Annotated in this window: 205 protein-coding genes, 9 tRNA genes and 2 riboswitches (1 of these 216 cut by a window edge); of the genes, 118 read left to right on the forward strand and 96 right to left on the reverse strand. The window is 34.9% G+C overall.

Annotated features, from left to right (window positions below):
* The first annotated feature begins 177 nt into the window (after nt 1-177).
* The gene (locus tag HNP25_RS01430; RefSeq protein ID WP_184129144.1) at nt 178-471 is read left to right on the forward strand and encodes a hypothetical protein; all 294 of its coding nucleotides are present in this window, start codon (nt 178-180) and stop codon (nt 469-471) included.
* Between the two features lie 197 nt (nt 472-668).
* On the opposite strand, the gene HNP25_RS01435 is transcribed toward HNP25_RS01430, so the two are convergent.
* Nucleotides 669-1,637 (reverse strand): hypothetical protein, encoded by a 969-nt coding sequence (locus tag HNP25_RS01435; protein ID WP_184129147.1) that lies wholly within the window; start codon nt 1,635-1,637, stop codon nt 669-671.
* A gap of 133 nt (nt 1,638-1,770) precedes the next feature.
* Here HNP25_RS01435 and HNP25_RS01440 point away from each other — a divergent pair, with 133 nt between their 5' ends.
* Nucleotides 1,771-2,439, forward strand: coding sequence for a YggS family pyridoxal phosphate-dependent enzyme (locus tag HNP25_RS01440; protein ID WP_184129150.1), 669 nt, complete (start codon nt 1,771-1,773; stop codon nt 2,437-2,439).
* A gap of 89 nt (nt 2,440-2,528) precedes the next feature.
* On the opposite strand, the gene HNP25_RS01445 is transcribed toward HNP25_RS01440, so the two are convergent.
* The 11 genes from HNP25_RS01445 to guaB all read right to left on the reverse strand — a co-directional run bounded on the left by HNP25_RS01445 (nt 2,529) and on the right by guaB (nt 14,104).
* The gene (locus HNP25_RS01445) at nt 2,529-3,140 is read right to left on the reverse strand and encodes a DUF4230 domain-containing protein (RefSeq protein ID WP_184129153.1); all 612 of its coding nucleotides are present in this window, start codon (nt 3,138-3,140) and stop codon (nt 2,529-2,531) included.
* Between the two features lie 79 nt (nt 3,141-3,219).
* On the reverse strand, nt 3,220-4,500 hold the full coding sequence (hemA, locus tag HNP25_RS01450) for a glutamyl-tRNA reductase (RefSeq protein WP_184129156.1): 1,281 nt from the start codon (nt 4,498-4,500) through the stop codon (nt 3,220-3,222).
* A gap of 533 nt (nt 4,501-5,033) precedes the next feature.
* Nucleotides 5,034-5,864, reverse strand: coding sequence for a group I truncated hemoglobin (locus HNP25_RS21650; RefSeq protein WP_221432363.1), 831 nt, complete (start codon nt 5,862-5,864; stop codon nt 5,034-5,036).
* A gap of 165 nt (nt 5,865-6,029) precedes the next feature.
* Nucleotides 6,030-6,455 (reverse strand): hypothetical protein, encoded by a 426-nt coding sequence (locus HNP25_RS01465; protein ID WP_184129159.1) that lies wholly within the window; start codon nt 6,453-6,455, stop codon nt 6,030-6,032.
* 167 nt (nt 6,456-6,622) lie between these two features.
* Nucleotides 6,623-7,354, reverse strand: a complete 732-nt coding sequence (locus tag HNP25_RS01470) for a hypothetical protein (protein WP_184129162.1) — start codon at nt 7,352-7,354, stop codon at nt 6,623-6,625.
* Between the two features lie 72 nt (nt 7,355-7,426).
* A complete protein-coding gene (murG, locus tag HNP25_RS01475; protein WP_184129165.1) occupies nt 7,427-8,524 on the reverse strand; it encodes an undecaprenyldiphospho-muramoylpentapeptide beta-N-acetylglucosaminyltransferase in 1,098 nt (365 codons plus the stop codon).
* A 93-nt stretch (nt 8,525-8,617) separates the two neighbouring features.
* The gene (locus HNP25_RS01480) at nt 8,618-9,760 is read right to left on the reverse strand and encodes an FtsW/RodA/SpoVE family cell cycle protein (protein WP_184129168.1); all 1,143 of its coding nucleotides are present in this window, start codon (nt 9,758-9,760) and stop codon (nt 8,618-8,620) included.
* A gap of 30 nt (nt 9,761-9,790) precedes the next feature.
* Nucleotides 9,791-11,134: a UDP-N-acetylmuramoyl-L-alanine--D-glutamate ligase gene (gene murD, locus HNP25_RS01485; RefSeq protein WP_184129171.1), complete on the reverse strand. Its 1,344-nt coding sequence runs from the start codon at nt 11,132-11,134 to the stop codon at nt 9,791-9,793.
* Between the two features lie 144 nt (nt 11,135-11,278).
* Complete coding sequence (gene mscL, locus HNP25_RS01490; protein WP_184129174.1) at nt 11,279-11,584, reverse strand: large conductance mechanosensitive channel protein MscL; 306 nt, start codon at nt 11,582-11,584, stop codon at nt 11,279-11,281.
* Nucleotides 11,585-11,632: 48 nt separating this feature from the next.
* Nucleotides 11,633-12,574, reverse strand: a complete 942-nt coding sequence (locus tag HNP25_RS01495) for a DUF3078 domain-containing protein (protein WP_184129177.1) — start codon at nt 12,572-12,574, stop codon at nt 11,633-11,635.
* 60 nt (nt 12,575-12,634) lie between these two features.
* Nucleotides 12,635-14,104: an IMP dehydrogenase gene (guaB, locus tag HNP25_RS01500; protein WP_184129180.1), complete on the reverse strand. Its 1,470-nt coding sequence runs from the start codon at nt 14,102-14,104 to the stop codon at nt 12,635-12,637.
* Between the two features lie 270 nt (nt 14,105-14,374).
* Between guaB and HNP25_RS01505 the strand changes: the two genes are divergently transcribed.
* The gene (locus HNP25_RS01505; RefSeq protein ID WP_184129198.1) at nt 14,375-15,313 is read left to right on the forward strand and encodes a formylglycine-generating enzyme family protein; all 939 of its coding nucleotides are present in this window, start codon (nt 14,375-14,377) and stop codon (nt 15,311-15,313) included.
* 157 nt (nt 15,314-15,470) lie between these two features.
* Complete coding sequence (locus tag HNP25_RS01510) at nt 15,471-16,790, forward strand: Gfo/Idh/MocA family protein (protein ID WP_184129201.1); 1,320 nt, start codon at nt 15,471-15,473, stop codon at nt 16,788-16,790.
* Between the two features lie 332 nt (nt 16,791-17,122).
* Here HNP25_RS01510 and HNP25_RS01515 read toward each other — a convergent pair whose 3' ends face one another.
* Both HNP25_RS01515 and HNP25_RS01520 read right to left on the reverse strand, forming a co-directional pair.
* Nucleotides 17,123-17,956 (reverse strand): dienelactone hydrolase family protein, encoded by an 834-nt coding sequence (locus HNP25_RS01515; RefSeq protein WP_184129881.1) that lies wholly within the window; start codon nt 17,954-17,956, stop codon nt 17,123-17,125.
* Between the two features lie 530 nt (nt 17,957-18,486).
* Nucleotides 18,487-18,846 (reverse strand): DUF6984 family protein, encoded by a 360-nt coding sequence (locus tag HNP25_RS01520; RefSeq protein ID WP_184129204.1) that lies wholly within the window; start codon nt 18,844-18,846, stop codon nt 18,487-18,489.
* A gap of 389 nt (nt 18,847-19,235) precedes the next feature.
* Here HNP25_RS01520 and HNP25_RS01525 point away from each other — a divergent pair, with 389 nt between their 5' ends.
* Nucleotides 19,236-21,548, forward strand: a complete 2,313-nt coding sequence (locus HNP25_RS01525; RefSeq protein ID WP_184129207.1) for an ATP-dependent helicase — start codon at nt 19,236-19,238, stop codon at nt 21,546-21,548.
* Nucleotides 21,549-21,653: 105 nt separating this feature from the next.
* Here HNP25_RS01525 and HNP25_RS01530 read toward each other — a convergent pair whose 3' ends face one another.
* Nucleotides 21,654-22,652, reverse strand: a complete 999-nt coding sequence (locus tag HNP25_RS01530) for a sulfite exporter TauE/SafE family protein (protein WP_184129210.1) — start codon at nt 22,650-22,652, stop codon at nt 21,654-21,656.
* Nucleotides 22,653-22,732: 80 nt separating this feature from the next.
* Between HNP25_RS01530 and HNP25_RS01535 the strand changes: the two genes are divergently transcribed.
* The 8 genes from HNP25_RS01535 (at nt 22,733) to HNP25_RS01570 (ending at nt 37,567) form a co-directional block, all read left to right on the forward strand.
* Nucleotides 22,733-23,137, forward strand: a complete 405-nt coding sequence (locus tag HNP25_RS01535) for a hypothetical protein (protein WP_184129213.1) — start codon at nt 22,733-22,735, stop codon at nt 23,135-23,137.
* A gap of 812 nt (nt 23,138-23,949) precedes the next feature.
* Entirely contained in the window at nt 23,950-25,101 is a 1,152-nt protein-coding gene (locus HNP25_RS01540) for a DUF3179 domain-containing (seleno)protein (RefSeq protein WP_184129216.1), read from the forward strand.
* 392 nt (nt 25,102-25,493) lie between these two features.
* Nucleotides 25,494-26,345, forward strand: coding sequence for a transporter (locus tag HNP25_RS01545; RefSeq protein ID WP_221432364.1), 852 nt, complete (start codon nt 25,494-25,496; stop codon nt 26,343-26,345).
* Between the two features lie 44 nt (nt 26,346-26,389).
* Nucleotides 26,390-27,892, forward strand: coding sequence for a vanadium-dependent haloperoxidase (locus tag HNP25_RS01550; RefSeq protein WP_184129222.1), 1,503 nt, complete (start codon nt 26,390-26,392; stop codon nt 27,890-27,892).
* A gap of 107 nt (nt 27,893-27,999) precedes the next feature.
* A complete protein-coding gene (locus tag HNP25_RS01555) occupies nt 28,000-29,166 on the forward strand; it encodes a hypothetical protein (protein WP_184129225.1) in 1,167 nt (388 codons plus the stop codon).
* A gap of 672 nt (nt 29,167-29,838) precedes the next feature.
* Nucleotides 29,839-35,376: an alpha-2-macroglobulin family protein gene (locus tag HNP25_RS01560; RefSeq protein WP_229202756.1), complete on the forward strand. Its 5,538-nt coding sequence runs from the start codon at nt 29,839-29,841 to the stop codon at nt 35,374-35,376.
* Nucleotides 35,377-35,598: 222 nt separating this feature from the next.
* Complete coding sequence (locus HNP25_RS01565; RefSeq protein ID WP_184129228.1) at nt 35,599-36,036, forward strand: FKBP-type peptidyl-prolyl cis-trans isomerase; 438 nt, start codon at nt 35,599-35,601, stop codon at nt 36,034-36,036.
* Between the two features lie 196 nt (nt 36,037-36,232).
* On the forward strand, nt 36,233-37,567 hold the full coding sequence (locus tag HNP25_RS01570) for a DUF4419 domain-containing protein (protein WP_184129231.1): 1,335 nt from the start codon (nt 36,233-36,235) through the stop codon (nt 37,565-37,567).
* A 69-nt stretch (nt 37,568-37,636) separates the two neighbouring features.
* On the opposite strand, the gene HNP25_RS01575 is transcribed toward HNP25_RS01570, so the two are convergent.
* The 7 genes from HNP25_RS01575 to HNP25_RS01605 form a co-directional block, all read right to left on the reverse strand.
* Entirely contained in the window at nt 37,637-40,042 is a 2,406-nt protein-coding gene (locus HNP25_RS01575) for a TonB-dependent receptor (protein WP_184129887.1), read from the reverse strand.
* A gap of 177 nt (nt 40,043-40,219) precedes the next feature.
* A riboswitch (TPP riboswitch) is annotated at nt 40,220-40,316 on the reverse strand.
* Nucleotides 40,317-40,746: 430 nt separating this feature from the next.
* The gene (locus tag HNP25_RS01580) at nt 40,747-41,724 is read right to left on the reverse strand and encodes an AAA family ATPase (RefSeq protein WP_184129234.1); all 978 of its coding nucleotides are present in this window, start codon (nt 41,722-41,724) and stop codon (nt 40,747-40,749) included.
* A 200-nt stretch (nt 41,725-41,924) separates the two neighbouring features.
* The gene (locus tag HNP25_RS01585; protein WP_184129237.1) at nt 41,925-43,181 is read right to left on the reverse strand and encodes a DUF4350 domain-containing protein; all 1,257 of its coding nucleotides are present in this window, start codon (nt 43,179-43,181) and stop codon (nt 41,925-41,927) included.
* Nucleotides 43,182-43,183: 2 nt separating this feature from the next.
* Nucleotides 43,184-43,741: a hypothetical protein gene (locus HNP25_RS01590; protein WP_184129240.1), complete on the reverse strand. Its 558-nt coding sequence runs from the start codon at nt 43,739-43,741 to the stop codon at nt 43,184-43,186.
* Between the two features lie 32 nt (nt 43,742-43,773).
* Nucleotides 43,774-44,478: a DUF4129 domain-containing protein gene (locus HNP25_RS01595; RefSeq protein WP_184129242.1), complete on the reverse strand. Its 705-nt coding sequence runs from the start codon at nt 44,476-44,478 to the stop codon at nt 43,774-43,776.
* Nucleotides 44,465-45,475 carry a hypothetical protein gene (locus HNP25_RS01600; protein WP_184129244.1) on the reverse strand — a complete coding sequence of 337 codons (1,011 nt, stop codon included), beginning with the start codon at nt 45,473-45,475 and terminating at the stop codon, nt 44,465-44,467. Before HNP25_RS01600 ends, HNP25_RS01595 begins: the two co-directional genes overlap by 14 nt.
* Nucleotides 45,447-46,415, reverse strand: coding sequence for a stage II sporulation protein M (locus HNP25_RS01605; RefSeq protein WP_184129246.1), 969 nt, complete (start codon nt 46,413-46,415; stop codon nt 45,447-45,449). Before HNP25_RS01605 ends, HNP25_RS01600 begins: the two co-directional genes overlap by 29 nt.
* A gap of 171 nt (nt 46,416-46,586) precedes the next feature.
* Here HNP25_RS01605 and HNP25_RS01610 point away from each other — a divergent pair, with 171 nt between their 5' ends.
* Nucleotides 46,587-47,312: an RDD family protein gene (locus HNP25_RS01610; protein ID WP_184129249.1), complete on the forward strand. Its 726-nt coding sequence runs from the start codon at nt 46,587-46,589 to the stop codon at nt 47,310-47,312.
* Here HNP25_RS01610 and HNP25_RS01615 read toward each other — a convergent pair.
* The 3 genes from HNP25_RS01615 to HNP25_RS01625 all read right to left on the reverse strand — a co-directional run bounded on the left by HNP25_RS01615 (nt 47,299) and on the right by HNP25_RS01625 (nt 49,019).
* On the reverse strand, nt 47,299-48,201 hold the full coding sequence (locus HNP25_RS01615; protein WP_184129252.1) for an AraC family transcriptional regulator: 903 nt from the start codon (nt 48,199-48,201) through the stop codon (nt 47,299-47,301). The two genes, HNP25_RS01610 and HNP25_RS01615, sit on opposite strands and share 14 nt — an antisense overlap.
* Before the next feature lie 101 nt (nt 48,202-48,302).
* Complete coding sequence (locus HNP25_RS01620) at nt 48,303-48,500, reverse strand: hypothetical protein (protein WP_184129255.1); 198 nt, start codon at nt 48,498-48,500, stop codon at nt 48,303-48,305.
* A 72-nt stretch (nt 48,501-48,572) separates the two neighbouring features.
* Nucleotides 48,573-49,019 (reverse strand): DMT family transporter, encoded by a 447-nt coding sequence (locus HNP25_RS01625; protein WP_184129259.1) that lies wholly within the window; start codon nt 49,017-49,019, stop codon nt 48,573-48,575.
* 120 nt (nt 49,020-49,139) lie between these two features.
* Between HNP25_RS01625 and HNP25_RS01630 the strand changes: the two genes are divergently transcribed.
* From HNP25_RS01630 to HNP25_RS01640, 3 genes are all read left to right on the forward strand, one after another.
* Entirely contained in the window at nt 49,140-50,441 is a 1,302-nt protein-coding gene (locus HNP25_RS01630; RefSeq protein ID WP_184129262.1) for an NCS2 family permease, read from the forward strand.
* A 111-nt stretch (nt 50,442-50,552) separates the two neighbouring features.
* A complete protein-coding gene (locus tag HNP25_RS01635) occupies nt 50,553-51,338 on the forward strand; it encodes a 5'-methylthioadenosine/adenosylhomocysteine nucleosidase (protein WP_184129265.1) in 786 nt (261 codons plus the stop codon).
* A gap of 240 nt (nt 51,339-51,578) precedes the next feature.
* Entirely contained in the window at nt 51,579-52,859 is a 1,281-nt protein-coding gene (locus HNP25_RS01640; protein ID WP_184129268.1) for a sensor histidine kinase, read from the forward strand.
* A gap of 50 nt (nt 52,860-52,909) precedes the next feature.
* Here HNP25_RS01640 and HNP25_RS01645 read toward each other — a convergent pair whose 3' ends face one another.
* Entirely contained in the window at nt 52,910-53,644 is a 735-nt protein-coding gene (locus HNP25_RS01645; protein WP_184129271.1) for a DUF6515 family protein, read from the reverse strand.
* A gap of 154 nt (nt 53,645-53,798) precedes the next feature.
* On the opposite strand from HNP25_RS01645, the gene HNP25_RS01650 reads away from it, so the two are divergent.
* Entirely contained in the window at nt 53,799-54,695 is an 897-nt protein-coding gene (locus tag HNP25_RS01650; RefSeq protein ID WP_184129274.1) for a 3-keto-disaccharide hydrolase, read from the forward strand.
* A gap of 7 nt (nt 54,696-54,702) precedes the next feature.
* Here HNP25_RS01650 and HNP25_RS01655 read toward each other — a convergent pair whose 3' ends face one another.
* Complete coding sequence (locus tag HNP25_RS01655) at nt 54,703-54,984, reverse strand: DUF2934 domain-containing protein (protein ID WP_184129277.1); 282 nt, start codon at nt 54,982-54,984, stop codon at nt 54,703-54,705.
* Nucleotides 54,985-55,375: 391 nt separating this feature from the next.
* Between HNP25_RS01655 and rplK the strand changes: the two genes are divergently transcribed.
* The 4 genes from rplK to rplL all read left to right on the forward strand — a co-directional run bounded on the left by rplK (nt 55,376) and on the right by rplL (nt 57,683).
* Nucleotides 55,376-55,813 (forward strand): 50S ribosomal protein L11, encoded by a 438-nt coding sequence (gene rplK / locus HNP25_RS01660; protein WP_184129280.1) that lies wholly within the window; start codon nt 55,376-55,378, stop codon nt 55,811-55,813.
* Nucleotides 55,814-55,928: 115 nt separating this feature from the next.
* On the forward strand, nt 55,929-56,627 hold the full coding sequence (gene rplA, locus HNP25_RS01665) for a 50S ribosomal protein L1 (RefSeq protein WP_184129283.1): 699 nt from the start codon (nt 55,929-55,931) through the stop codon (nt 56,625-56,627).
* Between the two features lie 2 nt (nt 56,628-56,629).
* Entirely contained in the window at nt 56,630-57,163 is a 534-nt protein-coding gene (rplJ, locus tag HNP25_RS01670) for a 50S ribosomal protein L10 (RefSeq protein ID WP_184129286.1), read from the forward strand.
* Between the two features lie 136 nt (nt 57,164-57,299).
* Entirely contained in the window at nt 57,300-57,683 is a 384-nt protein-coding gene (rplL, locus tag HNP25_RS01675) for a 50S ribosomal protein L7/L12 (RefSeq protein WP_184129288.1), read from the forward strand.
* A gap of 196 nt (nt 57,684-57,879) precedes the next feature.
* Here rplL and HNP25_RS01680 read toward each other — a convergent pair whose 3' ends face one another.
* Entirely contained in the window at nt 57,880-59,043 is a 1,164-nt protein-coding gene (locus tag HNP25_RS01680) for an AIR synthase related protein (protein WP_184129291.1), read from the reverse strand.
* Nucleotides 59,044-59,385: 342 nt separating this feature from the next.
* On the opposite strand from HNP25_RS01680, the gene HNP25_RS01685 reads away from it, so the two are divergent.
* Complete coding sequence (locus tag HNP25_RS01685; RefSeq protein ID WP_184129294.1) at nt 59,386-59,904, forward strand: HNH endonuclease; 519 nt, start codon at nt 59,386-59,388, stop codon at nt 59,902-59,904.
* 73 nt (nt 59,905-59,977) lie between these two features.
* Here the strand turns inward: HNP25_RS01685 and HNP25_RS01690 are convergent, their stop codons facing one another.
* The 5 genes from HNP25_RS01690 to rpmH form a co-directional block, all read right to left on the reverse strand.
* A complete protein-coding gene (locus HNP25_RS01690; protein ID WP_184129296.1) occupies nt 59,978-60,496 on the reverse strand; it encodes a DUF2480 family protein in 519 nt (172 codons plus the stop codon).
* Nucleotides 60,497-60,502: 6 nt separating this feature from the next.
* Nucleotides 60,503-61,186, reverse strand: a complete 684-nt coding sequence (gene tsaB, locus HNP25_RS01695; protein WP_184129298.1) for a tRNA (adenosine(37)-N6)-threonylcarbamoyltransferase complex dimerization subunit type 1 TsaB — start codon at nt 61,184-61,186, stop codon at nt 60,503-60,505.
* A 107-nt stretch (nt 61,187-61,293) separates the two neighbouring features.
* Nucleotides 61,294-62,946 carry a S41 family peptidase gene (locus HNP25_RS01700; RefSeq protein WP_229202758.1) on the reverse strand — a complete coding sequence of 551 codons (1,653 nt, stop codon included), beginning with the start codon at nt 62,944-62,946 and terminating at the stop codon, nt 61,294-61,296.
* Between the two features lie 146 nt (nt 62,947-63,092).
* On the reverse strand, nt 63,093-63,551 hold the full coding sequence (gene rnpA, locus HNP25_RS01705; protein ID WP_184129304.1) for a ribonuclease P protein component: 459 nt from the start codon (nt 63,549-63,551) through the stop codon (nt 63,093-63,095).
* 103 nt (nt 63,552-63,654) lie between these two features.
* Entirely contained in the window at nt 63,655-63,810 is a 156-nt protein-coding gene (gene rpmH / locus HNP25_RS01710; RefSeq protein WP_184129307.1) for a 50S ribosomal protein L34, read from the reverse strand.
* 204 nt (nt 63,811-64,014) lie between these two features.
* On the opposite strand from rpmH, the gene HNP25_RS01715 reads away from it, so the two are divergent.
* The 5 genes from HNP25_RS01715 to HNP25_RS01735 all read left to right on the forward strand — a co-directional run bounded on the left by HNP25_RS01715 (nt 64,015) and on the right by HNP25_RS01735 (nt 69,295).
* Nucleotides 64,015-65,457, forward strand: coding sequence for a M61 family metallopeptidase (locus tag HNP25_RS01715; RefSeq protein WP_184129310.1), 1,443 nt, complete (start codon nt 64,015-64,017; stop codon nt 65,455-65,457).
* 62 nt (nt 65,458-65,519) lie between these two features.
* Nucleotides 65,520-65,852, forward strand: a complete 333-nt coding sequence (locus tag HNP25_RS01720) for a HigA family addiction module antitoxin (RefSeq protein WP_184129313.1) — start codon at nt 65,520-65,522, stop codon at nt 65,850-65,852.
* A 193-nt stretch (nt 65,853-66,045) separates the two neighbouring features.
* Entirely contained in the window at nt 66,046-66,567 is a 522-nt protein-coding gene (locus HNP25_RS01725; RefSeq protein ID WP_184129316.1) for a tetratricopeptide repeat protein, read from the forward strand.
* 616 nt (nt 66,568-67,183) lie between these two features.
* Complete coding sequence (locus HNP25_RS01730; RefSeq protein ID WP_184129319.1) at nt 67,184-68,365, forward strand: M20 metallopeptidase family protein; 1,182 nt, start codon at nt 67,184-67,186, stop codon at nt 68,363-68,365.
* A 411-nt stretch (nt 68,366-68,776) separates the two neighbouring features.
* A complete protein-coding gene (locus tag HNP25_RS01735) occupies nt 68,777-69,295 on the forward strand; it encodes an NUDIX hydrolase (protein WP_184129322.1) in 519 nt (172 codons plus the stop codon).
* Here HNP25_RS01735 and pnuC read toward each other — a convergent pair.
* The 6 genes from pnuC to HNP25_RS01765 all read right to left on the reverse strand — a co-directional run bounded on the left by pnuC (nt 69,285) and on the right by HNP25_RS01765 (nt 73,536).
* Nucleotides 69,285-69,863 carry a nicotinamide riboside transporter PnuC gene (gene pnuC / locus HNP25_RS01740; protein ID WP_184129325.1) on the reverse strand — a complete coding sequence of 193 codons (579 nt, stop codon included), beginning with the start codon at nt 69,861-69,863 and terminating at the stop codon, nt 69,285-69,287. The two genes, HNP25_RS01735 and pnuC, sit on opposite strands and share 11 nt — an antisense overlap.
* Before the next feature lie 82 nt (nt 69,864-69,945).
* On the reverse strand, nt 69,946-70,623 hold the full coding sequence (gene nth / locus HNP25_RS01745; protein WP_184129328.1) for an endonuclease III: 678 nt from the start codon (nt 70,621-70,623) through the stop codon (nt 69,946-69,948).
* Nucleotides 70,624-70,764: 141 nt separating this feature from the next.
* A complete protein-coding gene (gene tatC, locus HNP25_RS01750) occupies nt 70,765-71,610 on the reverse strand; it encodes a twin-arginine translocase subunit TatC (protein WP_184129331.1) in 846 nt (281 codons plus the stop codon).
* A 275-nt stretch (nt 71,611-71,885) separates the two neighbouring features.
* Nucleotides 71,886-72,713 (reverse strand): mechanosensitive ion channel family protein, encoded by an 828-nt coding sequence (locus HNP25_RS01755; protein WP_221432365.1) that lies wholly within the window; start codon nt 72,711-72,713, stop codon nt 71,886-71,888.
* Nucleotides 72,714-72,749: 36 nt separating this feature from the next.
* On the reverse strand, nt 72,750-72,944 hold the full coding sequence (locus HNP25_RS01760; RefSeq protein ID WP_184129334.1) for a hypothetical protein: 195 nt from the start codon (nt 72,942-72,944) through the stop codon (nt 72,750-72,752).
* Nucleotides 72,934-73,536 (reverse strand): RNA polymerase sigma factor, encoded by a 603-nt coding sequence (locus tag HNP25_RS01765; protein WP_184129337.1) that lies wholly within the window; start codon nt 73,534-73,536, stop codon nt 72,934-72,936. Before HNP25_RS01765 ends, HNP25_RS01760 begins: the two co-directional genes overlap by 11 nt.
* A 262-nt stretch (nt 73,537-73,798) precedes the next feature.
* Here HNP25_RS01765 and HNP25_RS01770 point away from each other — a divergent pair, with 262 nt between their 5' ends.
* Nucleotides 73,799-74,287 (forward strand): DUF6438 domain-containing protein, encoded by a 489-nt coding sequence (locus HNP25_RS01770; protein WP_184129340.1) that lies wholly within the window; start codon nt 73,799-73,801, stop codon nt 74,285-74,287.
* 150 nt (nt 74,288-74,437) lie between these two features.
* Nucleotides 74,438-76,648 carry a polyphosphate kinase 1 gene (ppk1, locus tag HNP25_RS01775; RefSeq protein WP_184129354.1) on the forward strand — a complete coding sequence of 737 codons (2,211 nt, stop codon included), beginning with the start codon at nt 74,438-74,440 and terminating at the stop codon, nt 76,646-76,648.
* 92 nt (nt 76,649-76,740) lie between these two features.
* Here ppk1 and HNP25_RS01780 read toward each other — a convergent pair whose 3' ends face one another.
* Entirely contained in the window at nt 76,741-77,610 is an 870-nt protein-coding gene (locus HNP25_RS01780) for a helix-turn-helix transcriptional regulator (RefSeq protein WP_184129357.1), read from the reverse strand.
* 187 nt (nt 77,611-77,797) lie between these two features.
* Between HNP25_RS01780 and HNP25_RS01785 the strand changes: the two genes are divergently transcribed.
* The 6 genes from HNP25_RS01785 (at nt 77,798) to HNP25_RS01810 (ending at nt 84,502) form a co-directional block, all read left to right on the forward strand.
* Nucleotides 77,798-80,221 carry a TonB-dependent receptor gene (locus HNP25_RS01785; protein WP_184129360.1) on the forward strand — a complete coding sequence of 808 codons (2,424 nt, stop codon included), beginning with the start codon at nt 77,798-77,800 and terminating at the stop codon, nt 80,219-80,221.
* A gap of 115 nt (nt 80,222-80,336) precedes the next feature.
* Nucleotides 80,337-81,143, forward strand: coding sequence for a crotonase/enoyl-CoA hydratase family protein (locus HNP25_RS01790; protein ID WP_184129363.1), 807 nt, complete (start codon nt 80,337-80,339; stop codon nt 81,141-81,143).
* A 70-nt stretch (nt 81,144-81,213) separates the two neighbouring features.
* Nucleotides 81,214-82,881, forward strand: coding sequence for a DNA repair protein RecN (gene recN, locus HNP25_RS01795; RefSeq protein ID WP_184129366.1), 1,668 nt, complete (start codon nt 81,214-81,216; stop codon nt 82,879-82,881).
* 85 nt (nt 82,882-82,966) lie between these two features.
* Entirely contained in the window at nt 82,967-83,359 is a 393-nt protein-coding gene (locus tag HNP25_RS01800) for a hypothetical protein (RefSeq protein ID WP_184129369.1), read from the forward strand.
* A gap of 23 nt (nt 83,360-83,382) precedes the next feature.
* Complete coding sequence (locus HNP25_RS01805) at nt 83,383-84,042, forward strand: SCO family protein (RefSeq protein WP_184129372.1); 660 nt, start codon at nt 83,383-83,385, stop codon at nt 84,040-84,042.
* A 7-nt stretch (nt 84,043-84,049) separates the two neighbouring features.
* Nucleotides 84,050-84,502: a c-type cytochrome gene (locus HNP25_RS01810; protein WP_229202759.1), complete on the forward strand. Its 453-nt coding sequence runs from the start codon at nt 84,050-84,052 to the stop codon at nt 84,500-84,502.
* 39 nt (nt 84,503-84,541) lie between these two features.
* Here the strand turns inward: HNP25_RS01810 and lptC are convergent, their stop codons facing one another.
* The 3 genes from lptC to HNP25_RS01825 are packed head-to-tail and all read right to left on the reverse strand — an operon-like array spanning nt 84,542 to nt 87,240.
* Nucleotides 84,542-85,144 carry an LPS export ABC transporter periplasmic protein LptC gene (gene lptC, locus HNP25_RS01815; protein ID WP_184129375.1) on the reverse strand — a complete coding sequence of 201 codons (603 nt, stop codon included), beginning with the start codon at nt 85,142-85,144 and terminating at the stop codon, nt 84,542-84,544.
* 13 nt (nt 85,145-85,157) lie between these two features.
* Entirely contained in the window at nt 85,158-86,498 is a 1,341-nt protein-coding gene (gene bamG, locus HNP25_RS01820; protein ID WP_184129378.1) for a BamG family beta-barrel-assembly machinery protein, read from the reverse strand.
* A 13-nt stretch (nt 86,499-86,511) separates the two neighbouring features.
* Nucleotides 86,512-87,240, reverse strand: a complete 729-nt coding sequence (locus tag HNP25_RS01825) for a type III pantothenate kinase (protein ID WP_184129381.1) — start codon at nt 87,238-87,240, stop codon at nt 86,512-86,514.
* A gap of 166 nt (nt 87,241-87,406) precedes the next feature.
* Between HNP25_RS01825 and HNP25_RS01830 the strand changes: the two genes are divergently transcribed.
* On the forward strand, nt 87,407-88,477 hold the full coding sequence (locus tag HNP25_RS01830; RefSeq protein WP_184129385.1) for a mechanosensitive ion channel family protein: 1,071 nt from the start codon (nt 87,407-87,409) through the stop codon (nt 88,475-88,477).
* A 125-nt stretch (nt 88,478-88,602) separates the two neighbouring features.
* The gene (locus tag HNP25_RS01835) at nt 88,603-89,571 is read left to right on the forward strand and encodes an SMP-30/gluconolactonase/LRE family protein (RefSeq protein ID WP_229202760.1); all 969 of its coding nucleotides are present in this window, start codon (nt 88,603-88,605) and stop codon (nt 89,569-89,571) included.
* Between the two features lie 379 nt (nt 89,572-89,950).
* On the opposite strand, the gene HNP25_RS01840 is transcribed toward HNP25_RS01835, so the two are convergent.
* The 5 genes from HNP25_RS01840 to HNP25_RS01860 all read right to left on the reverse strand — a co-directional run bounded on the left by HNP25_RS01840 (nt 89,951) and on the right by HNP25_RS01860 (nt 98,159).
* The gene (locus HNP25_RS01840) at nt 89,951-92,578 is read right to left on the reverse strand and encodes a valine--tRNA ligase (protein ID WP_184129403.1); all 2,628 of its coding nucleotides are present in this window, start codon (nt 92,576-92,578) and stop codon (nt 89,951-89,953) included.
* Between the two features lie 122 nt (nt 92,579-92,700).
* Complete coding sequence (locus tag HNP25_RS01845) at nt 92,701-94,239, reverse strand: tetratricopeptide repeat protein (protein WP_184129406.1); 1,539 nt, start codon at nt 94,237-94,239, stop codon at nt 92,701-92,703.
* A complete protein-coding gene (locus HNP25_RS01850; protein WP_184129409.1) occupies nt 94,226-95,575 on the reverse strand; it encodes a hypothetical protein in 1,350 nt (449 codons plus the stop codon). The genes HNP25_RS01845 and HNP25_RS01850 overlap by 14 nt, the downstream gene beginning before the upstream one ends.
* 132 nt (nt 95,576-95,707) lie before the next feature.
* Nucleotides 95,708-96,691 (reverse strand): ribonucleoside-diphosphate reductase small subunit, encoded by a 984-nt coding sequence (locus HNP25_RS01855; RefSeq protein ID WP_184129412.1) that lies wholly within the window; start codon nt 96,689-96,691, stop codon nt 95,708-95,710.
* 496 nt (nt 96,692-97,187) lie between these two features.
* Nucleotides 97,188-98,159: a hypothetical protein gene (locus HNP25_RS01860; protein WP_229202761.1), complete on the reverse strand. Its 972-nt coding sequence runs from the start codon at nt 98,157-98,159 to the stop codon at nt 97,188-97,190.
* 173 nt (nt 98,160-98,332) lie between these two features.
* Here HNP25_RS01860 and HNP25_RS01865 point away from each other — a divergent pair, with 173 nt between their 5' ends.
* The 20 genes from HNP25_RS01865 (at nt 98,333) to HNP25_RS01960 (ending at nt 121,008) form a co-directional block, all read left to right on the forward strand.
* Nucleotides 98,333-99,955 (forward strand): sodium/sugar symporter, encoded by a 1,623-nt coding sequence (locus HNP25_RS01865; RefSeq protein WP_184129414.1) that lies wholly within the window; start codon nt 98,333-98,335, stop codon nt 99,953-99,955.
* A gap of 131 nt (nt 99,956-100,086) precedes the next feature.
* Nucleotides 100,087-100,959: an inositol oxygenase family protein gene (locus HNP25_RS01870; protein WP_184129417.1), complete on the forward strand. Its 873-nt coding sequence runs from the start codon at nt 100,087-100,089 to the stop codon at nt 100,957-100,959.
* Nucleotides 100,960-101,231: 272 nt separating this feature from the next.
* Nucleotides 101,232-103,049, forward strand: a complete 1,818-nt coding sequence (rpsA, locus tag HNP25_RS01875; RefSeq protein ID WP_184129420.1) for a 30S ribosomal protein S1 — start codon at nt 101,232-101,234, stop codon at nt 103,047-103,049.
* 220 nt (nt 103,050-103,269) lie between these two features.
* Nucleotides 103,270-103,340: transfer RNA gene (locus HNP25_RS01880), tRNA-Cys, on the forward strand.
* A 512-nt stretch (nt 103,341-103,852) separates the two neighbouring features.
* Nucleotides 103,853-105,058 carry a c-type cytochrome gene (locus HNP25_RS01885; protein WP_229202762.1) on the forward strand — a complete coding sequence of 402 codons (1,206 nt, stop codon included), beginning with the start codon at nt 103,853-103,855 and terminating at the stop codon, nt 105,056-105,058.
* Nucleotides 105,059-105,126: 68 nt separating this feature from the next.
* A complete protein-coding gene (locus HNP25_RS01890) occupies nt 105,127-108,207 on the forward strand; it encodes a TAT-variant-translocated molybdopterin oxidoreductase (RefSeq protein ID WP_184129426.1) in 3,081 nt (1,026 codons plus the stop codon).
* A gap of 103 nt (nt 108,208-108,310) precedes the next feature.
* Nucleotides 108,311-109,720 (forward strand): NrfD/PsrC family molybdoenzyme membrane anchor subunit, encoded by a 1,410-nt coding sequence (gene nrfD / locus HNP25_RS01895; protein WP_184129429.1) that lies wholly within the window; start codon nt 108,311-108,313, stop codon nt 109,718-109,720.
* A 58-nt stretch (nt 109,721-109,778) separates the two neighbouring features.
* Complete coding sequence (locus tag HNP25_RS01900) at nt 109,779-110,303, forward strand: DUF3341 domain-containing protein (protein WP_184129433.1); 525 nt, start codon at nt 109,779-109,781, stop codon at nt 110,301-110,303.
* A 56-nt stretch (nt 110,304-110,359) separates the two neighbouring features.
* Nucleotides 110,360-110,977: a c-type cytochrome gene (locus HNP25_RS01905; RefSeq protein ID WP_184129436.1), complete on the forward strand. Its 618-nt coding sequence runs from the start codon at nt 110,360-110,362 to the stop codon at nt 110,975-110,977.
* Between the two features lie 82 nt (nt 110,978-111,059).
* Nucleotides 111,060-112,391, forward strand: a complete 1,332-nt coding sequence (locus HNP25_RS01910; RefSeq protein WP_184129439.1) for a quinol:cytochrome C oxidoreductase — start codon at nt 111,060-111,062, stop codon at nt 112,389-112,391.
* 91 nt (nt 112,392-112,482) lie between these two features.
* Complete coding sequence (locus tag HNP25_RS01915) at nt 112,483-113,589, forward strand: cytochrome c oxidase subunit II (RefSeq protein WP_184129442.1); 1,107 nt, start codon at nt 112,483-112,485, stop codon at nt 113,587-113,589.
* A gap of 34 nt (nt 113,590-113,623) precedes the next feature.
* On the forward strand, nt 113,624-115,507 hold the full coding sequence (locus HNP25_RS01920) for a cytochrome c oxidase subunit I (RefSeq protein ID WP_184129445.1): 1,884 nt from the start codon (nt 113,624-113,626) through the stop codon (nt 115,505-115,507).
* A gap of 107 nt (nt 115,508-115,614) precedes the next feature.
* Entirely contained in the window at nt 115,615-116,616 is a 1,002-nt protein-coding gene (locus HNP25_RS01925) for a COX15/CtaA family protein (RefSeq protein WP_184129448.1), read from the forward strand.
* 51 nt (nt 116,617-116,667) lie between these two features.
* Complete coding sequence (gene cyoE / locus HNP25_RS01930; RefSeq protein ID WP_184129451.1) at nt 116,668-117,555, forward strand: heme o synthase; 888 nt, start codon at nt 116,668-116,670, stop codon at nt 117,553-117,555.
* A 30-nt stretch (nt 117,556-117,585) separates the two neighbouring features.
* Complete coding sequence (locus HNP25_RS01935) at nt 117,586-118,179, forward strand: cytochrome c oxidase subunit 3 (protein WP_229202763.1); 594 nt, start codon at nt 117,586-117,588, stop codon at nt 118,177-118,179.
* A 53-nt stretch (nt 118,180-118,232) separates the two neighbouring features.
* Entirely contained in the window at nt 118,233-118,991 is a 759-nt protein-coding gene (locus tag HNP25_RS01940) for a cytochrome c oxidase subunit 3 (protein WP_184129454.1), read from the forward strand.
* 27 nt (nt 118,992-119,018) lie between these two features.
* The gene (locus HNP25_RS01945) at nt 119,019-119,336 is read left to right on the forward strand and encodes a cytochrome C oxidase subunit IV family protein (protein WP_184129456.1); all 318 of its coding nucleotides are present in this window, start codon (nt 119,019-119,021) and stop codon (nt 119,334-119,336) included.
* A gap of 90 nt (nt 119,337-119,426) precedes the next feature.
* Nucleotides 119,427-120,152, forward strand: a complete 726-nt coding sequence (locus tag HNP25_RS01950) for an SCO family protein (RefSeq protein ID WP_184129459.1) — start codon at nt 119,427-119,429, stop codon at nt 120,150-120,152.
* Nucleotides 120,153-120,176: 24 nt separating this feature from the next.
* Nucleotides 120,177-120,716, forward strand: a complete 540-nt coding sequence (locus HNP25_RS01955; RefSeq protein WP_184129462.1) for a DUF420 domain-containing protein — start codon at nt 120,177-120,179, stop codon at nt 120,714-120,716.
* A gap of 22 nt (nt 120,717-120,738) precedes the next feature.
* Nucleotides 120,739-121,008, forward strand: a complete 270-nt coding sequence (locus tag HNP25_RS01960) for a hypothetical protein (RefSeq protein WP_184129465.1) — start codon at nt 120,739-120,741, stop codon at nt 121,006-121,008.
* A 40-nt stretch (nt 121,009-121,048) separates the two neighbouring features.
* Here the strand turns inward: HNP25_RS01960 and murI are convergent, their stop codons facing one another.
* Nucleotides 121,049-121,855 carry a glutamate racemase gene (gene murI, locus HNP25_RS01965; protein ID WP_184129468.1) on the reverse strand — a complete coding sequence of 269 codons (807 nt, stop codon included), beginning with the start codon at nt 121,853-121,855 and terminating at the stop codon, nt 121,049-121,051.
* A gap of 210 nt (nt 121,856-122,065) precedes the next feature.
* Between murI and HNP25_RS01970 the strand changes: the two genes are divergently transcribed.
* The 10 genes from HNP25_RS01970 to nusG all read left to right on the forward strand — a co-directional run bounded on the left by HNP25_RS01970 (nt 122,066) and on the right by nusG (nt 127,972).
* Nucleotides 122,066-122,611, forward strand: coding sequence for an RNA polymerase sigma factor (locus HNP25_RS01970; protein ID WP_310587149.1), 546 nt, complete (start codon nt 122,066-122,068; stop codon nt 122,609-122,611).
* Between the two features lie 26 nt (nt 122,612-122,637).
* Nucleotides 122,638-123,429, forward strand: coding sequence for a hypothetical protein (locus HNP25_RS01975; protein WP_184129471.1), 792 nt, complete (start codon nt 122,638-122,640; stop codon nt 123,427-123,429).
* 159 nt (nt 123,430-123,588) lie between these two features.
* Nucleotides 123,589-124,800 (forward strand): outer membrane beta-barrel protein, encoded by a 1,212-nt coding sequence (locus HNP25_RS01980; protein WP_184129474.1) that lies wholly within the window; start codon nt 123,589-123,591, stop codon nt 124,798-124,800.
* A gap of 229 nt (nt 124,801-125,029) precedes the next feature.
* A tRNA-Tyr gene (locus HNP25_RS01985) sits at nt 125,030-125,112 on the forward strand.
* A 68-nt stretch (nt 125,113-125,180) separates the two neighbouring features.
* Nucleotides 125,181-125,256, forward strand: a tRNA-Gly gene (locus tag HNP25_RS01990).
* 111 nt (nt 125,257-125,367) lie between these two features.
* Nucleotides 125,368-125,439: transfer RNA gene (locus tag HNP25_RS01995), tRNA-Thr, on the forward strand.
* Between the two features lie 159 nt (nt 125,440-125,598).
* Entirely contained in the window at nt 125,599-126,786 is a 1,188-nt protein-coding gene (tuf, locus tag HNP25_RS02000) for an elongation factor Tu (RefSeq protein ID WP_184129478.1), read from the forward strand.
* Between the two features lie 119 nt (nt 126,787-126,905).
* Nucleotides 126,906-126,976: transfer RNA gene (locus HNP25_RS02005), tRNA-Trp, on the forward strand.
* A gap of 157 nt (nt 126,977-127,133) precedes the next feature.
* Nucleotides 127,134-127,319: a preprotein translocase subunit SecE gene (gene secE / locus HNP25_RS02010; protein ID WP_184129481.1), complete on the forward strand. Its 186-nt coding sequence runs from the start codon at nt 127,134-127,136 to the stop codon at nt 127,317-127,319.
* A gap of 101 nt (nt 127,320-127,420) precedes the next feature.
* On the forward strand, nt 127,421-127,972 hold the full coding sequence (gene nusG / locus HNP25_RS02015; RefSeq protein WP_184129484.1) for a transcription termination/antitermination protein NusG: 552 nt from the start codon (nt 127,421-127,423) through the stop codon (nt 127,970-127,972).
* 74 nt (nt 127,973-128,046) lie between these two features.
* Here nusG and HNP25_RS02020 read toward each other — a convergent pair whose 3' ends face one another.
* Nucleotides 128,047-131,019 carry a TonB-dependent receptor domain-containing protein gene (locus HNP25_RS02020; RefSeq protein ID WP_184129487.1) on the reverse strand — a complete coding sequence of 991 codons (2,973 nt, stop codon included), beginning with the start codon at nt 131,017-131,019 and terminating at the stop codon, nt 128,047-128,049.
* A gap of 142 nt (nt 131,020-131,161) precedes the next feature.
* Between HNP25_RS02020 and HNP25_RS02025 the strand changes: the two genes are divergently transcribed.
* Nucleotides 131,162-131,335, forward strand: a complete 174-nt coding sequence (locus tag HNP25_RS02025) for a hypothetical protein (RefSeq protein ID WP_184129490.1) — start codon at nt 131,162-131,164, stop codon at nt 131,333-131,335.
* Between the two features lie 102 nt (nt 131,336-131,437).
* Nucleotides 131,438-132,508, forward strand: coding sequence for a mannose-1-phosphate guanylyltransferase (locus HNP25_RS02030; protein WP_184129493.1), 1,071 nt, complete (start codon nt 131,438-131,440; stop codon nt 132,506-132,508).
* 40 nt (nt 132,509-132,548) lie between these two features.
* Here the strand turns inward: HNP25_RS02030 and HNP25_RS02035 are convergent, their stop codons facing one another.
* The 7 genes from HNP25_RS02035 to HNP25_RS21950 all read right to left on the reverse strand — a co-directional run bounded on the left by HNP25_RS02035 (nt 132,549) and on the right by HNP25_RS21950 (nt 138,228).
* On the reverse strand, nt 132,549-133,427 hold the full coding sequence (locus HNP25_RS02035) for a MerR family transcriptional regulator (protein WP_184129495.1): 879 nt from the start codon (nt 133,425-133,427) through the stop codon (nt 132,549-132,551).
* A gap of 240 nt (nt 133,428-133,667) precedes the next feature.
* Nucleotides 133,668-134,351, reverse strand: coding sequence for a carotenoid biosynthesis protein (locus HNP25_RS02040; RefSeq protein ID WP_184129498.1), 684 nt, complete (start codon nt 134,349-134,351; stop codon nt 133,668-133,670).
* Nucleotides 134,352-134,405: 54 nt separating this feature from the next.
* Nucleotides 134,406-134,481 (reverse strand) — tRNA-His (locus tag HNP25_RS02045).
* Between the two features lie 97 nt (nt 134,482-134,578).
* Nucleotides 134,579-135,190 (reverse strand): superoxide dismutase, encoded by a 612-nt coding sequence (locus HNP25_RS02050; protein WP_184129501.1) that lies wholly within the window; start codon nt 135,188-135,190, stop codon nt 134,579-134,581.
* Nucleotides 135,191-135,279: 89 nt separating this feature from the next.
* On the reverse strand, nt 135,280-135,720 hold the full coding sequence (locus HNP25_RS02055; protein ID WP_184129504.1) for a nucleoside deaminase: 441 nt from the start codon (nt 135,718-135,720) through the stop codon (nt 135,280-135,282).
* 3 nt (nt 135,721-135,723) lie between these two features.
* A complete protein-coding gene (gene aroC, locus HNP25_RS02060) occupies nt 135,724-136,836 on the reverse strand; it encodes a chorismate synthase (protein ID WP_184129507.1) in 1,113 nt (370 codons plus the stop codon).
* A gap of 54 nt (nt 136,837-136,890) precedes the next feature.
* Entirely contained in the window at nt 136,891-138,228 is a 1,338-nt protein-coding gene (locus tag HNP25_RS21950) for a BatD family protein (protein ID WP_221432366.1), read from the reverse strand.
* Nucleotides 138,229-138,492: 264 nt separating this feature from the next.
* Between HNP25_RS21950 and HNP25_RS02070 the strand changes: the two genes are divergently transcribed.
* Nucleotides 138,493-138,711 (forward strand): hypothetical protein, encoded by a 219-nt coding sequence (locus HNP25_RS02070; RefSeq protein ID WP_184129514.1) that lies wholly within the window; start codon nt 138,493-138,495, stop codon nt 138,709-138,711.
* Between the two features lie 65 nt (nt 138,712-138,776).
* On the opposite strand, the gene HNP25_RS02075 is transcribed toward HNP25_RS02070, so the two are convergent.
* Entirely contained in the window at nt 138,777-143,486 is a 4,710-nt protein-coding gene (locus HNP25_RS02075; RefSeq protein ID WP_184129517.1) for a hypothetical protein, read from the reverse strand.
* Between the two features lie 552 nt (nt 143,487-144,038).
* Here HNP25_RS02075 and HNP25_RS02080 point away from each other — a divergent pair.
* The 3 genes from HNP25_RS02080 to HNP25_RS02090 are packed head-to-tail and all read left to right on the forward strand — an operon-like array spanning nt 144,039 to nt 145,898.
* A complete protein-coding gene (locus tag HNP25_RS02080) occupies nt 144,039-144,347 on the forward strand; it encodes a helix-turn-helix domain-containing protein (protein WP_184129520.1) in 309 nt (102 codons plus the stop codon).
* Entirely contained in the window at nt 144,335-145,576 is a 1,242-nt protein-coding gene (locus HNP25_RS02085) for a type II toxin-antitoxin system HipA family toxin (RefSeq protein ID WP_229202764.1), read from the forward strand. Before HNP25_RS02080 ends, HNP25_RS02085 begins: the two co-directional genes overlap by 13 nt.
* A gap of 55 nt (nt 145,577-145,631) precedes the next feature.
* Nucleotides 145,632-145,898: a zincin-like metallopeptidase domain-containing protein gene (locus HNP25_RS02090; protein ID WP_310587151.1), complete on the forward strand. Its 267-nt coding sequence runs from the start codon at nt 145,632-145,634 to the stop codon at nt 145,896-145,898.
* Here the strand turns inward: HNP25_RS02090 and HNP25_RS02095 are convergent.
* From HNP25_RS02095 to HNP25_RS02105, 3 genes are all read right to left on the reverse strand, one after another.
* Nucleotides 145,864-146,055, reverse strand: coding sequence for a hypothetical protein (locus HNP25_RS02095; protein ID WP_184129523.1), 192 nt, complete (start codon nt 146,053-146,055; stop codon nt 145,864-145,866). The two genes, HNP25_RS02090 and HNP25_RS02095, sit on opposite strands and share 35 nt — an antisense overlap.
* Nucleotides 146,056-146,426: 371 nt before the next feature.
* A tRNA-Leu gene (locus tag HNP25_RS02100) sits at nt 146,427-146,510 on the reverse strand.
* Nucleotides 146,511-146,577: 67 nt separating this feature from the next.
* Nucleotides 146,578-146,650, reverse strand: a tRNA-Gly gene (locus HNP25_RS02105).
* Between the two features lie 254 nt (nt 146,651-146,904).
* On the opposite strand from HNP25_RS02105, the gene HNP25_RS02110 reads away from it, so the two are divergent.
* Nucleotides 146,905-147,627, forward strand: a complete 723-nt coding sequence (locus HNP25_RS02110) for a DUF2490 domain-containing protein (protein WP_184129526.1) — start codon at nt 146,905-146,907, stop codon at nt 147,625-147,627.
* Nucleotides 147,628-147,694: 67 nt separating this feature from the next.
* Here the strand turns inward: HNP25_RS02110 and HNP25_RS02115 are convergent, their stop codons facing one another.
* The gene (locus HNP25_RS02115) at nt 147,695-148,471 is read right to left on the reverse strand and encodes a T9SS type A sorting domain-containing protein (protein ID WP_184129529.1); all 777 of its coding nucleotides are present in this window, start codon (nt 148,469-148,471) and stop codon (nt 147,695-147,697) included.
* A gap of 325 nt (nt 148,472-148,796) precedes the next feature.
* On the opposite strand from HNP25_RS02115, the gene HNP25_RS02120 reads away from it, so the two are divergent.
* The 3 genes from HNP25_RS02120 to HNP25_RS02130 are packed head-to-tail and all read left to right on the forward strand — an operon-like array spanning nt 148,797 to nt 151,785.
* Entirely contained in the window at nt 148,797-150,560 is a 1,764-nt protein-coding gene (locus tag HNP25_RS02120; protein ID WP_184129532.1) for a sensor histidine kinase, read from the forward strand.
* A gap of 33 nt (nt 150,561-150,593) precedes the next feature.
* Nucleotides 150,594-151,277 carry a response regulator transcription factor gene (locus HNP25_RS02125; protein WP_184129535.1) on the forward strand — a complete coding sequence of 228 codons (684 nt, stop codon included), beginning with the start codon at nt 150,594-150,596 and terminating at the stop codon, nt 151,275-151,277.
* A gap of 13 nt (nt 151,278-151,290) precedes the next feature.
* Nucleotides 151,291-151,785: a DUF456 domain-containing protein gene (locus HNP25_RS02130; protein ID WP_184129538.1), complete on the forward strand. Its 495-nt coding sequence runs from the start codon at nt 151,291-151,293 to the stop codon at nt 151,783-151,785.
* Here the strand turns inward: HNP25_RS02130 and rlmN are convergent.
* The 5 genes from rlmN to HNP25_RS02155 all read right to left on the reverse strand — a co-directional run bounded on the left by rlmN (nt 151,775) and on the right by HNP25_RS02155 (nt 157,767).
* Nucleotides 151,775-152,854 carry a dual-specificity RNA methyltransferase RlmN gene (gene rlmN / locus HNP25_RS02135; RefSeq protein ID WP_184129541.1) on the reverse strand — a complete coding sequence of 360 codons (1,080 nt, stop codon included), beginning with the start codon at nt 152,852-152,854 and terminating at the stop codon, nt 151,775-151,777. The genes HNP25_RS02130 and rlmN overlap by 11 nt on opposite strands.
* Nucleotides 152,855-153,605: 751 nt before the next feature.
* Complete coding sequence (locus HNP25_RS02140; RefSeq protein ID WP_184129543.1) at nt 153,606-154,400, reverse strand: (Fe-S)-binding protein; 795 nt, start codon at nt 154,398-154,400, stop codon at nt 153,606-153,608.
* Between the two features lie 12 nt (nt 154,401-154,412).
* Nucleotides 154,413-155,294 (reverse strand): sterol desaturase family protein, encoded by an 882-nt coding sequence (locus HNP25_RS02145; protein WP_184129546.1) that lies wholly within the window; start codon nt 155,292-155,294, stop codon nt 154,413-154,415.
* A 76-nt stretch (nt 155,295-155,370) separates the two neighbouring features.
* The gene (locus HNP25_RS02150; protein ID WP_184129549.1) at nt 155,371-156,363 is read right to left on the reverse strand and encodes an alpha/beta hydrolase; all 993 of its coding nucleotides are present in this window, start codon (nt 156,361-156,363) and stop codon (nt 155,371-155,373) included.
* A 75-nt stretch (nt 156,364-156,438) separates the two neighbouring features.
* Nucleotides 156,439-157,767 carry a 4Fe-4S dicluster domain-containing protein gene (locus tag HNP25_RS02155; protein WP_184129552.1) on the reverse strand — a complete coding sequence of 443 codons (1,329 nt, stop codon included), beginning with the start codon at nt 157,765-157,767 and terminating at the stop codon, nt 156,439-156,441.
* 262 nt (nt 157,768-158,029) lie between these two features.
* Here HNP25_RS02155 and HNP25_RS02160 point away from each other — a divergent pair.
* Together HNP25_RS02160 and prmA are read left to right on the forward strand one after the other, a co-directional pair.
* Nucleotides 158,030-158,102 (forward strand) — tRNA-Phe (locus tag HNP25_RS02160).
* A 103-nt stretch (nt 158,103-158,205) separates the two neighbouring features.
* The gene (prmA, locus tag HNP25_RS02165; protein ID WP_184129555.1) at nt 158,206-159,039 is read left to right on the forward strand and encodes a 50S ribosomal protein L11 methyltransferase; all 834 of its coding nucleotides are present in this window, start codon (nt 158,206-158,208) and stop codon (nt 159,037-159,039) included.
* A gap of 131 nt (nt 159,040-159,170) precedes the next feature.
* Here the strand turns inward: prmA and HNP25_RS02170 are convergent, their stop codons facing one another.
* Nucleotides 159,171-159,650, reverse strand: a complete 480-nt coding sequence (locus HNP25_RS02170; RefSeq protein ID WP_184129558.1) for a flavin reductase family protein — start codon at nt 159,648-159,650, stop codon at nt 159,171-159,173.
* A 253-nt stretch (nt 159,651-159,903) separates the two neighbouring features.
* Between HNP25_RS02170 and HNP25_RS02175 the strand changes: the two genes are divergently transcribed.
* The 3 genes from HNP25_RS02175 (at nt 159,904) to HNP25_RS02185 (ending at nt 163,912) form a co-directional block, all read left to right on the forward strand.
* Nucleotides 159,904-161,112, forward strand: a complete 1,209-nt coding sequence (locus HNP25_RS02175) for a 4-hydroxy-3-methylbut-2-enyl diphosphate reductase (RefSeq protein WP_184129911.1) — start codon at nt 159,904-159,906, stop codon at nt 161,110-161,112.
* A 493-nt stretch (nt 161,113-161,605) separates the two neighbouring features.
* Nucleotides 161,606-162,127: a gluconate 2-dehydrogenase subunit 3 family protein gene (locus HNP25_RS02180; RefSeq protein ID WP_184129561.1), complete on the forward strand. Its 522-nt coding sequence runs from the start codon at nt 161,606-161,608 to the stop codon at nt 162,125-162,127.
* Between the two features lie 69 nt (nt 162,128-162,196).
* Nucleotides 162,197-163,912 (forward strand): GMC oxidoreductase, encoded by a 1,716-nt coding sequence (locus HNP25_RS02185; RefSeq protein ID WP_184129564.1) that lies wholly within the window; start codon nt 162,197-162,199, stop codon nt 163,910-163,912.
* Nucleotides 163,913-164,267: 355 nt separating this feature from the next.
* On the opposite strand, the gene HNP25_RS02190 is transcribed toward HNP25_RS02185, so the two are convergent.
* Nucleotides 164,268-164,633, reverse strand: coding sequence for a winged helix-turn-helix transcriptional regulator (locus HNP25_RS02190; protein ID WP_184129567.1), 366 nt, complete (start codon nt 164,631-164,633; stop codon nt 164,268-164,270).
* Between the two features lie 161 nt (nt 164,634-164,794).
* Here HNP25_RS02190 and HNP25_RS02195 point away from each other — a divergent pair, with 161 nt between their 5' ends.
* Entirely contained in the window at nt 164,795-165,670 is an 876-nt protein-coding gene (locus tag HNP25_RS02195) for an SDR family oxidoreductase (protein WP_184129569.1), read from the forward strand.
* 149 nt (nt 165,671-165,819) lie between these two features.
* Here the strand turns inward: HNP25_RS02195 and HNP25_RS02200 are convergent, their stop codons facing one another.
* From HNP25_RS02200 to HNP25_RS02215, 4 genes are all read right to left on the reverse strand, one after another.
* Complete coding sequence (locus tag HNP25_RS02200; RefSeq protein ID WP_184129571.1) at nt 165,820-167,106, reverse strand: O-acetylhomoserine aminocarboxypropyltransferase/cysteine synthase family protein; 1,287 nt, start codon at nt 167,104-167,106, stop codon at nt 165,820-165,822.
* 112 nt (nt 167,107-167,218) lie between these two features.
* Nucleotides 167,219-167,734 carry a hypothetical protein gene (locus HNP25_RS02205; protein ID WP_184129573.1) on the reverse strand — a complete coding sequence of 172 codons (516 nt, stop codon included), beginning with the start codon at nt 167,732-167,734 and terminating at the stop codon, nt 167,219-167,221.
* A gap of 6 nt (nt 167,735-167,740) precedes the next feature.
* The gene (locus HNP25_RS02210) at nt 167,741-168,787 is read right to left on the reverse strand and encodes an AAA family ATPase (RefSeq protein WP_184129575.1); all 1,047 of its coding nucleotides are present in this window, start codon (nt 168,785-168,787) and stop codon (nt 167,741-167,743) included.
* A 49-nt stretch (nt 168,788-168,836) separates the two neighbouring features.
* Nucleotides 168,837-169,718, reverse strand: a complete 882-nt coding sequence (locus HNP25_RS02215) for a fructosamine kinase family protein (RefSeq protein WP_184129577.1) — start codon at nt 169,716-169,718, stop codon at nt 168,837-168,839.
* Between the two features lie 169 nt (nt 169,719-169,887).
* Between HNP25_RS02215 and HNP25_RS02220 the strand changes: the two genes are divergently transcribed.
* A complete protein-coding gene (locus tag HNP25_RS02220) occupies nt 169,888-170,190 on the forward strand; it encodes a (2Fe-2S) ferredoxin domain-containing protein (protein ID WP_184129580.1) in 303 nt (100 codons plus the stop codon).
* Between the two features lie 58 nt (nt 170,191-170,248).
* On the forward strand, nt 170,249-170,866 hold the full coding sequence (locus HNP25_RS02225) for an adenine nucleotide alpha hydrolase family protein (protein ID WP_184129582.1): 618 nt from the start codon (nt 170,249-170,251) through the stop codon (nt 170,864-170,866).
* Nucleotides 170,867-171,095: 229 nt separating this feature from the next.
* Here HNP25_RS02225 and HNP25_RS02230 read toward each other — a convergent pair whose 3' ends face one another.
* A complete protein-coding gene (locus tag HNP25_RS02230; RefSeq protein WP_184129584.1) occupies nt 171,096-171,791 on the reverse strand; it encodes a YjjG family noncanonical pyrimidine nucleotidase in 696 nt (231 codons plus the stop codon).
* Nucleotides 171,792-171,952: 161 nt separating this feature from the next.
* Here HNP25_RS02230 and HNP25_RS02235 point away from each other — a divergent pair, with 161 nt between their 5' ends.
* The 12 genes from HNP25_RS02235 (at nt 171,953) to HNP25_RS02290 (ending at nt 181,785) form a co-directional block, all read left to right on the forward strand.
* The gene (locus HNP25_RS02235) at nt 171,953-172,276 is read left to right on the forward strand and encodes a DUF3467 domain-containing protein (RefSeq protein ID WP_184129586.1); all 324 of its coding nucleotides are present in this window, start codon (nt 171,953-171,955) and stop codon (nt 172,274-172,276) included.
* Between the two features lie 169 nt (nt 172,277-172,445).
* Nucleotides 172,446-173,903, forward strand: a complete 1,458-nt coding sequence (locus tag HNP25_RS02240) for a tagaturonate reductase (protein ID WP_184129588.1) — start codon at nt 172,446-172,448, stop codon at nt 173,901-173,903.
* Nucleotides 173,900-174,907 carry a sugar kinase gene (locus HNP25_RS02245; RefSeq protein ID WP_184129590.1) on the forward strand — a complete coding sequence of 336 codons (1,008 nt, stop codon included), beginning with the start codon at nt 173,900-173,902 and terminating at the stop codon, nt 174,905-174,907. The genes HNP25_RS02240 and HNP25_RS02245 overlap by 4 nt, the downstream gene beginning before the upstream one ends.
* A gap of 7 nt (nt 174,908-174,914) precedes the next feature.
* The gene (locus tag HNP25_RS02250; protein WP_184129592.1) at nt 174,915-175,574 is read left to right on the forward strand and encodes a beta/alpha barrel domain-containing protein; all 660 of its coding nucleotides are present in this window, start codon (nt 174,915-174,917) and stop codon (nt 175,572-175,574) included.
* Between the two features lie 189 nt (nt 175,575-175,763).
* Complete coding sequence (locus tag HNP25_RS02255) at nt 175,764-176,789, forward strand: rod shape-determining protein (RefSeq protein WP_184129593.1); 1,026 nt, start codon at nt 175,764-175,766, stop codon at nt 176,787-176,789.
* Between the two features lie 118 nt (nt 176,790-176,907).
* Entirely contained in the window at nt 176,908-177,756 is an 849-nt protein-coding gene (gene mreC / locus HNP25_RS02260; RefSeq protein WP_184129595.1) for a rod shape-determining protein MreC, read from the forward strand.
* A gap of 213 nt (nt 177,757-177,969) precedes the next feature.
* Nucleotides 177,970-178,314: a Rod shape-determining protein MreD gene (locus HNP25_RS02265; RefSeq protein ID WP_221432367.1), complete on the forward strand. Its 345-nt coding sequence runs from the start codon at nt 177,970-177,972 to the stop codon at nt 178,312-178,314.
* A 166-nt stretch (nt 178,315-178,480) separates the two neighbouring features.
* Nucleotides 178,481-179,098 carry a sigma-70 family RNA polymerase sigma factor gene (locus tag HNP25_RS02270; protein WP_184129601.1) on the forward strand — a complete coding sequence of 206 codons (618 nt, stop codon included), beginning with the start codon at nt 178,481-178,483 and terminating at the stop codon, nt 179,096-179,098.
* A gap of 222 nt (nt 179,099-179,320) precedes the next feature.
* The gene (locus tag HNP25_RS02275; protein WP_229202765.1) at nt 179,321-179,527 is read left to right on the forward strand and encodes a phosphohydrolase; all 207 of its coding nucleotides are present in this window, start codon (nt 179,321-179,323) and stop codon (nt 179,525-179,527) included.
* 119 nt (nt 179,528-179,646) lie between these two features.
* Nucleotides 179,647-180,222 (forward strand): guanylate kinase, encoded by a 576-nt coding sequence (gmk, locus tag HNP25_RS02280; RefSeq protein WP_184129606.1) that lies wholly within the window; start codon nt 179,647-179,649, stop codon nt 180,220-180,222.
* A gap of 187 nt (nt 180,223-180,409) precedes the next feature.
* Nucleotides 180,410-180,982: a nicotinate (nicotinamide) nucleotide adenylyltransferase gene (gene nadD / locus HNP25_RS02285; protein WP_184129609.1), complete on the forward strand. Its 573-nt coding sequence runs from the start codon at nt 180,410-180,412 to the stop codon at nt 180,980-180,982.
* Nucleotides 180,979-181,785 carry a Rossmann-fold NAD(P)-binding domain-containing protein gene (locus HNP25_RS02290; RefSeq protein ID WP_184129612.1) on the forward strand — a complete coding sequence of 269 codons (807 nt, stop codon included), beginning with the start codon at nt 180,979-180,981 and terminating at the stop codon, nt 181,783-181,785. Before nadD ends, HNP25_RS02290 begins: the two co-directional genes overlap by 4 nt.
* A gap of 146 nt (nt 181,786-181,931) precedes the next feature.
* On the opposite strand, the gene HNP25_RS02295 is transcribed toward HNP25_RS02290, so the two are convergent.
* Both HNP25_RS02295 and murC read right to left on the reverse strand, forming a co-directional pair.
* On the reverse strand, nt 181,932-184,298 hold the full coding sequence (locus HNP25_RS02295) for a S9 family peptidase (RefSeq protein WP_184129615.1): 2,367 nt from the start codon (nt 184,296-184,298) through the stop codon (nt 181,932-181,934).
* Between the two features lie 270 nt (nt 184,299-184,568).
* Entirely contained in the window at nt 184,569-185,945 is a 1,377-nt protein-coding gene (gene murC / locus HNP25_RS02300; RefSeq protein ID WP_184129618.1) for a UDP-N-acetylmuramate--L-alanine ligase, read from the reverse strand.
* 179 nt (nt 185,946-186,124) lie between these two features.
* Between murC and HNP25_RS02305 the strand changes: the two genes are divergently transcribed.
* Nucleotides 186,125-186,631 (forward strand): PAS domain-containing protein, encoded by a 507-nt coding sequence (locus tag HNP25_RS02305; RefSeq protein ID WP_184129621.1) that lies wholly within the window; start codon nt 186,125-186,127, stop codon nt 186,629-186,631.
* 292 nt (nt 186,632-186,923) lie between these two features.
* A complete protein-coding gene (pyk, locus tag HNP25_RS02310; protein WP_184129624.1) occupies nt 186,924-188,396 on the forward strand; it encodes a pyruvate kinase in 1,473 nt (490 codons plus the stop codon).
* Between the two features lie 337 nt (nt 188,397-188,733).
* Here the strand turns inward: pyk and HNP25_RS02315 are convergent, their stop codons facing one another.
* The 11 genes from HNP25_RS02315 to HNP25_RS02365 form a co-directional block, all read right to left on the reverse strand.
* Nucleotides 188,734-189,234 (reverse strand): NADH-quinone oxidoreductase subunit J family protein, encoded by a 501-nt coding sequence (locus HNP25_RS02315; protein ID WP_184129627.1) that lies wholly within the window; start codon nt 189,232-189,234, stop codon nt 188,734-188,736.
* 51 nt (nt 189,235-189,285) lie between these two features.
* Nucleotides 189,286-189,804 (reverse strand): NuoI/complex I 23 kDa subunit family protein, encoded by a 519-nt coding sequence (locus tag HNP25_RS02320; RefSeq protein ID WP_184129630.1) that lies wholly within the window; start codon nt 189,802-189,804, stop codon nt 189,286-189,288.
* Nucleotides 189,805-189,865: 61 nt separating this feature from the next.
* On the reverse strand, nt 189,866-191,041 hold the full coding sequence (gene nuoH, locus HNP25_RS02325) for an NADH-quinone oxidoreductase subunit NuoH (RefSeq protein WP_184129633.1): 1,176 nt from the start codon (nt 191,039-191,041) through the stop codon (nt 189,866-189,868).
* Between the two features lie 38 nt (nt 191,042-191,079).
* Nucleotides 191,080-192,096, reverse strand: a complete 1,017-nt coding sequence (locus tag HNP25_RS02330) for an NADH-quinone oxidoreductase subunit G (protein ID WP_184129636.1) — start codon at nt 192,094-192,096, stop codon at nt 191,080-191,082.
* Between the two features lie 93 nt (nt 192,097-192,189).
* Nucleotides 192,190-193,380 (reverse strand): glycosyltransferase family 4 protein, encoded by a 1,191-nt coding sequence (locus HNP25_RS02335; RefSeq protein ID WP_184129638.1) that lies wholly within the window; start codon nt 193,378-193,380, stop codon nt 192,190-192,192.
* A 9-nt stretch (nt 193,381-193,389) separates the two neighbouring features.
* Nucleotides 193,390-194,730 (reverse strand): NADH-quinone oxidoreductase subunit NuoF, encoded by a 1,341-nt coding sequence (gene nuoF, locus HNP25_RS02340; RefSeq protein WP_184129641.1) that lies wholly within the window; start codon nt 194,728-194,730, stop codon nt 193,390-193,392.
* Nucleotides 194,731-194,806: 76 nt separating this feature from the next.
* Nucleotides 194,807-195,301, reverse strand: coding sequence for an NADH-quinone oxidoreductase subunit NuoE family protein (locus HNP25_RS02345; protein WP_184129643.1), 495 nt, complete (start codon nt 195,299-195,301; stop codon nt 194,807-194,809).
* A 24-nt stretch (nt 195,302-195,325) separates the two neighbouring features.
* On the reverse strand, nt 195,326-196,561 hold the full coding sequence (gene nuoD, locus HNP25_RS02350; protein WP_184129646.1) for an NADH dehydrogenase (quinone) subunit D: 1,236 nt from the start codon (nt 196,559-196,561) through the stop codon (nt 195,326-195,328).
* A gap of 12 nt (nt 196,562-196,573) precedes the next feature.
* The gene (locus tag HNP25_RS02355; RefSeq protein ID WP_184129649.1) at nt 196,574-197,074 is read right to left on the reverse strand and encodes an NADH-quinone oxidoreductase subunit C; all 501 of its coding nucleotides are present in this window, start codon (nt 197,072-197,074) and stop codon (nt 196,574-196,576) included.
* Nucleotides 197,075-197,142: 68 nt separating this feature from the next.
* Nucleotides 197,143-197,691, reverse strand: a complete 549-nt coding sequence (locus HNP25_RS02360) for an NADH-quinone oxidoreductase subunit B (RefSeq protein ID WP_184129652.1) — start codon at nt 197,689-197,691, stop codon at nt 197,143-197,145.
* A gap of 156 nt (nt 197,692-197,847) precedes the next feature.
* Nucleotides 197,848-198,237 (reverse strand): NADH-quinone oxidoreductase subunit A, encoded by a 390-nt coding sequence (locus tag HNP25_RS02365; RefSeq protein ID WP_184129654.1) that lies wholly within the window; start codon nt 198,235-198,237, stop codon nt 197,848-197,850.
* 390 nt (nt 198,238-198,627) lie between these two features.
* Here HNP25_RS02365 and HNP25_RS02370 point away from each other — a divergent pair, with 390 nt between their 5' ends.
* The 3 genes from HNP25_RS02370 to HNP25_RS02380 are packed head-to-tail and all read left to right on the forward strand — an operon-like array spanning nt 198,628 to nt 200,360.
* Complete coding sequence (locus tag HNP25_RS02370) at nt 198,628-199,104, forward strand: nucleoside deaminase (RefSeq protein WP_184129657.1); 477 nt, start codon at nt 198,628-198,630, stop codon at nt 199,102-199,104.
* Between the two features lie 44 nt (nt 199,105-199,148).
* Nucleotides 199,149-200,018 carry an SMP-30/gluconolactonase/LRE family protein gene (locus tag HNP25_RS02375; protein WP_184129660.1) on the forward strand — a complete coding sequence of 290 codons (870 nt, stop codon included), beginning with the start codon at nt 199,149-199,151 and terminating at the stop codon, nt 200,016-200,018.
* 45 nt (nt 200,019-200,063) lie between these two features.
* Nucleotides 200,064-200,360, forward strand: coding sequence for a putative quinol monooxygenase (locus HNP25_RS02380; RefSeq protein WP_184129663.1), 297 nt, complete (start codon nt 200,064-200,066; stop codon nt 200,358-200,360).
* Between the two features lie 96 nt (nt 200,361-200,456).
* On the opposite strand, the gene HNP25_RS02385 is transcribed toward HNP25_RS02380, so the two are convergent.
* The 4 genes from HNP25_RS02385 to HNP25_RS02400 form a co-directional block, all read right to left on the reverse strand.
* A complete protein-coding gene (locus HNP25_RS02385) occupies nt 200,457-200,978 on the reverse strand; it encodes an acyl-CoA thioesterase (RefSeq protein ID WP_184129666.1) in 522 nt (173 codons plus the stop codon).
* A gap of 233 nt (nt 200,979-201,211) precedes the next feature.
* Nucleotides 201,212-201,523 (reverse strand): NADH-quinone oxidoreductase subunit NuoK, encoded by a 312-nt coding sequence (gene nuoK / locus HNP25_RS02390; protein WP_184129668.1) that lies wholly within the window; start codon nt 201,521-201,523, stop codon nt 201,212-201,214.
* Between the two features lie 9 nt (nt 201,524-201,532).
* Entirely contained in the window at nt 201,533-202,054 is a 522-nt protein-coding gene (locus HNP25_RS02395) for an NADH-quinone oxidoreductase subunit J family protein (protein WP_184129671.1), read from the reverse strand.
* Complete coding sequence (locus HNP25_RS02400) at nt 202,051-203,499, reverse strand: 4Fe-4S binding protein (RefSeq protein WP_310587150.1); 1,449 nt, start codon at nt 203,497-203,499, stop codon at nt 202,051-202,053. Before HNP25_RS02400 ends, HNP25_RS02395 begins: the two co-directional genes overlap by 4 nt.
* 472 nt (nt 203,500-203,971) lie before the next feature.
* Here HNP25_RS02400 and rplM point away from each other — a divergent pair, with 472 nt between their 5' ends.
* The 11 genes from rplM (at nt 203,972) to HNP25_RS02455 (ending at nt 216,033) form a co-directional block, all read left to right on the forward strand.
* Complete coding sequence (gene rplM / locus HNP25_RS02405; protein ID WP_184129674.1) at nt 203,972-204,415, forward strand: 50S ribosomal protein L13; 444 nt, start codon at nt 203,972-203,974, stop codon at nt 204,413-204,415.
* Nucleotides 204,416-204,498: 83 nt separating this feature from the next.
* Entirely contained in the window at nt 204,499-204,888 is a 390-nt protein-coding gene (gene rpsI, locus HNP25_RS02410; RefSeq protein ID WP_184129677.1) for a 30S ribosomal protein S9, read from the forward strand.
* A 274-nt stretch (nt 204,889-205,162) separates the two neighbouring features.
* Nucleotides 205,163-205,966 carry a 30S ribosomal protein S2 gene (gene rpsB, locus HNP25_RS02415; protein WP_184129680.1) on the forward strand — a complete coding sequence of 268 codons (804 nt, stop codon included), beginning with the start codon at nt 205,163-205,165 and terminating at the stop codon, nt 205,964-205,966.
* 191 nt (nt 205,967-206,157) lie between these two features.
* Nucleotides 206,158-206,991 carry a translation elongation factor Ts gene (gene tsf / locus HNP25_RS02420; protein ID WP_184129683.1) on the forward strand — a complete coding sequence of 278 codons (834 nt, stop codon included), beginning with the start codon at nt 206,158-206,160 and terminating at the stop codon, nt 206,989-206,991.
* Between the two features lie 236 nt (nt 206,992-207,227).
* On the forward strand, nt 207,228-207,836 hold the full coding sequence (locus HNP25_RS02425) for a PepSY-like domain-containing protein (RefSeq protein WP_184129686.1): 609 nt from the start codon (nt 207,228-207,230) through the stop codon (nt 207,834-207,836).
* A gap of 148 nt (nt 207,837-207,984) precedes the next feature.
* Complete coding sequence (locus HNP25_RS02430) at nt 207,985-209,187, forward strand: exonuclease SbcCD subunit D C-terminal domain-containing protein (protein ID WP_184129690.1); 1,203 nt, start codon at nt 207,985-207,987, stop codon at nt 209,185-209,187.
* 3 nt (nt 209,188-209,190) lie between these two features.
* The gene (locus HNP25_RS02435) at nt 209,191-212,250 is read left to right on the forward strand and encodes an AAA family ATPase (protein WP_184129693.1); all 3,060 of its coding nucleotides are present in this window, start codon (nt 209,191-209,193) and stop codon (nt 212,248-212,250) included.
* Between the two features lie 85 nt (nt 212,251-212,335).
* Nucleotides 212,336-213,298 (forward strand): WaaS/CpsH family glycosyltransferase, encoded by a 963-nt coding sequence (locus tag HNP25_RS02440; RefSeq protein ID WP_184129696.1) that lies wholly within the window; start codon nt 212,336-212,338, stop codon nt 213,296-213,298.
* A gap of 2 nt (nt 213,299-213,300) precedes the next feature.
* Complete coding sequence (locus tag HNP25_RS02445) at nt 213,301-214,170, forward strand: hypothetical protein (RefSeq protein WP_184129698.1); 870 nt, start codon at nt 213,301-213,303, stop codon at nt 214,168-214,170.
* Nucleotides 214,171-214,179: 9 nt separating this feature from the next.
* The gene (locus tag HNP25_RS02450; protein ID WP_184129701.1) at nt 214,180-215,157 is read left to right on the forward strand and encodes a glycosyltransferase; all 978 of its coding nucleotides are present in this window, start codon (nt 214,180-214,182) and stop codon (nt 215,155-215,157) included.
* Nucleotides 215,158-215,160: 3 nt separating this feature from the next.
* Entirely contained in the window at nt 215,161-216,033 is an 873-nt protein-coding gene (locus HNP25_RS02455) for a glycosyltransferase family protein (RefSeq protein ID WP_184129705.1), read from the forward strand.
* A 93-nt stretch (nt 216,034-216,126) separates the two neighbouring features.
* Here HNP25_RS02455 and HNP25_RS02460 read toward each other — a convergent pair whose 3' ends face one another.
* From HNP25_RS02460 to HNP25_RS02480, 5 genes are all read right to left on the reverse strand, one after another.
* A complete protein-coding gene (locus HNP25_RS02460) occupies nt 216,127-217,062 on the reverse strand; it encodes an ABC transporter substrate-binding protein (RefSeq protein ID WP_184129708.1) in 936 nt (311 codons plus the stop codon).
* An 84-nt stretch (nt 217,063-217,146) separates the two neighbouring features.
* On the reverse strand, nt 217,147-217,734 hold the full coding sequence (locus tag HNP25_RS02465; RefSeq protein ID WP_184129710.1) for a DUF6580 family putative transport protein: 588 nt from the start codon (nt 217,732-217,734) through the stop codon (nt 217,147-217,149).
* Nucleotides 217,735-217,793: 59 nt separating this feature from the next.
* Nucleotides 217,794-219,761, reverse strand: coding sequence for a TonB-dependent receptor plug domain-containing protein (locus HNP25_RS02470; protein WP_184129713.1), 1,968 nt, complete (start codon nt 219,759-219,761; stop codon nt 217,794-217,796).
* 164 nt (nt 219,762-219,925) lie between these two features.
* A riboswitch (cobalamin riboswitch) is annotated at nt 219,926-220,224 on the reverse strand.
* Nucleotides 220,225-220,324: 100 nt separating this feature from the next.
* Nucleotides 220,325-220,714, reverse strand: a complete 390-nt coding sequence (locus tag HNP25_RS02475) for a response regulator (RefSeq protein WP_184129716.1) — start codon at nt 220,712-220,714, stop codon at nt 220,325-220,327.
* On the reverse strand, nt 220,701-224,129 hold the full coding sequence (locus tag HNP25_RS02480; protein WP_184129719.1) for a PAS domain S-box protein: 3,429 nt from the start codon (nt 224,127-224,129) through the stop codon (nt 220,701-220,703). Before HNP25_RS02480 ends, HNP25_RS02475 begins: the two co-directional genes overlap by 14 nt.
* A 439-nt stretch (nt 224,130-224,568) precedes the next feature.
* On the opposite strand from HNP25_RS02480, the gene HNP25_RS02485 reads away from it, so the two are divergent.
* The 4 genes from HNP25_RS02485 to HNP25_RS02500 form a co-directional block, all read left to right on the forward strand.
* Nucleotides 224,569-227,415 carry a TonB-dependent receptor gene (locus tag HNP25_RS02485; protein ID WP_229202767.1) on the forward strand — a complete coding sequence of 949 codons (2,847 nt, stop codon included), beginning with the start codon at nt 224,569-224,571 and terminating at the stop codon, nt 227,413-227,415.
* A gap of 83 nt (nt 227,416-227,498) precedes the next feature.
* On the forward strand, nt 227,499-229,217 hold the full coding sequence (locus HNP25_RS02490; RefSeq protein WP_229202768.1) for an Ig-like domain repeat protein: 1,719 nt from the start codon (nt 227,499-227,501) through the stop codon (nt 229,215-229,217).
* An 81-nt stretch (nt 229,218-229,298) separates the two neighbouring features.
* Nucleotides 229,299-229,847 carry a hypothetical protein gene (locus tag HNP25_RS02495; protein WP_184129725.1) on the forward strand — a complete coding sequence of 183 codons (549 nt, stop codon included), beginning with the start codon at nt 229,299-229,301 and terminating at the stop codon, nt 229,845-229,847.
* 206 nt (nt 229,848-230,053) lie between these two features.
* Nucleotides 230,054-230,686: the 5' portion of a DUF3050 domain-containing protein gene (locus HNP25_RS02500; RefSeq protein ID WP_184129728.1), read on the forward strand. 153 nt of this gene lie beyond the right edge of the window; only the first 633 of its 786 coding nucleotides appear in the window; its start codon is at nt 230,054-230,056; the stop codon falls past the right edge of the window.

A 230,686-nucleotide genomic window follows, 5' to 3' on the forward strand; every position in this document is an offset into this window, starting at 1 on the left:
AAAGGCTTTACAAGAAACTTTTCAACTACTTTTAACGCCAGATTTGAGAAATTATCAACAATGTTTAATCATCAGCCCAGTTTAAGGGTTGAGCCAATTTTTTTTATTGAAAAATAACAAAAATTCTATAATATAGTTATATTTATAAAAATTCTTGAAATAATAAAATATAATATTATGGATATTTTTCATTTCGATTACGACTTTCAGGAAAACTCGCAAGGAGCTGGCAACGATTTACAACTGCTAGAAGAAAAATGGCTTGGCGATTCTTTAGTAGGCTATTGGGTAGAATCACAAACCCAAGACTGGCTTATTTCTCTGGTTTTTGTTTCAAGAGAAACGCCATTAAAATTCCTGATTAGAAGATTGGAGAAGACGCCTTCACATGTAAAAATGGAACAATATCTTGTACTTTCTAGTAAAACTTCTAGGCTTTTGAAACCATTTTATCAAGCCTCTTTGAATTAATTTTCGTCGAAAGTTAAGTAAAAGGATAGACGTTACTGAAAAGTATTAATTAGTTAAAAGCGTTTATATAAAATCGAATTTTATATAAACGCTTTTTTTGATGTGTAATATTGGGTTTTCAGTTTATTATAGCTCGTTTTTTCTGCTAGTAAAGAAATAGATTTTTCAGTGACTTCGGATACCAAACACCTTTTTTTTTATTTCACTTCAAAAAAGCCTTCGCCAATTTTGTAGCCTTCGGCATATAATTCTATGATATGTTTGCCATCTTTATAAGCTTGTCCACGGCTATAAACGAATTCAACAGATTGATGACTGTTATCATAAACAATCCTTTGTTTGGCAGTATAAGTAACATCTCTATTTTTATACGTAAAACTGCCAGAACCAGTACTCATATCAGCAACAGACTGACCAGATGGATCTATAATTCTTAAAAAAATCACTTTCGCTTCTCGTGTCGTCAATGGATTTTCTTGCAAATAGAAGGTGATTCTTACTTTATCTACTTTTTTTGATTTATAGACACCACCATCACTTTCTTTTCCTTTTACAGAAATCGCATAAACATTAATACTTTCAGCATGAAGAGCCGCCGCCTGAGAAACCTTTTCAGATAATTCTCGATTACGTTCGGATAATTCTTTTTGGCGAAGAGTATAATTAATGGCAGAATCGTTCAAGGCTTTCTGAGCAAAAGTAATGTCTTCTAAAAGTGCTTGGGCTTCTTTACTCAGCGAATCGTTCATCGCAGCCAGAATGCCATTTTCTTTTCTAAGTTTCAGCAATTCATTATCTTTCTCTCCTAATAAAGTAAGGTATTTCTTGAATTTCAACTCATACTTTTTCATCGAAAAACCCACTGATTTCTGTAAAGCTATTTTATCTTTTTGTAACTGTTGCTTTGCACGAATCAACTCACTTACATCTCCACCCAAACGTTTAATTTCAATAATTTTTGTATTTAACTGGTTTTCTATCGAATCTAATTTGGTACTTGCTACTAACAAATCCTTCGCTCTTAAATCGCTTAAGTCTTCGTTTCTTTTATTAAACTGGCGTTCTCTGAAATATAAAAAACCCAATGCTGTAACTAAAATAATCAATACAGCAACGGCGATTTTAAGTTTCTGTTCACTTTGTCTATTTGGATTGTACTCCTCCATTGGCTAGTAATTGATAATTTATGTTTGTATTAACTTTAAACGTTATAAGTTTGGTTTAATTTTGCAAAACTAAGTGTTTGCCCCTGATTACACAAAAATACAAATATTTACCAATCATTCTTGAGCCAAAACCATGAGCATCGCAAAAAATTTAGATAAAATCAATATTCAATTACAAGGCACAACAGCACGATTAATTGCTGTAACTAAAACTAAACCCATTGCTGATTTGGAAGAAGCCTATCAAGCAAACTGTAAAACCTTTGGCGAAAATAAGGTTCAGGAAATGGTTGAAAAATGGGAAATCTTGCCTAAAGATATTGAATGGCATTTGATTGGTCATCTACAAAGTAATAAAGTAAAGTACATGGCTTCTTTTGTAGCAATGATTCATTCTGTTGATTCTTTGAAACTACTTCAGGAAATTAATAAACAAGCTACTAAAAATAATAGAATTATTGACTGTTTATTACAAATTTATATTGCCCAAGAAGAAACTAAATTTGGATTATCGCAAGATGAAGCCAAAGAACTCTTACAATCTGATGAGTTTAAGAGCATGAAAAACATCAAAATTGTGGGTTTGATGGGTATGGCAACTAATACCGACGACCAAACTCAAATCAGATTAGAATTCAGAAGTTTAAAAACGTTTTTTGATGAATTAAAAGTTTCAATTCCTGAAAGTGATAACCTACAATTAAAAGAAATTTCAATGGGAATGTCGGGCGATTTTCTGATTGCTGCCGAAGAAGGTTCAACTCTGGTAAGGGTTGGTTCTGCGATTTTTGGGCATCGTTAATTTTGAGTGATGAGTTTTTAATGCGGAGTTATTTTTTTGTAAAAGCTCAAAATACTTTGCAGGGCAATTAAACTAGCCTTGCAAAGTACTTATTTTAACTCTCTCTTTTTATCTTTCATCGCATATTTTAATACTACTTTTTTCCTAGAAACAGTTTCCAGAAAAGGCTTTAAAATTTGCTCTGCTGATTTTTTAGTTTGCTCCAGAATACCCATTTCCCTCGCCGATTGTGCTACTTGTACTTCAGCCTTTTTGAAAGCTTCATCAACCAATTTGGCTTCATCCATAAAAGCGTATTCTGTATTATAAACCTTTGATTTTGAATGATCTATTTTAAAATTACAGATTTCAGGTTCTGGTAAATGAACGACTAAAATACTGTCTTGTTCGGTAATGTCGGCTACTCTAATCTTGGTTAAATCCAAACAACCTGTGGCTTCTCCCGTGACGATTAACAATACTTTTGCATCTGGCAAAAAGTCTTTTTTAATACGACTTTCTACCACATCTCTGAAATTATACTTTACCAACTCCAATTTTCCCATTGAAGTAATCTTTTGTAAAAGTACGCTGTGCGATACTTCTGGTTCGGCATCTCCAAATGGATTTTTGAAACTTTTAAATTTTTCCCATGCCCAAACAGCCAAAAGAATCAATAGAATCAAAGGGATTAAACGAAGTAATCTACGATATATAAGCATAGTATTGAGATGATATTTATCTAAAAACAAAAAACCCACGAAATAATTCGCAGGTTTTGAAAGTATTATTTATCGAAGATTAGTGACTGTAAGCAGAATTATCTGGTTGTTTTTCTAAATCAAATAATTCGTTCAATACATCTACTAATTGATCTGCATCTCCACGTTTACAAGCTGCTTTCAACTGAATTACTGGCAACTTCATGATTTTTTGCACAATGCCCATCGTAATTTTCTCGATTTTCTCAGATTCTTCAGGTGAAAGATTCTTCAAATGACGAGCCATCTCTTCTTTACGAATTTGCTCAAGTGCATTTTTCAATTTGTTGATTGTTGGTGAAACAACCATTTCTTTCGACCAATCATCAAAACCTACAATAGCTTCTGCAATGATTCTTTCTACATGAGGAATCGACGCTAAACGACTTTTCAAAGCTTCATCAGCACGTTCACGAAGACTATCAATGTTATATACTAAAGCTCCTGGAATTTCCTCTACATTATCTTCTACACTTCTAGGAACTGATAAATCAATAAAATATTTGAAAGTAAGAATTCCGATTCTTTCAATTAATTCTTTGGTAACAATTGGTTTATCAATCATCACTGAAGAAATAATTACGTCGGCTCTTTTCACTTCTCTTTCTAAAGTAGAAAAATCAGCGATTCTGAAATTACGTCCCGTAGCGATTTTCTCCGCTTTTGCACGAGTACGATTCATCACTGTGATTTCAGCAAATTCTTGGTCTGCCATGTTTTTGCAAACATCAATACCAATTTCGCCTAAACCTAAAATCAATACTTTCGGGTTGTTGATATTTCTAGTTACTTCTTCTGTCAAAGCTACTGCGGCATACGACGTAGAAGCGGCACCATCACGGAAAGAAGTTTCTTGAGCAACACGTTTGTTTGCAAAGAAAATCGTGTGCATCAAACGGTGAAGGAATGGCCCAGCCATGTTCAAATCAGCAGCGATTTGGTATGATTGTTTTACTTGGTTAGGAATTTGCAAATCGCCAACAACTTTTGAATGCAAACCTGTTGCTACTTCAAAAAGATGCTGAACCGCTTCTGCTTGTGTATTAAGTTGTTGAAAATAATCAAAATATAATTCAGTATTAATAATTCCTTTTTCGATTAATAATACTTTGATTAATTCAGCCGTGATATTTTGTTCGGCTACATAATATACTTCAGTTCGGTTGCAAGTAGAAACAACAAGGCTTTCTTGAATGCCAAACAAATCTCTAATTTTAAGTGAGAAATTTTTGATTTCTTCCTCCGTTAGAGCTACTTGTTCTCGCACCGCCAAGGGAGCAGATTTATATGATAAACTTAATGCTTTGAAAATATTTTTCATGACTCCTTACAATTCCGATTCGCTTCAACAAGGAAAAATCCTTATTTTCAAGCTATACAATTAAACAATTTGTAACGCTGTGTGCCATATTTTCACAAATTGAATAATTGTGTAAAATTACAACACGAATGATTATGATTGGTCTTAATAAAGGCTAATTATTTATACTTATCTATAATTTAGAATACATATAAATAAGGCACTTGTTCTTTGACCAGTATTCTATAAATAATACAATTTTACTGTTTTTAAATTTTGTCGAAAGGTAGTAGAGTTTTTACGCATCAAAACTGACTTTAATCAATTTTATTGTTAATATTGATTAGCTTGATTAGCGATGAGTATTGATTTTATTAAATACAAAATCTCTATTTCACAAAAGTAAACAAAGATTGTTGATAGTAAAAATTGATATTTTGTATATTGAAATAGTTTTTGACTATAAATATGCTGAATAAAAAAGGCAAAAGGTATTCTTGAAATGGAACATAAAATTCTTTTCTGAAAAACCTTTTACCTTTTTCTTTGTAAAACTATTGTCCTACAATATCTCCTTTAAGACTTGCTAGCACTGTCAATAATTGAATTTTAGTTCTTGATTCTACTTTGAATTTTATCAAAGATGCGTTCAAGTCTTCAACTAAAGCATTGAAATGAGCGTCTGTAATATTCATTCCTTTGTGAGCCGTTTTCATATCCAAACCTGAATACTTTTCTGGGCCACCAGAAGCCTGTCCAACTTGATTCACTAGGTTTAATTTCAAGCGATTCAAACGAGCTGGGTCAGCAGCGGCAGCAGCAAAAAAAGCATTGATACGAGTATCAGCAGCTACTTTTCCAATAAAATCATCAATCACGGCAGTAATCGCAGGATTGCCTCCCAAACGTACATATACTGAAGTAGGCCCTTCAACAATATCACCTTTCATAGTAGCCAAAGCTGTTAATAATTCTGTTTTTTCAGTAGCTGGTACTTTGAATTTATCAAGTGATAATGATAAATCTTCTACTAAAGCATTAAAATGAGATTCTTCGATACCCATTCCTTTGTGAGCCGTTTTCATGTCAAGTCCCGAATACTTTTCCATTCCACCCGTTGCCATTCCAACTTGGTTAATCAAATTGTTGCGTAATCTTGTAAGACGTGCAGGATCTCCAGCAGCATCAGCAAAGAAAGCGTTGATTCTAGCATCACCAGCAACATTCGTAATAAATTGGTCAATTACTGCTGAAATAGCCGCATTACCACCCAGACGGTCGTAAAGAGATTTTACAGGAACTACTTCATCATCTTTACTGCAAGATGTAAACACAAGCATTCCTGCCATGAGGAATGCACCCCATAGTTGCATTGTTTTTTTCATGTTTTAAAAATTTTACCGATGACTGTAAAAGTATTGCACGCTCGCTATGCGCTACTTTCACGATTAATTTTAAGGATATTCGAGCAAAGAAGATTAAATTTTAATAGTCAAGAAGTAATAAAAACTTTATAGGCTTATTGATTAAAAATGCACTATTGATAATACTTATCGAAAACATAATGCCTTTTTTGCTCCTAATATAAAATCAATGTATTCTGAAGGAACTGGACACTGTGGACCTTTAAAAGCAGTAAAATCTAATTTTGAAGGATTGAAATCCTCGGAAGTTAATACTTGGTTCAATACTTCTTCTGAGGTCTCGTCTTCATGGAAAGTAACACTTACTGTCTTTCCTATGCGGTTTACTGTGGCAGCAGTAATTCCTTTATTAGCTGATAATTTGTTGGCGATGTTGATACTATCTTGAACCGATAAATCACGGTCGAGATTAAAGACAGCTAGGGAAATTGGTTTTAAATTCATGCGATCAGAAAGTGGCGGTTCTTCCCAGTTGGCATAAATAACAAAGGCAACGAAAAAACTTAAAATGACAATGCTTGTTACTTTGAATATTTTGCTTAGCGTTTGCATGACTGAAAATATTTTATTTGGAAGTTCTTAGATACGTTTTTACATTCAACTGACATATCTACGCAAGACTTTTCATCTTGGATTGCTGGATTCAAAAAAAAATAAAAAATAAAAAAAGGGAATCTCTTCTCAGAAATTCCCTTTTCAGTTAATATTTAATCGTTGTCTTAATATCCTTTTTCCCAGATTTCGTGTACTCTTTCGCCTGTAACACTTTGTCCAGCATGAATCCAATCTTTGCCATTGATTACACAATCGTATTCAAATGAAGTATTTGCTTTTTTGTTTCTTTTTGAAGAAAAAGTAAGTTTTTCGAGATACTTCTCCTTTTTCTTGTTAAAAGTACCGCCAAAAGTTCCAAAAAACTGATGCGTATCAATATTGAAACTTGCCGACTGAAAATGCTCTCCAGAGAATATTTTTATTGTTTTGAAAGGGCCTCTAAAAACCGTTTGCATTTTAAATGCTGTGTCTTCTTTGGCTCGTAAACGCCAAAGTGAATTTGAAAAAGGTTCTGTACTTAATTTTTCAGTGATTCGTAACCAAGTACCAGCCAAAGGACCTTGGGTAACGGTTAAAGTATTTTTATCTAAAGAAAAAACATTTGCGACCGTTAATCCTACCAAAGTAGAATCTTCAGTATTAAAATCTCTTTTGAACGATAAAATCGTTTTTGAATCAGCTTTTAATATTTCAAAAGCACCGCCACCAGCACTGACAAAGTGCTTATCAGTAGTTTGATAAGTAGCAAACATCAAATAGTTTTCAGTGAAAATTAGCCTTGAAGTATTGCCCTTAGGATTTACTTGTTGCCATATTCCAGCGATAGTCTGAGCAACCAAAAAATTGCTAAGTGTTAGACAAAAACAAAAAATGAGTACTAATATTTTCTTAGTCATTGAAATGATTAAAGTATTGATAATGATTGAGTAATCAACGAAACATTCATCGCCTTTAGCATAAATATTTTATTAGTTTTTCCCAATGAGTTTTAATACTTCATTAGCGATTTCTTTTGCTGCCTCTGGTTTGGCTAATTGATGGATATTCTTGCTGAGTACTTCTTGCTTAGAAGCATCTTGTAATAAATCAATCGTTGCTTTTACTAAGCTTTCTCTGGCAGCAATATCTTTAACCAAAATAGCAGCATCATTATTGACCAAACTCATGGCATTCATGGTTTGGTGGTCTTCGGCAGCGGTAGGCAAAGGCACTAATATAGAAGGTTTTGCCGCCAAACATAATTCAGAAACCGATAATGCTCCCGCTCTTGAAACTACGACATCCGCCACGGCATAAGCTAAATCCATTTCATAAATAAAATCTGAAACATAAACCTGACCTTTGAAAACGTTCGCAGTCGTTTTGGCTCTTTCGATATACAATTTACCTGTTTGCCAAACGACTTGATAACCCGCACCAACCAAATTGGTTAATCCAGCATCAATAGATTCATTGATTGTCCTAGCTCCTTGACTTCCACCAATTACTAAAACTGTCTTTTTAGTAGCTTCTAGTCCGAAGTGTTTTAAGGCTTCGTCTCGTTTTGATTTTACTTCTAAAATATCTTTTCTGACAGGATTACCCGTCATTTTTATTTTTTCAGCATCAAAAAAAGTATCCATTTTTGGATAAGCCACACAGATTTTTTGTGCTTTTCTTGCTAATAATTTATTAGTAATCCCTGCATAAGAATTCTGTTCTTGAATTAAGTAAGGAACACCCATCATGGACGCTGCCAAAAGCAATGGACCTGAAGCGTAACCTCCAACACCCACGGCAACATCAGGTTTAAAATCTTTAATAATACTTCTGGCTTCGCTCAAGCTTGCGATTAATTTTCTTGGAAAGCTAAGATTCGCTAATAAATTAGAACGATTAATTCCCGCAATGGGTAAACCAATAATTTGATAACCCGCTTTGGGTACTTTTTCCATTTCCATTTTCCCTTCTGCTCCTACGAACAAAATTTCTATGGATGGATTTATTTCCTTTAAAGCATTAGCAATAGCAATGGCAGGATAAATGTGTCCGCCTGTTCCTCCACCTGAGATGATGACTTTGGTCATTTGAATGATAATTAAGCAATAAGTTTTGAGCCTAAAACAAAAAACTTAATTGTACTGTTAAAAACAAATAGCTGACAGCTGAGGGCTGAAAACTTATAAAATTGGATTGTTTACTTTGTCTCTACTCACTGCAATGATAATTCCGACCATTGCACCTGTAAACAAAAGGGAGCTTCCCCCCATACTTAGTAATGGTAAGTTTTGCCCAGTAACAGGGCCTAAGCCAGTAGCAACACCCATGTGGACCATTGCTTGAATTACCAAACTAAAGGTTAGCCCAGCCGAAAGTAATCCCCCGAAGGCTCGCCCAGAACTATCGACGGCTTTCATCCCTCGATACAAAAACCAGAGATAAAGCCCCAAAACAAATACTCCGCCAATCATTCCCCATTCTTCGATAATGATGGCGTAAATAAAGTCAGATTCAGATTCTGTCAAGAAGTATCGTTGTTGACTTTTACCTGGCCCTTTTCCTAAAACTCCACCGTTGGCGATGGCGTAAAAACTCCGTTCAATTTGATAATCAGAAGTTTGTGAAGCGTCTTTTTTCTTTGTTCCTTTTAATCCACTGGCAAAGTTGATAACACGGTTTCTGGCTGTTTCGATACGGCTACCTGTACCTGTCATAACCAATAAAGTTGCCGTAATGAAAATACCCGCTAATGCCAATAGTAAATATTGGCTTGGTACTCTTCCGAAAAACATCAACAAAAAACAAGTGGTAAATAAAAGCAAAGAAGTAGAAACGTTGGTGAGTGCAATTGCCGAACAGACCAAAATGATTTTTACAATCATCGGTAAAATTTCATTAAAAGTATAACTCACGTGTTGTCGCTTGGCTAACATTGCCGCCAAATTGGTAATTAATGATAATTTGGCTAAATCGGAAGGCATAAATGTTAAACCACCAACGTGAATCCAACGATTGGCATGGTTAATTCCTTGTTCAAATTTATAGGCATAAATCAAGAGAGCAAAAGATAGAATTACACCCGCATTAGAATACATGGCAAAACGATGATAGTCTAGTCGGTGAAAAAACCACATCGAACCAAGCCCCAGCGAAACCAAAATAATGTGTTTAAAGATATGATAAAAAATACCTCCACTAGCCATTACCGCTAATTTCCCAGATGCACTCGATACGACGATAATACTTATCATCGACAAAGCTGCAACGATAGTCCATATTTGATGATCGCCTTTAAGATTACTTTTTAACCAATTTGTCACCATTTTTCAATGAATTTTGAAATAATATTTTGTTTAAGCGATTGTCAATGCAGATACAGCCGCTTTAAATTGTCGTCCTCTATCTTCGTAATTTTTGAATAAATCAAAGCTTGCACAAGCGGGCGAAAGTAAAACTACATCGCCTTCTGTGGCTATTTCTTGCCCAAGCGCAACTGCTTTTTGCATACTATCTACCGAGAAAATCAAGGGTACTTTTTTACCAAAGTAATCTAATAATTTTTGATTATCCGTTCCCATGCAAATCAAGGCTTTTACTTTTTGTTCAATCAAAGCTTCAATTTGGCTGTAATCATTACCTTTATCAACACCGCCCATAATTAGGACAATTGGGTCGTTAAAACTTCCAAGTGCATAAAAAACAGAGTCAACATTTGTCGCTTTTGAATCGTTGACAAATTTTACGCCTCCAACTTCTCCGCAAGGTTCAAGGCGATGCTCTACACTTTTGAATGATTTTAATCCTTCTGCAATTTTATCGTTTTCAATATCCAATACTTTTGCAACCAAAATAGCAGACATTGCATTGATAGCATTGTGCGAACCTTTGATAGGCAAATCTTCTAAAGCAAATGAGAAATGATTTTCTTTATAAGTAACCTCAAGCTTTTCGTTTTGTAAACTTCCACCTTGTGGTACTTTTCCTTGTAATGAAACTGGGAGATAATTGATTGGAAATGTTTTTTTTGTTAATTCATTGGCAAGAGCTTCACTTTCTTGATAAAAAATAAAGTTATCAGAAGGTGTCATATTTTGTAATATTCTGAATTTAGAATCTATATAATTCTGAAATTCATAATTATATCTGTCCAAATGGTCGGGCGTGATATTCAATAAAATAGCAATATCTGCTTTGAATTCGAAACAATTATCCAACTGAAAACTGCTAAGTTCCAATACAAAATAATCTAGCGTATCATCAATTACTTGTTTAGCAAAACTATAGCCAATATTACCAGCCAAGCCGACATTCAGCCCTGCATTTTTGAGTAAATGATACGTTAAAAGTGTTGTCGTTGTTTTTCCGTTACTTCCTGTAATCGCAATAATTTTTGCTTTTGTATATCTTGAAGCCAACTCAATTTCTGAAATAATTGGGATTCTCAATGATTTCAACTTCTGAACTAAAGCAACTTTATCAGGAATTCCTGGGCTTTTCACTACTTCATCGGCATCTAAAATTTGTTCTTCTGTATGTTGTCCTTCTTCAAAAAGAATATCATTTTGATTCAAAATTTCTTTATACTTATCCGATAAAATACCTTTATCCGACAAAAACACCTTAAAGCCTTTTGCTTTTGCCAATAAAGCTGCCCCAACACCACTTTCACCTCCGCCCAAGATTGCGATTTTTTTCATATTCCAGACTTTTGTTATTCTCTAAAGATTCAATTTGCAAAGTAACCAAAAACTCTGCCCTCTTCTAATATTTTTGATGGAAAAATAAAAGCCCAAAGTTATTACACTTCGGGCTTCTCTGAATCATATTATTAATTTCTATGCTTATTCAGTCGTTTTATCTGTAATTCCTGCCTTATTGGCTGCTTTAATGATTAAAAAAATCACAAGAGAAATGATTAAAAACTGAACTGTTACTTGGATAAAGTTTCCGTATTTCACTTCTGCTTTACCAACTAAGACGGATAAATGTGAAAAATCCTCACCACCGATGATAATACCAATAATAGGCATTAAAAGATCATCAACTAATGAAGCAACTATTTTACCGAAAGCTCCGCCGATGATTACACCAATCGCCAAGTCAAGCACATTACCTTGGGCAATAAATTTTCTAAATTCTTTTAGCATTGTATGAGTGTTTTTACAGTAATTGACAATACTAATATGCAAAAAACTTTAGAATGTATGCAAAAAACCTAAACCTAAATTTCTAGCTTGTTGAATTTTAGTGCTTAAATCGTCATCATAAAGTAGGATAAAGTCAAAAGTAGCACTAAAGTATTTATTGATTTTAGCCGCAACTTTCGCATCAATTCTATTATCAATATGTCCCAAAGAATTGGCATTGATAAAAACCTGATGACGCAATTTCAAGTTGACATTTTTGGCAATATCTTTATCAAAGTTTGAAACAATTTGAATTAAGGCAAAATCATTACGAAACTTAGAACCCACTCTTATACCATAAGCTGGCTTCAATGCACCAGTTGTAGCGTCTTTTTCTCTTACTCCATCATCTGTTACAATTGTCTGACGAATGGCACCAGGCGAAGCAACCATGCTAAAAAATGGTTTTGGTCGCCATTCAAACCCGATAGATTCTGTAATATAAGCAGGCGATAAAAAGTTAGAAATCTTTATATCGTTGGCAGAAACATCGCCATATTTATAACCCGAAGTAAATTGTGATTGAAAGTTGAATACGCCAACCAAAGCCCATGTAGGAGATATTTTATGACCAACCTTTGAATCAAAAAACAAGCGGTCTATACTTTTTCTGAAACCGTTACCATTATTGAGTAAGCCATATTGCATTTGCAAATCGTTTACCCAAGTAGTTTTAGCTTTGGCGTACTCTCTTTTTGTATTGAAAAAAACGGTAAAACCTGTAGCGTTTTGTCCTCCGGGACTCCAGTTACTAAAATCAGCATTGCTGAAATTAGCACCATATTGTGTTTTCTTTTTCCAGTATGAAGTATCTTTTTTAATCTCTTTAGGTTTTACTTCCTGTGGCTTGATTTCTTGCGTTTTTGCTTCTGGCGTTTTTGCTTCTTGAGCGACAATGCTCGACGAATAAAATAAGCTTACGATAAAGAAGAGGAAATGCTGTTTCTTCATAATATATTTTTTAGTCCGTTATTAATTTTTTCACAAATAACGGACTAAAGTATTATATTCTTATTTGGCACTGTAGTTAGGTGCCTCTTTTGAAATGGTAATATCATGTGGATGGCTCTCTCTTGAACCAGCCGCTGTGATTTTTACAAATTTCGCTTTTTGCATCGCTTCTATGTTGCCTGCACCGCAGTAACCCATACCAGCTTTTAAGCCTCCCACCATTTGGTAAATGATTTCAGCCACAGCACCTTTGAACGGTACACGACCAACGATTCCTTCTGGGACTAATTTCTTAATATCATCTTCTGCATCTTGGAAATAACGGTCTTTTGAACCATCTTCCATTGCTTCTACAGAACCCATACCACGGTAAGTTTTGAATTTACGTCCTTCAAAAAGAATCATTTCACCTGGTGCTTCGTCTGTTCCAGCCAACATAGAACCAATCATTACAGTACTTGCACCGCCAGCGATAGCTTTTACAATATCACCAGAGAAACGAATACCACCATCAGCAATAATCGGAACGCCTAAGTCTGCAACGGCTAAAGCAGCTTCGTAAACAGCCGTTAATTGTGGCATACCTACACCAGCAATGATACGAGTTGTACAAATACTTCCCGGGCCAACACCTACTTTTACGGCATCAGCACCTGCTTCGGCTAAAGCTCTTGCACCTTCGCCAGTAGCTACGTTTCCAACAATGACATCAAGATTTGGGAATTTTACTTTGACTGATTTCAACGCATCAATTACTCCTTTTGAATGTCCATGTGCTGTATCAATACTCACTACGTCAACGCCAACTTTTACTAAAGCTTCTACTCTTTCCAATAAATCAGCAGTAACGCCTACGGCAGCACCTACTCTTAAACGACCTAATGAATCTTTAGAAGCATTTGGATGACTTCTTCTTTTCAAAATATCTTTGTAAGTAATCAAACCGATAAGTGTTGAATTCTTATCAATGATAGGTAATTTTTCAATTTTATATTCTTGTAAAATACTTTCAGCATCTTCTAAAGAAATACCTTCATTAGCAGTAATCAGACCATCTTTAGTCATGATTTCTGTTACTAATCGAGACATATTTTTCTGAAAACGTAAATCTCTATTAGTAAGAATACCAATAAGTTTTCCTGCATCATTCACCACTGGAATACCTCCAATTTTGAAATCACGCATGATGCGGTGAGCATCTCCCAAGGTTTGTCCTTCAGTAAGGGTAATTGGGTCGATAATCATTCCTGATTCCGAACGTTTTACTTTTCTTACTTGTGCAGCCTGCTGGGCAATCGTCATATTTTTATGGATTATTCCGATACCACCTTCTTGAGCCATAGCAATAGCTAAATCAGCTTCGGTTACAGTATCCATCGCAGCAGAAACAATTGGAGTATTTAAAATAATGTTACGAGTAAGTTTTGATTTCGTACTTGTATCTCGTGGAAGGACTTCAGAATAAGCGGGAAGAAGAAGCACATCATCATAAGTGAGGGCTTCGAAAAGGAACTTGGATGTATCTAACATGGCAAATATCGTTGATATTGTTATTTGCAAGACAAAATTACTACCTTTTTTGTACTTTTAAAAGATTCGTGAAAAAATTCTTATTAAATGATTGTAAAATTCTAATTCTATCGAAATTCCTGATTAATTTTTTATTAATCCTGTAAAAGATGGCTTTTACTGAACGAAAAAAATGTGACTCCCATTAAAATCAAGGAAGTATGATTAATCAGGACATACACTAAAGGTTGTTTTTTTAATTTTGAAAAACATTAATTTTTTCAAAACCTTATGAAAAAAACACTTTTTATCTTATTAATCATTATTACCCAAAAATCTATTGCTCAAGATTTTAAACCTTACGAGCAAACTATTACAAACACTTCAGTAAAGTACAAGATGATGCCAATTCCCGCTGGGGAATTTATGTTAGGAAGTCTCGCTTCTGAACAAGGACATGAAGTAGATGAAAGCCCACAAGTAAAAGTAAAAATTGAAGCTTTTTGGATGGGTGCTTATGAGGTTACTTACGATGAATATCAATTATTTTTTGAAGAAGAAAGAGACCCAGAACCTAGACCTGATGCCATTACTCGTCCTAGTCCTCCGTACATAGATTTTACTTTGGGAATGGGTAAAGTAGGTGGTTTTCCTGCTAATTCAATGCAACAATACGCCGCTGTGATGTACTGTAAATGGTTATATTACAAAACAGGAATCTTTCACAGATTGCCAACAGAAGCTGAATGGGAATATGCTTGTCGTGCAGGAAGCAATACGGCGTACTTTTTTGGAAATGATGCTTCAAAATTGTCAGATTATGCTTGGTTTAAAAGTAATTCTGAAGAGAAGTACCATCATGTAGGGGAAAAGAAACCAAATGCTTGGGGTTTGTACGATATGCTTGGCAATGTAGCAGAATGGACACTCGACCAGTACGACGAAACATTTTATCAGAAAATACAAGCAGGCGAAACCAATCCTTATAATATAAAACTAAAACGTTATCCAAGTACTGTAAAAGGTGGCAATTACCAAGATGAAGCTATTCAATTAAGAAGTGCTAATCGCCTGAAATCAGATGCAGTTTGGAATAGGAGAGACCCACAGATTCCCAAAAGTAAATGGTGGAATGCTGATTCTCCTTTTGTAGGTTTCAGAATTATTCGTCCTGTAAAACAGCCCACAAAAGAAGAAGTGGAAGCTTTTTTTGAGAAAATGTTAAAATAAATTTTAGCTTTCGGTCATCGGCTTTCAGTCGTCGGCTTTGGTCTTTTGCTTTTGGGTATTTGATGAACGAAAACTAAAACGCATCAACTAATATCCGAAATCCGACGACCGAAAGCCGAATTCCAACAGCAAAAAATAAACAATTAACTAAACAACTATGACCTTTAACAGAAGAGATTTCGTGAAAAGTACTTCTATCATCACAGGTGGAATACTTACTACTCCGTTTTTATCGGAGGCTTCCTTTTTCAATAGTAATTCTGATGATACTATCAAAGTAGCTTTAATTGGCTGCGGGGGTAGAGGTACAGGAGCAATTATTCAGGCATTAAGCACTAAACAAAATGTGAAATTAGTAGCTATGGCGGATGCTTTCAAAGACCGTTTGGATAGCTGTTATGAAGAAATTACTAGCGATGATTTTGCTCATTTAAAAGCTAAAATTAATGTGCCAGCTGACCATAAATTTACTGGCTTTGATGCTTATCAAAAAGCGATTCCTATGGCAGATGTGGTGATTTTGACTACTCCTCCAGGTTTTCGTCCTATCCATTTTGAAGCAGCAGTAAATGCAGGCAAGCATATTTTTATGGAAAAACCTGTTGCAACTGACCCAGCGGGAATTCAAAGAGTATTAGTCGCTGCTGAAAAAGCAAAAGCGAAGAAATTAAATGTAGTGGTAGGTTTGCAAAGACGTTACCAAAATTCATACCGTGAATTAATGAAGCGTTATCAAGATGGTATGATTGGTGACATCGTTTCGGCTTCTGTTTGGTGGAATAATGATGGCGTTTGGACAAAACCAAGAGTAGCTGGTCAGACTGAAATGGAGTACCAAATGCGCAACTGGTATTATTTTAACTGGCTTTGTGGTGACCATATTACTGAACAACACATTCATAATATCGACGTAATCAACTGGGCGAAAAATGGCTATCCAGTAAAAGCAAGAGGAACTGGCGGACGTGAAGTAAGAAAAGGAAAAGATACAGGAGAAATTTTTGACCACCATATTGTAGAGTTTGAATATGCTGATGGAACAATTATGAATTCTCAATGCCGACACATTAAAGGTACTTGGGCTAAAGTAGATGAATTAGCAATTGGAACAAAAGGAAAAATTCAGTTTGATGCTGCCAAAATCACAGATCATAAAGGAAAACCTTTGTTCTCTTTTGACAAAAAGACTAAAGAAAACCAGCCTTACCAAACCGAACATGATGAATTGTTTGCAGCCATAGCCAAAGGTGAATACAAATTTGCTGATGCAGAAAATGGTGCAAAGTCAACGATGACTTCTATTTTGGGAAGAATGGCAACATATTCAGGACAAGTAATTGAATGGGATAAAGCCATTAATTCGGGCATTGATATTATGCCAAAAACTTTTGCTTGGGATGCAGATATGCCTCTGAAACCCGATGCAAACGGCAATTATCCAGTAGCCATTCCGGGTAAGACTAAGTATTTTTCATAAAAATATACTTGAATCATAAAATATTTCACGATTAACAAACATGAGTCATCCCGAATTTTAAAATCACAAAAAAGCGGTCAAAATTAGTTTTTGACCGCTTTTTTGTGATTGATGAGCAATGAATTCCTACTGTTTGAGCGAAGCGAGTTTAGGAATTCTTGAATTTCCTTTGTTACTTTTCTTGTTTCAAGACAAGAAAAGTAAGAATTGTACAATAATAAAGATAAAAACCTCTCAAATCGTCCTAAACCTCACTATTCTAAGAAAAAATTCGGGATGACTCATGTTTCGTAATGATAAAATTCAGAATTATACAGGTTTGATAAATCCTGCTACTTTAATTTATCTTTCAAATAAGTAATTGCCAAAGAGTATGCTTCTTCTGATGCTTCTCTGTCAAATTTTGGATTTGATGGATTGGCAAATGCGTGTTCTGCATCAAAAGATTTTACTTTTACAGATTTACCTGCCGTCGCCATATCTTTCTCGAATTGTGCAACAATCGCTGGAGAAATCCATTGTTCTTTTCCTGCAAACAATCCTAATACATCACATTTCAAAGTCTTCAATTGTTCAACATCTTTTTCTGGCATTCCATAATACATTACACAACCTACCGCTTGCTTACCTTCTAAAATAGCCGATTTTAGCGAAAGTCCACCACCAAAACACCAACCCACCGAAGCAATTTTAGCTTTCGTGCCTACATAAGCTAAAGCACCTTTGATGATAGCTTGTAAACGAGCAGGGTCAGCACCTGACATCAATGCACCAGCATCTTTAGGGTCTGTAGCGATTTTTCCATCGTACATATCAATTGCTAGAACGTTTACGTCTTTCAAATCACCATAAAATACTTCTGATTGTTTTTTGATATAATCATTCAAACCCCACCATTCTTGATATACAAATAAATACTTATTAGAAGGCTTTGCTGATTTAATCAGATAAGCATTTGCCATTTTGCCATCTGGCGTTTTGAATTCAATCATTTTTCCGCCAACAGTACTTACGTGTGTATAAGGAAGTGGGGAAAGGTGAGCCGCTTGAAATTCTTTAGTAGATGCCATCAATTGCATGTCATCTTTTGTTAATGAACAACAACTCTGTGAAAAACCAAAGTATGAAAGAGTTGTTAAAGCCAAAGTAGTCAATAGTTTTTTCATCGAAATAGATACCTCCAATCCCCGATGGAGTATTTGTTTTTGGTTTAAACGGTTCATTATTGGGGGACAGTCGATAATGAACAAGAACACTGTTGATGCACGTACATGAGATTAACGCAAGATAGCCTAAGATGGTTTTGATTGGAAAAATATTTCTGAATGGATATTGTGCTTTTTCTAATCAAGAATCAAGACAAATGATAGGAGTGAGGACTTATTTAGCACAAAGAATGGCTAAATACAAATTGCGGTTTTTTTCACTTTTGTACGGGAAATTGCGTGAAAAAGATGGGCAAGCCTATCTCCGAGATAGGATGTCCTATCTTTTTCACGCAAAAAACCGCAAAAATGATAGGTCAAGCTATCTCTGAGATAGCTTGACCTATGAAAATGATGGAATGACCTATCTCCGAGATAGCTCGTTGGTTCTTTTTGATGGATTTGTCTATGAAAAAGATAGGTTGATGTGTTTTTGAGATAGATTTTCCGTACTCTTACATACAAGGAGATTGTAGCGGAAATTTCTTAGTTTAAAGCTCAACATCATTATCAGGTAGTTCTCTCACTTCCACCTCTTCAGGCTTAGGATAAGTAATTAAAGCAGAGAAATCTACTTTCCAAAAATCTAAATCTAAGAGTTGGTTACTTTTATTTTTGGTAAGTGTTATCAATACTGGTGTTCCGTCGGTATCGGCGTATTCTACTTGTATCAAATCGCCGTCGTATTCATCTGGATTTTTATTGCCAATGCTGATACTTCCCATTTTTCCGCCTTCGTATTCAAATACTTCTTCGTCGATAGGATAGTCTTCTGTTGTAAAATTCAATTGGGCTAAAAGATGAATAATTAATGCCTTTTCGTTATCTCTTATTTTTCTGGTTTGATTCATGTTTTTTAATTGTGAATGAGTGAGTTAGTGAATGAGTGATTTTGTTGTACGAAGGTTTAGATTTGTCTTTAAATCGAAAATTGATGTAGCGGCAAACCCTTGCGGTTGCCGTACTCAAAACGGCAACCGCAAGGGTTTGCCGCTACAAAATGTTAATTTAAGAACTCATTTGAACAAAATTAAACCTTTCGTAAAGATCTAATGATTGATTGAAAATATTAATCACTCATTCACCAAATCACACAATCACTAAATGTATCAAAATTACGGCTTATTTTCTTTGATGATAAGCCTTTCAAGCTTCATTTCTAAAACAAAGCTGTGTTCATACCAAGCCCTCCCTTATTTTTTCGTAATTTTGAGGTCAATTCAAATTGAATTAAAAATTTATGGATTATTTAAAAGGATTAAACGAACCGCAACGTGAAGCGGTACAACATATAGATGGCCCTTTGATGATTATTGCAGGTGCTGGTTCTGGTAAAACTCGTGTTCTTACTTATCGCACTGCTTATTTAATCGAAAAAGGCGTTGACCCATTTCAGATTTTACTCCTCACTTTTACCAATAAAGCCGCTGGCGAAATGCGTCAGCGTATTGAAAATGCGGTTGGAAATGATGGTAAAAACCTTTGGATGGGTACTTTTCACTCGGTATTTGCAAAAATCCTTCGTTTTGATGGCAAGCATTTGGGCTATACTTCCGATTTCTCGATTTATGATACTGACGATTCTAAATCTTTAATCAGAGCAATCGTCAAAGAGCGAGGTCTGGACGATAAAGTATATAAAGCCAATGTAATTTATAACCGTATTTCTGGAGCAAAAAACCGTTTGATTGGCCCAGACGAGTACTTGAATAATTCTGTCATTGCAGCAGATGACACAGCGGCGAAGTTGCCAGAAATGGGCAAATTGTATAAGCTTTATACTTTGCGTTGTTTCCAAGCCAATGCGATGGACTTTGATGATTTGTTGTACAATACCAATATTCTCTTCCGTGACCACCCTGCGGTGTTGGATAAGTATCAACGCAAATTCAAATACATCATGGTAGATGAGTTTCAGGATACGAATATTTCGCAGTACTTGATTGTGAAGAAATTATCGGAATTGTCGAAAAATCTTTGTGTAGTTGGTGACGATGCCCAGTCGATTTACGCTTTCCGTGGAGCAAGTATTGATAATATTTTGAATTTGGAGAAAGATTATCCAAATATGGCAACCATTAAATTGGAGCAAAATTATCGTTCAACGAAAAATATTGTGGAAGCTGCCAATTCTATCATTGCCAAAAACAAAAATCAGTTAAAGAAAAAAGTATTTACAGAAAACGAAGTAGGTTCATTAATTGAACTTATCAAAGCGAGTTCAGACAACGAAGAAGGACGATTAATTGCGACGCACCTTTTTGAATCAAAAATGGCTCATGGTTTGAGAAATACCGATTTTGCTATTTTGTATAGAACCAATGCACAGTCAAGAGCTTTTGAAGAATCGCTTCGTAAACTGAATATCAAGTACAGAATTATCGGTGGTTTGTCTTTCTACCAACGTCGTGAAGTAAAAGATTTATTGGCGTACTTCCGTTTTGTGGTGAATCAAAAAGACGAGGAAGCATTTAAAAGAATCATCAATTTACCGAAAAGAGGAATTGGAGATACGACCATTGCGAAGATTGCTGTAACGGCTTCTGAAAATCAGATTTCTGTTTGGGAAGTAGTTTCAAACATCAAACAATTCCAAGCAGGACGATTTGCCGATACCATCGAAGGCTTTGCTGATTTGATAAAGTCTTTCAAAATCATGGTTGAAGTCAATAAAAAAGACGCTTATGAAGTAGCTGCGCACATTGCCAAAGCATCGGGTTTACTCAGAGAATTGCATGAAGATAAAACGGTAGAAGGACTTTCTCGCTACGAAAACGTACAGGAATTATTGAACTCCATCAAGCAATTTGTGGATGATAACGAAGTAGAGGAGGAAGATAAATCGCTTTCGAGTTTCTTGCAAACCGTTTCATTATTAACGACCGCCGATAGCGACGACCCAGATGGCGATAACGACAGAGTAACTTTGATGACAATTCACGGAGCAAAAGGTTTGGAGTTTAATCATGTGTATGTAGTGGGGATGGAAGAAGATCTTTTCCCAAGCCAAATGATGTTGCAAAGCAGAGCGGATTTAGAAGAAGAACGTCGTTTGTTTTATGTAGCCATTACTCGTGCTGAAAAGAAATTGATGATGTCTTATGCAGAATCTCGTTATCAGTACGGACGTTTGAAACCTTGTGAACCAAGTCGTTTCTTAGACGAAATCGACCCGCAATATTTGCAATTTGCTAAAAATATCCGTCGTCCAGAAGAAAAACCTGCTCCGCAAGGCTTTGTAAGAATGACCAACAGAGAACAAAAAGCCCCTGATTTTGGTACTTCAAACAAACCAACTTCTACGGCAAGTCTGATAGCCAAACCTGCGGCTCGTCCTGTGGTTGGTAATACTTATATTCCTTCGCAAGATTTTGTACCAAGCGATACCAAAAATTTAGTAGAAGGCGACAGAGTAGAGCATTTAAAATTTGGTTTCGGAAAAGTAAAAAAGATAGACATAAACGGAACCGACCGCAAAGCAGTCATTCAATTTGAAGGAACAATTGGCGAGAAAACGCTTTTATTGAGCTTTGCTAAATTGAGGATTTTGTAGATTTTAATGTTTATCACTAGGGCTGGGCTGGACTTAAATTCCAGCCCAGCCCTAGTGATAAAATAATTTTTAATACCAATCCTCCTTTTAAGGAAAGACAAATCCCTACTCCTCCACCATCCTATTATTCTTCACATTAGCCAAATACACAAAAGTACTCAAACCCCCTACGAGTGTTATTAAACACATTATCAACTGCATTAAATTAGGTTTAATAACCCACATCGCTCCAATAAATTGAACGATTAAGATAATGTATAGAAAAGTGGCAACAGCTTTTCTAGGTACTTTATTGATGACAAAAGAACCAAGTGGTGCAAAAAAAGCCACAAAAGGAATACAAGCCAACCACATTTCAAAGGCTTCTGATTGAAAATCTTTTATTACACCTGCATGAAGGAAGAATCCTAAGATAGTCTCTAAAGTCATGATGATTACGGATGATGGCACAGCTACTTTTTCGTCGATACGATAATAAATCGTCATCAAACAGAAAGAAAAAATATTAATCCCTGTTCCGAATATAGAAGAAATCATTCCTCCGACCAATCCAAAAAAGAGTAATCTCGCCATATCCGAACGCTGGAAGGACTGAATTTTATCGAATACTGTTCGTTTCGGCTTGGTGTTTTCATACCATAAAACCAAACCAAAACTTAGCCAAAGTGACACAAAAAAGAGTTTTGCCAAAGGCGGAGAAATAAGCGGAACAATGTAATAAGTACCGAAAATCAGTCCGAAAATGCCTCCGAACGTGACATATTTAATATAATTCCACTCAACTTTTATTTTTAAGTTTAAAATCAGTAAACTTGCTGAAGTCATTCCAATACTTTGAATGGCGAAAGCAAAATTTCTAGCCACAGCAGGCGGTATTTTTAGGAGTAAAGTAAAAACAGGATAAGCAATAGCCGCACTTCCTTCGGGACTAGAACCCGCTATGAACGAACCAAAAATCATAGTAAGAATTGCATAACCATGTTTTGCAAAAATATAGAAGCTATCGGTGGATACCATGTGATATGTCCAAACACTCAATACCACTATCAAGAATGACAGGTAAAGCCAAGGTAGTTTGATTTTTTTCAGTTTGTCGGTTTGCATCAATAAAAATCTTTAATTTTACGGGGAACAAAGGTAAACGCAATTTTCAATTATAAAAATTCTCATTCAAGAGTATCAATATGCAAAATATAGAGGAAATACTTCAAAAATTGATAGCCGAGCATAATTTCTTAAAAGATATGCAAGAACGCATCGTGGGTAACCATGATATTATGATTGAAAACCAAAAGCGTAATGCTGATAATCATGATTTGGTGATTCAAAATCAATCAACGATTATCAAAAACCAAGAAATTATTGTCAACAATCAGGTAAGTATTATTCGTAATCAAAGACAAATTGCGGATAACCAAATTACGCTTTCTGTGATGTTACAAACGCAAACTCATTTGTTGAATTTAGTCAAGAAACTTTCTGGTCAGGAAGAATCTTTTGAAGATACCGAAAAGTTTGTTCAAGCTTTAAAAAGACAAACGATTGATAATTTGAACAGTCCTTCTCTGAACGACCCACAAACGCTTTAGCAAAAAAATCACTCATCATATTTTGCCAGAATGATTTACTTTATTCTGGCATTTTTTATTATTAGCTTCTTCTAAACTATCGTATCTCAATACTTCTTTATTTCCTCTTTTTTGGAAATGCAAATCTCGCTATTTATCTCTGTATAGCCAAGAAATATAATAATTCTTATAAGTAGAGCCTTTTAATTACTATTTTAAGCTCTTTTTCGGAGGTTCTTAAATTTTTAAAAATAAAATTCCATTTATGTGGATTTTAATAATGTTGTTCCACTTGTTAGAAATATTTCTATTGAATCTATCAAGCCAGAGCGAAGAAAATTGCAGAGGAAACAGGTTATGCTAATCCAATACTAATACTAAACTAAATTTCCATATTTACGGAAATAGATTTTGAAAATATTCATGTTTTCCCAGAAACGAATAAGAATTTGTCATATTAATTGCCATTTCAAGTCAAATATTCAAAAAATAGAAAAATAAGTGGAAATTTTTTCCGCTTATTTGGAAATTGTAAATTTTAGCTATTACTTTGTATCAGAAATTAGAAAAGTGACAAAAAATCTATATTTAGTCATTTTAATTTGTTTAGCAGTGGAAAATCAAAATATTAAAATTGGGGTATTACAAACTTTCCATATTTAACGAATGTGGAAAGTTTTAAAAACAAAAACCCGATTTAATAAATGATTCAAAGATATTTTAAGTATTTATAAATGGTTAATAATTCAAACTCTACTTATCAGATTGATGTGTAGAGTTTTTTCATTATTAGTCCTCAACAACATTCAAAGTATTCATTAGCCAAATAAAAAATGAAAAAACTCTTCTATCTGGGTATTATCGGACTCATCATTTTTGAGATTTTAAATGTTTATTTCATTATGCCAATGCCAGGAAGCCAGCAAATGCGAAGTATAGACATTGCTTATTTTCTTTATACTTGGCGTTGGATATTTAGAGGAATATTTGGAGTAATGATTGTGTTTGGCATTTTTCCTGCTTTTCAACAAGCTCGTTGGTTTACTCTGTTGGGTATTTTATTCGCTGCTGGTGTTTGTTATGCTTTTAATTTCAAAATGGCGGCTGATGCCATGTTTGAAGAAACCCAAGCCCTAAGCATGAAGCCTGCTAGTGAAAACCAAATAAAACTTGACAGAGTAATTATTGGCGTTGAACTCAACGGAGAAGCTAAAGCTTATCCAATTTCACAGATTATCTATCATCATCAAGTTTGTGATACTTTAGCGGGCAAGCTTATCATGGTTACTTACTGCTCGGTTTGTAGAACAGGAAGAGTGTTTGAGCCAATTGTCAATGGGAAAGTAGAGGCGTTCCGATTGGTTGGAATGGATCATTTCAACGCCATGTTTGAAGATAACACAACAAAAAGTTGGTGGCGACAAGCTAACGGTGAAGCCATCACGGGCGAGCTAAAAGGAACGATGTTGCCAGAACTTGTATCACAGCAAGTTTCCTTGGATACTTGGCTAAAAATGTATCCCACCAGTAAAATTATGCAGCCTGATTTAAAGTATAAAGAAGAATATGATAGTACTGCTAAGTATGAATCTGGGAAATCGAAAAAGAAGTTGACAGGTACTGATTCTTTATCTTGGAAAGATAAATCTTGGGTGGTGGGTATTCAGCTCTATGGCGAAAGTAAAGCTTTTGATTGGAATCGTTTGAAGAAAGAACGAATTATTCAGACCAACATTGGGAAGAAGGCTGTCATTTTAGTACTGGCGGATGATAATAAAAGCTTTTTTGCTTTCTTGAACCCAACTTCCAACGGAAAGTTTTCGGTTAAAAATGATACTTTAATCGAAAATAGAAATCGGTATAATTTAAAGGGTGAGAATCTTGAGCAGATTACTAATAAACAGGCTTCTTTGATTAGAATAAAGGCTTATCAGGAATTTTGGCACAGTTGGAAAACATTCCATCCTGATACTCAAGAATATTAATGTTCTTAATTTAAAAGTTTACAGGTGAAAATTCAATAGTTATGTATCTTCTTTCTCAAAAATTAATTTTATATTCAGTGGAATTCCATATTAATGGAAAATTGTTGTTCTTTATAGTTTTGAATTGAAGGAATATCTTTCTTATATTACTTTAGAAAGTTAACGAAAAACCTACTGTACTATTCAATACTAGTAATAAGTGTATTTTTATTTATACTTTTTTGATAAAATCATTTATTCTCAATATTTATTCCGTTTGTTTGGAAATGTTTTTTGTATTCCATAATTTTGGAACAACTTCCAATTTTAAAGAACTTAATCATTACAAAATGAAGAAACATTTACTAACGTTTACTTGTACCTGCTACTTACTATTTTTCACTAAGATGAGTTTGGCACAAACAACTCAAGACGGCTTGATGATGTCAAAAAATGAGCTGTGTTTAGTACTTAATTACGATAAAGAATCTTGGAATCAATACTGGGAAGGCGAAAGACTTCGTAATAATCCTAATATAGGTACGCTTTCTACACAAATGGCTTCGTTCATGGCAGCTTATGGTGTTACTCAAAAACTAAATGTTTTTGCCGTTTTGCCGTATATCAAAAACGAAGCTTCGGCTGGAACGATGACAGGCTTGCAAGGAGTTCAAGATTTAAGTATTGCCGCAAAGTATAATTTCTTTTCTTATGGCAAAATGCAATTATTCGGAGTAATCGGTGCTTCTGTTCCAGTTACTGATTATGTGCCTGACTTCTTGCCTTTCTCAATCGGATTACATTCTAAAACAGCTTCTGCTAGATTGATTGTACATCAATTATTGCCTTATGGTATTCATGTAACGGCACAAGGCGGTTACATTGCTAGAAGCAAAACTAACGTTGACAGAACTAATTACTATACTGGTAATGAAATAGAATATAGCCACGAAATGGCTGTACCTGACCAAGTAAGTACTTCTTTAAGAATTGGTGTAAATAAAAAAGCAGTATTGGCTGAGGCTTTTATCGACAATATTACTGCAACAAGCGGAACAGATATTCGCCGTTACGATATGCCTTTACCTGCTAATAAAATGGACTGGACTCGTGTTGGTGTTTTTGTTACTTGGCACACTCCGATTGAGAACTTTTCTGTAAACGGACATTTCTCGCATGTAATTGCGGGTAGAAACGTCGGCAAAGTGGAGGCTTCTTATGGCGCTCAATTACAATACATTTTGAATTTTAAGAAAAAGAAATAGCCTTTCGTTAGCCATTTCATTCTGACAATTATCCCCATAGCATCATGAAATCAAGAATTTTATCTATATTTTTTATTAGTCTTTTTGCATTATCTTGTTCAAAAGAAGTTGAAAGAACATCACTTCGCCCATTAGTCCCAACAAGTAATGAGCCCAACGCTGGTACTTGGAAAATGTATTTTGGTGTAGCAACCGACTATGCTATTCCAGCACCGAAAGAAACAAGTTCTGCTGAATACAAAGCTGAATTAGCAGAAGCACAGAAAGTAGCTTCAAATTTAACTGCTGAACAAAAAAGTGCATTAACATACTGGCAAGTTGGTGCCGTAGGTCGTTGGAACGAAATTGCTCGTGAACTTATCGCTAGATACAACCTTGCTCCAGAACCAAACGAAAACGGTACTTATTCAGCACCGAATTCAGCTAAACCTGATACTTTACCTTATTTCCCTTTTGCCAATCCTCCTTATGCTTCAAGAGCTTATGCTTTAATTAGTGTGGCTCAATACGATGCTTTGGTTGCAACTTGGGCTTATAAGTACAAGTACAACAGAAAAACAAATACAGATGATTTACCAGATTATCCTTCTGAAGATGCTGTTATTGCAGCTGCTTCAAGTAGAGTATTGAAGTTTTTATTTCCAGGAAGTTATCCAACGCAATTGATTGATAACCGTTATGAAGAAGGTCGTAAAGTAGGCATTTGGGCAGGTAAAAATGTACAAAGTGATGTTGATGCCGCAGATGTTTTAGGAAAAGCCGTTGCTGATAAAATCATTGCTTATGCAAAAGCTGACGGAACAGGTTCGGCGGGAGGAAACCTTACTATTCAAGCACAAATGGCTGAATCTGCTATGGCAAGAGGATTAAAAACTGCTTGGAAAAGTCTTGATATTCCTGCTCGTCCGGGAATGTTAATGAAATTTGGAGAAGTAAAAACTTGGAACTTCGATAAAGCTACTCGTGATGCCATTCGTCCTGCTGCTCCTCCTGCATTAGATTCTGAAGCTTTCAAAAAAGATTTAGCAGAAGTAAAACATTACGCAAACAATATTACTCGTAAACAATGGTCGATTGTACAATTCTGGGCAGATGGCTTGGGTACTTCAACACCTCCAGGACACTGGAATCAGATTGCAATGGATTTAATCAGAGAGGCAAGTATGTCTGAAATCAGAACAGCAAGAGCTTTGGCATTGATGAATACTGCTATTCATGATGCGGGTGTTTGTTGTTGGGATACCAAATACTACTATTTTTATCCAAGACCCAACCAAGTTGACCCAAGTATCAAAACTGCGACAGGAACACCGAATTTCCCAAGTTTTACCTCTGGTCACGCAACATTTTCGGCAGCTGCGGTTTCTGTACTTTCCTATATCTTTCCTAGCCAACAAACTAGTTTAGATGCAATGGCAAAAGAAGCTTCTGAATCAAGAATTTATGGAGCAATTCACTATCGTTTTGATAGCGAAGTAGGTTTAGCTTGTGGCAAGAAAATCGGTGATTTCGCTGTAGCTCGTGGTAAAGCTGATGGTGGCAATTAGTGAGTGATGAATTGGGAATGTTGAATTGTGAGTTTTCGTATTTCACAATTCAATATTCACAAAGAAATAGAAAATTCTTCTCTTTTAAATATCTAAAAACAATCTCTATGAAAAAAACTTTACAATCTTTGACACTTGCCGCTATTGTTTTGTTCGCCAACGAACAAGCTAAGGCACAAGGTTGTGTTGCTGTTCGTCAGATGGGCGGAATCAATGCGATGTCGGCTTCATCTTCTTATAACCTCTCAAAAGGTGAATTTCAAGTAGGAGCAAACTACCGTTACTTTCACTCTTGGCGTCATTTTGTGGGTACTGAAGAACAACCGCAACGGCAAACATTAGGCAATGCCGTTAATATTTACCAACATGCTGTTGACATAAATGTTTCTTACGGACTTTCAAGCAGATTACAGTTGAATGCAACTGTTCCTTTTCTTGAAACCGAACGTTCACAAACACTTACTTTAACTGCTGATGCTGCTACGAAGAAATTAACTCGTTATAGTGTAAGTGCTGGAGGTTTAGGGGATGTTCGTTTTGGAGCAAATTATTGGTTAATTAAACCAGAAAATGCACACAAAGGAAATATCATGATTGGTGCGGGTATCAAATTAGCAACGGGTAGTTATACTGCTACTGATGATGCACTGCAAACAGATGGAACAAAGAAAAATGTAGTGATGGATCAAGCCATTCAACCGGGTGATGGTGGTGTTGGTTTTTCTATTGAATTTCAAGGATTCAGACAATTGCACAGAAATATCTATGGTTTTGCCAATGCTTATTATTTGTTTAATCCACGTGAATCAAATGGTTCTTTCAAATCAGCACCCAAAGCGGGTTTAGATGGCTATAATATTTATGCTTCGCCAGACCAATACTTCGCTCGTGCAGGGCTTACAACAGCCGTTGGTAAACACCAAAATCTAGCGTTCTCATTAGCAGGTAGATTTGAAGGAATTCCTGCTTATGACGTCTTCGGTGGACAAGTAGCCTATCGTCGTCCGGGTTATGTAGTAGCCGTTGAACCAGGTGTTACTTACCGTAAAGGACAACATACTTTTAGTTTGTTTGTGCCTTATAACTTTATCAAAAATCGTATTCAAAGTGCTGCTGATATTGCAGACCAAAACTTACAAAATTCAAAAATTACTGATCCAACAAAATACGTTCATGTACAAGGCGATGCCGCTTTTGCCGATTATTCAATCAGTTTAGGTTATTCATACAGAATTGCTAAAAAAGCAAAAGTACCTACTTGGAAAGTAAACTAACACTATAAAACATCCCATCGTTTAACCTTTAAAATATTTAACATATCCAAAGAGATTATTCCGAAAGGAGTAGTCTCTTTTTGGTTTTTAGGATTTATCCGTAGGTCGAGTTTCCAAACGACTAAAATCTGTTGGGGCAAAATGATGCAATGAAGGAATGGAGTGGACTGGTTAGGAAACCAGCCACGGGAAGAAGAAAACCCACCAATCTATCTTTTTTATAGCCAAACCTATCGAAAAGAACCAATAACCCATCTCCGAGATAGGTCATTCCATCTTTTTGATAGAACGTGCTATCTCCAAGATAGCTTGACCTATCATTTTTGCGGTTTTTTGCGTGAAAAAGATGGAACATCCTATCTCCGAGATAGGTTCGCCTATCTTTCTCACGCAATTTCCCGTATAAAAGTGAAGAAAACCGCAAATTTAAAGTTCCAATAATTATTTGACCATCAATTGTTTGGCTCTAGTAAATAGTTAAATAAATGCGAATAAAAAACCTTCTTTCAAAATTTTACCCTAATTCTCGCTACAATTGACCGTTTACTAATTTTATAGAAAGATTTATGCCTAAAAAATTGAAAATCAATCAAAGTTTTCTGAACTTCTCAGCAGTTTTTAATAAACCCATTGTATTCTGTTTTTCGATTTCCAAAATCGACTCAAAGCTCTATGAAAACCTCTTTCTCTCGCCCTAAATCGGGTCTCTACTTCCTGCTCATTTCTTTCTTTTTGTTGTTTTCTTGTTCAAAATTTGGGGATGTTTCTATCCGAAATATGAATTTTGAAGATGAGGTTCAGCTTACTCAGAACCTTGTGTTTACTTTCAACAAGGATTTGGTCAAAGAATCAGATTTGAATACTTGGTCGTCTGAACCTCTGATTGAATTTTCGCCAAAAGTAGAAGGTAAATTTAAGTGGACTGCCACCAACGAATTAGTATTTTCGCCTGCTGTGGGTTTTGAACCTGCTACCGATTACTCAGCAACAGTGTTAAAAAGTATTTTGACAAAAGCTGAAAAAGATTTAGGCTTGGATGTGGATAAAATCAAGTTTCATACGCCTTATTTGAAAGCAGAAAATGTAGAAGCGTTTTGGACAAAATCAAGAGAAGACGGGCAGGCTTCGGCGATGTTGAAAGTGAATTTCAATTATCCCGTCAATCCACAAGAGTTAGCCAAAGTATTGGTTGTGACCGACGAAGACGGCAAGCCACAGGATTTTCAAATTACGCAATCGGGTGCTTTGTCGAATGTGTTGGTAAAGCTGAAAAATCAAAGTAATGCCAGCGGAAAATCTTTTAAAATAACCATTGAAAAAGGACTTTCAATGCCCAATTCTACTTTTGAAACTTCAGAAGAATTGAGTTTAGAAACGACTTTACCCGATATTAAAACCTTAGAAATTATTGACGTTCAGCATGGTTTCGAGAATAACCAAGGTTTTATAAAAGTAATTACCAACCAAAGTGTGTCGGCAGAACGTTTGCAAGAAATGTACTCAGTAACGAGCGATGGTGGCGAAAAACAGCAAGAAACCGTTGAAGAAGCCGTTGTAGAGTACGATTCTACGGGAAATCCCATCGAAACAAAAACCGTATCTGTAACGCCAGAAAAGAATAATCCAACACTCACAACGAAAGTAGAAACGATTGAGAATGGGTTTATTATTCGTGGAGATTTCAATGAAAGTGATAATTATATTCTGACAATCAATAAAAATATTAAAGGAGTACTCGGAGCAAATTTGTCAGATGAATACGTGAAAGATTTGTACTTCGGACAAATGCCTGCTTCGATTGGTTTTGTGAATAAAAAAGCCATTTACTTGTCGTCGAAAGGAAGTAAAAATATTGCTGTCAATATCGTTAATACACCCAAAGTAAATGTAAGAATCGCCAAAGTGTATGAAAACAACATTTTGCATTTTATGAAGAATGGGCGTTATCAGGATTATAACGACTACAACGAAGAAACAGGCGAATACAAAGCAGGTTCGTTTATGTACGATACAGATGAATCGGGGCAATATTCGGATGTGATTGTAAATAAAACTGTAGAAACGTCTAACCTTGCCAAAACAAAAGGCGTGCGTGCCTTGAATTTATCTTTGCCCGAACAAAATAATATCAAAGGCATTTATTTAGTCAGTTTGAATTCAAACGATGAGTATTACAACAGTGCGACCAAACTGGTAAGTATCTCAGACATTGGTTTAATCATGAAAACTTCTGAAAATGAAGTAGTGGTTTTTGCTAATTCTATCAAAACAGCAGAACCCTTACGAGATGTAGAAATCCGTTTGGTTTCAAGTAATAATCAAACCATTCAAACGGCAAAAACAGATTCAAAAGGCATTGTTACTTTCAAAGATTTAAAAGCTTCTGGCTTTAAAGTAGCGATGATTTCTGCTCATACGCCCGACGATTTCAATTACTTATTGATGGATGGCTCGCAAGTAGAAACCTCTCGTTTTGATGTAGAAGGCAAACGAGATAATACTTCTGGTTTTGAGGCTTTCGTTTACGGCGACCGAGATATTTATCGTCCGGGAGAAACCATCAACACCAATACAATCATCCGTAAACAAAACTGGGAATCGGTTGGAGAAATTCCTGTGAAAATTCGTCTTTTATTACCAAATGGACGAGAATTTAAAAGCTTTAGAAAAGAAACCAATGCACAAGGGGCAGTGGCTTTATCTATTCCAACCAATACTTCTGCCATTACGGGAACTTACGTATTGGAAGTACTGAATGCCAACGATGTTTTGTTGGCTTCCAGAAATATTGCGATTGAGGAATTTATGCCCGACAGAATTAAAGTAGAAGTAAAATCGGGCAAAGAATTTTACCGAAATGGCGAAACTGTACAAATTTCAGCTACAGCTTTAAATTTATTTGGGCCGCCTGCTGCTGATAGAAATTACGAAATGCAGTTTAAACTAAAACGTAAACGCTTTGAAGCAAAAGATTTCAAAAACTATATTTTTGACATTCAAGACAATACCAATTTTGAAGACATAGCTCGTGAAGGTGTAACAGATGCCAACGGAATGTTCAAAGAAAACTTCCAAATTCCTGCTACTTACAGCAATATGGGCGTACTGGAATCCAAAACTTTTGTGACTGTTTTTGATGAAACGGGTCGCCCAGTGAACAGACTCAAGAAGTTAGACATTTTTACACAAAGTGTTTTTTACGGAATCGGAATGCCCGATACATACATAAGTACCAACGTTCCCGTTCAGATTCCTTTGGTGGTGGTAAATAAAGATGGAAAACTAACGACTGCGAAAGGCAAAGTAGAAATTGTCCGTTTTGAATATCAGACTGTTATTCAGAAAAATTCAGATAATACTTTAAAATACTCTTCAAAAAAACAGACGAAAGTCGTGTATTCAAGAGCTTTATCGTTTGATAATGGTAAAACTACTGTGGCTTACGCTCCGCCAGTTTCGGGAGAATACGAAGTAAGAGTACACAGCGAAGGAGCGAAATCTTGGACGGCACAAAGTTTTTATGCTTATGGTTTTGGCAGTACACAAAACAGTTCTTTTGAAGTAAACAACGAAGGACAAGTAGAAATGGAATTTGATAAAGAAAAGTACAATGTAGGCGACAAAGCCAAAGTACTTTTCAAAACGCCTTTTGCTGGAAAACTGATTGTGACGGTTGAGCGAAATCACGTGTTAGAAAATTTTGTGATTGAAACTGACAAAAAATCGGCAGAATTGAGTTTCCCAATTCGGAAAGAACATTTGCCCAATGTGTATGTTTCGGCTACGCTGATTCGTCCTTTGGATGATTCAAATTTGCCGCTGACGGTGGCACATGGTTACGCTCCTGTGATGGTGGAAGATGTTGATAATCAATTACCGATTGAAATTGTGGCGGTTGAAAAATCTCGTTCAAAAACCAAACAAAAAATAACGATTAAAACCAAAGCCAATACAGAAGTAACGATTGCGGTAGTGGACGAAGGCATTTTGCAATTGAAAAATTTCAAAACGCCCGACCCTTACAATCATTTTTACCAAAAACAGGCTTTAGAAGTAAATAGCTTTGATTTATATCCTTTCCTTTTCCCAGAATTATCTATTTCAGGGAGTTCGTCGGTAGGTGGTGATGGTTATGATTTGGAAAAAAGAGTCAATCCATTAATCAACGGCAGAGTAAAATTAGTAGCGATTTGGTCGGGCATTGTGAAAACTGGTTTTGGTGGAGAAACTACTTTTGAAGTCGATATTCCACAGTTTTCTGGCGATTTACGCATCATGGCGGTTGGCTACAAAGACGAAGCATTTGGCTCGGCTACCAAAAACATGAAAGTTGCCGACCCATTGGTGGTAAGTACTGCTTTGCCAAGATTTGTTTCGCCTAATGATGAAATACAAGTACCCGTAAACATCACCAATACTACCAAACAAAATGCTTCGGTAAGTGCCAATATTACTTTATCGGGCGGACTGACGGTTACGGGACAAAGAACGCAAAATTTGGTAATTCCAGCAGAAAAAGAAGGTAGAACTTACTTCTCTGTAAAAGCAGGAGCAATGACGGGCAATGCCGTAGTAAACGTTACAGTAAATGGTTTGAAAGAGAAGTTTACTGAAAAGATTGATTTAACCATTCGTCCAAGTACTTCTTTACTCAAAACGGCTGTTGCTGGACAAGTAAATGGCGGCGGAACGGCTACGGTAAATTTGGTACATGATTATTTACCAAACAGTATTAGTTCTGAAATTACCTTGAGTAAATCGCCAATGGTGCAGTTTACCAATCAGTTCCAAAGTTTGTTAGATTATCCTTATGGTTGCGTAGAACAAACTACGGCTTCGGCTTTTCCACAATTGTACTTTGCCGATTTAGTAAAACAAATTCAGTCGGGCAAAAAGCCTTATATGAAAACAGGCAACAATCAGTTGAATCCACGCTTTAATGTAGAAACTGCCATTCGTAAATTAGAAACGATGCAATTACCAAGTGGAGGAATGTCGTACTGGCAAGGTGGCGAGCGTGAATCTTGGTGGGGTTCTGCTTTTGCAACGCACTTTTTGTTGGAAGCTCAGAAAAATGATTTTGAAGTAAATAATACCACTTTGGGCAAATTGATTGAGTACCTCAGCAATCAATCTAACACGAAAAAGACCGAAAACGAATATTATTATCAAGGAAGTGGCTTTACGACTAAAGTAATTGCAAGCCGAGAAACCATTTATAGTTTGTACGTTTTGGCTTTGGCGGGCAAACCCAACCGTTCGGTAATGAATTATTACAAAGCCAATCCGAATATTTTAACAACCGACGAAAAGTATTTATTAGCGGCAGCTTATAGTTTGATTGGCGATGTAAGAAGTTACTCAGCCATTTTACCGAAAAGTTATGCTTTTGAACAAACTGAAAAGCAATCTGGTGGAAGTTTCAGCTCGCCTATTAGAAATCAGGCTTTGGTATTAAATACTTTGATTGATACCGACCCGAATAATATTCAAATTCCGACTTTGGCAAGACAACTTTCCACAGTACTCAAGCAAGAACGTTGGCTAACGACGCAAGAGCAATCTTTTGCCTTTTTAGCTTTGGGTAAATTGGCGAAAAAAGCCAACGTAAGCAACATTACTGCTTCGTTGATTGCCAACGGAAAAGTGGTAGGTAATTTTACGGCAAAAGATTTATTAGTAAAAAATGTCGCTAATCAGTCCCAGATTCGCACGCAAGGAAAAGGTACTTTGTATTACTTCGCTCAAGCAGAAGGTCTGAGTGCTTCGGGTAAATACGAAGAAACGGATAATATTTTGAGAGTGCGTAAGCAATTCTATACTCGTTCTGGACAACCTTTGGGCGAAGCTAAATTCAAACAAAATCAGTTAATTGTGGTAAAAATCACTTTATCCACATCGAATGGTTTGAATGTGGATAACGTAGTGGTTACGGATATGCTTCCAGCAGGTTTGGAAATTGAAAACCCAAGATTGAATGCTGATAGAGATTTAGTATGGATAAAAGACCAAAGTACGCCAGAGCATTTTGACATTCGAGACGATAGAATTAATTTCTTCACCAATGTTTCGGATAAAACTCAAACCTTCTATTATTTGGTAAGAGCAGTTTCAAAAGGGAAATTCCAAATGGGACCAGTTTCAGCAGATGCCATGTATCGTGGAGAGTACAGAAGTTATTCAGGCGGAGGTATTGCGGTGGTGGAGTAAAGCTTTCGGTTTTCAGCTTTCGGTCATCGGCTAATTAAAACAAATCTAAGGGGAAAATTATTGGATAAATTTTCCCCACTAAGATTGAAGAAAAACAATCACTCATTCACAATTCACTCAATCACAATTAACTATTTTGAACCAAACAAGATTTAAAAAATGTTTCAAACAAAATAAGTAAAAGGCTTTAGGCTACTATCATTTACATTAAACAATCAAAAAATGAGTTTTGCAGATACTCGACAAGCACAAATGCGTGAAATTTTAGCGAACGAAATTGCCAAAGGAGAAGCTTTTTTGGCAGAAAATAAAAAAAGACCAGAAGTTATTGAAACGCCAAGTGGTTTACAATACGAAGTATTAGTTGAAGGCGATGGTCCAAAACCAAGTGGTTCAAGAAGTAAAGTATTAACACATTATCACGGTACAACTATCGACGGTAAAGTATTTGACAGTAGTGTTTTGCGTAACGAACCAATCAGCTTTGGCTTGAACCAAGTAATTACAGGCTGGACAGAAGGTTTACAATTAATGCCAACAGGAAGTAAATATAAATTCTATTTACCACATCATTTAGCTTATGGCGAACGTGGAGCAGGTAGAGACATTCCGGGCGGAGCTACTTTGATTTTTGAAGTAGAATTATTAAAAACGAACTAAGGTTTTTCAAGAATTTTTAGTTGAAAAAGGGTAACTTTCGTTACCCTTTTTTGTTTTTATACCTTTATGGTTAAATAGATAAATTTGAGTTTTGTATTTAAAAAGAAATGTAATACTTTAGATAATATTTTGAAAATCTATTACTTATTTAAGTTTCACTCATCCTGATTTTATATAACTCTATCATATTTAACACATGAAAACAATCATCACCTCCATGTTGGCTTTAACGAGCTTTGCTTCTTTCTGCCAAAATTCCAGTACTTTTGAAATTGAGACACTCTTGAAACCTGAGAAATTTCTTTATCAAACACCTTCCAATAATGTTTTTAAATTCTTAAAAGCAGATATTGAAAAAAACTCTCAACTTCCTGACAGCCTTGTTACTTTCGGAGAACATCCTTTCTTAACAGGTATTCTAATGGCTTATAAAGAGCATCGCCCTTTTACGATTTCGCCAGATATTATGTGGTTGCTGATTAGCCAAGGTTTTGCTAGACATATTTCGAATAATTCAGAAACATTCAGAAAAGAACTTGTTGGTTTTAAAGACAAAAAGACCTTGAATATTGTTTCAAACGATATTCAACTTGGTAATCCTAACAGTAATTGGGAAGCACTTTTTCCACAATTTAAGCATCAAATTAGTGATTATATTGGCAACAAATTGACAGCAGTACTCACTTCCGATTTTAGTACAACTACGCCAACAAGCAGAATTGTAAGTGAAATTACAGTGATGGAAACCGTTAAAGAATACTTCAATTATAAAGTGATTATGATTGGTTGTGGGCTACCAAAAATTACAATTGAAGGAACGGTTGAAGATTGGCAAAAGGTACTCGACAAAACAAAATATATTTCCAAATACAATTTAACTTGGTGGACTTCAGAGCTTGAGCCTGTTTTACAGGAAATTATTGAAACTAAAAAAGGCAATTTCAAGAAAGATTTCTGGATGAATATGGTAAAAGCACATACTGAGAAAAAGTATGGTTCGCCCACAACGATTGACGGATGGATTGTTAAGTTTTTCCCTTATACCAAAGAAGGTAAAAAGACAGATTTAAAGCCCATTTTAGCAATCAACGATTTGGCTTCTGAATTGGTGAAAGTACCATTTGTTTTAGAAGATAAAAGAAACAAAAAAAGTTATAAAATGGAGTTTTGGGCTGGTTTTGTAGGTTTGTCGCAAAACAAAAATGACTATACTTTAAAACCAGAAATCGCTTGGGCAATCAATAATAAAAATACTTTCGACCCGAAAAAGTCAGCATTTAGGTATCAAGAAACAATCGATGATTTATCAATTAGCAATATTGAAACCATTCCAAACGATATTTACTCTTTACAGAAAATAGATAATTTACATTTATCGTTCATCAAAACAGTTCGTATTCCAGATGAATTAGCCAAAATTTCAATCGAAAATCTTGAATTAAAAGGGCAAATTTCTGCGAAAGAAGTACAAAGAATTAGAAAATTATTACCTAATACCAAGTTGAAGATTAATGGGGAAGTAAGAGAATAGAAGTATTTCAAACAAAAAGGCTAGTTACTTCAAGATGAGTAACTAGCCTTTTCATTTTAAAACCTTTACTTAAAACTTCAAACTGATCCCAGCCATTACATTGGTTCCAGCTTGTGGATAGTAGAAGTTTTCTGTATAAACTGTTCCTTCTGAAATGTAAGAATAAGTATAACCGTTTGATTCGTATAAAGTGTTAAAAAGGTTATTTACCAAGAAAGTGAAATTTACTTCTCTCAAAGTTTTGCCTTTTATCGTATAAATCGCACGGAAATCATTGGTAAAGTAAGCATCCAATTTACGGTTTTCGTTAGCAGTATTGTCCAAGTATTGTTTGCCAACGTATTTAGACAATAAGCCCAATTCTAAACCTTTAGCAGGTGTAAATAAAATTTGTGAACCAACAATTACATTCGGAGAAAAAGCAATATCTGTTTTACTAAGCGTTGGCAAAGCTACTTGTGTTTCGTTATCGTAATTGTAGATTGATTCCGTGAAGTTCTTGATTTTGTTCTCCGACAAAGTAGCGTTTGCATTAATCTTCAAGGTTTTGTTTACTTGAATGCCAGCTTCTACTTCTAATCCTAAACGATAACTTTCTGGCACGTTCACACGAATTGGAGAGCCAACATCATTCAATTTTCCAGTTAAAACCAATTGGTTATTGTAATTCATAAAGTAACCGTTCAAAGCAAAAGCCGCTTTTCCTTTTTGAACTTTATAACCTGCTTCAAAATCGTTCAACTTTTCAGATTTAGGCGTTGCACCAACATTATCAACAAAGTCAGAACGGTTTGGTTCTTTGTTGCCGACGCTGTATGAAGCATAAGCTGAAGCATTAGACGCTATTTGATAACTCACTCCAAACTTAGGATTAAAGAATTGATAATCTACTTTTTGTCCGATGTTCAAAAGGTTATCATCCGTTCCTTTAATTTCATAATTTACAGTTCTTACTTGTAAATCCGCAAAAGCATTTACTTTTTTAGAAAGTTGACAGAATACTTTTCCGTAAATATTGAAATCTGTTTTCTGTGCCGTTCCGTTATAATATCTGTCTCCTAATTTTGAAGTAGAAGCATATTGTGCCCAAATGATTTCCCCATAATGACGACCCTCATATTGATTTAATCCACCGCCGATATTAGCTTTTAACTTTTTACTTCCTTGATAATCAAAAGAGAAAGTTGTTCCATAAAAATCATTATCCAACCATTTTCTACGAACTAAATCTGTTTTTTTTACTGTATCTGTTCCTAAAATCACATTTGGCAGGCCGTATTTTGAAAACTTATCTTGTTCCTTAAATTGTTCGTAATAACCACGACCATAAGTATAATGGAAATTCAAGTTGAATGTCCAAGCATTTGATAACGTATGTGAAGAAAGCAATTGATAATGGTCTTGCTGATAATTATCTGTTTGATTTGGATAAGTATATAAATTGAATGTACGATTTATCGGCAAAGTTGCTTCTGATACACCTTCCCAAGCTTGATATGTTTTTTCTTTTCCAGAGAATACATTCAAACGAACAAAGGATTTTTTTCCGAAGTAAGCTCCCGAAAGGTAAAATGATTTTAAATCAGCACTAGCTCTGTCAACATAACCATCAGAAGTAACTTTCGACAAACGAGCATCAAAAGTAAATTTATCATTTACCAAACCAGAACCAACCAAAATAGTATTCTTTAAAGTATTGAATGAGCCATAAGCGGAGTTTATTTCGGCATAAGCCTGTTTTCTGAATTCGTTAGTAGAAATATTGATAGATGCCCCAAAAGCACCCGCACCGTTGGTAGAAGTCCCCACGCCACGTTGTACTTGAATTGAACTGACCGAACTAGCCAAATCAGGCGTATTGACCCAAAAAGTACCTTGAGATTCTGCATCGTTCACAGGAATACCATTGATGGTTACATTGATTCTGGTAGCATCTGTTCCTCTGATTCTAACACCTGTATAACCTACACCAGCACCAGCATCGGAAGTAGAAACTAACGAAGGCGTAAAGTTTAACAATTGCGGAATATCTTGTCCAAGATTTTGTTTCTGAATATCTTCTTTAGAAACATCCGTAAAAGCAATGGCTGATTTTGCATTGGCTCTGGTTCCATTCACCACTACTTCATCTGCCGCAAAAGTAGATTTGTTAAGTTTAAAATCAAAAGTGACATCTTTTTGTAAATCAATCACTTGTATATTTTTCTCATAACCAACATAACTTACTTTCAAGGTATAAGTACCTTTTTTTACATTTTTGAGTGTGAAAAAACCTTGTGCATTACTTTGTGTTCCTCTTACAGCATTCACTAACACAACGTTTGCACCAGCCAAAGGTTTGTTACTTTCGGCATCAAGTATTTTCCCTGAAATAGTATATTGAGCGTATGATTTTGTGGAGAGAAAAAGTACCAAAACGAATAGATTTGAATACTTTAAAATAGCAAAATGTTGATTCTTTGAAGAAAGAATCATGGCAACGAAATGTTTGAGAATCGCTGTTTGATTAAACAGTTTTCTCAGATTAGTCGTTAAATTTTTCATTTTTGAAAAGATTAACAACAGGCAAAGGAGTCAAATCCCGTTAGATTTAACAATGTGAAACCCTATGTAATTGATTGATTTTAAATCTGTTTACGTAATCTAAACGCTAAACCAAATTTACAAAATCCCTTCGACGGAATTACCCGCATCAGGTTCAGTGGGTATAATCTCAGCCCGTTATATTAAGGCACCCCTTTTTGTGATTGTAGGACAAAGGTATGACGAAAACTGATAAATTGTATTTTTTTATTTTGAAGACTTTTAAGATTTGAGACTTTAGGATTTTAAGACTTTAGACTCAAGAGACAAGACGCAAGAATTTTCTTTTTAGATTTTAGGATTTTAAGACTTTAGAGTCAAGAGACAAGAAACAAGAATTTTTTTTTAGATTTTAGGATATAAAGACTTTAGATTCAAGAGACAAGACGCAAGAACTTTCTTTTTAGATTTTAGGATTTTAAGACTTTAGATTTAAGAGACAAGACGCAAGACTTTTCTTTTTGAGATTTTAGGATTCTCTGGTTTTAAGACTTGAGGTGAGTGAATATATTACTCACCCTCAAGCTTTAAAAATGGGGAATATTTATTTGCAAAATTTAAAATCACTCATTCACAATTCACTCAATCACAACTAATTATCTCGGCACTTCTATTTTTTGTAAAATCTGAGCAATTACATCTTCTGGCGTTGAGCCTTCCATTTCTTTTTCTGGTGTCAGAATTATTCTATGACGAAGTACTGATGGCGTAAGTTCTTGTACATCCTGTGGCGTTACAAAATCTCTCCCACGAATCGCTGCTAAAGCTTTTGAAGCATTCAACAAAGCCACGGATGCTCTTGGCGAAGCACCTAAATAAATGAATTTTGAATTACGTGTTTCATGAATAATCTTGGCGATGTACTCCAAAATCTTAATATCAACAATCGACTGGCGTACTTTTTCTCTTAAAGTACTGAGTTGTAAAGGTGTCAAAATTCTGTTTACTAATTCAACTGGATTACTTGATTCAGCACTAGAACGCCCGTGATTTCCTTGAAGAATTTGTACTTCTTCCTGATAAGATGGATACTTAATGATGATTTTAAAAAGAAAGCGGTCGAGTTGGGCTTCTGGCAAACGATATGTTCCTTCTTGTTCAATCGGGTTTTGGGTTGCCATTACCAAAAATGGGAATGACATCGGATAAGTAGTTCCAGAATTGGTGATTTGTCGTTCTTCCATTACTTCAAACAATGCGGCTTGCGTTTTGGCTGGAGAGCGATTTATTTCATCAATCAAGACAATATTTGAAAAAATTGGGCCTTTTTTGAAGTCAAATTCTGCTGTTTTAGGATTAAAAATGGCTGTTCCCAACACATCAGAAGGCATCATATCAGGTGTAAATTGAATACGACTAAAATCCGTAGAAATGGTTTTTGCCAACAATTTTGCCGTAAGTGTTTTAGCTACGCCTGGAACTCCTTCTAACAAAACATGACCATCTGCAAAAATGGCAGTAAGTAATAAATCAATTGTATTTTGCTGACCAATGATGATTTTTCCGATTTCTGCTCGGATATTTGCTACAGCTTCTTGTAAATCGCTTAGGTCTATTCTTGATTCAAATTCCATTGTTTCTCAATTGTGTATTATGTGTATTATTTGTAATATTTTGAAAATCCTTTTTAAATGTTCAAATACAATGACTTATTTGAATCTATAAAATATTCGACGTTATTGTGTGATTTAAAGGATGATATATCACTATTTTAAACCCTAGTGCTAGACAGCTCACAATTCATCACTCATAATTCACAACTCATAATTCTTAATCAGGTCTTTTGATAAAAATCTTCAATGTATTTATTCAATTTGATTAAGTCTTTTTCTGTTACTTTTTCACTGGCTTGGATATTTTCAACATAATCAAAAAGTTCGTTAATTTCAGCGATAGTTAAATTAGTTTTTCTACTTAAATCATCTCTAAACTCTTGGTCGATTACGGTTGTTTTTAGGTGGAATTTGTTCCTGATATACGCCAACAAGTAGGTAATTTTCTTTACTGAAATAGCTTGATGGTCTTTCTGATTATAATACAAAGCACCAATTGTTTCTACGAAAGCTAATGAAGTATTTTGTGGTGTTTCGATGATTGGAATAATTCTTTGTTTCCGTTTTCCTTCAAAAATCAAGTAAATAAATAGCGATGCTAAAGTAATAAAATAAGCACATTTCAAAGCTGGCTGACTTACAATAAACTTGAAGGGAGAAGTATCAATATCGTCGTCTTCACCTTTTGCATTTTTAGCTTTCAAAATACTTCTGTCCTTTTTTCCAAAGCCAACGATGCTTACATATTCATCCCAAAAAACTTGGTTTTCGGGTAAGTATGAAAGTGCCTTGAACGCATAATCTGCATTATTATCTTTCACCAAATAAAAGTTTGAAAAAGCTTTAGGAGTTGTACTCAAGTAAAAAGAACCTTTGCCAAAATTTATTTTGATAAAATTGGGTTTACCATCGTAGTTTTTGCCCAAAATTTCAGCATTCGTTTTGATAATTACTTTCTTCAAACTATCCTTTGGTAAATCAAGTGAAAAGTAACTTCCTATTGATTGATGATGATAAAGATAAGGCTTATTGGGCTTGAGGGCTGGATTTTCTAAACTGATATTAACAGAATCTTTGGTGAATTTCCGAAGATAAGCCGTTTCAAAATGTAGTGTATCGTTTAGTCCGTAAAAATCTTCGGCAGCGATAAAAGCATTATTTCCAGCACCGACATACGCTAACAACTTTTTGAGGTTGATGGAATCTGCCCTGAAGTACTGATAAACATAGATATAATTACTCTTTCGGTTTTTCCAAGCTGCTTTTTTGTGGTAAATCGGTACTTTACTATCTGATATTTGCTGATTTCTAAATACTTGTGGAAGCAGTTTATACAATAGTTCGCAACCATAAGGAATTTTGTCCTTACTTGAATAAGTCTGAGTCCAATCGATGGGTTTTGGTTTGTAGATTTCTACCAAAACGAAGCCAAGAACGGTTGAAAAAAGGATTAGAAGATACAAACGGTGTTTTTTCATGCTTACTCTTCTGAATCGCTACCATCATCGGTGATGGTTGTTAGGCTAATGATTTTATCGTTTTGAACAGTAATTTCAAGAAAAGAATCACTTGTTCCGAATCTTATACTTATGGTTGTAATCCAATCTTCAACAGAGTTATCCACATCACGAACTTTATATGATTTTGGAAAACGCTTTTTTACTTTCGCCATCGCATCGCCAACTTTTAAATCTAAATTATCGATTTTAAACTTTGGAGTTTTCAAATCAAAACCACTTACGGTTTCATCCATCACAAAGAAAGTATCTTTTCCATAGAAGTACATTTCGAAATGATTTGATAGCTGCGCATCTTGGGTTTCCTCTTTTGTTACTGAATCTGGCGAACCTAATTTGTCTAAAATTACACCATAATTACTCGCTAATTTAATGCCTGAAACACTCATTGTGTAATAGTCGAGTGTATCATAATCATCGCCTTCATCGTGAATATTATTAGTTTTTGAAGAAGGTTTGAAGGATGAAAATGCAATAAATACTAACATTGAAAAGAAAGTAACTGAACCTAGATATTTCATATTTTGATGTACGATTTAGATTATGAATCGTATTAATTAATTTGATTACTGAATGTTAAAAATGAATCACGGATTTCGATAAAATGTGCTTCATCAATCGGGAAATCACCATACCAAGTATATTCAAATTGGCGTGTTACTTGGTTGAAACTGGTATTAAGTTTTGATGATTGTAATTCATAAACGTAAGACTGATTGGTTTTATTGATTTGCCAATGAATCAGACCTGCATCGTTCAATTCTTTCAATGCTTTTAAATAATATAACCTTACGGCTAGACGATAATTTTTTTGAAGTACGGCTTCTGCGATGGCATCGTTAAAATCTATTTGATGAATATTTTCTTGAATGGTTTGATAAGGAATATTGTACTTAGATTTCTTCTTGAAAAGTCCATCGAAATCAACACCCATCAATTTCAAAATAATAAAAACAATGACGACCGCTACAAAAAAGTAAGCAAAGGTTTTCCACATATCTGGGTTACCAACGCCTGAAAATCTTTCTGAAAACCAATCAAAAAGTTCACGAAGAAAACGTCTCCACCAAGTATCTACGTAATTTACTTGTTCTGTTCCGTATTGATAATCTTTCAGTTTTTTGAAAGTACTCATCTGACTTTCGCTTGGTTTTCTGACAATTACTTTTGTCGAATCTGCCAAAGTATCTGTACCAAGCAAAGCGGTAAGTAATATTAAATTTATAGAAGTGAGATAATACAATCTAATATTCTTCATCTTCATTTTCAAATGTTTTCTTCTGACCAATGTCTGAAATTTGAGATTTTAAAGAGTTTCCATCTCTTCTTTCTACCAAATTAAAGTATTGAAAACTTAATGCCACATAAGTTAATGAGGAAATTAATACACGCCCGATGGTAGCAAAAATCGTTGAAATAATAATAGGAAGATTTCCTGTACCGCCAGCACCTACTTTAAAAATTTTCAGAAAAGTAATAATGATAGATGGTGCTGAAAAAATCAAAGAAAGAAAGTAATTGATAATGGCAAAAATTACCATCAAACCAAAAGTTGACCACCATTTTTGCTGAATCAAATGATTGGCTCTGCCGAAAGCTTCCCAAGTGCCAAGTCCTTCAAAAGCTACAATCGGAGTATTTAAAATAAAAATAACTCCTAAATATAAAATCGTTACAAAACAGAGCATTCCCGTCAAGAAAATGGACAAATTTGCCCCAACACCAGAACCCGCACCAGAACTAATTAAACTTATAAAGAGAACAAAAGCTAAAACAATAATCAATAATGCAATGGTAACACTCAAAATACTGGCAAGAACTGGTAAAAATAAACCTTTTACTCGCTCCCAAACCATTGAAACAGTAATGTTTGTTGGCTCTTCCGATTCTTGATACTCAATGAAAAAAGCATAAACCGTAGCCGAAACCATAATTGTTGCTAGAAAGATAAATAGCAAGGCAAAAAAGTAATTTGCCGATAATAAGTATGCCGTATTTTTACCAATAATTTCCCCGAAAATCTCAGCTGGATTTGTACCTTCTGGGCTTTGTCCTTGGGCAAGTCCTCCAACTTCCAAGGCAGCAATTTGTACCAAACCACTAAAAATACCGCCAATCAGTACCAATGGGCCAGTTAAGTACAGTAACGACAAACACAAAGGTTTAAAATTGGCAGTCACAAAATTGAAAGTGACATTGATTTTATCACTGAAATCACGTTCTTGTTCAAAGACTATTTTTGATGAATTTTTCATTAGAAAAACGGTTTAATTGTATAGGATAAACTACAAAATACCAGATGATAAACAGTGCCGATGGCAAAATAATCATCATACTTGGTATCAGAGAAAGATGTTTACGAGTAAGAAAACTTTCGATAAAACCAGCAGTAATAAACAAAGGAACTAAGCCAATGATAATCTTTAAGCCTTGTTTTGCTCCTTTTTTAAAAGATTCAAGTCGGGTAAAAGTTTTGGGAAACAATAAGCTATTCCCCATTACCAAACCTGCACAACCTGCAATAACGATGGATGAAATTTCAAGTGTTCCATGAAGCCAAATTGTTAGCAAAGAAGTCTCTAAAAAACCATGTTGATAACAAAAGTATTGAAAAACACCCACCATGATTCCATTGAAAACTAAAAAATATCCAGTGCCGACCGAGAAAAAAATCCCCATGACAAAGGTGATGAATGAAACCCTGATATTATTGATAGTAATAAGAAAAAACATAGAGATTTCATCCTGATTTCCATAAACTGCTAATGGGTCACCTTTTTCTACATTTTCTAAAGTCATTTCTACGTATTCATTTCCTAAAATTAAACGGGCAAATGAATCATCATAAGCTACTGAAACGGCACCAATCAAAGCCGAAATTGTGAAAATGATGAATGAAAACAGTAACTGTTTCTGAGATTGATAAAACAAAAAAGGCAGTTCTATTTTCCAGAAAGTAAAAAACCGATTCGCTTTTTCACGTTTATTCGCATAGATTTTACTAAAAAGACTTGATGTTAAACCATTCAAATACTTTGTAGTAGGGGAATCTGGATAGAAAGTACGAGCATAAGCAAGATCGTCTGTCAATGCAATAAATCTTTCAGAAAGTATATCAGGATTCACATTGAGAGCGTCTTCCTCAAATTCCTGCCATTTGTCGAGGTTATGCTTTTTAAATAGGGCTTCCCGCATGAAAGTAAATTAGGGCTTATAAATAAAATTTGTTTGAAATGCTTCTCTCTGCTAACTTTCGGAAAGTTACAAAACTTTCTGAAAGTTGCCACACTACTAGCTTTTTTGCATCAAAAACTTTTCTTAGTTTTAGGTAAATTAATACACATTCTCAGCCTTAAAAAATTAACAATGAATAAAATACGCATTCAAACCACACAAAATGTTGCTTTAGACTTTACACCTGCAAGTGTTGGCGACCGTATCTTAGCTCATATTATCGACTGGGTTATTTTCATCGCTTGGGGTACTTTGTGTTCAATCTCTTTTTCTGGGCTATTTGCTTCTTTTGAGGATAATACTTTCGTCGTAATCATTTTTATTACTTTTATCGTTTTACCCATCATGTGTTATGATTTACTTTTTGAAGTATTCATGAATGGACAAAGTATTGGTAAAAGAGCGATGAATATCAGGGTAATTAATCTTGATGGAACACAACCCACGCTGGGTGCTTATTTGATGCGTTGGCTTTTTAGACTAGCCGATACCATGATTTTTGGCTCAGTTGTGGCATTGGTTGTCGCTTCTGTAAATGGTAAAGGGCAAAGAATTGGTGATATTGCCGCAGGTACTGCCGTTGTGAAAATCAAGCCATTAGTAAGTTTAGAACAGCTTCGTCAAGAAAGTATTGCTGAAAATTATCAAGTAGTGTTTCCAGAAGTAAGTATTTTATCTGACCAAGATATTATTACTTTGAGAGCCGTTTTGAAAAAGGGAGAACACAATCACCAATTGATTGAAGAAGCAACCGAAAAAGTAAAAGAAGTAATGGGCATTAATACTGATTTGAACGATACCGATTTCTTGAAACAAGTATTAAAAGATCACACTTATTTAACCACTATTGAGGGATAGCTTTTACCCATCTTTCACTTCTAATAAAAGCGGCTTTTGCCAAAAATACTTTTCTATAACCAAGTGGGCTTTGTCCAGTTACTTGTTTGAACTGCTTGTTGAAATGCGAAATATTACCAAAACCACTTTCAAAACAAACTTCGGCTACTTGTTTTTCAGAATTAGCCAATAAATTACAAGCGTGTTTGATGCGATATTCGGTTACTAAATCTAGGAAGGTTTTCTTGGTGATTTTTTTGAAGTATCTACAAAAAGCCGTTTCTGTCATACTTGCTAAATGGGCGGCGGTTTCTAAATGGAGTTCTTGCGTGTAATTTTCGATGACGTAAGCGTAAATTTTATTGATTCTATCTAAATCCACAGCCGACATTTCGAATTGCTTTGGTTCGCTTTCAATCAATTTCAAATCATTAGAAATGGCAATTGTATTCAATAAATCTAGCAAACCAAGCATTCGTTGAAAAGGAGGAACATTCAAAAGAAAAACCATTTCCTTGGCAATTCTATCTCTGGTTTTTCCTGTGATTTGTAATCCTTGTTTAGCTTTTTCAAGAAGTATTCTTATGGGTTCTGTTTCTTGATTTTTAAAAAACATTTCGCCCCAAACTTCTTCTTTAAATTGTACAACGATAGCCTGTGAAGAATCTTCTGGGCCGATTCCATCGTTTTTCCAGCAATGAGGAATGTTTGGTCCTAACAAAACCAAATCACCTGTCTGAAAATCAGCCACGTTAGTTCCTACAAAACGTTTTCCCTCACTTTTTACAATTAAAGTAAGTTCAAATTCTGGATGAAAATGAAAAGGAGCATCGAAATAAGAATAACTTAATTGTTTGAAGAAAATTGAGCTATTCGATGAATCACCCAATTGTTCAAAAGAAGCTTTCATTTATTGTAATTTTATCGAATTGATTGAAAACCAAAGTTTTAGGGTAAAAATGCACATATTTTACTAAAAAACCATAAAAAATCAATCAAATTGAAAAATGATTAATGCTTCGGACAGCCACAATCTTTTTTCTTGAAGATTCCCCAAAGAAAGCCTTTTTTACGACGACGCTTCACTTTCAAGCTCGAATGTGATTGACTTTCTGCAATAGTTGTTTTGGCAGTACTTGAAGTAAATGCTTCACTTTCAACTTGTACACAAGAAAAAAGAACGGTAATAAGAATTAATTTTTTCATCATTGACAATACTTTAATGATTTTTAACACAATGCTATTTCAACGAAAAAATAGCAAAATCGGTATCACAACAGTTCAAAACTTACGAATTAACACAACAGCGATGATTAATAAAATGGCTCCAAAAATTTTCCCAATCGAAATAGGTTTTACGGGTAAATCAAATAAACCAAAATGATCTAAAGCCATAGAAATGACCATTTGTCCCGCTACAATTAAGCCAAAAGTAAATGCTACGCCCAATCTTGGAATCAAAATTACCACTGTACTTACATAAAAAGCACCCAAAATTCCTGCAAACCAAACATACCAAGGTGCATTTTGTGCATAAGTGATTTGTTTGAGAGGTACTTTTGTGATGATAGCATAAACGCCTAAAGCAATTAAACCTGTCAAGAATGATAAAAAAGCCGCTAAAATTGGGTTTTCAACAATTTTAGTCATTTTTCCATTCAAACCAGCTTGTATCGGAAAAACCACTCCACAAATAAAAGCCAAAAACATAAAGAAGTATTGCATCATGAAATTTAATAAAAATAATTCATTGAGTTCGTTTTTTACAAAATCATATTTAAAGTTTGATAGTTCATTATTGTTGTCTTTCTGATGAACAATCCCTATTTTTAGACAAAAACCGTTTATATGTCACCAACAACTAAAAAAACTGAAATACTTGCAGGCATAAGTTCATTTTTAGCCACGATGTACATTATCATCGTCAATCCTTCTATACTTTCTCAAGCAGGAATGCCATTTGATGCCGTGCTGACGGCCACCGTTTTACTTTCATTCTTTTGTAGTTTGATGATGGGCTTGTATGCCAAAAACCCAATTGTGGTTGCTCCAGGCATGGGAATGAATGCTTTTTTTACTTTCACAGCCGTAAAAGGCATGGGAATTTCCTATCAAGTTGCTTTGGGAGCAGTATTTTGGGCAGGTGTTTTTTTCTTATTTTTGTCGATTTTTAATTTGCGTACTTATATCGTAAAGGCAATTCCTAAACCACTTCGTTTTGCCATTTCTGCGGGAATTGGTTTGTTTATTAGCCTTATCGGTTTTGAAAATGCACATTTTATCGTTTCAAATCCTGTTACTTTGGTGAGCATTGCCAGTTTTCATAATCCGATTGTTATTACTTTTTTAATTGGTTTATTGCTGACAGCGGTTTTGGTAGTTCGAGAAGTAAAAGGTGCGATTATTATCGGAATTGTTATTACTACTTTATTGGCAATTCCTATCGGAAGAATTTGGGGAGATGCTTCAGCCATTAATTTCGGACAAAAAACTTTAGTCAATTGGAATGGACTTATCGCTTCGCCAGATTTTAGTTTACTTTTTCAATTAGACATCATTGGTTCGTTCAAATTTGCTTTGTTTCCTATCATTTTTGCTTTTGTGTTTACTGATATGTTTGATAGCCTTTCTACTTTTGTAGGTTTGGCAGAAGCGGCTTACTTGTACGACGAAAACGGTGAACCACGAAATATTAAGCAATCTTTATTGACCGACGCTGTCGCAACTTTGTTGGGGGGTATTTTAGGAACAAGTCCCGGAACGGCTTATATAGAATCAGCCGTGGGTATTGAACAAGGCGGACGAAGAGGTTTAACGGCTATTACGGCAGGGATTTTGTTTTTGCCTTTTATGTTTTTATCGCCTTTATTGTCGGTGATTCCTTCCATTGCTACGGCTCCCGCTTTAATACTTGTTGGAGTATTTATGATGAAACCCATTACTAAAATCAGTTGGTCGAAAATGGATGATGCCATTCCTGCTTTCTTGGCTTTGGTACTGATTCCTTTTTCTTACTCCATCACACAAGGAATTATTTGGGGTTTTCTTTCTTGGACAATCATCAAAGTATTCACAGGAAAACACAAAGAAGTTTCAATGGCTCTTTGGGTGATTGATGCTTTTGCGGTATTGTCATTAATTATTTCTTGATGTGATTAGTGATTGGTTATTAGTGATTAGATTTCTGCCATAGATAGTAAAATTCTAATTGCGAAATCCAACCCTAATCACCAATTACTAATCACCAATCACTCAATCAACATGAAAAAAGTACTTTTATTCCTCTTCATCAGTTTACAAATTCAAGCTCAAAAGCCTTTAACAGCCATTTTAGGAGCATTTAGTCAAGAAGTAAAATTGTTGGAGGATTCACTAAGTAATAAAAAAGAAGTAAATCTAAAAGGTATTCGTTTCTTGACGGGAGAATTACGTGGACGTTCCGTAGTTGTTGCTTTAACAGGCGTTGGCAAAGTAAATGCCGCCATGACGACCAGTATTTTATTGATGAAATGGAATCCCGAACAATTGATTTTCACAGGAATCGCAGGCGGCATTCATCCAGATTTACAACCGGGCGATATTGTAATCGCAAAAGCTACTTTTGAACATGATTTTGGAAAAATAGATTCTACAGGTTTTACCTTGCGTGCTACTCGAAATCCTGGATATATTGAATTAAATCCGATTTACTTTCCTGCGGATGAAATCTTGCTGAAAAAAGCAAAAAGTATTTCCAACAAAACAAAGTATAAAATTGTAGGAAACAGAAACCTAAAAGTAATGACAGGAACAATTGCGACTGGCGATGTTTTTGTGAATTCTAATCAGAAAGTAGAAGAATTAAGACTGAAATACGGTGCAGATGCTACAGAAATGGAAGGTGCTGCCGTGGCACAAGTATGTTATCAACAGAAAATTCCTTGCTTGGTCATCAGAAGTATCAGCGATAATGCCAATTCAAAAGCACATTTAGACATGAAAACTTTTGAATTTGTGGCAGCATACAATTCTGCAAGTTTGGTTTTGGGTATTTTAGGAAGTTTATAAAAGTTAATGATTGTTAAGAGAAAAACTATTTTTATTGTGAAAAGCGTTCTTTCTTTTTAGAAGCAAGATTTTAGAGACAATACGCAAGACTTTGGACTTGAAGACCTTAGGACTAGAAGACCTTAGGAATTTAGGACTGGAGGAATTTGGAGTTTCAAAAACAAGATTCATTACTTTAGGATTTTAGACTTGAATTATAAATACAAGAAACAAAAAAGCTCATAGCTCAAGGCTAATAATATGAATTCAAAAACACTCAGAATATTCGTTGCACTTTCTGTACTTCTTTTGGGAGGAGTAATCATTGTACAATATTATTGGTTTCGTCAGGCTTACGATATTCAAGACCGTGATTTTGACCAACGAGCAACTTCTGCTTTGCGAGTAGTGAGCAAACGTTTATTGGATTTCAACAAAAATCCAAATAATAAATTAATTGACCCTGTCGAGCGAGTTACTTCAAATTATTATACTGTTCAGGTAAATGATACCATCAATCACATGATTGTGGAGGAATTTCTAAAACAAGAATTTGCTCATAATGATATTAGGCTCAATTTTGAATTTGGTGTTTATGATTGCCTCAAAGACAATATCAATTATACTTCTTTTGTTTGTCATTCTGAAAACTGCGACCGTTCGGATTCTACCAGTAATTATCATTTTCCAGATTTGAATATCCATAATTATTACTTTGGTGTTCACTTTCCAGATAAAAAATTATTCCTTTTAAGCGACCTCGACAATTGGTTTGTTTCATCTGCAATTCTGTTGGTGGTGATGGCTTTTTTCGTGTATGCTTTGATGTTGATTTTCAAGCAAAAAAGGCTTTCAGAAATCCAGAATGATTTTATCAATAACATGACTCATGAATTTAAAACGCCGATTTCAACCATTTCTATTTCCAGTGAAGTACTGATGAAACCAGAAATTGTGAATACTCCTGAACGATTATTGAGTTATGCAGCCATTATCAGAAAAGAAGCCGCACGGTTAAAAAAGAATGTAGATACCGTTTTACAAACTGCCAATATTGCTCAGAAAATTGATAAACTCAATTTTGAAGAAGTAGATATTAATGAATTAATTGAAGATTTGTCCATCAATTGCGAACCATTATTTAAGGAAAAAAATGGGGAACTAATTATTGAATTGAAGGCCAAAAATGCTTTAATCAAGGCTGATAGACTTCATTTCACCAATATTATTCACAATTTAATTGACAATGGTGTTAAATATTGCGAACGAAAACCTTACATTAAAATTTCTTCTGAAAATATTGGCAACAACTTGGTGATTTCAATCAAAGATAATGGCATTGGCATTTCGGATAGAGATCAAAAACAAGTATTTAACAAATTCTTTAGAGTACATACTGGGGATGTTCATAATGTAAAAGGCTTCGGTTTGGGACTTTATTATGTGAAAGAAATGGTGGAAGGGCATAAAGGAAGAATAGAATTGAAAAGTAAAATAGGAGAGGGTTGTGAGTTTAGATTATTCATTCCTTATACTGTTTAAATCAAAAAAGGTATCGACAAATGCCGATACCTTTATCAAAACCTAAACACCTAACTAATGATTTTTATTACTTCGTACCAGATTTCTCCGTTTTGTAAAACTGCTCTGTATTGCACTCCATCAACGATATAATAAGTATCGCCATTGATTTGTAGTTTCTCATAACCATCAGGAATACTTTCAACCAAAGCACCAATTGGAGGAGGAACAACTACGTAATCGTTGTTTTGATATTCATAATACGCTCCGTTGTAATAATGATATGGACGATTATAAAGATTAAAGACTCTGTGTTCACGTGGTAAATATCTAACTCTAATACCAATCGGTGCAGGCGTAACCATGTATGTATTTTGGTATGGTCTGTAATAAACACCATTATTATAACGGAAATTTATCCCTCCGAACGAAACAGCAATAGAAGTACTCGGTGCAACATTTACGACTGTGTTACGTCTTGGTAAAGAAGCATAACGCCAGTTTGGAGTACTGTTTCTGTAAACAACAGTTGTTTGTTTAACAACAGGTCTTCTATTGATAATTACTTTATGATTATCATATCTGTCATTACCACGGTTATCGTCTCTTCCACGTCCATTATTTCCATTGTCGTGTTGTTCTTTTTTGCTTTTGTCGTCTCTTCTATCACCATGTGGATTTTGGGCGTTACTTATAAAAGAGCTACTAAGACCTATACTTGCCATCAAAATAAGTGTGGCTAATGTGATTTTACTTTTAGAACCAACTTCTATCGAAGTGTTAGGTTGAATGTGCATTGCTTTCATAATCATGTTTTTTAATTTTATGTCGTTTAGATTGGGTATAATTTTAAAAGTTTAGTCTCTATCATTATCGTTAACAATCATTAACATTTGAGTAAATTGAGCATTTATTGGCTTAAATATTCAAATCATTTAAAAACCTTCTAAAAAATAACAGATGAAAAAGTACTTTATTTTAATCTATTTATTAAACGGTTGTTTATTCTCAGTTTTTGCACAAAAAAAAGCGGAAAAGCAGGAATGGATAAAACTATTTAATGGTAAAAACTTGGATGGTTGGGACATCAAAATTGCTGGCGAGAACCTCAATGTGAATTATAAAAATACTTTTCGGGTGGAAGATGGAATGATGCGTATTGCTTATGACCAATACAAAACTTTTGACGATAAGTTTGGACATATTTATTACAAAACGCCCTATTCGTATTATATCATTCGTTTTGAATATCGTTTTCAAGGTGAACAATTGGCTGGCGGTGCTTCATGGAATGTGAGAAATAGTGGAGTAATGTTGCACTCTCAGTCGGCTAAAAGTTTATCGAAAGGACAAAGTTTTCCAGTTTCTTTAGAGTTACAATTATTGGGCGGTTTAGGAAAAGGTGAGCGTCATACTGGAAATTTATGTACGCCAGGTACGGAAGTATATATGAATGGGAAAATAGTTACAGACCATTGTACGGATTCACATTCAAAAACATATCATGGCGACCAATGGGTAAAAGCAGAAGCCATTGTTTATGGCGATTCATTAATTCACCATATTATTGAAGGTGATACAGTACTAACTTTTGAAAAAATGCACATTGGCGGAGGTTTCGTAAGCCAAGATTACGATTGGAAGCAAGCTAAGATTGATAATGGAGCAGAATGGATAAAAAAAGATGGACAACCTTTGAAAGAAGGCTACATCGCAATGCAAGCCGAAAGCCATGCCATTGATTTCCGTAATATAGAATTATTAAATTTAAAAGGATGTACCGACCCCAAAGCAAGCAATTACAAATCTTATTACAAAGAGTCTGACAATAAAAGCTGTACTTATCGCAAAAAATAGTGTCGATTTACTTGTTCCATTTTTCGATACATTCTTGTTCCGCTTTTAGCCAATGGTCGAGTGCTCTGCCACGAGGACGACGTTCTTCAAGATAAATTTCGTAAGCACGCAATTTTATTTGTTCAAAACGCTGAACATCTTGCCAGAAAAACTCGCAAGTATTTTGTTCAACATCAAAAGGGGGATTAGGGAAAAAATCCTGTCTCCCTTCAATGTCTGCTGTATGTCGATAGCAAAGATATTTCTTCGGACAGTTGTCACCTCTGCACATGGTTATATCGTATAGCATTATTCTAGCATTAAATAGAATTATTGTTTGTGCAAAAATATCAACATAATTTATTGAATTTCGTTGAATTATCTTCTTTAAATTAATTTCACGCTGACTTTTGACAAATTATTCTTACTGATATTGTCAATAAAAGCACTTCATTGAAAAAAACTCATCAAAATCTTTCATAACTATTTGTATATTAAGAAGAAAGCCGTAATTTTGCAGTCCGTTTCATAGACCAGTTAGGTAAAAAGTATGAATAAGTACTTTCAAATGACTGTGAATCAGATTGTTTAGTTACAAAATAATCTACATGAAATAGACCGAGGATTTTCAGGTAAGGAAGCTTCCACCCTTATTGGCAGAAAATTTTCAATAACTCAAACGATTTTAAATTTTTACCATAATGGCAAAAGAAATAGCAGGCTACGTAAAGTTGCAATGCAAAGGTGGTGCCGCTAACCCATCACCCCCAATTGGTCCAGCCTTGGGTTCTAAGGGTTTGAATATCATGGAGTTCTGTAAGCAGTTCAATGCTAGAACACAAGATAAACCAGGTGTTATTCTTCCAGTTTTGATTACTTACTACAAAGACAAATCTTTTGAATTCGTAGTTAAGACTCCTCCTGCACCAATTTTGTTGTTGGAAGCAGCGAAAGTGAAATTGGGTTCTGCTCAACCAAACTTGAAAAAAGTTGGTTCAGTATCTTGGGATCAAGTTCGTACTATCGCAGAAACAAAAATGCCTGATTTAAACTGTTTCACCATCGAATCAGCAATGAGCATGGTAGCAGGTACAGCTCGCTCAATGGGCTTGAACGTAACAGGAGAAAAACCTTTTTGAGTTATGAGTTATGAGTTATGAGTTGTGAGTTGAAATGAGGACATATACACAAATAATCCAGTTTTAATCAATAACTAATAACTAATCACTAATAACCAATAACGAAATTAAAAAAATGGCTAAGTTAACAAAAAAGCAAAAAGAAGCTCAATCAAAATATGACGCAACGCAATCGTATTCACTTACGAAAGCTGCTGAAATTTTGAAAGAGATTTCATATACGAAGTTCGACTCTTCAGTAGATATCGACGTTCGTTTGGGGGTTGACCCTCGTAAAGCTGACCAAATGGTTCGTGGCGTAGTTGCTTTGCCTCATGGAACAGGAAAAGAAGTACGAGTTCTTGTACTTTGTACTCCTGATAAAGAGGAAGAAGCAAAAGCGGCAGGTGCTGATTTTGTTGGTTTGGATGAATATATCCAAAAAATTGAAAAAGGTTGGACTGACATTGATGTAATCATCACAATGCCAACCGTAATGGCTAAGTTAGGTCGTTTAGGTCGTGTTTTAGGACCTCGTGGCTTAATGCCAAATCCAAAATCAGGTACTGTTACCTTGAACGTTGGACAAGCTGTTACAGAAGTGAAAGCTGGTAAAATCGACTTTAAAGTTGACAAAACTGGTATCATCCACACTTCTATCGGTAAGGTTTCATTCACTCCTGAGAAATTAGCTGAAAATGCTCAGGAACTTATCAACACTTTGTTGAAATTGAAGCCATCTTCAGCCAAAGGAACTTATGTGAAGTCAGTTAATTTGTCTTCTACAATGTCTCCGGGTGTTAAAATTGACCAAGGAACAGTTAAAGGTTTGTAATCATGACAAAGGAAGAAAAAGGTATAATTATCCAAGAGTTGAGCGAAAAGTTCGCTGCTACTCCTTACTTCTATATTACAGATACCGGTGGTTTAACTGTTGCAGAAGTAAACGCATTTAGAAGAATGTGTTTCCAACGTGGTTTTGAGTACCGTGTCGTTAAAAACACGCTTATCGCAAAAGCATTGGAAACAACTGGAGTAGACTATACTTCATTTAACGATACAGTTTTCAAAGGTTTATCAGGAATCATTTTCTCACCAGAAAATCCTAAAACTCCTGCGAAATTGATTAAAGACTTCAAAAAAGAAGCAGGTAAAGATAAAATTAAATTCAAAGGTGCTTCTATTGAAGGAGGTTTATACATCGGAGAAGATCAATTAGCTGCTCTTGAAAATGTTAAGTCTAAACAAGAGATGATTGGCGAAATCGTTGGATTGTTACAATCTCCTGCGAAAAATGTTGTTTCTGCTCTTCAAAGCAGTGGTGGCAAATTAGCTGGTATCATCAAAACTCTTTCAGAGAGAGAAGGTTAATTTTCAAACTTGATTCTGATTGTAATAATCACTTTCAAATTTTTAAGTTAGTTTATTTTCAAATTGAAATAGGCTTCCAAGTACAAAAACATATAGTAAATTAATAAAATCGTAAACAATAAAAAATCTTAATACAATGGCAGATTTAAAAGCATTCGCTGAGCAATTAGTGAACTTAACTGTAAAAGAAGTTAATGAATTAGCAGCAATTTTGAAAGATGAGTATGGTATCGAGCCTGCTGCTGCTGCTGCAGTAGTTGTAGCTGGTAACGCTGGTGGTGGTGACGCTGCTGAAGCTCCTGCTGAACAAACATCATTTGATGTTATCTTGAAATCTGCTGGTGCAAGTAAATTAGCAGTAGTTAAATTGGTGAAAGACTTAACAGGTCTTGGCTTGAAAGAAGCTAAAGATTTAGTTGACGGAGCTCCAAAAGCTGTTAAAGAAGGCGTATCTAAAGACGAAGCTGAAGGTTTGAAAAAATCTTTAGAAGAAGCTGGTGCTGAAGTTGAAGTTAAGTAATTAACTGACATTTTTAGAATAGAAAAAGGGTTGCAACTTAGTTGTAACCCTTTTTTCGTTTGTACCCATTACGCTAAAACCATTAAAAAAGTGAGAGAAAAATCCCTCACCTTAATAAGCTATTTATTTTTATTGAATTTGTCTAATATCTGCATTAAATACAGTTAACTGATTTCAGATAACTGTTAACCATCTCCTAATAAACAAACTCTCCAAATTCAGATTGAATCGTTACTTGTTTACCTTCAAAGCCTTCTACTCTACCAATGATTTGTGCCTCTATTCCGAATGATTTTGAAATATCAATCAAAGTTTGAGCATATTGTGGGTTGATATATACTTCTAGTCTATGCCCCATATTGAAGACCTTATACATTTCTTTAAAATCTGTATTACTTTCTTCCTGAATCATTTTAAACAATGGAGGCAAAGCAAAAAGATTATCTTTGATAATGTGTACGTTATTTACAAAATGTAAGACCTTCGTTTGTGCGCCGCCTGAACAATGTACCATTCCATGAATTACGGGTCTTAATTCGTTTAATATCGCTTTTACAACGGGTGCATAAGTACGAGTTGGAGAAAGTATTAATTGCCCTACGTTCAATGGAGTTCCTGCCACTTCATCAGTCAGGCGTTTTGAGCCACTGTAAACCAAATCTTTTGGTACAGCAGGGTCAAAGCTTTCAGCGTATAAATCTGCCAAATAATGCCCAAGAACATCATGACGGGCAGAAGTAAGTCCATTTGAACCCATTCCACCATTATAAGCCTTTTCGTAATTCGCTTGTCCATCAGAAGCTAAACCAACAATCACATCGCCCGCTTGAATAGTATGATTAGAAATTACGTCTGAACGTTTCATTCTAGCAATTACGGTAGAATCTACGATAATTGTCCTCACTAAATCACCCACATCTGCTGTTTCGCCTCCAGTACTCCAAATACCAATGCCATTATCTCTAAGCATTTCTAATACTTCTTCAGTACCATTGATAATTTCAGCAATTACCTCGCCTGGAATAAGGTTTTTGTTACGTCCAATCGTGCTTGATAGCAGCATATTATCAGTTGCTCCTACACAAATTAAATCGTCAGTATTCATCACTACCGCATCTTGAGCGATACCACGCCAAACAGAAACATCGCCAGTTTCTTTCCAATAAAGATAAGCTAATGACGATTTTGTACCCGCACCATCGGCGTGCATAATATTGCAATAGGTGTCATCGCCACCCAACATATCTGGTGAAATTTTACAAAATGCTTGTGGAAAAAGCCCTTTATCAAGTTTTTCGATGGCTTTATGTACGTCTTCTTTAGAGGCAGAAACACCTCTTTGCATGTAACGATCGGTCATTATGCGGTTTACTGTTTTCGTTTGGTTAATCAATGTTACAAAGTTACGCTTATCTAAACAAAAAACTTCATTTAAAGCTTTACTAAAGAATGCTTGTCTGCAAATTTCTTGAAAAGAGATAAAACCTTCTGAATTCAGGGCTTTTTTTAATGTTTTTATAAACTTCTGATTAACAAAAGATTAAGTACAACAAAAAAGTATAACAAGACGTTATTTTTTCAAGATTTATCAGTAATTTACTAAATCATTAAATACATCTGTTAAAAACACATAAAGCAGTAAAAATTTACAAAAGCAATCACGAGTTCTAGTATATTCTTTCAACATTAAAATTTAAGGATTATGGGTCGGAAAGTTTTAGTTTTAAATCAAGATTATAGTGCTTTAACCGTTTGTTCGATTCCTAAGGCTTTTTTACTAGTGTTTCTAAAAAAAGCTGATTTAATATCTGAGTCTGCTACTGAGCAACTAAGAAGTGTCTCGCAATCTTTTCCAATGCCTTCGGTAATTCGCTTACATCGTTATGTGTATTTACCTTATAAAGGTGTGATGTTATCAAGACAAAATATTTTTAGACGTGATGGTGGACAATGCCAGTACTGCGGAACACCCGAAGATTTAACCTTAGACCATGTTTTGCCAAAGTCAAGAGGTGGAAGAACTTCGTGGGATAATCTCACAACGGCTTGTAAAAGATGTAATTCACGAAAAGGAGACCTTACTCCAGAAGAAGCAGGAATGCCTTTAAAGACAAAACCTTATAAACCTTCTTTTGTGATGTTTTTAAGAGATTTTGGTGGAAGTATAGAAGATAGCTGGTTACCTTTCTTGGGGAAGAAAAAAGAGAAGGTGATGGTATAATAAGTAAATTAAAACGAGGTCGCCCATTCCTGAGCGACCTCGTTTTAATTTATTATTGATTCGTAGAAATTCTCTACCTAACCATTGCCTTTTTATAAAGTGGCACAGTACTACAAGGTTCACCAAACATTAACGATTGTACATAAGGCTTGAATAATCTAGTGATTTCTACATAAGCACTGGTTGGTACAGGTACTTTTGAGCAGCCTTTGATAACAACTTTCGCTCCACGGTAATCTTCTAGATTAATTTTGGCAAGGGCTTCGTAAAACAGTTTATCTTCCAAGGCTTTTAAATCTCCGAAAACGATACAATTTGCAAAGTCTTGCATTTTCAAAGTCAATAACATATATGCCCAAGTAGGAATTACGGCATCTTCAGAACAAATCACAGCCACATTTTTACCTTCATATTGCGACCAGTCATGATTTTTTAGAAATTCTCTAAAGTCTTTTTCCTTCAAAATCATGCCCATAAAAAGATTGTCTTTCAAATCATAAACTACTCTTTCGCCTTGATGATAAAGTTCTTCAAGGTCGAATGAGATTAATCCACTGCTGGCTACTTTATTGATGATAATATCTTCTTCCATATTCGATTAAATTTTCTTTGGCTGAGTTCCTACAAAATCCTTTAAATAGAAAGGTTCAAAGCTCACTACGTTTTCAAACAACGATTCTTCAAAAGATTTAGTTGCCAAAACACCAATGGTTTTAGCAGAAGGATGAACAGTGTTTTCTAAAAAAATAGCGTTTTTATGCGAAATGGCTTCACGACATTTTTCTGCTCCGTCGCCGAAGAAAACAATGGGCTGTGTATTCAGTAAGTCAAGAAAGGAATATTCGTCGATAATTTTAGCTTCGGTTTCTAAAATATTGTGATGTTTTTTATCCCAAATACTACAATATACTTCCATTCTTCGAGCATCAATCATCGGACAAAACAAGTAATTCTCAGGAAAGAAATCACTTATTTGCATTATCATCGCTTCTAAAGTATTTACGGAAATCAGCGGTTTATCCAAAGCAAAACAAAAGCCTTTTGCCGTAGAAACACCAATTCGTAAGCCTGTATATGAGCCTGGTCCTTTGGCTACGGCGATGGCATCTAACTGGTTTAAGCTAAAACCAGCATGAGTAACAATATTTTCGCAAAGCGTTGTAAGCATTCCTGAATGAGATTTTTCAGTGTAAAGCTCACTACAAGCCAAAATTTTGCCGTCTTGATGAAGGGCAACCGAACATACTTTGGTGGAAGTATCTATACTAAGGATTAATGCCATTGAGATTTTAAGAATTAATTTCCCACAAAATTACATCCAAGCTATGGCAAATAAAAATGGCGATAGATTTCTCTAACGCCATCTTGTTTTTATACTTGTGTAATTTGCTAATTCCCTTTCAAAATTGATTGATAGCGAGGCATATCTCCAAATAATTTTAATGCTTCTTGAATTTCTGGGTCTTTGGCAAACGATTGTTCACGAGTACCTTTTTGTAAGTAATAATGCACCACAATTTCTTGCTCTAAAGCTGTTTTGATTTCATCCTTAAACTTCATAATATCAGCTTCTTTACTGTGTGAAAGTTTATTTCTTAAAGCTTTCAATTGTTCAGAAATATTTTCAAAATAACGTTCTCTTTTCGCTGAAGCTTCTAAAAGATTAAGGTCTTTTTCGGCTTGCGTAGTATAATCAAAATCTTGTGTAACCGCCCATTTTACAAAGTCGTTATACTCTGCATTGGTCAATTCAAAATCTTTTGCAGGTTTGATGGTAGGATGTTCAAAATGATATTTGATAGCATAATCAAACAAAATAAACTTGTTTGACAATGCCAAAGTAACCGCCGCTGGATATGGTTTGTCAACTTCAATATCTGGTAAAACGCCACCGCCATCATATACTACTCTTCCACTTTTTTTGGTTTTGAATGGTCTGCGGAGCGAATCTGGTAATTTACCAACACTTCCATCTGGATTACGGTGACTATAATCAATTGCCTGAATGCAACGTCCGCTTGGAATATAATACTTCGCTGTAGTTACTTTTAATTTAGTATTGTAGGTTAAATCACGAGTAATTTGAACCAAACCTTTTCCATAACTACGTTGTCCGATTAACACGCCACGGTCATAATCTTGAATGACTCCTGCTACAATTTCAGCGGCTGAAGCACTTCTTGAATTTGTTAAAACCGTTACTGGAATTTCTGTATCCATTGCCGCATTTAAGCCAACATAAGTTTTATTCCAATCTTGTACTTTACCTTTGGTTGAAACAATTTCGGATTCTTTTGGAAGAAAAATGTTACAAATATCAACTGCCATGTTCAACAATCCTCCCGGATTTTCACGTAAATCCAATACTAATTTTTTCATGCCTTTTCCTTTCAATTCGGTAAATGCCGTACGAACTTCTTTGGAAGCAGTACTTGTAAAATCTTTTAAATCAATATAACCTACTTCGTTATTAATCATGCCGTAATATGGCACGTTTTTCATTTTTACGACATCACGAGTAATCGAAAATTCTTCTAATTTATCCGTTCCATAACGTTTTACGGTTAGTTTTACGGCTGTTCCAGTTTGTCCTTTGATTAGTTTTCCAGCATCACCAATTTTTCGGGCTGCTAAATCAATGCCATCTACTTTTACAATTTCATCGCCAATGCGTAAACCTGATTTTTCTGCGGGTGTACCTTCATCAATGAGCATAATCAATATTTTGCCGTTTCTATTACTTGTAACAATGCCAATGCCATTGTACTTGCCCGTCGTCATCGTCATATAATCTTCGATTTCATCTTCTGCATAATACACAGTATATGGGTCGAATGATTTCAACATGGCATCAATAGACGTTTTGATGGTTCTATTGGGATTGATTTCATCTACGTAATAACGGTTCAATTCCTTGAAGAGCGTTGCATAAATGTCTAAATTTTTGGCGATTTCGAAGAAGCGTTCGCCCGGGTCAGTAAATGAAGCCAACGAAAAGCCCACCACAGTAACAGCTGTGATTATTAATGACTTAGCAGACATTTTTATATTCATTTGTCAGAAAATGTTAAAAGGGGAAATCGTAAAGTATTCATCCTTTACTTGATTGTACAAAGAACCAAACGAAGAAGTTTGTAGAAGTATTTCATAGCTTTGGTTAATTTCTTAGCTGATTGAAATACCGTTGGCTACACCATTTTTTTGAAAATCGCTTTCATCGATTTTTCAATTTTGGCATAATCTTCTATCGTCTTTGCAATATACACAAAAGCAATATAAGCTGGAATTTGTGAAGAAGGTTTTTCCATCAAAAGATGTTTGTTCAAACGATAAGCCTCACGAGTACGGCGTTTGATGAGATTTCTGTCAACAGCATGTTTGAAGTAACGTTTTGAAACAGAAATTAAAATAGCAGTATTAATTTTTGGTGTATTTTCTGTAGAAGTTTCAGGAATAATGTCAATCTCTGCATCAATGAATTCTGTACTCTCCGTTACAGCGACTAAACTTGCATTATCGAGAATATAAGAAACACGAAAGGGGTAGAGAAAAACCGAGTTGATTTTTTCACTACCCTTTCTATCGAAGAGCTTATCTATAACTTTCTTAGAACTTAGACGTTCCGACTTTTTGAAAGTAAATTTCATGCTTTAATTTGTTAATTTGAAGATTTGCTCGCTTGAAAATGTCATTAAAACAAAGTTCAAACGCTACTCATTTTCAAATTTTCAAATTGTTCACATTCTAAGACTATTTACCTCTTTTCTCGTCTGAAACTGTCAATTTGTGTCTTCCTCTTGCACGACGAGCAGCCAAAGTACGGCGACCGTTTGGAGTTGACATTCTTTCACGGAATCCGTGTTTGTTCTTTCTTTTCTTTACAGAAGGTTGAAATGTTCTTTTCATGGCATTATATCTTTATAATTCTTATATTTCTAAAACAGGACTGCAAAGGTACAGAAGTTTTTTGAAGTTGCAAATTCTTTCTAAAAACTTTCTGACACTAAGGTAATGATAATGAGTATCTTTGATGGAAATTATTAGAAAATTAGTCCTAAATACTTATTCAACACGCTAATTTTATATCACTTTGAAAAGCTTAATAAGAATATGAATTATAAAATTGATGTTAAAGAACCACAAAGCCATCTCTTAGATATAGAAATGCTTATTGAAAATATTCAGTCGGAAACGATTGAAATTCAGTTGCCTGCATGGCGACCAGGACGATATGAATTACAAAACTTTGCTAAAAATGTTCAGCGTTTTGAAATATTTGACTTAGCAGGTAATTTACTTGAATTTAGGAAAATTGCTAAAGATAGATGGAAAGTAAACACTTCTGATATTCAGTCAGTTAAAATAGTTTTTACTTATTTTGCAAATGTACAAAATGCAGGAAGTTCCTTTGTGGATGATACGGTAATGTACATCAATTTTGTAAACTGTTTGCCATACGTTGAAGGCAGAATGGATGAAGCCTGTGAAGTAAGTATTTCGTTACCAGACGACTACAAAATTGTGTGCGGTTTGCCTAATAAAGTCAACGAGCCGCATACTTTGTTGGCATCAGACTATTATCATTTGGTGGACTCACCGATGCTGGCAAGTCCGTATTTACAACATAAAACATATCGTGTTGCCGATACAGAATTTTTTATTTGGTTTTTGGGAAATTATATTCCAAACTGGGAAAAAACTTTGGCAGACTTCCAACAATTCACCCAAAAACAGATTGAAGTAATGGGCGATTTTCCTGAAAAGGACTATCATTTCATCAATTGGATGTTGCCTACTTCTTTTTATCATGGCGTAGAACATCGCAATTCTACCATGATAGTTTTAGGACCAGCTTCCGAAGGCGAAGGACTTTATACAGATTTATTGGGCATCAGTTCACATGAATTATATCATGCTTGGAATATCTGTAAAATTCGTCCGATAGAAATGTCACCTTATGATTTTACCAAAGAAAATTACTTCCCAACGGGTTTTGTGGCCGAAGGCGTAACTACTTATTTTGGCGATTTATTCTTGGTGCAATCAGGAGTATTTAATTTAGAAGCCTATTTAAAGGAATTAGAAACGGTCATCAAACGCCATTTTGAACAAGATGGAAAAGCCTTTCAATCGCTTGTAGAATCTTCTTTTGATTTATGGTTAGATGGTTACAGTCAACCCATTCCGCATCGCAGAGTATCAATTTATCAAAAAGGAGCAGTAGTTGCTTTGATTTTAGATTTAATGATTCGCTTGAAATTCGGTAATCGTCGTTCATTGGGCAATGTGATGCAATTGATGTGGGAGCGTTTTGGAAAAACAGGCGAAGGCTATTCGATAGAAGATTATCAAAAAGTTTGTGAAGAAGTATATGCAGGTTCATTAAAAACCTATTTTAAAGACTGCATTTACGGCAATATACCTTTAGAAAGTTTAGTAAACGAATTACTACAAGCTTTTAGCATCAGTATAGAATGGAACGAAAACGGCAAAATACATTTGGAATTATTAGATTCAGAGAATGAAAACCTAAAGTTGTGGTTAAATTTGTAAACTAATTTTGTATCACCTGTTTTTATAAATTAAAAGGTTATATTTTGTTATGATAATTGAATTTGATAACGATTATCATTAATAAAATAAAAAGAAGATTAGACACAAACTACCTTACTCCTGTGGCAATGCCCCCAAGCGATTTGTTGCGTAATGAAATCAAAGAAAGAGGACTAAAACAAACTGACTTAGCAGAAAAATTAGGAATTAGTCAGCCTTTTTTGAATTGTTTATTAAAAGAAAAGAAGAAAGTAAGTATTGAGTTAGCCATCAGATTAGAAGAAGTATTAGATATTGAAGCCGAGCAATGGGTGAAACTCCAAAGACTTTTTGATAAAATAGAAACAAGAAATAAAACAGAGCAAAGTCTTCAAAACTTAAATATTTCATCTTAAAAAAGAGAAAGTATTTTAGTGGCGATGATGGCGTAAAAAGAGTAATACTCTTGTCTTTAACAATCTTAAATCTATTTCTTTTGTACAGCAGAATTTAAAAAGTAATGCGAGTATTTCATTTTAAGAACACAGACAACTGAAAGAGTATGAAAGTAAAGCCCCAAATATTTAATCAAAACATAAAAATAGATTTATGAAAAGAATATTATTACCAATACTATTTTCAATATCAAGTTTTTGTTATGGACAAACAACCGACAATACTTATTTGTTGAGAGCAATAAAGAAGGACAATGCAGGAGATTACAAAGGTGCTATACAAGACTATAACAAATTAATCGAAATTAACCCAGAAGATGACTATTATTATGGTAAAAGAGGGATGGCAAAGGCTAGTTTAGGAGATCATGTAGGAGCGATACAAGACTTTAGTAGAGCAATCAAAATTTATTATCCAAAAACTCATTATGCTCCAAATCCTCTTTATTACCAGCAAAGAGCGCTAAGTAAAGCTAAACTAGGAGATCATAGAGGTGCAATACAAGACTTCAACAATGCAATTGAAATTGTACCAGAATATCCTTGGCATTACTATTACAGAGGGATTTCTAAGGTGATGTTAGGTGATAAAAATGGAGGCTGTTTAGACTTTAGTAAAGCTGGGGAGTTAGGGAATAGGCAAGCTTATGAAGCGATAAAAAAATATTGTAATTGAAAAGTAGAATAGATTTTAATAGAACATTTCATTGTCAGTGTCTTCACAGATAATAACGAGTGTCCAATATTAAATTAACTTATATAAATATACCTCTATTGCTTTTACGATTAGGAAAAATGATAAAATTGGTTTCGTCTTTGTGGGTAAAAATCACCAACAGTTGTGTAAAGTTAGGGTTAAATTTATAGTGGAAAAACTGTTTACTTTGATAGAAGATGATTTTGAAGGTAAATTAATTACCTTCAAAATCATTGACCAAACTCATCGATGAATACTTGGTTTAACATATTTAATTCTTCAATAAATAAAGGAATTAATATACAAACTATTGACAAGATAAAAATTAAGAAGAAACAAAAGGAAGCCTCAGAAAGGTTTTCTACTTGAAATTTTAGTTCTTTAGATGATAGTTGAAATTTTATTTTACTATGCTTCATTACTTGGTTTGTTTAAATTGATTTTCTATATGTTGTACTTTATACTTTGTTATTATTCTTTCTCAAATTTCATAAAGGAAAATAATAGGATGAAATTTAGCGTAGATTATTATAGCTATTCTACTGTCAACTATCAATGTAAAATTGTTGTATAAGCCACAAATGGCTTGAAAAATATGAAAGATAAAATAAAACAATTAGCCAATGATTTGGCTGGAGAATTCGTTGCGAATCGCAGACATTTGCACCAAAACCCTGAGTTGTCTTATGAAGAATTTAAAACTCAGCAATACGTTGCCGCACGTTTGAAGGAAATTGGTATTACGCCAACAGAAATTGCCAATACTGGTTTAGTGGCAACGATTGAAGGCAATAACCCTTCTTCAAAAATCGTGGCTTTGCGTGCTGACATGGATGCTTTGCCGATTGTTGAAGCAAACGATGTACCTTATAAATCATTAAATCAAGGGGTAATGCACGCTTGCGGACATGATGTGCATACAGCTTCTTTATTGGGCGTGTCTAAAATTTTATACAATCTCCGCAATGAGTTCGATGGAACGGTGAAATTAGTTTTTCAACCTGCGGAAGAAAAAGCACCTGGCGGAGCTTCGGTCATGATTGCCGAAGGAGCTTTGCTAAACCCTGCACCCAGTAAAATGCTTGGTCAGCACGTTGCACCGAATATTCCTGTGGGTAAAATCGGCTTCCGTGAAGGGATGTACATGGCAAGTGCGGATGAATTGTACTTTACCGTAAAAGGCAAAGGTGGACACGGTGCTATGCCTGAATTGGGCATCGACCCAGTGTTGATTACTTCGCATATTATCGTGGCTTTACAGCAAATTATTAGCCGAAACAGAAATCCACGTTATCCGTCTGTTTTGACTTTCGGAAAAGTAATTGCCAATGGTGCTACCAACGTGATTCCAAACGAAGTATATGTAGAAGGTACTTTCCGTGCGATGGACGAAGTTTGGCGTGCAGATGCTTTGGCTCGTATCAAAAAAATGGCAGAAGGCATTGCGGAATCAATGGGTGGAACTTGTGAAGTATTTATTCAAAAAGGGTATCCATTCTTGAAAAATGAACCAGAACTCACTCGCAGAATGAAAGGTGCAGCAGTGGAGTACATGGGCGAAGAAAACGTAATTGACTTAGATATTTGGTTGGCTGCCGAAGATTTTGCCTATTATACTCATCATGTTGATTCATGTTTCTATCGTTTGGGTACTCGTAACGAAGAAAAAGGCATTATTTCAGGGGTTCATACGCCTACTTTTGATATTGATGAAAGTGCTTTGGAAATCGGAGCAGGCTTGATGTCTTGGTTGGCAGTGAGTGAATTGGCTTTATAATCATTCAATAATTTAACAAAACCCCTTAAACTTTACAGTTGAGGGGTTTTGTTTTTGTAGCATACTTTTGTGATTCGCATGACACAAATTCTGTCATCGAAGAGATGTTTAGTGATTCGCATAACACAAATTCTGTCATCGAAGAGATATTTAGTGATTCACTTGACACAATTTCTGTCATCGAAGAGATGTTTAGTGATTCACTTGACACAATTTATGTCATCGAAGAGATATTTAGTGATTCGCTTGACACAAATTCTGTCATCGAAGAGATATTTTATGATTCGCTTGACACAAATTATGTCATCGAAGAGATATTTTGTGATTCGCTTGACATAAATTAAGTCATCGAAGAGATAAAAAGTTTTTAATTATCACGGAATGGTAGGGAGTGTCAGGATTGATATAAAAATGGCAAAAATGAATTTCTGTCCACAATGTGGAAAAAGCTTGATTACCAAGTTTAAAGATGATAGAGAAAGGATACTCTGTGCCGATGAAGACGATTGTGGTTTTGTGCATTGGAATAACCCAACGCCTGTAGTAGCTGCCATTGTTGAACACGAAGGCGATATTATTCTTGCTAGAAATACCGCATGGCCCGAAGGCTGGTTTGCTTTAATCACAGGCTTTCTGGAAGCAGGCGAAACGCCCGAAGAAGGTATTTTACGAGAAGTAAAAGAAGAATTAAACCTTGATGGCGAAATCGTAGAATTGATAGGTTTGTACGAATTTCACAGAATGAACCAATTGTTGATTACGTATCATGTTCGGGCAAAAGGAACGATACAATTAAGTCCAGAATTGTTGGAATATCAACGTAAAAAAGACTATGAAATCAATCCGTGGCCATCAGGCACTGGCAAAGCCGTACAAGACTGGCAAGCAAAAAGAGGGATTTTTAATGAAGTAATTGAGTTTAGGAAATAGCTTGGCTTTTCTTCCAGTCCTGATAACCTTTAATTGCCAAAGCCAATAAAAGTAAATATAAAACACTTGTTCCGTAAAGCCCTTTATATAAGTACATACCTGTATAAAAAAAGTCAGCACCAATCCATAGGAGCCAGTTTTCAAGGTATTTTCTTGCCATCATCCATTGAGCAATTAAACTAATTGCTGTCAGTGCTGAATCCACATAAGGCAAACTAGCATCCGAGTATTTACTGTGCATATAGCCAGAAGCCAAGGTGAAAGCCAAGAAAATTACAGAACAAGCGAGCCAAAATTTAGTGGGCATTGTCGTTACTGGTAATTCTGTTCGTGCTTTGCCACCGAAAAGCCATTGATACCAGCCATAAATACTCAAAACAATAAATACTCCTTGCAATTCCATATCCGAATACAATTTGAATTGCCAGTAAATCACGCCATAAATCCCAGAAGAAACAATTGCCCAAAACCAGCCCCAAATATTTTGGCGAGTATTCAGCCAAACACAAATTAATGTTGTGAGTATCCCTAAGCCTTCTAACCAGTTTTGTTGGATGTATTCTTGCATGATTATTTAATTTGAAAATATGGGAATTTGAAGATTTGAAAATGTTTTTTTGATAAAAATAAAAAAGCTCATAACTCAAGGCTCAAAGCTTTTCCTTACTCTTTTCTTTCATCACCTTCTTTTCAAGTGCTTCGTAGTATTTACAAAGATGCTTCAAAGCACATTCTCCACATTTTGGGCTTCTTGCTACACAAATGTATCGTCCATGAAGAATTAACCAGTGATGTGCCACGGGTACAGATTCTTTAGGAATAAATTTCACTAATTCCTTCTCAACAGCCAAAGGCGTTGTGGCAGTTTTGGGAACTAATCCTATTCTGTGAGAGACTCTAAAAACGTGAGTATCCACTGCCATGGCTGGTTGATTATAAATCACCGAAACAATTACATTTGCCGTTTTACGACCAACACCAGGCAAGGTTTGTAGTTCTTCAATAGTACTTGGTACTTCTGAATTATATACTGAAACCAAACGTTGTGCCATGCCAATCAGATGTTTGGCTTTATTGTTCGGATAAGAAATCGAACGGATGTAATGAAACACTTCATCAAATTCAGCTTTTGATAAAGATTCAGCATCTGGAAAGCGTTCAAATAAAGCTGGTGTTACCATGTTCACTCGCTTGTCGGTGCATTGTGCTGATAAGGATACCGCTACCAATAATTCGTAAGGCGTGCGATAATGCAATTCCGTTTCTGCAATCGGGAAGTTTTCGGTGAAATAAGCGATTAGCTTTTGATAACGTTCTTTCTTGAGCATGGTATGGGTATAATTTAAAAGAAGCCTTCGATTTAGGCAAAGGCTTCTTTTAAGAAAATTAAATTTTATGTTGAAGAATATTTAAGTTTAAAGCTGTCAAAACCTTATCAACTCATAATCTCATAGACTTATAAACTTCACTTACAACATTTCTGCTTCACGTTGGCGGTTTACTCTTGCCGAAACGAGGATACTTACTTCATATAAACCCAATAATGGAATAGTGACCAATAATTGAGAAATCATATCGGGCGAAGGTGTAATAACAGCAGCGACAATCAAAATCACAACTACTGCATGGCGACGATATTCTCGCATGAATGAAGGTGTCAGTACTCCAACTCTAGAAAGGACATAAGTAATCATTGGTAATTGGAAAGTTAGTCCACAAGCCAAAGTCATCATCGAAAGCAATGAAATATAATCACTAATATCGAATTGGTTTTGGATGGATTCGTCTAATTTAAAGCTTGCCAAAAAGTTGATTGCCATTGGCGAAACCACAAAATAACCAAATGAAACGCCCATGAAGAAAAGTAAAGAAACCCAGAAAACTGCTCCACGAGCAGCTTTTGCTTCTGTGATTTTTAAACCTGGTTTCACAAAACGCCAAATTTCCCAGAAGAAATAAGGGAAAGAAAACAACAAACCCACAAGGATTGATTGCGTAAGTGCCATCATAAATTGACCCGATACTTCTCTACTTTGTAAAATAAAATTGGCTTGTTTGAAACATAATCCTTCTACACCTGTAGCATCGGCTAATTTACAAAGCATTCTGTTGGTCCAAAATTCAGATTTTGAAGGTCCCATAATTACTTTCCCAAAGATTTCTTTTTGGAAAATCCATGCGGCAATTGTAAATATTAAAATAGAGGCTACCGAACGTAAGATATGCCAGCGGAGTTCTTCGAGGTGGTCAAGGAAGGTCATTTCTTCACCTTCTGTTTCGTCTAATTCTTTGTCAGATTCTTGGTCTAAAGCCATTTGTTGAATATTAATTTGCTATTTTAGGGTCAGGGTTTCTTTTGAAAACTCCTTTTAATTTAAGCTAAACAAACATCTAGTTGTTCACAAAGAAACAAGTCCATAATTGTTCAGATGCAAAAGTACATCAAAAACACAAAAAAACTTGATTACCTGTATGATTGTATGTTTAATTGTGGGGATTATCTAAAGTTGTTAACGTATTTTGGGCATAAAAAATCTCCAATAATTCAAGAATGAAGCATTGGAGATTTTTCAGGATTGAAAGATTTCAATCAAATATTATTTACAGTAATGATTTCTACTTTCTGATTTTGTAAAATACTCAAAGGGAAAACTGTATTACTCTCACCCGTTTTTAAGGTGATAGAAGTTGTATCAATCGTAATGATTTCGCCTTTTATACCATCCAACACCACAATTTGTCCTTCTTTGAATTTGTTTTTACTGTAGAAGTTTGAAAGAATATTGGCTAAAACATCTTTCGATGCCATGCCATAACCTACTGCAAAAGCCAAAATAATTCCACCAATAATCAGGTTAAAGCTAGATTCTAGCAAGCTGGTTTCAATGCCCGCTTGTTTCAAAGCAGCAATCAGTGCGATAATTAAAAAGAAAAAGAAAACAATGTTACCCAATAATTTCCCCGAATCAATTTTCAAGGATTTACAAATATTAGTGACCGAATTTTTGAGTGCATCGGCAATCATCACTCCTGCTAAAAGCATCAATGCAGAAGCAATTAATTTAGGGATTAAATTGACCAGAGAAGTAACCATGTTGGTCAATACTTCCATTCCCAATGTCTCAGTAGCAGCCGTTGTGAAAACTAGTAAAATGAAGTAATAAAGTGTTTTTGAAACCAATTTACTTAGCTTAATTGAACCAAAACGCTGAATAATTTCAATAGTATTCAGCTTATCGCCAAGTTTATCAAATCCTGTTTTTTCAAGCCCTTTTTGTAAAATATTCGTTACTATTTTGGCGATAATAATGCCAAGAATCAGCAAAATGATAGCACCAAGTACTCTGGGTGTGAATAAAAACAACTGTTCTAAAAGTTTTTGAAAAGTTTGAAAAAGTATTTCTTGAATATTAGGCATAATCGTAATTGTTTTTGTAAATGAATGAAAAGGAAATCAAACGGTGGGATTTTTTTCTTCGATGTGTATATCTTCTATTGATTTAGTAAAAGTGTTGATAAAATTACCTACAAATAATTCTACCAAAACAGCAGTATTTCTGATGGTTTCGATTTCTGCTATCAAGGCAGACTTTACGTGGGCAGGTATTTTTTTTTCGGTGTCGATATTTTTAAATGAATTATTGTTCATGATTAAAAAAAACATGGATGGCTTTTGTGATAATCACTCCCCAGAAAAATAAACTTTCTAAATATGCCTTTTTGAGTTTGTCTTTCGCTCTGAGCAAACGCATTTTTACTGCACTTTCAGAAATATCTAAATTGCCAGAAATCTCTTTGATACTCATTTCATCTTGATACTTCATCATCAAAATGGTTTTGTCTTCAGGCACAATTTGCTGTAAAGCTTTGCGAAGTCTGTTTGCTTCCATTTCTGCTAATTCCGTTTCATCATCTTCTTCGACTACATCAAAATGTTCTTCAATCGGATTTTCAGCAAATCGTTTAGCAATTCTTGTTTGGTCAATGCAGTAATTATAAGTAATAGCGTACAGCCAAGTAGAAAACTTGGCGGTTTCTTTGTATGAAGCAATATTCAGCACAAGCTTCATGAAAATATCATGCGTATAATCTTCAGCTTTAGCTTCTTCTTTGACGAACGATAAGCATTTGCGATATATTTTATCAGCATAGCGGTCGTAAAGTTGTTCAAAATATAGATTATTTTGATTATTGATGTACAGGGAAACTAATTGTTCGTCACTTAAATTTTTAAGATTCATTGATAGGTAATGCTAAATGCTCAACATGAATTCTTAACCGTTTTTTGATTTTCTGTCAATTCGGTTAAACAATTATATCTTCAGGGGGAATTTTGGTGGGCAGTGACGCTGTGTGTTTTTGAATACGAAAATAACAAAAATATTTTATATCCAATTATATATTAAATGGCGAAAAGCCTTAAATTAGCTAAATCGCAAGGTTTTATATAATATTTTTAATAGAAGGAGCGTTCAAATTTATACATCATAATTTATAGAAACGATGAAAAACCTTAGCCTTTTTTGCCTAACTATCTTGCTTTTAGGAGCTTGTAAGAATACCAAAAATGTTACGAATCTTAATTCGGAGCAAATTGCAAATAATGCGGGAAAGGTGGTCAAAACTATTTTTACTTTAGAGAAAACAGCCTGTTATGGTACTTGTCCCGTATATCAATTGAATATCTTTGAAAACGATAGCTTGACTTTTGCAGGTGAAAGGTTTGTAGGGAAAATAGGTTTACATTCCAAAAAGCTAGCGAAAGGTACAGTAGCACAACTCAGCAAAACATTCAGAGAAGCTAATTTCTTTGCTTTCAAAAGTAGTTATGAAGCCAATATTAGCGATTTGCCAACAACAATTATCGCTTTCAACGACGAGTCGAAAAAATTAAAGATTACCGACTATCACGGTAGTCCTGAAACACTGAAAAAACTAGAACAATTACTCGCTAATTTGGTAGCTGACGAAGTACAAGTTAAAAAGGAGTGAGTTTAAAATTTAATAATTTTATAATAGAGGATATATTCTGATTAGATTTAACTTTGTTGAGACATGAGTGGAATGATTCCTAAATACAAAAAACGCAGTAGAGTAAAGGATTCTCTTGTGGGGAATCTTTTTTCCTTTCTTAATAATTTTATGAATACAAAGCAAACGCCAGATGAGAAACGTCGTCTTGAAAAAGTCATTAACAAATCGTATGACGTCATTGAAAAGTCTGACTATATCAGCCGTGATTTAAGTTGGTTAAAATTTGATGAAAGAGTACTTGACCAAGCTAGAGACGTTCGTAGAAATATTTTCGATAGATTAAAATTCTTAGCCATCACAGCATCAAACCTTGATGAGTTTTTTACCATTCGTGTAGGTTCTTTATATAATTACATCGACTACGGTAAAGAACGTACAGATTACTCAGGATTGAGAGAATTACCTTTCAAAAAAACCTTGATGGCTGCAACACAGTCTTTTGTGACAGAAACACAAAGATTGTATAAAGAGGATTTAACGCCTGAATTTCTTGAAAATGGCTTTAGAGTAATCGGCTTGAACGACCTCAATCATGAGGAAATGGAACAAGTACTTGATTATTTCAATCGTACCATTTACCCAATGCTTACGCCTATGGTTTTCGACCATACGCATACTTTTCCGAGTTTATTGGGCAAAACCTTGATTTTTGGGGTTGTCACCAAAAGCGAAGGCGAACGTACCGAAAGTAACATCAACGAAAGTAGAAAAATTAGTTTTGTACAAATTCCGCAAAACTTAAAACGCTTTTATGTAGTAGAACGTGAAGACGAAATCATGTTTTTACCCATCGAAGAAATCATCCGTCATGAAATCTGGAAACTCTATAAAAATGTAGAAATTGAATCGGTTGCTTTATTCAGAATTACCAGAAATGGCGATTTTGATTTAGTAGAACACGAAGATTCTGAAACAGATTTTATCGACGAAATCAAGAAGAAAATCAAAGACCGTCGTTTGGGAAGAGTAACCCGAATTGAAATGGAAAGTGGTTGTTCGGAATGGATGTTGCAGATGATGTTGAAGCGTTGGAAGCTTGAAAAAAACGATATTTTCTTTAGTAATAGTTTGATTGATTTTACCGCATTTTGGCAAATCATCAAACATGCAGAATTAAAATCAAAGCAAGTAGCACAAAGAGCTTCAGTGCCAGCTTTGGGTCAATTAACACAAAAACCAGAAAATATTTTTGAAACAATGAGGCAAGGAGATATACTCCTCCATCATCCTTTTAACAATTTTGAACCAGTACTTCAATTGCTAGAACAAGCTGCGGAAGACCCACAAGTATTGGCGATTAAAATTACACTTTATAGAATTTCAAAACATTCACGCATTGCAGAGGCACTTTTACACGCCGCTGAAAATGGAAAACACGTTTCTGTTTTATTTGAAGTGAAGGCTCGTTTCGATGAAGAAAATAATATTCGGGAAGCACTTCGTTTACAAAAAGCAGGCTGTTTTGTGATTTATGGAATTCCTGGGTTGAAAACTCATACAAAACTCCTGCAAGTAATTAGAAATGAAGGTGATGCCGTGAAAAGTTATGCCCATTTATCTTCTGGAAATTACAATGAAGACACCGCAAAACTTTATACTGATATAGGTTTACTTACAACGGATGAAGTATTGACAAGAGATATTTCTGAGTTTTTCAACGTAATTACTGGACATTCGCAACCGCATTCTTACCAAAGATTAATTACTGCTCCACGTGATATGCGTAAGAGTTTAGTAAAAATGATTCAGCACGAAGCAGATAATGCAAAAGCTGGTTTACCAAGTGGAATTTGTCTTAAAATTAATTCACTACAGGATAAAATCACGATAGATGAATTATACAAAGCTTCACAGGCAGGTGTAAAAGTTCAATTGATAGTGCGTGGAATTTGTTGTTTGCGTCCACAAAGAAAAGGATTATCTGAAAATATTACAGTGCGTTCTATCGTCGGAGATTTCTTAGAGCATACTCGTATTTATTACTTCCATAACAATGGCGAGCCTAAAGTTTATGGCGGTTCAGCCGACGTAATGGTAAGAAGCTTTGATCGTAGAATCGAATCCCTTTTTGAAATTTATGGTACACAAGTAAAACAACAAGCCATTCATATTTTAGATTGGAATTTGAAAGACAATGTAAATGCTTATACCATGCAAGAAGATGGTTCTTTCAAAAAATGTGCTTCGCCAACCGAATGTGGAGAGGAAACATTTGATATTCATAAAAAATTCTTTGAAGTAAATGCCACAGAAGTAATGGAAGCTAAACTATTTCAGGAAGAAGAAATTATTGAGGAAACATTGAGTACTGAAGTTTAAATAGGTCAATTGCTCAGAAGTTGAGTATTTGCAATGAGTAAAAGATGAGTCATTCTAATTTTATATTTGGAATGACTCATCTTTTGTTTTACCTATCTCTTCAAAGCCGAAGGCGTATGACCGTATTTTTCTTTAAAGGCTTTTATGAAGTGTGAGACACTTTCATAACCAATTTCCATACTGATTTCTGAAACGTTTTTCTCGGTTTTTTCTATTTGTAAACAAGCGTACTCCAATCGTTTATTTTTAATCCAAAGGGCTGGCGTTGTATTGAATTCTTGTTGAAAATCTCTTTTAAAAGCCGACAAGCTTCTGCCTGAAAGTCTTGAGAGTTCTTCTAATGAAAGTGGTTTTAAATAGTAAGAATTCATCAAAAAAGCTAAATCAGGTTTCTCGCCTTTGTACAAACTAAAAAGTATTGATTTAAACTGTTTTGAATGGTCAATTTCCAGAATGTGCAAGAGTAATTCTTGTAGTTTTAATCGTAAGAAATGGTTCAAATATTGGGTTTCATAATGAAAGTACGGGAAGATAGATTCTGTGAATTTATCTAAACTTTCGGTGATTTCTAGCACCAACAGTGGGCTGGCGTTATCCCACATTCCTTGTAATGCTTGGTTGCTTTGATACTCTTCAAAAAGCTCTAAATGTTGGTTAACAAACTCCTTTAGCAGTTTTTCGTTAAAGAAAAAAACTAAACTTCGATAGCTTGAATCAATGGTTTCTTGCATCAAATAATAGCCCCTTGGAATAAATACTACATTTCCTTTTCGCACATGAATCGTCTGGCTGGGAAGCGTAAAACGCTTTTCTCCTTCCAACACAAAAATCATGGCGTGTTCTTCAAAAAACACTTCATTCTTGAGTGGCGGGTCTTGGTTGCGGTAGGCAACGAAAGTCATATCCTGAATTTTCAGGGATTGAAATTCACCAGCGTGTATAAGGGAAGGGACTCTAATCATGGCAAAAATTTATACATTTCTTTCCGCATATCCATATTATTTCTAAAGAAATTTCATTCATGAAACGATATTTATAAGGTTGTTATCCTGAAGATTTAACTTTTGTTAAGACTTTTTAACTTTTCACATGCAACATTTTGTACAACCTTTGCATCTTCTTGTCAAATCATCAAAATGCTAAATGCTCATGACCTTTAAACCTACTATTTTTGCATTATTCCTCTTTACTACTATTCAAGCTTTGGGGCAGTCAACTGTTTCAGGAATAGTATTAGACGAAAAAAAACAAGCCTCTCCTTTTGCTAATGTATTGATTTTGAGCCAAAAAGACTCAACAATGATAAAGGGTGTTGTGGCTGATGTGGATGGGAAGTTCCAAGTGCCACAAATTGCTCATAATACTTATTTACTTGCCATCACAACCATTGGCTACCAAAAGCACTATCAAAAAATCGAAGTTCGTGCCGATTTGAATCTTGGAAATATTCAATTATTGCCAGAAAGTAAAACGCTTTCGGAAGTAGAAGTAAGCGTTAAAAAGCAATTAATCGAACGTTCGGGCGATAAGATGATTATGAACGTTGAAGCCAGCCCGATTACTTCTGGTTTGAACGGTTTGGAGCTGATGGAAAAAGTACCAGGCGTTACAGTAGATAGAAATTCAGAAACGATAAAAGTAAAAGGAAAGTCGGGCGTTTTGGTTATGATTGATGATCGTAAAACTTATTTAAGTGATGAACAATTAGCCAATTTTTTGAAAACTTTAAAGAGTGATGACATTGATAAAATTGAAGTAATCACCAATCCTTCTGCTCGGTATGACGCTTCTGGAACTACGGCAATTATCAATATTAAAACCAAAAAAGGCAAAAATTTTGGTACAAACTACATCGTGGACATGGGTGTAGGCTATAGCAATTACAAAGAATATGGCAGTTTCCCGAAAAATAATCAGGGAATTACGATGAATGCCAAGAAAGGGAAATATACACTTTATGCCAATATCAGCAGAAATTACATGACTTGGTTCAATATTTCAAAGGAAACTCAAGAATTGTATGAAGGCAGTAACTTGGTAGAGACACGAAATAATATTGGAAATCAACATGGAGATGGAAACTCTTGGTCATCGAAAGTTGCTTTTGATTATGATTTTACCAAGAAAACAAGTATTGGCTTTACTGTGCAAGGAGCATTGTCAGACAATGCTTTAGAACGAAGTATTAGTCAAAGAAACCAAAAAATAGGTACTTTCCAGCAAATTGAAATGCTTCGTAACCGAGATTCAAATAATAAAAACTACCTTTTCAATACGCATTTGAAACAAACTTTTGATACTTCGGGAACAGTACTCAATGTTGATTTTGATGTGATTCTGAACAAGTCGAATATTAATGACAGATTTACAACCACAACATTGTCGGAAGGAAATAATAGCCTTGTGAAAAATCAAATCATAACTCCCAATGATTTCACTACTTATGCTTTGAAAGCTGATTTTGTAAAGAATTTAACTAAAAAAGTAAAATTAGAAACAGGTTTTAAAAGTAGTTTCTCAGATAATGCAAAAGACTTTAATGATAATTTCAGAGACAATGGTGCATTGGTGAATTCATATTTCAAGTTCAAGCAAAATATTCATGCTGCTTACTTTATGCTGAATACAGAACTCAGTAAAACCCTGAATCTACAAACAGGTTTGAGAGGCGAACAAACCTATACTTCTGGAACTGACAGAGCTGGCGAAGAACTTTCAACTCAGAACTATTTTAATTTATTTCCAACATTTTCTTTGAATAAAAAAGTAACAAAAGATTACGCTGTTTCATTGGATTTTTCTCGTAGAATCAATCGTCCAAACAGTGATAATTTTAATACTTTTAATCGCTTTTTCTCGCCACAACAATATGCTAAAGGAAACCCAAATTTACTTCCTTCATTAAACAATAGCATTTCTATGACGCATACTATTAAAGATGCTTTTAGTTTTTCGGTAGATTACGTAACCGTAAAACAGTTTTTTGCTGATGTGTATAGTGTAGATTCTGTGTATATTCCAGGCAATCGTTTAATAAAAGAATCGGTAGAAAATGTAAATGGTAAAGTATCATGGTGGAGTTTCAGTACTTCGTTGCCTTTCAATCTTACCAAATGGTGGAACGTGAATGTTAATATTTGGAGTGGAATCAATATCTACAATTATAGCCGAGAAAATGCCGTGGTTGATGTAAACCAATTTTACAGCGGATTGTATTTACAACAAACATTTACTTTGAATAAAACGCTCTCTGCCGAAATTTCGGGTTATGTCAATTCGGGTGAAACATGGGGTTTTGAAACCAGCAAAGCACAAGGAGCATTTGATTTGGGAATCAAGAAATTCCTTTGGGATAAAAAAGGTACATTAAAAATTTCAATCGAAGACCCTGCCGATTTGAACCGTTTCAGAAACGTAGCTCGTACCAACGAATTGATTTCTACGGGAGAGTATCGTTGGGACAACCGCAGACTAAGAATCAACTTTACTTATAATTTTGGTAATACCAACGTAAAAGTAAACCAAAGACCAAGCGACAACGACGGCGGAGGCGGAGGTAAAGGCAAAGGTTAATATAAATTTTCATCTTAATTTTTGCGTTCCAAATCTATATCGTCTAACTTCAACATTCACAGGGAAATTACTGATTTACAGTTTTTTCTCTGTGAATTTTTTTATTCCCAAAAACATGGAAACGCTCAAAATCTCAATCCAAAAGCATATTGCTCATCTCATCATCAATCGTCCTGATAAATCCAATGCCTTGAACCAAACCGCTTGGGATGAAATCTTACAAGTCTTTACTGAACTCGACGAAAATCCCGAAGTAAGAGTAATCGTACTAGAAGGTGGCGACAGCAAGCATTTTTGTGCAGGCATCGATTTAAGTTTGTTGATGTCGGTTACACAATCGCAAACCTCATGTGATGCACGCCAGAGAGAGAAAATCAGAAAAGATATTTTGCGTTTACAAGCTCCAATCAATGCCATTGAAAATTGTTCTAAACCAGTATTGGCTGCCATTCATGGCGGTTGTATTGGTGGCGGCGTAGATTTAGTTTGTGCTTGCGATATGCGTTATTGTACTGATGATACTTTTTTTACGATTAAAGAAATTGATATGGGAATGGTAGCCGATTTGGGTACTTTGCAAAGATTACCCAAATTGATTGGCGATGGGTTAGTACGAGAAATGGCTTATACGGGTAGAAATGTGGATGGAAAAGAAGCCGAAAAAATCGGAATGGTGAATCGTACTTTTGTGGATAAAGCAACGATGTTGACAGAAGTAATGCAATTGGCAGCAACAATTGCTCAAAAATCGCCTGTTGCCATTCGTGGAACGAAACATATTTTATTGCATAGTCGTGATAATTCTGTTGCCGACGGACTTAATTACATGGCAACTTGGAATGCGGGAATGTTACTCTCTGCTGATTTGCAAGAAGCTTTTGAAGCGAAAATGACTAAAAGAGAACCTAAATTTGGAAATTGAATAAAAGGACTCCTCCGTCCTTAGTATATTTGTGAAGAATTGACAGACAAGGCTTTTATGCCAACAACTTATGCTAACGAAGTTACAAATAAAAAACTATGCTTTAATCGAGCATCTCGTATTAACACCAGACGTTGCTTTAAACATTGTTACAGGCGAAACAGGTGCGGGGAAGTCTATTATGTTGGGTGCTTTAGGATTGTTATTGGGCAATCGTGCCGATACTCGGACACTTTTCAATCCCAATGAAAAGTGTGTCATCGAAGGTGAATTTGATGTTTCGGGTTATATCATCAAGAGTATTTTTGAAGAAGAAGAATTAGATTATGATGAACATTGCGTAATTCGTCGTGAAATTTCTCCACAAGGTAAAACCCGTGCTTTCGTCAATGATACGCCCGTTAATTTAGAAACCCTTCGCAGAGTAGCTTCGCAATTGATGGATGTGCATTCACAGCATGATAATTTATTATTGGGAGCAAACGATTATCAACTAGAAATCGTCGATACTTTCACCCAGAATCATGATTTATTAGATACTTATAAAAAAGATTTTCAGGCTTTTCATAAAGCCCAAAAAGTATATGAACAGCTTCGAATAGAAGCCAAAGAAAGTAAAAAAGAGTTTGATTACAATTCCTTTTTGCTGGATGAACTACAGAAAATAAAGCTAAAAGCAGGTGAATTAGAAGTACTAGAACAAGAGCTGAATAAATTAGAAAATGCCGAAGAAGTAAAATCTAAATTGCTTTTGTCAGCCGAATATTTGAATGCTACCGAACAATCTATCATTCCATTACTTACTTCTACTTTAGCCAATTTGAATAGCATCAGTACTTTTGGCGAACAATATTTACAATTAAAAGAGCGTATTCAAAGTTGTTTGATTGAACTCAAAGACATTTCAGTAGAAGTAGAAAGTGAAGCCGAAGAAGTAGAATTAGATGATGAAAAAATCACTAGTATTCAACAACGACTTGATGTAATTTATAATCTTTTACAAAAACATCAAGTAAAAACAGATGTTGAATTATTAGCCATTCAGAAAGATTTAGAACAAAAAGTCAATAAAGTACTGAATATCGACGAAGCTTTAGCAGATGCCAAAGCGGAAGTAGAGAAAACGGAAAAAGAAGTATTGATAAGTGCTGAAGCTTTATCACAATCAAGACTTTCGGCTTTGCCTATTATCGAAAAACAAATTTCGGATTTGTTGAAAGATTTAGGAATGCCCAATGCTAGTTTGAAAATTGAAGATGAAATCATTAAGCCATCGCCAATGGGCATCAATGTGATTAATTTATTGTTTTCAGCCAACAAAGGTATTAAACCACAACCGATTAAAAATGTGGCTTCGGGCGGAGAATTTAGCCGTTTGATGTTAGCGATTAAATATATTTTAGCCAATAAAAGAGCCTTACCAACCATTATTTTTGACGAAATTGATACAGGAATTTCGGGAGAAGTATCAATAAAAGTTGGAAATATGATGCGAGAAATGAGTCGCAATCACCAATTGATAGCCATTACTCATTTGCATCAAATTGCGGCACAAGGTTCAGCACATTATTTTGTGTATAAAGATAATTCTTCCGACAGAACGGTTTCAAGAATCCGAAAACTAAGTAATGAAGAACGAATTATGGAAATTGCACAGATGATTGGCGGAGAAAATCCTTCAAAAGCTATTATAGAAAATGCTCGTGAGATTTTAGGGAAGCATCTTGCCCTCAGTTAAAATATTATCGTTTAGACTAAACGTTCAAGGTCGAAAGCTTGTTATCTCAATAAATTTGTTCCAAACTAAACAGATACATATCAATATGAAGAAAATATTATTATCGGTATTAATGTTGTCAGTAGTTTTTTCTTGTTCAAAGTCGGAAGACAAACAGAAAAAAATGATTGAAGAAGTAATGGCTGTTCATGATGAAGTAATGCCCAAAATGGATGAAATCATGACCTTGAAAGGACAATTAGATTCTATTTCAAAAGTATCTTCAGATTCTTCAAAAGCGAAAGAATTGTATGTGGCTTTAGATTCTGCCGATGTACAAATGATGGAATGGATGGAAAAATATAATCCAGACCAAGTAAAAGGAAAATCAGAAGAAGAAGTGGTGAAGTACTACGAAGTAGAGAAAAACAAAATTATCAAAGTAAAAGAATTAACGAATGCAAGTATTGAAGAAGCAAAAGCTTTTTTGAAAAAGTAAGTTTTGAATACTTGTAAAATATCATGAAGAGAAATATTGTTCAATGTTTATCATTAATCTTTCTGTTAAACATTGTATTGGGCTGTTCGCAAGTGCCTAAAGAATTACCTTATTTGGGCAATAAAGAAACGGTTGAGAAAATGATTGATGGCAAAATGGTGGTTGATACCATTTACCACAAAATTCCTGATTTTGAATTTATTAGTCAGGATTCTGTAAAAATCACGCAAGAATTTGTAAAAGGTAAAATCTATATTGCTGATTTCTTTTTCACGACTTGCCCGACGATTTGCCCAAAAATGAAAACGCAAATGCTTCGGATTTATGAAAAGTATAAAGATAATCCAAACATAATTTTACTTTCTCATTCAATCGACCCACGCCACGATACGCCTGCGGTGTTGAAAGAATTTAGGAGTAATCTGGGAATTAAAGGCAATGCTTGGCAAATGGTGACGGGTGATAAAGCGAAGATTTTTGAAATCGGACAAAAAAGTTACATGGTTTCTGCCGCCGACGACCCTACACAACCGGGTGGCGTAGTGCATAGCGGAGCATTTATTTTGGTAGATAAAAATCGCCACATCCGTGGAATTTATGATGGAACAGTTCCTGCAAAAGTAGATAACTTGATGGAGGATATGGAAATACTTTTAAATGAGTCGAGTTCAAATAATAAATAATAATTTATTGAAAAAGATATTAATGTTAAGTCCAATTACTGCTTATAAATTTGGTTTTGTTTTTTGTGTATTGACGATGTTTGCTTGTGATAGCAAAGAGGAAATCAAAAGAAAACAGTATTATATCGACGGACAAGCACTTTATAAAACACATTGTGCAAATTGCCATCAAGAAAAGGGAGAAGGTTTAGCGGGATTGTATCCGCCCATTGCTGGTTCTGATTTTTTAGCAAAGAATAAAGAATTAATTCTGTGTTCGATGCGCAATGGATTGATGGATACCATTGTTGTAAATGGGAAATCGTATCGCCAACCAATGCCAGCCAATTCGCAATTACAAGCGTTGGACGTAGCTGAAATCGCTACTTTTATTTATAATGAATGGGGCGGAGAAAAGACCATAACAGAAGTAAAAGATGTTCAGAAAATATTGGCTACTTGTAAAAATAAAGTAGAATAACAAAATAGGCGATGTTCATCACATCGCCTATTTTGTTATTTATGGTAAACTTTTTACGTTAACAACTCCCGTTACTTTTCTAAGAGTATATTCTGTAAAATCCTGATTAGAATCCATTCCTATACCGTGGAGGATTTGTTCGGGTGTTTTTACATCTACTGGCTTTTCGGTATAAATCTTCTTGGTGTCTGGATTCCAATAAAGTTCATCAGTGGCAAGCGTTTCATGTTTAATTTGATTGTTGATAAGTACTCTTCCCATGATATGATAAACATTTTTCATCCGAATGAATCTTGCAGAATCACTTCGTAAGGTAGTTGTGTTATTCCCTAATTTATCAAAAAAGAATACTCTTACTTCATGAGGATATACTTTATCTTCATTGGGCATCGTCAACTGGCTTTCGGTGGACATTCTAACGACTAATCTAGCAGAATCTGAATAGGTCATGTTTACACCATAAATCTCTGAGAGTGGGCCGTTATAAGCTTTTTTTGCAATTACTTTCTTTTCTTCTTTACAAGCAATTAGTAAAAAAAATGGAATAATTAAACCAAATATTGGGCGTAAAACTAATTTGACAACCCTTAGCGGAGTTGTCAAATTAGTCAATTGCTTAGAGTATATTTTAAATTGATTCATACTATCAGAATAATTAATCAATTTTCGGTTTACGGAACCAGTAAAAGTCACCTAAGGAGAAGCCAACAACAATTTTGCTGTATTGTTCTTCTAATCCATTTGTTGAAAGTACTCCTCTTTTACCTCTTACATAAGCAATATTTACATAAGAAATAGTACGTAATGGTAATGAAACACCTACAGAGAAACTCATGTCTTTAGCAGCTTCGTTTCCATTATAACTGTAAGGAGATTGTGTATAATTTGCTCCTACACGATACATTACGTGATTGAAATAGCCAGAGATAGCATCAAATTTTGGAATATATTCCGCTCCAACAGCTACAGTGTAAGCATTTTTTAGCCCGTCATTATCGCCTTCTAAACTTTTATAGCCAGTCCATTTTGTTGTTGAGTAATCTAACGAAACTAATAATTTTCCTGGTTTTTCTAAACTTATCCCAAATTTGTAATTGGCTGGTAATGTAACACTACCATTCGGATTTGAAAGCGTATCAGCATTAATAAGCGTTATGCCAGAAGCATCAAAAGTATTGAATCCTCTAAGGTTTTTGATGCCAATGCTTTGTGATAATTCAGCTGTTGCACCTATATTCAAGAAATATTCTTTGCTAATTTTTGGTCTCCAAGCGTAGCCTAATTTAAAATGTACACTTGAGTAATTAGAACGGTTAAAGCTTTTTACTTGATAATTTTGTCCATCACTAAGGTTTTGTGTGGTAATATCTCTGTTGATTACTCCGAATAAATAAGAAGTTTCAAGACCAACATACATATCTTTAGTTATCCTAACACCATTACTGATGATAGCCTTATTAAGTCCGCCTTCGCCATTATAAGTAAGAATAGTACTATCTGTACCAACAACGTTAAGTTTTCTTGAAGTAAGGGTTTTGTAACTTACGTTAGAATAAGGCATTAAACCCAAAGCCAAAGTCCAGCGTGGAGAAGCAGGTAACGCTAACACAACTGGGCCTAAAGTTCCATTATAAGTATTAGAGCGTTGTCTGTTATCTTGCATTGCTTTGAATTCAGTATTCACACCCATTTCAAAAACGGTATAACGATTTCTTGCAAGCATCGCTGGGTTTAGCGTATTTACATAAATACCATTAGAACTTGCAACGCCCAAACCACCAGACATTGAGTTTACGGCAGTTCCGCCATTATAAACTTCGCCAATACCTAAGAATGAAAAGGGAGAATTCGTTTCTTGTGCTTGAATTGAATGAAATGCCAAAAGGCAAGAAACAGCAAAAAATAAACGAGAGAATGATTTGAATAGGAACTTAGAAGCAAATGCTTGATTGTTACTTTTTCTATTTACAACCCTTGAAGGGATTGCTGCTCGCATAAAATTTGAAATACTATTTATTTTGTTCGACATTATATTCTAAAATTCTGTTAAGTCCAATCAGCACCAACTCTGGAATTACAAAGTTCGGGTATTTTATGCGGTTTGCAAAGAATGTAGCATCTCCGCCACATAAAATGACGTTAATTTTTGTTAAAAGCTTGTGATACTCTTCAATAAATCCATTTATCTCCGCAGTAATACCATTCATTACGCCACTTTGCATTGCGTGTTTTGTACTTTTTCCAAGAATTGCGGGTGCTTCTTCTGGTGCTAATAACGGCAAACGTTTGGTAAAAGTATTCATAGCGGTGAATCGCATCCGTACGCCAGGTGAAATAATTCCTCCGTGGAAGTTATCTTCGGTATCAACCAAGTCATAAGTAATACAAGTACCTAAATCAATAATTATAGCATTACTTTCAGGAAAAATAACTCTTGCACCAATGGCAGCAGCGATGCGGTCTGCACCTAAAGTTTCGGGAGTATCGTACAATTTAGTAATAGGAACGAGCGTAGTATTTTTTAAAAAAAACACTTTTGTACTGGTATCCGAAAAATCTTGGCTTAGTTGTTCTTCAGAATAACTCACAGTTGAAATGATAATATTCTCTGGTTTTAGTTCTTTTACGTAGTCTATCAGTTCGGAATAGGTAAAAGAACCTTTACTTTCGACGAGTTTTCCTTGTTCAAAAAGACCTATTTTGGCAAAAGTATTTCCTAAATCTATGGCTAAATTCATGTAAAATAATATAAGTAAAATTTGCTTCGGTATGATTTTTTGGGATAAAAAATGAAAGCAAATCGTTTAAAATAAAAGCAATTTTTACAATTTTGGGAAATAGTTTTCAAAACGCTTGTGTTCACTCCCAATCCAAACATTCATTTTTAGTAAAAAAACAAATATTATGGAATTCTTAGAATCTGAAATTCTTGAAAATAAAGTTAATGATATTCTCTGGTTTATCGGAATTATAGTGAGTAGCTTACTATTAAAACGTTTATTATCAGTATCGCTTAGTAAAGTTTTATATCGTTTTATCAAACACGATAAAGTATCAATTCATACTTGTATTGAGATGCTCAGAAAGCCCGTTGAGCTTTTCATCATCGTGTTGATGGTTTACTTTGCTTTTCTTTACTTGCACTTTCCTCTTACTTGGAATTTGGCCGCTACTTTGGGTTTGAAATTAGTACTTCTGAAAATTTTTCAATGCCTTTTAATTTTTTCAATTTCTTGGATTTTGATTCGTTTGGTGAAATTTATCGCTCTTATTTTTCAAGAAAGAGCGGCATTGACTGAAACGAAACTCGACGACCAATTTGTCCCTTTTTTCAAAGATTTGGCAGTTGTAACGGTATCTATTATGACTTTTTTCTCCATGCTAGGCATTGTTTTCAAGATAGATGTTGTGGCATTGGTAACAGGTTTAGGAATTGGGGGTTTGGCAATTGCCTTAGCTGCTAAAGAAACCTTGGAAAACTTGTTTGCTTCCTTAATGCTTTTTATGGATTTACCTTTTGTTGTTGGGGATAATATACAAATAGATAAAGTATCTGGAGATGTAGAAAAAATTGGTTTTAGAAGTACTCGTTTAAAAACTGCTGATGGAAGCGTCGTCACTGTTCCGAATCGTTTATTGACAGCCCAAGCCTTAGAAAATATGAGTACTCGTCAGTTTCGTAGAGCAAAATATTTGATTAAACTTCAGCAAGATACTCCTTCAAGTACAATTCAAAATATTGTTTCCCAAATCCAAGAAGAAGTATTAGCCCATGAACATATTTATAAGCCAGAACCTGGTGTTACTCGTTTTGAAGGTATTGGAGATGGCTCTATGGATATTCAAGTAGCTTATAATGTAGAGAGTAATAATGTGGCTATCCTTAACAAAACTCGTGAAGAAATCAACTATATAATTGTAAATATTGTCCAAAATAATGAAGCAAAATTTGCAGATTTGAATAATAGGACATAACCAAGAAGTATTTTTCAGAAAAGGATAATTTGTTATAGTATATTTGCAGACTAACTGTTTTCTTAATACTATATAATACTTTAATGAAAAAAATCTTACTCACATTGCTTACTCTTGGTACAACAATGTTAACAACTCATGCCCAAAAAGTTTATCCCACATTAGGGAAAATCACTCAATTTGATTCAGCACTTGAAAGTCTGGTTTCTATTGATGCAAAAATAGAAATTATATCCTCAGGTTATGTTTGGTCGGAAGGACCAGTCTGGAACAAAAAAGGGAAATATTTACTTTTCTCGGATGTTCCGGTCAATACCATTTTTAAATGGAACGAAATCGAAGGAGCGACGATTTTCTTATCTCCTTCAGGTTATACAGGTTTGGGAGAATACGGTGATGAACCGGGAAGTAATGGTTTAACAATTAATAATAAAGGTGAATTAATTGCTTGCGAACATGGCGACCGAAGAGTATCGTCAATGTCTTTGACTTTGGGTGGAAAAAGAACTTTAGCCGATAATTATCAAGGAAAGCGATTCAATAGCCCTAACGATGTTGTTCAGCATTCTGGCGGAGCTTATTACTTTACTGACCCGCCTTATGGATTACCCAAAAAAGAAAAAGACCCAAGCCGTGAGCTTGAATTTGGTGTTTACCGAATTGGAACAGATGGAAAAGTAACTTTGGTGGCGAATGATTTAGAAAGACCAAACGGTTTAGCTTTTTCGCCAGATGAAAAGACATTGTATGTGGCACAATCTCATGAAGACAAAGCTATTTATATGGCATATCCAGTTAACGAAGATGGAAGTTTAGGAACAGGGAAAGTGTTTTTTGATGCAACTTATATGTTGAAAAATGAAAAACGTTCAGGCTTACCAGATGGCTTGAAGATTGATAAAAAAGGAAATTTATTTGCAACTGGGCCGGGTGGAGTACTAATTATTTCGCCAGCTGGGAAGTTATTAGGAAGGATTGAGACGGGTTCACTAGCTGCAAATTGTGCTTGGGGAGATGACGGCTCAACCCTTTACATCACCGCAGATATGTACCTTTGCCGTGTTAAAACATTGACTACTGGAGTAGGGTTTTAATCAGCTTTCGGATGTCGGACATCGGATGTCGGATTTTTGCTTTTTAATAAACATGAGTCATCCCAAATTTTAAAATCACAAAAAAGCGGTCAAAAAACTAATTTCGACCGCTTTTTTGTGATTGATGAGCAACGAATTCCTACTGTTTGAGCGAAGCGAGGTGGTTCGCCACTCCGATTACGAATTCTTGAATTTCTTTTGCGGCCGCCGCTGCGGTTACTTTTCTTGTTTCAAGACAAGAAAAGTAAGGATTGTACAATAATAAAGATAAAAACCTCTCAAATCGTCCTAAACCTCACTATTCTAAGAAAAAATTCGGGATGACTCATGTTTATATCAAAGACATAAATGCCGAAAGCTGAAATCGACATCCGAAAATCTACTTGCTTAAACTCTCAATCATTTCTTCCAAAGCCTTAATTTTCGATTCAGCATCAGCCAATTTTTGGCGTTCTCTTTCTACTAATTCTGGTTTGGCATTAGCTACAAAACGTTCGTTGGCTAATTTCGCTTCCGTCGATTTTTTGAAACCTAAGTTATATTCTAACTCTTTTTTGGCATTGGCTAATTCAGCTTCTACGTCAATTTCTCCTGCAAGATTGATGAAAAATTCATCCGCTTTTACTACAAATGAAATTGCTCCGTTCACTTTATCACTTACATATTCAATCGTTTCAGTATTCGCTAATTTTTGAATAATGCCTTCTAAAGTTTGGTAACGTGCTTTTTCTTCTGTTTTGATAGACAAAGGCAATGCTGTTTTCGGAGAAAGCTGTTTGGCATTACGTATCTCACGGATTTTTGTTACAAGGGTAAACATTGCATCAAAATCCCCTAAAATTTGTGTGTTTACTTCACCTGCCAATGGATATTCAGCTCTACAAATACTTTCGTTTGCTCCACGTTCGCTGATTGCTTGCCAAATTTCTTCTGTAATAAATGGCATATATGGATGAGCCAAACACATCAACTTTTCAAAGATAGAAATCGTTGCTTCAAAAGTCGCTTTGTCGATAGGTTGTTCGTAAGCTGGCTTAATCATTTCTAAGTACTTGCCACAGAAATCATCCCAAATCAAATTATAAATCGACAACAATGCATCCGAAATACGGAACTTCACAAAGTGTTCTTGAACATCAATAATTGTCTGATTCAAACGTGATTCAAACCATTGAATTGACAGTAGATTTTCCTGTGGTTGTGAAATCTCTGTTGCGTTCCAACCTTCTACCAAACGATAAGCATTCCATACTTTGTTGCAGAAATTACGTCCTTGTTCAACGAGTTTCTCATCAAACATCAAATCGTTTCCTGCTGGCGAACTGAAAAGCATACCAGTACGCACGCCGTCTGCACCATACTTTGCAATCAAATCTAATGGGTCTGGCGAGTTCCCTAATGATTTAGACATTTTTCTGCCTAATTTATCACGAACAATACCCGTTAAATATACATTTCTGAAAGGTAATTCGCCTCTCCATTCATAACCAGCGATAATCATACGAGCTACCCAGAAGAATAAAATTTCTGGAGCAGTTACTAAATCATTGGTTGGGTAATAATATTTAATGTCTTCGTTATCTGGATTTTCGATACCATCAAAAACAGAAATTGGCCATAACCACGAAGAGAACCAAGTATCCAAAACGTCAGGGTCTTGGGTTAAGTCTTCTTCCGTTAAGGCAAATAATTGTAATTCATGTTGAGCTTTGTGCAAAGCCTCACGCTTGCTTTTTGCTACGATAACCGTTCCGTCTTGCAAGTAATAAGCAGGAATTTGCTGTCCCCACCACAATTGTCTTGAAATACACCAATCTCTCACATTTTCCATCCAAGACGAATACATATTCTTGAATTTTGGTGGATATAATTTGATGTTATCATTCATTACGTTCTCCAAAGCAGGCTGAGAAATCTCTTTCATTTCTAAGAACCACTGTAAAGACAATTTCGGTTCGATAACCGCACCAGTACGCTCAGAAGTCTTAACGATAGATTTGTACTCTTCTACCTTTACTAAATGCCCTGCTTCTTCTAAATCTTTAACGATATTTCTACGAGCCGCAAAACGGTCTTGACCTACATACAATACCGCTTTTTCGTTCAAAAAACCTGCATCGTCTAAGATGTCGATTACTGGTAATTTATGTTTTAAACCTAATTCGTAGTCATTCAAATCATGGGCAGGCGTTACTTTCAAACAGCCCGTTCCAAAATCCATGGTTACGTACTCATCCAAAATCACAGGAATTTCACGACCTAACAATGGAATCTTTACAGTTTTGTCATGAAGATGTGTATAACGCTCGTCGTTCGGATTAATACAAACGGCAGAGTCAGCCATAATCGTTTCAGGACGAGAAGTAGCAATCGTTAAACTTCCTTCTTCCCCAACTACATTATAAGTAATATAATAAAGCTTCGCTTGAATATCTTTGTCGATTACTTCTTCGTCAGATAAAGCTGTTTTCCCTTGTGGGTCCCAGTTTACCATTCTTACGCCACGGTAAATTTTACCTTTTTCGTACAAACGAACGAAAGTATCAATTACGGCTTGGTACAAAGAAGGCTCCATGGTAAAACGAGTTCTGTCCCAGTCGCAAGAAGCACCCAGTTTTTTCAATTGTTCCAGAATAATCCCGCCGTACTTGTCTTTCCATTCCATCGCATAAGCCAAGAATTCATCACGAGTCAAATCCTTTTTCTCGATGCCTCTTTCTTTCAACATCGCCACCACTTTTGCTTCCGTTGCGATAGACGCATGGTCTGTACCCGGCACCCAACAAGCCTCTTTACCTTCCATTCTTGCCTTACGAATCAATACATCTTGGATAGTATTGTTCAACATGTGACCCATGTGAAGTACACCCGTTACGTTTGGCGGAGGAATTACGATAGAGTAAGGTTCTTTGTCTGGATTTGGTTTTGAAGCAAAGAATTTATTTTCGAGCCAATATTGATACCATTTGGCTTCAATGTCTTGTGGAGCGTATGTTTTTGAAATCATTTTATAAGAATTGTGGGTCAGTTTTCAGTCCTGACGAAATTTGTTGCAAAGATACGGATTTTGAAGGAAAGGATTCAATTGAATAGGAGGAAGTCTTTTCTATTTGATTGATTTAGGGTTAGCTATTCCAAATAGAATGATTTATTAATGATTAGTTGATTTAGGAAATCTAGGTTAGATTTATCAGCTTGGGTATATGGATGTTCTTGACCAAAAAAATCTAATTTTATTTTATATGCTTTTTCTAATAATTCTTTTGCTCTTTCATTGTCTCCCAAGTACATAAGTACTATACCTAAGTTTGAATAACGAATTGCTACAGTGGGGTTATTTTCTCCAAAGGTACTAATGTCAGAAAATAATGCTTTTTCAAATAAATCTTTAGCGGTCTTATAGTCTCCTAAGTTTGCATAGACAGTAGCTAAATTTGCATAACATATTGCTGTCGATGGATGAACTACTCCGAAGTTCTTTTCATTTATTGCTAGAGCTTTATTTAATAAGATTTTAGCCTCTTCATATTCTTTTAGGTCAATATGTACTAATGCTAAGTTTGAATAACTTACAGCAGTATTAACATGGCTTTTGCCAAAATTAATTTCATTTGAAATCAATGTTCTTTTCAGAAGTTTTTTGGCTTCTAGAATATCGCCTAAATCTTTAATTACTAAAGCTAAATTAGAATTGGCTATTGCAGTGGTTGAATGGTTTTTACCAAAATGTTTCTCAGCTAAGGATAAAACTTTTTTAGATAGTGTTTTAGCTTTTTCTAAATCCCCTAAGTCTTTATAGGTACTTGCTAAATTAGAATATGTAATTATAGTATTTGGATGTTCTACACCAAATCTTCTTTCATCGAAACGCAGAATTTTTTCTAATAAAGTTTTGGCTTCATTTAGTTCTCCCAATTCTTGAAGAAGCGTTGCTAAATCATTTTGAATATGGATTATTACATTTTCTAAATCAGGGTTATTTTGTTTTACCAATACTGATAGCAACTGTTTATACAATGTTTTACTTTTTATATAATCAGCATTAAAGCGATATGCACGAGCTAATTTAATTGTCAAATTGTAAATCAACGAAGCATTTTCAGGAGTTTTCTCAAGTGTTGTTAATCTTTTTTCTATTCTTTCAATTTCCTTTTTTGCATCCTCTATATTATCATAATCGTTATTGGTATTATCAAAAGGGATTCTACTTTGAAGATTTTCTGCCGGTAAATTTTCAGATTTTAAACTAATACTTAGGTTGATAATCGAATAAAAATCAGGCATTGTTTTTTGAAAATGTTGTAAAGTATCTCCTCCAAAAGGCACAAATACAATTAATTGAATGGGAAGTGTGGAAAATAAATCTCTTCTCTGGTTAAAGCCAATGGCTAATGCTTGTAAATCTTTTTGAAAGAATAATTCAAATTTTTCGATAAAGACAAAACCTGTTTTACAAGCTAAAATAGAATGAATAAAGGTATCTGGATTAATATTTTCAAGGTTAAATTCGGCAAAAGGTCGTTCTGGATACTTAGCTTTTAAATCATTTTTCACTGTTCTTACCAAATCTAAATGTTGATATTGAACAATAATAAAATGAAAAAGCTCATGTCGTGTTGCACGAATGAGCAATTCAAATTCTGCCTGATTGGAGCTATCCTTGAACATATTGTTGATACAAATTAGAGCGTTCCAAAATAGGGTTTATTCTTTTATAACTTCCACTGTTGTATTCCATCACATAGATGTTTTCTAACATAGTCTGTAATACCTCATCAAAAGGGGTATCTTTTCCTGCACGATTATTTTCAATGATTTTTTTCATTTTTTCCAACATTGGTTCAGTAATATATTGTGCAGTTTGATTCGCCAATCTATTCAAAGCTTTATCTAAAGCCACTTCATCAATTTGCTGTTGCTCATCTTCCACATAAAAAGCCGTAGTTTCCAAAATCTTTAAAAGTTCTCGTGGCGAACCTCCAGAATACTTAATGGCTTTATGTACAATGACTTCGTTTACAAAAAGACTGCTGTCTATCCTTTTATAGACAAACTCTTTGAATTTATTGAAGGCTGTCTCATCTTCTGAGCCATTTCTTTCAATCAATTTTACAAAAGGAAAGGCTTCAACACTACTGAATTGGGTAAGATTCGGTCTTTGGCTCATCAATTCAATCGGTAAAGTAAAAATGGTATAAGCCCTAATCTTATCAATGCGGTTTTGTTCTTCTATAATTATTTTCTTACGAGTATTGGCACTCAGTGTTTTCTCTAAACCATCTACAATGAATAGAATTTCTTGTGCAATGTCATTTTGACGAAGTGAGACATTGACTTCTTCAATAAATTCATTAAAAATAGTCGCAAATGAGTTGAAATTATTTTTAAGGTTCTGTCTAACAACATTCGCTCTTTCATTAGACCCCACCACCCCAGTTTTAAATTTGCCAAAGATATTCAATAAGCTAAAAAGTGGATTTTTAGTACTGATTTCAATTCCTGCTTCTAATTCGGCTTCAACCTTTAAATCTCGTTTAATTTCTGTTTCTCGTTTAGCAAACCAAGTTTCTAATCGTTCTTTGATGCCTTCATTGATAGTCAATTTTTTTTCACTCAACCGCTTAGTTAATTGCTCTAATTGAAGTATCAGAATATCCATGTACTCCAATTCATTCAAATCTAACTCTTGGTCGATATTACAAGTAACACAAAAAAAGCATTGAGGACTATTGAGTTTTTCGGCATATTTGGCTAGTTCGGATGTTTTGCCAGACCCACGCATCCCACCCAGAAAAAGAATGGATTTATTTCCACCATTTAAAGCAACATTGAAAGTGAAAACGTCGTTTTCTCGTTTAACATTTAAGTTTTTATAGACGATTCGGTCTTCAAACTCTCCTCTCAACCCCGAAAAATCGGTGAAAAAAGCATGACTTGGGCCAATCGGTTCATTAAATTTAACCGCTTGGTCTATTTCATTGATTGTTTGAGCTTTACGAGACATAGTATTTTCTATTGTTGATAACTTTACAAATGTAATTCCATTTTGACTAAATTGGAATAGTCTTATTTAAACAAAAAAGCCCTCAGTACAATTATTGTCTGAGGGCTTTGTCGTTATTGCTAGATATATTGACTAAAAATCCTCATCCAAAGAGAATGACATTGATTCTTTTTCAGACATGACACCTGATTTTTGATATTCTGCCACTCTTTTTTCAAAGAAGTTAGTTTTGCCCTGTAATGAAATCATTTCCATGAAATCAAAAGGATTGGTAGCATTATATTTTTTCTGTAAGCCCAAAGCTAATAACAAACGGTCTGCTACAAATTCGATGTATTGGCACATCAATTCTGCATTCATGCCGATTAATGAAACTGGCAACGCATCCGTCACGAATTCTTTTTCAATAGCAACCGCATCCATGATAATTTTATAGACAGAATCTGGTTCTAATTGGTTCTTGATATGGTCTGTATAAAGCAAACAAGCAAAGTCGCAGTGAAGACCTTCATCTCTTGAAATCAATTCGTTCGAGAACGATAAGCCTGGCATTAAACCACGTTTTTTTAACCAGAAGATTGAACAGAAAGAACCCGAGAAGAAAATACCTTCTACAGCAGCAAAAGCAATTAAACGCTCAGCGAAGTTCCCGTCATTAATCCAACGCAATGCCCAGTCAGCTTTTTTCTTTACGCATGGAATTGTATCAACCGCACGCAACATTTTATCTTTTTCTACTGGATTTTTGATATAAGTATCAATCAACAAAGAGTACGTTTCAGAGTGGATGTTTTCCATCATAATCTGGAATCCATAGAAGCATTTTGCTTCAGCATATTGTACTTCAGAAAGGAAATTTACCGCAAGATTTTCGTTTACGATACCATCTGAGGCTGCAAAAAAAGCCAATACGTGCGAGATAAAGTGTCTTTCACCATCATTTAAGCGATTTTCCCAATCGGCTAAATCTTGTTGAAGGTCAATTTCCTCGGCAGTCCAAAAAGAAGCTTCCGCTTTTTTATAGAATTGCCAAATATCGTTTTGCTTAATCGGAAACAATACAAAGCGGTTTGGGTCTTCGACTAAAAGGGGTTCTATTTGCGTAATGTTTGTCATGGTTGTTAAGGGAATTTTTGTTTGTCAGTTTATTTAACTGAACAATCTTTTTCTATATAATACTTTTTGTTATTACTTAATGTTCGATTTTTAGTCATCAAAATCTACGTGTTTTTTAATTCACGATTGAAAGTAATGATAAGCTTTTAATCTTCAAATCACTATTTAACCGAACACCAAAACTAGCGATGAAGTTATATTTTTTAGGAAAAAATTTGATGTTTTTGATAAGCTCGTTTTTTTCAAGACAAGCGATGTTTCAACAAGTAAAATAATCAGATAGAATTTTTAGTGGGCTCTTAGGCAGGTACAAAATACTTGTTAGATAGAAGCTCATATTGATATTATCGCCGAGCTAACTTCTCCAAATTTAGAAAGGTTTTACTTCAATAACTAAGAAAAATTATTGAAATTTTTTAAATCATATTTTCCACCAAATGGTATTTTTTATAAGGTTGAATTGATACTATTGTTTTTCAGAATGTTATCAATGCCCTTAAAAATCTATGCCAGTACTTTTTAAAAATTTGGAAGAAATTTTTGATTTACTTGTGATATATCTTACGCTAAAACCTATGTATGGAGCAACAGGTAAGCTTGAAGTACTGAGATTTTCGTTAGCAGCATTAAAGGTTTTTACTTTTCTAAAACCCGTCAAACCACCTTCAAGACCAAGGTTAAAAACATTCAACACATGTGCATTGCCTGATAAGGTAAACCTAACTTGTTGATAATTTTGGCGACGAATCATTTTTTCTGAAACCGTATATTCTTGATAGCCAGCACTGTATCCATCGTAAACCGAGTTGAAATCCAGATGAAGCCAAGGATTTACTTTATAGCCAACGCTGGCTCTGAAAGGCAAAATGCCAGAAACCTTCCAATCATTTCCGAGTGCTTTTGTGAAACCAAAAACGGGAACAATTCTGAATTTCTGGTTATAAATAATGGCTGTGCCATAAAGTATTTGCGTTTTTAAACCCAGAATTCGCAAACGAGCTGCTCCACCATAAAAGTAAGGTTGTGGATTCAAAAAGGTTTCGTTGCTTTGTGTAATGCCACCGCCAACTGCATACACCCAAAGTTTTTCTCGTAAACTTGCTTTAAGTTGTACATAAGTCATGCCCAAAGTTTTATAACCACCATTTGGGTCATCTTTGCCATCAATGGTTGTGTTGATTTGAGCAAGATTTGCCACCAATAGCGAATGCTTCGCCTGAATATCAGCCTTTTTCCCGAAACCAATCCCTGCCTGAATTTCTGTACTCAAAGGAATAATTCCTAAAGCCGTACTTCTATTGAAGCCAAATTTCTGCCCGTTTGACATAGATGTTTCGGGCATAAATTCGGCTCGTAACGTAATATTTGGATAAAATAATTGGCTTAAAGAAGGCGTTTGTGCCTTACTTTTCGAACAAAAGCAAAGCAACAAAACGCTAAGAAATGAGATGTTTTTTTGAAATAGCATAATAGAGAATTGTTAGTCTTTCTTAAAACGACTTAATCAAAGACTAAAGTATTTGAGCAAAGGTTTGTCTAATCAGGACAGTAATTTTGATAAAATTGCGAGAAAACGAGTAAAAAATAATAATATTTACTTTTAGATATATCTTAGATTAATTTAGATTTTATCCATTTAATATGAATTCGCTTCATCAGCTCGACTACGTCGTTTTTTCATTGTATTTAATACTTGTTGGTTCGTATGGCTATTGGGTATTTCAGCGAGATAAAACAAAAAACTCAACGACAAAAGGCTTTTTTCTAGCCGAAGGTTCACTTACTTGGTGGGCAATCGGAGCATCATTAATTGCTTCAAATATTTCAGCAGAACATTTTATTGGAATGTCAGGCTCAGGCTTTGCCATCGGTTTAGCTATTTCTTCTTATGAATGGATGTCGGCTGCAACCCTAATTGTTGTGGCAGTTTTTTTCATTCCAATTTACTTGAAAAATAAAATCTACACCATGCCACAATTACTGTCATTACGATATAATGATACTGTAGCGACGATTATGGCGGTATTTTGGCTTTTGTTATATGTATTCATTAACCTTACTTCAATTTTATACTTAGGCTCTTTGGCTTTAGAAACCATCACAGGTTTGCAGTTTGAATATTGTATGGTTGCTTTAGCCATTTTTGCGATATTGATTACCCTTGGAGGCATGAAAGTAATCGGTTATACTGATGTTATCCAAGTAGTTGTGTTGATTTTGGGAGGATTAGCCACAACTTATTTAGCCTTAAACATGGTTTCGGATAAATTTGGAGGCGATGGTGTTTTCGATGGATTATCTTTATTAAAAACCAAAGCAGACGACCATTTTCACATGATATTTTCTAAAGGAGACAAGTATTATTATGAACTACCCGGTTTGTCGATATTAATAGGAGGGATGTGGATAAACAATTTGAATTATTGGGGATGTAATCAATACATCGTTCAAAGAGCATTGGGAGCAGATTTAAAAACAGCAAGAAGCGGGATTATTTTTGCAGCCTTTTTAAAACTACTAATTCCATTGATTTGTGTTATTCCAGGAATTGCTGCTTATGTTTTATACGAAAATGGTTCATTACAGCAAGAAATGGTAGATTTACAAGGCATCGTAAAACCAGACCATGCTTATCCTTCTTTAATGAATCTTTTGCCGATGGGTTTGAAAGGACTCGCCTTTGCGGCACTTACCGCAGCAATTGTGGCATCTTTGGCAAGTAAGTGTAATAGTATAGCTACGATTTTCAGTTTAGATATTTATAAAAAAATCTTGAAGAAAGACGCTACTGAGCGAAATACCGTTTTAGTTGGACGATATGCCGTTTGGGTCTCATTTGCGATAGCATTGTTGGTTACGCCACAGCTTCGTCATCTTGAACAAGCTTATCAATTCATTCAAGAGTATTCAAACTATATTACGCCAGGTGCATTTGCGTTGTTTTCTTTAGGATTGTTCTGGAAAAAAACTACTTCAAATGCGGCAATTATTGCTGCCGTATTGACTTTGCCACTTTCGCTTTTATTCAAAATATTACCAGAATGGATAGGAATAGAGCCAATTCCTTTTTTGGATAGAACACTTTGGGTTTATGTAATTTTAGTCGTTTTAATGGTCATAGTTTCCTTAATTGAAGGAAGAAAAAAGGAAGAAACAAAAGGTTTAGCCATAGATTCGAGTATGTTTAAGGTTTCAGATTCTTTTGTGGTTGTTTCGGTACTGATTTGTGGCGTTTTGGCAGCACTTTATACTGTTTTTTGGTAAATCAAAAAGTCGGAATTTCTAAAATTATGCTAGAAAATTCATACTTTTGAAAATATATTTTGTGAGTACAATTATCTAATTTTTTAACATTCAATATCTTAATTTATAGCCATTTAATCTGTTTTGGTCTTATGGAATTTTCAGAAAAAGAAATCGCTCCCTTAGCGAGCCTTGATGTTTGGGAAGACGACGTTTTGCAACGTTATCCTGAAGAAGATACTACTTTTAAAAAGACAAAGGACGAGTATCGTAATTATGATAATCCTGAAAGAGATACCGTTCGGGAGTTTTATCGTTTGAATCACAAGTATCAAACTTATGACTTTGTAAAGCAAAAACAGGCAGAGTTCTTGAAGTTTGATAAAAAAGAAATGCCGATTTGGGATGCTTTTGATTTCTTGAATTCACTGGTTGACGATTCTGATCCTGATACTTCATTAGACCAATGGCAACATTTATTACAAACTTCGGAAGCTATTCGTGCAGACGGACATCCAGATTGGTTTGTATTAACAGGCTTATTGCACGATATGGGTAAAGTACTTTGCCTGTTCGGTGAACCACAATGGGCGGTAGTTGGTGATACTTTCCCAGTAGGTTGTAAGCATTCGGATAAAATTGTTTATTCAGAATACTTTGAGGCAAATCCTGATGCACACGACGAACGTTTTAATACTAAATATGGTGTTTATTCACCAAACTGTGGTTTAAGAAACGTTGATATGTCGTGGGGGCATGATGAATATTTATATCAAATGGTGAAAGATAATTTGCCAGAGCCAGCTTTGTATATGATTCGCTATCACTCATTTTATTCACAACACCGTGAAAACGCTTACGAGCATTTGATGGATGAACATGATCACGAAATGTTTGAATGGGTGAAGAAATTCAATCCTTATGATTTGTATTCAAAACTTCCAGTTCCTCCAGATACAGAAGCATTGAAACCATATTACAAAGAGTTGTTGAAGAAATACTTACCAGCAACTTTGAAGTTTTAAAATAGACATAATAGCCACTCAGTACTCTGGGTGGCTATTGTGTTTTAATTTAGGATTAATAGCAAACAAAATTTCATTACGCTACCATTTCTTCGATATTAGTAAACTTTTTACAGAAAAGCATCAAAAAATATTTTTCCTCCTCATTATCAAATCATTACAAATTTTTTCTATCTTTGCACCCCCGTAAAGTACTACTTTTAGGGAATTTCACTTAATTTCTTCGTCTTTTGCCCGTGACGTTGATGTATAAAGGGCTTTTAATCAAACACATGGCTAACCAATTAGCAGATTTCGACTGGGATGTAGTCGGCACAAAAGGTATCGGTGGAGGTTATTCTGCTGAGCAAAGAGCTCAAATGGAGGCTCTAATCGAGGAAACTTTAAATTTAGTTACTGAGAAACAAGTAGTAAAAGGAACAGTCGTAGGGATTACTGACCGTGAAATTATCTTGAATATTGGTTTCAAATCAGATGGTCTTGTACCAACCTCTGAATTCAGAGATATGCCTGATTTGAAAGTAGGTGATGTAGTAGATGTTTACGTAGAAAACCAAGAAGACAAATCAGGTCAATTGATTCTTTCTCGTAAATTAGCTAAAGTAATGACTGCTTGGAAAAACATCGAAGATGCTCTTGAACAAGACATCGTTATTGATGGTTTCGTGAAACGTCGTACTAAAGGTGGTTTAATCGTGGATATCTATGGTGTAGAAGCATTCTTACCAGGTTCACAAATTGATGTGAAACCAATCCGTGATTTCGACATCTTTGTTGGAAAGAAAATGGAAGTGAAAGTGGTTAAAATTAACCACGCTAACGATAACGTAGTTGTATCTCATAAAGTATTAATCGAGAAAGACCTTGAGCAACAACGCCAGTCTATCTTGACTAACCTTGAAAAAGGACAAGTACTTGAAGGTGTAATCAAAAACATGACTAACTTCGGTGTGTTCATCGACTTGGGTGGTGTAGATGGTTTACTTCACATTACAGATATTTCATGGGGTCGTATCAACCACCCACAAGAAATGCTTAAACTTGACCAAAAAATCCAAGTGGTTGTTTTGGACTTCGATGAGAACAAGAAACGTATTTCATTGGGTATGAAACAATTGCAAGCTCACCCTTGGGATGCTTTAGCAGAAACAACTGAAGTTGGTTCTAAAGTAAAAGGTAAAGTTGTAAACGTTGCTGATTACGGTGCATTCTTAGAAATCACTCAAGGTGTTGAAGGTTTAATCCACGTTTCAGAAATGTCTTGGTCGCAACATTTGCGTAACCCACAAGACTTCTTGAAAGTTGGTGATTTAATTGAAGCGGTAGTATTGACACTTGATCGTTCTGAACGTAAAATGTCATTAGGTATCAAACAATTGACTGAAGATCCTTGGACTAAACAAGATTTGTTAGCTCGTTATGCTATCGGTTCTAAACATACTGGTACTGTTCGTAACTTAACAAACTTTGGTTTATTCCTTGAATTAGAAGAAGGTATTGATGGTTTGGTTCACGTATCTGACTTGTCTTGGACTAAGAAAATCAAGCATCCATCTGAATTCGTTAAAGTTGGCGAAAAATTAGATGTTATCGTTCTTGAATTAGATGCTGACAACCGTCGTTTAGCTTTAGGACATAAGCAATTGGAAGAAAACCCTTGGGATACTTTCGAATCAATCTTCACAGTAGGTTCAGTACATAAATCTACAATCGTTGCGAAGAATGATAAAGGAGCTACTTTAGAGTTACCTTACGGAATCGAAGGATTCGCTCCATTGAAGCAATTAGCGAAAGAAGATGGTTCAGTTGCTGAAATCGGTGAACAATTAGATTTCAAAGTAATTGAATTCCAAAAAGAAGATCGTAAAATTGTTCTTTCTCACTTGAGAGTTTACAACGATGCTAAAGAAGAAGCAGTTGTTGAAGAGAAAAAGAAAACAGCTAAAGACGTACAGAAATTAGCTGATAATACTGAAAAATCTACTTTAGGTGATTTAGATGCTCTTTCAGCATTGAAAGCTCAAATGGAAGATTCAGCTCGTGAAGAGGCAAAAAAGAAATTAGATAAAAAAGCAAATACTGCTGAATAGTCTTTTTCCTTAATGAATGTAAAAACGACCTATTGGCTTTGCTGATAGGTCGTTTTTTTGTTATTTACACTCTAAACTTACTAATTTGATAATGTTTTAAGGTGCTTTAAGCCAATAAGTTATATTAAATAAAGCTTCTTTTTTGAAAAAGATTACAGATAAATGTCAATGATACTTTTGTTTTAATCTTTTTTCTATTAATTTTGCACTCCAATCAAATGGTCTTGTGGCCGAGTGGCTAGGCAGAGCTCTGCAAAAGCTTCCACAGCGGTTCGAATCCGCTCGAGACCTCAGATTCAAAAGCCTTTTAGCATTCGCTAAAAGGCTTTTTTTGTATCTTTTGATGGATGATAACTTTTGTGTTAGAATTTAGTTAATTCTTTAGGGTAATTTTACTTATATAAAATCAATCTAAATATTGTTTTCGTACTGCAAAAAATCAATTCTTTATTACCTTTATGAGCGGTTAATTTAGATATAAGGGTGGTCTTGATATTGTACAAACGAATCAGCGTAAATTTCAATACGATAAAGTGGCTAAATTATGCCCTTGCTTAGAAAGATTCTAAATTGATAAGAGCGATACGAAATTTGCAAAAAATGCACATTGAATTAATTGGTTCATAAATAATCCAATTGTACTTTTGTGACCCGCAAAAGTGTCTAATTGATAATATTGCAGGGAAAAATGAACTTGTGTCTCTAATTTACTGAAAGAGTAATCAAGTTGAGATAATTGAAAGAATTGAATTAAATCTTGTATTTTAATATAAATGTTCTGTTATAAAACGATTATGATAACCATGAAACGCTTGAAAATTGTTGCACTAACGGCAGTTTTAGGCTTCTTCGCCGCAACTGTGAATGTTAACGCACAAGACGTAGCCGAGGGTGAACAAATTTTCAAAAACAACTGTGCAGCTTGTCACAATACAAGCGATGAGACCCTAGTTGGTCCTGGATTGAAGGGGATTGGTGAAAGAAGACCCTTGGATTGGATTGTTAAATGGGTACACAATCCTCAGGCCGTAATTGCATCTGGCGACAAATATGCGAACGATCTTTTTAAGAAGTTCAATCAAGCTCAGATGACTGCTTATCCAAACTATTCTGAAGATCAAATCAAAAGTGTTATTGCTTACATTGATGCACAGGCGGCACCAGCAGCTCCAGTAGCAGGAGAAGGTGGAGCAGTAGCAACTACTCCGGCAGAAGGTTCTTCAAACGGTGGAATGATGCAATATATTTTAGTAGCATTGTTAGGCGTAATGATTCTTGTTTTAGTTGCGTTATTATCAATTGTTTCTTCTCTTTCAAAATTAGCTTCTGTAGATCCTAATTCAGATGAAGCTAAAAATGTTCCTTTCTTTCAGAAAATTGCTGAAAATGGAAAGAAGTTAGCTGCAAATAGTGCTTTCAAAACGGGTGCAGCTTTGTTAATCACTCTTTTGATAGGTAAAGCTACTATCGATACTGCTTATGGAGTTGGTATTCACCAAGGTTATGCTCCAGAGCAACCAATTCAATTCTCGCACAAATTACATGCTGGTCAGTACGAAATCAATTGTAATTACTGTCATACAGGTGTTTATAAAGGAAAAGGTGCAAACATTCCTTCTGCAAACATTTGTATGAACTGCCATAATGTTATCAAACGTGAGTCTCCTGAAATTCAAAAAATCTATCGTTCTTTAGAAAACGACGAGCCGATTCAATGGGTTAGAGTACACAATTTGCCAGATTTAGCTTATTTCAATCACTCTCAACACACAAATGTTGGTGGTTTGGAGTGTACTAATTGTCATGGTGAAATCAACAAAATGGAAGTGGTTGAACAACGTTCATCATTAACGATGGGTTGGTGTATCGACTGTCACAGAAAGACAGAAGTAAACACTAAAGACAACGCTTACTACGACAAATTGGTAGAATTACACAATAAAGAAAACAAAGAACCTTTGAAAGTTCAAAACATCGGAGGTTTAGAGTGTTCAAAATGTCACTATTAATCAAAATGATTTTCAGTATTGACATTTTAAGTTTATAATCAAGATATTTCGTTATACATATTAGATATATGGAAAATAATACAAAACGATATTGGAGAGGGCTTGAGGAATTAACCAATGAAGCAGAATTTGTAAAGTATGCTCATCGTGAATTTGGAGATGCCCCTACAACGGATGAAAAAGGAGAAGCTATTATTGATGGTACAAACACCAATCGCCGTGACTTTTTAAAAGTACTTGGTTTTGGAGTATCAGCAGTTACTTTGGCAGCTTGCGAAGCGCCAGTAAAAAAGACTATCCCTTATTTGAACAAACCAGAAGATGTAGAACCAACGATTGCAAACTGGTATGCATCTACTTTTACAGATGGTGGTGACTATGCTTCGGTATTAGTTAAAACTCGTGAAGGTCGTCCAATTAAAATTGAAGTAAACCCTCAGTCATCTCTTACAAAAGGTATTTCTGCTCGTGTTCATGCTTCTGTTTTAAGTCTTTATGACAACGAAAAGTTAAAAGGTGCTTTAATTGCAGGAGCTAGTGCAGACTGGAAAGTAGCTGACAAAGAAATTATTTCAGAACTTACTAAAGTAGCAGCTAAAGGTGGACAGATTAGAATTGTATCAAATACAATTTTATCACCAACTACCAAAAAAGTAATCTCTGAGTTTATTGCAAAATATCCTACAACACAATTAGTAACTTATGATGCTAACTCGTTGTCTGGTCTTGCACAAGCAAACGGAGGTATTTTACCAAGTTTTGATTTTAGTAAAGCAAAAACGATTGTTTCTATCGGTGCTGATTTCTTAGGAACTTGGTTATCAGGAGATGAATTTTCAGAACAATGGGCTAAAACTCGTAGAGTTAGCTCTGCTGAAGGTGGAAACAAAGAGATGTCTCGTCATTATCAGTTTGAGACTATCATGTCTATGACTGGTGCTAATTCAGATTATCGTGCAACTTATAAACCATCGCAAGAAGGTTTAGTTGTAGCTTCACTTTACAATGCAGTAGCTTCTAAACTTGGTGCTACAACGATTGCTACTTCAACTGTAAAAGTTGATCATCTTGATAAAGCTGCTGCTGACTTAGTAGCAACTAAAGGTGCATCATTGGTTGTTTCTGGTTCAAATGATCCAGCGGTTCAGTCAATTATTGTTGCTATCAACAGTTTGTTAGGATCTTACGGAACGACTATTGATGCAGGTTCTCCTGTAAACTATCGTTCAGGTTCAGATTCAGCAATGAATAGCTTTATTTCTGAAGCGAAAGCTGGTCAAATTGCTGCAGTAATCTTCTATAATGCTAATCCAGTGTATAACCACCCACGTGGAGCAGAATTAGCAGAAGCATTACCAAAAATTGGATTAACGATTTCAACTAACGACAGAGCAGACGAAACAGGTTCACTTTGTAAATATAGTACTCCAGATTCTCATTATTTAGAATCTTGGAATGATTCAGAACCTAAGAAAGGTTACTTCTCATTCATTCAGCCTACTATCTTAACAATTTTCAAGACTCGTCAAGCACAATCTAGCTTCTTAACATGGGCAGGATTGAACGGAGACTATGCTACTTATCTTGAAAATAGTTGGTCTGCAATTTTAGGCGGAAAAGTTGCTTGGTCTAAAGTATTGCACGATGGTATTTATGAGTTAGGTTCAACTGTTTCTGCAGTAACACCAGCTGTAAATCTTGCAGAAGCTGCTACTTTAGTTGCTAAAAACTATAAAGCTACTTCTGATAAAATGGAATTAGCTATTTATGAAAAAGTAATTATGGGTTCTGGTTCTCAGGCAAATAACCCTTGGTTACAAGAATGTCCAGAGCCAGTTTCTAAAGCATGTTGGGGTAATTATGCCACTGTATCTTTAGCAACGGCTAAAAAATTAGCTTTAGAACAAGAAGTAGAATTAGATACGCTTGAAGTAGAAGTAACAGTAAATGGTAAATCTGTTAAGTTACCGTTCATTGTTCAACCAGGTCAGGCAAACGATACAGTAGCTATCGCTATAGGTTACGGACGCACTAAAGCTGGTAAATCTGCTGATGGTGTAGGTGTCAACGCTTATCCATTTGCTTCAGTTGTTAATGGAAATATCGCTTACTTCAATGTAGGTGATGTTCAAGTAAAAGCAACAGGCGAAACTGCTAAAATTGCTCGTACGCAAACTCACAATACAGTAATGGCTCGTGAGGCTGTAGTTCAAGAAACTGTACTAGGTGCTTACAAGAAAAATGTAGAAGCTGGTCGTTTCAAACCAGAAATTTCAACAGCAGAAGGTAAGAAAAGTGCATTAGACATTACATTGTGGAATGGTCACAAATATAATAATCACGCATGGGGTATGGTCATTGACCTTAACACATGTACTGGTTGTTCAGCTTGTGTGGTTTCTTGTAATGCTGAAAATAATATTGCAGTAGTTGGTCGTCAAGAAGTAATTAACCGTCGTGAAATGCACTGGATGCGTATCGACCGTTATTATTCTTCTGATGCTGATGTGGAAGATGTAAAAGGATTAGAATATGCTTCTGAAAATCCAGAAGTTGTATTTCAACCAATGTTATGTCAACACTGTAATAACGCTCCTTGTGAAACAGTTTGTCCAGTATTGGCAACTACTCACTCTACAGAAGGACTTAACCAAATGACTTACAACCGTTGTATCGGTACACGTTACTGTGCTAACAACTGTCCATATAAAGTTCGTCGTTTCAACTGGTTCCGTTATTATCAAACAGATGAGTATGATTTCCACTTCAACAACGATTTAGGTCGTATGGTGATTAACCCAGACGTAACAGTTCGTTCACGTGGAGTTATGGAAAAATGCTCAATGTGTGTTCAACGTATCCAAGCAGGTAAATTAGAAGCGAAGAAAGAAAAGAGAAGACCAAAAGATGGAGAAATCCAAACTGCTTGTTCTCAGTCTTGTCCAACTAATGCTATTACTTTTGGAGATATGAATGATGAAACATCAGAAATCTCAAAATTATTAGCAGTAGAACGTAAAGGCCGTGCATTTGGTGTAATCGAAGAAATTAATGTTAAGCCAAGTATTTCTTACTTAGTGAAAATCCGTAACAAGGATGAAGTAGTTAAAAAAGAAGAGGCTAAAGCTGAGCATAAAGAACACGCATAATATTGTCAGAATGATATTGAAGAGTAATATTTATAAATAGATTTTACTCTTCAATCATTTTTTTTGATCCATCACTGAAATTAAAACTATCAAATATTAAAATATGTCGCACGTAGTATCACCCATAAGAGAAACCCTCGTTTCAGGCGGTAAATCTTATCACGACGTTACAAATGATATTTGTAAGCAAGTAGAAGGGGCTCCAACGAAGGAATGGAAAATTGCTTTCGGAGTATCTCTCGTAGTTTTTGCTTACGGTGCTTATTGTCTATTCTGGACATGGTGGCAAGGAATCGGAGTCTGGGGCTTAAATAAAACAGTTGGCTGGGCTTGGGATATTACCAACTTCGTATGGTGGGTAGGTATTGGGCACGCTGGTACTTTGATTTCTGCAGTACTTTTATTGTTCCGTCAGAAATGGAGAACATCTATTAACCGTGCTGCTGAAGCAATGACAATTTTTGCCGTACTTTGTGCTGCTTCATTTATCTTGGCTCACATGGGTCGTCCTTGGTTATTCCACTGGGCATTACCTTTGCCAAATACATTTGGTTCACTTTGGGTAAACTTCAACTCTCCATTAGTTTGGGACGTTTTCGCTATCTCAACTTACCTTTCAGTATCATTAGTATTCTGGTATTTAGGACTTGTTCCGGATTTAGCAACAATTCGTGATAGAGCACAAACTAAAGCTTCTAAATTCTGGTACGGTTTGTTTAGTTTAGGTTGGAATGGTTCAGCAAAAACTTGGGCACGTTATGAATACGTATCTTTAATTCTTGCAGGTATTTCAACGCCACTTGTACTTTCTGTACACACGATTGTATCAATGGACTTTGCAACTTCTGTAATTCCAGGATGGCATACAACTATTTTCCCTCCATACTTCGTTGCTGGTGCGATTTTCTCAGGTTTTGCAATGGTACAATCTTTATTATTGATTACTCGTGTAGTATTCAAACTAGAAGATTATATCACAATTGAGCACATCGAAATGATGAACATCATCATTACTGTTACAGGTTCAATCGTAGGTATTGCTTATTTAACGGAATTCTTCATTGCTTGGTATTCAGGAGTAGAGTATGAAAGTTACTGTTTCGTTAACCGTGCTACTGGACCTTACTGGTGGGCATATTGGATGATGATGAGCTGTAACGTTATTTCTCCACAACTTTTCTGGTTCAAAAAATTACGTACAAGTATCCTTGTTTCATTCATTTTATCTGTGATTGTAAATATCGGTATGTGGTTCGAACGTTTTGTAATTATCGTTTCTTCATTACACCGTGATTATATCCCTTCTTCATGGGCTATGTTCTCGCCAACAATGTATGATATTGGTGATTATATTTTCTCTTTCGGATTATTCTTTACATTATTCTTCTTGTTTGCGAAATTCTTACCTGTAATCAATATGTTCGAGGTTAAGTCTGTAATGAAAGGTGTTTCAACAAACTACCCTTTCAAGAAAAAACAAGGGGGAGAAAAATCTAAAGAAAATGTTCACTAGTAATTAAGTTCAACATTTTACTAGTTACAAATCACAAAACAGAATAAAGATTCAAACAATGGATTCAACAGAAAGATATTTAGTCGGAGTATATGATGATGATGATGAAGTCTTACAAGCTGTAACAACAGTGAAGAAAAGCGGAATCAAAATCGAGGAAGTTTATACTCCATTCCCAATTCACGGATTAGATGTTGCAATTGGGCATCCACGTACTCGTATTCCTATCGCAGCCTTTTTATTCGGTTGTTTAGGTTTAACATGTATTTTCTCTTTGATAAACTATACAATGGTTTTCGACTGGCCAATGATTATTGGGGGTAAAGATTTCTTTGCTTTACCAGACTGGATTCCAGTTTCATTTGAAGGTACAGTATTGTTTACTGCCTTTGGTATGGTTGGTACTTTCTTAGTATCAAACAGCTTATGGCCAGGTAAGAAACCAAGAACTTTCGATTTAAGAAGCACAGATGATAGATTTATTTTGACTGTCAATATGGCAAATAATAAAAAGTCAGAATCAGAAATCGAATCTATTTTGAAAGCAACTGGTGCAATCGAAGTGAACGTTAAGCAATTTTAGTTTATGTCACTTGAAATGATTTCTAAGTGATTGACGAAAAAAATATTTCTAAAATTATGTTTACTAACAAAACAAAAAGTCTTTTAGTAAGTGGGGTTATCGCATTATCACTAACTGCTTGTAAAGACAAACATAACGATCCAGGTACTGAATTTGCTCCTAACATGTATCATTCGGTAGGATATGAGCCAATGTCACAGTCAGAAGGAGATACAAACCATATTAATCCATACGGAATGAATATGCGTTTACCTGTAAAAGGAACTGTACCTCGTAGTAATTTTGGTAAAACACAAAGTGATTCTGTGAACGCTAAATTACTTCAAATGGATTTAATTGCTCGAAACATTAAATCTGGAGACATGGCTTCTTCTGAAGCTATGTTAAGTAATCCTTTTGCTCCGACAGAGAAAAATCTTGAGTCTGGAAAAGAACAATACGAAAGATTCTGTCAGCACTGTCATGGTGAGGCTGGAAAAGGGGATGGTCTTGTTGGAAAAAAATATGCAGGTGTGCCTGTATATTCATCTGATGCTTTGAAAGATGTAAATGACGGACATATTTATCATACAATTACACATGGAAAAGGCAGAATGTGGGCTCATGGTTCACAGATTTCTTCTGCTGACCGTTGGAAGATTGTATTGTATGTTCATGAATTACAAAAGCAATAGTATTTCTTGCTAAAGATTATTTCGGAGTTTCATTGCAAACTCTTTAAAAGTATAAAATCAAACTTACAAACTTTATAGTATAATGGCGGGACATTCACATTTTTCCCCAGCTAACGTCGAAGAATATTTTGAGTTCACGGCGGAGGGTCGCAAGAGAATCATTTATGCTTTTGTGGCTGGAGTTGTAGCTCTACTAGTTGGAATTTATTTGTTATCACGTGGTGAAGGGCACGAAGTAGTTCAAGCTGCTGCTGAACATGGTGCTGAGCACGGAGAACACCTTTCTGGCGGAGCAGTTTCTCATCATGGAGATTACGACTGGACGAACCGTATTTGGGCAAACGTTTGGTTAAACGGAGTATATTTTACAGGTATTGCTGTAATTGGTATGTTTTTCGTTTCAATTCAATACCTTGCTAAAGCAGGTTGGTCATCAGTTTTAAAAAGAGTTCCTGAGGCATTTCCACGCTTTTTGATGATAACAGGTCCAATTTTAATTTTGACTTTCATCTTAAAAGGAGATGTCATTTTTCACTGGATGCACCACGGAATTACAGATAAAGGAAGCGAGCATTACGACAAAATTATTGCTGGTAAATCTGGATATTTGAATTTTGGTTTCTTCTTAGGAAGAATGGTTGTGTTTTTTGTGCTTTGGTTACTTCTTTGGAGTTGGATGCGTAAAAAATCAATTGACGAAGATTTGAATGGAGGTACTACTAATTTTTACGATATGGTGAAAATTGCTACAGGGTTTATTGTAGTAATGGGTATTTCAAGTTCAATGTCTGCTTGGGACTGGGTTATGTCTATTGACACACACTGGTTCTCTACGATGTTCGGTTGGTATATGTTCTCTTCATGGCATGTTACAGGTTTAGCTACTATTACTTTAACAGTATTGTTATTGAAAGACAAAGGGTATATGCAATATGTGAATTTTAACCATTTGCACGATTTGGGTAAATTTATGTTTGCATTCTCTATTTTCTGGACTTACGTTTGGTTTGAGCAATTCTTATTGATTTACTATGCTAACTTCCCAGAAGAAACTATTTATTTCTTGGAGCGTTGGGAAGGACACGATAAGCTTTACAAGGCTACTGAAATTTTGAATGTTGTATTCAACTTCTTTTTCCCATTCTTAGTAATGATGACTCGTGACGCAAAGAGAACTGCTATTTTCTTGAAAATCTGTTGTTGCTTTATCTTGGTAGGTCATTATTTAGACTTTTATCAAATGATTATGCCAGGTGTACTTGGTCCACACGGTGGATTTGGATTAGTAGAGTTTGGTATGGTTACTATTTTTGCTTCTGCATTCATTTACATTGTTTCAAGTGAATTAACGAAAGCTTCTTTAGTCGCTAAAAACCATCCTTTCTTAGAAGAAGCACTTCATCACGACATTTAATTTTATTAATATTGAAAAAAATGTTTTATCACAAAAAACATTTTTGATAAACATTTTATTAAGAATTTATAATTAAAATTTATTTACGAACATGACGTATTTAATAGGACTTTTGTCAGTAATATTCTTGATTTTGGCAATAATGATTGTCAACAAGAGTATGGCTTTATCAAAAGGTATTCAGGGTACTGAAACAGACGCTGATGTACCAGTTGACGGAGCTAATAATCTAAATGCAATTGGGTTCATTATATTCTTGGTTTTAGGTTCTATTGGTGCAGCATGGTCGTTTTTCCACGCAAGACCAGACTTTTTACCAGTTGCAGCATCAGAACATGGTGTTAAAACGGATAGTATGTTTTGGATTTCAATGGGTGTAATTACTTTCGCATTTTTTGTTACTAATGCTCTTTTGTTTGTCTTCCCTTTTCTCTATCGTTACAAAAAAGGAAATGTTGCAACTTTCTATCCTGTTAATCACAAGTTAGAACTTATCTGGACAGTTATTCCTGCTATTGTAATGGCAGTACTTGTATTTACAGGCTGGAGAACTTGGAGAGACATTACTTCACAAGCACCAGGTAATGCTGTTGTAATTGAAGTGACAGGTCACCAGTTCGGATGGTATGTTAGATATGCAGGTAATGATGACAATAAACTGGGAAATAATAACTACAAGCTGATTGATAATACAAACAGTATAGGCATTGATTTTACAGATGAAAAATCATTTGATGACTTTACTGCCAACGAAATGCATATTCCAAAAGGAGTGCCTGTATTATTGAAAATTAAAGCTCAAGACGTATTACACTCTGTTTATCTACCTTATCAAAGAGTTAAGATGGATGCAGTACCAGGAATGCCAACTAAATTCTGGTTTGTACCAACGATTTCAACAGATGAGATGCGTTATAAAACAGGAAATCCTGATTTTAATTACAAGTTGAACTGTACTGAAATCTGTGGGAGTGGTCACTTTGGTATGGCAATTACAGTTTTTGTTGATGAACCAGATGAATATGCAGCTTGGTGTAAACAACAAAAACCTTTCTTGACTCAAAATCCTGATTACCTAGCTAAAGTTCCTGAAAAGTTCAAAACAAAAGCTCAAAAATACATTGAAGCTCCAGTTGTTGAAACAGACAGTACTACAGCAACAGAGACAGTTACAGCTGGAACGGCATCTTTACGTTAAACTACTTATTCAACAAGAATAAATTTTATTAATTATGGCAACTGCGACACTAAACGCTACCGATGCTCACACACACGAGCATGAACACGAGCATCACGAGTTAGGCTTTGTACAAAAATATATTTTCTCAGAAGACCACAAAACAATTGCTAAGCAGTACTTAATTTCTGGTATTATTTGGGCGTTTTTTGGTGGTGCGATGTCAATTATTTTTCGTTTGCAATTAGGATTCCCTGATATGGATTTAACTTGGTTAAAGCCAGTATTAGGTCAATGGATTGTTGATGGAAAACTTGAGAAAGAGTTTTATTTAGCACTTGTTACAATGCACGGAACCATCATGGTATTCTTTGTATTAACTGCTGGTTTGTCTGGTACTTTCTCTAACTTTTTGATTCCTCTTCAAATTGGAGCAAGAGATATGGCTTCTGGCTTTATCAACATGTTATCTTATTGGTTCTTCTTTTTAGCATCAATAATCATGTTTGCTTCTTTGTTTACTGAAACGGGGCCAGCATCGGGTGGTTGGGTAATTTATCCTCCATTAAGTGCTTTACCACAAGCAATGCCAGGTTCTGGCTTAGGGATGACTTTGTGGTTAACAAGTATGACATTCTTTATTGTTTCACAGTTGATGGGAGGTATTAACTATATTTGTACAGTTATCAACCTTCGTACACGTGGAATGTCGTTTACTAAATTACCATTAACAATCTGGGCATTCTTCTTTACAGCGATTTTAGGTCTTTTATCTTTCCCTGTATTGTTATCGGCTGCATTATTATTGATTTTCGACCGTAGCTTTGGTACATCGTTCTATTTGTCAGAAATCTATATTGGTGGTGAAGCTTTACCAAACGTAGGTGGTTCGGCTATTTTATACCAACACTTATTCTGGTTCTTAGGTCACCCTGAAGTATATATCGTATTACTTCCTGCTTTAGGTATTACTTCTGAAATTATTGCTACTAACTCTCGTAAGCCAATCTTTGGTTATCGTGCGATGATTGGTTCAATGATGGGTATTACAATGCTTGCATTTATTGTATGGGCTCACCACATGTTTGTAACAGGTATGAATCCATTCCTTGGCTCGGTATTTATGTTCTTGACGTTGATTATTGCAGTGCCTTCAGCGGTTAAAGCATTTAACTATATTACAACACTTTGGAAAGGTAATATCATCTTTACTCCGGCGATGTTGTTCTCTATTGGTCTTGTATCTTTGTTTATCTCAGGTGGTTTAACTGGTATTATTCTTGGGAACGCTGCATTAGATATTAACTTACACGATACTTACTTCGTAGTTGCTCACTTCCACTTAGTAATGGGAGCTGCATCTTTCTTCGGATTGATGGCAGGAGTTTATCACTGGTTTCCAAAAATGTTTGGAAAAATGATGAATAAAAATATGGGTTATGCTCACTTCTGGGCAACTTTCATCGGTGTTTATTGTGTATTCTTTCCAATGCACTATGTAGGCTTAGCAGGTTTCCCACGTCGTTATTATTCATTTACGGCTTTAGGTAATGGTAGAATGGAAGCTTTTATTGATATGAACATGTTTATTTCAATTGCAGCTATTTTAACATTCACGGCACAAGTAATCTTTGTAATCAACTTTGTTTATTCTATCTTCAAAGGAAAAACAGCTCCTCAGAACCCTTGGAACTCTACTACTTTAGAATGGACTACTCCAGTTGAACCAGTACATGGTAACTGGCCAGGTGAAATTCCAGCAGTATATCGTTGGGCTTATGACTATAGTAAACCAGGTTCAGCAGTTGATTTTATTCCTCAGAACGTTCCGTATTCAGCAACACCTGAATCTAACTTACCAGAGGAAAATGATGAGATTGCACATGAAAAAGATATTGAAGATTTATTAGATATTCAAAATTCATCTTACAGTCATTAAGATGTTAAAACCTCTAAGATTGAGAATATGTTAATTTAGGCTATCTTAAATTAATATATTCTCAATTTTTCTTTTTAGAAGATTCATTTACTTCGATTTCGTATTAAATGAATTTAGTTTCTCAATGTTTAAATATTCTAATGATGCTTTTTAGGAAATTAGGAATATTAACAATTATTACAATTTACCTGTTAGTGTTGGCTGGTGGAATTGTTAGAAGTACTGGTTCAGGAATGGGTTGTCCAGATTGGCCAAAATGCTTTGGAATGCTAATACCTCCAACTGATGTAAGCCAACTTCCGCATAATTACCAAGAAATTTATGCAGAAAAATTGCATGGGGAAGTTGAATTTAATGTAACAAAGACATGGATAGAGTACGCTAATAGATTATTAGGTGCTTTTACTGGAATAGTTGTATTTGCTACCTTTTTAGCTTCGATTTTCTATTACTTCAAGAAAGATAGAGTAATTGTATATTTATCGTTTCTAGGCGTTATTTTAATAGGGGCGAATGGAGTATTAGGAAAGTATGTAGTTGATTCTTTTTTGAAGCCAGGAGTGGTAACACTTCACATGTTGTTAGCTGTATTGGTTGTATTTGTATTACTTTATGCCATTGCTAGGGCTTGGTCTGAAGTAATTTCAATTGAAACAATCAGTCGGAAATCAACATTGAATATGATTTTGGTTTTAACATTAGTCCTTTCTACTTCACAAGTATTACTAGGAACTCAAGTAAGAGAAGCAATTGATAGAGTAGTGGCTAATCCTTTGTTTGGTTATGATAGAAATACTTGGATTGAACAAATGGGCTTGCCGTTCTTTATACATCGTTCATACTCTTTATTAATACTTGGACTTCATGTCTATTTGATTTGGCTTCTGAAAAAGAATATCCAAAGAGAAGGTTTGACATATAAATTTATGGTAGCACTTTTAGCGATTGTTATCATAGAAATTATCTCAGGTATAATAATGGCTTACTTTGGTGTGCCAGCATTTATTCAGCCCATTCATTTAACGCTTGCTATTTTGTCATTAGGAATACAGTTTATTGTATATCTGTTGATAAATGCTGAACGAGTGTTTAAAGCAAGTAAAAGCTAGTTTTAGCGAAGTATTTAGGTTAAAATGAATATTTGATATTCATAAAGTATAATGATCTCAAAAGAAGAAAACATTCCTATCGGAATAGCTTTAAAAGTGAAAGCATATTACGAATTATTGAAATTTAGATTGTCGGCACTGGTTGCATTTTCTGGTGCATTTGGTTATTCTTTAGCTGTAGATCATATTGATTGGGAGAAAATAATTTATATTAGTTTAGGCGGTTTTTTCATTACTGGTGCAGCAAATATTGTAAATCAGATTAAAGAAAAAGAGCTAGATAAACTAATGAAAAGGACACAGAACAGACCATTACCAACAGGTAGATTGTCGGTAAATGAAGCCACTGTATTCTGTATTATTTTATTAATTATCTCATCATATATTCTCTTTATTGAATTTAATTACAAAGCAGGTTTACTCGGCTTATTAAGTTTTGTACTTTATGGTTTTGTATATACACCATTGAAACGAGTGGGACCAATTTCAGTTTTTGTAGGAGCTTTTCCTGGAGCTTTTCCTCCGATGATTGGTTGGGTTGCAGCTACAAATCATTTTGGATTAGAACCCGGAATTTTATTTGCGATTCAGTTTTTCTGGCAATTCCCTCATTTCTGGGCTATTGCTTGGGTTGCTGATGAAGATTACCAAAGAGCAGGTTTTAAAATGTTACCGAACAATGGTCATAAAGATTTAAGAACAGCTTTGACGATGATGATGTACACCATTTTTTTAGTTCCTTGTGGTTTTGTTCCTTATTTATTGGGTATGACTGGCACAAACTCAGCAATGGTAGCCGTATTATGTGGTGTTTTGTTTTTATCTCAGACATTCTATTTGATGTCTAAGCCAACGGATAAAGCTGCATTAATGATGATGTTTGGGTCGTTTATATATTTGCCAATCGTGCAAATAGCTTTTTTGATGGACAAGGTATAATTTTGATTTAGAATTGACATTTAACAAATAATGACACAAGAACATTTAGCCAATATAAAGCTAGGAGAGCCAGAAGAAACGCTCTCGATGAACCCAAAGAAATTTATGCTTTGGTTAGCAATCGTATCAATAACCATGATGTTTGCAGGATGGACTTCAGGTTATTTAGTAAGAAAAGCAGAAGGTAGATGGCACGAGTTTGAAATGCCTCAAATCTTTTGGTATTCAACAATCATTCTCTTTGTAAGTAGCATTTCAATGATTTTCGCAGTAAGAGCTGCAAAAAAAAATAAATTCAATACACTCAAAACAGCAATTTCTATTACTTTTGTGTTCGGGTTGGTATTTTTAATCACTCAAGTAATAGGTTTCTCTGATTTAATAGAGAATCAATTATACTTTGCTGGTAGTGATGTTGCTGCTTCTTGGATTTATGTATTAGTAGGTTTACATGGCTTACATGTATTTTCAGGATTAGTAGTTTTATTGGTTTCTTTAGTTTCATCGTTTAAGTTTACGGCAGAATCTAAAAACCTTACTAGAATCCAATTATGTGCAACTTATTGGCACTTTTTGGATATACTCTGGTTGTATTTATTCTTTTTCTTGTATTTTAATCGTTAATCTGTTTAAATTAGCGAACTTTTAAATAATTAATAAACCCCAAATTATAAAAGATGTCTGCATTACACGCTGCTACTGCCGTTCCTGAAAAATTGACATGGTCGGGTGGTTCAGAACCTTTGAAAGCTAGTTACGGAAAACTAATGATGTGGTTTTTCTTACTTTCAGATACGTTCACTTTCTCAGCCTTATTGGTAACTTACGGTATGATTCGCTTTAGCCAGCAAGCATACACTGGTGTTCATGAAAAGTTTTTCTTCTCAACTGCTCACTGGCCGATTCCTGATAAAGTATTCGAAGCTGTTCCATTTTTACATGGTGTTGAGGCTCCATTGGTTTTTGTTGGAATCATGACCTTCATTTTGATTTTCAGTTCTGTTACAATGGTATTAGCTGTTGAAGCTGGTCATCGTGGCGACCGTGCTGATGTTGAAAAATGGATGCTTTGGACAATTGTAGGTGGTTTTACTTTCTTGGGTTCACAAGCTTGGGAATGGACTCACTTTATTCATGGTCCAGCAGATTTAGCTTTAGCTGCAAAAGATGCTTTGGGAAATCCTATTGAAGGAGCAAACTTGACTCGTAACCCTTATGGTCCTCCAGCATTTGCAGATTTATTCTTCTTTATTACAGGATTTCACGGAACTCACGTATTCTCAGGTGTTATTTTAAATATCTTGATTTTCTTTAACACAGCTACAGGTTTGTACGAGCGTCGTGGTCACTACGAAATGGTTGAGAAAGTAGGTCTTTACTGGCACTTTGTAGATTTAGTTTGGGTGTTTGTATTTACATTCTTCTATCTTGTATAATTCGATAACTGTTAATCTAAAAATATAATGGCATCACATAATCATTCATCACATGCTGATGAAAAAGTAATTCCACCGGCACAAACGGCGGCTATCTGGAAAACGTTTTGGATTCTTTTAATCCTTACAGCTATAGAGTTCGTTATTGCATTTACTTTACCAGCTAATCATACAAGAGTTGCAATCTTCGTTGTAATGACAATTGTTAAAGCATTTTTCATCGTAGGAGAATTTATGCACTTGAAACATGAAGTGAAAACGCTTATCTGGTCTATTTTAATACCAACAGTATTTGTAGTTTGGTTATTAATTGCTTTGATGTACGAAGGCGGTCACCTTTACTGATATAACTTGTGGATAATTACTTCTTGATAATTATCCACAAATGTTTTAGTAGCGATACTAAAATATTAAGATTGATTAAAGAAAACAATCATGCAAAAGTCTCAAAAAGCTGGAATCCTAATCGCTGCGTTAGTTGTTCCAGCTTTAATTTTTTTATATTTAAAGGGTTTTGGTGAAAACCATTATGAATTGCCCTACATGATTCCATTGACAGATTCTACAACTGGAAATGTGATGATGAAGAAAAATCCAAATCCAAGATGGAATCAACCAGAAATGGATACAGTTTTTCATACTATTCCTAATTGGGAATTGATAGATGAAGATGGGAATAAATTTTCAAGCAATGCTTTGAAAGGAAAAATTTATGTAACAGATTTTTTCTTTACAAGATGTACTTCTATTTGTCCAAAAATGTCAACTCAACTTACACGGGTACAAGATACTTTTTCGGAAAATGAAGAAGTAAGTTTTGTATCAATCTCGGTTGACCCTTCTCATGATGACCCCCAACAATTGAAAAAATATGCTAAAGAGTATGATGCAAAGAGTGGAAAATGGCATTTTTTAACGGGAGAGAAAAAAGTGATTTATCCTTTGGCTGTAAAAGGATATTATATTCCAGTAGCGGATGCTTCAGAATATGATAAAGCAATTAAAAGCCCAGATGAAACATTTATACACTCTGAAAAGTTAATACTTGTAGATAAAGAAGGACACATCAGAGGTTTTTATGATGGAACAGATAAAAAGGATGTAGATAGATTAATCCTTGAAATGAGAGTACTCTTGAAAATATATCAAACCAATAGTTGATTTAGATAACCGTAAAGAAAAGAAATGGCTTCATTAGTAGTAGAGAAAAACGAAAAAAATGAAAAGCTAGTTAATATTTTGTCAATTGCAATTCCTTTAGCAGTAGCAGTACTGATTGGTGTTCGTACAAAAATTGACTTAGGAGCTTGGACAAAAATATTACCTCATGTAATTGGAGTACTTAATACAACGACTTCAATTACATTAATTGTTGGTTACATTTTCATTAAGAACAATAATATTAAATGGCACCAAAAAATGATGAGCGTTTCTTTTATTCAAGGCTCATTATTTTTAGTATTATATATTTTATATCATATTTCTAATCCTTCTACTCCTTTTGAAGGTGATGGTATTATTCGTCCAATTTATTATTTCTTATTAGTTTCGCACATTCTTTTGTCAATAGGCGTAGTTTGGTTTGTACTTAGAGCGATGTATTATGCTTTGAGTAATCAGATTGATTTACATAAGAAAATTGTAAAATTTACTTTCCCAATGTGGTTATATGTTTCGGTAACTGGCGTGATTGTTTACTTAATGATTTCTCCATATTACAAGTAATTGTTTCCCCAATAAAGGATTTATGAAAAAGCTCATTTTAACTTCAGTAATATTTTTGATTTCAATGTCTGTAAGCCTTGCTCAATGTGCAATGTGCAGAATGACGGTAGAAAGTACGGTTTCGAATGGTAGAAGCCAAATAGCATCAAACCTGAACTTTGCTATTTTGTACTTATTGGTTACGCCATATTTAATTGTAGCGGTAGTAGGTTATTTGTGGTGGAAGAGTTCAAAAAAGAATATGTCGCCTCAAACAATTTTGAGACAACGTTTAAGAAAAGCTTTCAGTTAATAAAAAATGGTTTCAGATAATACTCTGAAACCATTTTTTATTACTCCCAAAGAGGATAATATTCTAGCCGAATTTGTTCGCCAAAAAATATTTTTGTTGACGTTTCAAAGGATTGTGTATAGTCTGAAACATAAAAGTGTTTGATGTGTGCATTCAATGCGTTCAGTGCATTGTTTTCAGATAGAAATTCCTTTACAGATTTTGCTACGATTTCAGAAGTATCCAAAACAGTAACAGCATCTTTGTAATAACTTTCTATTTGTTTTTTGATTAACGGATAATGCGTACAGCCTAAAATAAGTGCTTCTATATCATTCAATTCTTCATTTTTCAGGTATTCTTGAATAATACTTTCAGAAATATTATGGTTAAAAAAACCTTCTTCTATCATCGGAGCAAGTAATGGTGTTGCCAATGACTTTAAAGTAATATCTTTATCCAAAGCATCAGTTTTTTTACGATAAATATTCGAGTTTACTGTTTGTTTTGTACCAATCAAGCCAATTGTTTTACCTGCATAGTTTTCTGAAATATAATTAACCACTGGGTCAATTACATTCATTACTTTAGCTTTGCTACCAACATATTCTTTTACCAATTCATAGGCCGCCGCCGAGGCAGAATTGCAAGCAATCAGAATAATTTTACATTTTTGTTGCAATAAAACATTACAAATTTTGATGGAATATGCTTGAATCGCTGCTGCAGATTTATCGCCATAAGGCAAGTGTGCAGTATCGCCAAAGTAAATAATGTTTTCGTTTGGAAGTAGCTTTGTAACTGCATGAGCAACCGTTAAGCCGCCAATACCGCTATCAAAAATGCCAATTGCCGCAGATGAATTCATATAAAAAATGATTAGAATAGAAAATTTTGCATGGATTTGAGCTTCCTCAAAATTGTTATTTTGAAAGAAAAATCAATTATTGTTTACAAATTTGAATATTCAATATTTATCGTGCAACCTTTCATTAGTATATTTCATCTTGAAAGTAATTAGGAAAACAAATTGCTCTGAACCATAACATTTACAAAAGCTAAACCAGAACTTTATACCGTGAAACTGATTACTTTATTTCAAACAGAAGAGGCATTAGTAAAAGCTTGTCAGAAAGGCGACCCAAAAGCCCAACGAAGGGTTTACGAGAAGTATTCCCCTAAAATGTTGGGGATATGTTTTAGATATGTACACGATGAATTTGAAGCTGAAGAAATAATGATTGAAGGTTTTGTGAAAGTATTTGACAAGATTAATAGTTTTAAATTGGAAGGAAGTTTTGAAGGATGGATTCGTAGGATTATGGTTAATGAATCGTTGATGTATCTAAGAAGTAACAAGAAAACGCAATTTGAAGTAAGTTATGACCAAATTCTTTACGAACCCGAACCTGAACAATTCAAAACAGACCTTGAAACAAAAGATTTACTTAAATTGATTGAGAAACTTCCAACAGGCTACAGAACAGTATTTAATTTATATGCTATTGAAGGATTTTCTCATGCTGAAATTGCCAACCAATTAGGAATAACAGAGAGTACATCAAAATCTCAATTATCAAGAGCAAGAGTAATTTTACAAAATGCAGTCGTTCAAATGATTTAAATCGATTTTGATTAATCGAAAAATATATGAAAAATCAAGAAAATATTGATAAGTTTTTTGCCGAAAGACTACAGCAATACGAGCGTCAACCACGTGCTGCTACATGGGAAAAACTACAAACAAGATTAGAAAAGCAAGAAAGTAAAGTAATACCACTTTGGTGGAAGTTTGCTTCTGCTGCTTCTGTGGCATTATTATTCGCCTCTGGAGTTTATTGGTTGAATACTCCTGAAAATACTGTGGATAATAAATTTGCTTCCGTAGAGAATAACAAACCTATATTGAAAACGGAAAAGGATATTGTGGATGTAATAAAACCTTCAGAAGAAAAACAGAATCTAGCCAATATTGAAAATAGAGAGAATATTCCGTTGAAAACTGTTTCTGGTAAGCAAAATTTAAAAGTACTTGTTTCTAAGAAAAGTAAACTTGAAAAAAGCCTAAATAATGAAAAAGAAGAAGTGTTTTTAAGTAAAAGCATTACTCCTCAACCTATTTCAAAGCCTGTTCTTGAAACCAACACGATTGTTTTAGTTGTAGAGAACACTCAAAAACCAGCAGTAAAACCAGAAAAAGAAACAATCGTTCTGAATTTAGTGGAAACACAAGCAGAGGCTGTAGCAGAAAATACGGTTCTTGATGAAAGTGCAAATAGAAAACAAAGCAAGTTTAATAAAATTTGGCAACAGTTAAAAAGAGCTAAAAATGGTGAAAATGTGGATTGGAAAGAAGTAGGCTTTAAACCACAAAAGCTATTAGCCAGAGCAGATGCCAAAATAGAAAATGCTTTGACAAACGGAGAAGAAACAGAAAAATAAATTAAATTGATGCAACTCAAGATTAGTCATTTGCATCTTAAAATGTAAACAACGAGTTTTTAGATTAACTACTAATTTAATTCAAAACCAAGTCATGCAGGAATAGAATTAACCAGTACAGGAATCTCTTAAAACCTAAAAACAATAAATAAAATCGCCATGGAAACGTTCAAAATCAAGAGTGTCGTGAGCAAAATCACTTTCTCAATATTTTTTTCAATTTTTGTTAGCTCAATTACTAGTTTCAAAAGTTTAGGAAAAACAAATGAAGCAGATTCAACAGTCATTAATATTGACAAGCGTAATCAGACTTTATTAAACAGTAAAAATCCTAATAGATCTTTGAAAGAAGATTTACAGGAATTGTTTCAAAAAAATGGAATGAACCTTGATGATGACACTTGGAAAGGTATTCGCAGAGTAGTTAACAGTGAATTAAGTAAAGATACTGTTTTGGTTATTACGCAAAACAATAAAAGTATCAATGTGGCAATTAATGCTAAAGCAGATGAAACAGTTACAAGTTCTAATGCTAGTTCTGGACAGTCGTCAAGAAGAGTGTACAATGGTAATAGCAATAATGGCTCGAATGTAAAAATTGGTTTAGGGGGCGTACATGTCAAAGACGGTAGTGACGAAGTACATGTAAGCTGGAATGGAGTACTAGTAAAAGATGGTAATGATGAAGTAAAAGTAATGTTGAAAGATTCTGCCAAAGTAAATAAAAGAGAGCAAGGCTTTAGTAGTCGATCAGGGTTTAATATTTATTTTGGCTTTAATAGCTTTGCTAATACAGGAAGTATTTCAGGAATATACAATTCTAAAGATTTTGAATTAAGCCCGTTTGGGTCAAGATACTTTGGCTTCGGTTGGACAAGAAGCGGTATGATTAGCAAAGGGACAAAAGCAGCATTAAAAATAAGCTATGGGCTTGAAGTATCTTGGAACAACTTTATGTTTGAAAACGATAACTATTTGGTAAAAGGAGGAAACAACATTGAATTTGCTAACTATCTAGACAGCAAAGGGAATGTAATTCCACTTTCTAGAAATAAATTAACGGTTGCCAATATCAACATTCCAATAATGCCTTATGTTGCATTTAGAAAGAATAGCGTAGTTACTTATATTGCTGCTGGTGGATATGTAGGTTACAGAATAGATAGTTATACAAAAACCAAAGAAGAAGATGGTGGTTATAAAAGATGGAACCACAGTAGCTTTTATTTGAATAATCTACGTTATGGTTTAGCATTTGAATTAGGATTGAAAAATTTCCCAGATTTGTTTGTAAACTATGATTTAAACAAATTGTATCAAGATGGAAGAGGTCCAGGTATCAGTGGAGTAAGTTTTGGAATAAGATTATAATCTAACTATTTTAGTTAAATGAGACATTGGCATTAATTGAATATTTTAAACAAAAAATATTCAATTAATGCCAATTTTGTAACTGTCAAATTATCAGGTAATTATATTTTTTTACGAAAAAAAAGTAAAAAAAAACTTATTTAACGTTTGACAAAATAAAAAATAAACTTACCTTTGCACACTCTTTCACCAGAACGCTAAACGAAAGCGGTTCGAAAGTAGAGAAAATGGGGGTGTACCAGAGTGGCCAAATGGGGCAGACTGTAACTCTGCTGGAGTATTCCTTCGGTGGTTCGAATCCATCCGCCCCCACGATTTGAATGAGTGAATGTTTAAATTGATTTTAAAGTTCAATCTCAATCATTTCACTATTAGAGTAAGCGGGAGTAGCTCATTTGGTAGAGCGATAGCCTTCCAAGCTATAGGTGGCGGGTTCGAGCCCCGTCTCCCGCTCCAAAGGAAACAATAGTAAGTGGTTAGTTGTTAATTAGTTAATAGTTATTAGTTTAGCTAAAAACGATTAACAATTAACCTCTTATAATTTCTGAGGGTTAGGTTTTGGAGTTTGCCTTTGTAGCTCAGTGGTAGAGCACTTCCTTGGTAAGGAAGAGGTCGGCAGTCCGATTCTGCTCAAAGGCTCGAATCTTTTGAAGATTGTTTTAATTTGAAGATTTGGAAGTTATTTTGTTGTTTTTACAGAATAAGTTAAAATGTTTTCAAATATTCAAATCCTCAATGTTTCAAATGTAAAAAGTATCAAACAATTATTTAAATAAAACTAATTAAGAACTAAATATCATGGCAAAAGAGAATTTTGACCGTAGTAAGCCCCACGTAAACATTGGTACAATCGGTCACGTTGACCACGGTAAAACTACATTGACTGCTGCAATTACGAAAGTATTGTCAGAAAAAGGACTTGCTGAGAAAAAAGATTTCTCATCAATTGACTCAGCTCCTGAAGAAAAAGAGCGTGGTATCACTATCAATACTGCTCACGTTGAATATTCGACAGAAAATCGTCACTATGCACACGTTGACTGTCCAGGTCACGCCGATTACGTTAAGAACATGGTAACTGGTGCTGCTCAAATGGATGGTGCTATTATCGTAGTTGCTGCAACTGACGGTCCAATGCCACAAACTCGTGAACACATCTTGTTGTCTCGCCAAGTAGGTGTACCTCAATTGGTTGTATTCATGAACAAAGTGGATATGGTTGATGATCCAGAATTGTTAGAATTAGTAGAAATGGAAATCCGTGAATTGTTATCATTCTATGATTTCGATGGAGATAACATTCCAGTAATTCAAGGTTCTGCTTTAGGTGGATTGAATGGCGAACCGAAATGGGTTGCTACAATTGAAGCTTTAATGAACGCTGTTGATACTTGGATTCCACTTCCTAAGCGTGATGTTGATAAGCCTTTCTTGATGCCAGTTGAAGACGTATTCTCGATCACAGGTCGTGGTACTGTAGCAACAGGTCGTATCGAAACTGGTATCATCAACTCTGGTGAAGCAGTAGATATCTTAGGTATGGGTGCAGAAGGCTTGAAATCAGTTGTAACTGGTGTTGAGATGTTCCGTAAAATCCTTGACCGTGGTGAAGCTGGTGATAACGTAGGTTTATTATTACGTGGTATCGACAAAGAATCTATCCGTCGTGGTATGGTTATTTGTAAGCCAGGTTCTGTGAAACCACACACTAAATTCAAAGCTGAGGTTTATATCTTGTCTAAAGAAGAAGGTGGTCGTCATACTCCATTCTTTAACAAATACCGTCCACAGTTCTATTTCCGTACAACTGACGTAACAGGAGAAATCATGTTGCCAGAAGGAGTAGAAATGTGTATGCCTGGTGATAACTTGACAATTGATGTAACTTTATTGAACAAAGTAGCGATGGACAAAGGTCTTCGTTTCGCTATCCGTGAGGGTGGACGTACAGTAGGTGCTGGTCAAGTAACTGAAATTTTAGACTAATTTTAGCTAAAAATAGATTGAGAGCGTTACAAACCTTGTGACGCTCTCTTTTTTTAGAATAAATTTGTAAGTATTTTTTGCATTTTTAGGATAAATAACTATCTTTGCAGTCGATTTACACGGGAATAGTTCAATGGTAGAATGCGGGTCTCCAACACCCTTGATCAGGGTTCGAATCCTTGTTCCCGTGCTTAGTATTAAGTTCCAAGTTTTAGGTTTTAAATTTATATACATTCTAAATGTACTAATTTTAAAGCCTAAAATATTGGAACTTAAAAGTTTATAAGCATAACTGTTTTTGCTTACGGATTAAAGAGATTATTAGTATAATATAGAAAAATAAAACCATGAACAAATTACAACAACTTGTTAAAGAGTCTTGGACAGAAGTTACTGAAAACGTAACATGGCCTAAATTTTCAGAATTACAAGCAAGTTCAACACTTGTATTAGTGGCATCTTTAATTTTTGCATTAGTGGTTGGTATGATTGACTTCCTTTTCAAGTCTGGATTAGAGTGGTTCTATCAATAATATTAATGGCAGATTTCGGAATATAGCATTAGCAATAAATCTGCTTTGATGTAATATCAATCCAAAATCTACAAGGGCAAACTGAAATTTATACTCATACAATGGCAGAGACTAATTGGTACGTTCTGAGAGCTGTTTCAGGACAAGAAAAGAAAATAAGGACTTATCTCGAAAATGAAATTGCGAGACAAAGTCTTCAGGATTATATTCCACAAATTATTATTCCAACAGAGAAAATATTTGAAATGCGTAACGGTAAAAAAACTGTTCGTGAAAAAACTTTGTTTGCTGGATATATTTTTGTTGAAGCAGATATTAAATACGGTGAAGTAGCCCATTTAATTACTTCTATGCCTGGTGTTATTGGCTTTTTAAGCTGGAATGATGGTAAGACATCCAAAACGCCAATTCCATTGCGTGCAGGAGAAATTAAGCGTATTTTAGGTAAAATGGATGAAGCGGTTGCCGTTGAAGAATTAGCACCAACATCGTTCTCGAAAGGGGAAACCATCAAAGTAATAGATGGCCCTTTCTCTGGATTTGAAGGTTCTGTTGAAGAAATCTTTGACGATAAGAAGAAATTGAATGTTATGGTTAAAATATTTGGTCGTAACACTCCAGTTGAATTGAACTATTCGCAAGTAGAAAAATAGAGAAACTAGCTCAAAGAAAAAGAGGAATATTCATTGCGAATATTCCTCTTTTTCTTTACTATGAATTTGTAATTTTACTTATTTAATAATTCATCAAAAGCAATTCCTATATAAAACATAGAGCCAACTGTTGGGTTACCCCATGAAGTAATGTATGATTTCCCTAATATATTAGTTCCACCAATTTTTACAATAGATTTAATACTTGATACTTTTTTAGAAACTTGTGCATCAAGTGTACTGAATGCTGGAATGTTTCCTTGTTGTAAAGTATTTACCGCAGGGCTTGCAAAGCTTGACTGCCAAACGAATGATTCTTGGTATCTCCATACAACATTGAAACCAAAACCAGTTTTGCCAACATTACGGTTACCAAAAGAGGCATTAAAACGGTATGCTGGAGTATTGTATTGTAATTGTCCAGAAGTAAGTCCCCCATTATCGCTTAAAACGTTATGTGAAACATTTCCACCAAGGTTGAATCCTTTTGGAAAAGCGTAGTCTAAACCAACAGCCCATCCTTCGGCTTTTATATCTTTTTCAGCATTGGTTGGTAATGAATATGGTTGTACTCTACCAGCGATAGCAGGGTCTGGTTTAACAACGACTTGTGAGATAGCGAAATTAGTAAATGTACTTGTGTAGTAATAAGCATCAACAAATAGTTTCTTACTAATTAAGCCTTTATAACCAACTTCCCATGAGCCAACTCTTTCGGGTTTGTACTCCTTACGATTATATACTTGCCATTTTGTTGGGTCGGTAGGGTTTGCCAAAACAGAATTATAAATATAACTTTTACCAGATAGTTGGTATCTATCATTGAATAATGGTAAACCACCAATTAAACGAGCTTGGGGTGTTAACAAGTCAATATACTGGTCTTGTGTTGTTGGGATTCTAAAACCTGTTTGATAAGATAAACGGAAATTGTGATCACTAGTTGGCGAGAAAACTCCAGAAATTCTAGGAGTAAATTGACCTGCAAAGTTTTCATTTTTATCATACCTTAAAGAACCTGAAAGCTTAAACTTCTTGTCAAAAAAGTCTTTGGCAAGCTGGGTGTAAGCTCCAAATTCACTAATTGTGAATTCTTTGGCGTTAGGGTTACTAGAGCCATCAGCATTAGCCTGTTGTGTAGCAAATAATGTACCGCCAGAGTTTAATGAATAAGTACGGTAATTTGCACCAATAATTACATCAACTACATTATTAAAGGCTTGAGAAAGATTATACATCCCTTCAATAGCATAAAGATTTGATTTGTCATTAAATTTCGCTCCACGAGGGATTGGTAAGCTTTTTACATTATCGAGTGTTGCATTCCAATTTGCACTTGAAGGAGTTAAGCGACCAGCATCAGCAAGTGTACGTGCTGCTGTATGATAAGCCCCAAATTGCCCTTGAGTACTAGCACTAGCTGCTGTAACAGCAGCAGAAGGAGCAAGACCTTGTCCTAAGGCACCAGCAAAAATAGTAGCATAATTGGTAAGGGCTGATTGGGCGAAAGTACCAAAATATTGTGGGTACCATGCTGTACTTGGTTTCCAAGCCTCGTTAACCAAAGAACCTAATGTTCCAGTAGCATAAGCATCGCCTGAACGTTCTTGCGTTGTGTATGCTCTTACAAAAAAGTTAGAGCCTTTTACTTCTAATTTGTACTGCCCTAAACTAAAGTTTTTGATGGAGTAGCGGTCTGCACCTGTATAAAGAGTTGTTCCATTTCCCCAACTTGCTTGAGCGATAGCTTCAACATTATCGTTAATTCTATAGTGAACGGCACCGTTAAATTTTATACTGGTAGTTCCATAAGATGCCAAGTCTCTTTCATTATAACCGATTCTTGAAATGTTTGCATTGGTTTGCCCGGGAATAATAGCATCAAAAATTTGTTTTGGTGTTTGACCAGACAATTGAACTAAAGATTTTCCGCCAATACCTGGAATATTAGCTGGATAAACAAAAGTAGCAATTGCACCTAAAATTGCAGAAGTACCGTTTGCTCCATTACCAGGAATACCATTTCCGAATAAACCGCCATACATATTTACGTTTGTTTCATCTCCATAAGTATTCACACCATTGTAAGCAAAATTGTTATCACGTGTGCCATTGAAATTGCTACCGTTCAAAAAGCTTTGGTCTCTGAAATCATTTGCTTGCCAATCATCGGCTTTTAAGTAAGAGAAGTTGACTTTGAATGCAATTTTGTTGTTAAATGCTTTTGCATAACGAAATGAAGCATCATAATAACCAGTTGTAGCTACAGAACGATTTTTTTCATTCATTACTCCAGTTTTAACTGATGCACTAAGTCCTTGATATAAAAAAGGACTTTTTGAATTCATTAATAAAATCCCATTCAAGGCATTTGGCCCATAAAGTGCTGAAGCTGCGCCAGGAAGTAATTCGGCAGATTCAAGGTCTAATTCTGAAATCCCAACGATATTTCCTACTGAGAAATTTAAACCAGGTGCTTGATTGTCCATTCCATCAATCAACTGAACCATTCTAACGTTTCCATTTGAATTAAAACCACGAGTATTTACAGAGCTAAAAGTTAGCGATTGAGTACTCACCTCAACACCTTTTAGGTTTTTTAAACCATCATAGAAAGTTGCCGAAGGTGTATTTTGTATAGCACGTATATCCATTTTCTCAATAGAAACTGGAGATTTCATGATGCTTTGTTCTACTCTTGAGGCTGAAATTACTACTTCCTGCCCCATAATACTTTGCTCAGAAAGTGTAATATTAAAATTACTCTTACTGCCATCCACTAGAATTTCCTGAGTATTGTAACCAACACTTGAAACAACAAGCGTAAAAGGCGTTGGAGTACTTGTTGTGAGTGCAAATGCTCCTTTTGTATCTGAAATCGTACCAATTACTTTTCCTTTTACTGCAATACTTACACCAATCAATGGCTCTTTTGTAGAACCATCACTTATTTTGCCTGATATTTTTGTTTGGGCAAATAGCATCGAGGTCATAAACAATAGCGAGGTAATTAGACCAAGCCTCATTGTTGTAAAATGTTTTTTCATACCTTTATTTGTTAGTGAATTAAAATTAAAATAATGCCTTTTTCCTAATACGATGAATTATTATGCAAATAGAAAGAATTTTTTGGATTTTATTATGCAAGCAGAGTAAATATTTTACATTTTTTCTTAAAATTATTTTATTTTGAAAGTAAAAATAGTCAATGCTAGTACTCTTGAAGTTAAGATAGTATTTTTTAATTTAGGAAAGGAGTACATTTACGAAAATTTAAAAATTAAAGAAATCAATCAATTAAAAAAAATAGAAGGTAGTAAAGAAAGAAATTTTGGTATTTTATATAGCTTTTATTATAAATAAATGAAGCTTTTCATTATAATTTCCTTTTTTTAGAAACTATACATATCTTTAAATTTCAGAAGGATAGCACACAACTAGCATATATAATAATAATACTAAATCATGAATAAGAATAACTATGTAGTAATTATGGCAGGAGGGGTTGGTACTCGTTTTTGGCCATTTAGTAGAACGAATAATCCTAAGCAATTTCATGATGTTTTAGGAACAGGTAGAACGCTCTTACAACAAACGGCTGACCGATTTGAAGACATTTGTCCAAATGAAAATATATTTATTGTAACAAGTACTGATTACATTGATTTAATCAAAACGCAATTACCTTTTTTATCAGATAGTCAGATTTTAGCTGAGCCAATCCGTAGAAATACAGCTCCTTGTGTAGCTTATGCTTGTTATAAAATTGCTAAACAAAATCCCGATGCCAATATTGTGGTAGCACCAGCCGACCATATTATTTTGAAAGAAAAGGAATTTGAAAAAAGAATTAATATTGCTTTAGAAACTTCTGCTAAAGGTGATGTACTGGTTACGCTTGGTATTACTCCAACTCGCCCTGATACTGGCTATGGTTATATTCAATATGATCAATCAGAAACTGAAGTGAAAAAAGTTAAAACTTTCAGAGAAAAGCCAGATTTAGCATTGGCAAAAACCTTTTTAGAAAGTGGAGATTATGTTTGGAATGCGGGTATTTTTATCTGGACTGCTAAAGCAATCAAAAACGCATTTTCAAAAAACAGTCCTGTAGTACATAGTATTTTTGAATCGGGGAATGATATTTACTTCACAGATAAAGAAACTGATTTCATTAATAACATTTACCAAAATTGTGAAAGTATCTCAATTGACTACGCTATCATGGAAAAAGCTGATAACGTATTCACCGTTTTAGGAAATATTGGCTGGTCTGATTTAGGTACTTGGAAGTCTCTGTATGAAGTGTCGGACAAAGACGAAGATGCTAACGTAGTAGATGGAGCAACGATGCTTTACGGTGTTAAAAATAGTATTGTAAAAACGCCAAAAGATAGATTAGTGGTAATTCAAGGTTTGGATGGCTATATTGTTGCAGAATACGATAATGTCTTAATGATTTGCGAAAAAGAACAAGAACAATTTGTGAAGAACTTTGTAGCGGATGCTACAAAAAAAGGAAAAGAATTTGTTTAAAATATTCGGGATAGGAAGAATATGAAATTCAATATTCTTCCTATTCTAAAGCAATATCCATCAAGTATTTAATCTGAGTTATAATTTCCACATTATCTGGGCAGTCAATGTCCTGTCCTACTACTTGATAACCTGATAATAATATTATTGAATCAGGAAATTCCTTCGCCAATTTGTACACATATCTCTGTACTTCATCTTGCCCAGGCACGGATGTTATCACACTAAAAATATAATCTGGTTTGTGTACTTTATGAGCAAAAATTAGTTCATTGAAAGGTAAGCTTTGCCCTAAATAAATTACTTTATTCTGGCGTGAACGAATGATATAATTCCCAAACAATAAACTGATTTCGTGCATTTCGCCTTCAGGCAAGTACAGCATATATTTTTTAGCACCCGGTCTGAGTGAAGGCAATTGCCCATCAATAGCTACAATAAGCTTTTGGCGTATTAAATTAGAAATAAAATGCTCTTGAGCAGGTCCAACAGACCCAGTAATCCATAAAGTGCCAATTCTGCTCAGAAAAGGGAAAATGATGTTAATCATCATGTTTTCAAAGCCAAATTGAAGGGTATTGGTACTTACAATTTTTTCAAATCTTTCTTCATCTAAATCCAACATCGATATCGTCAAAGCATGAATTTGTTCTGGATAACTTAATTGTTTTTCCGAAATCAACATCACTTCTTTTGACATCTCATCGGCACTCATTTTAGAAATCTCCGAGATTTTATAGCTATGTTCTTTGAGCAAAGCAATGTTTAAAACCAATTTAAGGTCTTTGTCGTCATAAGTACGTATATTGGTATCTGTTCTATCAGGTTTTAAAATATCATAACGTTGTTCCCAAATTCTGAGAGTATGAGCCTTGATACCAGATAATTGCTCAAGGTCTTTGATAGAATAATTGCTCATGTTTTTTGGTCGAAGGGATTAATTATTTTCTACAATCGAAATTCAAATCAATAGGTTTACTCAACGCTGTATTGATATAATAGAATTTAATAAAATTGCTTCCACTAAAGTTTTCAATTGAATAAAATGATGTAACACAACCGAATTACAAAGTATAAATACTTGTAAACTTAATATTAAGGTATTAACCTGTTTGCTTAACGAAAGGTTTACAAAATTATACAATAATATCGATGTAGCCTAAGCAGGGAGAAGTACATTGAGGAGAAAAAACAGCAATTGTAAACAAAATAAAAGCGGTGCTAATGAGTTGTTTTTAAGGAATTTACTATTGATAAAATAGAATTGTAAAACAAAAGAAACTCCAAACCAACCAAAGTAGTTTTGTAAAGGAATTTTATTGAATGACCATTGCCAAAAATCTAAACGAATCGCTACGGGTTCTATCAATAAATCTAAACCAACCATCAAACAGGCAGCAATAATTGATAATATGATTCTTCCTAGAATACTTGATTTTAGGTTTTGAAAGAAGAGTTCGACAATTATTCCTGAACAATAAACTAGAATAAGCCAATTAGCACCAATGACTATGGGCACTTCAAAGAGTTTGAAGCCAAGAGTTTTTCCATACTGATAATCGCCAAAAACAATACCTGTATGCACGCCAATTACTTCTATAAAAAAGCCCACTAAAAAAGTAATAACAGCAAATAGAATAAATTTTGGTTGAAAATCTTGATGGAAAATAAGTAAAAGGATTAATGAAGTCCAAAGATTAAAAGGAGATAATACTTTAAAATATTCTTGGGTTAAAGGTAATTTCAAGCCTATCAATCCAACAAGATACATTAGCGAAAGTATCGTGAATGTAGTTTTACAATAACGAGTCGTGATTAATGTTTTGAGTTGAGTATAATTCATGGCTTATTATGAAATTAGGCAATAAAAAAGGTCTTGTCGTATTGACAAGACCTAGGGAGGAAGATGGGGCTCGAACCCACGACCCTCGGAACCACAAACCGATGCTCTAACCGACTGAGCTACAACCTCCGTGTTGTTATGGGACTGCAAAGGTAGAAAGTCAATTTTAAAATAGCAATTTTTTCAATGAAAATATCACGAAAAAATTGCTATTATTTTGTAACTTATTAAGCTTTAGCTGCTTGGAAACGGCTTTCTGCACCAGCCCAATCTACCAAATTCCAGAATGAATCGATATAATCAGGACGTTTATTTTGGAATTTTAAATAATATGCGTGTTCCCAAACATCAATACCGATGATAGGCGTACCTTTTACATCAGCAACATCCATTAATGGATTATCTTGATTTGGTGTTGAAGAAACAGCTACAGAACCATCAGCAGTAACAACTAACCAAGCCCAACCTGAACCGAATCTTGTTAAACCAGCTTTCTTGAATTCGTCTTTGAAAGCTTCAAATGAACCGAATTTAGCAGTGATAGCTTCTGCTAAAGTACCTACTGGAGTTCCGCCACCGTTTGGAGAAAGAATATTCCAGAAGAATGTATGATTCCAGTGTCCTCCACCATTGTTACGAATTGCTGGTGAGTATTTACTTACTTCAGAAATTAATTCTTCAAGAGATTTGCCTTCTAATTCAGTACCTGCTACAGCAGCATTAAGGTTAGTAACGTAAGCATTGTGGTGACGGTCGTGGTGAATTTCCATCGTCAACGCATCAAAATGAGGCTCTAAAGCATCATTTGCATAAGGTAAAGGGTCTAATACGAATGCCATTTTTATAAGGAGTTATTTATTAATTATATAGTTAAGGAGTTCGAGAGTTTTCTCTACTCATGTTGTTTCAAAAACTATCAAAACGCCAATTAAGTTCTTAATTGACTAAAAAAACTCTTCAATAGTTGTTCGCAATCATCTTGTAAAACACCAAATGTAATTGTTGATTTGGGATGAATGATAGATGGATTTACTTTTTTGAAACCTCTTTTTTCATCCGAAGCTCCCCAAACAATTCTATTTAATTGTGACCAAAAAATTGCACCACCACACATCACACAAGGTTCTAAAGTGACATACAAAGTACAATCTTTTAAATATTTTGAACCCAAAGTCTGAGCTGCCGAAGTAATTGCTAACATTTCAGCATGTGCTGTAACATCGTTGAGTTTTTCAGTTTGATTATATGCTTTAGCGATAATTTGATGCTGACATACGATAACTGCTCCTACTGGAATTTCTCCTTCTTCATAGGCAATAGTTGCCTGTTGAAGGGCAATCTGCATAAAGTATTCATCAGAAAAGAGCATATTTTACCAAGGTAAATCAGAAGAAATTTCTATAGCAACTTTGCTAGTTGCACGGTTTCTCAAATAAAAATCGACTAATACTAAGGCTGCCATGGCTTCTACAATCGGTACTGCACGTGGTACAACGCATGGGTCATGGCGTCCTTTTCCTGATACCACAACAGTATTTCCATCAGCATCTACACTGTCTTGGTCTTGCATAATGGTTGCTACGGGTTTAAAAGCAACTCTAAAGTAAATATCTTCACCGTTAGAAATTCCACCTTGTACACCGCCCGAATGATTGGTTTTTGTTTTTACACGATTATCTTCATCCAAAAACATTTCATCATTGTGTTCTGAACCGTACATTTCAACACCATCAAAGCCACTGCCATATTCAAAACCTTTTACAGCATTGATACTTAACATCGCTTTTCCTAATTCGGCATGGAGTTTATCGAAAACAGGTTCACCTAAACCAACAGGTGTACCCGTAATTACACAATTAACAACTCCTCCGATAGAATCTCCCTTTTTACGGGTTTCGTCAATTAAGTCAAACATTTGTTGTGCTACCACTGGGTCAGGACAACGAACGGCATTTTCTTCGGCAAGATTCAAATCTAATTGTTGATATGGCGTTGATAATTTTAATTTACCAACTTGCGAAACATAAGATTTAATATCGACACCGATTTGCTTTAGTATCAATTTTGCCAATGCCCCAGCCGCTACTCTTGCTACTGTTTCACGAGCAGAGCTACGTCCACCGCCACGATAATCACGGTTGCCATACTTTGCTGTATAAGTATAATCAGCGTGCGAAGGACGAAACTGTTGGGCAATATGTGAATAATCCTTTGAACGTTGGTCGCCATTCAAAACCATCATAGCGATTGGCGTGCCAGTTGTTTTTCCTTCAAAAATTCCTGAAAGTACTTGAAATTCATCGGCTTCACGGCGTTGTGTGGTAATTCTGGATTGCCCAGGTTTGCGGCGATCTAATTCGCTTTGAATAAAAGATGAATCGAAGTCAATGCCAGCTGGACAGCCGTCAACAATTACACCAACTGCTGTGCCATGCGACTCGCCAAATGTACTAATCTTGAATAATTTACCGTATGTACTGCTCATTTGAGTTGTATGAGAAATAACAAAATGTTATTTCATTCTTTTGATTGCGCTTACTTATTTTCGTTTTTTATTGGGTAATAAAATATAAACCATTCCTATCAACATAATTGAAATTAGGATATTGGCTTCATCTTTCAAAAACTTACTGAATTCATTGGGGATTTCAGACGAATCTTTTTCTTTCAACCCATCATAAACCGAAATTACCGTTAAAGGAGTATCGGCTGTTTTAATGGTTTCTCCACTTACTTTTAATTGGAGTTTTGATTGTAGAGTATCGTATTTATCGGTTTTTGTATTGAAAAATATCCATTTAAAATAATTTCCGAGTGCAAAGTTACCAGCCTGTTTCGGAATTATTAGAAAAGTGAAGGTTTTTGTACTAACAACTTTTCCATTTTCTGGATATGAACTTGAATTTACTTCAGGAGGGAAAAAGTCGAAGAGGCTATCGTTTTTCATTTCGGGTAGTTTGATATTATAACCATCGCCCGTAATTTGAATGCGATATTGAACCGATTTACCCGTACTTATGCTATTTTTATTGATTACTTCTTTCAATGAAAAATCTCCAACGGATACCTCTTGCTTTAAAGGATGGCTTGGTAAATCTTTCGTTTTAATGATAAATGGTTTGGTTTTGAAAGTGACAAATTCAGGTATTTTTTCACCATTTTTTCCAATGGTATATTTTATCAATTTTAAACTGACCGATGGAAAAACGATAGGTTTGTTATTTAAGGGATAAAAGGTAGCTTGATAATATTTGTACTGAGTGTAAGGTTTACCGTTTAAAACTAATTGCCCTTGCTGCATTTCTGTTAAACCAAAACTCTCTTCCCAGCAGTTTTCAGGTTTCAATTTTTTGGTAATTTCAGGAATTTGAGCTTCGTTTTGGTAAGATTCAAATTCTGTTGGATTATTATCAGCTACATAAAAAGCAAGCGTAACAGTAAAACCTTCACCAGTAAAAGGAGTAAATTTATTGGTGCTCAAACTCAGAAAAGCATTATTTTTAGCATCAACGGTTTCAGATTGATTTCCTTCAATAAAATCTGTAAAATCTTCATCTTCAGAGGTTACTTCTTTTTTTTCAGTATTGGTTTTGTCTAAAACGGCTTTACTTACTTTTATACTGAATCCTTCAGATTTTAGATTGAGTTCATTTACATTTACTTTGAAAGAAGGAATTTTAAAAGTGCCAATTTTTTGTGGAGAATAGTTTTGAGAAATATTGCAAGTAGAGACATTCTGACCATTTACATAAGAATGTGTAATGGAACGAGAGAACCCTTTTTTAGTAAAATTCGGTAAATCAGGAAACTTACAAGTAGGAACTTGGGCTTCGCCAATGTATTTTACAACCACCGTCACCACGAAGGGTTCATTCATAGAGATACGCTTATCGCCTAAAATTAACGATACATCATTATCCTGAGCCTTTGAAGAAAAGCACGTTATAAAATAAAAAAATATTGAAATAATTATATAATATTTTTTTTGTTTCACCGTTGAAAAAATAAACGTTCAAAAATTAATAATGGATGGTATAAAATAACAATTATTTATTTTATGTAAAATGCTTGATTTTCAGCTATTTGTATCATAAATTTGGTTAGAGATTTATATTATTAATTATTAAATCCTTTAAAAGCTATGGTTACCTTAAACTATGTCAAAGTTATATTGGAAAAAGTTAGTTTTGATGCAAAGTTATTCGAGAAAGAATTAAAAAAAGCAATCAAGACTTTATTATCTGATGAAGTAAAAGAATTGCAAGTATGGTGTTATGATAAATTCGGTAAAACCTACAAGCAAGTAATTGAGAAATGTTTTAATAGAATTCGTAGAAAAATGATTAGACTATCAGCCTAGCATTTTCTAACACACTGACGAAATATACAAAGCCCAACAAAGTAAATTTGTTGGGCTTTGTATATTTAAAAACCTTCTTTCGCTTCTTCCTTCTTCTTTTCTACTTTTGGTTTTTCTTCTTTTTTATTGACTACCTTTTTACCTTTTTCAACCCTGGTTCTATAATTATCCACGAATCTTTCGGTAAAAGCGATTTTCTCTTCAGCACCTACTCCTAAAAAAGTATAAGCATTTTTGCCACCACCTTTTTTTACCCCTTTAGATTTTGCCGCAACCGCATTATTGAATTCTCCATCTGAAGAAATTACGCCCATTTCGTTTTTCAAATAACCCATAAAGTACCAAACATCTTCTGAAGGTTCGAGGTACAAATAAAATTCATCGCCTTCATTTGTCTTCTTGATTTCTAACATTCCTTCAATTTCAGCATTGATGTCGGTTCCTCCAATATTGGCAATGGCAATTTTCCCAACAGTATAAAAGGCTGATTGCTGCTCGGAATATCGCAAATTAGCTTTAGAAATTACCATCGTTGTATTGAATTTTGAAGAAATTGAAAAGAGCGGAACATGCTCATTTTTCAAACGTCTTTCAAATGGTGCAACCGTTTTTCCTCCTAGAATATTGGCTATTTTAGATAATAGATTTTCCTTGTCTTCAGGTTCATCAGCACTTGTATTATCACGTGAATCTAAATTTACTTTAACAATTTTATCAGCCATTGCCTTTAATACTTCTGTAGGCATTGGGAAATTTAGGACTAACATTTGGTCGAACTTGTATTTCCCACTATCAATACGCATTTCGGCAAAACCAGATGTTTGTACTAAAGTACTTGGGTTAAAGAAATTGAAAGCTCCTTCTAATTTCAAAGTCTTTTTGGCATCATCAAAAATATAGCGATTGGCTTCGTAAGACTGTGTTTTGTCGTCAGCACCAATTTCAAAACGAGATGTTTTTGGAATATCTCTGAAAGCACCTTTTGCTACGAAAATATCTTCGTCTTTTGCGTCTTCTTTACTTGATAAAAAAGTAGTGTACAAACCACTAGAAGCTGTTCTGAAATGAAGCCCAGCCAGTAATGGAGTATTTGTTTCGCCCATCAAAGTTGGTTGAACGTCGATACTTACGCTATCACGACTACTTCCTTTGTAGGCAATCCAGTTAGAATCATACCTTTTATTTTTTGTGTCTGGACGCACAAAACCATTTAAAGTAAGATTTTTATCCGTTGAAGTCATCTTAATTTCTCCACGGAATAATAGTTTTGGAGTAAGGTGAAAATTATTACTTTGTTCGATATTTGCTTTGGCAGAAGTAATATATCCTTTAGTTTTTTTACGATTATCAAGAATGGTTTCTTTGAAATCAAAATCTCCCATCTTAATATTTAGTGAATCTCCCGCAGCGTTTACATAGCGATAAATAGCATCTCCCTCGAAGCGTAATTTTGATAGAATTTTAATGTTTCCATTAACCAAACGATGATAAGTATTTGCCGTATCAAGGATAATTTTAGCTTGATGGAAATCTTTCATTTCAGCATCTTTACTAACAACAACTGCTCCTTTGTCGGGAAAGATTTTTGCATCTGCCGTTCTAATAAAAGGCACGCCATTGATATTCAAAGATTGTTTTTCGATATTATACAAAGCTTCAGAACCATTGAAAGAGAGCCCTTCTTGACTTGGTTCCATTGATGAAAAAGTAGTAGTTTTTACATCACCTTTCATCGTGATTAACTTTTTATTGATGTCCCATTCAGCACTGTTGATGGAAGTTTGATAAGCCGTATATGGGAAATATAAACTGGTAGAATCTTCTAATTTCAAATTCGTTGGTGTTTTGATATTAACCAAACCCGTTTGAATATTAAAATTGATATTCATTTTTTTACCAAGTAGAGCAGGTTTTGCTGCACTCATTGTATTTCCAACAAATAAATCAGCAGATTCAGCCGTGAAAACACCTTTGACAAATTTGAAATTATTCGAACTAATTTCAGAATCTTGTCTTTTTACTTTTCCAAAACCAAACAAACCCGTTTGTCTAACCAAAAGTTTTCCTTCTAGTTTTGAACTTCCAGCATAAAAATCGAAAGTATTTTTCTGAGTTTCAATCAACATACTATCCACTTTCGGTTGCCATTTCAATTTGAAGTTATTGATGGCAACTTTGGTAAAATAAGCTTTGCCAACTTCGCCTTCGTTGATAATTCCCGTTGTTCCGTTTGCTGTCACTGAATCGGCGGTAAACAAAGCTTCTTTTGCCTTAATTTGAGCCGTCAGGTGATTGATTTCTCCTTCGGTATGCAAACCTTTGCTATCCATCAATAAGTTTGACGTAAACTTTACAAAAGTCTTGCTGTTGTATAAATTGTACTTTCCTTCGGGTACTTTGTGGCTAAAGCCCAAAGTATTGTCGGGCATTGAAATCAATGTTTCCTTGAAAGGAGGGAAGATACCATCAGAGTAAAAAGTACCGACGAAATTAATGTCTTTCACATTCAAACTATCGAAATCAATACTTGGTACTTTGAAGTAAATCTTTTTATTGTAAATTCCATCCAATCGCCAAGGATGGTCGAAGTAAGCCGTAACTCCAGTCGGAACAACTAAACGAGGATAATTCAACATTCTTTGGCGACCAGATTTATTATCAGGTTTATTGATATAAATTACGCCAGCTTCATATTTTAAATCTCCACCAATTTCTGTGCGGCCTTTTTTAGCTAATTCCTTTTGTGGAATAAAAGTAATGGAATCAATTTTATCTAATTTTACACTGAATTCACTGTAGTTAAATGACAAATCTCTTCCTCTGAATCTAAAATTTCCTGTTTTAAGCTCTCCGCTGATACCAAAATTTCGGTCTTTATTTACTTTAATAATGTTATCATAAGGTGCCATATAAACATTAAGCGAATCGGAAAGGTAAAATTGCTTAACACCTCTGATGATTAACTGATTATTGTTCAAATCTAAAGAAGCATTGGCGGTAGAATCTTTAGCACTTGAAGCATAAAAAGAAGGAATCAAGAAATTATCATAATCTTTTTTCGCTCCATAAACTGCTAAATAATGTAAGCCTTTTCTTGAAATTTTAAGTCTTTCAACATCTGGGTCATAGTCGAAATATCCTTTTTGCATCATTTCTAAAAAGACAGATTTTAAAGCACTGGCATCTTTTTGATATGAACGAGCAAGTTCACTCACTGTGGTTGATGGAAGATTATTCTTTTTGATAAAATTAGCAACAACCAATAATGGATTGAAACTGTAGTTAGCAGAAATTTTCGCAAAACGTTCAGGATTGAAATAATCGAAAGATTCAAACAAAGCTGGAACGATGTTCTTGGCAGTAACAATCATGAAATCCATTTTTTTATCTTTCAGGTTCCATCGCATTACATCTGAAGTAATATCTAATTTATGATAACTATCTGAGTATGAAGATTCCCTAAAACCGCCGTCATCTACTTTATTTAGTCGTAAATACTCTAATTGACGATTATAATTCAGTTTTACTGACGGATGATAGAGGGAATCTTGACTAGCAAAATAACCAGTAAAAATTGCAGATGGAGAAGTAATCAAAGAATCGCTAATTTCAAAACGTTTACTAATTACTTTAAAAGCCGTTTTACCATCTTTTTTTACTAAAATCGTTGCATATTTAGACTGAACCGAAGCACTTGAAATTTTAGTGCCAACGATAGTGAAACCGCCAGTATAGTCGATGTCTGAGCTGTTTTTTAAAGTAACATCATTTTGTAATGACATAAATCTTGGAAAAATGGACAAACTATTCTTTACTCTTTTTCTACTCTGAAATTCAAAAATCCCTTTTATTGGATTATTCAATTTTTGTGGATAATTGAGTGTAGCAACATCTGCTAAAAGTTTTGGATTTCTAATTGCCATACTGTAATGGTCTAAATTGACAAAGATTTCAGGTCCTCCAACTGTTTCCCAAGAAAACTTTCCACCATTTCCAATCAAATTTCCATCTTTAATATCCAAAAAAGCTTTTGTATTTTGAACAATCGCAGAATCGTTGGCAGTAACGATTGCCAAATTAATATTATTGAATTCTATGCTTGGTCCAGCATTTAGAAATTGAACAATTGGCTCTTCAGCTTGCGGTGCTGTTGCAGTATTATTGTTTGAAGGAAGTGGTGCATCCCATTCATCCCAAGCAGATTTTTTTGGTGCTTCTGGTGTACTAGCAGGAGTATTCGTTTTTTCAGATTTAAAAATTTCTGTTTTCTGTTCGTTGAATTTAAAATTTACAGTACCATTAAAAGCGTACAATCGGTTGAAATTCGTAAAGTAAAGACTATTGTTTTTGAAAAATAGCCTACAAACATCAATGAATCTGGTTGTGGTTTTTACATCGCCAGTTTCTACCGATTTTTGAAGTGTACTTAAATAATTATCAAAGCTAGACGGAGTAAGTACTCCGCTGTTCAGTCCAAGATTAATTGCATCAAAAAAAGGAATGAATTGTGGCGATTTGTAGCCTTTTTTGAGCATAAAACTAGCAACTTTTGCCAGAGAAGCTTTTTGTGTCTCAGCGATTTTACCAGCATTCCAGTTTTGGTCAAAATTCTGAGCAATAGCATTTGCTTGTGGATTTCCAGAAGCCGCTAAGACGTTTTTTGCATCCGCTAAAAATTCCTCAGGTTTCTCAGAAAGTTTAAGTCCTTGTGCTTGAGAAGACAAGTAAAAAAGAATAATTCCAAAAGTTAAATAAAAGCGTTTTATAGTCATCATTGTAGGAGTTAGCTTCAAGAAAGAAACGAAATCATAGAGATTAGTATTTCATAACGAAACGAAGTATTCATGTTGAATGATTTGCGGAAAGAAATCTAATGTGCAAATATCATCATTTGAGATGATACAGAAGAAGGAGTAATGAAAAATAAGAGGAGTATGGACAAAAAAATAAACTCTTGAAATCGAGCATTTTGCTAAAACGCTGATGAATTAGTTTTCATGACCTTGCCAAGTTGTACGACCTTTCAAAATTAAATTAAGTTCTAAATTACCTTGACCAGACTCATTAATGTTATTTTACCTCGTTTTGAGCGTTTCGGATTTCTTGTATTTACCCTCCTTATCAAACCTCCTAACAGTAAAATAACCGAAATAAGGCTATTGAAATACCTTCTCCAATGATGACTATAATGAAGCTTTAGGTAAGGTGATTTATTTTCTGTAATAGGCGATATAAGATGACAAAAAGGGATATTTTCCTCTTGAATTTTATTATATTTGTAATACTATAGTATTAGTATTGACTATATTAACTTGTAAAGTACTACTATGTTATCACTTATATCAGCTTCAAAAGCACAATTGAAAATTGCTGAAAATATTCGGGCAAGACGGTTATCTATGGAACTTACCCAAGAGGGGCTTGCTGAACGGTCGGGCGTTCCTCTGGCTACTTTGCGAAAATTTGAACAAAAAGGGGCTATTTCTCTGGAATCCTTTTTGAAACTCCTGATGGTGGTTGGGGAAGTGGAAGAACTCCTCAATATCCTTAAACCATCAAAACCAACATTCAACTCTATTGATGATGTATTGAAAGATACGGATAACGTATCCCGAAAAAGAGGATGGAAAAAATGATGAAGCCCGTTACAGAAATCAAGGTCGGCTTAGACTTTGGAACAGCCATACAACAAGTAGGACGTTTGGTAGTACGTGACCACATTATTTATTTTGAATATGATGATGAGTTCATAAAAACAGGCATACAAATATCCCCGTTTCGCCTGCCATTGAAAAAGGGCGTTTCAGCATTACCGCAACGACCGTTTGAAGGATTGGCAGGTGTTTTTAGTGATAGCCTCCCAGACGGTTGGGGACGATTGCTTTTCGACCGCTTGTTGAGGTCACAAGGCGTATTACCAGCCACCATATCCCCCCTTGACCGTCTTGCACATGTCGGATTGTCGGGCATGGGAGCTCTTGTCTATGAGCCTGACCGTAGCCCCTCAGAGGTTCAAGAAGTAATAAATCTCGACCAACTTGCTTTGCAATCGCAGGAAGTGTTACAAGGCAGCTCAGAAGAGGTTATTAGGGAATTGCTCGCCTTGAACGGTTCATCTGCTGGAGCCCGTCCAAAAGCTCTTATAGCTGTCAGTGAAGATCGCCAGCAAATTATATATGGAGCAGGAAAGCTTGATGAAGGGTTTGAACCTTGGCTGGTTAAATTTACGAATTCTCAGGATGGTAGCGATGCTGGTGCGATTGAATATGTTTATGCCTTAATGGCAAAGGAAGCAGGTGTCCTGATGCCTGAAGTGCATTTATTCCCATCACAGAAAGGGGCTGGTCACTTCGCTGTTAAACGTTTTGACAGAGATGGTGGCAAACGACTGCACATGCACACGGCAAGTGGGTTGTTGCATAGTGATTTCAGAGTCCCATCGCTGGATTACGAAGATTTGCTCAATTTAACTGGAGCAATTACCAAAGATATTCGTGAAGTAGAAAAAATGTATCGGCTTGCCGTTTTCAATGTGCTTGCCCATAATAGGGACGACCACGCTAAAAATTTCAGTTTCCTAATGGATAATCATGGGGAATGGAAAATGTCTCCTGCTTATGACCTTACTTTTTCAAGTGGTCCAAATGGAGAACAAAGCATGATGGTCATGGGAGAAGGCAAGACCCCTACGATTAGCCATTTGGTAAAATTGGGTAGAGAAGCCAAGTTACCTCAAAAGCACATAGATGAAATTATTGGCGGAACAAGACACGCTCTGGATTCTTGGAGAACCTTGGCGACCGATTACAATGTTCTGCAAACAAATATCGACTTAGTGGCAAAGACCATTGGCAACAATTCGTAGGTCAAGCGAGCTGGACAACAAACTAGACAGGCAGGAAACGAAACACTCTGTTGGAGTGGAAGCTTGTTTGCTGGTAGCAGATTTAGGTTTTGAACCCATGGCAGAAGAAAAACATACAGCATATACTGAGTCATGCCTGAAAGTTCTCAAAGACGACAAGCGATTCATCTTCTCGGCAGCATCCCATGCACAAAAGGCTGTGAGTACATTCATGTTTGCAATATCAGGAAAGATTTACTTCTTCTTGAGGGAGCAATTTAGAGTTCAGCGTTTGTTAGTCTATCAAATCACCATATTCTTCTTGTGTCGGTTGAATAATTGAAAAATTCAATCGCTTGAGTAGGCGTTAATCGCTGCTCCTCTATTTCTCGGACTAACCAGCGACGAAAAGCCACTTCATAAGTGAAATCTTCATCATGTGGCTCGAAAGAAGATGAAACTAAAATTGTATAAAAAGAAGATTGGGTCGATAAAGACATCTTTGTAAAAGTTAACTAATACAGTCAAGCTTTTTTAGGATGTTACAGAACAGCGAATAGACTAAGTGTTGTTTTATTCTTAATTGAAAGATAGTTGCCGACAGTGAATTCGAGTAACATGATACAAGGGCGTTAATGAGATATTTTCTTAAAAATAAGGAAACATTTAGTAAGCATGTTTATGTGCTGTGTGATTTATTTGTAAGAAAAGAATTACGAAAGGGAAGTGAAGGCTTAAACTAAAAGCTTATAATTTTTTCAGGGAATTTGCAGTTTTTTTACCCCTAATTTATGCGAAAAAAATGTTGTACCTATGTTGTACCAAATAAAAAGGGTTCTTACATTTTACTGTAAAAACCCTCTTTAAACTGTACCGGGGACGGGAATCGAACCCGTACGAACTTGCGTTCACAGGATTTTAAGTCCTGCGTGTCTACCAGTTCCACCACCCTGGCATGAAATCAAAGTTATAACCTTAATCTCTTAAACTTAAAAAGCACCATAAGGTGCTTCCATAAGCTGAGCGAAAGACGAGGTTCGAACTCGCGACCTCAACCTTGGCAAGGTTGCGCTCTACCAGCTGAGCTACTTTCGCTTGTGATTTTTCTGAATTGTTGTTGTAATTCCGTTGAATTGTGGTGCAAAATTATGCGATGTAATTCGTCTGTGCAAGCTTTTTGTGAAAATTTTTAATAAAAAAAATCACAAAATTTATAAATAGCTGATTATGTTTGGATTAAGCTTGAATTTTTTTTAGATTTTTTGTGCATTTAAAGGTGCTTGAGCATGTAAAATTGGAAAGTAGCTAAGTATTCAAGTACTTTGTGGAATATTTATTTACTGCTTTAAATGAAAAAATATGTTTGGGGCTTTGCTATGATTTTTTTAGCGAGCTTTTCAAGTTATGCTCAAAATTATCCACACTATACTTTGTGGTCAAGGTTTTCAATTCAGAAAAAAATTAGTAAGTATTTTGATGTGAATGCCGATTTTCTTTACAGAAGACAAAATGATTTTAGTAAGAGGAATTATAATCTTTTTGATTCAAGATATGTGGAGGCGTACAGAATTTCGTCAGTTTATAGAAAGGGAAATTGGGCAGTAAGTTTTGCTCCAATTGTTTTTAATACTTATCCACTTTATGGAAAAATAGATGATTTAAAAAGACCTGTACGTTTAGAAATAAGACCTGTTGCTTATTTAGAATGGACTAAAGTATTAAGTCCAAAATGGACTTTTAGGTCAAGATTTGGTTATGAATATCGTTTGTTTAAAAGAAGTGATAATACTTTTGGAGATGAACAAGCTAGGATTCGCTTACGGATTCAGTGGAGGTATAATCTGAATAAAAACAATATTTTGTATGTCAGTGAAGAACCGCTTTTGAATATTCCTCCTAATTTACCTGCCAATAATTTTAGTCAAAACCAGCTTATATTGATGTTGAGCCACGTATTTTCTCCGCATTTTACAACTGAGATTGGTTACATGTGGAATCATAGACAAAGGGCTAGTTTAGTTGAGTTTGATGAAGAAAATGCTTTTCATACTCATTTCATTATCAGGCTATAAACAAAAAAGAGTAACTGCTTTTAAACAATTACTCTTTTTGTAAAACGAAACTTTCCAATCAATTTATTTATTCAATAACTACTCTTTTTGCAGTACCGTCTTCACGTTGTGTTACGGTTACAAAAAGTGTTCCTTTGGTATTTTTCTTTAATTCTACTTGTCCCATAAATTCACCTTGAAAATCTTTGAATTTTTGAGTACCTACTTCTTTGCCATTCACATCAGTTACTGTAACATTTACATCTCCTTTTTCAGGTGTGTAAAATTTCAAGTTCAATTTATTATCAAAAGGTTTGTTTGGATAAATCTTCAAATCTTTAACTGTTTTTGAATCACTGAAAAGCTCAAAATCTTTAAAGTCGTTGTCAAATTTAAACTTGAATTCCTTCATAGCTGGCTTTAATGAACCAAGCAGTTTGTCATGGTCAAAATCTAAGCGAAACTCTTTAAGGTCGTTTCTCCCTAAATTGTTGTCAATTCTTTTGCCATCTCTGTAAATTTCAATGTGTCGTTGTCCGTTACTTGGAGCTTTAAATGTTTGGGCAAATCTTTCATTACCTCTATCAACTTTAATTCTAATTTGCTTTCTTTCTCCTTTTCCTAATGTCGTTGATAAAGAATCAGTAATACGATTAATAAGATCTTCTTTTTGTTCTGCATTCATTCCTTCGGCATTGTAAGTACGGTCAAAAACTTGTGTTTGTCCGTTTTCTGTAGATTCTACATGGATTTTAATTTTGCCATCTTTTTCCTCAATGTTTTGTGAAGTACTTTTTTGTGCCATTGCAGTCATGCTAACCACAAATAGGATAGCCGTTCCGAAAATTTTGATGTTCTTTTGCATAGTGATTTTTGTTTTTTTGAGTAATAAAAAATCATGTAAAAACTACATGAAACAAACTTAATCAACCTATTCTATATCAAACCTTTAAACTTTGTTAAAAGATGTTAAACGGAATAAATTGCTTGAGAATTAGTTTAATTTTGTTGCGCTGTAACAGACACGCTAAAAATAAAAATGTTGCAAATCATATATAAGCACAATTTTTTTAGGTTTTTAGCTTGTTTTAAAATGTAAGAAGATAAGTAATTGGAAGACTTGAGCTGCTAATAATTGCTGAAAAGCCTCATTGCTTAATATTTAAAGCTCAAAATGTTAATGATTTAGAATGACTAAGCGGAAAATACAATATATAATTGCTTTGATGGCTTTTGCTTTATTAGGTTTAATTGCCTTCCAAATGTATTGGCTAGGTTTTACGGTTCGCTCTAAAAATGACCAATTTGGAAGTGATGTTCGAGATGCTATGCAGCAAGTTGTTCGTAAGCTTGGAAAACAAGAATTCTACTATTTTGTACAACGAAAAGTAGAAGCTGAAGAGAAGCAAAAGCAGCTTATGGCAATTGCTAAACCAATTCAAGAGAAGTCTATAGAGACACCAAAACAGAAAGTACCAAGTAATATTGCTTCAAATCAAGCGGGAATTGGTTTAGATAAAGTAGGAGGAACACCATTCCCTTCAGATATTTTGGTATCTAAAGGAACAGAAATTTTGCCTAATGGAGATATTCGAGAATATCAGGAATTTTCGATGAATATTGATATTCAAGATTTCCAAAATCGTTTGAATGAACATAAACAATTAGACGAAATTTTTTCTGAAGCACTGCAACAACATCAAAATACACTTCAGAAGCAGGATTCTATGCGAAAAGCAGAATTATCAGCAGCAAGAAAAAAGCAAGTAAGCAAAAAACATGTTGATAAAATTGTTGACCCTTTAGAAAACCAAGATAAAGTAATGAACAAAGCCGAAATGGCGAAAGAGGTTTTCAATGATTTTTTGTTCAAAAAGAGAAGTATTTATGACAGAATCAATTATTTAGTACTAGATTCTTTGTTGAAGTATGAAATCAAAATGAAGGGAATTGAAATTCCTTTTGAGTACGGAATTAGCAGCCAAGAAGAGCCTAATTATTTACATTATGCGTCTTCGATGAAGTACAAAATGACAGGCTTGAAAAATGATAAAGATACGTATATGGTCAATCTTTTTCCGAACGATTATACCAATTCCGAGAATTATCTAAGAGTATATTTCCCGAATCAAGACCGATATATTATCCGAAATATTTGGGTGATGTACGCAACTTCATTATTGTTGATTTTGGTGGTTTTGAGTTGTTTTTATGTGGCAGTAAGCACGATTGTCAAACAAAAACAATTGGCTGATATTAAAAATGATTTTATCAACAATATGACGCATGAGTTTAAAACGCCTATTTCTACCATTTCATTGGCGACTCAGATGTTACAAGATGAAGCCGTATCGGCTAGTCCTTCGATGTTTAAGCGTTATTTAGGTATTATTCGAGATGAAAACAAACGTTTGGGTTCACAAGTGGAGAAAGTGCTTCAAACGGCACAAATGGAAAGAGGCGATGTACAATTGAAGCTTAGAAAAGTTGATGTTCATGAAATTATTGAGAAAGTATTAGAGAATATTAGTCCCCAAATTGAAATGCGAGAAGGCATCATCGACTTAGATTTGCAAGCCGAAACCACAGAAATTGAAGCTGATGAAGTACATTTGACCAATATTATCTTTAATCTTTTGGATAATGCCAACAAGTATTCGCCCGAAAAACCTGAAATTACCATTGCTACAAAGAATACCGAAAAAGGAATTTCAATTACGATAAAAGATAAAGGTATCGGGATGAGTAAAGAATCTTTGAAGAATATTTTTGAAAAATTCTATCGAGTACCAACTGGTAATTTACATGATGTCAAAGGTTTTGGATTAGGTTTGAGTTATGTAAAAAAAATGATTCAAGAACATCACGGCAAAATAAACGTACAAAGTAAAATCAACGAAGGGAGTGAATTTGAGGTGATTTTACCGATTGATATTACTTTACAACAAAGTTAACATATACATTTAAGCATTATTCCTATTATTAACATGACAAAGATTCTCCTTGCCGAAGACGACCCCAATTTAGGTACTTTACTTCAAGAATATTTAACGATAAAAGGCTACGAAACCATTTTGGCAAAAGATGGCGATGATGCTCTTACAAAGTTTGTACAACAAGATTATGACCTTTGTATTTTTGATGTGATGATGCCCAAAAAGGACGGTTTTACTTTGGCAAAAGAAGTACGAATGTCTGACAAAGATACGCCTATCATCTTCTTGACGGCAAAGGCGATGAAAGAAGATACTTTACAAGGTTTTAAATTGGGTGCAGACGATTATATGACCAAACCTTTTTCGATGGAAGAATTGTTGGCTCGCCTGCAAGCCGTTTTAAGAAGAAGCCAAAAAGTAGAATTACAGAACGAAAAGATTTCAAATTTCATTATCAGAGGTTTTGCTTTTGATGCTGAAAAGCAAATATTGGAAAGAAATGGAGAGTCACAGAAATTGACAGCCAAAGAGTCAGCTTTATTGAAATTACTTTGTGAAAATATGGGTAAACCAGTCAGCCGAAGTTTTGCTTTGAAAATGGTTTGGGGGGATGATACTTATTTCAATGCCAGAAGTATGGATGTGTATATTACCAAATTAAGAAAATTCTTAAAAGAAGAACCTGAAATTCAAATTCTGAATCTTCATGGCGAAGGTTTTAAATTGATGGTTTAAATAAAAAAATATAATGGACATATTACTATTAATTGGTTCAATAATATGCCTTTTGGTGGGTTTGGCTGGTGCAGTATTGCCATTGCCAGGTCCACCTCTTAGTTTGATAGGCTTGTTTATGTTGCATTATTCCAAGTATGCTGATTTTGATAGAAAGACTTTAATTTTCTTTACTTTAGTTACTATCGGAATTAGTATTTTTGATTATTACGCACCCATTTGGGGAACAAAAAAGTTTGGTGGAACGAAGTATGGCACTTGGGGTTCAACGATTGGTTTGCTCGTAGGCTTATTTATTATCCCAGGTTTTGGAATGTTTCTTGGAGCCTTTTTGGGAGCATTTTTAGGTGAAATTCTTGGAAAAGCGGAGCCTAAAAAAGCCCTAAAAGCGGCGATTGGCTCATTTTTAGGGCTGATTGCTGGAATATTTGGTAAAGTATTACTTTGTTTGGCGATGCTGATTTTAGCTTGTATCGCTATCGGAGAGTATTTTATGATTATGCTGTAACTTCTTCTTTCACGACTGGCGGTTTTTTGCCAGCTAATTGTCCACAAGCGGCATCAATATCTTTTCCTCTTGAACGACGGACATTAATTACCATATTTTTGCCTTCAAAAAACTGAGCAAATTTTGCTAAAGTTTGTGGGTCTGTATTGGTATAATTGGCTTCTGCAATTGGGTTGTACTCGATGATATTGATTTTACAAGGAAACTGTCTGGCAAATTCCCAAAGCTCTTTTGCATCTTGCAAAGTATCGTTAAAACGATAGAAAAGAATATATTCCAACGTAATTCTACTGCCTGTTTTCTTGTAAAAATGCAATAAAGCATCTTTCAAAGCTTCTAAAGTATTCGATTCGTTGATTGGCATAATCTGATTACGCTTTTCGTCATTGGCGGCGTGAAGCGAAAGTGCCAAATTGAATTTTACTTCATCATCGCCCAATTTTGTAATCATTTTTGCAATACCAGCCGTAGAAACCGTAATACGTTTTGGCGACATTCCTAAGCCTTCGGGCGAAGTAATATAATTGATAGACGACAACACGTTGGCATAATTCAACAAAGGTTCGCCCATACCCATATACACGATGTTGGTAAGCGGAGTTTGGTAATGCGATTCTGCTTGGTCACGAATTAAAACTACTTGGTCGTAAATTTCGGCTGGGTCGAGGTTTCTTTTTCTCTCCATATAACCCGTAGCACAGAATTTACAAGTAAGCGAGCAACCCACTTGCGAAGAAACACAAGCCGTCATTCTATCGTCGGCAGGAATCAATACGCCTTCTACTAAATTATGGTCGAATAATTCAAAGGATGATTTGATAGTTCTATCTGAACTGATTTGTTTTTCAGATACTTTTACGGCTCTGATGTCGAAGTTATTTTCTAACAACTCACGAGTTTTCTTAGAAAGATTAGTCATTTCCTCGAAAGTCTGAGCCGATTTTTTCCAAAGCCATTCATAAATTTGTTTAGCTCTGAAACCCTGTTCGCCATGCTCTGTCAAGAAATCTTTGATTTGAGCCAACGATAATTTACGTATATCTTTTTTGGTGATTGTTGCTGTTTCCATGAATTTGGCAATCATTACTCTGGCGTTTTACCGAAAGTAAGATTATTTTTATCGACAAAAAAAGAGCAAAGATTGTCGTCTTTACTCTTTAGGTTAATTTCCCACAAAGTTAAGGATAAAAACAAACCAAACCAAGATGTTGGTATGGGATTGATAATCAAATGTTTATAAATGTTAATATTGTAGCTTTAAAACCATTGATGACATGACTTCGAGGCATGACTTCAATAAACTGCAAGCTTACAAAACTATTTTGTTGATTTACAACACTTCTCTGAAAGCTTACAAAACTGTTTTGTTGCCTTAAAATACTTCTCTGCAAGTTTACAATGCTATTTTGTTGACTTACAATATTTCTCTGCAAGCTTAAAATACTATTTTGTTGATTTACATTACTTCTCTGCAAGCTTACAATGCTATTTTGTTGACTTACAATAGTTCTCTGCAAGCTTGCAAAGCTATTTTGTTGACTTCAAAAACGCTATGTAAGCTTACAAAACTATTTTGTTGAGTTACAATACTTCTCTGTAAGCTTACAATGCTATTTTGTTGACTTAAAAAACTCTGTGTAAGCTTACAAAACTTCTCTGCAAGGCTGCAAAACTATTTTGTAAAGAAACAAAACTCCTATGTAAGCTTACAAAACAGCATTGTTGACCAAGAAAAGTTCTTTGTAAGCTTGCAAAGCTATTTTGTTAACTTCAAAGACTCTTTGTAAGTCTGGGAAACTTATTTAGGATGTGACAATTACCTATTTCATCCCCTCCAACAGCAATTCTGCCAAGTCATATACTTTTACAGAATCTTCTTTTTCTTTGTTTTTCACACCGTCCGACATCATTACCATACAAAATGGACAAGCTACGGCAATGGTGCTTGCTCCTGTGGCTAAAGCGTCTTCAATGCGTTCAATGTTGATGTCTTTATTACCTTTTTCGGGTTCTTTAAACATTTGTCCACCACCAGCACCGCAGCATAAACCTTTGGTTTTGCAGCGTTTCATTTCAACTAAATCAGCATCTAAGGCTTCCAAAACCGACCGTGGAGCTTCATAAATATCATTGGCACGTCCTAAATAACAAGAATCGTGATAAGTGATTTTTTTGCCCTTAAATTCGCCACCACCTTGTAATTTTATTTTTCCTGCATCAATTAATTGTTGCAAAAAAGTAGAGTGATGAATTACTTCATAATTTCCGCCCAAAGCTGGGTATTCATTTTTTAAAGTATTAAAACAATGCGGACAAGCCGTCACGATTTTTTTTACGCCATAGCCATCCAATACTTGAATATTCATAGTGGCCTGCATTTGAAATAGAAATTCATTACCAGCTCTGCGTGCGGGGTCGCCTGTACAAGATTCTTCTGTGCCAAGTACAGCGAATTTTATCCCAACTTGATTCAGAATTTTTGTAAAAGCAATCGTTACTTTTTTGTATCGGTCATCAAACGAACCAGCACAACCCACCCAAAACAAAATTTCAGGGCTTTCGCCTGTACTCATCATTTCTGCCATTGTTGGCACTTTATATTCTATTTCTTGCATATTGTTATATGATTAAAGTCTGTTGTTTTGTATTCCCTCCTGCATCTGTTTAGCCGTTTTTCTCGAACCATCGTGACTCCAACCCGGAGGAGCAAAAATATAGTTGAAAGCGTTTTTCAGAGAACCAGCCTTCCAAACATCTTTGGCAATATCAATCCATTCGCTGAAAGCAATTTTTACAGGATTATAAGTCTTTAAATTGTTGGTCAAACCATACGTTGGTCGCTCTTCTTCTTCAATAAAAGTACCGAACATTCTATCCCAAATAATCAAAATACCTGCGTAGTTTTTATCCAAATACTTCACGTCAGAACCATGATGAACTCTGTGATGCGAAGGCGTATTAAAGATAAATTCAAAAGGTTTCCACATTTTGCCAATGGTTTCTGTATGAATCCAATACTGATAAAGCAAGCTAATTTGTTGCATAATCACCACGACGATGGGGTGAAAACCAACAATCGGCATCCACAGATAAAAAATAAATGAACCCGTAATATTGCCCGTCCAAGTTTGTCGAAGTGCCGTTGCCAAATTATATTTTTCAGAAGAATGATGCACTTTGTGCGAAGCCCAAAAGTATCGAATCAAATGTGCTTCTCTGTGAAACCAATAATAGCTAAAGTCATCGGCAAAAAATGCTAAAACCCACATCCACCAAGCCGAACCGTCTAAAGTAAAAACATGAAAATTTTCGTACAAGTACAAAAAGATAAAAGCGATAAGCGTTTTTGAAATTAGGCCTGTGAATAAATTTCCCAAACCCAAAGCGATAGAAGTAAAAGAGTCTTTTACTTCCAAATAATCTTTTTGTTCACGAGTAATAAAAATTGCCTCAAGAATAACCGTCAGCACAAAAAACGGAACAGCGTATAAAATTAGATTAGGAGCCATTGAGCGTAATTTGAAAATTTGAAAATGAGCTAAATTTGAAAATAACCGACGACTGAAATCTGATTTCCGAATACTTTTATTTCAAAACCTTATCTAAAAACTGCTCAGTTTTTCTTTGAACGTGTTGGTAATCTTTTGATAAAACATAAGAGCCAATCACATGATTTCCTGCATTGGGGAAAACAACTTTTTGTTTTTGATTGGTAGCAACGCCCAATTCATCGTACATTTTTAGCATCGCTGGCACAGAAACTACTTTATCTTGTTCTTCTTCATTTTTGTAGTAATATCCCATAAAAGTTGGACATTTTACTTTTGCAAAGGTTTCTGGAGTCATTACGTTTGTCAAGAAATTTTGCAAAGCAATTACGCCGTTGATATGATAATGCGTACTCCAATATTTGGCATGAATTGGATTTTGTGGAGGAAAATCTCGTATTTCAGAACCTGTAACCAATTTCGCCATAGCCAAACCCCAGTGATTATCCAACAACTTAGCATTTTTATCAAAAATCTCAATACAAGGCGAGTAGAGTACGATAGCTTTAATTTCTGGATGTTGCGAAGCCAAATACAAAGTCAACGCTCCGCCGAATGATGTTCCAACCACGATTACTTCATCGCCCAGTTTTTTGCCAATTGCCAAAGCCTCTTCGGCAGAATTGATAAAATCATTGGCTTTTACGTTTTTCATGGTAGAATCGCCCAAATCAATGCCATGACCAGCCAAACGAGCCAAGTACAAATTTGCTCCGTACTTTTTTGCCAAATTGCTATGAATAGGGTCGCCTTCTTCCTGACTTGCCGAAAAACCGTGGACATACACAATGGCTAATTTGGTTTTTACTTTTTTGACGGTATCAGCCCAAATAATTCTGGCTTCACAGTCTGGACGAATACCTACTACGGCTTTTTCAGCGGTATTGATTTTTGTTTCTAAGTCCACCAATGAATCTGGCAATTCAAAAACGGGTACTTTTATCGAAGGAGCATCAGGCTTTGGCCCCATTAAATAGCCAAAAATGCCAACGACAAACAGTATGATTAATACTCTCAATAATGGTTTCATTATTCAAAAATTGTTAATGTTTCTTGTTAAAATTATTTCTGAAATCTCAAATCTCACAGTTTAAAACGCATAGCTTTACTTCACTTCATTCGCCCAATTAAATCTATCAGAGGTTGCAAATTTCCATGGAGCTTGATTGGTTTCTAAATTTGAAAACATCGCATTCCAAGAAGCAGGAGCGTCGGATTCTTCCATGATTTGATAGCGACGCAATTGCAGAATAATGTCTAAAGGCGAAATATTTATCGGACATTCCTGCACACAAGCATTACAAGTAGTACAAGCACGCAACTCTTCAGAAGTAATATAGCTTCCGTACAAAGCTTTGCCGTCTTCTACAAAAATGCCACCGTTTACAGCAAGATTTCTGCCTACTTCTTCGAGTCGGTCACGAGTATCCATCATAATTTTTCGTGGCGACAAAGCTTTGCCTGTTAAATTGGCAGGACAAGACGAAGTACAGCGACCACATTCTGTACAAGAATAGGCATCCATCAAGTTTTTCCAAGATAAATCTTTGATGTCTTTCGCTCCGAAGCGAGCAATTTCGGTACTTGCCTCAGCATCAGGCTGTGCCAAACCCAACATAATTTGTACCTCTTTCGTCACTTCTGGCATATTTGGCATTTCTCCTTTTGCTTTCAGATTCGAGAAGTAAGTATTCGGGAACGCCAAGAAAATATGTAAATGTTTGGAATAAGTAACGTACAAGGCAAAACCTAAAATGCCCAAAATGTGTAGCCACCAAGCCGTGCGTTCATAAATAATTAAAGCAGTTTCGTTCCAATTACTGAAAATAGGTTTCAAAAAAGAACTAATCACAAAAGAACCAACTGGATGATAATGTTCGTTGCCACGTTCTTGTAAAATGCTATCAACAGCATTCATACTGAGGAGTGCTGTCATTAAAATAATCTCAGCAAAAAGAATCGTATTGGCATCAATAACCGGAAAACCATTTAATTCTCGGTGGCGAGTTGCTTGAAGGCGTTCTACTTTGGTAATATTTCTACGAATCAAAAACACAATACAAACCAAGAGTACGCCTGCGGCTAATATTTCAAAGAAATTAATCAAGAAAGCATAAAAACTACCCAAAACAGGAGCAAAAAGCCGATGAGTACCCAAAATGCCATCCAATACAATTTCCAATACTTCAACATTAATCAACAAAAAACCTGCATAAATGACAAAGTGTAAAATACCTACGATTGGGCGGTCGAACATCTTTTTTTGTCCGAACGCAATGCGTAGCATCGTCTTCAATCGTTCAGAAGGATTATCCGAACGGTCTTCGGCTCTACCCAATTGAATGGTCTTTTTAATGATTTGTATGCGTTTTGAAATAAAATAAGCCGCCAAACCGAAAGCTGCTACGAAGAGAATTTGTTGGATGATTTGCATAGTTCAGAAAAAATAAGTTTTGGTACTTATTTATTTTTAAATTGAATCAGAACCCTTTTTTGATGAATTTAAGGTAAATCTTGTACTTTATTTAACAATTTACTGATTTTATTGTGTGATACAAAGATGTTGATTTTTCAAATAGTATGCAAGCATACTATTTGAAAATAATTTCAAAAATTTTTAAAATTATTTTCAGAAAATGTTTGGTGTTAAAAAAAAGTTTCCTACCTTTGCAGTCCCGAAACACAGGCGGGATTCAGGTGAAGTAGCTCAGTTGGTAGAGCATCGGACTGAAAATCCGTGTGTCGGCGGTTCGAGTCCGCCCTTTACCACAAAAAACCCCTTAGACGTAATGTTTGAGGGGTTTTTTATTGTATGATTTTTTTTCTGAAATAAGATTTCATAATTTTTTTTAATAAATTTTATCAGCTCGACATGAACTACATAGAAGTAAAACTAAACATCAACCCAGAATTTTCGGATATTTTCATGGCGGAGTTAGGTGAAATTGGCTACGAAACTTTTACCGAAGAAGCGGAGGGTTTAAACGCTTACATTACGGAGGACTTGTTTTCGGAAGAAAATCTGGATGAAATTATGGAGCGGTATTTAGCGATGACGCCTATTAGTTATAGCTACTCGACTTTAGAGAAAAAGAATTGGAATGAAGAATGGGAGAAAAACTATGAGCCAATTTTAGCCGCCAATGGGCGTGTAAGAGTACGGGCGAATTTCCATGAGCCTGACCCAAATATTCAATATGAATTGTTAATTAATCCTAAAATGTCCTTCGGAACGGGGCATCATGAAACTACTTCGATGGTGTTGAGTTTACAAATGGAGATTGACCACCAAGCTAAAAAGGTATTAGATGTTGGTTGTGGAACGGGTATCTTAGCCATTTTTGCTTCAAAATTGGGAGCTTCGGAAGTGGCAGGTTTTGATATTGAAGAATGGGCAGCTGAAAATTCTCGTGAAAATGTACAATTGAATGATTGTGATAATGTAGTGATTCGTCAGGGAACAATAGAAGACGAACCTGCCGACCAATACGATATTATTTTGGCAAATATCAACCGTAATATTTTGATGCGTGATATTCCGAAATATGTTGAATTTATGAAAGCTGCTCCATCAAAATTAATTGTCAGTGGTTTTTATCAGCACGACATTGAAGATATTGAAAAAGTAGCCAACGAATCAGGTTTAACAAAAACGCATACCGAAAACAAAAATAATTGGGCAGCGGTGATTTTTGAAAGAAAATAATTGGCTTTCAGCGGTCAGCAATCGGCTTTCGGTTTTTGAGATGGACATAATTTTAAGATAAAAAGTAGCGGCAACTTTCATAGTTGCCGTTTTTATTTTCTTAAAACCGAAAGCTGACAGCCGAAAGCCTTTTACCCCCTCACCAATCCTTCCGCTCGCAAGTAATCATTCGTCAAAACTTCTTTGTCGGGGTTTAGTACTTTTTGTGTCAATACTTCACAGACAAATAATTCATGGTCGCCAGAGTCGATACTTCCCACACAGCGACATTGAATATAGCCAATGGCTTCGGTTAAATAGGGGCAACCTCTTTCATCCATCTCAAAAGGAAGGTTTACAAATTTGTTTGAAGTCCTTCCACTTTTTCTTCCCAATTTAGGAATAAGTTTTTTGGCTTGGTCTTTCGCCAACAGGTTTACATTCAATATCATGCTTTCTCGTACCAATGCGATGGTATAATCCGTTTTGTAAAGAGCAACGGTAATATATTTGCCTTGCATGGCACTTTGCATAACCCAAGTAGCAATGTTAGCGTTGATTTGTCCTAATGGTGAAACCGTTGTGATAGAATGTACATCATAATTTTTGTATTTTAGTAATGCTTTAGCCATGAGTAGTATTTTTTTAGGAAATTTTAAATTATAAAATGGGTCATTAAACAACTATAAAAGCTTGAATTTTAGTGACCATTTACTCAATTACTAATATTTAATTGTCCTGATTTTTACAATTTGATGTAACTTTGAAAACTGTTAATCAAAAAAGTTGTTTAAAGAAATGGAGGTAATTAGTAATTCTTCTGATATTGAACTGTTTCGGGTTGATGCTCCTTCGGAGGGAGATACTCGAAGAAAAATGAAGAAAATGAAATCATTTCAGATTCCTGATCTATACAAGAGTACTATCATTGGCGGTATCAAGGAGAAACGCCGTTTGCAAGATAAACTCAAAAAAGACTTTACGCCGACCGTCTTGGATTATGGCATGGTAAAGTTTTTGATTTCTAGGCATTTTGGCTTTTGCTATGGTGTCGAGAATGCCGTTGAAATTGCTTACCGAACGATAGACGAAAATCCTGATAAAAGAATCTTTTTGTTATCAGAAATGATTCATAATCCTGATGTAAATGCCGACTTGTTGAGTCGTGGCGTGAATTTCATCATGGATACTTCTGGAAGACAGTTAATTCCTTGGGAAGAATTATCGGCCAATGATGTAGTAATTGTACCAGCTTTTGGAACGACGGTTGAAATCCAACAACGTCTTTCTGATATTGGAATCAATGCTTATCAGTATGACACTACTTGTCCTTTTGTAGAGAAAGTGTGGAATCGTGCCACAGCGATTGGACAAAAAGATTATACCATTGTAGTTCATGGAAAACCTTCGCACGAAGAAACCAGAGCTACATTTTCTCATGCCAAAGAAAATGCTCCGACGATTGTTGTAAAAGACATGAAACAGACCATAGAATTGGCGAAATACATCACAGGCGAAAAATCTGCTGAACAATTTTACGAAGAATTTAAAGGACAGTACTCTGAAGGTTTTGATGTTACTAAAGATTTACAAAGAATTGGCGTAGTGAATCAAACTACCATGTTGGCTTCTGACACACAAGGAATTGCAGATTATTTGAAGCAAATCATGATTCAACAATATAATATTGAAGGTTCTGATGTAACGGCATATTTTGCTGATACTCGTGATACGCTTTGTTATGCTACTAACGATAACCAAAGTGCTACTTATGGTTTATTGAAAGAGGAGGCAGATTTAGTAGTAGTTGCGGGCGGTTATAATTCATCAAATACTTCACATTTGGTGGAATTATGTGAACAAAAATTACCAACGTATTTTATTTCTTCTGCCGATAAAATCCTAACAGAAAATCTAATCAGTCATTTTGATTTACATTCAAAAACTGAAAGACACACAAGTAATTTCATACCTCAAAAAGACCAAGTTACTATCATGCTTACTTGTGGGGCTTCTTGTCCTGATGCAGTAGTAGAATCAATTTTATTGAAATTACATTCGTTTTTTCCAGAAGCCTTGCCGATTGAAGCATAAAAATCATCAGAGTATCTAAAAACCGCAAAATACCGCAAGAAAGTATCTCTCGACATACTTGAAGTATCTCCAGAGATATTTTTTACCGCAAAATACCGCAAGAAAGTATCTCTCGACATACTTGAAGTATCTCCAGAGATATTTTTTACCGCAAAATACCGCAAGAAAGTATCTCCCGACATACTTGAAGTATCTCCAGAGATATTTTTTACCGCAAAATATCACAAAAATTATCTCTCGATATACCAAAGTATTGCTTAATATCTCTTCCTAATATTTCCACAATTTCTTCGTTTCTACCTTTGTACATTACCTTTTGGCTTTTACGCTTAGTTTTTATCTTACAATATTTTCTTGTAATTTGACATAGATTTGATTTTTTGATTATTCGGCTAATCAATTGATTTTTTCCAGCTTACAGAAAGCATATAAGTCATACTACAGTCCAGTTCAAAAACTCTTTTATTTGTATTCTTAAATTAATTATAAAATAATGCAAAGACGTTCGGCAATTAAAAATTTAGCGCTGACGATTGGTGGAACAATCGTTTTACCAGCATGGGCAAATGCTTGGAGTAAAGAAACGCTTCAAAATGGTACTTTTAAAATTACTTATGCAGAGGGGACTTTATTAGCAGAAATCGTAGAAACAATTATTCCTAAAACTGATACTCCCGGAGCTAAAGAATTGGGTGCTGATAAATTTATCTTGAAAATGGTAGCAGATTGTTACGATAAAAAATCTCAAGATATTTTTGCGAAAGGGCTTGTTTTAGTAGATGAGCTATCGAAAAAAGAAAATGGTAAAACTTTCGTAGAAAGTGATTCAAAACAACGTTTAGAAGTTTTGAAAAAAATGAGTACTTCACAAAATAGCGAAGAAAAAGGTTTTTTACAATTGGTAAAAGGACTTACTATTGACGGATACTTAGTCTCGGAATATGTGATGACAAATTTAAGAATCTTTGAAATGGTTCCGGGACGTTATCACGGTTGTGTGCCAATCAAAAAGTAATACGAAAATATTGTTTGAAGACTTAAAGGTCTAAGTTATTATCAACGCTCTCAAATTTTATATCAAGAAATGTCCAATTTTAATATAGATGCGATAAAAAACCAAACTTACGATGCTATCGTGATTGGTTCAGGAATTAGTGGTGGCTGGGCTGCTAAAGAACTTACAGGAAAAGGATTACGTACATTGGTTTTAGAACGTGGTAGAGAAGTAAAACACGTAATAGACTATCCGACAACTTTGATGCAACCGTGGGAGTTTGAACACCACGGAAGAATCAACAAAGAAGTAAAAGATGCCAATCCAATCGTAAGTAAATGTTATGCTTTTTATGAAGGAACAGAACAGTTTTTTGTAAAAGATGCCGAACATCCTTACGTACAAGAAAAACCTTTCGACTGGATTCGTGGCTACCAAACTGGTGGAAAATCTTTACTTTGGGCTCGCCAAACACAACGTTGGTCAGAATATGATTTTCAAGGCCCAGCCCGTGATGGCTTTGCTGTTGATTGGCCAATTCGCTATGCCGACCTTGCTCCGTGGTATAGTTATGTAGAGAAATTTGCAGGTATTTCTGGTAATAAAGACAACGTGCCAAGTTTGCCAGATGGTGAATTTTTAGCACCGCATGAATTAAACTGTTTAGAGAAATACTTCAAAGAACAAGTAGCCAAAAATTACAAAGACCGTCAGATTATCACAGGTCGTTGTGCACACCTTACTTCGCCCAAACAAGTACATTATGACCAAGGCAGAGCTCAGTGCCAAAGCAGAACAATTTGCGAAAGAGGTTGTCCTTACGGTGGATATTTCAGTAGTAACTCTTCTACTTTGCCGTGGGCGGCTAAAACAGGCAAATTAACTTTGCGTCCGCACTCAGTGGTGCATTCTATCATTTACGATGAGAAAAAAGGCAAAGCCACAGGCGTAAGAGTAATTGACTCCAATACCAAACAAATGATGGAGTTTTATGCAAGAATCATTTTTGTAAATGCTGCTGCATTAAATTCAAATTTGGTATTGTTAAATTCTACTTCACATCGCTTCCCGAATGGTTTAGGAAACGACAGTGGTGTATTGGGTAAATATGTAGCTTTCCACAATTATACTGCAACGATTGATGCTGAGTATGAAGGATTTTTGGGAAGTACAACGGATGGACGTAAACCAAATTCTGCTTATATTCCTCGTTTCAGAAATGTTGAAAAACAAGAAACGGATTTCTTGCGTGGTTATGCGGCTGGCTTCTCGGCAGGTCATTATCAACATGATGACAGAAGTGGCTTAGGCGAAGATTTGAAAAAGGCTTTGTTGAAACCAGAGTATAACAATGTTTGGAACGTAGGTTCGCACATGATGGGCGAAACTATTCCTAAAGAAAGTAATTATGTGGCTTTGGATAGCTCGAAACTTGATCCATGGGGAATTCCGCAATTGAAAATTTCAGTAGATTACGACGACAACGACCGCAAAATGGTGAAAGATTTCTTTGAACAGCTTACAGAAATGTACACAAAAGCAGGTTTCAAAAATATCAGAACTAACGACTCGCATCGCACTCCTGGTTTGGATATTCACGAAATGGGCGGAGCAAGAATGGGTAAAGACCCTAAAACATCAGTCTTGAATAAATGGAATGCGATTCATAGCTGTAAAAACGTGTTTGTGACTGACGGAGCTGCCATGACTTCTACTTCAACACAAAACCCATCGTTGACCTATATGGCAATGACGGCTCGCTCTGCTGATTATGCTGTGAAAGAAATGAGAAAAGGGAATTTGTAAGTTTTAGCTTTGAGATTTTAGAAAGAATAAAAAAATATGAGTCATCCCGAATTTTTTCTTAGAATAGTGAGGTTTAGGACGATTTGAGAGGTTTTTTTATTTATTATTGTACAATCCTTACTTTTCTTGTCTTGAAACAAGAAAAGTAACAAAAGAAATTCAAGAATTCCTAAACTCGCTTCGCTCAAACAGTAGGAATTCGTTGCCCATCAATCATAAAAAAGCGGTCGAAATTAGTTTTTTGACCGCTTTTTTGTGATTTTAAAATTCGGGATGACTCATGTTTTTCTTTTTTTGAAATTTGGAAATATTTCAGTGGATAAAAAGCTCACAGCTCATTACTCAAGGCTTACAGCTACACCTTAAATTTCTCTCTCGAAGTTCTAATTTCACCAAGATTATCGTTTGCCCAAGCAGCTAAATTATGAATATGTGGCACAAGGCTAATCCCCAAATGCGTTAATTCGTACTCTACTCTTGGCGGAATTTCTGGAAATACTTGTCTGGAAACCAAGCCGTCGGCTTCTAAAGTCCTCAACGTAACCGTCAACATTTTCTGCGAAACATCGCCAATCGTTTTATTAATTTCATTAAAACGCATCGTCCCTTTTTCTCCTAAAACCAAAACTACCAGTATCGACCATTTATCACCAAACCTATCCAATACATTTCTTACGGGGCAGTCAGTCGAAGTCATAAATTTTTCTATATTTTTTTCCATTGTAATTGATTGATTTTCAATAATACTTACGAAAAAGTAAGTGTCTAACTTTTTCGTACCTTCTTGTTAGACATTAACTTACTATTTACCTTTGACTTACCAAAAGTAACTTAATAACTTTTAGTTTGCAAAAAAACATTCACAAATAAACATTTAAAGAAATGAGTAAGATATTAGTAACAGGAGCAACAGGTGGATTAGGTAGTGCCGTTGTAAATTTTTTATTAGAGAAAACTGACGCTTCAAACATTGCAGTATTGGCAAGAGATACTGCTAAAGTAGAAGCCTTGAAAGAAAAAGGAGTAAACATTGTTGTGGGTGACTATAATGACGTAGATTCACTAATTGCTGCTTTTCAAGGAATTGATAAATTATATTTTGTTTCAGGAAGTGATGTTCAGCATAGACTTTTGCAACAAGAAAATGTTGTGAAAGTAGCCGTTGCTGCTGGTGTAAAACATGTAGTTTATACAAGTTTCCAACGTAAAAACGAAACTGAAACTTCACCAATCGCATTTGTGGCAGAATCACATATCAAAACAGAAGAATGGCTAAAAGCATCTGGATTGGCTTATACAATCTTGAAACATACTTTATATACAGATTTATTACCAATGTTTGTAGGCGAACAAGTAATGGAAACTGGTGTGATTTATCAGCCTGCTGGAGATGGAAAAACTGCTTTCGCTTTGCGTACAGATATGGCAGAAGCAGGTGCAAATATCTTGACAAGCGAAGGACACGAAAACAAAATTTATGAAATTACAGGTGCGAAAACCTATTCGTATCAAGACATTGCGGAGATAATTTCATCAATCACAGGTAAGCAAATCGTGTATGTTTCGCCAAGTGTTGAAGAATTTAGCAAAACACTTACAGAAGCAGGCGTACCAGCAGAGTATATTGGTTTATTTGCTGGTTTCAGCGGAGCAATCAAAGATGGAGAATTTGACGAAGTAAGCACAGATTTAGCAACTTTATTGGGCAGAACACCAACTTCTGTTGAGACTTACTTACAAGGAGTTTACGGGAAGTAATTTGAAAATTTGAAGATGTGTTAATTTGAAAATTAATGCAAAAACCCCTTTGTTGAAAATTTCAACAAAGGGGTTTTATGTTTTTACATAAACCGAAAGCTGATGACTGACAGCTCAAAGTTCACGGCTCAACGCTCATAGCTAAAAACCTACAAAGCCGCCAAAGCTTGTTCAATATCTTCTTTTAAATCGTCGATATGTTCGATGCCTACCGAAATTCTTAACATCGTAGGTTCAACCCCTGCCGAAATTTGTTCCGCTTCCGAAAGTTGCGAATGTGTTGTTGAAGCTGGGTGAATTATCAATGTTTTAGCATCGCCCACATTTGCCAAATGACTGATGAGTTTTAGGCTATTCACAAATTTTTCTGCTCTGGCTTTATCACCTTTTAGTTTAAATGAAAACACGCCACCAAAACCACGAGTAAGGTATTTTTTCGCTAATTCATGGTAAGGACTACTGGCTAAACCTGGATAATTTACGCCTTCAACTTCTGGGTGTTCAGCCAGCCAATTAGTAAGTGCAAGTGCATTTTCGCCGATTCTTTCTACTCTTAAAGTCAAAGTTTCTAAGCCTTGCAATAACAAGAAAGAATTAAATGGACTTTGTGCTGGTCCCCAATCACGCAAGCCTTCTACTCTGGCACGAATGATAAACTGAATATTTCCGAAAGGACCACCGATACCAAAAACATCGTTCAGTACCAAGCCATGATAACTTGGAGACGGCTCTGTAAACTGTGGATATTTTCCATTTCCCCAGTTGAAAGTACCTGCATCCACAATTACGCCACCCATCGTAGTTCCATGTCCGCCAATCCATTTGGTCGCAGATTCTACAATGATATGAGCACCATGTTTGATAGGCTGTGCAATAGCACCGCCCGCACCAAAAGTATTATCAACGATAATTGGTAAGTCGTATTTTTTAGCTAATTCAGCAAAAGCTTCAAAATCAGGAATACTGAAACTTGGATTCCCGATAGTTTCTAAATAAATCGCTTTGGTTTTATCATCAATCAAGGCTTCAAAAGAAGAAACATCGTCGCCATCAGCAAAGCGAGCTTCAACACCAATATTCTTGAATGAATTTTTGAATTGATTATACGAACCACCGTATAAAAACGAAGTAGTAATAAAATTGTCGCCAACCGTAGTAATGTTATTGATAGCGATAAATTGTGCCGCATGACCAGAAGCTACTGCTAAAGCCGCCACGCCACCCTCTAAGGCTGCCAAACGCTTTTCAAAAACATCACTTGTTGGATTCATAATTCGGGTATAAATATTCCCAAATTCTTTTAAAGCAAAAAGGTTTGCACCATGTTCGGAACTGTTGAACTGATAAGCCGTAGTTTGGTAAATAGGTACTGCACGAGAATTTGTTGTAGGGTCGATTTCCTGCCCAGCGTGCAATTGGAGTGTTTCAAATTTCATGAGATTGTTTGTTAATTAGATTGAGTATATTCTATGTATTCGATAGACAAAGTTATGAATTAATTTTAAGAGAAAATATTTTAGGTTTAATTTTTAATAGAGGTTAAGGAGTTTAAGTAAACCTTGCGTTTATGCCATCAAGTTGATAATTGTTAATTGATTGTACAAAAACTTTAGTAGTCAACCATTTACATTTACTTTTTAGTTTTGCATTAATTGTTTGTAATCTATTTTTAGCCTGTGGGTTATTTAACATTACATCTTCCTCTAACCAGAAAACGTAACGAATTTCAATGTCGTTTTGTCCTATTTTTTTATGAAGCGTTTGCCAAAAAACATTATTATGAGTACTATTTCTGGATGCTCCAGCTATTATAGCGATAGTATCTCGTAGTTTTTGAGCAACTTCATTTGTCAATACATCAATGTCTTCATAATTTACGCCTCTAAAATTTTTAACTTCCATAAAAAAGATTTTATCAGGAGTATAGAAACCCAGAAAATCTGTGTCTTTTGTACCTTGTAAAAACCTTTTTGCATTGACTATATTGACGTTATTATCAGATTTGATAATGTTATACTTATCGTCGAATTCAAAATGTAGATTACTTTCTTCAAAAACAGTCATCTTGTTTTATGATTTGAGTGCTTTATTAAAATAGGTTTGCTCTAAGTCATAGAAGTTTGAAAATTCCTCTAAAATCGAATTTTCAGATAAATCAGCAATAGATTCACCTTCATCAACCAATAGTTCATTTTCTTTTTCATACATTCCAAAAAACTTAATAGGAGGAAGGGTTTCTTCGATTAAATCTTTTCGGTATTCTGATTTTAAAGAAAGCAAATTGGTCAATAAATAGTCGTGCGAAGCAATGAATACTTGAACTCCATTATTGGCTAGTGTTATCAAAATTTCAGCAATCTGACTGATTAATCTGGGGTTTAAATTAGCTTCTGGCTCATCCCAAAAGAGTACGGAGTTTTTTCCTAACTCCCCATTGAGAATCAAATACATCAGAGTAGCGATTTTTCTAAAACCTTCGGCTACTAGAGGCATTTCCATTTTTCCTTGTTCATTTTTGAAGTAAAATCGTCCATTTTCTTTTAATACATTTGCTCCTGTAATTTTTTCTAAGGGATTTACCAACTTTTGAGCTTCATCAAATCGTCTGCCTTTTAGTAAGCTGGTGTCTAATGCTAATGCTAACTGGTAATATGTTTCATCAAAACTAATTTCTCTTTTTTGATATAAACTGATAAAACCTTCAAAAACAGAGATGATTTCTCGTGGAGGAATATATAAAGATGCTGTTTGTGGTAAAGTAGAATATTTATCAGTCTTTACACTCGTTTTTGAATTGGTTGAAAAATTAAAACTTTGTATAATTCCGTCTATTTCAATATTTATTTCAGCTTTTGCTCTTCCTTGACTCCTTTTAACAAGCCTTCCTAAGTTTTCAGGCTTGAAATAGTTTACTAGGTTTTCACCTAATAAGCTCTCAAATTTTTCTTTCCCAGAGCCATTATTTGCTTCATTAGTTTTTAGAATTACTAATAAGAGCTTTAACAAATGAGTTTTTCCAGAGCCATTTTGTCCAACAAATACATTCAAGCCTTTTGAAAATTCAAAAGAATTATCCTCAAAGCGAGTAAAGTTTTTAATATGAATTTTCTGAATCATTTTAATGTGATTTTAGAGAAATATAATTACTTATCAGAGTTTCTTTTTATCAATACTTCTTCAAAATCTTCTCAACGGCATCTAAATATCCACCACCAAAAAGATTTACATGAACCATCAATGGATACAAATTATACAATGGAATGCGGTCGCCAAAACCATTTTCGATAGGATATACTTCGTGATAAGCTTCATAAAATTCTGGTTCAAAACCGCCAAACATGGTTGTAAAAGCTAATTCTGCTTCACGTAAACCGTAATAACAAGCAGGGTCAACTAAGGCAACAAAACCGTTGTTGTCTGTCATTACATTGCCTGACCATAAATCGCCATGAAGTAATGCTGGTTTTTCGTTTGGTATTAGGTTTGGTATTTTTTCGAAAAGTGTTTGAAATTTATCGTATAATTCTTGTGAAATTTTGCGGTCGTAAAGGGCTAAACCAGCTTGTACTTTCAATCTTTTTTCTATAAAAAACTGAACGCCATCTTCCATCCATTCATTATTTTGGCGTAAAGCACCGATATAATTATTGAAATCTAAACCGTGACTGTGGTGTGTATGTGTATGGAGTTTGGCAAGTTTTTGACCAAAATCTTGCCAATAGTTTTCTTGTTTATAACTTGCCGTCAAGAATTCAATCATCAAATATTCTTTATCCAAAATCTTTCCATAATTGATTACTTCAGGAATAGATAGAACGTCTTTATCACTTAAAGTTTGTAAACTTTTGGCTTCAGATTCGAACATTCCTTCATGGTCGCCTTGGTTCCATTTGATAAAATAATCGCCTTCAGCAACTTTTACTTTTACGGCAAGATTAAAATTTCCGCCATAAAAAAACTGGAAATCAAGTACTTCTGGATGGTGACCTAAGTTTTCAAAAAGAATACTTTCGATAAACTGATATTGTTCTTGTGTCTGGAAAGTCATACAAATATTGATTGCAAAATATGTCGATCAGGATTTATTTATCTCCTGTCTTCTTGGGTTTATTCCAAAATTACGAGAAAACCGTTAAATTGCATGGATTGAACGATTTTAACAACAACAAATTGTTAAAACTGATTTATCAGCCGTCAGCGAAAATTAAAAAACTAAAATGAAATACAAGAAACACGTTTTTATTTGTACTAATCAGAAAGATGCACCCAAAAAATGTTGTGGTGCAGAAAGAGGAAGTGCATTAGTGGAAGCTTTTAAAGCATCTTTAAAAGAAAAAGGATTATCTGCAGAAATTAGAGCTCAGAAAGCAGGTTGCTTAGATGTTTGTGCTTTTGGTCCAGGTTTAGTAGTTTATCCAGAAGGAGTATTCTATGGTAATGTACAATTATCAGACGTAGAAGAAATCGTGGAAAGCAATTTAGTTGGCGATAAAGCCGTAGAACGTTTGGTTATTGCCTAATAATGTTACTCAAATTTGAAACGGAGAAATCCGTTTCAAATTTACAATCCAGCATAAAATGTACAGAATTTATCCTACATTAATCAATTCATTTGTTTTGTATGAGCAACAAGTATTAGATGCTCAGGGTAATATTTTGGTGGATTTGTGGGAAATGATTGATAGAATTAACAGAGTAAAAAAGCCAACTACCGAAGCCCAACAAAAAGGGATTGATTTTGAAAAAGCAGTAGTAACTGGCGAAAATGAAGAATTATTTGGTGAAAAAATTATTGAAAAAGCTCGTGAGTTTTTACCCATTAAATACAAAACACAGTTTTACACAGAGGCCAAGTATAAAAATTGTTTGATTTACGGTTTTGTAGATTTAGTAGGTGGCGATCGTGCCGTTGATTTAAAATCGACTAGACTTTATGAGCCTAATCGTTTTGCGTTGAATCATCAAAATTTGTACTTATTAGGTTTACAAAAATGGGGCGTAAAAACCTTAGATTATATCATCACTGATTTTGAAGACGTATATCAAGAACGCTACGACATCAAAACTTATGATTTCACTCCACTCTATCGCCAAATAGACGCTTTCGTAGCATTTCTTGAACAGCACAGAAAATTAATCAAAGACAAAAAGATTTTTGATAAAAAAGGAGATACCAATCAGTTGTCGTTGTTTTGAGATTGCTTTAGGCTGTAAGCAGTAGGCTTACTAATTTTTACAAAAATCTAAAATCTTTAATTCTTAAATCTTCAGTCTTGTTTCTTGCTTCTTGTATCTAAAAATCCAAAATCTTCAATTCTTAAATCTTCAGTCTTGTTTCTTGCTTCTTGTATCTAAAAATCCTCAAGTCCAAAGTCCTCAAGTCTTCTAGTCTTGTCTCTTGCTTCTTGTTTCTAAAATCTCAAAACTAAAGAATCTCCTTCAACTCAATCAAATCCTTCACTTCATGTTTGGGCTGTAAAGTAATATCTTGTTTTCTACCGTCTGGATTAAAGAAAACCGTATCAATTCCAGCTTTGGCAGCACCCACAATATCACTTTGAAAACTATCGCCAATCATGATACATTCATGAGGTTTTGCTCCGACCAACGCTAAAGCATATTCAAAAATACCTACTTCGGGCTTTTTGAATCCTGAGTTTTGAGAAGTAACAATTTCTCGGAAATACTGTTTAATTCCGCTAGAAGTCATTTTAATGTCCTGCACTTCCATAAAACCATTGGTAATAATATGTAATGGATACTTTGGAAAAAGATAATTCAAAACAGATTTGGCATTTGGTAATAAATTGGGTTTGCGAACAGAAATGTTGATATAAGTATCCGAAATTTCATCACAAAGAGAATAATCATAACAGCCTAATTCAGTAAAAATCATCCTAAAACGATTGTGGCGTAATTCGGGCTGAGCAATTTTTCCTTGTTCGTATAAATCCCATAATTGATGATTGATTTCGTTGAACTTCAAATAAAATTGATGCGAAGAAGGAATGCCATAAGTATGCAAAGCGAAGTGCTGATATACTTCGTCTAAAGCTTGTTTAGAATTGGTGTTATGATCCCAAAGCGTATGGTCAAGGTCGAAAAAAAGATGTTTATACATAAGGATTTTTATACAAATATGCTCACTAGAATCTATGAAACAAAGCGTGAAGTATTTTGTTTTGGACTATAAAAACCGAATTAATTTGCAATAAGACATTCTTTTGTATAAATTCATAGTCTGTAAAAAAACAATTTCAAGAAATCTAATTGAACTATAAAATGGCTAGTCAACCCACTGAAGAAAACCAGATAAATGTAGAATTAACCGAGGCGATGGCAGAAGGGGAATATGTGAATCTGGCGATGATTGCGCATTCTCAAAGTGAATTTGTGATTGATTTTATCAAAATGATGCCTGGAATACCAAAAGCAAGAGTGAAATCGAGAGTAATTCTTACACCCGACCACGTGTATCGTTTATTGAATGCTTTAAAAGAAAATATTCAAAAATATGAGGAAGCTTATGGTCCCATAACTGACGATAAAAACCAAGATGGATTCCATTTTCCAACAAATTATCGTGGCCCGATAGGCGAAGCTTAAGTTAAAGCATAAGCAACATAAATTTTAGCATTATCATCAATAAAGCGTAAAGTGAGGAATAGACGGTGTTCTATTTACTTGATTTACGCTTTATTGTTAAGATAATAATGAGTAGATAATAAGTACTTTGAGGCTTTAAAAAATATATTTAATTAAATATTTTGATACAATGAACCAAAAACTGACCAGAGAATATTTAGCGTCGAATGCTGAGAGCTTGAGTAAACTTGTTGAATTACCTAACGATAAAATTTTTGAACTTCCAGAGAAAGTACTGCAATTTGGTACTGGAGTATTATTGAGAGGACTTTGCGATTATTTTATTGATAAGGCTAATAAAAAAGGAGTGTTCAATGGTCGTATAGTGGTTGTTAAATCTACAGACAAAGGTGGCACTGACGATTTTAATGAACAAGATGGACTTTTTACACATTGTGTGAAAGGTCTAGAAAACGGACAAGCTATCGAAGAATATATCATTAATGCTTCAATTTCTCGTACTATTTCTGCCCGTTCACAATGGAATGAAATTCTAGCTTGTGCGAAAAACCCTGAAATGCAAGTAATCATTTCCAATACCACAGAAGTAGGAATCATGTTGTTGGAAAATGATAAAATCACGAATACTCCTCCACAATCATTTCCAGTAAAATTATTAGCCTTTTTATACGAGCGTTGGAAAGAATTCAAAGGTTCTGCCCAAAGTGGAATGGTAATTATTCCGACAGAATTAATTGTTGGAAATGGAGATAAATTACAAGAAATCGTACTAGAACAAGCACATCGTAACGGACTTGAACCAGAATTTATCGAATGGCTTGAAAACCATAATTCATTCTGTAATTCATTAGTAGATAGAATTGTACCAGGAAAACCAGATAAAGAAATTTGCGAAGAATTAGAAAAGAAATTCTCGTACCAAGATGATTTGATGATACTTTCTGAGGTCTATCGTTTATGGGCTATTCAAGGCGATGAAAAAATCCGTAAGGTTTTATCTTTCGCAAGTGCAGATTCAGGTGTTATCATCGAAAGAGACATCGAAGTATATCGTGAATTAAAGTTAAGAATGCTTAACGGAACACATACTTTAACCTGCGGAATGGCTTATTTGTTAGGATTCCGTTTGGTAAAAGATGTAATGAGTAATAGTTATTTAAGTAAGATTATCACCAATATGATGTTGGGCGAAGTTTCTTTAGCTATTCCATATAAAATTGATCCAAAAGTAAGAGACCGCTTTGGTAGAATGGTTTTAGATAGATTCCGTAATCCATTCTTGCAACATAAATTATTAGATATTACGGTACAATATACTGCAAAAATGAAGATGCGTAATGTGCCAATTCTTTTGCAATACTATCGTGAATTTGGCAAAGCACCAGAATTGTTTGCCATGGGTTTTGCAGCATATTTACAATTCATGAAGGCAGAAAAAGAAGTGAATGGTAATTATTTCGGAGAATGTAATGGAGAGTATTATCCTATCAATTGTAATTTTGCTCCGTACTTTTATGAAGCATGGGAAAATTTTGATTTAGATAAAGTATTATCCAACAGAAGTTTATGGGGTGAAGACTTAACACAATTAGAAGGGTTTTCTGATACAGTAAGAAAATATTTATGAAAAAAGTAGTCACTTTCGGAGAGATAATGATGAGGTTGAGTACTCCAAATCATGCTCGTTTTCAACAGTCGACAAGTTTTGATATTAATTTTGGTGGGGGCGAAGCAAATGTTTCGTCCTCATTGGCTATTATGGGGATTCCTGCGAGTCACGTTACTCGTTTTCCTGATAACGATTTAGGTACAGCTGCTATCAACACTTATCGGAAGTACGGATTGAGTATGCAAGATGTAGTCCGTGGAGGCGAACGCTTAGGCATTTACTATGTAGAGCAAGGTGCAGCGATGCGTCCAAGTAAAGTAATTTATGACCGAGCTAATTCATCTTTTGCTAGCCTAAAACCTTCTGAATTCAACTGGGAACAAATCTTTGAAGATGCTCAATGGTTTCATTTCACGGGTATTACTCCTGCTATTTCAGCTAGTGCAGCTCAAGCTTGTTTAGAGGCAGCACAAACAGCAAGTCGTTTAGGTTTAAAAGTTTCTGCCGATGTTGGTTATCGTTCCAATTTATGGAAATGGGGCAAGAAACCTAGTGAAATAATGCCCGAACTGATTGAAAACTGCGATATGATTATTTGTAGTAAAGGCGATGCAGAAGATATGTTTGGCATTGTACCTAATGACGAAAAGAGAAGCTTTAAATCGGTTTGTCAACAACTTACTGATTGTTTTCCTAAATTGAAAAAAGTGTTGTCAACCAAGCGAGGACAAATTTCAGCCTCACACAATACTTTGGTAGGAAAATGCTGGAATGGATTTGAAATGTTAGAAACCAAGCAAATTAACATTCCAGATATTGTGGATAGAATTGGCGGAGGAGATGCTTTTATGGCTGGTTTTATTTATGGAGAAATCATTTATCAAAATACTCAGAAAGCAATAGAATTTGGAGTAGCTGCTTCGGCACTAAAACATACGATTGAAGGCGATTTTAATTTATCGTCTGTAAAGGAAATTGAAGTCGTGATGAACGGCGATGTAAGTGGAAAATTAAGAAGATAAATTAACTATGAAATTTTCCAAAGAGACTTTGTACGAAAAACTTTATCAAACACCCATCATGCCACTTTTCAATCATCCTGATGTTGAAAAGTGTAAAGCCGTGGTGAAAGCGTGTTATGATGGTGGAATCAGAGTTTTTGAATACACCAATCGTGGTGTTGGTGCAGATAAGATTTTCGCTGAATTAGTAAAATATATTCGGAATGATTTCCCTGAAATGGCAATTGGTATTGGCACTATTTACAATGCCGAGGAAGCCGAATACTTTGTTGATTTAGATGCTGACTTTATTGTTCAGCCAATCTTGGATGCTGGAGTAGCAAAGGTTTGTCAAAAAAATAACATGGCTTGGTTTCCAGGAGTGCTTACTCCAAACGAAATTTATAAAGCCAACCTTTTAGGTGCAGATATTGTTAAAATTTTCCCTGCAAATATTTTAAATCCTTCTTTTGTCAAATCTGTTAAAACGGTGATGCCCCAAGTTGAAATGATGATAACTGGTGGCGTTGAACCCAATCAAGAGAGTTTGAATACTTGGCTTGATGCTGGAGCTAAATTTTTCGGAATGGGCGGACAACTATTTCCTAAAGCAATTTTGGAAAGTAATGATTTCAATTGGATTCATCTTAAAGTAAAAGAAAGTCTAAAAATTATTTTAAAAAGATAAACCTCACTTCGCTTTTGTCTTTTATCTTCTTGTACTTCTAAATTTTTTCCCTGTGGTTTTAAGGTAATCTCTTACATTCTCATTAATTTTGTACTTTTACAAGAATATCTGAAAACAGGTGGTTTTAAATGATTAACTTTACAAAGAACCTGTCGATAAAAATATTAATATAAAGAACAAAATCATAAAATGGGATTATTCAATTTCCTGACTTCAGACATTGCGATTGACCTTGGTACTGCCAATACGTTAATTATTCATAAAGATAGAATTGTGGTTGACGAACCATCAATTATTGCCCTTGATAAATTGAGCAATAAAGTATTAGCCATTGGAAACAAGGCAATGCAGATGCACGAAAAAACTAACGATAATATCAAAACTATTCGTCCTTTGAAAGACGGAGTAATTGCCGATTTTACGGCAGCCGAATTGATGATTCGAGGAATGATTAAAATGATTGATACGGGAAATCGTTTTTTAACGCCTTCTCACCGTATGGTTGTTTGTATTCCTTCAGGAATTACAGAGGTAGAAAAAAGAGCAGTAAAAGATTCTTGTGAACACGCTGGTGCTAAAGAAGTGTACATGATTCACGAGCCTATCGCTGCGGCAATAGGTATTGGAATAGATATTGAACAACCAAATGGTTCAATGATTGTGGATATTGGTGGTGGTACAACTGAAATTGCAGTAATTGCACTTTCAGGAATTGTCTGCGAGGCTTCTGTACGTATTGCAGGGGATGTATTTACTCGTGATATTGTTGATTATATGCGTCGTGAACACAATTTATTAATTGGTGAACGTTCAGCAGAGTTAATCAAAATTGAAGTAGGTTCAGCTTTGCCAGAATTAGAAAACCCACCAGCAGATTACGAAATCCGTGGACGTGATTTAATGACTGGTATTCCAAAAGAAATTAAAGTTACTTATTCTGAAATTGCTTATGCTTTAGATAAATCAATTTCTAAAATTGAAGAAGCAGTAATGAAAGCACTTGAGGTTTCGCCTCCAGAACTTTCAGCCGATATTTACCACAATGGTATTCATTTAACAGGTGGCGGAGCTTTATTGCATGGTTTAGATAAACGTTTGGCGAATAAAACTAAATTGCCAATTCATATTGCGGATGACCCATTAAGAGCTGTAGTACGTGGAACAGGTGAAGTATTAAAACATCTTGACCACTTCAAGCCTATTCTCATCTCTTAATTAACAAAGATAAGAAATGAGTAAATGAAAGAATGATATTTTTATGTTCTTTCGTTTACTCATTTTTACATTATAGACTTTTCCAAAATCAATTACTCCAAGATTCTTCTTTTAGCAAATGTATCAGTTAATCCAATTTATTTCTAGGAAACGAGCCTTCATTCTGTTTGCATTACTGGAGGTACTGAGTCTATGGTTTTTCTATTCAGTCAATAATTATCCAAGTGCTGTGATGTTTAATACCACCAATTATTATGCAGCAAAGGCTTTAGATATTTCAAATTCAATTGTGGAATATTCAAATCTTAGAAAAGTAAATGATGATTTAAGTGATGAAAACAAACATCTCTACGAAATAGTAGAAAAATTACAAGCCCAACAGTCTCCAGTTTCTCAATCAGGTTTTAATTACAAGGCTGATTCTGCTGTTGCTGCTCGTTTTAAGTTTACAGTAGCCAAAGTAACCAATCTTTCAGTAGCACAATTCAATAATTATATTACCATTGATAAAGGTACTGCTGATGGTTTATCTCCAGGAATGGGCGTAATTTCTTCAACAGGAGTAGTTGGTAAAATTAAATCTTGTTCAGAACATTATTCAAGAATAATTTCTATCCTTCATTCAGAATATACCGTTTCTGCGAAAGTAAAAAGTAATAACGAAATTGGTTCAGTAAAATGGGATGGCAAAAATCCTTCTATTGTTGAAATGACTGATGTGTCAAGATATAAAAATGTTAGGGTGAAGGATACAATTATGACTTCAGACTTTAACTATGTCTTTCCTTCCAACATCGTAATTGGTTATGTTAGTAAAGTAGGTTTAAAACCAGACCAAACTTTTCATGACATCAAAGTAAAATTGGCGACTGATTTTAGTACACTTTCTTATGTTTATGTCATTAATAATAAACTTGAAAAAGAACAGAAGGCTTTAGAAAGTACTGACAGTGAAGTAAAGAAATAAAACCTGTTGTAATAATTGTGCATAGCTTAAACTCGGCAATTTAATTTAAGAATGACTCCAAGAAATATTTTTCCACAAATACTTACTTTTATTTTTTATCTTTTGCTGCAAATTTTCTTTGTCAGACAATTGGTATTCCTTAATCACGCATTTTGTTTCGTTTATGTAGCCACGGTTATTCTACTTCCTTTTGATATTAGTAGAGTTCAACTAGTGTTTCTAGGCTTTATTGCCGGAATGTTTATTGATATTTTTTATAATACCATCGGTGCAAATGCCGCAGCGATGACTTTCATTGCTTATATTCGTACTCCTATTTTAGCACTATTAGTACCACAAAGAGGCTATGACGAACGCCAAGTACTTAGCCTAAAATCAATGGGTTTATCTTGGTTTGTATCTTACGTAATGATATTGACTTTTGTTCATCATTTTATACTTTTTTCTTTAGAAGCCTCAGATTTCGGTCTTATTCTACCCATTCTAGTCAAAGTAATTGCCAGCACCATTTTTACAACCTTAGTAATTGTCATTATTCAATTTTTTAGAAAAGATTAGTTACCAATCGTGGTTATGCCTTTTTGTCAGGAAAATGATAAAAATCATGCTTGGCAAGTTGTTTGTTTATAAAAATTATCTAAAACAATGTAATGTAGATTCAATAAATTACTTGATAATTAAGGTATCATTTTCTATTTTTATCAAGTGATATTCAGCAGCAACCATGGACGAGCAAGAAGAAATTAAAATAACTCAAACCTATACTGAAGTAGAAAAACATAGAGTTTTCGAAAAGGAGTTTATGCCGTACATTGACTCAATGTACAATTTTGCCTTTCGTCTGACGAATGATGAAGACGATGCCAACGACCTTGTTCAAGACACATATCTCAAAGCATTTAGATTCATCAACTCTTTTGCTGAAGGAACTAATGCCAAAGCATGGCTGTTCAGAATCCTGAAGAATAGTTTCATCAACGACTTCAGAAAGAAGTCTAAAGAACCTTCAAAAGTTGATTATCAAGATGTTGAAACAACTTATAATTCTGAAGAAGATGCTGAAACAACCCAAACAGTAGATTTAAGAGCTGACACCGTTCAAGATTTAATTGGGGATGAAATTGCAAACGCTTTAAATGCTTTGCCAGTAGATTTTAGAACAGTGATTATCCTTTGTGATGTTGAAGGATTTACTTATGAAGAAATGGCAAAGATTTTGGATATTCCTATCGGAACTGTGCGTTCTCGTTTGCACCGTGCCAGAATGTTGTTGAAAGAAAAATTGAAATCGTATGCCAAATCATTAGGCTATGACGTAAATGCTGACAGCATGGCAGAATAAGTAGTTGTGGATATAAAAAAATGAACTTTCAAAGGAATATTTTTTATATTTTTAAACATAAGGGAATTTTTTTATAAACCTTCCTGTTGATTAACTACTTGATTATCACAAATAGTAACCCCAATAAAACGCCAAATTAAATTTGCTTAATCCAATAGAATAATGGTTTCCGAGGTTGAAAAAATTCAAAAAAAGACAAGCTGCGAGCATCAATCTGACTGTATGAAATTAGTCCAATTAATTGTGGATGGTCAGGCAACAGATGAGCAAATAGCCCAATTTAAGCAAAACATGGATAAATGTTTGCCATGCGAGAAAGGATATGAATTGGAGAAATGTATCAAAGAAACAATGCAATTGAAATTGGAAAAAAAATGCGTTCCTTCAAGCTTGATTGATTGTATCAAAAAGAAAATAAGTGCATTGTAATTGAGCTATCTTGCTCTTTTGATAAAGGTTATTAAGTCCGTCGTGATTGTTACGATTTACTTAATAGCCTTTTACTTTTAATTAATTAGGGTATTTTGTACCTACTTACTTGTTGAAAATTGGAAAACGGAAAGCTTATTATCTTCTCAGCCCCTTCTGGTTCGGGCAAAACAACTATTGTAAAGCATTTGCTTGCGAATAATGACAATCTAGGATTTTCTATTTCTGCCTGTACACGTGATAAACGTGGACGTAATGAAGAAAATGGAAAAGATTATTACTTCATGACTCCCGATGAATTCAAAGAGAAAATTGATAATGATGAATTTGTAGAGTGGGAGGAAGTATATCCTGGGGCTTATTATGGCACATTGAAGTCAGAAATTGAAAGGCTGTGGGCTTCTGGAAAACATGTCATTTTTGATGTGGATGTTCGTGGTGGTGTAAAATTGAAAGAGTATTATAAAGATAGAGCTTTATCAATCTTTGTGAAAGTACCAAGTGTACAAGAACTAGAAAAACGCTTACGTGAACGTGGTACAGATTCAGAAGATTCTATCTCGAAAAGAGTATTTAAAATGAATTTTGAAATGTCTTTTAAAGATAGATTCGACATCATTTTATTGAACGATGATTTAACTGAAGCTTTCAGAAAAGCACAAAAACTGTTTGATGATTTTACGAAAAAGCTTTAGGCTTTAAGCTTTGAGCCTTGAGCTGATAGCTTTGAGTAATGAGCTTTGAGCTTTGAGTTTTGAGAATTAAGATAAAATAAGGGAAACCTTAATCTTTTACCTTAATTCTTTTACCTCAAACTCATAACTCAAAGCTCATTTCTCATAACTCAAAGCTCATAGCTTGCAGCTCATAGCTCATAGCTATATGAAAATTGGTCTCTTTTTTGGGTCTTTCAATCCCATCCATATTGGGCATTTAATTGTTGCCAACGTAATGGCAACCACTACAGACTTAGAACAAGTCTGGTTTGTAGTTTCTCCACAGAATCCTTTCAAGAAAAATAAATCTTTACTGCACGAATTCGACCGTTTGGATATGGTTGAAAAAGCCATAGCCGATAATCCTAAATTTAAGGTAACCAACATAGAATTTTCGATGCCAAAGCCTTCTTTTACGATTGATACCCTCATTCGTTTGCAAGAAAAGTATCCGCAGCATGAATTCAAATTGATTATTGGTGGCGATAATCTGGCACAGTTTCCAAATTGGAAAAACCATGATAAGATTTTAGAGTACTTCGGTTTATATGTTTATCCACGCCCGAATTCAGAACCTAGTGATTTAGAAAACCACCCGAATGTGCGTTTAGTGAAAGCTCCTTTATTGGATATTTCAGCTACGTTCATTCGTGAATGTTTGAAAAATGGACAATCAATTAGTTACATGATTCCAGAGGCGGTAGAAGAGTTTATCTTGAGAAAAAAGTTTTATCTATGAAAATAAGTATTTTAGGTTGCGGTTGGTTAGGTTTGCCTTTAGGCAAATACTTAGTAGAAAATGGTCATGAAGTAAAAGGTTCTACTACTTCTGAAGCCAAATTATCATTGCTTCAAAGTGTAGGCATTCAGCCTTTTTTACTGAAATTTTCTCCAGCAGTAGAAGGCGATGAACTTGCTGAATTCCTTCAATCAGAAATATTAATTATTTGCATTCCACCTCGTGCTGGCAAGTATGGTGAAGATTATCATATCCAACAAATTCAATCTTTAATTCCTGCTCTTAAAAAATCCAGTATTCAATCCATCATTTATACTTCTTCAACGTCTGTTTATCCAGATTTGAATAGAGAAATTACAGAGGATGATGAGGTAATAACTTCTTCGGCGTTGATAAAAGTAGAAGAATTATTAAAAGCACTCGATACACAAACAACTATTTTACGTTGTGGAGGTTTGATGGGAATGGAGAGAATAGGAGCGAAGTACTTTGCTGGAAAGCGTATCAATACTGGACAAATTCCTGTGAATTACATCCATCAAGATGATGTAATTGGCATTATTTCAACGATACTTGAAAAAGGTTTTTGGGGAGAAACTTTTAACGTTGTCTCACCTGAACATCCAGTCCGTAAAGAAGTATTTCTAAAGAATTGTGAAGAATATGGTTTTGAAGTACCAATTTTTGAAGAAGCTACCGAAGCCATTCCATTTAAAATCATCAGTCCACAAAAGCTAATTGAGAAAACTGGTTATCAGTTTAAATATGCTAATCCTTTAGATTTTACTTATTCATTTTTGTAGTTAGTTCAGTGATTGGTGATTAGTAATTGGTGATTAGTTTAGGTTTTCCTTTAATGTGCTTGCCTAAAATAGATTGACAAAACTTTCAACCTATTTTAGGCAAGCACATCTAATCACCAATTACTATTCACCAATCACTTCCTCAATCATTTCTTCTTCAATGTCGTTTCAAACAGTTTGAAAATTCTTTTGTACTCATCCATCCATGATGTTGGTTCTACAAAACCGTGATCTTCCATCGGATATGATGCTAATTCCCAATTCTCTTTTTTCAATTCAATTAATCTTTGTGCTAAACGCACGGCATCTTGGTAATGTACGTTGACATCAATCATTCCATGGCAAATCAATAAATTGCCTTTTAAGCCATCAGCATAATAAATCGGTGAACTTTTACGATACGCAATGGAATCTGTTTGTGGCTCATTTAAGATATTGGCTGTATAAGGATGATTGTAAGCTGCCCAATCTGTTACGGGTCTTAATGCTGCACCAGCCGCAAATACATCAGGCGTAGTAAACATTGCCATTAAAGTAATAAAACCACCATAAGAGCCACCGTAAATACCAATCTTTTTAGGGTCAACACCTTGGGTTTCTACCAACCATTTAGCACCATCTACTTGGTCGGTTAAATCTTTACCACCCATAAAACGATAAATACCTGTACGCCAATCTCTGCCATAGCCAGCCGAACCACGATAGTCAATATCCAATACGGTATAGCCATTATCAACCAACATATTATGGAACATATATTCACGGAAATACTGACTCCACCATTTATGCACATTTTGTAAATAACCTGCACCATGCACAAAAATTACGGCTGGCTTTTTACCTTTTTCTCCTTTGCCTTCATACAAACGAGCATACACTTCTGAGCCATCTTTAGCATTAAAAGTAACGATTTCGGGTTCACGCCATTTATATTCTTTAAACTGCTGGCTTTGCGATTTTGTAATTTGGCTAGGCGGAGCATTAACTACATTATCCTGAACATATACTTCCCAAGGACGATTTGAATATGAATTCAAATAAGCCAATTTGGTTTCATCAGGCGAAAGTACTACTTGGTTTGACCCCGTCATTTTTGTTAAACGTACTCTTTCTCCACCTGTCACAGCCATTTTGTAGAAATGCTGTTCGCCTGGATGTACTTCATTGGAAGTAAAGTAAAAATGTTGTTTGTCTTTTGATAATTGAAGACTTTGAATCTCAAACTTTCCTTTGGTTAATTGCTTTTTAGCACCTGTTGTAAGATTAACAGTATATAAATGTGAGTACCCATCTTCTTCTGACTGATAGTAAAGTGTTTGGTCATCGCCTAAAAAGCCAATGTTTCCAGTACTAAAATTAGAGCCAATCCCAGGGCCACCAATCCAAGCTTCATCTCTTTGTCTATCAATCGTTTTAAGCTTTCTTGTGGCAATGTCTAGCTTTAAAATCCAACGGTCTTTATTATCCTGACTTCTTACTACTACTACGCAGTATTTTCCATCTTCCGACCAAATCGGTTCATTGAACATTACTTTTCTAGGCTCAGCTTTTTTATTTTTTGTAGTATCTTTTTTAGCATACTCTTTCAAATAAGCTGGTTGTTCATCAATGCCTTCAATTTCTTTGGTTGACACTTGCAAGGCAGTATCTTTTTTAATGTCATAAACCCAAAACTCATAAGTAGGCATTGGTGCACCCACCTTAGTTCTAGCAGGTAAATCTTCTGTAAAACCAGATTCTGTTACATAACTTGGTACAACTGCATTTTTTGCACCAGTAGCTGATTTTGTGAGTCGATAGGTAATATAATTTTCATCAGGACTCAAGGTCTGAATATCTACTCTTTTATCTTCAATATAAATCTCTTTGGCACGTTTTGGTAAATCTTCTTTGGCAATTGCCTCACCTTGTTTTTTCTTATCTGCACGTTCTTTCAATACTTCAAAAAGACTTAATTGATCTTTCTTGAGCCATTTTTCTTGTTCATTAGCTTTCGCTTCTGCTTTCTTAGTGCCAGTCAAGAAATTACTTAATTGCTCTGTTTCACCAGTGGCAAGATTAAAACTGTACAAATTACTTGCCTTACTGTAAATAATTTTAGTCTCTTTGCCATTAAAGCTAGGATTACTTTCTACTTCTACCGTATTAGTCAGCTGACGAACCGCCATTGTTTTACAGTCTAGCAAAAATAAATCCCCATTTTTTGTGTAAATCTTTTTTGAGAAATCACGGCTATAAACGCCATTAAAAGCAGGCAAAGCTCTACGAACTTGCGGAGGAACTTTAAAAGGCTTTTTTTCAGTAACCGAAGCACTGTATAAAGAATCAGCCTTATTACGGAAAGGGTTCCAGTTGAAATAAACCATTTTACTATCTTCCGACCAATTGATGGAAGATGGCAAAGCTCCAATAGTAAATTTAGGGTCTTGCATGATATGCTCAATACTCAAATGTTGGGCATTGAGTTGTACATAAAAGCAAGTAATAGCAATGAACGTAAGGATTTTTTTCATGTTGATGATTTTTACTGATAAATATAGTTTTTAGGGATAAGACAAATCTAATCAAACAAAACAATTGATGCAAAAAGTATGGAGCTTGATGTAATTTATATGAAGACTTATGTGATTTTAATAAATGATGATTTGTTGTGGAAAAGAATGTTTAGGTAGCAGATTAATGAATCTCCTATGAGTTTAGTTTTTTAGTAATGGCGTAGGTTTTGGTTGGTTTAGCTTTGACAACTTTTTGAAAGTTGTCAAAGCTATGAAAACTTAAAAACATTATAAACTCAATCCCCATTCTTTAATCTTAGGAATCAAAGTATCAATATCGCCTGCTCCAACACTTACTATTAATTCAGGTTGTTTTTCTTTGAGGAGGTCTAATACGGCCTCTTTGCTACAAAGTGTTTTGCTTGGAGAAGTTACTTTATTAAAGATTATATCAGAAGTAACTCCTTCAATTGGTAATTCTCTGGCTGGATAAATATCTAGTAAAATCAAATCGTCGGCTAAACTTAAACTTTCAGCAAAACCTTCTTGAAAATCTCGGGTACGAGTAAACAAATGTGGTTGGAAAACTACCGTTAATTTATGTTGTGGATACAAGGCTTTTACAGACGATAAAAACGCTTGTATTTCGGTAGGATGATGTGCATAATCATCAATATAAACAATCTTCTTCGAGCGGATATGGTATTCAAATCTACGTTTTACGCCTCCAAAAGTACAAATGCCCTCTTTGATTTCTGCTGGACTAAGTCCTACTTCTAAAGCCACTGCTGTAGCCGCCAAAGCGTTTTCCACATTATGGAAACCGGGTGTTAATAAAGTACAATCTTTGATGATGCCATTTGGATAAACAATATCAAAAATCATTTCGGCATTTTCAATTCTTAGATTTTCAGCATAAAAATCACCTTCGTACAATGAATATTCTGTCGATTCATTGTTGGTGAAACTTGCCAAATTCAAACCTTTACGCTGATATAATTTACCGCCTTCTTTTAGTTGAGAGACAAATAATTGGAAAGATTCCAGTAATTGGTCGTGGTCGCCATAAATATCCAAATGGTCGGCATCGGTAGAAGTAACAATGGTTAAGTTGGGATATAAAGTAAGAAAAGAACGGTCGAATTCGTCTGCTTCTACTACACATATTACATCCTCTGGCGATTCGTTTATCAAGAAATTTGTACCATAATTCTGGGTGATTCCTCCTAAAAAAGCAGTAACATTTTTACCAGCATTTTTTAGAATATGCGAAACCATTGATGAAGTAGTGGTTTTACCATGCGTACCCGAAACGGCGATGGTAAAAAAGCTTTTGGTCAAAAGTCCCAATACTTGTGAGCGTTTCATCAAAGTAAAACCATTATCTTTTAAATAATTAAATTCAAGATGGTCTTTCGGAATTGCGGGCGTGTAAACGATGAGTGTTTCTTCTTTATTGGCTAAAAATTCAGCGGGAATCAGGCTAATATCATCAGAGAAATGAACAGGAATTCCTTCAGCTTGTAAAGCATTGGTTAGTGGAGTAGCGGTTTTGTCATATCCTGCTAATGAATATCCATTGGCAATAAACCAACGAGCAATTGCCGACATACCAATGCCACCGATTCCAAGAAAATAAATGTGTTTTAGGGCTTTAAGATTCACTTCTATCAAGGGTTAAATTTCTATTAGGGCAAAGATATTTAGTTTTTTATAATTATTACCAAAGGCTTTTGTGGCTGTTCTACTCTTCTGGAATATTATTTTTAAAAAAAATGTAAATTTTTAAAACAAAATCATTTTACAAAGACTTACCACTAATAAGTTTAAATTTATTTTGTAAAATGACTAATCTTTCCCCAGAAGTCCATTGTGATACTTTCAAGAATGTACACTTGGTGAGCCCACTGCTACATGCCTATGAGTTTACAACTAGAGCGAGCAACAACATAACAGAGTATGAATTTTTAGAAGAATATGCTAGAAATCGTGCTTGGCATTTTAATTTAAGTAAAATCAAGAATTTTTTGAAGCATCGAGAAAATGCGATTGTTATTACTTGTGCCAACGAAAAAATAGAGTGGGTCAATAGAGGTTTTAGCAGAATGACAGGTTATGGTGCTAATGAAGCTATTGGGAAATTTCCAAATTTCCTTCAAGGAGTCGAAACGTCAACAATAATTAGAAAACAAATTAGAGAAAAGTTGACCGAGAGATCTACATTTACAGGACAGGTAGTTAACTACAGAAAAGATGGAGAGCTGTATTTGTGTAAAGTAGAAATTTTACCGATTTTTAATAAGAATAATATATTGAGTAATTTTATGGCTTTAGAACGAGAAGTAAATTAAGGTTTAGAAAAAGGATTGCTAATCCCATAAGGTGAAAAACTTTATGGGATTTTTTTTGTGACTTATAGAATCGTTTGAAATCTGATAGTAAGACAAAATATTATTATTGATATTCATTAAAATATATACTGTTGATTTGGTTATTTATTTTCTTGATAAAATTATATTTGTAAAATAAAAATTAAACTTCTCGAAGAAAACACATAAATTTAATTCAAAGTGTAAATAGTAAAATGTAATTTCGCATTATATTATCTAATTGAACTATCAAGATTGAATAATTAACTGAATTATGTCCTATCAAAGAAAAACTAAAATCGTAGCAACAGTAGGTCCTGCTTCCGATTCAAAAGAAATGCTAGTTAAGTTTGCAGAAGCTGGCGTGAATATTTTCCGACTTAACTTCTCGCACGGAACACACGAAGACCATTTACAGAGATTAACAACTATTAGAGAAATATCTCAAGAGTTAGGAATTAATCTTGCAGTTCTGCAAGATTTACAAGGACCTAAAATTCGTACACAACTTGTAGAAAATAATGGTGTTACTATTACAGAGGGAAATAAATTGACATTCGTAATGGATGAAACTTTATTGGGAAATTCAGAACGTGTAGGAACAACTTATACTTCTATGTATTTAGATGTAAATGTTGGAGAAAGAATTTTGATGGATGATGGTAATTTAGAAGTTAAAGTTTTAGAGATTGATAAAGTAAAGAAAGAAGTAATTACTGAGGTTGTTTATGGTGGCGTTTTAAAGTCGAAGAAAGGTATTAACCTTCCGGGTACTAAAGTTTCTTTACCATGTTTAACAGAAAAAGACCTTAAAGATTTATATTTTGGTTTAGATAATGGTGTTGATTGGATTGCCCTTTCATTTGTTCGTACTGCTGCTGATATTCACGATATTAAAGACAGAATCAAGGCTTATGGTAAGAATACTAAGGTAATTGCTAAAATTGAAACACCATTTGCGATTGATAATTTAGACGAAATCATCGAAGCTACAGATGCAATCATGGTTGCTCGTGGTGACCTTGGTGTTGAAATTGATGGTGCAAGAGTTCCTCATTTACAAAAACTAATGGTTGAGAAATGTACTTTGGCTGGAAAACCAGTTATCGTGGCTACTCAAATGTTAGAGTCGATGATTACTAACCCTGTACCAACTCGTGCTGAAACATCTGACGTTGCCAATGCAGTGTTACAAGGTGCTTCTGCAACGATGTTGAGTGGTGAATCTGCTTCTGGTGCATATCCATTGAAAGCTGTTGAAACAATGGCACATATTCAAGAAGTAGTTGAGCAACAACAAAACGAAATCAAAATTGTAAAAGGAGATGAAGCATCAATTTACTTTAAGAATCACTCTTTAAGTAAAGGTTCAATTGAGTTTCCTTTAAATGATCGCATGATTGCTGGAGCTTGTCGTTTAGCTCGTGATACTGAAGCAAAAGCAATTTTGTGTATTACTAATAGCGGTTATACTGCTTTCCGTTTATCTGCTCATCGTCCTAAAGCAGGCTTATATATCTTTACTTCAAATAAAGCCGTTCAACAAGAAATGGGTTTATTATGGGGAGCAAATGTTTTCTATTATGAAACAAAAGGAAAAGATGTTGAAGCAACTGTAAAAGGAATGACAGATTTCTTGAAAGAAAAAGGTTTATTAGCTACTGGTGATACTTTCGTAACGACATTAAGTATTCCATCAGATAAGAGTTTAAAGACAAATACTGTTCAATTAGGTATTGTTGAATAGTTTTCTTTTATGATATTAAACATGAGTCATCCCGAATTTTAAAATCACAAAAAAGCGGTCGAAAAACTAATTTCGACCGCTTTTTTGTGATTGATGGACAACGAATTCCTACTGTTTGAGCGAAGCGAGTTTAGGAATTCTTGATTTTTTTGTTACTTTTTGTATCAAGACAAAAAGTAAGGACGAGAACAAATCTAAAAAACTTTTTAATCTTCTAAAACTCGCTATTTTAGGAGAAAATTCGGGATGACTTATGTTTTTAATGCCCCAAAAGCAAGAAAACAAAAAAGCCTGACGAAAACTAATCATCAGGCTTTTTGTTGTTATTTTTATTTACTTAAAAATTACGTTCTCCAGCTTCTCTTTTTCCTAACATTACTGCACCAACCATAGCTACAAAAAACAAGATAGAAACTAATTCAAAAGGAAGTACATAATCACGATAAAGGATTTGTCCTAGCCCTTCAACCATCCCTGTTTGTGCATCGATTGGTTTAACATCCTTTAAATCTACCTTGCGTGAAGCTGCAATTAAAATTACTAAAAGTGTTCCACCTAAAATAGCACCAGCTAGTTTGGTTAATGTACTTTTCGAATCGGGTGAATTTTTGCTTAAATCCATCATCATGATTACGAAGAGAAATAGTACCATGATGGCACCTGCATAAACTACAATATTAACAGCCATTAAAAACTGGGCATTTAACAATACGTAATGACCAGAAATACAGAAGAATGTGAAAACCAAATACAAAACACTGTGTATTGGGTTTTTAGATAATATTACCATTGAAGCACTCAGGAGTGTCAAGGCAGTTAGGAAGTACCAAAAGTTCATATTTTTAATGAATCGTTATCAGATATTACAAATAATTTATTTACAAAATGGCTATTTCCAACCTTCTCTTAAATAGCGATTATCCATTTTTTCAACCAATTTATCTTTTCCAAAGATTACTTCAGAACGGTCTTCAAAAACAGGAACCATTTTATCGTGTTGTAAGTAAATGGCTTGTTTAGGACAAGCTTCTTCACACAAACCACAGAAAATACAACGAAGCATATTTATTTCATAAACGCTTGCGTATTTCTCTTCACGGTATAAATTTTCTTCGCCTTTTTTACGTTCTTCCGCAACCATTGAAATTGCCTCTGCTGGACATGCTACAGCACATAGCCCGCATGCAGTACAGCGTTCTGCTCCTTCTTCATCACGTTTCAGGATGTGATGTCCACGAAAGACAGGGCCTAAATAACGTTTTTGTTCAGGATAACGAATGGTTACTTTTTTAGAAAAGAAGTGTTTTAGCGTAGTAGCCATACCACCAACGATAGCTGGTAAGTAAATGCGTTCGGCAAAAGTCATTTCTTCTTGCTCTAAGACTTTGGATTTATTTGATAATTTCATAATAGTCTTCAAACCTTAAAGGAAAGAGTTTTTATTTTGAAGCTTAAAATATTATGATATTTTAAGCTGTTGCTAATTTCTTTTTCTTGTATTTCATTTCGCTGTAAGCAAATGTTACCACTAACATGATGATAACGCCAGCCCATGATGCTCCAACTGTCATCCAGTTTGAACCGCCATCATTTACAGTAAATAACATTGAAGCACCCGTCAATACAACATTGAACATTGCTAATGGAATTAATCCAGTCCAGCCTAAGCCCATTAATTGGTCATAACGGAAACGTGGAAGCGTCCAACGTACCCACATGAATATAAATACGAATATCAATGCTTTTACGATTAATACAACAAGACCTAAAAGTGCAGATACATTATAAGCATATTCTCCTAACCATGAAATTTGGGCGACATAATCATTGAATAAATAATCGTAACCACCAAAGTATAAGGTAGCCATTACTGCTCCTGAAATAAACATATTAATGTATTCAGAGAATAAGTAAAAGCCTAATTTCATAGAAGAGTATTCTGTGTGATAACCACCAATTAGTTCAGTTTCACATTCAGGTAAATCGAAAGGAGTACGGTTACATTCAGCAAAGGCACAAACTAGGAATATTACAAAGCCTAAAGGCTGATAAAGGATATTCCAATGACCGTTTTGTTGTGTTTCAACGATTGATTTTGTTGAAAGTGAGCCAGAAAGCATCAAGATAGCGATGATTGAAAGCCCCATTGCTAATTCATAAGAAATGTTTTGAGAAGCTGCACGAATAGCACCAATTAATGAATACTTGTTATTTGAAGCCCAGCCACCGATTAAAACACCATAAACACCTAAAGAAACTATTCCAAATACCCAAAGAATACCGATGTTAACATCAATTCCTTGTAAGTCTAGGATTATTCCATCTCCTAAATCTAATTGGTCGCCAAAGGGTACAACTGCTGATGTCATCAAAGCGGTAAGCATAGATAAACATGGTCCAGCTATAAACAGCCATTTATTTGAGTTTGCAGGAATAAAATCTTCTTTCATGAACATTTTTACAGCATCTGCAAGAGGCTGTAAAATACCAAATGGCCCTGCTCTGTCTGGCCCAACACGGTCTTGCATAAAAGCAGCAATGATACGTTCAAAGTAAGTAGAATAGGCCGCTACACCAAGCGTGATAGCGAAGATAATACCTACATAAATGGCTTTGGCCGTAAATAATGTTGATGTAATTTCCATATATCTAAATGAGTAAATAGTAAACTATCTACAATCAATTAATTTAATTGCTTTTGTGGGGCTAAAAATGAACGATCACGGTTATCGTCAATCTTTTTATATTGTTCAGCTGCTTGTTTTAATGGGAATGCTGGCGTGATTTTGTTCGCTCCATACTTATTAGCAGAAATTACTGAATTATGTGGTACTTTGCTTGGCCCTTCGATTGTCCAATCAGAAGTCTTTTTACGTTCAAAACGGCAAGTATTGCAGATAAATTCTTTTACTTCACCCCATTCGTTTTTACGTGCTGTTACTCTGATTACTTCGTCGCCTCTGTACCAAAGTGTTACTTTGCCAGAACATTTTCCACAATCGCAACTTGCATCTACGGGTTTTGAGAACCACACACGACTTTTGAAACGATATGTTTTATCTGTTAAAGCTCCTACTGGGCAAACATCTATAATATTTCCAGAGAAATCGTTATCAATTGCTTTTTCAATATAAGTGCTAATCTCAGCATGGTCACCACGGTTCATTACACCATGCACACGTCCGTCTGTAATTTGGTCTGCTGTATAGACACAACGGTAACACAAAATACAACGATTCATGTTTAATTTGATATTCGGCCCTAAATCTACAGGATCAAATGTATTTCTTTCTTCTACAGTACGTGTTTTAGATACACCGTGCTCAAAAGTAAAGTTTTGTAAGTCACATTCACCAGCTTGGTCACAAATTGGACAATCTAACGGATGATTCAATAATAAAAATTCTACAATGCCTTTTCTTACCTCTAATACTTGTTCGTTGATAGTGTTTTCAACCACCATACCTTCTTGAATTTGAGTAATACAAGCAGGCACCAATTTTGGCATAGGACGAGGATCTTTTTCAGAACCCGCTGTTACTTTAACCAAACAACCACGGCATTTACCACCCGAAGCCTTTAGCGGTTCGTAATAACACATGGCAGGAGGTGCTATATGGGGCCCAATTTGACGAGCCGCTTGCATTATGGTTGTACCAGGCGCTACGTCAACGGTGATGTTATCTATTGTAACTTTCATATAAAAGCTTAATATTTAATTTTGTCGATTAAAACATGGTCTTTCCTAAGAGCAACCCAATTATTAACGATTCAAACTGTATTTCACTTAAAATCAAGAAATACTTTCGTGTTCGTTTATTTCTTCTAAAATTTGTAATATCTGCGGAGTTATCACAGAAGCATCATAATTTAATGCTTTCTGATACATTTTTTGCCCAATTTCTTCTCTGAGTAACTTATTCTCAATCAAGGCAATCAATTTACTTTTAGCACTAACTATACTTCCATAAGGAATGATTACTCTTTCATCTTTATCAACGTATTCAGGAGCACCACCAGCTTTGTCAAAACACACGACAGGAATTTTATTCAAACTTGCTTCAATCATCACTAATGGATGAGGGTCTTCTCGTGAAGAAAGAAAAAATATATCAAAGCAAGCCATGTAGTCGATGTTATCTCTGGTAGGAGCAATAACATGTACGTGATTTTCAATGCCCATTTTTTCTAAATCATACAAAATGTTTTGGTGTTCAACGGAGTTTTTTTGAATACCTATCCACAAAAAGTGGACATCTTTCTTTTCATTAAAAACAGCATTTGCTACTGACAAAAATGTGTCAACCCCTTTTCTCCATTCAAAATTACCGCATCCTCCAATTACTAGAGCATTACTGGGAATATTCAGGCGTTTTCTAATGCCTGTTCTATTAGCATAATGCAACTTGTTGAGGATGCCATTTACTGATATAAATGGATTTACAACAGTTATTCTATCTTCAACAATTTGATGGTTTTTAAAAAGATTACTTTTAATCTCTTTTGATGCTGCTAAAAAATGAGTACAATTTTGTACTTGATATGCTAAATCCTCTGGTAATGTGTATTTTTGGATAGAATTTTCAAGTTCATGCACATAAACTACAAATGGGCATTTCAAAAATTCAAGATTTCGTAATAAACCACCATTGGCAATAGTATTTGAAAAAATTAAATCAAATTTTAGGTCGGCTAGCTCTTTAAGTTTTTCCTGATAAAAGTTCAGTTTACGGATTTTGTTTAGTTTAAAAACTTTATCGTAAATGATTCTTGAATAAGGATTTCTTCGTGATGATTCTTCATTGTATTCCCAAAGAATCACATTTGCTACTTTATTAAATTCAGCTAATAAAGTCCCGCCTTTAGCTAATAAAAGATATGTTTCTAAACCTTGATTTTTTAAAGATTTAAGTAAATCAAGTAGTACATATTGTGCACCCGCAACATTAGCGTCGTGTCCAATAAATAATATCTTTTTTTGCATACCCTTAAATTATAAACTCCAGCTTGCACCTTCACGCATAAATACTGCACCTTTTTGTGTTGCTTTTTCAGGATGTTTGATATGCCATTCGAACTCGTCACGGAAGTGGCGAATCGCAGCGGCAACAGGCCAAGAAGCTGCTTCACCTAAGGGACAAATTGTATTACCTTCAATTTTCTTTGCTACATCCACTAGCAAATCAATATCTTCTTGACGACCTTTTCCGTGTTCTATTCTATAAAGCACTTTGTCCATCCAACCTGTTCCTTCACGACAAGGCGAGCATTGTCCGCATGACTCATGATGATAAAAACGACCGAAAGTAAGTGTATTATGAACAATACAAGTAGTTTCGTCCATTACCACAAAACCTCCAGAGCCTAGCATGGTTCCTGTGATAAAACCACCATCAGAAAGCGATTCGTAAGTCATCAAACGGTTTTCACCATTCACTGTTTTCAAAATCAACTCTGCTGGAAGAATAGGGACAGAAGACCCACCTGCTACTACCGCTTTTAATTTATGACCGTCTCTGATACCGCCGCACCATTCATCTGCAAAAATAAAATCTTCCACAGTAATACCCAATGGAATTTCATAAACACCTGGTTTACGAACATGCCCAGAAGCTGATATTAATTTAGTTCCTGTACTTCTACCAATACCAATTTTAGCGTATTCGTCACCACCATTGTTAATAATCCAAGAAGTAGCAGCAATCGATTCTACATTGTTAACAACAGTCGGGCATTGCCACAAGCCTTTAACCGCAGGAAAAGGAGGCTTGTTACGTGGGTTTCCACGTTTTCCTTCCAACGATTCCAATAAAGCTGTTTCTTCTCCACAGATGTAAGCACCACCACCCGGTTGAACGAAAAGGTCAAGGTCATAACCAGAACCTAAAATGTTTTTACCTAGCAAGCCTTTGTCGTAAGCTTCTTGAATGGCTTTTTCAAGAATATTGACAACATACATTAATTCGCCTCTTACGTAAATATAAGAAGTATTTGCACCTAAAGCATACGACGATACAATCATTCCCTCAATTAGAGTATGAGGTGATTTCATCATCAAATAATGGTCTTTGAAAGTACCCGGCTCTGATTCATCCGCATTACAAACTAAATAACGAGGAACACCTTCTGGTTTAGCCAAAAACGACCATTTCATACCCATTGGGAAACCAGCACCACCACGACCACGAATACCTGATTTTTTTACTTCTTCAGTAACTTCATCAGGAGTCATCGTTTTCAAAGCTTTCTCTACTGCGCTATATCCACCTTTTTTACGAAAAACATCAATGGTTTCAATGCCTTGTACGTCAATATGTTCGGTTAATATTTTCATTTTTCTATTAAATTTGATTAGCGATACTTCGCATCGAATTCAGATAAAGTGTATCAATTAATTATTGAATACATTATTATTTTGACAACTCATCAATGATTTCATCAACTTTCTCGTTCGTCAAATGCATGTAATATTTTTCTCGAATCTGGAAGACAGGTCCCCAACCACAAGCTGCTAAACATTCTACTTCTTTAATCGTAAATTTACCATCTGCAGTAGTTTCACCAGTTTCAATACCTAATTTTTTCTTTAAGTGGTCATATACTTCAACACCACCCATTAAACAACAAGGTCCTGTACGGCAATATTCAATTACATGCTCGCCTACTGGTTCAAGGTGAAACATTGTGTAAAATGAAGCCACTTCATAAACTTCAACAGGCTTTATTTTTAGCAAATTAGCCACATAATCCATTACTTCTGAACTACACCATTTCCACTCTGCTTGAGCCAAATGTAAAATAGGAAGTAAAGCAGATTTTTGCTTACCTTCTGGGTAACGTTTAATGATTTTATGAACTAACTCCAACGTATCGGCTGGAAACTGTATGGTTTGTGTATTTGTCATGTTTTAGTCTGAATTAAGCAAAAATTACACGTCTAATTCCCCAGCAATCACATTCATCGACGACATCGTAACGATGGCATCAGAAAGCGTTGAACCTTTAATCATTTCTGGGAATGCTTGATAATAAATATAACAAGGACGACGGAATTTCAAACGATATGGTGCACGGCCACCATCTGATACCAAATAGAAACCAAGTTCGCCATTACCACCTTCTACTGAGTGATATACTTCGCCAACTGGAGCGTCAATTTCACCCATTACAATTTTGAAATGGTAAATCAATGCTTCCATATTGTTATAAACCTCTTTTTTTTCAGGTAAATAATAATGAGGGGCATCTGCGTGATATGGGCCTTCAGGGAGGTTATTAAGAGCTTGTTTGATGATTTTTAGACTTTGCCACATTTCTTCGCCACGAACCAAGAAACGGTCATAAGTATCACCTTTTGTTCCAACTGGTACTTCAAAATCAAAGTCTTCGTAAGAAGAGTATGGATTCATCGCACGAACGTCATAATCAACGCCAGCGGCTCTAAGGTTAGGGCCAGTAAAACCATAGTTTAAAGCACGTTCAGCAGAAATAGCACCCACATCAATGGTTCTATCCATGAAGATACGGTTTCGTTTTACTAAGCTTTCAAATTCTATGAGTCCAGCAGGAAATTCGTCAAGAAGGATTTGGATTTTACGGATGGCTTCTTTAGATAAGTCTCTTTCCATTCCACCACAACGACCCATGTTCGTTGTAAGGCGAGCACCACACATTTCTTCGTAGATTTCGTAAATGTGTTCTCTCCATTGCATTACATACAAAAAGCCTGTTAAAGCACCTGTATCAACAGCAAGGATGGAATTACAAATGATGTGATCGGCAATACGTGCCAATTCCATCATAATTACTCTAATATATTGTGCTCTTTTAGGTACTTCAACCCCTAAAAGTTTCTCTACAGTCATGTGCCAACCCATGTTGTTGATGGGCGACGAACAGTAGTTCATACGGTCTGTAAGCGTGGTAATCTGATAAAGAGGACGACGCTCAGCAATTTTCTCGAATGCACGGTGAATGTATCCTACTGTCTGTTCTGCATCAATAATAGTTTCACCGTCCATCGTTAAGATGTTCTGAAAAATACCATGAGTTGCAGGGTGAGTTGGTCCTAAGTTTAGGGTTGTCAACTCATTGACATATTTTTTATCTACTTGTGCTTTCTCTAAGCCTACAAACGGGCTTGATACTAATGCGATTTCAGACATATTTTTATAAATTTATCTACCAAACAAGGCATCAATTTTATCTTGACGAGTGGCGTCTTCCAAAGGATATTCTTTACGCATCGGATGATAATCCATGTCTTCTGCATTCAGAATACGTTCCATTTTTGGATGGCCAGAGAACAAAATTCCGTAAAAATCAAAGGCTTCTCTTTCCATCCAATTGGCACAAGCATATAAACCTGTAATGGTTGGCACTACGATATTTTCTCTGGTAACATATAATTTGATAATCAATCTTACATTGTTTTCTAAACTATGTAAATGATAAATAACACCAAATTCATGACTTGGAACGTCTGGGAAATGAATACCGCCTAAATCTGTAAGAAATTGGAATTTGAAGGTCGGATGTTGATATAAATAATGCATCAACGGCACAATGGTGTCGGTTGTAGTGGTTACGTTAAGAAGACCGTAATTTTCTACAATTCCAAAAATGTTATCTTCGCCAAATTGTGCGACTAAATCTTGTGCTATTTGTTCGTTTGTCATTGTTAGCTTATCTGTCAATCGTTTATCTTTTACTTGTCATTCAAACAAGCGAAGTAAACGGATAACTGTTACTCAATTCCGTAAGATGCTAAAAGTGCTTTATATTCAGGGGATTCTCTGCGGCGGCGTTGTTCAGACTTTGCAATTTCTTGAATTTGCATAAAGCCATCCAAAATTTGTTCAGGACGAGGTGGGCAACCCGGCACATAAACATCAACAGGAATAATACGGTCAATACCTTGTAAAACAGAATAAGTATCAAAAATTCCACCAGAAGAGGCACATGCTCCCACTGAAAGCACCCAACGAGGTTCGGCCATTTGAAGATATACTTGTTTGAGAACAGGCCCCATTTTTTTAGAAATAGTACCCATCACCATCAAAATATCGGCCTGGCGAGCAGAAAAAGACATACGTTCTGAACCAAAACGAGAAATGTCATAGTGCGAACCTGCAGTTGCCATAAATTCAATACCGCAACATGAAGTAGCGAAAGGAAGTGGCCAAAGTGAATTTGCACGAGCAAGACCCACGAAATCATCTAATTTGCCAGCGAAGAAACCTTGTCCTTCAATTCCTTCTGGAGCATCAACTGTTTTTATTATTCTATCGCTCATTGTATCAATTTGAGAATCTGAATACTCAAGAAATCATTTATACTTTGATTGTCTATCATATTCATAAATCAGTATTTTAATATTCAACTTCTGTGATAACCTTGTTAGAGATGAAAAGTTTGTTATTTTCTCTACAAACAATTCTATTAAACGATACTATTTCTCCCAAGTTAAAACACCTTTCTTAATAACGTAGATAAAGCCTAATAACAATAAGCCCATAAATACTAACATTTCAAGAAACATTGTAATGGCTACATCTGAAGTCGATTTTACCCATCCCATAAAATTTACAGCCCAAGGATACATAAAAATAATTTCCACATCAAATAGTACGAAAAGAATGGCTACAAGGAAGTATTTAACAGAGATAGGCGTGCGGGCATCACCAACTGATTCGATACCACACTCAAACGCATCATCTTTAAGTACACTATGACGTTTAGGCCCTAGCCAGTGTGTTGCAAGCATTGTTGCAACAATAAATGCTAAAGCAGCCACTAATTGAACAAGTATTGGAAGGAAATCTGACGGTTGATAGTTCATTGTTGATTTTTGAGTTTTAGGTTTTGATTTTCAGATGGTTACATCTTCGTCTCCAAACCGATACGTTATTTGACTAGTATCTTTTCAAAATTTATCTGCAATTTACTGATAAAATTTTGTTTGCGACATTTTTTTAATGCTAAAATTAGGGGAAATGTTAAAGTGTACGGATTAAGTCTTTTTTATCATCTGTTATATAGATTGGTACTAAATAGTATGTGTCCATTTAAGCAAGCACAGATATTTATGGAATGAGTTTTAGAGGGAAAAATACTTTTGATTAAGCATTTGTACTTATTTTCAAAACCTTCAAAAATAAATATGAAAGCAAAGGTTCTACACGGTCGTTAGAGTTTTGATTGAGTTTGCTAACTTGCTGAAAAAATCATCATGGAACAAGACAAATTAAAATTTATGAAAAGAGCCATCGAACTTTCAATTCAGGGAAGTGCTGGTGGAAAAGGTGGTCCATTTGGTGCTGTTATTGTAAGGAATGGAGAAATTGTGGGTGAGGGTTTTAATCAAGTTACTTCTACCAACGACCCTACGGCTCATGCTGAAGTAGTCGCTATTAGAAATGCTTGCAAAAACCTTGATTCTTTCCAATTATCAGATTGTGAATTATATACTTCGTGCGAACCTTGTCCGATGTGTTTGGGTGCAATTTATTGGGCTCGTCCTTCAAAAGTGTATTATGCCAATACTCGTGATGATGCAGCTGAAGCGGGTTTTGATGATGCTTTTATTTATAATGAAATTCCATTGCCACTCGCTGAACGAAAAATAGAAATGATTCCTTTGGGAAGAGAAGAAGCTAAAAAAGCTTTTGATTTATGGAATGAAAAGAACGATAAAGTAGATTATTAAACAGTATCCAATTTAAAATTATATACTATTTCCAATTAATATTCATGAAAAAAACAATGACACGCTACTCTTTGAGTTTAGCATTATTTTCCTTACTCTCATCCCAAACTTTTGCTCAAAAGCAAAGTAAAGTAGAAGATTTCACCGCAGAAAACTTATTTACTAATAACATCGAAGGGCCAAATTTTGACAAAGCTGGAAATTTGTATGTCGTAAACTTTAAAGAAGATGGCACGATTGGCAAAGTAAATCCAGATGGTACTTGTGAATTATTCTTGACTTTACCCAAAGGAAGTACAGCCAATGCGATTCAATTTGATAAAGCAGGAAATATGTACTTAGCCGATTTTTCAGGGCATAATGTCTTGAAAGTTGATATGAAAACTAAAGCCGTTTCTACTTATTGTCATAACGATGCTTTTAATCAGCCGAATGATATTTGTATTACTAAAAAGGATGTAATTTTTGCTTCTGACCCAAGTTGGAAAAATTCAACGGGTAAAATTTGGCGAATAGACAAAGGCGGAAAAGAAACACTTCTGACAGACCAAATGGGAACAACCAATGGCATTTGTTTGAGTCCAGACGAAAAAACTTTATATGTAAATGAAAGTATTCAGAGAAAAGTTTGGGCTTTTGACGTTGACCTTGCTGGAAATATTTCGAAGAAAAGACTTTTCGCTTCCTTTGAAGACGGTGGCTTAGACGGCATGAAATGTGATGCAAAAGGAAATCTTTACGTTTGTCGTTGGGGATTAGGCAAAATACTTGTCTTTTCGAAAAAAGGAAAATTATTAAAAGAAGTACAATTAAAAGGTTTGCAAAGTAGTAATTTGGTTTTTAGCCCAAATGGGAAATATGCTTATGTTACTTTGCAAGATAGAAAAGGAATGGAGCGATTTAAGGTGAAATAATATTGATAGTCGCTACATTTTATTGAAAATTAACCATTCAAAATTATGCTAATTAGAATTGTAAGAATGACATTTCATGAAGAAAAAGTAGCAACTTTTTTGGCAATTTTTAATGCTTCCAAGCACAAGATTAGGCATTTTGAAGGTTGTCAGCATTTAGAACTATTACAAGATAAAAACTTTCCCAATATCTTTTCTACTTATAGTTATTGGGAAAGTGAAAATCATTTGAATACTTATCGAGATTCTGAATTATTCAAAAATGTGTGGACTTCAACGAAAGTACTATTTGTTGAAAAACCAATTGCTTTTTCTTCGGAAAGAGTAGAGTTAATTACTTAGCTTTGAGTTGAGTATTGAGCTTTGAGAATTACACAGCAAAACTTGTAGAGCTTTCTCAAAACTCAAAACTCGTCACTCAACATTCATAACTCATATTTATTCGCCTCCATTCAAAAACGTTTTTAATTCGGTTGCTTCCGAAGGTTTCATTCTTCCTGCTAAAACCAAACGTAGTTGTCGTCTGCGTAAAGCTCCTTCGTAAAGTGCTTTTTCATCATCCGTTTCAGTCAAAGAAATAGGAACATCTATTGGGCGACCGCTTTGATCAACTGCCACAAAAGTGAAAAATGCTTTGTTGGTACTTACTCTTTCTTGTGCAGGAATATTTTCTGCCCAAACATCAATCACTACTTCCATGGAAGAACTGAAAGCTCTAGTTACTTTAGCTTGAAGGGTAACTACGCTGCCCAGCGGAATAGATTCTTTAAAAGAGACATTATCGACAGAAGCAGTAACAACGATACGATTTGAATGTTTTTGTGCACAGATTGCACCGACAACATCCATCATTCGCATGAGGTTTCCGCCCATTAAATTTCCTAAAGTATTGGTATCGTTCGGAAAAATCATTTCCGTCATTGTAGTGAGAGATTCTGAAACGTATTTAGTTTTTGTCATTTTATTGAATGAAGGATTTGGGAATTTAGGATGTTGGATTTAGGATTTCAGACTTCAGCTTTCGGTCGTCGGATGTCAGCTTTCAGGTGACTGCAATTTTATATTATTTATAGATATTTTAGTTTTCTGTGTTTACATTTAAAGTCAAAATTTCGCAGTCTGATGACCAATTACTCAAATCCGAAGACCAAAAGCCGAAACCTGAAATCCGATGACTGAAAGCTGAAAACCATTTACTTTTCCGAATTATTACTTATCTCGTCAAGATTAATTGATTGGAAATGTTCGTGGGCTTTCAACACGATGGCTAATGCAACGACTGCTTCACAAACGGCAACGACAATCACAAAGAGTGCAAACATTTGTCCTTGTAAATCTGGGTCATTTTTACTGAAAGCCACTAAGTTTAGGTTTACAGCATTTAGCATCAGTTCAATTCCCATCAAAACCACAATAACGTTTCGTTTGGTAACTACCACAGCCAAACCAATGCTAAACAATAAAGCACTTGTGAGTAAATAATATGAAAGAAAACTATTATCCATTTTGAAATATTAAACTTTAGTTTTGCTACTTAAATAAGCAGCACCAATTAGTGTTGCCATCAGCAGTACGCCAGAAACCTCAAAGGGTAAGACAAAATCAGTCATTAATAAAACACCAATATTTTGAGTAGTCGAGAATGTCTCAATTGATTCAAATAAGTTTGATTGAATATTGACGAAATTAGCCTTAGCAAAAGTGAAAAAAAGTAAAGCAAATAAACCAAATGCCACAGCGAAACCAATGAGTCGATTGGTATTAGTTCCTATAATATCGTTTTTGCCATTTTCTTTGTTACCATTCTGGTTGGTAAGCATTACTCCAAAAAGAAGTAAAACCAAAATTCCACCAACATAAACAAGTAACTGAGTAATGGCGATAAAATCGGCACCAACCAATACATAAAGTGCGGCAATGCCAAAAAACGTAAGCAAAAGGCTAAAGGCAGCGTACAAAACATTATTACTCCACAAAACAACACATGCAGAGATAACAGTTAAGACGATGAAAGCTATGAAAACAAAAGGTATCAATTGTCAGTCTTGGGTTTTGGTTTGAACGAAGGTTTAAAAACTGGTTTTGGTTTTGAAACAGGAGCGATTTCCTCTGTTTTTACTTCCGTTAGCTGTGAGCTATTTTCTTTCATTCCAGAATCCTCAAGTACTTTTTCTTCTGAAAGCTCTGAGCTTTTTACTTTAAGTCCTTCATCTTCAAGTCCTGATTCCTTTTTCTTAAACGAAGGTTTAAAAACGGGTTTCGGTTTTGGTGCTGGCGTGATGTCTTCAGTTTTTACTTCTTCCGAATCTTTTACTTCTGAGCTTTCAATTTCTTCCTCTTTTTTCTTAAACGAAGGTTTGAAAACTGGTTTCGGTTTTGGAGTAGGAGCAATTTCTTCTGCTTTTACTTCTTGTATCGTTTCCTTGAGTCCAGAATCCTCTATTCCTTTATCTTCTATTCCTTCTTCTTTTTTCTTGAATGAAGGTTTGAAAACTGGCTTCGGTTTTGGTGCAGGAGTAATTTCTTCTGCTTTTACTTCTTGTATCGTTTCCTTGAGTCCAGAATCCTCTATTCCTTTATCTTCTATTCCTTCTTCTTTTTTCTTAAACGAAGGTTTGAAAACTGGCTTCGGTTTTGGTGCAGGCGTGATTTCGTCTGCTTTTATTTCAGTTAGCTGTGAGTTAGGAGCTACGAGCTGTGAGTTTTTTTCTTTTAGTCCTTCATCTTCAAGTCCAGAATCTTCAAGTCCTTCATCCTTCAGTCCTGATTCCTTTTTCTTAAATGCTGGTTTAAACGTTGGCTTTGCAACAGGCTTTTTCTCTTCTTGTCCAGCATCTTTTAGTCCTGAATCCTCCAGTCTTGTATCTTGTGTCTTTCCGTCTTCCGTCTTCTTCGTTTTCAACCCTTTCATCGCTTCTTTTTCAAGCATGAATTGGTCGTACAAATCACGTTTTTCTTGTGCTTGTTCTGGACTAAGGTTACCGAATTCAAAATTATGTTTAGTAATGTCAAAAACAGAGAAGTCATATTCCTGTGTCATGGTCAAACACTCTGTTGGGCAAACAGTAGTACATAAACCACAGAAACAGCATTTTGCCATATCAATATCAAACTTCGCCGCATACAAACGAATGGCAGAACCGTCAGAAGCGTAACCAGCAATTCCAGTAGCTTTGATGGGTTCAATTTCTATACAATCGACAGGGCAAATTTTAGCACATTTATCACAGACGATGCAATCGTCCATTTCATTGTGTAATTGATAGCGACCATTATCAGGAATTGGTAGCTTTTCATGAGGATATTGTAAAGTAACAATCCCAGTTTCTTGTTTGAAGTAGTCAGGATTATTGACAAAGATTGGTTTTCGGCTTTGGCGAGCTTCTTTCAGGTGTCTCCATGATAATGAAAGCCCTTTCAGCGAAGATTTAATACCTTCTTTGATGTTGCCGAAATATGTATTATTTGCTCCTTTTGACACAGTTTTAAATAATTTTCATTGTTAGTTCACAGAATGAAACCTAGTTTGACTAGTAAAATACCAACAATTAACCACAAAGGTACGTTCTGGAGTTTAACAAAAGAAGGAAGAATAGGCTTTTCTCATCTGTACTTTATCCAATTGATACTATTGCCTGAGGTTCTGAGAGTTATTTTTATTAGAAAGCGAAAAAAAGATGAAAATATTTAATAAAAACACAGAAAACAATGTAAAACTTTTTGCATATACCGAAACAACTCCGTAATTTTGCGTTCCCAATTTTTAACTGGATGCCCGTTCAGAAAAAAAATAAGGCAAAATCATTGAAAATCAGAGACGTTCCAACTTTGATTTACCGAAAATACTTTCACAGCAATTAATAAGAGTCCACCGTGAATATATTTTTTGTAACGCCTCTTGGCAGAGGTGCTTTCTTTGAGAAAACATTTAGGACTTTTAAAATCTTAATAAAGTGGATACTTTAAGTTATAAAACCATCTCAGCCAACAAGGCTACCACAGAAAAGGGATGGGTTATCGTTGATGCAGAGAATCAGATTGTAGGTCGTTTGACTTCTGAAATCGCAAAAATTTTACGTGGAAAGCATAAGCCTTCTTTCACTCCACATGTTGACTGTGGTGATAACGTTATCGTTATTAATGCTGATAAAATTCGTTTTACTGGCAAGAAAATGACTGATAAAGTTTACATCCGTCACACAGGGTATCCAGGTGGACAGCGTTTTGCAACGCCGAGAGAAGTGTTAGCGAAAAACCCAAGAGGAGTTGTAGAAGCTGCCGTTAAAGGTATGTTACCTAAAAACCGTTTGGGAAGCCGTTTGTTCACTAACTTGTATGTATATGCAGGTACAGAACATCCACATGCAGCTCAACAACCAACTGAAATCAAATTCTAATAATCGTTATTTGTTATTCGTTATCCGTTGTTCGTCTTTACGAATTAACATTAACAGATAACTGATAACTTCTCTATAAAAAAATGGCAGAAGTAACTAATACATTAGGAAGAAGAAAAACAGCTGTTGCCCGTCTTTATATGACTCCAGGTAACGGTACTATTCTTGTGAATGGTCGTGCTTTGAATGAGTACTTTCCATCTGAAATTTTACAAATTATCGTTAATCAACCATTTGCATTGACTAAGACTGAAGGTTCTTACGATATTAAAGCAAATCTTGATGGCGGTGGAATCAAAGGACAAGCAGAAGCTCTTCGTTTAGCAATTTCACGTGCTTTACAAGAAATCGATCCTGAGCGTCGTCCAGCTTTGAAAAAAGAAGGATTCTTAACTCGTGACCCTCGTATGGTAGAACGTAAGAAACCAGGTCGTAAGAAAGCTCGTCGTAAATTCCAGTTCTCGAAACGTTAATATTCCTTGTAATTTAGAAATCAGGCAATTTGATAATTTGAAAAGAATATTTTTAGATTATCAAATTGCTCGATTTTCAAATTATTCCTTCACTAATACTTACAGTGACCGATGTGTTAGTGATATATTTTTTCATATTTTTCATTTAAAAAATTGGTCGTTCAGTTCTTAAAAATGAAGAAAATTAAATGATTTAAAATTTTTAAATGCAAGTCATTTTCAAATTTTCAAATCCTTAAATTTTCAAATTATTAAAGCTGATGACTGTCAGAAAATGGCACAATTAGAATACAAAAACCTTTTGGATGCTGGTGTTCACTTTGGACACATGACACGTAAGTGGGATCCAAGAATGGCTCCATATATCTTTATGGAGAAGAATGGTATCCACATTCTTGATTTGAACAAAACTTTAGCTTGTTTAGACGAAGCTTGTACTGCTATCAAAGCGGTAGTTCGTTCTGGCCGTAAAGTAATGTTTGTTGCTACAAAGAAACAAGCTCAAGAGATTGTTTCTGAAGAAGCTCGTCGTTTGAAAATGCCATACGTAACTGACCGTTGGTTAGGTGGTATGCTTACAAACTTCGCAACTGTACGTAAATCAATCAAAAAAATGTCAACTATCGACAGATTATTGAAAGACGAAGTAACAGTAAAAGCTTTAGCAAAACGTGAGCGTTTGATGATGTCTCGTGATAAAGAGAAAATGGAAAGAGTATTAGGTGGTATTACTGACCTTACTCGTTTACCAGCAGCTCTTTTCGTAGTTGACGTTAAGCGTGAACACATTGCAGTAGCAGAAGCAAAAAGATTAGGTATTCCAGTTTTCGCAATGTGCGATACTAACTCGAACCCTGATTTAGTTGATTATCCAGTACCATCTAATGATGATGCTTACAAATCAATCGCTTTGATTACTCTAGCAATTGGTAAAGCTATCGAAGAAGGTTTAATGGAGCGTAAGCAAGATAAAGACGATGCTCGTTTAGCAGAGGAAGAAGAAGCGAAGCGTTTAGCTGACGAAGAAGCAGCTAAGGAAGCAGCGAAAGTTGCGGCTAAATACGAGAAAGAAGATTAATAATAAGTTGAAGATATGATAATCTGAAAAAGCATCAAAACTTATCTTTTTGTCATAACTTTATCATATAATTTATCAAAACTAAATAGCCCATAGTCTTTCTGTGGGCTATTTAAGTAAAAAGATTTTTCTACTTTTAGGAAAAATCGACTTAAAGTTTTCAAATCATAAATTTTCAAATACGAAAAACGATGGCTATTTCAGCAGCAGACGTTAATAAATTAAGACAAATGACCGGTGCGGGCATGATGGATTGTAAGAAAGCCCTTACTGAAGCAGGTGGTGATTTTGAAGCCGCTATTGATATTCTTCGTAAAGCTGGTCAAAAAGTGGCAGCTAAACGTGCAGACAACGCTACTAACGAAGGTGTAGTATTAATTGCAATCAGCGAAGATGGTACAAATGGTAAATTAGTTGCTTTAGCTTGCGAAACTGAACCAGTTTCTAAAGTAGCAGATTTCAATGAATTGGCTGCTGCTTTATTAGCTTCAGCTGTTGCTATTGACGCTGCTGATAAAGATACTTTATTAGCTTCTACTTTAGCTGACGGACGTAACGCACAAGAAGCAATGATTGAATTGACTGGTAAAATTGGTGAAAAAATCAATATCGCTGGTTACGAAAACATCACTGCTGATAAAGTTGTTTCTTATATTCACTCAAATAACAAAATCGGTGTTTTAGTAGCATTTACAAATGTTACTGGTACTGATGTAACTGAAGTTGGTAAAGATATCGCTATGCAAATCACTGCAATGAAACCAGTTGCTTTAGATAAAGATGGCGTAGATGCGGCTACTATTGAACGTGAAATTGAAATTGGTAAAGACCAAGCTCGTCAAGAAGGAAAACCAGAAGCAATGTTAGAAAAAATTGCAACAGGTAAATTGGAGAAATTCTACAAAGAAAATACTTTGTTGAATCAACAATTTGTAAAAGACAGCTCAATCAATATCAAACAATTGTTAGAGCAAACTCAAAAAGGATTAACTATCAGTACTTTCAAACGTATTGCTTTAGCTTAATAATTTTGTAGTAATATTTAAAAAGGCTTCCAGAAATGGGAGCCTTTTTTGTTTATAAACCTAAAGGTAATATTAATACTTTTTCAATGTTTTGAAGATATTTTGGGTGGCATGCGCAGGTGTTTCATTAATTTTTAAAATAAGTATCTCTACTACACAAGCAACGTTTAAGAAAGATGGGTTGTCTAAGTAATAGAAATGATCAAAATTTATTTTAAACTTAAAACCATTACCCAATGAAAAAATTATTGTTTTTAATGACAGCCTTAGTGGGTTTCATTTTCGCAAGTTGTGAAAAGCAGAATGATTTAACAGCTTCTGATGATGCTTTGGAAACCTTAGAGGTTTCAGCGGCACGTACTGCGGCAGTGACAGACACCGTAACGAAACAAAAATGCAGAGGAAAAATTACAACTGTTGACCCAGCGACTTTACCAACAGTAATCGTTACTTATATTTCGACGAACTATGCTGGTGCAACGATTAAATTTGCAGGAACGGATACTCAAGGTCAGTATGTTGTAGGAATCACTTTAAATAGCGTTGAAACAGGCTTACTGTTTGATGCTAACGGTGTTTTTGTAAAAGCACTTCAACATTATGCTAGAAAAGCTAAATTGACAGCGGTTGAAGTATCTGCTCTACCAGCATCAATTGCTACTTATGTTACTGCAACTTACGCAGGTTACACAATCAAGCGTGCAGGAACAGATGCTGATGGCAACTATTATGTAGCTATCAATGATGGAACAAACCGTAAAGTACTTTTATTTGATGCTACTGGTGCATTCAAACAGGAGTTGGAAAAACCTTTACACAAAATGAGAAAGCTTAGAAAGCAATAGTCTTTTGATAAAATCATTTTATAAACCCCATAATGTTGAATGTTTCAATGTTATGGGGTTTATGCTTTTATAAAGCTTAGCCTTTTTTAAAATATAATTCAATAAAGAGCCGTATTTTAGCATTCTTTTTAATCTAGCATGATACTCCATGAAAATTCTACATACTGCCGACTGGCATTTTGGGAAAAAACTCCATAAGTACGACCTTCACGAAGACCAGCAAATGTTTTTGGAATGGCTGATTGCCCTTATCCAAGAACGAGAAATTGATGTTTTATTGATTTCTGGGGATGTTTTCGACCTCGCCAATCCGCCTGCCGAAGCCCGAATGTTATATTATTGGTTTTTACGACAAATGATTTTGCAAAAATGTAAAATCATCATCACGGGCGGAAACCACGATTCGGTGTCGATGTTGAATGCTCCCAAAGATATTTTGTCGATGTTGGATATAATCGTTATTGGCGGAGCTACACCCAATATTGAGGACGAAATCATTGATTTAAAGGAATTAATTGTTTGTGCCGTTCCCTATTTGCGTGATGCAGATTTGCGTCAGGCAGTGGAAGGTGAAACTGCCACAGGACGGATTGAAGCCATTCGGAATGGCATTAAAAATCATTACGACCAATTAGCCAATATTTGTCAAGAACGCTTTCCGAATACGCCAGTAATTGCGATGGGGCATTTGTACGCCAATGGTTCGGTCGCTTCTGAATCTGAGCGAGAAATTCAGATTGGCAATTTGGCAGCTTTTGAAGGAAATGATTTTTCAGAAACCTTCGATTATGTGGCTTTGGGGCATATTCATCGCCCACAAAAAGTATCTGGGAAAGAAAATATTCGTTACTCTGGTTCGCCGATTGCCTTGAGTTTTAGTGAAAAAAATGATTTGAAAATTGTGATTGAATTGGAAGTTTCTGGAGGAAAAATTCAAAAAATTGAAGAAATTCCTGTACCTAAAAACAGAATATTGAAGAAAATTTCAGGCGATTTTGAGAAAGTAAAAAGCCAACTCAGTAGTTTTCAAAACGAGTTACCGCTGAAAGCTTTTTTAGAAATTGAAGTAACAGAAGAATTACACAATCCTATTTTGACCAGAGAATTGAACGATATTATTGCCGTTTTTGAAGACGAAAATGCCATCGTTTTAAAACACAGAATTTCATTTAAAAATGAAGTGAACAGTACTTCGGAACTATTTTTTGAAGGACAAAATATTGATGATATTAATGAAACTGAGATTTTGAAACGAAGATTAGAAAAAGAAAACGGACTTTCGGAAGAACATCAAGCTTTGTTGATGGAAGCTTTTGTGGAATTATTACAAAAAGTAAAAGAGGAAAACTAAGCGATGAAAATCAATAAAATATATTTAAAAAATATCAACTCTTTCAAAGGCGAGCATCGGATTGACTTTACCGAAAATCCGCTGTCGTCGGCAGGGCTTTTTGCCATTGTTGGCCCCACAGGTGCAGGGAAATCTACCCTTTTGGATGCCATTACTTTGGCATTATTCAACCGTGTGCCAAGATTTGATAAAAAGATTTCTAAAGATTTAGTGGGTTCGGGCGGTTCAATTCTTACTCGTGGCGAAAAAGAATGTGCCGTAGAAGTAGAGTATGTTTGTCGGTCGGGCGTTTTTGTGTCGAAATGGTGGATAAATGTCAACCGAAATAATAATCTGAACGATTATGGAATGGAGGTTGTCGATAAAACCAAAGAGCAAATTATCACCAATAAAAAAACAGAAGTACCCGATAAAAATCAAAGTTTGATTGGACTGAATTATGACCAATTTGTGAAATCAATTTTGCTGTCGCAAGGGGAGTTTTCTAAATTTTTAAAATCTGGGAAAGATGAGCGAGGTAAACTTTTGGAAGACATTACGGGAATGCAAATTTATCGTTTGCTTGGCAAAAAAGCCTTTGAAATGAACAATGAAAAAGGCGGAGAATTAAAGCTTAAAAGGAATCAAATCAAAAGTGTTTCGGAGAAATTAGTTGCTCAAGAAATTGCAGAAATTTGGGAGAAAGATTTAGCCGAAAAAGAGATTGCGATTGCCAAAGCCAATGAAAATTCAGAAAAAACTTCGGAAAGTATTCGGCTAAAAAATACGTTAAAAGTTATTGGAGACGAAATTCTTCAAAAGGAAAAGGACTACACGAATACCGCTACTATTTGGCAAGTATTTGAACAAGAAAAATTACCGATACTTCAACAACATGAATTAGTTGAACCTTACAGAGAACGTATTTTACAAGTAAAAAATGATATAAGAGAACTTAGAAATCTTCAAAACCGACAATTAGTTCAAAATCAAGATTTAGTTCAAAATCAGCAAGATTTTAATCAAAACCTCAATGTTATTTCAGATTTTACAGGTGAAAAAGTTAATGCGGAAAATGCCACAGAAGTATTACAAGAATTCCGTAGGAAAGTAACAGAATTGCAGCGTGAACTCAGTGAGCAAGAAGGAACACTGAAAGCCAAGCAACAACAAATTAGTGAATCTCTTTCGTTTTTGAGAATTCCAGAATTGAATGCTTTATCGGTCAATCAATTGGCTGATAAATCTTTAGCTTTAATTGAATCGGTTGCTAAAGAACAGAAAGTACAAATGGAAAAGTGGTATGAAATTGCTGAGATTTCATCTCCAGAAGAAGTAGAAGAAAAAGGACAAAAATTAGCATTTGAGTTAAAATTATATCATCATCTCAATCAATTAATTGGTGATTATAGTAATTTAAAAACACTTTTTAGTGAAGCTGAAAATGAGGAGAAAACACAGCTTGATTTTCAAAATATAAATACTTTAGTTCTTGAAAAAAAACAAATTTTATATACTGAGCTTGTTCAGAAAATAGAGGCTTTAGAAGTAGAAAAAGAGCGTTTAGGAAAATCCTACAATTTTGAAAAAGACCGAGCCAAACTTTTGAAAAAAGATGAAGCTTGTCCGCTTTGTGGTTCTTTGGAACATCCATTTTTAAGTCATTATGCCAATAACTATGTGGAAATTGACCAAGATTTGAAAGCTCAAAAAGCCGAAGAAAAAGTATTGAACAATGAAGTTAATACTTTAAAAACACAAATAGCCTCTGCACATCAATTGGAGTTAAAAGAACAAAGGAGAAGAAACGAACTTCAACAAAAATTGGAAGTAAAACATGTAGAAATTACAGAAGTAAAACAGAATTTACAATTAGAAAAAGTAGGCAACAGAGCGTGGGTTCAAGAACAAATTAAGTTGAAAGAACAGCAAACCGAAGCCTTGAATTTGTTGGTTAAATCTGTAAAAGTATTGGCAGATTTAAAATTGCTTTACCGTATTGTTAAAGAAACGAAGGGTCTTCAGGAACAAAAAAATGTACTGATTGATACGATTAAAGGTTTGTACACAGGTAAACATATCAATAATGATTGTGATAAACTACAACAAAAATTCTCGGAATTACAGACAAAAATCACTGCTAATTTACAGCAAATTCAGCAACTTGATGCTGAAATCAAAGAGAAGAATGAAGCAGTTAAAATATTAGAAAACGATTTGTTGACGGCTTTAAATGGATTAGGTTTTTCGAATTTTGAAGAGGCTCAGCAGCACTTACTTTCTGTAGAACAAAGTAAAAATTTAAGAGATGAACAGGAAATGCTCAGAACTAGAATAACTGTTTTACAAAGTGAATTAAAGAGTAAAAAAGCAGAATTTGAACAAAAGCAGGAAGAAGATAATCCTTCAATAAGTCTGGAAGAACTTCTTTCAGTAAATCAACTTTTGCAAGAACAGCGAAAAGCTGTCACTGATGAAGTGATGGATTTGAAAGTAAAAATTCAAGTTCAGAATGACCACCGTCAGGAAATTTCAGCTTTAGAGCAAGAAATATCCTTCTTAGAAAAATCTAATTTGAAATGGGAATTATTAAACCGCTATATAGGAGACGCAGAAGGAAAAAAATTTAGTACATTTGCACAAGGGCTTACTCTGGGAAGACTAATTGCTTTGTCAAATCGACGTCTGGCTGAGCTTTCAGATCGTTATTTATTAGATAAACCCGCTGAAAATGAGGATGATGAGTTGATGATAATTGACCAGTATATGGGTAACGAGCGTCGTTCGGTAAAAACACTTTCGGGCGGTGAAACGTTTATGGTGAGTTTGTCGCTGGCATTGGCTTTATCAGATTTGGCTTCAAAGAATGTAAAATTAGAAAGTTTGTTTATCGACGAAGGTTTTGGAACACTCGACCCCGAAACACTTGATTTGGCTTTGGGCACTTTAGAAAAGCTACAACAAGAAGGACAAAAAAACATCGGTATTATTTCGCACGTGGAATCCATCAAAGAAAGAATTTCAACCCAAATTCGTTTGGAAAGAAATAATAGAGGCTTTAGCAAGATTGATATTGTAGGTTAAAAATGTATTTTATTTCAATATCTTTTCTTAATTAACTAATTGAAAAGAAGGAACAAGTCTTTCTTTTCATTATAAAAATTACATAATGAAAGAAATATTATTCATCGCTCCAAGTGTTCCAGCTAATATTTATCAAATAATCCTAAAAGGTTTTATTGAACATAAAAATGAGGTAAATACTTCATTTTTATCAAGTGTAACGCCGAGCTATAAGTATAAGAATAAGCGAGATAGAGTTTGTAATTTTTTGTCAAAAGTATTTTTAAATAGGAATATTAAAGAGAAGTATCATCAAAAAATATTACAAAAAAGATTTGATACACTTAAAGATAGTTATGATTTGATATTTGTAATTCATCCAGATTTATTAAGTAATCAACAGATAGAAATTTTACGAGGTAAAACCAAAAAATTGCTTGCTTATTATTGGGATTCGATTTCTTTCTTCCCAAGAAAAAAAGAAATCATTCCTTATTTCGACAAAATCTACTCTTTTGACCTTGAAGATTGTAAAACCTATCAATTAGAATTACTCAGCAATTTTTATTTTTTTGAACCCGAGCCAGTGGCGATTGATAAAACGGTATTTTGTATTTCACACCTTGAAAAGAAGCGTTTTGAAATGTTTAATCTTATGGGAAAATACTTGGAAGAAAAACAGATTACTTATCGTTTTCTGACAAGGCAATCTAAAGAAAAGCTAAAAAGTCCTTATATTGAGTACTTGAGAGAGTCGATTCCGTATCCTGAAATGCTAAAATTATTGAACCATTATGAGGTAATTTTGGATATTGCCAAACCGCAACAACATGGGCTTTCTTTTAGAATTTTTGAAAGTTTGGGCATGAATAAGAAAATTATTACCAATAATCAGTCGGTGAAAGCTTACGATTTTTATCATCCGAACAATATTTTGGTCATAGATTTTAATGATTTAAATATTCCAGAAGCATTTTTCAAATTACCTTATCAGCCCATTGACGAAGCCATCAAAAAGCAATATCATTTAAAAACCTTTGTTAAAAAAGTATTGAGCAATCTCAACTAACTATGAATATTTTATACTTGGTCTTCGGAGAAGAACAGCGAAACCATACACAAGCGTACTTTTCTATTTGTTCATTTCTTGGACAAATGAATGAATCAGACAGAATTTATATCCTGACTGATGCCCCAAAGTATTATCAGCGTGTGGCAGAACGAGTAAATATTGTGGAAGTAAGCAAAGGACTTCTGGAAGAATGGGAGGGTGTGCATCGGTTTTTCTGGCGAGTAAAAATCAAAGCGATTGAATATATTTGTACCATTCATCCCAACGAAGATGTAATGTATTTGGATACTGATACTTTTTTGTATGCTGATATTCACAAACTAAAAGCGGATTTAAAACAGCCCTTGATGCACCTCAACGAAGGAAAACTTTCTTTGCTAAGAAGTAAAACCGAAAGAATGATGTGGAAACAGGTAGGGAAAAAATCATTCGGTGGCGTAGTAATTCAGCCAGACCATTGTATGTGGAATGCTGGGGTTGTAGCTTTGCCAGCTTTAAAAAGTATGAATATCGTAAAAATGGCTTTGGCAATTTGCGATAATATGCTTTTGGCAAAAGTAAGCAGACGTTTGATAGAGCAATTTGCCCTGTCGGTAGCCATGTCTGAATTTGGAATTGTAAAACCAGCGAGTGAAAATATTGGGCATTATTGGGCAAATAAATCAGAATGGAATGAAGTAATTCAACGCTTTTTGGCTGATTCTTTTTTGGGTTTACGAACTTTAGAACAAGACATTGCCATTGTAAAACAATGGGATTTTGGAAAAACGCCCGTGCAGAAAAGAGTACCGAATACCCAAACCCGCCTTAAAAAATTAATAGAAAATTTGTTTCCTGCCGAGAATATTCAGCACGTGAAAACTCGATAATAATTGTACATGAATATACTTATTCAACATAATGCCTTATTGCCTGTTAGTCAGTATGGAGGAACAGAACGGGTGGTTTGGTGGTTGGGTAAACAATTACATCAACTGGGGCATCAGGTTACTTTTTTGGTGAAAGAAGGTTCTACTTGTCCTTTTGCAAAAGTATTACCCTACAACGAACAAAAAAGTATAGATGAGCAAGTGCCAGATGATATCGACCTTGTTCACCTCAATTCTACTTATGAAGCTACGCAAAAACCACAAGTAGTAACCGTTCATGGCAATCCGCATGAATCTGAAAAGTTAGCCATTAATTCCGTTTTTGTTTCCCAAAATCATGCTGAACGTTATGGAGCGAAAGCCTTCGTTCATAATGGTTTAGATTTTGATGACTACGGAAAACCCGATTTGAATCTTCCTCGAAAACATTTACACTTTTTAGCAAAAGCTGCTTGGCGAGTAAAAAATGTAAAAGGAGCGATTGAAATTTCGAGGAGAAGTCATCATAAATTAATTGTTATGGGCGGTACTCGTTTGAATCTAACAATGGGTTTTCGTTTTACCCCCGATTTACACGTAAAATTTTACGGAATGGTCGGTGGAGAACAGAAATTATCTTTATTAAATCAATCCAAGGCCTTATTATTTCCAGTACTCTGGCACGAGCCTTTCGGAATAGCCATTACCGAAAGTTTGTACATGGGAGCTGCCGTTTTCGGTACGCCTTATGGTTCTTTGCCCGAATTAGTGACGGATGAAGTAGGTTTTTTATCTAATCATAAATCAGAATTGGTGGAACAACTTTTGAATGTTGACCATTTTTCGCCCAAACGTTGTCACGAATATGCTCAAGATATATTTTCAGCCAGAGCGATGGCTGAAAAATATATTGGCTATTACGAAAACGTTTTATCAGGCAAAACCCTCAATTCTCAACCGCCAAAAGCTTTAGAAAATTATCCAAAGTTTTTGCCTTTTTCAGAATAAAGCATGAAAATATCTGGATTTACTTTTGTTAGAAATGCCATTAAATTTGATTATCCAATTGTCGAAGCCATTACTTCAATTTTACCAATTTGTGATGAAGTAGTAGTAGCTGTTGGAAATTCAGAAGACGAAACGTTGGCTTTAATTCAAAGTATTGATTCTTCGAAAATAAAAATTATCGAAACCGTTTGGGACGATTCGCTTCGCAAAGGCGGACAAGTACTTGCCGTAGAAACAGACAAAGCTTTAGCCGCCGTTTCGCCAGATGCAGATTGGTGTTTTTATATTCAGGGAGATGAAGTTGTGCATGAAAAGTACTTACCCGTTATTAAACAAGCCATGCAGGATAATTTACATAAATCTCAAGTAGAAGGTTTACTGTTTAATTATACGCATTTTTATGGTTCGTATCGCTACGTAGGCAACGCTCATCGTTGGTATCGAAGAGAAATCAGAGTAATTAGAAATACAGGAAAAGTAAGTTCGTACAAAGACGCACAAGGTTTCAGAACGGTTGATAATCAGAAATTGAAAGTAAAATTAATTGATGCCTATATTTATCATTATGGCTGGGTAAAACCTCCTGAAATTCAGCGTGAAAAAATGAAAAGTTCGATAAATTTTTGGGGAGATGAACATGATGTTGATAAAATACAGGAAATTTATGAAGCATTTGATTACTCAGAAATAGATTCACTTACGCTTTTTCATGGAACACATCCTGGGGTTATGCAAGCCAGAATCGACAGTGTAAATTGGACGTTTGATTATGACATCAGAGAGAAAAAACTCAGTTTCAAGAACCAAGTAAAAATGGGAATTGAAAAGCTAATAGGCTATAGAATTGGCGAGTATAGGAATTATAAGATAGTTTAATATTCCAAAAAAAAAGCCTGAAACTTGCATTTCAGACCCATGATAGATTAGAGGGAATATTTTTTCATGATGAAACATAATTCAAAAAAGAAATTATGTAGCTAGAGTCTGATTAAAAATAGGGTACACTTTATGTACTAGGTGTTTTGGGATGTTAAAAAGTGTAGGATGAAATAATGCTGCCAAAATTTCGATACCATTTACTAAGGTCGATGCACTTGGTTGTGTGAACAAATCATAATCAAGCACAAAAACAGCTTTATTTTGAACTGCCCTTAGATTTCCCCAACCGTTTTTTATAGTTAATAGATGTAATTCCTCTATACTTCTTTGGGTTTCAAAACCACAAGGAGCTATCACGAGTACTTCGGGGTCATACTTTACTATTTTGTCCCATTGCGTCACGATGCTGTCGCCCGAAGGATTACTCAGCATATCAATGCCACCAGCGTAGGCAATTTGATGAGGAATCCAGTGTCCGCAATTATAAATGGGTTCAATCCATTCTAACAACAATACTCTTTTAGGCAAAGCTCTGTGTTCACGAAGTTTGTCGATGACGCTGTCAATTCTTTGTTGAAGTTTTGCTAAATGTTGATAAGCCGCTTCTTCTCTGCCCAAAGCCTTTGCAATTGTAATCACAGAATCAAAAACATCCTCCAGGCTTTGTGGCGTAATCGTTAGAATCTGAGGCGTTTTTTCTAAATTATCAATAACCGCTTGTGTACATTTTGTATCAATTTGGCATACTTCACAAACGTCTTGCGTAATAACAATATCAGGTGCAATGGCTTGCAATTTGTCCTCTTCTACATAATACAAACTTTTTCCTTGGGCTTTGGAAGCCGAGAAAATTTTGTCGATTTCTTCACTTGAATACTCTTTTCCTTCCAGCACGCAACGGACTAAAATTTCATTTTCAGTTCTTGATGTTGGCGGACATTCAAAGGTTACGCCATAGAGTAAGTCTTGCAAACCCATGTCGTAAATCATTTGCGTTGCGGCAGGAAGAAAAGAGACAGCTTTCATAATGAGTGATTTGTGATTGGTAATTGAGTGATTAGATTAGGGATAATTTTCAACCGAAATCCAAAATCCCACCTCCAAAATCGTTTATACTTTTGCCAAGCTTGGAAAACGTACTTGCAATAATTCAAAACTGCCGAACATTAGGGCAGAATATGCCAAAGTACCTACCAAGAAGTTTTTCATATATGGAAAACCTTGTACAAAACATTGTTGTAAACCAGCCCAATCACGACTCAAGGGTAAATTCGTTCTTAAATCCGTTCCACCGCCAATCCAAACGGTTAAGTCAGCCAAAAGCCAATGTGAAACCGAAGCAATTACTGCCGCTAAAACGATATTTTGAACATTGATTTTTTGAAGAATTAATTTGCCAAACAAAACGATGATGGCGAAAATACCATAAATCCAATACCAACCTTCGTACATCATTCCGTACTTTCCTTGAAAAATCACTTTGTTGATAATGACATCGCTGACCAAAATTGTAAGTAAAGGAAAAGCAAAAGCCTTCCAACGGTTACTAAAATACGCTCCGCCAAAAAGTGCCATCGCACCAAGCGGCGTATAATTTGCCACAGGCGTAAGTTGTGCGGCATTGGCAATTCTTAACAAAGCAATCGCTAAAATGAAGCAAAGCAAAGTCAGAAAACGAGGGTTGATAGTTTGTATCATTGATTGTTCTTTGTTTTATCAAGATTATTTGAAAGAGAATAAGCTATCAGAAAGAATCCTTAGAAACTCATACTTAAACCTGCCATAAAGTTGAATTTACGACTGTTATACCCGTAAACATCAAAATACAATTCGTTAGTAATGTTTTTTAGGTCGATATAAGCCTTGAAGTTTTTTGTGAATTTATAATCTGCATAAGCATCAATGGTTGTGTAAGGAGTTAGCGTAACGATGCCTGTTCCATATACCGATTCTAAGCGTTTACCTACGCTATGTACATTGGTACTTACATACAATTTTGAAGAAATTGTATAACCAATACCAAAATTTATCACACTTTCTGGACGACGGAACAAGTTGTTGTAAGTTGTATCTTTCTTTTCAATTCGTGTAGTAATTGCACCTTGAAGTAGTGTAACATTTGCCCACAAGTTTACTTTGTTCAATTGAACTTTTCCTTCTACTTCCCAACCGTAGTCGTGTTGTTTATCGAAGTTGATGTATCTACCGTAAGGGTCTTTAGATAATGATTGAAAGTAAATTACATCTCTTAAATTTCTATCAAAATACACTACACGAATGTTTGAACTTTTATCCTTTGAAAATATTTGGATACCTGCTTCTGTAGAAACAGATTTTTCAGGATTCAATGTTTTGTTACCGTATGGTGAATACAATTGGTACAATGTTGGAGCTTTGAAACCAGAAGATAGATTGACGAATACTTTAAACTGGTCATCAATCAGATACGAAGGATTGAATGAATACGTAAAATTGTCTCCGTATAATGAGTGATTGTTATAACGTGCACCAAGTTCTAAAAAGAAATTAACCTTAGTTTTAATCAAACCAGAAGCATATACACTAAAAATAGAAGTATGTGCGGTGTCAGTCCCAATTGGTGGTGAAGAGTATTTGCCATAAGCACTATATGATTCGTAGGTTTGTGAGGTATTGGCAAAACGGAAATCACTTCCTACCAATAAATTGATATTAGGGTGAATCTGCAAACTTTCGTATAATTCAGCATAGTGAGTATCTCCGCCATAAAACTGGGTGACATATTTGTTAAATGCTCCTTTTTCAATAGATGTAGAATCATCTACAAATCTGCGTTCACTTTTGCTATAACCGTAGTTAAAGGTTAGTTTTCCTTTTTTTTGAACATAATTTAAACCAACAGCATACAGCGAAAATTTTTGATTAATAGTAAAATCTTTTTCGTCTTTAAATGCTCCTGCATCAACATCTGTCTTATATCCATTAATTACGGCACGTAATTTTAATTGTAGGTTTTTAGAGATATTATAGCCGATATTAGCTAAAATATTGTTCTGACGAATGCCATCATTATCAAAATTTTGATTTCCTAATTGGTCATTAGCTGCTGAAAAACCTCTTGAAGATAAACGAGTATATTGTACATTATAATACCCTTTTTCAAAAGCACCATTAAGACCCAAAGTAGCTCGTAAGGTATTATAAGTTCCTGCATTTACTGAAGCGTTTCCACCAATAGTCTTATCTGTTTTACCTTTCTTGGTAAAGATATTAATAACGCCTGCTACTGCATCTGAACCATAAATAGTAGATTGAGCTCCCTTTAAAATCTCAATACGGTCACATTCTGCTACCGTAATCATATTTAAATCAAAATTCGAAGAAATTCCAGATGGGTCATAAACAGGCATTCCATCAATTAGAATTAGGGTATTCCCTGTACTTGCACCTCTAAGATATACGTCTTGATTGGTACCATAGGTATTTTGAGATCCCACTACCATAAAACCGGCTTGACGAGTTAGTAATTCGCCTAGGGTTTGTGACTGATATTTTTGCAAAATAGAATCCGATAAAATGGTTACTACTTTACCAGTTTGTGATTGTTTCTGGTCAGTTTTATTTGCTGTAACAATTACCTCATCAAGGTTTTTATTATCAACAGTCACGTTGCTTTTTTGTGCTAATGAAGTTTGTGCAAGGCACATTCCCACAATAATAATTGATTTTTGTAATGTATTAAACATTTTGATTGGTAACCCAAGAGCGTAATAATCACGTTATACTTTCATTTATTGAAAGGACAAGATGTGTTAACGAAAGTGAAATTCGTAGGAATTTACGTACAATTGAGTTAAATTAAAGTAAAGAAAATCGAACGCTCAATGATGCTCATCCTCCGTAAGCAAGCAATAAGAATGATTTAATGGCAGGTCTCCTGACTTGTTTCGTCATTACCTAAACCTTCCCAGTTTTGTGAGTTATTAGTGATTGGTGATTAGTGATTGGAAGTCAGATGCCTCCTATTTATCACTAATAACTATTCACCAATAACTAATCACTTAAAAAAACCAGTGGCTATTGAAGAGCGGCAATGATGTTATTGAAACTTACAGTTGCGGGGACAGTTCGGGTATTTCACCTGATTCCCTATTAAGCTTTAAACTTGTAGCGACACAAGTCTATTGCACCATAAACTGTTGCAAAGGTAGTAGAATTTTTATTTTATTTAGAAGAAAGATTTTTAATTGCTTGATTTACAGGATTTGATTTGTGTATTATTTATTTGTAAATCAAGCAATTATATAATTTATTCAGACATTAATTTTTTTAAGTCATCCATTTTAATTGGCTTGACCAAATAATTACTTACAATTTCATAAGATTTTGCTCTTTTGATGTCTTCGGGATCAATTGAGCTCGTAACAATATAAATTGTAATAGGCTTTTCGATAGGAATTTGGATAAATTCATCTAAAAATTGCCAACCATCCCAGATAGGCATGTTTAGGTCAAGTAAAATTAAATCTGGAAGTTTCTCGCCTGCTAAGATAATTGCTCGAAGGTTATCATAGGCTTCTTTGCCATTATGAAAAACCAAGAAGCCATTACAAAAATTTGCAATTTGCATAATTCTTTTAGTGCCAAAAACAAAAATAGGGTCATCATCGATGATGCAAGCGATGTCAATTTTTTTCATGTTTTAAATATATACTGAAAGTTGTTCCTTTATTTACTTCGCTGGTTACTTCTACTTTACCACCCATCGCTTCAATTTGATTTTTTGTGATAAATAGCCCTACGCCTCTGGCATCTTTATGAGTGTGAAACGTTTTGTATAAACCAAAAAGTTTAGCACCATGTCGTTTTAAATCTATTCCCAAACCATTATCTTCTATTTTTAGCACTAAGTAATCATTTTCTAAAACGGTTGACAATTTAATAAAACTATCTCTTTCTTCACCATGATACTTGATGGCATTGGTCAGAAAGTTAAGAATAATACTATCCAAGTATGCAGGAATTACAAATACTTTTTTATCAGTATTAATATTGTTAAAAATGGTTACTTTAGAATCTCTGGCAAGTGCCGAAACATTTTGAATGGCATTTTCGATAGCTTGAAAAAGACCAACGCCTTTTAAGTTATCAATAACTGTGGTATTCATTAAAACTACTTCGTTGAGATGGGCAATTGTTTCACCGAGATTTACCGAAGCAGATTTTAATAAACTTAAGAATTCATTTTCAGATAATTCAGGATTTTCATCAAGAAGTATATCCAATAGCATTGAGATATTTCCAGAATGAGATCTCAAATTATGGGAAACAATATGAGCAAAGTTTTTTAGTCTTTCGTTTTGGTCTTTCGTAACGTCTAAAAGTGATTTTATTTCTTTTTCCACTTTCTTGATTTCACTAATGTCCACTGCAACGCCCATATAGCCAACTATTTCGTCTTTAACTTTGATAGCCGTTACACTTAATTGAACTGGAAATTTTGTGCCATCTTTTCGAACATAAGTCCATTCTCTTGTGTCAGGAGTGCCCATTCGTGGCAATGCAATGAATGTTTCAAAGCCTTCAATTTTTCTATTAAATTCTAAAGATAACTCATTTGCTCTTTGAAGAACTTCTTCCTGCAAATGAATTATTGCTGGATTTTCTTTGTAAAGAACATCCTCTCTTTGATAACCCAAAAGATTTTCAGCTCCTTTGTTGAAGATTGTAATGCGTCCTGTTGTATCAGTTCCAATAATACTCACTTTACTGCTCGAATCGAACAGTGCTTGGTTTTTTGAAAGAGTTTCTTGAAGTTGTAGCTCTGCAATTTTCTGAGGAGTAATATCAATGATTTGAGAAATAAAATATAAGGGAGTATTAGAAATACTTCTAACCAAAGAGACAGCTAGTATAGCATATATGATGCTTCCATTTTTGTGGATATAGCGTTTTTCCATTTGGTAATGCAATCTTTTCCCAATTATCAATTCATTTACAAGAGCTAAGTCTGTTGCTAAATCATCTGGATGGGTAATGTCTTGAAATGTGAGTTCAAGTATTTCTTCTTCTGAGTAACCGAGAAGTTGAGCTATCCTTTGATTAATTTTCAACCATTTCCCGTCAATATCAAGCAAAGCCATACCAATTGCTGCATTTTCGAAATTACCTCTAAAAGCCTCTTCGCTAATTTGTAGTTTTTCTAGTGCTTTTCTTCTTTCTGTAATATCGTGCATGGCTATAACAGCACCAAATAACTCTCCATTAGGTCCTTTCAGTTGAGAACCAGAAGTAGATACAATATGGCTTGGGCCATTGTTAGGGGCAATAATCATTTCCACATTATGAATATTGCCAGAATGTAAAGTTCGAATTAGCGGTAATTCTTCGGTAGAAAGTTTCGTTTTACCATCTAAATGATAAAGTCCATAATAATCAGAAAATTCTGTCGGAGGGATATTGGCAATAGGTAAGCCATGCCATCGTTTAGTCGTATTGTTAAACAAAGTAAGACTACCGTGCTGGTCGCAAGCCACAATACCAATATCTATACTTTCAAGAATGGTTTCTAATAAAGTATGGTTTTCCAGAAGACTTTGTTCAATTTTTTTGCGTTCTGTAATGTCGTCGGTGTACATAATAATACCACCAATATTGTTATAATCTTCTGTGTACCAAGGTTTCACTTCCCATTTCAACCATTGGACAGAACCATCTTTCCTAACAAATGGATCTTCATCTCGTTTGATAGATTTTCCTTGTAAACACTCTTGGTGTATTTTTTTCCATTCATCACCTATTTCTGGAAAAATCTCGTAATGTGATTTTCCAATTAAATCAACTCCTTCTAAATTATAGTCCGTTCGCCATTTTTCAGAAACGGCCAAGTATCTCAGACTATTATCAAACATGGCAATGGCTGTAGGAGTATGCTCAATAAATACTGTATTGCGTTCTACTCTTTTCTTTTGTTCGCTGATGTCGGTATGTGTGCCGTACATCATCAAAGGTAGTCCTTCGTTTGTCCAGTTTACTACACGTCCTCTGTCGAGTACCCAAACCCAATGACCATCTTTGTGTTTTATTCTACATTCGCATTGATAATATTCTTCTTCTTTATCAAAACAAGCTTTTATTTTTTGTTCAGAAATCTTTAGGTCGTCGGGATGAGCCAATTTTAACCAAGTATCAATACTTATTGGCGATAATTCTTCAAGCGTATAGCCAACTATTTCTGCCCAGCGTTCGTTGAATATAGTTTCACCTGTTTGTACATTCCATTCCCAGATACCAGCGTTAGTACCTTCAATAACACTTTGTAGTTTTTGTTTTTCTTTAAGAAGTTCGTCTTGAGCTATTTTCTGAGCATGGATGTCTTGAAAGGTACCATAAATTCTAATACAATTCCCTTCATAAAATTCCGATTGGCAAATTGCCCTTACCCATTTGATATTTCCTTTTGCAGTAATAATTTTTGAGTCGAGGTCGTAGCCTTTTCCTTCTGTGATGGCAAGATTTACCAGCTCAGTTATTTTTTCTCTACTTTTACCTTCTTCGTAGAAATCAATAGCAGTATTTATATTGGGTACAAAATCATCATCAACTTCGTGTATTCTGTTGGTGATGTTACTCCATTGTAGTTTTTGGGTTTCGATTTCTAATTCCCAGTAGCCCACCATGGCGGCGGCGTTACATCTTTCCAGGAATTCTTCTTTTCTCATTAATTCTGTTACATCAGTAAAAGAAATAATGACTCTTATGGCTTCGCCTTGGCTATCGCTAATTACAAGTGCACGACAATGAAACCATACTGTTGAGCCATTTCGATGTTTGAATCGAATAATTTGGTCGTATGGTTTATCAGTATTTTTATATTGTTCAAAGAATCTTTCAGCATCTTCCGAGTGAATTAGATTTCGCCAAAGCGACTGATTTTCTGGAATTTCATTTGGATTATAACCTAGAGTAGTCCAAAATTTAGGGTTCATCCACTCGTTAGTTTGGTTTTCAACATCTAGGTATCCAAAGCCATCTAATGCAGCTTCTTGGATAAAATCAAAAATTGAGAAATCACTTTTGATAAGGCTATATAATTCTTCTTTTGGGTTACTCATTAACTTTTAGTTTTGGCGGAAAATCATTAATGACATTCTATCTCAATGCTTTTAGCAAAAGATTAAGATAATTTTTGAGAATATTAAAAGTAGTTTATAATATGTGTGGGTATTTTTTGAATAAAAGTGTTTTGGAAAGTTTTATAAATGTTAATCTCATTGAATATTGATTGTTTTGTGGATAAAGAGTAATCCCTTGATTTTAGCGTAGAAAATTAAGGAAGAATTTTTCAGAAAGAAAATTAATCAAAAACTTTTAGACGAGCAAGGAGAAAAACCAAGATATTTTGCTGACATTCCTCATATAAATGGTTGATAAGACCCCAAAAATCAAATCGCATAACATTGCGGTAACATAAACATAAACTAAGCATAATACAGACGTAATACTGCGGTTATATAGCCGACCTAATTTTGTGCCATCAAAAAACAAACCAGTATGATGAAGCACAAATTACTTTATACGTTAATTATTTTATTTTCTTCCCTTTCATTCACCTTCGCACAGGAAGGAACTATCCGTGGTACAATCAAAGATGCAGTTAGCAAAGAAGACTTAGTTGGAGCAACTGTTTTTATTGAAGGAATCAACAAAGGAGCAGCCGCTGATATTAACGGTTTCTTTTCATTCAATAAAATTCCAGTAGGTAGTTATAAATTGAAAATCTCATTTGTTGGATATAAAGTAAAATTTATTGAAAATGTAAAAGTTGTTGAAGGTTCGGTTACAGAAATCAACACTTTTATCGAAGAAGACCAAGCAACTACTTTAAACGAAGTAAGAGTTGTAGCAAAAAAATTAACAAACACTGAAGTTTCAGTAATCTCTGAAATTAAAGCAGCTCAACAAATTGTAAGTGGTATTTCAGCCGCTCAAATTGGTAAAACTTTAGACCGTACCGCTGCTGAAGTAGTAAAACGTGTACCAGGAGTAACAATTTTTGGAGACCGTTTTATTAATATTCGTGGTTTGAACGAACGTTACAACACTGTAATGTTAAATAACGTATTTACACCAAGTATGGAATCTGATGTTCGTTCGTTTTCATTTGATGTGATTCCTTCAGGACAAATTGACCGTATTTTAGTATATAAATCGCCCGCAGCAGAATTACCAGGTGAATTTGCAGGTGGTGTTGTGAAAATCTTCACGAAAAGTATTCCAGACGAAAATTATTTAACAATTGATGTAAGCGGAGCTTACCGTGATGGAACGACAGGAAACGAATTTTTCCGCCCAAAAACTGGAAAATACTCTTACACAGGTTTTAATAATGGTTATTCAGATTTACCAAAGTTTTTCCCAAGTACTGACGAGCTGAAACAAATTGCGGTTTCTAACCAAGCTGCTTTGGCACAAGCTGGACAAATGTTAAGAAATACTTGGACGCCAGAAGCCTCTACTGCTAGTCCTGATTTACGTTTTTCAATTACAGGAGCTTATAAGTTTATTGATAAAGAGAATTTGAAGTTAGCCAATATTACTGCCGTAAATTATAGTAATACTCGTACAACTTTTGAAATGGCAAGAAGTGATTTTGGTTATTCAATCGACCAAAATAATGTAGAAAGTATTAATGAAGATACCAAGTTCAGAGATTTACAATATAACAATTCAGTTCGTACAGGAATTCTACATAACTGGGCTTTGAGATTGAACGAAAATCACACTTTCGAATTCAAAAACCTTTACAACCAAATGAGCAACGCTCAGTATGTAAACAGAAATGGTTTAGAAAATGGTGGAACTTGGAATATTCGTTCATTAGACCAAGTATATCGTGGAATTTATACTGGTCAAGTATTGGGTCGTCATGCTTTCAACGATAATAAAACAAAATTAGACTGGGTAGTTGGTTACAACAAATCAAATAGCGATCGTCCTGATTACAAGCGTTATAGATATTCTACAGAAGGAGCAACGCCAGCATTATTAGTGCCTTTTGGTGCGGCACAAACTGTAAATTTAGGGAGAACGAACATTGTATTAGATGAAGATGCCATTTTAGGAGGAATTAATTTAGTACAGAAATTAACAATCGTAAAAGGTAAAACAGCAGAAGAAAGTAAGGAAATTGAATTGAAAGCAGGAGTTTTCTATGAAAATAAAAAACGTACTTTCAACGCTCGTAACCTTGGTTATGTTCGTGCCAATAGTTCATTGTTCGATATTGGGAGTTTGCCAATTGATGAGATTTTTGCCCTACAAAATATCAATACTACAAATGGTATAAAAATTGATGAGCAAACAAATGCTTCTGACTCATACACGGCAAGTAATAATCAAATAGCTGGTTATGTTTCTGGAAACTATTCTTTTACTAAGAAATTAAACTTGATTGCGGGTGTACGTGTAGAAAAGAACGTTCAGAAATTAAATAGTTATGATATTAGTAGAAATGCTCCAGTAAATTATAACCGTGACCTGACAAATATTTTACCATCAGCTAACTTAACGTATAATTTCTCTGAAAAAGCCTTGTTGCGTCTTGCTTATGGTAAAACATTAAATCGTCCTGAATTCCGTGAAGTTGCACCATTCTCTTTCTATGATTTTGTTAACAATCGTGTAATAACAGGTAGTCCTACTTTGAATAATGCAGATATTGATAACTACGATTTTCGATATGAATTCTACCCAACACCAGCAGAAGTAATTTCAGTTGCGGCTTTCTACAAAAACTTTAAAAACCCAATTGAAGTAATTTTTGACGGTGTTAACAATGCAAACTTATCTTTTGGAAATGCTGAAAGTGCTTACAGTGCTGGTTTTGAAGTAGAAGTAAAAAAATCTTTGGATAAATTAACAGCTTCAGCTTTGTTAAGTAAAATCAATTTAGTGTTCAACGGAGCGTTTATTTATAGTCGTGTAAAAATTGGTTCATCGGCTCAAAACCAATCTGACAATCGTCCACTACAAGGACAATCTCCTTATATCATCAATGCAGGTATCAATTATAACGATGCCAAAAAGAACACCCAAATTAGTTTATTATTCAACGTGATTGGTAAGCGTATTTATGCTGTAGGTAATTCATTTGCAGCAGGTTATCCAGATTGGTACGAGATGCCACGTAATGTAGTTGACTTTACTTTCTCTAAAGAAATTGCAAGAAATCTTATTTTGAAAGGTGGTATTACAGACATTTTGAACCAAAGAAATTTGATTATTCAAGACGGAAACAAAGACAATACTTACAATGCTAATGTTGATCAAGTTATCCAATCATATTCGCCAGGAAGAACCTACTCTTTAGGTCTTGTTTACACATTAAGAAAAAAGTAATCATCATTTATTAATACATATTCAATAAAATTTTTAAAGCGTTATTTCTTAATCTAACAATTAAATCAATGAGACTTTTAAACATGAAAGCTACTCGAATTATTGCTTTGTTGCTCTCGATGGCAACGGTATTTCAAGCTTGTAAGGACGACACAGCAGAAGTGGTTCCTTTACCAACAATTTCAGTGTCAGGAACTTTGTCTGGTTTACCAGGAGCAACAGTTCAGTTAAAAGCTTCAATCAATGCTCCAGGTGGTGTAAAATCGGTAGTAGTATTGAAAAATGGTGCTGCTTTTGATACAAAAACAGGAACAGGAGAAAAAACACTTGAGTATGCTAAGGATTACGTAATTGATAACGTAGCGGCTGGTTCAGTGGTTAACTTTACAGTTCAAGTAACCGACCAATCAAACCAAGTATCTGCTTTGACAACAATTCCAGTTACAGTATCAGCAGTTCCAGCGCCTACCGTTGTAACAGTTGAAGGTGTATTAGAAGGTAACATAACTTGGACTTCTGATAAAATTTACAAACTAAAAGGTTTTGTACGTGTAGGTCAAGAAGCAGTTTTCGGAACAGTTACTAAAACTGGTACTTTAACAATCCAACCAGGTACTATCGTTATTGGAGACCGTGCTACAAAAGGTACATTGGTTATTCAAAGAGGTAGTAAAATTATTGCTGAGGGAACTGTGGCTAAGCCTATCATCATGACATCTGAGCGTGCAGTAGGTGAACGTGAACCAGGTGACTGGGGTGGATTAGTTATCTGTGGTCGTGCAGTAAACAATTTGCCAGATGCTCAAGTTAATCGTGAATTAGAAGGTTCTTATGGTGCATTCCACGGAGGTACTGATAATGCTGATAATTCAGGTTCATTAAAATATGTACGTGTTGAATATGCAGGTATTCCAATCAATCCAAATCAAGAAGTTAACTCATTTACTTTTGGTTCAGTGGGTTCAGGTACAACTTTAGAATATTTACAAGCTTCTTTTGGTTTGGATGATTCATTCGAGTGGTTTGGTGGAAATGTAAATGCTAAATATTTAGTTGCTTACAAAGGATTAGATGATGATTTTGATATGGATAATGGTTTCTCTGGAAATATTCAGTTTGGTATTGGTATTCGTGGAGCAACTCAAGCAGATATTTCTGGTTCAAATGGTTTTGAAGTAGATAATGATGCAGCAGGTTCAAACAATACACCATTTACTTCTGCAACATTAGCAAATATGAGTATCATCGGACCTAAAGGAAGTTTAGCAACCACAATTAGTACTCAATTCCAAAATGGTATGCAATTGCGTCGTAACAACAAATTGAAAGTTTATAATGCAGTTGTTACTGGATATCCTTACGGAGTTTATATTGATAGCCAAAGAGGTGATGCAAAAGGTAATGCTTTGAGAGGAGAATTATTACTTAACAACGTTGTACTAGCAGGATTAGAAGGCTGGGGAACAGGTGGTTTTGGAACAAGTGCAGTTTCTGAAAAAGAGCAAGGTGGAACATTAGCTGATATATTAATCGGTGATCAAAAACCATCAGCTTGGTTTGCAGCACAAACTGGAAACAAAATTTTAGCAACGAGTGCAACAATTGGTTTAAGTCCTTCATTATTCTTGACAGGTCGCCCAACATTTACTTTATCAGCTGGCTCTAGCTTAGTAGGTGTTAATTTACCAACTACTTTACCTGCATTCTTTACAAAAACTACTTATGTTGGTGCATTCAACGATGTAGATTGGACAGCAGGTTGGACAGAATTTAACCCACAAGGTATTACTTACGTAAAATAAGATTACTCAGTACAATTTAAACTTCAGTCTGTATATTTTTAAAATATCAGACTGAAGTTCATTAAGCTTTCAATTACCAATATGAAAAATATCTTAATCATTCTTTCTGTTTTTGTTTTACTGGCATCTTGCAGCTCAAAGAAAAACCAAGCTAGTAATTACTTTTCTACTCAAGAACAAGATACACTCTTAACCAACATCATTACTTATATCTATTCTCCTGCACCCGGTGCCAATAACATTACCAAATTTGAAACGAAGTATAGAAGTTTCTACCAAAAAGCCTTACCATTTTTTAAAATCCAAGAGTATTATCAAGCAGAAGACGGTTGGAACTATGTTTTCATTATTCGTCCTGTTTCATCAAGTCCAATTTTCAGAAGAGGAGTATTGGCAAAGTTTAAGTTAAAAGAAGGTTCGTTAAAACCAGAATCTTTTGAAGAAGTCATTAACACACCTCATTTAAGAGAAGAGATTGTAGTAGAGCGAGGAGGTTTTTTATTTAAGGAATTGATTAAAAAGGGAAATGTAGATGAATACCTTTCCATGAAACAATATATAGAGTGGCCTGACGACCACTTGAAGTACAACAAAGCGACTCATGAGTGGGTAGTAGTCAAGCCTTATTAAGGTTTTCTCCTTGCTTAGGCGGGGAGAAAGTCCGAAATGGATTTTCATATTGGTGTAATTATGCAAAAGCCGAAGCGTATCGCTTCGGCTTTTCTATTTTTTAGATATATATATAATCCTTGCACTAACTTTGTACAAAATCGGAATATCTTCAAACAATTAGGCTTAGATTTCCGTAAGTATTGTAAACTATCAAAAAATACACAATGAACCAAAATATTCTCAAAATTCAATCGGCAATTGAGCCAATTCGTCAAGCAATTACTTCGCATTCGGTTTATAAGTACATCCATGAATTAGAAGATTTACAACTTTTCATGCAAGACCACGTTTTTGCTGTTTGGGATTTTATGTCTTTGTTAAAAGGATTACAGCGAAATCTTACTTGTGTGGATATTCCGTGGATTCCTGTGGGTAACGCTACCACTCGTTTTTTAATCAACGAAATTGTGATTGGTGAAGAAAGCGATAAAGACGAAGAAGGAAATGTGATGAGTCACTTTGAATTGTATTTGAAAGCCATGCAACAATCTCGTGCGGCTACCGAGCAAATTGAAAATTTCATTACTTTACTTTCTCAAAGAGTAGGCGTTCAGGAAGCTTTGGCAAAAGTAGCAGTTTCAGAAAGTGTTCGTCAGTTTGTAGATTTTACTTTTGAAGTAATCAATACTCAAAAACCGCACATTATGGCGGCAGTGTTTACTTTCGGTCGTGAAGATTTGATTCCTTCAATGTTCCTTTCGATGGTGAAAGATTTAAACCAAAGTATGCCAGAAAGCATTTCTATTTTCAATTATTATTTAGAAAGACATATCGAAGTAGATGGTGACCACCACAGT

The organism is Arcicella rosea (assembly GCF_014204325.1).
GTDB classification, from domain to species: domain Bacteria; phylum Bacteroidota; class Bacteroidia; order Cytophagales; family Spirosomataceae; genus Arcicella; species Arcicella rosea_A.

Coding starts and splice junctions, on each gene's coding strand:
- HNP25_RS01430 (WP_184129144.1), top strand. CDS start 178: ATGGATATTTTTCATTTCGATTACGACTTTCAGGAAAACTCGCAAGGA.
- HNP25_RS01435 (WP_184129147.1), bottom strand. CDS start 1,637: ATGGAGGAGTACAATCCAAATAGACAAAGTGAACAGAAACTTAAAATC.
- HNP25_RS01440 (WP_184129150.1), top strand. CDS start 1,771: ATGAGCATCGCAAAAAATTTAGATAAAATCAATATTCAATTACAAGGC.
- HNP25_RS01445 (WP_184129153.1), bottom strand. CDS start 3,140: ATGCTTATATATCGTAGATTACTTCGTTTAATCCCTTTGATTCTATTG.
- hemA (WP_184129156.1), bottom strand. CDS start 4,500: ATGAAAAATATTTTCAAAGCATTAAGTTTATCATATAAATCTGCTCCC.
- HNP25_RS21650 (WP_221432363.1), bottom strand. CDS start 5,864: ATGAAAAAAACAATGCAACTATGGGGTGCATTCCTCATGGCAGGAATG.
- HNP25_RS01465 (WP_184129159.1), bottom strand. CDS start 6,455: ATGCAAACGCTAAGCAAAATATTCAAAGTAACAAGCATTGTCATTTTA.
- HNP25_RS01470 (WP_184129162.1), bottom strand. CDS start 7,354: ATGACTAAGAAAATATTAGTACTCATTTTTTGTTTTTGTCTAACACTT.
- murG (WP_184129165.1), bottom strand. CDS start 8,524: ATGACCAAAGTCATCATCTCAGGTGGAGGAACAGGCGGACACATTTAT.
- HNP25_RS01480 (WP_184129168.1), bottom strand. CDS start 9,760: ATGGTGACAAATTGGTTAAAAAGTAATCTTAAAGGCGATCATCAAATA.
- murD (WP_184129171.1), bottom strand. CDS start 11,134: ATGAAAAAAATCGCAATCTTGGGCGGAGGTGAAAGTGGTGTTGGGGCA.
- mscL (WP_184129174.1), bottom strand. CDS start 11,584: ATGCTAAAAGAATTTAGAAAATTTATTGCCCAAGGTAATGTGCTTGAC.
- HNP25_RS01495 (WP_184129177.1), bottom strand. CDS start 12,574: ATGAAGAAACAGCATTTCCTCTTCTTTATCGTAAGCTTATTTTATTCG.
- guaB (WP_184129180.1), bottom strand. CDS start 14,104: ATGTTAGATACATCCAAGTTCCTTTTCGAAGCCCTCACTTATGATGAT.
- HNP25_RS01505 (WP_184129198.1), top strand. CDS start 14,375: ATGAAAAAAACACTTTTTATCTTATTAATCATTATTACCCAAAAATCT.
- HNP25_RS01510 (WP_184129201.1), top strand. CDS start 15,471: ATGACCTTTAACAGAAGAGATTTCGTGAAAAGTACTTCTATCATCACA.
- HNP25_RS01515 (WP_184129881.1), bottom strand. CDS start 17,956: ATGAAAAAACTATTGACTACTTTGGCTTTAACAACTCTTTCATACTTT.
- HNP25_RS01520 (WP_184129204.1), bottom strand. CDS start 18,846: ATGAATCAAACCAGAAAAATAAGAGATAACGAAAAGGCATTAATTATT.
- HNP25_RS01525 (WP_184129207.1), top strand. CDS start 19,236: ATGGATTATTTAAAAGGATTAAACGAACCGCAACGTGAAGCGGTACAA.
- HNP25_RS01530 (WP_184129210.1), bottom strand. CDS start 22,652: ATGCAAACCGACAAACTGAAAAAAATCAAACTACCTTGGCTTTACCTG.
- HNP25_RS01535 (WP_184129213.1), top strand. CDS start 22,733: ATGCAAAATATAGAGGAAATACTTCAAAAATTGATAGCCGAGCATAAT.
- HNP25_RS01540 (WP_184129216.1), top strand. CDS start 23,950: ATGAAAAAACTCTTCTATCTGGGTATTATCGGACTCATCATTTTTGAG.
- HNP25_RS01550 (WP_184129222.1), top strand. CDS start 26,390: ATGAAATCAAGAATTTTATCTATATTTTTTATTAGTCTTTTTGCATTA.
- HNP25_RS01555 (WP_184129225.1), top strand. CDS start 28,000: ATGAAAAAAACTTTACAATCTTTGACACTTGCCGCTATTGTTTTGTTC.
- HNP25_RS01560 (WP_229202756.1), top strand. CDS start 29,839: ATGAAAACCTCTTTCTCTCGCCCTAAATCGGGTCTCTACTTCCTGCTC.
- HNP25_RS01565 (WP_184129228.1), top strand. CDS start 35,599: ATGAGTTTTGCAGATACTCGACAAGCACAAATGCGTGAAATTTTAGCG.
- HNP25_RS01570 (WP_184129231.1), top strand. CDS start 36,233: ATGAAAACAATCATCACCTCCATGTTGGCTTTAACGAGCTTTGCTTCT.
- HNP25_RS01575 (WP_184129887.1), bottom strand. CDS start 40,042: ATGATTCTTTCTTCAAAGAATCAACATTTTGCTATTTTAAAGTATTCA.
- HNP25_RS01580 (WP_184129234.1), bottom strand. CDS start 41,724: ATGGAATTTGAATCAAGAATAGACCTAAGCGATTTACAAGAAGCTGTA.
- HNP25_RS01585 (WP_184129237.1), bottom strand. CDS start 43,181: ATGAAAAAACACCGTTTGTATCTTCTAATCCTTTTTTCAACCGTTCTT.
- HNP25_RS01590 (WP_184129240.1), bottom strand. CDS start 43,741: ATGAAATATCTAGGTTCAGTTACTTTCTTTTCAATGTTAGTATTTATT.
- HNP25_RS01595 (WP_184129242.1), bottom strand. CDS start 44,478: ATGAAGAATATTAGATTGTATTATCTCACTTCTATAAATTTAATATTA.
- HNP25_RS01600 (WP_184129244.1), bottom strand. CDS start 45,475: ATGAAAAATTCATCAAAAATAGTCTTTGAACAAGAACGTGATTTCAGT.
- HNP25_RS01605 (WP_184129246.1), bottom strand. CDS start 46,415: ATGCGGGAAGCCCTATTTAAAAAGCATAACCTCGACAAATGGCAGGAA.
- HNP25_RS01610 (WP_184129249.1), top strand. CDS start 46,587: ATGAATAAAATACGCATTCAAACCACACAAAATGTTGCTTTAGACTTT.
- HNP25_RS01615 (WP_184129252.1), bottom strand. CDS start 48,201: ATGAAAGCTTCTTTTGAACAATTGGGTGATTCATCGAATAGCTCAATT.
- HNP25_RS01620 (WP_184129255.1), bottom strand. CDS start 48,500: ATGATGAAAAAATTAATTCTTATTACCGTTCTTTTTTCTTGTGTACAA.
- HNP25_RS01625 (WP_184129259.1), bottom strand. CDS start 49,019: ATGATGCAATACTTCTTTATGTTTTTGGCTTTTATTTGTGGAGTGGTT.
- HNP25_RS01630 (WP_184129262.1), top strand. CDS start 49,140: ATGTCACCAACAACTAAAAAAACTGAAATACTTGCAGGCATAAGTTCA.
- HNP25_RS01635 (WP_184129265.1), top strand. CDS start 50,553: ATGAAAAAAGTACTTTTATTCCTCTTCATCAGTTTACAAATTCAAGCT.
- HNP25_RS01640 (WP_184129268.1), top strand. CDS start 51,579: ATGAATTCAAAAACACTCAGAATATTCGTTGCACTTTCTGTACTTCTT.
- HNP25_RS01645 (WP_184129271.1), bottom strand. CDS start 53,644: ATGAAAGCAATGCACATTCAACCTAACACTTCGATAGAAGTTGGTTCT.
- HNP25_RS01650 (WP_184129274.1), top strand. CDS start 53,799: ATGAAAAAGTACTTTATTTTAATCTATTTATTAAACGGTTGTTTATTC.
- HNP25_RS01655 (WP_184129277.1), bottom strand. CDS start 54,984: ATGCTATACGATATAACCATGTGCAGAGGTGACAACTGTCCGAAGAAA.
- rplK (WP_184129280.1), top strand. CDS start 55,376: ATGGCAAAAGAAATAGCAGGCTACGTAAAGTTGCAATGCAAAGGTGGT.
- rplA (WP_184129283.1), top strand. CDS start 55,929: ATGGCTAAGTTAACAAAAAAGCAAAAAGAAGCTCAATCAAAATATGAC.
- rplJ (WP_184129286.1), top strand. CDS start 56,630: ATGACAAAGGAAGAAAAAGGTATAATTATCCAAGAGTTGAGCGAAAAG.
- rplL (WP_184129288.1), top strand. CDS start 57,300: ATGGCAGATTTAAAAGCATTCGCTGAGCAATTAGTGAACTTAACTGTA.
- HNP25_RS01680 (WP_184129291.1), bottom strand. CDS start 59,043: ATGACCGATCGTTACATGCAAAGAGGTGTTTCTGCCTCTAAAGAAGAC.
- HNP25_RS01685 (WP_184129294.1), top strand. CDS start 59,386: ATGGGTCGGAAAGTTTTAGTTTTAAATCAAGATTATAGTGCTTTAACC.
- HNP25_RS01690 (WP_184129296.1), bottom strand. CDS start 60,496: ATGGAAGAAGATATTATCATCAATAAAGTAGCCAGCAGTGGATTAATC.
- tsaB (WP_184129298.1), bottom strand. CDS start 61,186: ATGGCATTAATCCTTAGTATAGATACTTCCACCAAAGTATGTTCGGTT.
- HNP25_RS01700 (WP_229202758.1), bottom strand. CDS start 62,946: ATGTCTGCTAAGTCATTAATAATCACAGCTGTTACTGTGGTGGGCTTT.
- rnpA (WP_184129304.1), bottom strand. CDS start 63,551: ATGAAATTTACTTTCAAAAAGTCGGAACGTCTAAGTTCTAAGAAAGTT.
- rpmH (WP_184129307.1), bottom strand. CDS start 63,810: ATGAAAAGAACATTTCAACCTTCTGTAAAGAAAAGAAAGAACAAACAC.
- HNP25_RS01715 (WP_184129310.1), top strand. CDS start 64,015: ATGAATTATAAAATTGATGTTAAAGAACCACAAAGCCATCTCTTAGAT.
- HNP25_RS01725 (WP_184129316.1), top strand. CDS start 66,046: ATGAAAAGAATATTATTACCAATACTATTTTCAATATCAAGTTTTTGT.
- HNP25_RS01730 (WP_184129319.1), top strand. CDS start 67,184: ATGAAAGATAAAATAAAACAATTAGCCAATGATTTGGCTGGAGAATTC.
- HNP25_RS01735 (WP_184129322.1), top strand. CDS start 68,777: ATGGCAAAAATGAATTTCTGTCCACAATGTGGAAAAAGCTTGATTACC.
- pnuC (WP_184129325.1), bottom strand. CDS start 69,863: ATGCAAGAATACATCCAACAAAACTGGTTAGAAGGCTTAGGGATACTC.
- nth (WP_184129328.1), bottom strand. CDS start 70,623: ATGCTCAAGAAAGAACGTTATCAAAAGCTAATCGCTTATTTCACCGAA.
- tatC (WP_184129331.1), bottom strand. CDS start 71,610: ATGGCTTTAGACCAAGAATCTGACAAAGAATTAGACGAAACAGAAGGT.
- HNP25_RS01755 (WP_221432365.1), bottom strand. CDS start 72,713: ATGCCTAATATTCAAGAAATACTTTTTCAAACTTTTCAAAAACTTTTA.
- HNP25_RS01760 (WP_184129334.1), bottom strand. CDS start 72,944: ATGAACAATAATTCATTTAAAAATATCGACACCGAAAAAAAAATACCT.
- HNP25_RS01765 (WP_184129337.1), bottom strand. CDS start 73,536: ATGAATCTTAAAAATTTAAGTGACGAACAATTAGTTTCCCTGTACATC.
- HNP25_RS01770 (WP_184129340.1), top strand. CDS start 73,799: ATGAAAAACCTTAGCCTTTTTTGCCTAACTATCTTGCTTTTAGGAGCT.
- ppk1 (WP_184129354.1), top strand. CDS start 74,438: ATGAATACAAAGCAAACGCCAGATGAGAAACGTCGTCTTGAAAAAGTC.
- HNP25_RS01780 (WP_184129357.1), bottom strand. CDS start 77,610: ATGATTAGAGTCCCTTCCCTTATACACGCTGGTGAATTTCAATCCCTG.
- HNP25_RS01785 (WP_184129360.1), top strand. CDS start 77,798: ATGACCTTTAAACCTACTATTTTTGCATTATTCCTCTTTACTACTATT.
- HNP25_RS01790 (WP_184129363.1), top strand. CDS start 80,337: ATGGAAACGCTCAAAATCTCAATCCAAAAGCATATTGCTCATCTCATC.
- recN (WP_184129366.1), top strand. CDS start 81,214: ATGCTAACGAAGTTACAAATAAAAAACTATGCTTTAATCGAGCATCTC.
- HNP25_RS01800 (WP_184129369.1), top strand. CDS start 82,967: ATGAAGAAAATATTATTATCGGTATTAATGTTGTCAGTAGTTTTTTCT.
- HNP25_RS01805 (WP_184129372.1), top strand. CDS start 83,383: ATGAAGAGAAATATTGTTCAATGTTTATCATTAATCTTTCTGTTAAAC.
- lptC (WP_184129375.1), bottom strand. CDS start 85,144: ATGAATCAATTTAAAATATACTCTAAGCAATTGACTAATTTGACAACT.
- bamG (WP_184129378.1), bottom strand. CDS start 86,498: ATGCGAGCAGCAATCCCTTCAAGGGTTGTAAATAGAAAAAGTAACAAT.
- HNP25_RS01825 (WP_184129381.1), bottom strand. CDS start 87,240: ATGAATTTAGCCATAGATTTAGGAAATACTTTTGCCAAAATAGGTCTT.
- HNP25_RS01830 (WP_184129385.1), top strand. CDS start 87,407: ATGGAATTCTTAGAATCTGAAATTCTTGAAAATAAAGTTAATGATATT.
- HNP25_RS01835 (WP_229202760.1), top strand. CDS start 88,603: ATGTTAACAACTCATGCCCAAAAAGTTTATCCCACATTAGGGAAAATC.
- HNP25_RS01840 (WP_184129403.1), bottom strand. CDS start 92,578: ATGATTTCAAAAACATACGCTCCACAAGACATTGAAGCCAAATGGTAT.
- HNP25_RS01845 (WP_184129406.1), bottom strand. CDS start 94,239: ATGTTCAAGGATAGCTCCAATCAGGCAGAATTTGAATTGCTCATTCGT.
- HNP25_RS01850 (WP_184129409.1), bottom strand. CDS start 95,575: ATGTCTCGTAAAGCTCAAACAATCAATGAAATAGACCAAGCGGTTAAA.
- HNP25_RS01855 (WP_184129412.1), bottom strand. CDS start 96,691: ATGACAAACATTACGCAAATAGAACCCCTTTTAGTCGAAGACCCAAAC.
- HNP25_RS01860 (WP_229202761.1), bottom strand. CDS start 98,159: ATGCTATTTCAAAAAAACATCTCATTTCTTAGCGTTTTGTTGCTTTGC.
- HNP25_RS01865 (WP_184129414.1), top strand. CDS start 98,333: ATGAATTCGCTTCATCAGCTCGACTACGTCGTTTTTTCATTGTATTTA.
- HNP25_RS01870 (WP_184129417.1), top strand. CDS start 100,087: ATGGAATTTTCAGAAAAAGAAATCGCTCCCTTAGCGAGCCTTGATGTT.
- rpsA (WP_184129420.1), top strand. CDS start 101,232: ATGGCTAACCAATTAGCAGATTTCGACTGGGATGTAGTCGGCACAAAA.
- HNP25_RS01885 (WP_229202762.1), top strand. CDS start 103,853: ATGAAACGCTTGAAAATTGTTGCACTAACGGCAGTTTTAGGCTTCTTC.
- HNP25_RS01890 (WP_184129426.1), top strand. CDS start 105,127: ATGGAAAATAATACAAAACGATATTGGAGAGGGCTTGAGGAATTAACC.
- nrfD (WP_184129429.1), top strand. CDS start 108,311: ATGTCGCACGTAGTATCACCCATAAGAGAAACCCTCGTTTCAGGCGGT.
- HNP25_RS01900 (WP_184129433.1), top strand. CDS start 109,779: ATGGATTCAACAGAAAGATATTTAGTCGGAGTATATGATGATGATGAT.
- HNP25_RS01905 (WP_184129436.1), top strand. CDS start 110,360: ATGTTTACTAACAAAACAAAAAGTCTTTTAGTAAGTGGGGTTATCGCA.
- HNP25_RS01910 (WP_184129439.1), top strand. CDS start 111,060: ATGGCGGGACATTCACATTTTTCCCCAGCTAACGTCGAAGAATATTTT.
- HNP25_RS01915 (WP_184129442.1), top strand. CDS start 112,483: ATGACGTATTTAATAGGACTTTTGTCAGTAATATTCTTGATTTTGGCA.
- HNP25_RS01920 (WP_184129445.1), top strand. CDS start 113,624: ATGGCAACTGCGACACTAAACGCTACCGATGCTCACACACACGAGCAT.
- HNP25_RS01925 (WP_184129448.1), top strand. CDS start 115,615: ATGAATTTAGTTTCTCAATGTTTAAATATTCTAATGATGCTTTTTAGG.
- cyoE (WP_184129451.1), top strand. CDS start 116,668: ATGATCTCAAAAGAAGAAAACATTCCTATCGGAATAGCTTTAAAAGTG.
- HNP25_RS01935 (WP_229202763.1), top strand. CDS start 117,586: ATGACACAAGAACATTTAGCCAATATAAAGCTAGGAGAGCCAGAAGAA.
- HNP25_RS01940 (WP_184129454.1), top strand. CDS start 118,233: ATGTCTGCATTACACGCTGCTACTGCCGTTCCTGAAAAATTGACATGG.
- HNP25_RS01945 (WP_184129456.1), top strand. CDS start 119,019: ATGGCATCACATAATCATTCATCACATGCTGATGAAAAAGTAATTCCA.
- HNP25_RS01950 (WP_184129459.1), top strand. CDS start 119,427: ATGCAAAAGTCTCAAAAAGCTGGAATCCTAATCGCTGCGTTAGTTGTT.
- HNP25_RS01955 (WP_184129462.1), top strand. CDS start 120,177: ATGGCTTCATTAGTAGTAGAGAAAAACGAAAAAAATGAAAAGCTAGTT.
- HNP25_RS01960 (WP_184129465.1), top strand. CDS start 120,739: ATGAAAAAGCTCATTTTAACTTCAGTAATATTTTTGATTTCAATGTCT.
- murI (WP_184129468.1), bottom strand. CDS start 121,855: ATGAATTCATCTGCGGCAATTGGCATTTTTGATAGCGGTATTGGCGGC.
- HNP25_RS01975 (WP_184129471.1), top strand. CDS start 122,638: ATGAAAAATCAAGAAAATATTGATAAGTTTTTTGCCGAAAGACTACAG.
- HNP25_RS01980 (WP_184129474.1), top strand. CDS start 123,589: ATGGAAACGTTCAAAATCAAGAGTGTCGTGAGCAAAATCACTTTCTCA.
- tuf (WP_184129478.1), top strand. CDS start 125,599: ATGGCAAAAGAGAATTTTGACCGTAGTAAGCCCCACGTAAACATTGGT.
- secE (WP_184129481.1), top strand. CDS start 127,134: ATGAACAAATTACAACAACTTGTTAAAGAGTCTTGGACAGAAGTTACT.
- nusG (WP_184129484.1), top strand. CDS start 127,421: ATGGCAGAGACTAATTGGTACGTTCTGAGAGCTGTTTCAGGACAAGAA.
- HNP25_RS02020 (WP_184129487.1), bottom strand. CDS start 131,019: ATGAAAAAACATTTTACAACAATGAGGCTTGGTCTAATTACCTCGCTA.
- HNP25_RS02030 (WP_184129493.1), top strand. CDS start 131,438: ATGAATAAGAATAACTATGTAGTAATTATGGCAGGAGGGGTTGGTACT.
- HNP25_RS02035 (WP_184129495.1), bottom strand. CDS start 133,427: ATGAGCAATTATTCTATCAAAGACCTTGAGCAATTATCTGGTATCAAG.
- HNP25_RS02040 (WP_184129498.1), bottom strand. CDS start 134,351: ATGAATTATACTCAACTCAAAACATTAATCACGACTCGTTATTGTAAA.
- HNP25_RS02050 (WP_184129501.1), bottom strand. CDS start 135,190: ATGGCATTCGTATTAGACCCTTTACCTTATGCAAATGATGCTTTAGAG.
- HNP25_RS02055 (WP_184129504.1), bottom strand. CDS start 135,720: ATGCTCTTTTCTGATGAATACTTTATGCAGATTGCCCTTCAACAGGCA.
- aroC (WP_184129507.1), bottom strand. CDS start 136,836: ATGAGCAGTACATACGGTAAATTATTCAAGATTAGTACATTTGGCGAG.
- HNP25_RS21950 (WP_221432366.1), bottom strand. CDS start 138,228: ATGAATGAACCCTTCGTGGTGACGGTGGTTGTAAAATACATTGGCGAA.
- HNP25_RS02070 (WP_184129514.1), top strand. CDS start 138,493: ATGGTTACCTTAAACTATGTCAAAGTTATATTGGAAAAAGTTAGTTTT.
- HNP25_RS02075 (WP_184129517.1), bottom strand. CDS start 143,486: ATGATGACTATAAAACGCTTTTATTTAACTTTTGGAATTATTCTTTTT.
- HNP25_RS02080 (WP_184129520.1), top strand. CDS start 144,039: ATGTTATCACTTATATCAGCTTCAAAAGCACAATTGAAAATTGCTGAA.
- HNP25_RS02085 (WP_229202764.1), top strand. CDS start 144,335: ATGGAAAAAATGATGAAGCCCGTTACAGAAATCAAGGTCGGCTTAGAC.
- HNP25_RS02095 (WP_184129523.1), bottom strand. CDS start 146,055: ATGTCTTTATCGACCCAATCTTCTTTTTATACAATTTTAGTTTCATCT.
- HNP25_RS02110 (WP_184129526.1), top strand. CDS start 146,905: ATGAAAAAATATGTTTGGGGCTTTGCTATGATTTTTTTAGCGAGCTTT.
- HNP25_RS02115 (WP_184129529.1), bottom strand. CDS start 148,471: ATGCAAAAGAACATCAAAATTTTCGGAACGGCTATCCTATTTGTGGTT.
- HNP25_RS02120 (WP_184129532.1), top strand. CDS start 148,797: ATGACTAAGCGGAAAATACAATATATAATTGCTTTGATGGCTTTTGCT.
- HNP25_RS02125 (WP_184129535.1), top strand. CDS start 150,594: ATGACAAAGATTCTCCTTGCCGAAGACGACCCCAATTTAGGTACTTTA.
- HNP25_RS02130 (WP_184129538.1), top strand. CDS start 151,291: ATGGACATATTACTATTAATTGGTTCAATAATATGCCTTTTGGTGGGT.
- rlmN (WP_184129541.1), bottom strand. CDS start 152,854: ATGGAAACAGCAACAATCACCAAAAAAGATATACGTAAATTATCGTTG.
- HNP25_RS02140 (WP_184129543.1), bottom strand. CDS start 154,400: ATGCAAGAAATAGAATATAAAGTGCCAACAATGGCAGAAATGATGAGT.
- HNP25_RS02145 (WP_184129546.1), bottom strand. CDS start 155,294: ATGGCTCCTAATCTAATTTTATACGCTGTTCCGTTTTTTGTGCTGACG.
- HNP25_RS02150 (WP_184129549.1), bottom strand. CDS start 156,363: ATGAAACCATTATTGAGAGTATTAATCATACTGTTTGTCGTTGGCATT.
- HNP25_RS02155 (WP_184129552.1), bottom strand. CDS start 157,767: ATGCAAATCATCCAACAAATTCTCTTCGTAGCAGCTTTCGGTTTGGCG.
- prmA (WP_184129555.1), top strand. CDS start 158,206: ATGAACTACATAGAAGTAAAACTAAACATCAACCCAGAATTTTCGGAT.
- HNP25_RS02170 (WP_184129558.1), bottom strand. CDS start 159,650: ATGGCTAAAGCATTACTAAAATACAAAAATTATGATGTACATTCTATC.
- HNP25_RS02175 (WP_184129911.1), top strand. CDS start 159,904: ATGAAATCATTTCAGATTCCTGATCTATACAAGAGTACTATCATTGGC.
- HNP25_RS02180 (WP_184129561.1), top strand. CDS start 161,606: ATGCAAAGACGTTCGGCAATTAAAAATTTAGCGCTGACGATTGGTGGA.
- HNP25_RS02185 (WP_184129564.1), top strand. CDS start 162,197: ATGTCCAATTTTAATATAGATGCGATAAAAAACCAAACTTACGATGCT.
- HNP25_RS02190 (WP_184129567.1), bottom strand. CDS start 164,633: ATGGAAAAAAATATAGAAAAATTTATGACTTCGACTGACTGCCCCGTA.
- HNP25_RS02195 (WP_184129569.1), top strand. CDS start 164,795: ATGAGTAAGATATTAGTAACAGGAGCAACAGGTGGATTAGGTAGTGCC.
- HNP25_RS02200 (WP_184129571.1), bottom strand. CDS start 167,106: ATGAAATTTGAAACACTCCAATTGCACGCTGGGCAGGAAATCGACCCT.
- HNP25_RS02205 (WP_184129573.1), bottom strand. CDS start 167,734: ATGACTGTTTTTGAAGAAAGTAATCTACATTTTGAATTCGACGATAAG.
- HNP25_RS02210 (WP_184129575.1), bottom strand. CDS start 168,787: ATGATTCAGAAAATTCATATTAAAAACTTTACTCGCTTTGAGGATAAT.
- HNP25_RS02215 (WP_184129577.1), bottom strand. CDS start 169,718: ATGACTTTCCAGACACAAGAACAATATCAGTTTATCGAAAGTATTCTT.
- HNP25_RS02220 (WP_184129580.1), top strand. CDS start 169,888: ATGAAATACAAGAAACACGTTTTTATTTGTACTAATCAGAAAGATGCA.
- HNP25_RS02225 (WP_184129582.1), top strand. CDS start 170,249: ATGTACAGAATTTATCCTACATTAATCAATTCATTTGTTTTGTATGAG.
- HNP25_RS02230 (WP_184129584.1), bottom strand. CDS start 171,791: ATGTATAAACATCTTTTTTTCGACCTTGACCATACGCTTTGGGATCAT.
- HNP25_RS02235 (WP_184129586.1), top strand. CDS start 171,953: ATGGCTAGTCAACCCACTGAAGAAAACCAGATAAATGTAGAATTAACC.
- HNP25_RS02240 (WP_184129588.1), top strand. CDS start 172,446: ATGAACCAAAAACTGACCAGAGAATATTTAGCGTCGAATGCTGAGAGC.
- HNP25_RS02245 (WP_184129590.1), top strand. CDS start 173,900: ATGAAAAAAGTAGTCACTTTCGGAGAGATAATGATGAGGTTGAGTACT.
- HNP25_RS02250 (WP_184129592.1), top strand. CDS start 174,915: ATGAAATTTTCCAAAGAGACTTTGTACGAAAAACTTTATCAAACACCC.
- HNP25_RS02255 (WP_184129593.1), top strand. CDS start 175,764: ATGGGATTATTCAATTTCCTGACTTCAGACATTGCGATTGACCTTGGT.
- mreC (WP_184129595.1), top strand. CDS start 176,908: ATGTATCAGTTAATCCAATTTATTTCTAGGAAACGAGCCTTCATTCTG.
- HNP25_RS02270 (WP_184129601.1), top strand. CDS start 178,481: ATGGACGAGCAAGAAGAAATTAAAATAACTCAAACCTATACTGAAGTA.
- HNP25_RS02275 (WP_229202765.1), top strand. CDS start 179,321: ATGAAATTAGTCCAATTAATTGTGGATGGTCAGGCAACAGATGAGCAA.
- nadD (WP_184129609.1), top strand. CDS start 180,410: ATGAAAATTGGTCTCTTTTTTGGGTCTTTCAATCCCATCCATATTGGG.
- HNP25_RS02290 (WP_184129612.1), top strand. CDS start 180,979: ATGAAAATAAGTATTTTAGGTTGCGGTTGGTTAGGTTTGCCTTTAGGC.
- HNP25_RS02295 (WP_184129615.1), bottom strand. CDS start 184,298: ATGAAAAAAATCCTTACGTTCATTGCTATTACTTGCTTTTATGTACAA.
- HNP25_RS02305 (WP_184129621.1), top strand. CDS start 186,125: ATGACTAATCTTTCCCCAGAAGTCCATTGTGATACTTTCAAGAATGTA.
- pyk (WP_184129624.1), top strand. CDS start 186,924: ATGTCCTATCAAAGAAAAACTAAAATCGTAGCAACAGTAGGTCCTGCT.
- HNP25_RS02315 (WP_184129627.1), bottom strand. CDS start 189,234: ATGAACTTTTGGTACTTCCTAACTGCCTTGACACTCCTGAGTGCTTCA.
- HNP25_RS02320 (WP_184129630.1), bottom strand. CDS start 189,804: ATGAAATTATCAAATAAATCCAAAGTCTTAGAGCAAGAAGAAATGACT.
- nuoH (WP_184129633.1), bottom strand. CDS start 191,041: ATGGAAATTACATCAACATTATTTACGGCCAAAGCCATTTATGTAGGT.
- HNP25_RS02330 (WP_184129636.1), bottom strand. CDS start 192,096: ATGAAAGTTACAATAGATAACATCACCGTTGACGTAGCGCCTGGTACA.
- HNP25_RS02335 (WP_184129638.1), bottom strand. CDS start 193,380: ATGCAAAAAAAGATATTATTTATTGGACACGACGCTAATGTTGCGGGT.
- nuoF (WP_184129641.1), bottom strand. CDS start 194,730: ATGAAAATATTAACCGAACATATTGACGTACAAGGCATTGAAACCATT.
- HNP25_RS02345 (WP_184129643.1), bottom strand. CDS start 195,301: ATGACAAATACACAAACCATACAGTTTCCAGCCGATACGTTGGAGTTA.
- nuoD (WP_184129646.1), bottom strand. CDS start 196,561: ATGTCTGAAATCGCATTAGTATCAAGCCCGTTTGTAGGCTTAGAGAAA.
- HNP25_RS02355 (WP_184129649.1), bottom strand. CDS start 197,074: ATGACAAACGAACAAATAGCACAAGATTTAGTCGCACAATTTGGCGAA.
- HNP25_RS02360 (WP_184129652.1), bottom strand. CDS start 197,691: ATGAGCGATAGAATAATAAAAACAGTTGATGCTCCAGAAGGAATTGAA.
- HNP25_RS02365 (WP_184129654.1), bottom strand. CDS start 198,237: ATGAACTATCAACCGTCAGATTTCCTTCCAATACTTGTTCAATTAGTG.
- HNP25_RS02370 (WP_184129657.1), top strand. CDS start 198,628: ATGGAACAAGACAAATTAAAATTTATGAAAAGAGCCATCGAACTTTCA.
- HNP25_RS02375 (WP_184129660.1), top strand. CDS start 199,149: ATGAAAAAAACAATGACACGCTACTCTTTGAGTTTAGCATTATTTTCC.
- HNP25_RS02380 (WP_184129663.1), top strand. CDS start 200,064: ATGCTAATTAGAATTGTAAGAATGACATTTCATGAAGAAAAAGTAGCA.
- HNP25_RS02385 (WP_184129666.1), bottom strand. CDS start 200,978: ATGACAAAAACTAAATACGTTTCAGAATCTCTCACTACAATGACGGAA.
- nuoK (WP_184129668.1), bottom strand. CDS start 201,523: ATGGATAATAGTTTTCTTTCATATTATTTACTCACAAGTGCTTTATTG.
- rpsI (WP_184129677.1), top strand. CDS start 204,499: ATGGCAGAAGTAACTAATACATTAGGAAGAAGAAAAACAGCTGTTGCC.
- rpsB (WP_184129680.1), top strand. CDS start 205,163: ATGGCACAATTAGAATACAAAAACCTTTTGGATGCTGGTGTTCACTTT.
- tsf (WP_184129683.1), top strand. CDS start 206,158: ATGGCTATTTCAGCAGCAGACGTTAATAAATTAAGACAAATGACCGGT.
- HNP25_RS02425 (WP_184129686.1), top strand. CDS start 207,228: ATGAAAAAATTATTGTTTTTAATGACAGCCTTAGTGGGTTTCATTTTC.
- HNP25_RS02430 (WP_184129690.1), top strand. CDS start 207,985: ATGAAAATTCTACATACTGCCGACTGGCATTTTGGGAAAAAACTCCAT.
- HNP25_RS02435 (WP_184129693.1), top strand. CDS start 209,191: ATGAAAATCAATAAAATATATTTAAAAAATATCAACTCTTTCAAAGGC.
- HNP25_RS02440 (WP_184129696.1), top strand. CDS start 212,336: ATGAAAGAAATATTATTCATCGCTCCAAGTGTTCCAGCTAATATTTAT.
- HNP25_RS02445 (WP_184129698.1), top strand. CDS start 213,301: ATGAATATTTTATACTTGGTCTTCGGAGAAGAACAGCGAAACCATACA.
- HNP25_RS02450 (WP_184129701.1), top strand. CDS start 214,180: ATGAATATACTTATTCAACATAATGCCTTATTGCCTGTTAGTCAGTAT.
- HNP25_RS02455 (WP_184129705.1), top strand. CDS start 215,161: ATGAAAATATCTGGATTTACTTTTGTTAGAAATGCCATTAAATTTGAT.
- HNP25_RS02460 (WP_184129708.1), bottom strand. CDS start 217,062: ATGAAAGCTGTCTCTTTTCTTCCTGCCGCAACGCAAATGATTTACGAC.
- HNP25_RS02465 (WP_184129710.1), bottom strand. CDS start 217,734: ATGATACAAACTATCAACCCTCGTTTTCTGACTTTGCTTTGCTTCATT.
- HNP25_RS02470 (WP_184129713.1), bottom strand. CDS start 219,761: ATGTTTAATACATTACAAAAATCAATTATTATTGTGGGAATGTGCCTT.
- HNP25_RS02475 (WP_184129716.1), bottom strand. CDS start 220,714: ATGAAAAAAATTGACATCGCTTGCATCATCGATGATGACCCTATTTTT.
- HNP25_RS02480 (WP_184129719.1), bottom strand. CDS start 224,129: ATGAGTAACCCAAAAGAAGAATTATATAGCCTTATCAAAAGTGATTTC.
- HNP25_RS02485 (WP_229202767.1), top strand. CDS start 224,569: ATGATGAAGCACAAATTACTTTATACGTTAATTATTTTATTTTCTTCC.
- HNP25_RS02490 (WP_229202768.1), top strand. CDS start 227,499: ATGAAAGCTACTCGAATTATTGCTTTGTTGCTCTCGATGGCAACGGTA.
- HNP25_RS02495 (WP_184129725.1), top strand. CDS start 229,299: ATGAAAAATATCTTAATCATTCTTTCTGTTTTTGTTTTACTGGCATCT.